Below are 226,825 nucleotides of genomic sequence, written 5' to 3' on the forward strand. Positions count from 1 at the left end.
CGCGCGCCGTCAAGATCGTCGGCGAACCGATCGTCGCCGCGCTCGAGCAGGCTGCGGAAGTCTTCAAGGTGATCATCACTGAGGGCATTCCCGGTCTGTGGCGTTTCATCAAGGAGAAAGTGGCTGATCTCAAGTCAATGGTCCTGGACGCGATCTTCGACTTCATCAAGGAGAAGGTCATCATCGCCGGAGTCACCTGGATCATTGGGCTTCTCAACCCGGCCTCTGCGTTCTTCAAGGCCTGCAAGGCGATCTATGACATCGTCATGTTCTTTATCAACCGCGGATCACAAATCTTGGCGCTTGTGAACGCGATTATTGATTCCATCGCGGCAATCGCCAAAGGTTCCATCGGCGTCGCGGCGAAGTGGGTCGAAGATGCGCTCGCGAAAGCAATCCCGGTCGCCATCGGCTTCCTCGCCAGCCTCCTGGGCCTCGGCGACATCAGCGGAACGATCAGGAAGACGATCGAAAAGGCCCAGGCGCCGGTCAACAAGGCACTCGATTGGGTGATCCACCAGGCGGTGAAGCTTGTGAAGGCGGCGGGGAAGTTCATCGGCGGGCTTTTCGGCAGCAAGAAGGGCCAGAAAGAGGAAATGCCGGAGTCCGGCGACCTGGAGAAAGATGGGAAGGTTATGAGGATTCTTGCATCTATCGACAAGGCTGAAGCGGCTCATGAGACGGAAGGGAAAATAAGCCGAGACGATGCCCTGGCAGTCGCAAAACAAGTGAAGAGTGAGCAGACTGAGGTGAAGTCGACTACAGTTGTTGACGGCGGCGCGACCTGGGACTATGACATTGTTGTTAATCCGAAATGGCGACGGAGGGGTGGCTTTAAGGGCGCAAATGCCAAAGTAAAAAAGGGCATCGCGCAGTTAAGAAAATTGCTGGCCTCTCTAGAGGAAAAAGATGTTCATCACGCGTTCTCACATGGGATTGCGGCTCAGTTGACGCGTGCTGAACAGTTGCATAACACCGGCAGGCTGATAGGAGTGGAGGTCGGGTTTGAACGCGATCGTGGAGCGATTGATCTTGAACTTGTTGACCCATTAGAAGTCGTTGAATATAAATATTGGACGCGATCTCACTACAAGTCAAAGATCAAGGGGCTAAGTAATCAGCTCCAGAAGTACGTCAGGACTGGCAAACCCGTTGTCTTAGAAATGGGTATAACAAAAACTGATCCTATAGATATCGAGTTCGTAGAAAATACTCTTCTGCACTCTCTAGAGGAAAGAAACCTGACGTATGAAGGGTTGATAAGCATATATGAATACGAAAACATGATTTCGGTAGTCATTGTAGCAAAGCCAGTGAAGTGACGATGCATCGATCGCACGGAGCAGGGTGATGTCTAAAGCTAATGACACTATCTCGAGCCCACTTGGTAGCGCGGCGTGGCCCGAAGTACTCATCCAACCCGGACGACAAAGGAGCGACACGCGCTGGTACGGTCAGCACTTCGTGTGTTGACTTTGCATTTATGCGCAGGACTGAACTGCTTATGTCTCCGGAAGACTATGAACCCTAAGGAATAAATGGGCGCAGGACAGACGGCGAGGAGAAGAGATGGGCGACAAGGAATTAAAGTTATTGATTGACACTCTGTGGAAAACTACTTTCGTCCTCGACGACGGAAGACGACTCAAGACCATCCCGATCGAATGGAACAAGCTGACTCTAAAACAACAATCGACCGCCATCTCTGAGCTTCGGCGCCTTATCATAAAAGAGCTTAAGACGCTCCCTACCGCTTCCCGACTCCATTTGGAGTTCAGTGACATTCCTCCGGAGCTTAGAGCAATACTAGTGGATATCGGAGGGGAGGCCAATCCCGATTTCACATGGGGAATCGTAGAAACTGCTAGTTAGTTCCCAGCTTCTCTAAAGCTACTTCAAATATCGGTGAGGCTTTTACACCCAATTGCAGTACTGGCATGCGCCAAAGATTCAATATGCCTCCATAAGTCGCGGCTGGATGGAGCAAGTCTATCCTCACCATCATGCTCCCGTCGGCTTTCCATCACCGGGGCCCTGGATGGCGCGACATCGACACAGGTCATGCGCCGGGACCCGCCCTCGGTGTTTCAGCGCTGCCTGCAAGTGACCGCCGCCTTCGAGTGGCATGGGTTCGGGGCCATCGCCGGTGCCTGGGATGGGGGGGTGGCTGACATGGGGGCATCATCGGCTTTACGCTCTCGAGCGGAAGCTGGGCCGCGTGGTGCTTACCGTCTGGAATCAGAATCCCGAAGTCGTCCGCCAAGCCTTCGGCAATCGAACCGATGAACTGATCGCGATGATGCAGGCCTCGCCGCGCCGACAAAAAGCCTGGGCAGCATCGATCAGCGTGCCGCCGAGCAAGTACCGGGGTGATCGAGCCGTGGCGCTCGGCCTTCATGGCCTTCGGAGAGAGCCCGGTCGTGCAGGCGATGCAGTTGCAACGGGCCGAGGAGGACTATTTTGTGCCGGCGATGAAGCTCCTGTCGCGCCTGGAACTCGAGGAAGAGCTGGGCGCCGGGCTCTGTTTTGACATTCAGGTGCAGAATGGCGGGATTAAGCCGAAGGCAGCGCAGGTCATCCGCGACTTCAGGGACGACAACCCCGACGCGGACGAACTGACGTTTCGCACCGTCATCGCGGATGCGGTGGCCGACCATTCCAATCCCAAGTTTAAGGAAGACGTCCGAGCCCGAAAACGGACGTTGGCGACGGGAGTAGGAACGGTACACGGGGGTTCCTACGTTCTGAAGCAGTGGGGAGTCGATGCGGTCCCATTGGATGACGACTAGTTGAATACTGAGGCGTATATTGATCCCCGCAGGAACGTTAACGCCTCCGACATGCGATAGCTCTACCGAGGCCGCCACAGCTAATTGCAATTGTTTGGCGATGTTCTACATTGCCAAGGCTTTCGAAAGTCACCCACTTCGCAAATAGGGCCATGTGGCACTAGATCAGTTATCTCGCGTCACGATCGTTGTGTACGTATCATGGAGGTCTGCTGTATCTAGAATGATACACGTATAGTATTTAATTAGATACAGCGTTTCTGTCCGGATAGTATTCAGGTACCCATTCGCAATCCCGATGCGGACAGTCAAATGTTGGACCTTTTGATAGTTTTGACGGTCGTAAAGAGAGCGCGCCTTCGGATTACGCACCGGCATCATGATTGCTTGCTCTTTCAGCGCGACCGCTCAAGCTATGACTGTCACGATTCCAGTCATTTTACTAGTACAGGGTCCGTTCCGGCGACCCAACGTCTTTGCTACTGGGCAGGGCTATTGTTGTACGCGGAAAAGTAAGCCGCCACCCAAATCTCCCCGTTAGTTACCCGGTAATTAGGCAACAACATTCTTCGGAATCAAACGGTCCTCCATTGTTATGGGTATGAGGTGGGACTTGTCTGGCTCATCCGTATTTCAGAGTGGCTCAGTATCACGCACACACATCCTCTGTATACGTAGCTCCTCAATCGGAAAGGCTTCCCCCGACGTCTTCGGATGCGACGCGCTTACCCCGGATGCATCAATTGACCATATCACTATGCCCGTGTCCCGTGACGTTCTCTGTAAGGGAGATCCTGATGTGGTGATGGTCTGTCACGAAGAAGATCGAAAAGCAACTCTTCGGGCGATACGCGAGGTACGGAGAATGGCGGCTCGAGTACCGATTATTTTGCTCGCCGAAGAGAGCTGCGAGGACTTTGCGATCGAATGTTTCCATTCGGGGGTGACACGGCTTTTGAAGACTCCGTGGAGTGCTGCGCAGCTCTCAGACGAGGTCACACGGGTCATTGGGCTCGAAGGATGTAAACGCAGCCCCAGGCCGGTCGACGAACATGTATCCAGTGCATGCCGTCTAATTGGCGACAGTACCGCGATGTGTGATTTGCGAGACTATATTCATCAGGTGGCTGGCTCTGACAGTAATGTGTTAATCACCGGCGAAACAGGAACGGGGAAGGAGCTTGTCGCTCAACTGATCCATGAGCACAGTGGGCGCCGACACAAGCCTTTTGTTTGCCTCAACAGCACCGCAGTTCCGGAACCGTTGGTGGAAAGCGAGCTATTTGGGTACGAGCGGGGTGCTTTTACCGGCGCGCACGCCGCGCAGGAGGGCAAACTAGCTGCGGCGAATGGCGGCACGGCCTTCTTTGATGAGATCGGAGACACGAGTCCCACAGTGCAGGCCAAACTCCTACGTGCGATTGAGAGCAGAAGGATCTATCGTCTCGGCAGTACCCGCAGTCATGACCTTGATATTCGTGTCCTTGCTGCGACGAATCAGGACTTGGGAACAGCGATGCAGGAACATCGGTTTCGCAGCGACCTCTATTATCGGCTCAACGTGATTCGCATCGAGATCCCACCGTTGCGAGATCGTATGGAAGATGTGCCGGGGCTGGTGGACCACTATATACAGCGGTTCAATCCGACGTTCCATAAACACGTCAGCGGCCTTTATCCCTATGCGATGGATCTGTTGTTGTCCTATCACTGGCCCGGGAATGTCCGTGAGCTGAGAAACGTGCTGGAAGCCCTCTTTGTCAATCTGCCTCGCGAAGCGGACGGAATGGTTGAGTTGCCCGCGCCCGTCACACGACTCTTGGGACGATGTATGCAGCCACATGCGACGGAGCGAACCATGGTGTTGCGCGCGCTTACCGCGACAAATTGGAATAAGACGGAAGCAGCAAAATCGCTCCAGTGGTCTCGCATGACCCTGTATCGGAAAATGACTCGGTATCGCATCAGCTCTCCCACGTCAGGGCTTACTCCATTCTAAGCTGAGCAACCGCTATGTCGTGATTGTTGATAGTTTCATTCTTTAGGCATAAGGAGGAGCATCATGGCAAACACTGGCGCAGACATCCTTCGCCTTGCCCGGAACCATTTGGGGGAAAAATATAAATGGGATGCCGCTCAGGATACCAAAACTAGGACCTCCTTCAGTCAAGGCCGGGTCATAATCGTGATTGATCCTCTGATAGTCAAAATATCTTCAGGGGATTGAGTCTTTACAATAGGAAACTAATGCGCCTGAAGATGGCTGCGACATGCCTCTAAATAGGAGCGTCGACATGCGTCTGGGCATACTAATCATTATTGGTATTACGTTCACCGGTTGTACGGCTAAGTCATTGCCCCGGTTGGAACAATTCCGACCGAACGAATACGAGCCGTACGGAAAACCCGGCGCCGCTATGATGCTAGGCGATGCTAGTTACGAAGCGTGGTGAGGTGAAGCGAGAAGCCGGTTTTCCGTGATCCTTGCACCGGTGACGGGCTATACGAGAAATGGTATCAGCGAGGTATTGTCAAAAATACACGCTTAGATCCACCCCGTGAACGCTCATGGGCGTATCAGGGGAAGTTATCGCCGATGGGGACAGCCGCTTCGAATTTGAACAATTCCGCCGGGAGATTACTATCTGGTCAGCAAGGTTTTGTTGGAGGACGCTCTCTCCATTGGTACAGTAGTCCTCAAGGGATGGGCGGATTAGTCCATACCAAGATAACCATGAAAGCGGATGAGCGCAAGAAGTGCCATTGACCGGGTGGCGACACGGTCACATCGCGACTTTCCGAAAGCCGTGGCCATTTTTGTCGCAGCGCTTCAATTGGGACGGTGGTAGATGGGCGTAGCGTGTAATCGCACAACATACATTATGGTTGACCACACGCGATGGACGTGGTACAGCGTTGCGCACATTTCGGACTTGAGACTAGAGGAGGAATTATGCCACCGAGAAAAGCAGCAATGGTGTCTGTATCATTAATCGCCAAATCAGTTGAGTCCGCGGTAAAGGTCGCAGCCGCACGGCATGATCTTGCGGTGGAAAAGGAAACGCTCCTTGATCGCTGGGAGATTATTGGACGCCGCCTGAGAGACGTCACGGATATGAATCTCGCTTACAAATTCGCGGAAGATGTAACTCGAGGCGTCAAAGTTCCAGGTCTCGCCGTAGACCCGGTGGCGACAAAAATTCGGGGAGACATCTTAGTCGGTTTCATTGAGAGAAACCGAGCTCCAAAACTCATCAGCCGGTAGCGCGATGTCGCCCTCGCCGAAAGACCTCCTATGTCCCAGCGCCCAACCCGATATGGAGGGAGCCCGAGTAATCGGGATGGTAAGCGGAACTCCCGAGGCACCGCAAATTGCGTATCTCGCGCCTGGGGTTGAGATTGATCCGAGTGTCACGACGCAATTGGGAAAGCTTGAGCCAACCCAGGTCTTCAGGTTCGCTGCAAAATGCGAACAGAGCCGATGCTCCCATTTCAACGGAGCGCGGTGCTCGCTTGTCAGCCGGGTTGTTGAGCAGTTGCCCGAGGTTGTCGATGTGCTGCCGGCCTGCCAAGTTAGAAATGATTGCAGGTGGTATGCCGAGGAAGGCGGAGCCGCATGCCGCCGGTGTCCACAAGTGATTACAATGATTCCTAGGCGAGAGGACGCACTTAACCGCGCCGCTATGCCTTAATCCCCGGCGAGATCGCACAAGAGGTCGTAGCGGGGGCCTTGTGGATCGTTTACTCCACCACCCAGATTGCGAAGCCTTTGGCGCGGCGGATCAGTTCTTCGCTGACGTGGCGGTGAAAGAGTTCTTGCGTCCAGGGCAGGCTGTGCCGGCCCGTGACGATCGTGCCGCAGTCCCATTTTTGAGCCGCTTCCAATACCTCACGCGCCACATCCGGTTTATGAATTGAAGAGGAGAGTTCGGTGCTGAGATTTTCCGACAGAAGTCCGTGATCGATCAGCAACACGAGCGTCGCTTCCAAAGAGGCTTGCGCCGATCTCTTGGCCTCGGCGATCCAGTCGGCTTGGGCCGTCTGTAATTCCGCGCTGAGTTGTCTTTCTTTCCTCGGATCTTCCGCGCCGCCATACTCTAACAGCTCGGGCGGAGTAGAGGGCAAAACATGGAACATCCGCACATGCAGGTCCTTGCGCCCGCCCATCATGCGGGCGACGTAGCGCACGGCCGTGAGCGAGGCGTCGGTCTCATCGACCGCGATGAGGATTTTATTGTGGCGGTCCATACGTAAGAGCCTACCTTAACGGAACTCGAAACTTTGAGCAAGTTCGACGCAGCGGCGATCTTCTCCCCGGGTTATCCAAGCAAGGACGTTCGGCCAACACGCGCTTCAGCATGGAAGTGACGCGAGACTTAGCGGTTGGATGTCCGTCTCCTGAAAGGGCCTCTCTTCGATCCCGCCGGGCCGATAGTCTCACCATACCGGGGATTGTTGATCTCAATCCACCCGGCTCGCATGCTCATCGTGTCGTAGGCAATATCCGCGCGTTTGGCGATGATGCCCTGAAAATCATAGTGGCACGCCATTCGGTGCAGCATCGTGCCGTGTTCCAGGATATGTTCGACGTATACCAGTTTTTTGGAATGTGGCGGAAGCAGCTCTTTGAGTCGTTCTTTTCGGCTCAGCAAGGGGGTCGCTCGGGTGTCTTGCCCGTTGAGCCATATCAGATCGAAGGCGTAGAAGCGGGCTTCTTCCGGTTTCTGCAACAGGCGGGAGAGGGCCGTACGCCCACTCTTGTCCGGTGCGGCGATCGTGCCGTCGAGGATGGCTTCATATGCCGACAAATGTCGTGTAATGGCCGCCGCAAGCGGCGCATAGCCGCCGAGCCACGCGCCCTGGCGCGAAAGAAACCTGGCTCGACCGTCTTGAAACACCACCAGTGCCCGAATGCCGTCGTGTTTCAGTTCAAACAACCAGTGTGGGTCATCGAACGGACGGACTTGTCGTCTCGAAGGGCCGAACGGCGAGATTTTCATACGAGGGCCATATAGCACCATACTCTCAAACTGCTCGCCACAGGGGCGCGATTATGGTAGGTATGGGCGATCCAACGGAATAATGGCATGCTTCATTACTCTATTCATCAGGAGTCGTCATGAGCGCCTTTGCGATCATCGTGCTGGCTGTTGCGACCTGTTTTGCCGCGGGAACCGCGCTATGGATAGCCTGTGCCGTTCTGCACAATCAACGCCTGGTGCAACAAAAGAAAGCGTCGGTTTTGCGGGCTCAATTGATCGCCCAGCTTCACGTCATTAAGGAAGCCATCGTTCCTAGAGGCCGGGCATTGGACCCGCTGCAGAAGGAAATCTACGAGCCGTTGCAATACCTCTGGGTGCAAGCCGACCTGCTCGAACCGGACGAACTCCAGATCATGAACCGCTGCGCGTCAGCGTTGCTGGCATTGCGCCATAGACCGTCGGTGAATCAAACGCAGGCTCGTCATGCCCACAACCTGATCGACGAGGCTTGTTCGGCACTGATTCGGTCTCAGGAGATGGTGAAGCAGCATGACACGTGGTTTTTCCTGGCCGGTTTGGCACAGAGCCTGCCCGGATTTCGATCGGCCGACATTAACAGTGCCGGCTCGGCTCGCGAGTCCGGCGTTCCAACCGAAGTCCGCCTGCTCAAGAATTAGTTCCGGATCATGATCGTGCCCCGGGTTCCTGTGCCCGGTCTCCCCGTCGTCCGCGCAGCATTTGAAACATCGAGAAGCCAAGCAACAAAGCTGCCGCCCAACGATCCGTTTTATCGACCAGTCGAGATGGACCTGAGTCCATTGTAAACGTCGCCTTCATGCGATCGGGATACGCACCGGCCGAACGAACCGGCATGCCGCCGGCCGGGGCCGCCGCTACGGTTGTGCCTTGCGACTCCTGTCGCTTGTCGTCGCCTCCCTGTGTGGACGTTCCACGGGCTTTCTTCGGGTCGGTGGCGACCGCCTGCTCGGTCGGCACGATGCGTGCGCCGCTGGTGTTGGCGTACACCTGGGTGAATTCAGCGCCGAATAACAGGATCTGTGCCGAATAATAGACCCACACCAATAGGATCACGAGGGACCCGGCTGCTCCATAGGCGGACCCGACGTCGCTTTTTCCAAGATACAAGCCGATGAGTAACTTCCCGATAGTGAAGAGCAACGCGGTAATCGCGGCGCCGACCCAGACGTCGTTCCATGCAATCCGGGCATCGGGCAACAGTTTGAACATCATCGCGAACAGCAGGGTAATGACACCGAAAGAGATGACGAAATTGAGAGCCTGCAGAACAAACTCGGGGGCGGGAAGCCAGCCGCCGAACCATTTGCCGAATGCGGACAACCCCGCGCTCAATACGAGAGAGACGAGCAATAGAAAAGCCGTGCCGAGCACTGCCATGAAAGAGAGAAAACGATCCTGAACCAGGCCCCAGATGCCGCGATCCGGCTTGGGCTCGACCCCCCAGATGCTGTTGAGCGCATCTTGCAACTGGCCGAATAAGCCGGAGGCACCGAACAGCAGCGTGCCAATGGCGACGACCGCAGCCACGATGCCGGTGGAAGGCTGGTTCGCCCGCTCTAGCATGTCCTTGAGCGCATTGGCGGCCTGCTCTCCGACCAACCCGGCAATCTGTTCGATGATATACCCCTGCGCCGCCTCCTGCCCGAAGACCAGGCCGATGATGGCGATGATGATCACCAGCAGCGGCACGATGGAAAATACGGTGTAGTAAGCCAAGGCCGCGCCGAGCCTCGGCACTTTATCGTTACTCCAATCGGTGAAGGTCTGCTTGAGCATGCTCCATAGAGCCGATGGACGGATCAGCGATGACCAACTCTTCTGTGCCATAACTTCATTCCTTCTCTTTCGTGAATCTCATGTGCGATATGCCGTCCCTGGTCGTCCGGTACCTACGCGTCGACCGGCTCATCATTGAAAATGTCGTCTCTGATGACAAGCAGCAAGACGGATGCCATTGAACCAACCGGTCAGTCGCTGGTTGCCGGTGAGCCGGCAGAGCGGCGACTTTTACTGTTGTGCCATGGCGCGAAACCGCAGGAAACTAGGGCTTGTCCCAGCTTATGGCGGCTGCGGGCTGGGATATCCTCAGCCGAGAGAGTTGCCTTCATTTATTCTAAGGAGGGTCCCAATGCCAAGCTCAGGTGTCGCGCCGGCGGTGATCGAGATGCTGAAAGAAGATCACGAAAAGGTGAAAGGCCTGTTCGAAGAATTTGAACAATCCGAAGGCCGTGAACAGGCGGAGATCGCTAAGACGGCAATGCACGAACTGGAGGTGCATGCGGAACTGGAAGAACGGCTGATCTATCCGGCGATCCGCGAGGAGATCGACGAAGATGAAAAGATGAACGAGGCGGTCGAGGAACACCACTTGGTCCATGTCCTCATCTCGGAGCTCAAGAAGATCAAGCCCAGCGATGAGCGGTTTCAGGCGAAGTTCAGCGTGCTGAGTGAATTGGTCAAACACCATATCGAAGAAGAAGAGGGAGAAATTCTGCCCAAGGCGGAAGAAAGCGACCTCGACTGGGACGAGCTGGAAAAACAAGTCATGAAGAAGAGAGAGCAGCTTCTGAAAAAAGGAACGCCACGGTCGCGTACGTCGGGTCGAAAGCGGTCGGCTCGCAAGAAAAGTCGCTGAATCACACGGCGGCGGAGAATCTCCGGTTCTCCGCCGCGTGCGCCTGCCAAGTCCAAAACTCAGCCGTCACAACTCAGAAGTCAGAACTCCATCCTTAAAGCGCCCGCAGGAAGGCCACGAGTGCGGCCTTTTCCTCCTTGTTCAATTTCAACTGACCGACCACATTGAAGAATTCCACTGTATCTTCCAACGTGGGCAGTCGTCCGTCATGAAAGTAGGGTGGGGAGTCCTTGATGCCTCGCAGCACGAACGTTTTAATGGGCCCGTCTGCCTCCGCGCCGAATCGCTCCAGTTTCAAATCGTGCATCATGTGGTCGGTATACACCGGAGGTTTGTGGCACGCGGCGCATTGGGCCTTGCCGAAGAACAAATCCTCGCCGGCAATCTCTTGCTGTGACGCCTTGGCGCGGTCGAGTCGGCCCGTCATCGGATTAAGTTTCGGCGCGGGCGGGAAATCGATCATGTTCTGGATTTGCGCCATATGCGGCACGAGCATGCGGTCGATGACATTCATGCCTTTTTTGATGGCGCGGATCGGATCGCCGTTGAAATAGGCCGTTCGCTGTTCAAATTCGGTGAAGTCCTCTACCGAACGCAAACTCCGTTTGGACCCGTGAATCTGCTGATTGAACATGCCGCGCAAACTGACGGTATCGAGGCGGAGACGATCGAGCTGCGGCCTCGTGTCGGGATTCAAATGAAACTGGCCGGTCGTGTGAAAATTCACATGGCAATCGAGGCAGGCGACACCCAGGCTGGGCTTATGAGATTTGCGGTCCGGACCCAGATTGAATTCCTCTTGTGGAAATTGCGTGACCAACATGCGCAATCCGTCGAGCTGCACCGGAGTCACGAGGCCTCGGAACAGCCGGTCGAAATTGTCGACGCTCAGCGCTTCGCCTTGCGAGACATCGCCCAATTCCGGATGAGTCGTCAAAAAAATCGGAGGAGGAAATTCCGGAAGAATGCAATCGGGGAGATCGAACTCCACGTCGAACCGTTCCAGCCTGGGGAATTCGTCAATCTGGACCTGCGGAAACACCATGCCGCCGATCTCATGTTTGACGTGAGGGAGCCGCATGAACCCGCTCGGGAACGCTTTCTTGCTCAATATCTCGTCGGCTGAAAGCTGCGAAAGCCTGTCCCACGTCATCCCGTCCTTCTATTTGACCATGGGGCCGACCGGCTGCGGCTTGCCTTTCGTCATGACGAGGCCGGATTGCGCCTTGCAATCCAATTCGTACCGATCCTTCAAGAGATTATTCTGTTTCGCCATCACCTTCGGCTTATCGGCGACGTCTTTTTCCATCACTTCGTGGCTCGCCTTGTGAGCATCCTGCGCGGGAGGCGCCATAAAGTTGTCATAATAGAAGTCCACGAGCCCGTCCACGCCCTTCTTTTTCGTATCGGCGAGCGCCGGATTGGACTTTTCCAGTTGCTGTCGCTTCGTTTCGGCCTTTTCAGCCTCGGCTTTGTCCTTCTCGATCAGTTTCTCGGAAGAGGACTGCTTTTCCGCCCGCGCGATTTGGGATTGTTGCGCGTTCGCCCAGCAGCCGACTGCAATCAGTCCGACGAGAATCACCCATCCGGCATATCGTTCCCGCTTCATACTGTCACCTCAAATGGCTAGGAAGGTTGGGTTGGGAAGTCTGAGCGGTGGGTTCCGGTGCAAGCTCCAGGCCCTTTCAGACGATCAATGATGATCCGTGGAGTTACTAGCCATGCGTCTTTAATACTTCTTGAACAAAGAGCATCTTGTCTTTATCAGGGGACAGATTGCGCGTCCCAATGTCTCTTGGATGTTCACTATTACGCCCCATCCCCGGCCTATGCCGTCCTAATTGAAAGTGCCACCGTGGTTTCTGGCGTTCGGAGGCGTGGGTTCGTTCGATTGAACGGCCTCCTGAATCGTCTAGGGGGAGACCTAGTAGCTCTTTTAACCAACGGCGAGGTACCGTGTTACTGGAACATGGCGTAGCGGTTGTTTCCGGATCATCCTTACCCGAGGAGAGAGATGCCGCTGATGATAAAGCTGTTTGGAATCGTTGTCTGGATGGTGTTGTTAACCGGAGTGGCTGGAGCCGCCGATGTGGTTCCGCCATCGGATACTCGATCCGAATCTCGGCCAGGCGAGCCGTCTCCTCCAACTACGCAGCCGGCCCCGCCTCCGAGCGCCATTGATCCTGGTATTCAAAAGCTTCCCGAGACGGTCCCGGATCCCAAGGCGGCGGTTCCTCCTCCGGTCGTCGATCCTAACATGGTGATTGATCCGGAAACGGGACGGCGCAAGTCGGAGGAAGTCCAGCCGAATGAGAAGTCAACCGTTCCACCCGGTGCGCCGCGTCGATAAGCCGCGCCTTTCCGGCTCGTACCCGAGAGTGGCCTGAGAGCTGGTGAGAGGGCTGGTCGCGCATCGAACTCCTCGTGTAAAATAATCCATGCCGCGTATTTCAACTCCCCAACCATCGGCCAGGCATCCGAAAATACAATCAGGACCGGTCTGGATCATCATCAGTCTTGCGCTCTGCCTGCTGCTCAACGGCTGCGCGGTTTCGTTCGTCTATCGCCATGCCGACTGGTTGATGTTGCACAAGCTCGATCAGTATTTTGATTTGACCGCGGACCAGCGCAAGGACATGACAGGTCGCATTCAGGCCATTCTCTTGAAGCATCGCCGCGAGGCATTGCCGCAGTACGAGTCGTTTCTCGTGCAGGTCCGCCAGCGTGTGGAACGCGGGATTACAGGCGAGGATGTCGAATGGTTCTATGCGTCGTTTGATCGGCTGCGAGATGATCTATTCGAGCGTTTTGTCGATGACGGAGGAGTGTTCCTGGCGTCGGTCGGCCCGGCTCAGAAGAATACTCTCGCGCGAGCCATGCGGAAGGATAACGAGACAGCCGCCAAATTGGCGTCCAGCTCGGTGCGGGATCGCTCAAAGAAGCAGTCGGATAATACGCTCGAAGTGGTGAAAGACTGGACCGGATTTCTCACCAAAGACCAGCGGGCCAAAATCGTCGAATGGAGCCAGAGGCTCCCGGACACTCAGCCGATGTTCTTTCAATACCGCCAGCAGCGGCAACAGGAGCTTCTGACGCTCCTCGAGCGGCCCCGCACGCCGGAAAGCGCCGCTCAAACCTTGCGTGCCGCATTGGTGCATCAAGAGCGGACCGCTCCGCCATGGTATCTCCATGCTGTGCAGGAGTGGCGCGACGGCATCAAGGATCTGGTGCCAAAGATCGACCAAACCCTGTCTCCTTCCCAACGCCGCTATGCCTTGGATAAATTGCAACGGTTGATCGTGCAGGTCCGGGATCTCCACGGCTAACATTCCGCACCCGCGTGTCCCACGTCTCTCGGGGCGTCCCGCAGAAACCGCTCCCACAGGTGCAAGATGCCGCGCCGCCGGCAGCGTGAACCGGCTTGCGATCACGAGGCCATGCACGAGAATGAGTGGTGAGAGGCGCACGCGGCGGCTTTCGACACCACCGCGACGTTGATTACCGGTTGGCGCGTGACCTGTTTGACCGGCCTCTCGATTGTCCGCCTTTGCTTCCGGCAGAGAGCAGTCCTGCTCGTGAGCCGCTGCTTTTTCCGCCTTTTGCGCTTTTGCTGGCATAGCGTCGATCGGGCTGGAGAGCTTGTCGTTCACCGGGCTTTCGCGACAACCGATGTCCCCGCCTCGTCCCGGTGGAATGAGCGGGACCATGCTCTTCTTTAGTTTGGCCCCGGGACGGAACTTTCAACTGCCGGCGGGCTTCCACATCCAACGGATGGTTACTCGTGCCGGCCTTTCGGCGTGTGACTGACTGGGACTTGGCCACGATCTATCCTCCTTTCCGTGCTGTGATTATGGTTACGAATTCCCATGTGTGGGGCTGTATCTTGATGCGTGCGCACCACTTCACCGCGCAGGAAGCTGCAAAGTGCAGGCCGCCCGGATTTTCCGGCATCTGCTTTGTCGGACAATCAGTGGAATCAAGGCATTTTGCCGAAACGTGACGGACCGAATCGGCGCAGCTTGTCTTGTCAAGACACCCTGTCCGCCAGGACCAGCCGCCGAGCGTGAACGTTGGAAGAATTGGCGCAGGCCATGGCGGCTTTCAGAGCCGTATTGCTCAAACAGAGCCTGTGGGACCGGGTCCGTGTCATGACCTATTCGGAATTCGGCCGGCGGGTCGCTGAGAACGGCAGCCATGGCACCGATCACGGCACCGCCGCCTCTCATTTCTTTCTAGGCGGGCGAGTCAAGGGCGGTCTTTATGGCGTCTATCCGTCGCTCACGGGTTTACAAGGAGGCGATCTGCGCCACACGACAGATTTTCGAAGCCTTTATAATACCGTGATCCTGAACTGGTGGCGCCTACCTGCCCGCCTGTTTCCCGAACAGGCCTATGCGCCGGTGGATTGCCTCAGATAACGTGGAAACAGGTTCTATTCGGATTTGTCGGACGGATCCGCTTCAATGGTAAGCGGGTTGCCGGGGATGCGATACCAACCCGCCGCCCATGAGCCCAAATCAATGGTCCGGCAGCGCTCGGAACAGAAGGGGCGGAAGAGATTCCCTTCCCATTTCACCGGACGGCGACAGATAGGACAATGCAGTGTTTCGGTCATAATCGTTAGGAAGAAACTCTCGTCCCAAAAGCGGCAAATAATTCACCGGTTAGATAGCGAGTTCCGTCCCCGTCGGATGACCGTTTGCGCCGCATGTAATCATTCAAAATGCGGCCATCCCCGGTCTGATGGATGTGTGGGCGGGCCAAGTTCATTCGATACCGTTCGATCGCTTCGGAGACGCGGCTGATGAAGACAATAGTTCCATCAAACTCGACACGTTCCACAATACCGACGTGCGTCAGCGGATCGTTCGCTTCTCCATCTCCATTGTAATCCCAGGTATTGTCAAAAAACACCAGATCGCCCGGATGGACCACCGGCCCTGCATGGATCCGGCCTTGGTCACGAACGTGCTCGTAGATCAACCTCACGCCGTTGACATTCCGTCCCGCATCGACGCCGTCATAGAGATCAATGCCGTGAACCAGGTAAATCGCACGGGTGACACCGGCACAATCGTATGAGATACGCCGCCCCTGACTTACTATGGTCTTGGCTCCTACCAAACCGGCCGCCGTATGGACAATCGCGCCCTGTCGCGCCGCCGGCTGGCCGGAGCGGCAGCAATCGCGCGCGGGGATGTTAATCGTCTGCGGCCGTTCCGTAGAGGTTCCGGCGCACCCGGCCGATAGGGCAATCAGGATCAAAGATACTCCGGTCAGTGTCCGCGTCACCATGTACCAAGTATACCCGACGCCAAGTACCGCAACTCCTCACCCCTTATCACGGTGTCATGGCGGTTTTGAGACCGTCGTCAGACAGCTGCCTGGAAGACCGATTGGATGATGGCTTGCGCGTCCTCCTGAATACGTCTCAGGTGGTCGCGGCCCTTAAAGCTTTCGGCGTACAATTTATAAATCTCTTCGGTTCCGCTTGGCCGGGCTGCGAACCAGCCGTTGGCTGTCACGACTTTCAGGCCTCCGATCGCCGCCTTGTTGCCCGGCGCGTCGGTCAACATGGCCGTAATCGGCTCGCCGGCCAGTTCCTTGCTCTGGATTTGTTGCGGCGATAATTTTTGGAGCAAGGCTTTTTGCGACCTGCTGGCCGGCGCATCGATTCGTTCGTAGACCGGGTCGCCGAGGCCGACGGTCAATGCATGATAGAGTTCCGACGGATCTTTACCCGTGACCGCCATGATCTCGGCGGCTAAGAGATCCATGATGATCCCGTCCTTGTCGGTGACCCAGACAGATCCATCGCGCCGGAGAAACGCCGCCCCCGCGCTCTCTTCTCCGCCGAATCCAAGTGACCCGTCGAGCAAGCCGGGCACGAACCATTTGAAGCCGACCGGTACTTCAACGACACGACGGCCGATCTTGCCGGCGACCCGATCGATGATGCTGCTGCTGACGATCGTCTTGCCGACTGCCGCATCGGCCCGCCAGTCCGGACGGTGGGTGAAGAGATAGTCGATCGCGGCTGCCAGATAGTGATTGGGATTCATCAATCCGCCGCCGCGCGTTACGATGCCGTGCCGGTCCGTATCGGTGTCATTGCCGAAGGCTAAGTCGAAGCGGTCTTTCAGCGCGATCAGCGACGCCATGGCGTAAGGTGACGAGCAATCCATGCGTATCTTTCCGTCCCAATCCAGCGTCATGAATCGAAAGGTTGAATCAACGGAGGGATTCACGATCTGAATGTCCAAACCGTATCGGTCGGCGAGTGGATGCCAATAGGCCACCGCGGAGCCTCCGAGCGGATCACAGCCTATCCGCAACTTGGCTTGCTTGATCCGCTCCAGATCCACGACATTGGCCAGGTCATTGATATAGGCTCCAATGTAATCATAGCGGCGCGTAGTCGGAGCTTTCACAGCTTGTTCATAGGTCCGGCGGGCGACGCCGGCGAGGCGGGCGGTGAGGAGTTCGTTCGCCCGTGCTTCGATCGCCTTGGTGACTTGCGTGTCGGCCGGTCCGCCATGAGGCGGGTTGTATTTGAACCCGCCGTCTTCCGGCGGATTATGGGACGGTGTGATGACGATTCCATCCGCCGATCCGGTAGCTCGGTTTCGGTTATAGCTGAGGATCGCGTGAGAAATCACCGGCGTGGGCGTGTAACCGCCGTCTCGGTCGATTCGCACCTGGACCTCATTGGCGGCTAAGACCTCGAGCGCGGAACGGAAAGCCGGTTCGGACAGGGCATGGGTGTCCTTTCCCAGATACAGCGGGCCGCTGATGCCGTTGGCGTGGCGATAGTCGCAGATAGCCTGGGTGATGGCCAGGATATGAGCTTCATTGAACGTGCCGCGCAACGCGGAGCCGCGATGGCCGCTGGTGCCGAAGCTCACGAGTTGATGGAGATCTTTGATATCGGGCGTTCGTTCGCTGTACTCGCGAAGGAGTCGAGCGACGTCGACCAATTGTTCCGGAAGTGCCGGTTGACCGGCGCGGGGATGCAAGCTCATGTGATTCTCCTCATGGGGGACCGGCGCATGGCCTTTCTGCGGTGCAATCTTGTCACGAGATTCGAGTATATCGATCGGCGATTCACTTGTCAGCGTCAATTGGAAGGCGTGCTTGCTTGCATGGTTCTTTCTCGCGATGTTAAGATTCTGAATCGCTTATCTTCTATCGGAGTTCTGTCATGCCGAACATCACGTTGCTGTATTCGCCTTCCTGCGGCGCCTGTCCATCCGCCAAGAGCCTGTGGAAGGAACTAAGGGTAAAGTATAGCTTTAGCTATCGAGAAGTGGACATTACGACCACCGACGGCCAAGACCTGGCCAATCGGCATTCCGTACGCGCCGTGCCTGCGACGATTATCGACGGCCGGCTGACATTCGTCGGCGTTCCGAGCCGGCAGAGCGCAGAAAAGGCATTACAACTCAAGATCAAACCTCAGACAACGTGAAGGACTTTATGATGGAACCCAGCGAAGAGGATATTGAGCTTCCGATTTTTCCCATGATCGACAAAGGGCCGCCTCCGGATTGCGGGATTTGCGGCGAACCGATGTCGTTTATCGATGGCGATTGGTGTTGCGTCGACTGTAACGGCGAACTCCTCGGTCCGGAAACGGGATAGTCGTGGAATGATGAATGATGAGTTATGAATGATGAATTAATGATGATAGCCCCTTCAATTCAGCATTCAGGATTCCGCATTCAGAATTCCTTCCGAGATTGATGCTTCGCATAGTCACAGGACCGTTTCATCCCCATCTTGAATCCGCCCTTGTCTCGGATCTCCGCCGCCTGAAAACTCCCGACCCTCTCGCTCCGCTGGCCATCATCGTGCCGTCAGACTCATTGCGCGATCACCTGAAACGCTTGTTGTGCCTGGGACAGGGCCTTTCCCTGATCCACGTCCATATCCTGACCTTCCATCAGCTAGCCTTGCGCCTGTTGAGTGAGCGGCAACCGTTCGACACTAACCGCCTGCAGTCTCCCATCTATTTCCATGAACTCGTGCACCATCTGCTACGGAGGCAGCCGGCGGGAAGTACCTGGCATGCGCTGGCGGAGACGCCGGGGGCTTGGAGCGCGTTGTTTGCGACCCTCAAAGATTTAAAAGATGCGGCGGTGGATCCGGATCGTGTTGCAGATGTCTGGGGTCAACGATGGCCGGGACAGTCGCCGGAACCGCAACCATTGTGGCTGCTCTATCGCCAGTTCCTTGAAATGCGGCGCCGGCTATCCGCTTGGGACGCCGATGATCTGGCATCGCTCGCGACGGCCGAGGTTCCTGGTTCCGTGTTCCTCGCCGGTGTCCGGCATGCGCTCTATTATGGGTTTTACGACCTCACGCAAGTCCAACTGGATTTTTTTCGCGCCGTGACGGCCGTTGTGTCAGCGACGGTCTATTTTCCATTGGCGGACGGCCACGCCGAGTTTACATTTGCCCAACGGTTTTTCGACGCGCATATCCGCGGGTTGGGCGTCTCCGAATTGCCGTCACGCCGCGGTGAGAAGTCGTCCGGCCGGCAGCTCGCCTTATTCGACGAAACTCTGCCGGAGCCGGCTTTTAACAACCCCGCCGATTCCCTCACGCCGGGACTGCCGATCATTCCGCGCGTCATGTGCGCGGGCAATCCGCTCGATGAAGTGACGACGGTGGCGAAAGATATTCTAAGCCTCGTCGAAGAACGCGGCTATCGGTTCGCCGATATCGGAGTTGCCGTTCGATCGCTGGCCGGCTATGACGACGTGCTCGCCCGCGTGTTCGCCGAACAGGGCGTCCCAATGGCAAAAGACTTAGGGCGGCCCCTTGGAGTGTGGCCCTGCGTCAAAGCGGTTCTTCAACTGCTTGCGGTGAGAGCATCGAACTTTCATCGCGACGATGTGCTGGAATTGCTGTCCTCGCCGTTCCTGCGATATGAGACTGTGTGTCCCCACCCGGCGGCGGCACGCCCGGATCTCTGGACTGTGGCTGTACGGCGTTTGGGAATCACCAAGGGACGAGATGAGTGGCGCCGGCTGACGCGATTTGTCGAGCAAGGCCTGCCGCTCCATGATGGAGACGAGGATGGCGCCGGTTCCACCGTGCCGGCCCAACAGGTTCGTCTGCTCTATGACATGTTCAGCAACCTTGCGGATGCCTTAGAGGCGATCCCGGACTCCGGTTCGTGGACTGAGTACGTCGATCGGCTGCAAGCATTGGGAGACCGGTTGCTTCTTGTCGATCGTTCAGGCGCCGAGGAATCAGAGGCGGATCCCATGGCCTCAACGTTTGAGGTGTTGGGTGAACTACGGCATCTCGACGACTTCTCGGATCCGGTGCCGTTGAAGGAATTCGTTCTCACGGCCCACCGAGCGGTGGAAGGCACACGGGGTCTGTCTCGCTCCGTGCAGGGCTGCGGCGTGCAGGTGTTGGACGCCATGGCGGCGCGCGGCCTCTCGTTTCGCGCGTTATACGTGCTGGGCCTCAACGAAAAATGCTTTCCTCGTTTTATCCATGAAGATGCATTTCTCCGCGATGCCGTGCGCCATATGCTCGAGCAGGACATCGGGTACAAGGTTGAAGCGAAGTTGGCGGGTTATGAGGAAGAGCGCCTGCTGTTCGCGCTCCTTCGCCGATCGGCGCGCGACTATCTGATGTTGTCGTATCAACGGGCGGACCGTGCGGGACGGCCGTTGGCGCCGTCCGGTTATGTGGACGAACTATGCCGGGAGCCGCCGGCGGCGATCCAACACATTCCGCGGCGGCCGGCGGCGCGATTTGAGACGGTTCCACAATATCGGACCGGCTCTTTGACGGAAGCGGAACTCGCGACCCGTTCCTTGCTGGAGCGCCGCATGCCCGTCCCCCTCTACAGCCGATATCCCGGAGGGCTCTTATTGGAGCGAAGCCTGCCCGTGCTTCAAGTTCATGAACGGATAGAGCGCCGCCTCGGAGCCTATGACGGCCTCATCGGCGCCGGGTCCGCCTTTTGGCAGACGGTCCTCTCTCGCGGCCTGTCGCCCACGGCGTTGCAGAGGTATGCGACCTGTCCGTTTCAATTTTTAGCCGCGTCTATCCTTCATCTTGGCCGGGAAGAGCCCGACTCGCCGGGTGATCCGATCGGGCCGCTGGAGCAGGGAACGCTGGCTCATCGGATTCTTCGCCGGTGGATGGAAGAGTTGGCGAGCGCGAGATGGTTCGGGACGGAGAAGCGGACGCCCGTCATCGATCCCTTGATCCTCCTGGACGAGTGCGCCAGCACGGTTTTTGCGGATTACGAATCGGTGCATCCGGTCGGCTACGCCCTGACATGGGAATTGCGACAGCGTGAACTCGTGGGATTTCTACGGGAAGTCGCGCGGCTGGAATTGACCGAACTGGACGGCCGATGGGAGCCCAGGCTGTTTGAACATCCGGTGAACGGGGTCCTCCCCGTAGATTTTCCGGACGAATCGATCATGGTCCCGATCAAGGGGCGATTGGATCGAGTCGACTGGTCGCCGCAACAACGCCTCTTTCGGATTGTCGACTATAAATTTAAACGCACGAGGGAGCCGAAATCGCACGAGACGAATCTCGGGCTCGCCGCGGTCCGCGGATACAATCTTCAACCTCCGCTCTATCTGTTGATGGCCGAGGCGGCCCTGGCAGCCGATCTCGGCGCGCCTCCGCCGATGTGCAACGCAGTCTGGTTTTACTATCTGGCGCCTGCTTGGAAAGAACCGCTGAAGCGAGTGCCGTTTCCGGGCGACGCCTGGCGATCTTCGATGTCCGGAGCGCTGTCTACCTCACTCACCCGAATGTTTACCGGCATCAGAGACGGCGCGTTCTTCATTGCGCCCCATGAATCCGTGTGCGGGCGGTGCGATTTCGGCGGTATGTGCAGAAGAACGCATCAGCCCAGCGCATGGCGGGCACGAGCGGACACATCGACGATTCAATCTCACCGTGATTTGCGACGGGCGCAACTTCCCGGTTCCGGCGACCAGGCGCCGTTCAGCGAATCGAAGCCGGGCAAGACTGTCGCGGATGAGGATGAAGGCTGAGATGGCATCGCTGCTCGATCGGCCGTCCCGTGAACGAGCGGCGACGGCAACAGATCGGAATATCGTCGTCACCGCCGGAGCGGGCACCGGGAAGACGACCTTGCTCGTCGACCGGCTCGTGCACCTATTGCTGTACCGGGATCCACCCTTTCCGCTGAGCGAGGTGGTGGCGCTGACCTTTACCAACAAGGCCGCCAACGAAATGAAAATGCGGCTACGCGCCAGGCTGATGGGATTGCGTGAGCATGACGCAGCGAGAATTGCCTTGGCGGAGCTCGAACAGAGCCAAATCGGTACTATCCATAGTTTTGCCGCCCATCTCCTGCGACTGTATCCGATTGAAGGAGCGGTGGATCCGTCGTTTCAGCAAGACGAAGGCGTGGAGTTTGATGAACAGTTCGAGAGGGAATGGAGACTGTGGCTCGATAGCGAACTGGGATTAGACGGGCCATGTCATGACACGTGGCGAACGATCCTGAGCGCCCTGTCGCTCGACGATCTTGAACACTTGGCGAAGTCACTTTGCGGCGAATCGGTTCCGTTGGAGGCGGTGGCCTCCATTTCCGATGCCGCATTGCCGGCTCCGATCCGATTATGGTTCACGCAGCTAGCCGATCAGGCCGACCGACTTGCGGATACTCATGATAAGCATACCCTTATCGACACACTCTTGATCCAGGCGGCGCAGCTCTGGCGTGCGGCGTCGGCGGATGGGCTGGTCGGGCCGGCGGGACCTCAGGCGTATCATGTTCTCGATCGTCCGGCGCCGGCTCAAACGAACTCGTGGACGGATGAAGAGTACCGCCGTGCGAGGCATTTGTTGCGCATCGCCCGCGGCTGCCTCAACGTGAACGAGGTTCCGCTTCACGCGGCGCTGGACCGGCTTCTGCCCTTTGCCGCGTCCTTTCGGCGGTCCTTTCTGGCGACGGGATATGTGTCGTTTGATGGCCTGCTGGCACGGTGCCGCGCCATGCTGCGTGACTGTCCGGACGTCCGGCGGCAATTGAAAGCTCGCTTCCGGTCGGTACTCGTCGATGAGTTCCAGGACACCGATCCCGTGCAATATGAACTGATTCTCTATCTGGCCGAAGCGGAAGGGCGCGAAGCGCCCGATTGGCGCAATGTCCGGTTGGAGCCGGGCAAGTTGTTCATCGTCGGCGATCCGAAGCAATCGATCTATGCGTTTCGGCGCGCCGATATCGAAGCGTATGATCGAGTCGTACAGGAGCGCGTGCTGAACCAGCAGCCTCCGGGCGAGGCGCACAAGCTGCAAACCAATTTCCGGAGTCACCGGCGGCTTCTCGACACGGTGAATACTTTTTTCAGCGGCATTTTTCCCGCCGTGGCCGAGGTGGGGTTGCAGCCTCAGCACGACCCCCTCCTTCCCTGTATCGCCGATGAGCCGATTCTCGCGGATGAGCGGGTCGAACTCCGGCTCGTCGTGGCCGCCGACGAGGGGCGCGATGCTGAGGCCACGACGAGGGCCGAAGCGGAGGCGCTGGCCCGCTGGCTCGCGGAGGACGTCATCGGGCAGCAACAGATCGTTGAGCACGGCGTGCCCGCCACGATCCAACCGGGGCATGTTGCGGTCTTGTTCCGGACCTTAGGCGCACTCCGTGACTACGTGGAGGCGTTTCGGCGGTACGGTGTTCCCTGCCAAGCCGAGGGAGAACGTCATTTTTATGAACGCCAGGAAATCCTCGATACCGTCAATATCCTGCGCGCCGCGGCCGATCCCCATGACAAGCCGGCCTTGGTCGGGGTGCTGCGTTCTCCGGTCGGAGGACTGGCTGATGCGGACATTGCCGCTCTTGCGGCAGCCGATCTACTCGATTACCGCATGGTCCATCCGGGCGCCGGCGGCAGCACTTCGACGAGCCGCGCATTTGATGCAGCTCGTCCCCTCTATGGGCTCTTATCCGGGCTGCATCGCGACCTGCCCCGTCTGCCCATTCCCGATGTCTTGCCGGCGGTCTTTGCGCGCATTCCATTAATCGAACTGGCGGCAGCTTCCTTAGACCGCGATCAAGCAGTCGGCAACCTGCTCAAGCTGCAGGATCTTGCGGCCGAATTGGTGCGCCGGCCTGCCATGACGTTCCGGCGGCTGGCGCGGGAATTCACTCGCCGAATCACGGAAGTTCCCGAAGAGGCTGAAATGTCGATGGCCGAGGATGATCAGAATGAGAGCCACGCCGGTGTCGTACGGCTTCTGAGCATGCACAAAGCCAAGGGCCTCGAATTTCCGGTGGTGATCCTGGCCGGGCTGCACCGCACGCCGAATCGCCAGAGTGACAGGGCGTTCCTCCATCATGATTGGTCCAGCGGCATCGCCGGAGTTCGGGCTGGGGCCTTCCAAACGATCGGCGGCTTGTATACGGCGGGTAAGTTGGCCGAACGGCGGTGGGCGGAGCAGAGCCGGCTGCTCTATGTGGGAATGACGAGAGCAAAAAGAAAATTGGTGTTGTCCGCGGGGCTTCCCAAGAGCGTTCAGTCGGACAGCTTTCTCGGTTGCATCGCGAACCGGCTCGACCTCGATCTGCAGGAGTTGGGATCAAGCGAGAGCGAGCAAGAGATTCCCTGCGGGGACGGGATTCATCTTTCGGTTCGCAGGGAGTCTGACGGGATCGGCTCATCACCGACCGCGGAGCCCGAGCGATGGCAGACCCTGGAGAGTCTCGACGGTGCGGTCGAAACCGGATGGATCGAGCGGCGCCGGCGTTGTGCGGAGGCCTCATCTCGCCCCATGTTTCTGAGTCCGACGATGTTACGGACAATCGACCGAAATTCGTCTTGGAAGAGCCCGCGCCAATCGCAGACCGGCCCGATCGCCTCGCTGGTATTGGGTACGGTCGCGCATCGCCTGTTAGAGCGCTGGGATTTCATGCGCTCTCCGTCGGCCTGTCACGGTTATCTGGAAGACCTGATCGACCAAGAACTAGCAGGAGTACCAGCCGAGCAAGCAGATTTCCTACGTGAAGAACTTGCGTCGCTCTTGACACGGTTCGTTTCCTTACCGCTGTATCGGGATCTTCAGCGGGCGACGATTCTGGGCCGTGAAGTGCCGATTCTTCTGCCGTGGAACGATCGGCAAGAGGTTATGTCTGGAACGGTCGACCTCCTGTACCGTCTTGATGGAAAGGTGTGGATAGCCGACTATAAGACCGATGCCATTGGGGTCGATGATGCCCGATCGAGAGCGGAAGAGTATCGAATCCAGGCCGACATCTATAAAGCCGCGGTCGTCCGGTCGATGGACATCGACTCTGTGTCGTTTCAATGTATCTTCTTACGACCGGGCCTCGTCGTCACGCTATAGGAAAGGAGCTTATCATGCGCCGTATGCTGCTTTCGTTCGTTCTGCTGGCGGGCAGCCTCTCGGCCGGTTGTGCCACCGATCGAAAGGAACCGATACAAACGCTGCGCGCTCCGGCCGGGACGGCGGCGGTGGTCAAACAGGAGATGGACCGGGGGAACGGTCTGTTCGCTTCACAAGATTGGACAGGGGCAAGGGAGGCCTATGTTGCTGTGCTGGGAATGGACCCTTCGCTGGCGGAAGCCCATTATAATTTGGCCCTGGCGCTGGATCAGATGGGCGAAAAGGCCGAGGCCCGGAAACATTACGTGACGGCGGCGAACCTGGCGCCAGGCAATAGGGTCATTTGGAACGCGCCACCTCTTCGGAAATTCGACCGGGAGCAGGAGTTAGGAAAGAAGTCATTCATGGATGCCAGTCCACGTTGACGACCGATAACCGGGTTCTTTGACTTGAACGACGAGCCCATTCTCAATGGACGACCGGAGGAGCAGTGCGGCGGCATCACCACTTATCGTAAGAAAGGCGAACTAGGGAAAAGCAGGTTGATGATTGCCGAGCGGGTCATGCGAGGAACGTATCGAGCCGGTGCTTCATAATGTGATAACACTCACAGGCGACGGCTTCGAGGGTTTTTCTCTGTTCAATGGTCAGAATGCCGCGAGACGTCGAAATCATCTCCTTGTCGCGGAGTGCTGCAAGAGTCTGTTCCGCACTCTGGCGGCGGACCCCCAACATGTCGGCCAGATGTTCCTGGGTAATCGGCACCTCATCCGCCTGGCTGCGGTCCTGCGCGGTCAGCAGCCATCGGGCACAACGTTGTTCGAGCGAGTGATGCCGGTTGCATGTGACGGACAGGATAAGCTGATCGATCAGCACCCCCAGATATCGACGGACGCAGCGATTCAGCGATCCACGACGATCCATTTCTTCATCGAATAGTTTAGCTTTCATTCTCAGGGCAGTGCCGGGCACCTGAACGGCGGTCTTCGTCATGGATTGTCCATTGCCTTGAAAGGCCAACGTCGCGGATATCCCGACGATGCCTTCGTCTCCGACTTGACCGATTTCAACCGTATCGCCTTCCTTGGTTGTCCCGACCAACGAAAAGACCGCCGACAGCGGAAAATAGACATAGTCGATCGGACGGGTGGGCCAGTAGATGACTTCGCGGGGGAGAACGAAGACCTTTTCTACATGGGTGACGAGTTCTTCACGGTCATCGGCGTTTAAATTGGCGAGGAGACGGTGTTTTAGTGTGTCTTGCGGCTCGAATTCCATAACGTTCATTCGACATGCCTCCTGATCAAGGGCGGCATTGTTACGAATTGAAATGATTGCGTCTGCCTGGTAGATGGCAAAGAGCGACGTTTTCTCAGGGATTTAGTCGGAGTCGGCAAGGGGCCTGCTGCCCCTTGGAACCGACCGGAGCCGTTCATGCGGGGAAAGAATATGAACGGAAATCGTCCCTCAAGGACTGGCGCCGGCGCGGCGTTGATAGCTCAGAAATAACATGAATAATCCAATAAAGATCATGGGGAAACTGAGCAGTTGCCCCATGGAGAACGAGCCGAAGAGGAAGCCGATCTGAGTGTCGGGTTCGCGAAAATATTCCACGACGAAGCGGCACAACCCATAACCGGCCAGAAAACTCCAGAACACCGCGCCGGGAGGGTGAGCGGTGCGGGAGATCAGCCAGAGGACGGTAAAGAGGAGGAATCCTTCCAGCGCGGCCTCGTACAATTGGGAAGGATGGCGGCAAACCGGACCGCCGGCCGGAAAGACCATGCACCAATCTACCTCCGTCGGACGGCCGAACAGCTCGCCGTTGATGAAGTTGCCGATTCGCCCCAGGCCGAGGCCCACCGGTGTCACCCCGGCCGCCAGGTCGGCAATCGTATAGACTGGAATCGATTTTCGCTTGGCGAACAGAATCAGGGCGATAATGGTGCCGATGAGCCCTCCATGAAACGACATCCCGCCTTCCCAAACGAAGAAGACCTTAAGCGGATTGCTCAGGTAATAAGACAGGTTATAGAACAAGACATAACCCAATCTGCCGCCGGCAAACACCCCGATGGCGGCATAGACAATCATGTCGTACACCTGATCGCGATCCAACCGCAGTCCCTTGGCTCTCGATCGGGCCAGGATGATGAAATAGGCCAGCGTGAGGCCGATTAGGTACATCAACCCATACCAACGGAACTGCAACGGGCCGAGGCGCAAAAACACCGGATCAATGTCCGGGTAGGGAATCGCGTGGAAAATCTGCATGGAGCCTCCCGAGGTGGGGCGATCTTAAGAGAGGAGATAGTGGGTTTGCAAGGCAAGCCCTAGAACGAACGGTCCGTGAATAGGAATGCCACACGGTTTTCCGCTACAGATGTGCAAATTCTGAAACGGTTGTCTGCCACTCTGTGCTGAAAACAGCACCGTTTATTAGAGCGTCCTAACGCTCAAGCCGCGCTGCTCAAGGATTTCCGGCGATTCGCATCATGCCATCGCTGGCATGGTTGATGCTGATGAAACCAGCATGCTCTCGCCGAGCGGACCATCACCAACCAGATTTACACCGAGGGAGGGAACATCATGTCAACGACAGCTCGTGAAGCGGCAAAGTTAGCGGCTATTATTGCTGGGGGTGCCGTGATCGGAGCGGGGCTTGGGATTCTATTTGCCCCGAAGGCCGGGACAGAAACCCGCCGTGATGTGGCCCGCTACGCGAAGAGGGCCCAAGTTCAGGCGACACGGTTCAGCCGAGCGGTGCAGTCAGGGGTTCACGACGTTGTTGAGCGGAGCAAGGCCTTTGTAAAGAAGGACGTGAAGCCGGTCCCCGAAGCGGCCTAATTAGCGCGCGTGGGAAGGCATTTTGCTCGCTTTGTAGCCCGTGGGGGACCACAACAGCCTGTCGCCTGCATGGCGCAGGCTGTTCGCGTTTTAGGCATGATTCGGGGGGTTGAGACGTTGAAGCGGCAACATTGACGGGAACCTGTTCCCGTTGGTGTTTCATGGCATGACCCGGTACCGTTGAAACAGAGTTGAAGCATGAGAGCGGCCGGCTTGAGATCGAAACCGGCGGACGGTGACTGTCGTGGTTGCCGTCTTGACCGCCTTTAGCCCCGATGTTAGCATCCGCCCCGGCCGTCGTCGTGCCGGAGTGGCGAAATTGGCATACGCAAGGGACTTAAAATCCCTCGGGCCCACAAGGCCCGTACCGGTTCGATCCCGGTCTCCGGCACCATTATCAAGGACTTGCATCAACTCAATCCCTACCTCATCCGTCATCGGTTCTCTAAATTGTGGCGGTTCTGTGGCGCTTCTCCGGTTCTGCTTTTCGCGCTCATTCAATCGAGCCAGCTTTGAAAGTCCTTCGGTCAGATCCGCTTCCGAGACGATGGCGTACCGGCGATAGACGCTCTCCGTTTTATGACCCGTTAGTTTCATTGCCACGGAGCGGGGCACACCAGCACGTTCTAAGTTACGCACGGCTGTTCGGCGGAAATCGTGCGGAATCCTTGCCACCAAGCCGGACAATCTGCAAGCCTTCCTCCAAACTTTTGTGAAGTCTCTTATTGGAACGCCCTTGCGATGAAAGACCCAGGGGATGTTCATACCCAGACGAAGCTGACACTCATTGGTATATTCCCACTGCTGGAGAAGGACCTCTACCAGTTCTGGTAATGCAGTAAAGGGAAACACTCGAGCTTCATCGTTCTTCGTTGTGCCTGGTTCGAGACGAACAATGCCGGCTGAAAAGTCCACTTGTTTCCATTGTAGCGGCAGTATCTCGCTCAATGTCCGCCAGCCCGTTAAATATGCGAAAGTGACAAAGGCCTTCACCTCCTCCGGTAAATGCATGCGCAGGCGATCAAGGTGTTCACGCTCGAAAAACCCCGCACGGGTGTTCTGAACCGCAATATGGGGAAAATGAGGACAGATACATTTTCCGGCCCGTTCGGCCAATTTGAAAGCATGTCGAAGTAAATCAATTTCCTGTTTCACCGTCGCGGGAGCAATACCCACCTGTAAGCGACTCGCCACATAACGGTTCAGGCGGTCCAGTGTGATATCGCGCGCGAATGAGGTGCCAAAGACTTGTCGTAGTGCGCGAAACTTGCTTAGCATTGTCTTAATGGATTTGCGTCGGTTCGCCAGATAATCTTGTTCGATACAGTCTGCAAGATCCTCAAATGTTGTCTTATCGATACTGGGTCCAATCAACTGACCTTTACCCATCTCAGCGAGACGGCACTTTAGTAGACGAAGCGCATCAATGCGGTTCCTCGAATTCGTGGATTCGCGGTATCGTTGCCCCCGAAAATAATATTGAATCCACCAGATAGGCCCTCTGCTGAATACGCTTCCGAATCCTCGCTTATTCATGTTCGCGAAATCCTAGGTGTGTTGTTCAAACCAACGAAGCAACGCTTGTTCGGGGAATAATAAGACTTTGCGAGATGGTTGACTATGGGGAAGTTTTTTCTTATGACGATACAACCACTTCCGTGTCACATGGAATCGCTCAGCCACTTCGTTGGCCGTCATATATTTTCCCTCCACAGATGCACTCTCGGTAGGTTTCTGCTGTGGAAAAAGAAGACGCATCATCATCTGCGCTTTGATCCGCTCCAACTCTCCTACAATAATTGGCAAATCGCGCGTTGAAATCTGGGCCAAGGACTCCTCAAATTGCACACAAATCGTCTTAGCGTTCATCTGTTTATTCTCTTACTATAATAGGGCATCGCATAGAGGTTTAATCCCACAAGGTGGCGGCCCGGTGCTTAAGAGCAGCGGGCTGGCCTTTCCGATTTCCTCGTCCCACTGCGTCAGCTGTCCCTCCAGGCCCGCCCGCTGCGAGAGCCCCGGCCCGCACCTCCTATGACGCCCCACCCTTTGTGCCGTGAAGGGTGGGGCTAAAAACATATTTTTAGGAGGGCAGACATGCCACTCGATGGTTCCAGCGACACGTTGAGTAAGTCAGGCCATTCGAACGCCAAGAATCCCTATGCGATCCCGCGCTACCGGGTCACGCTCGTGCGGGAGGGTCGGGCCCGTTCGGCTCGGGCACCGTTTCACGATTCCGTCGGTGCCTTCGCACTGCTCGGACCGCTCTTCGAAGGCCTGGACCGGGAGCACTTTGTCATTTGTGGCCTGGATGCGAAACACAGGATCATCGGCGTTAATGTCGTCTCGACCGGCTCGCTCACCCATACGATTGTGCATCCGCGGGAGATCTTCAAACCGTTGATCCTCATGAACGCCGCGGCCTGCCTCTGCGCTCATAATCATCCCTCCGGCGACACGGCGCCGAGTCGAGAAGACATCCTGCTCACCAAACGCGTGCGCGAGGCCGCGACCTTACTCGGCATTCCGCTCTTAGATCATCTCATCCTGGGCGATGAGCGCTACTATAGCTTTGCCGATCAGGGGTGGCATGACTAACGCAGGAGCCGAAGAATCCAGGCCGCCGCCGCGGCCACCAAGGCGAGCCCGATTGCCGCCGTGCCCCAGGCGACGACATCAGTGGCCAGCGCATTGCCGATCGCTTGAATCTGGGCTGCCGTCATCGCTTTGCCCCTCCAGAAGAAAAACGAGGCAGGCTGCTGTCAGCCTGCCTCGAGATGGCGTTAGCCGCTCACCAAGCCCCGCACGCGCTTAAAGGCGTAAATCGCCAACGCCACGCCAATCAAAGCTGTGGCCCACAGGAGCAGATCGCCCCGCACGGTCGCGACATCCGCCGAGACCGGAAACAACTGCGCCATCGAGATGGCCGGCATGGCCAACGCGACCATGATCGCCATAAACATGGATGCAAGGCCCATCCTCCCTCGCATACGGCACCTCCTTGTGCTCTGGTGGGTGCGTCCACCGACGCCGCCGGGTCGCTCTCCGGCGGAAGAGTCGCCTCAGTGACTCTGAGGCAGAATCAGCTTAATAATCAGTCCGACGGCAAAGCCGCCGAGCCAAAAGATGGCGGCATAAAAAGCCAACGCTTCACTCGCCGGAAGGTCCATACAGAATCCCTTCGCCAATCACCCGCATGATGCCGTCTTCGACACTTTCCGATACTGTGAGCCCATAGCGTCCGGCAATCTGGGCGGCCGTGAGCATTTCGCCGCTGTCTAAGAGGTAGCGCCAGCTGGTCGGCTTCGAGGGAAAGCCTGCGGCGCCCAGCACCCGCACCAGCCGCTTGGGCTGGTCAGGGACCGCCGCCGGCGCTGCGACGAGGCCGAAGGCGGGAACCGGGTTGCCTGAGAGAGGAGGAGCCGGCACTGTGGTCCCATTCACGGGATGCGACGCTGTCGCTTTGGTCGCCGTCAAGGAAGACCAGGGCCGCCACGTGAGCAGCGCCACCGCAAACACGCCGGCCGCCACACCGACCGCCACCCGCGCCGATTTAAAAACGGTGTGACTGCGTTTTTCTTCCCGAATCGCCGCCGCGGCATAACTGGAATAGTAGGCATACACGGAGGGCGAATAGGTCCCGACAATGGCGCGAATGGTTTCGTTGTCTTCGGGATTCCCCCGCACTTTACCCTGATAGCGATTCGACAAGCCGACAAAGGCGAGTTTGCGGAACTTCACCGTGGCTTCAATCAGCCGCGTGACCCCTTGCGACATTTGCCGGAAATCCTGGCTCATGAGCAGAATATCGACTCCATAATGCCGATGCGTTTCGAGCCAGCGGAGCAAGCCGGGTTCGACTTTTTGCATGGACCGGAACACGGTCTGCGCTTCATCGATGATGACCGCAGAACCGGGCTCGACATGCTGAAACGCGCGCAAGACTTCGGTCGAATCCTTCCAGACGGTGATTTGTGTCTCCAAGTCCTGAACGGGGATGCCGGTAAACAGCCCGAGCCGATCGAGATAGATGCCTTCGACGTAGATATAGAGCCGGCGCCCTTGGCGGACCCAGGGTAAAAACTTCTCCGCCACGGCGTGATACGACTTTCCCGATCCGGGCACGCCTTCATAGAGTTCAATCATGGGTCCGTCCTTCCGTCATGAGCCCCACCGGACGAAGGGAATGGTTTGCAGGATGAAGCGGGTCCCCATGGCGCCCGCGACAATCGCAAGCGCTTGGCTCATCCCGGTCGCGCCGAGCACCCAGGCATATTGGTCGGGGATCACCGGTATGGTCAGGCCCGCCGTGCCGAGCGTACTCAACGAGCTATCGGCTACTGATAGAAATGAATCCCAAATATCCACGGCCCAATCGGTCAGCGAGAAAAAGAATTCCTGAAGCCAACACCAAATCAAGGTGAGGATCGCCGTCATGTCCGACCTCCGACGAAGATGATGCGGTAGGCCCCCAGGGAGGCCATGGCAATGACGAGACTGCGGAGGACGACAAAGAACCAGCCCCATTGATTGAAATCGACCTGCTGACTACCGAAGAACACACTCGGGAGCGACACAACGGGCAACGTCGTGGGCCAAGTCAGCGACTTCAACAGGTTCAACGCACTCAAGAGTGGGCTACTCGCCCAGAGGGCTTGGTGGGCTTGGAGGACGCTGCCAAACGTCCGGGACTCATGCGTGCCGGCGGCGCAGGACGCCGTCGCCTGAGTCTCTTCGTGTTCCGTCGTCGAACCATCAGGATTCTGCGTCGTCGTGGTGGTCGTGATCGTCTGCTGCGTCTGCGTGCTGGTAGTCGGCGAGCCCGCTGGTGGAGACACGTTGTCCGCCACGATCGTGTCGCCGGTCGGCACCGGTTTGGGCTTCACCGTTGTGGGGAGCTCGGACGGTGAGACGGTTTGATTCTCAACCGCGTCCGCCGGACGCGGCTCCTGACCTTGGCCCACCGGCCCACTATGGGATTCAATCGACTGCGGATCGCTCGGCGGCAGGCTCTGAAGATACTGTTGAACCTGTTGGGGCGTCGCGGTCTGAGGCGTCGTGGCCAGATTGCTGCCGTTGACGACGATCATGTTCGAGCCATCGCCACAGGTTTCCCAGCCGCCGAAGGCCCAGCCGGCGGGAACGGGCCACACGGGATAGACACTGAGATCGCAGGTATTGTTGGTATGGATGCGGGCCCATTGTCCGCTACAGGCGCCCGTCGGCGAGGGACAATTTCCGCCCGCGATGACGGGAAACAAGGTATAGCCGGGAATGGAATAGGTATTGCCCGGCGCTGCCGCTTGTTTCACGCTTTGAAGCTGAGCGGCACTATAGTAGAGATCCGCAATCACCAACCCAGCCGCCACGCCGAGACTGGCCCAGCCGATGGGCCCGGCGACCAACCGGATTGCCATGGAGGCCGGCGAGGGGGCCGCAGCGGCTGCGGCCACCTTGCTCGCGAAGGACGACTTCTGTGCCGCTAGATAGGCGATACGTTCCGCTTGCGCCACCACGCGCGCATACTGGGTGGCTTCAAAGGACAAGGCCTCGACCGGTGCCAGGCAACCGGAGGCGAAGAGGAGCCAGACCAGGACGACATAACTGGTGAGACGAAGCTCGTTCATAACCGTCCGACTAACAGGCCGGTGAGGAAGGCCATCAACAGGACCGTGACCATCAAGGTTGTGGGGTCCATCGGCCTTCCTCCCGGATGCCCGTTACTTGATCAGTTCCAAGCCGGTGAGATCGAAAAAGATCCGGCCCGTCTGTTCGAACTTCCGCAATTCAATCGACGCCCGCGCCTGTTTGCCTTCCGATTGCTTACAGAGCTCGACCAACGCCAGTTGATCTTCCGGAATGCTCAGACGGAGATTGCCTGGATCTTTGCCTTTGACATAGAGATCCACCGACCGAAATATTTTGCCTTCCTTACTCTTCCGTTCCACGTAGCCCTGGACTGCGCCGTCCGCTTTGATTTGCATGGGTTAACCCTCCTCCGTGAGAAGTGATAGTTTCGGGTCAGCGACGCGCCTGACCCAGACGCCCCGGCCACTTGACCGGGCTTTCGGCACAAACTGAAATTCGGAATCACATTCCGTACAGCTCAGAAACAGCTCGCCCGCGATCCAGCGGCACCGGCAGCCATGGGCGCCACAGCCCGGACAGCCCCGGCGCCACCCGCCGTTATGAAAGCGTAAGGACATAGGGAGTGGCCACCTTTCGTTCGTTCAGCAAGGCATAATGTTTGGGTTTCCATTTCTTGGTGCCGGCGTAGATGAGATCGAAGAGGAATTGCTGACCCTTCCGGGCCACAGCCACGGCGAGCATGGGAGCAATGGACCGGCAAAGCCATTGCGCAACATCGTCCAAGCGCTGGTGGAGTTTTTCGACCACGAGGCGGCAGCGTCGAAACCCTTCGGTCAGGGCTGCCCACCAGGCCAAGAGCGGCGCCCGATATTTTTCATAGGGCGCATCTGCTCGAGTGATCTCGCGAAAATCGACGTAGGAGCGAAGGAGTCCCACAAGAAACGCCCGCCAATCATCGGAGTCCAAGGTCCTCAAGGCTTTGGCGCAGGCCTGGGCGCGATCCTGTTTGAATTCCAACTCCCACCGGACGCCATAGGTGTCGGCGTCCTCCCGGCCTTTGCTGCGGAGCTCAAGTCGTTTGTCATAGACCCGCAGCATCGTCTGGCTTTCCCGACTGCCGAAATACAGCGTCTCGCCGGTCGGCACGCCGTCTCGATGATTCGAAGCAGTCAGCACTTGAAATTTCTTCGAGCGAGACACGGCCTTGCCCGCATCGACCGCTTCCCGAATGGTTTGTACGGAGACCGTCGCGTCCCGATCGTCCAACGCTACATCGACGCGCGTGACATGGCCTTTCTGTTCCTTGATCCAGCCGAGCACCGCTTTCAGTTTGCTCTCATCCCATTGGGAGACGATGCCGGCGGACAGATCGACATGCACTTCACGTGGTTTGCGATGGGCACCCGTCCCCAATTTGCCCACGCCGTTTTTTCCATGTGTCATGAGCCGGGAGACGGGATAGCCTCGGAACCCCGTTTCACTCTCGAACCAGTCACCGCCGACCATTCTGATTGCGTCCTCCACGGCTGCATCTGGAACCGTGAAGGCCAGCCAATCGATCGTTTGAGTGAATCCGGAAACGCTCACAACAAAGACTCCTAAGACTTCCGTGCGATGGAGGCCCCCGTCTTACCGAGTCGGGGGCGTGCCTGCTGCGCGCGCCGCCGGCTCTCGCCGCCGGTCGCGCTGCGCCGTCTCGAATGGGCCTCGGCATGCCGGACATGCCGCATCCCCTTGCGCTGCATGGCAGCTTTGACCCGATCAAGATCGAACCGCACAAAGCGGCAGATTCGCTTCACCGGAATCTCCCCTTTCCAATACGCGCGCCGGATGGATTTCACACTGACCTGAAGCGCGGCTGCGAGTTCGTCAACGGTTAACAACACCTTCTTCATACCTCTCCTTTCACAAGTGTGCTGTGCAGCACGAGCGGACAGTACTCGTCTGCGCGTGGTGATGAAATATCCCTGAAGGGGACAGTAAGGGACAGGAGGGGCCAGCAGGGGACAGGTTGCGTCCAGCGTTCGTCACGAACACTGAATGCTACCGGGCACAAGAGATGGTGTCCGAGCGACACACTGTAAAGGATGCGTCTGGTGCTGAAACTCCGCTCCAGGAGCGACTATAAACGATGTTGCAAGAGACTTACCGTAGATCACAAGATGGGATCGGTAATGCGAAAGGGGAGCGTCTTCACTGTCGTCTTGAGGGTGTGAAAAGCGTGTTTTCCGAAAGAAATGGGCGGCCAGGGCCAAAATACTACAGGACTAGATACACCCGGCCCTAGAACTTCGCCGCCTCACTGCAAGGCTATCACACCGTGGAGAAATGACTAAGCAGCAGCAACCCGGTACAATCCGCTCTTCCCATGCCGACAATAGATCTTCACTTGCTGTTCTGGCAGGAGGGGAAAGCTTTGATCCGTCCATAATCCAGCCAGATGGATGATTTCTTTGAGGAAAACGGGGTATTCTTCCGGGGGTTTAAATTAATGGATATCCTCCTCACATTCACCGGATTCAACGATCCCTACTCCTTAGGTCTGGTGGGTGATGAGGAAGTTCCCGGTCCAATTCTCTCGCTCACCGAAAGCAGGCAATTCGACCGGGTTATTCTTTTTTCAACCCTAAACACGGAAAAACAGACATCGGGTACACGAGCAGCATTGGAAAAGCTGCAACCCTCGCTGGTGGTAGATATTTACGATCTGTCCTTGCCGGACCCTACTGACTACCATCGTATACTCCGGAGCTTACGGTCACACCTCAAAAAGATCGTTGAATCTGCCACGGGAACCAGGTTCTTCATCTCAGTAGCATCAGGTACCCCACAGATGCACGCCTGCTGGCTCTTACTTGCAGCCTCAGGTGAGATCCCAGCGCGGATTCTTCAAGTTCGACCACGCAAGTTCGTTACCACGACCACACCTCTAGTATCGGAGATTGATTTCACGTCCCAGGACTTTCCGGTTGTACGCGCTAAAGCGCCATTGCTTGAAAACGTGGCAGAGGGACATCCAGAGGCTTCGGTCGTGGTTCAGCAACTGGGTATAGTGGGCGACCATGACAAAACCCGAAAAGCTCTCGAGATAGCTGAGGCGTTGGCTCCGTCATCTGCGCCCGTTCTCATTCTGGGAGAAACAGGAACGGGGAAAGAACTGTTTGCCAAATTCGTGCATCTCCTCAGCGGTAGGCCCGCTGAACGATTTGTTCCGGTGAATTGCGCGGCTCTTCCGAAGGAGCTGGTGGAGAGCATCCTATTTGGACACAAGAAGGGATCCTTCACAGGAGCCGTGGCCGACCAGACTGGGAAGTTCGACCATGCGAACGGCGGAACACTTTTCCTCGATGAACTTGGAGAGTTGCCGTTACCCATACAAGCCAAGCTGCTGCGAGTCCTTCAGGACAGTCAAATTGAGCCAATCGGGGCAAAACAGCCGCACAAGGTTGATGTACGGATCATTGCAGCGACGAATGTTGATGTACACAAGACAATCAGAGAAGGTCAGTTTAGACCTGATCTGTACTATCGTTTGAATGTCGGGGAAATTCGATTGCCTCCCCTTCGAGAACGGCGAACCGACATTCCCAAAATCGCCTTACATGTACTCGATCGAATCAATGCGGGACTTAAGAAACCGAAGAGGCTTTCTCCTGAGGCACTATCGCGCCTGCAGGGTCACGCGTGGGCTGGAAATGTTCGAGACCTGGAAAATTGCCTGGAACGCTCAGCCCGACTAGCCAAGCAGGATGTCTTGCAGGCAGACGACCTTCTGATCTCTGAACCAATCGCCTACGCTGACCCGCTCGCAGGATTGCCCGAGCCTTCCGAGGGCTTCTCAATCGAGGTGTTTCTCGCCAGTGCACGAAAACAACTCATGCTGAAGGCCGTAGATATCGCTGATGGCAATCAAAGTGAGGCAGCTCGGTTACTTGGGATTTCCCCTCAGGCCGTTCACAAGTTTCTTCAGTCCGCACAAGCCAATCTTCAACCTGGTTTGAAAAGGATTTCAACTTCGGTTAAAGATAGCCGTCACACGAAAATGAAGCGAAAAACTCGCAAGTCTAAGTGAAATCAAGACTTACCATTGGTCTGACTGCTTGGCACACCGCTTGCCGTTCCACTTGGGCAAAGGATCTTCAACCACCCATGAGAAAGGAGCAAAAGCGATGGCACTTTTCACCGTTACGCAAATCATCGATGGCGATACGTTTGAGGTCAATCCTGATTGGAAATGGCAGCAGCAGACTGGAGATCGAGTGCGACCGACTGGCTACGATGCCCCAGAGATGAATACACTGGCTGGTCGGATGGCCAATGATAAGCTTGCCACGCTGATTATTGGGAAACAAGTCCAGTTGGGTCCGGCCTACAAAATCGATACAGGCCGTCTCGTGTGCGATGTGTATTTCAATGGCAAGAAGCTGGAGGAATACTTCCCCAGGTATTAGCAAGATGGATCGCCGTTGAAGGATTTCTCGAAAGAAACCGATGCTCGCATCGTCATTGATGATCTGCTGCGCCAAGCAGGGTGGGATCCGGCTGACAAGTCTATGGTCTTAACCGAAGTGACGACAGGGACATTGAGCGGGGCGGCCTTTACTACTGAAGTCAGTGGGCGCTTAGGAGCTTCAATCACGCGTGATCAGAATCTAGCTGGGCGCGCGGATTATGTGCTGTTGGGCCAGAACGGGCGTCCGCTCGCCGTCATAGAAGCCAAGCGCAGAGCTACTGAACCATACACGGCCAAGCAGCAAGTCCTCCCATACGCTAAGAGGGTGGATGCTCCGTTTATTTTTCTCACCAACGGCGAGCTGATCTACTTTTGGGACTACCGCAACGATGATGCCCGAATCGTCAACTCGTTTTATTCTCGCAGAGACCTTGAACGTTTGGTCGAGATGCGTTCGACTCGAAAGGCCCTGGCCACGATTGCGATTCCCGAATATTACCTCAGACAGGGTGAACAAAGAATAGTACGCCCATATCAGATGGAAGCGATGCAGGCCTTCGACCAGGCTGTAGAGCTGGGTAAACGGCGCTTCCTCATCGAGCTGCCGACTGGAACCGGGAAGACAGATCTCATCTTTCTCTATCTCCAGCGGTTAATCAAAGCTGGGCGCGCCGAACGAATTCTTTTTTTGGTCGACCGCGACCAACTCGCCAAACAGGCGTTGGAAGCCCTCCAAGACATCCTCAATCAACATGGGAGCTACTGGCTAAAGCCAGGTATGGAGCGGCAGGAGCAGCAAATCACAGTGTGTCTACTGCAGACCATGATCGGTCGATATGAGGACTTCACGAGCGGATACTTCGATGTCGTGGTGGCCGACGAATGCCATCGCTCGATTTACGGGGCATGGCAAACCGCGCTTACGCACTTCGACGCCTTACACATCGGGCTCACGGCCACACCGGCTTCATACATTGAACGGAACACCTTTCAGTTCTATCAGTGCAAAGACGACCAGCCGGACTTTGCTTATACCATTCAAAAGGCGTTTGAGGAGGGCTTCCTCGTTCCCTATCGGTTCGCGACAGGGATCACGGTCCTGCTCGCTGAGGGCGCAGACATCAATGATGAGCATTACGACCCAGCGGAGTTTGAACGCAAATGGACCAATGAGGATACTAATCGAAAGATGATGCAAGAGTTCGATCGGCTGGCGTGGCAAAGCTACAAAGAGCAAGCCCCCGGTCAGAGGATTGGCCCTGGCAAGGCGATTGTGTTTGCTATCACAAAACATCATGCAGCAAGGCTGGCTTACTATCTAAATGAATTACATCCGGAATGCAAGGGTCGGTATGCCGAAGTCATCACGAGCGATGTACCCAATGCTGATGATCTGATCCGCAAGTTCAAGCGCGAAGAGTACCCCCAAATTGCCGTCAGCGTCGGTATGCTGGACACAGGATTTGATTGTCGTGAGGTTCTCCACCTGGTCATGTGCCGACGGGTGCGAAGCCCGATCCTGTACCAGCAAATGCGAGGACGTGGGACACGGACTGCTCCGCATATCAACAAGATCAAGTTCGTGATCTACGACTTTTTCGGCAACCACGACTACTTCAACGATAGCGACACTGACATCTTCACCGGAACTGGTGGCGGTCATGCGCCCTCAGGCGAAAGGAAACCGCCGAAGCCATTCCGAGACCTCATCGAGTTGGGTCTGGAAGACGAATGGCTGCAAGCAGTCACCTATATAGAGGTAGGCCCGGAGGGTGAGCGAGTCGATAAACGGGAGTATGTAACGAATTGGGAAAAGACCATTCGATCTACCGTTCCAGCTAACGCGATTTTGCAGAAGATTCGAGATGGCAAGACCTTGAGCAGTGATGAGGAATCGACCCTCGAGTCAAAGCTGAACAATCCCAAGTTTTATTTTAATGAAGACAATCTGCGACGGGCGTACCGGCAGCCGGGCGGAAGCCTCATCGACTTCATAAAAGCCGCGCTGGGAAGCATAAAGATCAAGACTCGTGACGAAGAGCTAACTGAGAATTTCCATGCCTGGCTTGTCACGAAATCGCTCACCCCCCAACAAGCCCAGTATCTCTCCCTGCTCAAAAATAGAGGCATCGCGAGCGGGAAAATCGAGCTTGATGACCTGTTCCGACCGCCGCTATCAATTTTGAATGCAGCTGGCCTTGGTGTCGAACTCTTCGGCGAGCGGGGATTGAAAGACATCCTTCATGATCTCAATACATCTGTCTTTCGAAGAAAGGTCGGGTAAGCGAAAATTATGAATCAGGATCTTCGCCGAAAACTCAATCGAATCACGGACATCCTCTGGGCCGGAGGTGTGACCAATCCGGTTACCTACATCGAACAGATTTCCTATCTCATCTACCTCAAACTGTTGGACGAAGAGGAAGCTGATCGTGAATTGAGAGCAAGGCTGACAGGCGGTAAAGGAAACGGGAACGGTAAGCTGCTTTTCCCAAAGCAATCGGAGCGCTATCGCTGGTCAAAATGGCGTTTCAAGAGCGGAACCGATCTTCGCGATTTCCTTCGCGATGAGGTCTTTCCGTACATGTCTTCGCTCGTCAAGGAAGAGCCACAGATCGCCGAATACTTCCGCGACGCGGTGCTCGAAATTGTTGACCCGAACGTCCTGAAGCAAGTCATCGATGAACTCGATAGCATAGATTTCCGAAAACTCGGCACCGATGTGAAGGGCGACATTTTCGAATATCTCCTAACTCATCTCGGACAGTCTGCCCTGAACGGTCAGTTCCGAACGCCTCGCCAAATCCGAGCCATGATGACCGAGATGGTCGATCCTGATTTAGGGGATACCATTTTCGATCCGGCGTGCGGCACAGGTGGCTTTCTTATCGACGCGGTTGAATACATATTGGCCAAGTATTCAACTGAACCGCTGCAAGTGCCGATTTATGGCGAGGAGTGGCTAGAGAAAGCTACGGCCGATCAGAAGCAGTTGCCCACGCTTCAAAAATACAAGAAAGGCACAGGAGAGAAGATTCCTGATTGGCAGTTGCTCGAACAGTCCATCTATGGGCTTGATGTCAGTCGCCAGATGATGCGCATTGCCATGATGAACCTCGTCTTGCATAGTATTCGAAATGCCCACGTCAAACGCGCAAATGCCCTTTCAGAAATGGGCGGATTGACCGAGGACGATCTCCGTCGAAAATATAAGGTGATTCTCTCAAATCCTCCATTTTCCGGTGTCCTTCCACAGGAGTCTGTTCGCAAGGATCTCCCGACAAATTCAAAGAAGAGCGAACTTCTTTTTCTTGGCGTCATGATGGAAGCTCTCACCTCTGGCGGCAGATGCGCTGTGGTTGTGCCAGAAGGTCTCTTATTCGGTTCTACCGGTGCTCATGTCGAACTACGGCGGAAGCTGATTGAGGACTTCGAGGTGCTGGCAGTCGTTTCGCTACCGGCAGGCGTCTTCAAGCCCTATGCTGGCGTCAAGACGGCAGTGCTGGTCTTTCGGCGACCAACTGCGCCCAAGACCAAGAAGATAGACAATGTGTGGTTTTACGAAGTGCGCATGGATGGCTACGATCCGGACAAAATTGTTGGAGGCGGCCGGCCTGAAACCCCAGACAGAAACGACATCCCCGATTTGCTCAAGCAATGGTTAGCATATAAGAGATCCGGCTTGAAGCAGCCGCCCGGGGTCGAGGCACGTAGGCTGCTTGAACCTGGCTCGCAGGAACCCCGCTGTTGGTGGGCAACAGTTAAGATGATTGCCGAAAATGCTTACGATCTCTCAGCGGGTCGATATAAACCACAAATCGCGGAGAAACCACCTGAACAAGACCCCGCTCAACTTATCCGCGAGACTCTCGCCATCGAACGAGAGATCACTGGGGGCCTGGAGAAGCTACTCAAGGACGTGGAGATACTGGGATGAAGTGGCCAATTCATTCACTCGGTCAGGTTCTCGCACTTGAATATGGCTCAGCTCTCAAGGAAAGTGAGCGAGACCAGTCAGGCCGCATTCCAGTAGCTGGCTCAAATGGCGTGGTTGGCTACCATTCAAAGGCACTAGTCAATGGTCCAGGAGTAGTGGTGGGGCGAAAAGGCTCTGCCGGCGAGGTGACATGGTTCGAGGGAGACTTTTGGCCGATCGACACGACCTACTACGTCCGTCCGCTGATTCCCTGTCATATGCGGTGGGCGTATTACCTCCTAAAATCTCTGAGGCTTGGATCTTTCTCCATAGTGACTGGAGTCCCCGGCCTCAATAGAAACGATGCTTACCGACTTCAAGTCCCATTGCCTGCGCCTTCCGAGCAGTGCGGTATCGTGGAGATTCTTGATCAAGCCGACGCGCTGCGTCGGAAGCGCGCCGAGGCTGACAGCAAAGCCGACCGCATCCTACCCGCACTTTTCTACAAAATGTTCGGCGATCCAATTACTAATCCCCAAAGGTGGCATGAGGTACCACTGAGCAAGATGCTTCGCCAGAAGGACGGAGCTTTGCAGAGTGGTCCTTTCGGCAGTAGCCTCCATAACTCGGACTTCCTCGAGTCCGGCACCGTGCTGGCGGTGGGGATTGACAACGTACATGACACAGGATTCAGACTCGGTCGCAATCGAAGGATAACCGCAGAGAAATATGAGGAGATAAAGAAATACCGTCTTGAACCAGGCGATGTTCTTATCACCGTCATGGGAACCGTGGGTAGAACGTGCGTCTTCCCTGAGTGGGTGGGAACAGCCATCTGCACAAAACATGTCTATCGTATCCAAACGGAACCATCGGAGCTAAACCCCGACTTTCTGAGCGCGTCGTTTCGATTCTCACCAAAGATAAAAATGCAGTTGAGCTCATCCATCACGGGGCAGATAGTTGATGCTATTACCTCGAAACATCTCAGAGAACTATTGGTCCAACAACCTCCACTTCACCTTCAGGAGCGGTTCGCACAAATTAAGAAAGAACTCGATGGAGAAATGGCAAGGCGCGGGCAGGCATCGCTAAAGCAAGACCTGCTTTTTGAAGCAATTCTTCACCGTGCCTTCGCGGGCGACCTTACCGCCAAGTGGCGCGAGTCACACATGAAAGAGCTGCTAGTTGAAATGGAGGACCAGGCAAGAGCTTTAGCCGCACGATCAGTCAAGAATGATTTACCGGTAGTCAAGTCGGATCGTCATGCCGGCTATGACATGTACAACAAGGCTGCGCTTGCAGCGTACATTGTCCACAGATGTCATGATGAGAGTCAGCCCTTGGGGCGGGTCAAGCTCGCGAAGCTGTATTACCTCGCTCAGAGCATGGCCAAGATTGGGCTGACCGAAACATTTGCCAAGCGTGCCGCTGGACCTCTAGACGACGAGATTTTCAAATTTCTGAGTCTCGCACAAAAGAACCGGTGGGTAATTCTGGATGCCAAACAAGGGCAGTTGAAGCCTGTGAGACCAGGCCCTCAGGCCGGTATGACTGCGGAACAGGCTGCAAAAGTTTTGGGCGCCGCCAAGCCCTTGGTCGATGAGATGCTCGACCAAATGAAGAGTTGGAGTTATCAAACATTGGAACGATGGGCTACGGTGTTAGAGGCCGTACAATTCATAGCTAGTGCTGGCCAACCCACCAACGTAGAGGCGGTTAAAGACATGATTAGAAAACACCCCGAATGGGTTCGCAAACTGAACCGGCATGAATTCTCGGATGCGAATATCGAAGCGACCCTTCGAGGTCTGTGCAAGTTGGGTTTCGTTGCAAACCATAACTGAGGAGGTGCTGTGTGGGTAAGAAACCACCAAATCACGGCAAGCCCTGGAGCAATCAACAGATCAACCAATTGCATAAACTGGCTGACCAAAACACTCCGACAAGAGTAATCGGCCTGAAACTGGGCAGGACGGAAGATGCTGTACGATCAGTGGCGAGCCAAGAAAATATCTCCCTCAAACCGACAAACCAATCGCCCTACAATCGACGGAAGAAATAAGAAATTGAGGGTGGACATATGGAAAATATTCCCCCGCAATTCCGTGCTGAATACAGGAAAGTCTTAGAAGACTATGACCGCTGGAACAACATGTTGAAATATTCTTTAGGGATTCAGGAAGAGCTGGAGAGAGCGATGAAGCCATTGCATCAATGGTACCTCGACATCCCTCAAATGATTGATATGCCGAGAATTGCAACTATGCAACTGACAAGGGAGAGCGCAGCGAGTCAACTGTGGCAAACGATATTAGATCAGGCAATGGCTTCCCAACGCATTCTCGACGACCTGAAAGAGACACAACAACGATGGCTGAACGTATTCAAACCGACGCAAGACACCGTCAGCCACCTCGGTGCGGCAATGAAGTTGCCTTTGGGCAATGTGGCACATCAACTTATTGCGACGGAGCGGATCTTCGCAGGAATTGATTTCGATGCGTGGCGACTACGACTGGCTCTCCCGGAGCAAGTGTTCCATAGCCTTGAGCACGTTATTGAGAAGGTTGGCATCGCGTACAAGCGTCTCGCGGATTCGACTAGCTTGATCGCAAATATCTCATATCTCCCGGAACTTGCCGTAACAGCACCAACTCGCGAAATCTTCACATTTGGCCATGCTATCAATGCCATCTACTCCGCCTACGACGAAGATGGTCAGCCAGATGCTCAATTGGTCGCGGAAATTGAAGAAGAAACCTCAGATTGTGTCGTTCTCTTGCGATCACTTGATCCCGCCTTGGCTCGACCCTACATTGGAGCTCGCGAGGCGCTTCGAAGCCACAACCCCGACCGGGTAAGGCATATTCTCACGTCATTGCGAGAGCTATGGTCCCATCTCTTCCGTCGTCTAGCGCCCGATGAGTCAGTAATGGACTGGATTGGTGACGCCAAGAAAGAGCTTTTGCAGAGTGGGAGGCCGACCAGAAGAGCCAGGGTTCTCTATATCTGTCGGGATCTGAATCACAGTGCGCTCGCAGAGTTTGTGGTTGAAGACACCCGTGCCTTAGTGAAGTTGTGTGATTTTTTGAACCATGTCCATGAACTGACTCCTGAATTGACGGATGTGCAGCTCCGCGCCCTGTTCCTCAAAAGTGATTCCTGGCTTCTGTATCTTCTTCGAATTTCTGGCTGACGAGAGACATGACGACGAAGGTCTCTGCAACAGAGTTGTTACCCATGAGAGCAAGATAGCGACAATGCTGACTGGTCTTCGTATCGGAAACTTCAAAGCCTTCGCCGATACCCAGTACATTCCTATCCGTCCACTCACTCTCATCTTCGGCGCCAATAGCGCAGGAAAGTCCAGTTTCATTCACAGCCTCCTCATGGCCTGTCATGCCTCAGAGACGAGTGAACTCGATATCCACCGTACACGGGTCGGGGGTGAGTCGGTGGATCTCGGTGGATTTCGTCAATATATCCATCGCCGGGATTACGGGCGTCGGGTCGACTATTCAATTGAAATCGATGCTGCCCAGCTGAGAGGACGACTTTCCGAATTACTCGCTCCGACGAAACGGGTAATGGTTACCGTGACGATAGGCATCCAGCTCGATGACAAAGGCCTCCCGAAACCCAACGCCTTGCCTGAGATTCAAACGTATGAAATACATATTGACGGTTCCGGCCTCCTTCGGATGAGTCTCCGTCCAGACGGGACTCTTCAGCTTGATCGGTTGGAGCAGGACCATCCTGTTCTGCGCATTCTTATCAAAGCCATCCTAGAAACGACCACAACGGCCGAAAGCATTCGGCCTTCAGATCGGGAGGGCCTGAATCGAGCCATTTCTGAACTCGTTCCGCACATTCTCACGCGAGTCGAAGGGTTGCTTCCACGCGGCTTACTTCGCTTTGGAGTGCGTGAGTACGCTGGGCAGGGCAAGGTAGAGGTAAGGAGATTCCTTCAGCGCGAGTTGTTTGAGGGAATGGCCTCACCAGAATCTCCGATTGCCTCCGAGGAGCCAATGCTCTTTCCCATCAGCCAGGGACGAAGAGAGGAGGACTTAGCTAACGCCATCCGGTTTTTCTTGCCCCGTACCATTGATGAACTCATTCGAGGCTTGCGGGAAGTGATCGGGAATGAGCTGGGACGACTTCAGTACTTGGGTCCTCTTCGCTCGTACCCGCCCAGGCATATCGCGTTTGCCCAACACCATGATCAGAACTGGTTTGCTGGAGGAGGATACGCGTGGGATGTGGTTCGCAAAAATAGGCAGGTTCGGGATGCTGTGAATGCGTGGCTGAATTCTCCCGAACGCTTGCAGACCCCCTACTTGCTGGCTATTCGAGAACTTGTTGGAGCAGAGGATCTGCAGACCCCGCTGACTGACATGTTGCAGCAAGCAGCTGAGCTCGTGAATGAGGAGGGCGTTATCCCGATTTTTGACGATCCCGAATCCGCTGCTACAGCATTCGTGAGCAAAGTCAGCTCTGGAGAGATCGACAAGATTAATGAGTTGATTTTGATGGATAACCGTACAAGAACGCAGGTGAGTCATCGAGACGTTGGCATCGGAATCAGCCAGGTTCTCCCGGTGCTAGTCACGGCTTATGCATCCAGGAACAAGATCATTGCAATGGAGCAGCCAGAGATCCACCTACACCCCGCGCTCCAAGGCGAGCTTGGGGACGTTTTTATAGAAACTGCTCTTGGTGAACGAAAGAACACGATGATCCTGGAAACCCATAGTGAACATCTGATGCTGCGCATACTTCGACGTATCAGAGAGACAACCGCGAATGAGTTGCCGAACGGCTCAATTCCCGTCAAGCCGGAAGATGTGGCCGTCTTGTTTGTAGATGCGACTGCCAGCGGCTCTCGAGTAATCGAAATTCCAATCCTTCCCGATGGGGAATTTGCCAGACAGTGGCCTCAAGGCTTCTTTGATGATCGTGCAAAGGAACTGTTTTAGACCGTGATCTCAGAGTATGCAGTCGATCCAAATCTCCTTAATAACTGGAACGACTTTAGGTATTTGTCCGAGCAATTTGGTGTTGCGCGCGGCAGGCTTATCTCGCGTTATCCAAAGAGATGGGAGCGGATGGTGTATGAATCCCTAAGCTCATGCCCTCCCATAGAGAAAGCAAAGATTGTTGAAAGGCTTTCTCGCCTCAAGGATAGGATGATCACTCGGCACAGCACATGGGACCCTGAGAAAGAATGGCTTCCAAATGCAGAAGAAGAGCACAACCGCAAACCGTTCCATGCAATCTTAGCTAAAGCTAACCCCAATTCGCATCCGTTTGTGCTCGAGGGGCATCTTGTTGAAGAGAACCATCCGCTATGGAAAGTCGATGTATCTCAATGTATGGCCCGTACTCCTCAAGATGTCTGCACATGCGTCGGTCCACTTTTAAAAATCTCCAAACAGATTCTCTTTGTTGATCCCTACTTTCGCCCAAAACATTATGACTACCGTATCTTATTTGCTGCATTATTGGATCTAGCCGTCGCAGAGAGGAACTCTTGCCCACCGTTACTTGAAATTTTTGTCTCAACGAAAATTGACCTCAGTGAACAGTTCTTCTTCGACGAGTGTGCGAAATATTTACCGAATCTAATTCCAACTGGAATCAAAATTCGAATTGGATTCTGGTCGCAACGAAACGGCAGTGAGGAAATTCACAACCGCTACATCTTAACTGAACGAGGCGGCGTGAAATTTGGCAACAGCCTGCGAGAGGGTGACGCCGGAACCTCAGACGACATCAATTTGCTTAGCGAAGACCAGCACAAATTACGATTTGGTCAGTATTCTGGACCAACAGCTGCGTTTGACCTCGTGAATGCAATCATCATCGAGGGGACAAAGCGGTAGACAGTGATTTACATGAATCTATCAGCCGGCTACATCTATCTCGAGTATGTGTAGAACCTATTCCACAAGGGAGCGGAATTATGGAAATAGGTCCCTTAGTATTCATAGTTGCATTGCTAATTGGCTCAGTTCTGGGCGCGGGCATTCTATGGGCGATCCTATCGCCAAAGATACTCGTTGCGCATGAACGCGGTCGTTCAGAGGGCCAAGTTGAGCTAGCCACGATGCGAGAGCGGCTGGCCCAAAGTGATCGTGAGCTTGAAAATCTCAAAGGTCAGCTGAATAAGCTTGCGACATCGTCGGATGAATCCCGCATAGAATTAGAATCTGCCCATCAATTAGCGGCCTCGCTCACGGCAAAGGTGGAACAGATTCCCTTACTAGTGGAAGCTCTTGGTCAGAGCCGTCAAGAGCTAAAAGCCGCCGAAGGAAAGCTGGCTGCTACCCATTCAGACCTCGCATGTGTAAGGGAGAATCGAGACGGCCTATCAGCGCAGGTCGCGCATCTCAAGTCCGACGTCCTAAACCAAGAGGACACCATCTCTGCGCTCCGAGCAGAACGGGATAGCTTAGCGAAGCGCGCGACTGAGCTTGAGATAACCCTGAAAACTCAACGTGAGCAAAGTGACAAGGACCTAGCACTGCTGACGAATGCGAAAGAGGCTCTGACGCTTCAATTCCGTTCTATTGCTACAGAGATTTTGGAGCAGAACAGCACGAAGTTCACCAATACGAACAAGCAAGAATTAACGGCTATTCTTAACCCCCTCGCGGAAAAGCTTGTGGAATTCAAAAACAAGGTTGAACAGACCTACAATATTGAATCCCAACAACGCTATTCCCTGAAACAGGAAATTGAAAAATTGGCTGCTATGGCGACGCAGCTCGATACGGAAGCAAGAAATCTCACGAAGGCCCTGAAGGGTGACAGCAAAATGCGAGGAACCTGGGGTGAGGTGATCTTAGAGCGACTCCTCGAACATTCCGGTCTGACAAAGGATCGAGAATATCGAATTCAGCAGAACTTTGAGCAGGAGGACGGAACCCGTATTCAACCAGACGTCGTCCTTGATTTACCGCAGAAACGCAACATTGTAATTGATTCCAAGGTATCATTGATCGCTTATGAACGCTTTGTCTCAACTGAAGATTCGAGCCTGCGTCAATCATGTTTAAATGAACATGTTAACGCGCTACGCGGACACGTCCAGAATCTGAGCGGAAAAAACTATCACAACCTCTATCAACTCAATTCTTTGGATTTCGTACTAATGTTCGTTCCGATTGAGCCGGCATTTTATATTGCCATGCAAGAGGAGCCGGCGATCTTTACTGATGCGTTGGCCAAGAGTGTAGTTATAGTGACGCCAGCGACGCTCCTGGCTACCTTGCGGACAATCGCCTATACATGGCGGCACGAATATAGAAGCCGTAACGCCCAAGAAATCGCCAAGCAGGCAGCATCTCTCTATGACAAATTTGCAAGTTTTGCCGTGAGCCTTGAACAAGTTGGCCTACGATTAGATCAGGCCAGAGCGGCCCATGACCAAGCATTCAAACAGCTTAAGACTGGGAAGGGAAACTTGGTTCAACAGGTGGAACGCTTCCGTGAGCTTGGCGTGCATCCGTCCAAAACGCTTCCCGTGAGCCTTCTAGATTCGGCGCCGAACGAAGAAGAGAAAGTCGAGCCTCTGCGGTAACCGGAATTTCCAAAACTATAAGTGATTCCCTGCAAGAGGCTTTATTCGTGAAAACGTGAGAATCCTCCCATGGCAGATAGCTGGTCAATCACACTAAATTGATATGAATAGCCGTTCATGAATCCACTCCTTTTGTCGCAGACCTCCGAAGCCGGTATCGTACCCTCGTTTTAAGCTCCCGTCGTTTCGGCGGAGGACATCATTACCATCCTTATCCATGCGAAGGCTTTGCCACATTGAGTTTGATTCCTTCTAGCCATTACTAGGAGGCCGACTGGCTTTCACCTACGAGCCGCACTGCTCGTGCCAGCTTTGCTGTCACTCCCGCTGCTTTAACCTCTCCGTCATGCTGGTTTCGATCTCCCCACTTCGTCCCTCCTTGAAATGTGCGTTGCCTCTCCGCTTCCTGTGTGAGAGCCAACTTCATTTCCACAAAGGAGGAAACAACATGGCTATCAACAAACAATCCAAACAACCCGCGAACACGTTGCGATTTGGCAACGTCAAAGCGACGATCTGGCAGAACCAGAGTGAAAAGGGCCCGTTCTTCGCAACGACCTTCTCTCGGCCGTTCAAGGATCGGTCCGGTGCATGGCGCAACGGGACCTCATTCGGTCTAAGCGACCTCGAGGCACTGCTCACCGTTGCCCGTGAGGCCAAGGAATGGATGGCCGCTCACGCCTTGAAGCGCTGAACGTCATCCTTGGGAGGCCTCCGGGCACTCCGGGGGCTTCCCCTCAGGGTGCGTCCAGGTTCGAAGGTGTTCAAGAGGATTAGGGTATCGACTGAACCCCATTGACCCCATAGCCATAACGGACTAGCCTCTTTCAATCGATACCAGATCTTTCAGTTGAGATTCGAATACACGCTACGAATCTATGCAAAAATCAGGAATTTAGGCTCGCCAAGAGTACGCTCTTCGAGAGGCTCGGAGCCATGATGCACCCCTTCAACGCGTGCGAATCCTTCAGCATGTTCGAGGCAAGAAATGGAAGGCTCAGTGGATTGATCCGAATCCTGGACTTGTGGAGTATGTGGAATCTCAAGACCTCTTGTGCCTTTGGAAGGAGCGCAAGGCTGTTCTGTTTGATGAGCAACGTGACCGTCAGTTGCGAGACGCCAATACGCAGCACGGCTATGAGGGGAACTCACCGCTTGACAACGCTGTGACAGAAGTTTTTGAAGCGGCAAGTGAGCCAGGATTGAGCTTTTACCGGGGCGTGCTCTCCGGGCGACCTGAGGCCCTAGGCGCATTAAGCTGCGTGCCAGACTTGAGACGGTCGAGATGTCCTCAGTCGCATACGAAGACCGACATGGTACTTTTCATCTACCATTTTCCGACGTCCTAACCCTTGCGAAAGCCTTCAGCGCGGCTGAGCCCAGCACGGTTTTGGTTGGCGTCGAAGCGACAGAGCAGAAATGGAGTCACGAGGCAAGACAGCCAGGCAGTGGTTATATGGTGAGTCTGCTCAATGAGTATCGCGCGGCCTGGGCGATCATTCGGCAGTGGGCCGGCTATGATGCGGCTATTGCCCAACGAGAAGCAAGGATACAGCAATTAGAACGCCTCATCTGGGACGCAATTTATGCCCTTCAGAAAGCCGGCCTTGATCGAGAAGTTGATCGTTTACGCCGAGCGATATAGCGAGGGTAGGTCACTGATCGTAAGGCAATAGCATCGCAAGCACTATGGTAAGTTGCAGGGACACCGTTGGAGACAAGTTGCAGCAAATCCCAATCGCACTTCCCTAGATCATTTCCAAACAGTCAGTGTCCAGACGAGCTACAATATGCATTTACTATGACGTTGCCGATGCCTCAACCGAGCCAGATCTCAGTCTTGAGTAAAGAGCCTTCAGTTCAGGATAAGTTTTCGGGTCGGTCCTCTCAGCTTGGTCAGCCAACTTTTCAAAAATATCCTCATACCATCGAACGACTGCCTCGGCGAAGAAGCCCGTTAACTTTGGATCACGGAGATAGTCTTGATTGACCAGGAAGGAAAAGTATTCAAGGCGATTCAGGAAGAGTCCTCGCCAAGTTGGGAGCACAGTCTGCCCGTGGCCCGACGCAATAGCGTCATAAAGTTTCTCCTCAAGCTGGGCAAGGTTGTCGAAGACGCGATCCACAGTCGCTAGCTCCTGGGTGCGCGTGGCATGGAGGATCGCTTTGAACGTGAAGATTACTGTGACGGCAGCGGCACTGGCAGAAATCATGGCTGCCCAGGCAGAAAGGGCATTTAGGGTTGCAGACTCCACTGCCTACTTTGGGTTCGCCGTGTTTCCGCTACCTTGTGGCAGTGGAGTGTTCGGTCTACCGGGGGTGGGAGCAGGGTTTGATCCCTGCGTGAGTTGCTGCACGGCCTGAGACAATGGTGCGGGATTCAGACCTTTTTGAAGCACAGCCTCTGATAGTGGTCCAGGATTGTATCCCTGTCTGACATTTGTAAATTTTTCATCACCCATTTATCACCTCCTTGAATATACAGAACGGGACGGAAGCCTTCCGCCCCGTCCCGCCTTGGCTACACCGAGTTAGTGGCGCTACTTAGTATCGCCATAACCTGGTTTCGGCACTCGCTCGACCGTGGTTGTATTTGGTCGTTGACGTGCCTCTTTGACGGGGATGAATTGCCCGTTTTCAGAATCACGCCCTCGGAGTGTCGTCTTTGGTTCACCGCGTTTCATAACTACTCCTTGTGCTATACTGAAAGCGCGAGCCTTCCATGGCTCGGCATTTCTGTGTTGAAAAATGCAAAGTGGTTCGGTAATCTGCCTCACCGCTTTGTTGCAGGGTGCCACCTGCTATCAGTGCCGGGCTGTCGCGCCGGGTACGCCCCCGAAGGGGTCTCAACGACTTATCATTTGTGCCTCCCCTCGTTATGAAGGGCCCTGACCGCCTCTGACCAGGCGGTTTGGGCCTTTCTGCTTTCTATCCCATTGTTACGTCGCTGTGCCAAATCGCCACACATAGACTGTACAATTTTGATTATCTTTATTTTTTGAATTTGTGTCAAACGAAATCAAGTTTTCCACCAGATATGGTATTGTCGTCCTAAGAATTACAATTTTAACACCATATAGTGTATCTTGGGTTTTGTTTGTAACTGCCTAATATATAAATGAATATTGCTAGATAAGAGTGCCCCTTTTATTAGTGATGCGAATCCTGTTATATTTGAATCACTTTTTGATGCGAATCTGTTCTTGTCTGATGTGAATGCCTTCACATTCAAATCACAAAATGATGTGAACTATGTACATATGGGAACTTTCAGATTGGCCAAAGTTCAGGTGGGATGCGGAAAAACTTGCAGAACCTTTGGCTGAGGCTCATTTCAAGGAAGGTTATTTCCTCGGCAACATGCAACGTCTCGGTTTCGCCGACCGACGCAATGCTGAATTAGAGGCTCTTACCGAAGAATCTCTCAAAACCTCCGAGATTGAAGGTGAGAGCCTCGATAGAAAAAGTGTGCGTTCATCGGTGGCACGCCGGCTCGGAGTGCCTATGGCTGGTATCAGGTCGTCCGATCGTGGCGTTGAAGGCATAGTAGAAATAACACTCGACGCCACAAAAAACTTCATGGCACCCCTGACGCGGGAGCGCTTGTTCACCTGGCATTCCAGATTGTTCGAGAACCACGATTCAAAGCTGCATCAAATTGCAACCGGTGCTTGGCGCGATGACGCGGGTGGTCCTATGCAGGTTTTATCAGGTCCTTATGGAAATCAAACGGTACACTTCCAAGCTCCTCCTGCTGAAAGAATAGAGCGGGAGATGGATGCCTTTCTTAATTGGTTCAATGAACCGCTAAAGACTGATGTCATTGTTAAGGCTGCCATCGCCCATCTTTGGTTTGTAACGATCCATCCCTTCGAGGACGGCAATGGGAGAATAGCACGAGCGTTGGCTGATATGGTTCTAGCTCGATCAGACAAATCACCACAGCGCTTTTACAGCATTGCAAGTGAGATCCGTCGTGAGCGTCCCGCATACTATGCTTCTTTAGAGAGCGCTCAGGGAGGTGATTTAGACATTACTGAAAGGCTTCTCTGGTTTATTGAGATTTTTTCACGTGCTATTGAAACTGCTGAGTCTGCTTCGATGGCCGTACTACGAAAGGCAGATTTCTGGCAGCGAAGTGCTTCGATACCTCTCAACGAACGGCAGAGAAACATGCTGAACAGAGTACTTGATGGATTCAAGGGCAACCTTACGGCACGGAAGTGGGCAATGCTCACAGGATCGTCCATGCCGACAGCTCAGCGTGATATCAAAGAGCTTATTGGTCAGGGCTTGTTGGTTCGTAACCAAGGCGGCAGCAAGAACACTAGCTATAGAATTCCTGGCCTAGATCTTCCTGGCCCTACGCGGATATCTAACCAGGACAAAAACCAAACCTAAGAGGCAAAGAGTCCATGTTTCAATCGTCAGAAGTTTCCACATAACAGAATGGAACTTGTTATGCTGCAGCAACACTGCCCCTAAAAGGCAAGGCCCAACTAGTTAGGCTGCAAAAGCCATCCAATCCCGTTGGGGATTTAAACCCGTGTTACATGCGGATTCAGCAGTAAAAGGGAGTAAGTTTCGATCGTGCGAAAGCCGAAATGTCGTTACAGAAAAGTTAATCAACGGAGCTGTGGCGGTTTTGTGGCTGAACTATTGAAAGGGGAGGCGGACTATAGGCCCAATTGCCGCCTGCTTCACTTCTTAATTTATTGATTATCTTCATTTGCCCCATCATCGGTTGCAATAGTCCCGCTATCTCCTTCGGACTTAAAATCCCTCGGGCCCACAAGGCCCGTACCGGTTCGATCCCGGTCTCCGGCACCATTCTGCTTGTAACCCCGCACCAGTCCTGAACTTTCTTGATTTGGTCAGTCGTTGGTGTCGAAATCTCTACACCAAAGGACTGATCATGACTACACTTTCTTCCCGCTCCGGTCGGTACTTCTCCCGGCTCATCGTTCCCTCGGGTTCTGCCCCGATTTTACGGACACCTGACTTAAGGCCCATAATGGGCCAGGAGGGGTGTCATGGGAGCACGACGGAAGTTTTCAGCCGAGTACAAACGCGAAGCGGTGGCGATGCTCGACGCACCCGGGGTGACGGTGAGTCAAATCGCCGCCGACCTGGGCATCGGGGCCAATATGTTGGGACGCTGGCGACGCGAGTTGCGCAAGTATCCGCAGCAGGCCTTTGTAGGCAATGGGCGATCCCGGGATGAAGAGCTCAGTCAGTTGCGTCGGGAGTTGGCCCGCGTCACGAAGGAGCGGGATTTTTTGCGCGAAGCGGCGGGAGTTTCAACCGGTCAATGCAACACTCGCCTGTAGTCGCTCCGCCGGAGTCGCATATCCCAACGTCTTTCTGGGCCGCTGGTTCAACTGCTGCGCCACCTTGTTCAGCTGGGTTTGCGAATGGACGGAGAGATCCGTCCCCCGCGGAAAGTATTGCCGCAGGAGCCGATTCGTGTGTTCGTTGGTGCCGCGTTGCCAAGGGCTTCGGGGATCACAGAAATACACTCGAGTGTCCGTCGTCAGAGTGAACGTCTTGTGGTCCGCGAGTTCCATGCCTCGATCCCAGGTCAATGTTTGACGGCGTTGGTCCGGCAGCTTCCTGACCTGCGTGCTCAGAGCCCGCACCACGGTTTTGGTGTCCTTGCCAGTGACTCTTACGAGCATCGTAAACCGAGAGTGCCGCTCGACGAGCGTCGCGATATGGGTATTGCCGCGTCCGGCAATCAGGTCGCCTTCCCAATGACCAGGGACGGCGCGGTCCACCACTTCGGGGGCGCGCTGGGCAATTGGGACCCCATCGATAATTTGGCCACGCCGCAAGCCCCGGATATTGCTGTGTCGCGACTGACGGAAGACGCGCTGAGTCCGGAGGTGCTTCTGCAGCTCTTTTTTCAGCACCCCACGCGTCTGAATGAAGAGGCTGCGATAGATGGTTTCGTGAGACACGTGCAGGCTCTCCTCGTCCGGATAAGTCCGTTTGAGCCAGCCGGCGATCTGCTCCGGAGACCAATCTTGTGCAAGCTTGCTGCTCACTATATACCGGAGCTTCCGATTCAGTGCGAGACGACACAGTTTGGGACGACGCGCACGGTCCCAGGCGTGCTCATCCGCCCGGGTTGCCCGATAACTCTGCGATGTCGTGTTCCGCGAGACCTCACGGCTGATCGTCGACGGTGCACGCTGGAGGGCCCGTGCAATCTGACGGAGCGAGGCGCCGGCCGCCAGGCCCCGCGAGATCTCTTCGCGCTCGGCCAGCGTGAGCGCCCGGACTGCGCGATGACGGGCCAGTGGCGTAATCCCCCCGTGGAGCCGCAATAGCCCAAAGATCGACGCGGGGAATCGGCCAACGGCCCGGCCAATGTCGCTCAGTGATTCACCCGTTCGCCACCGACGCCATACCTCGTCTTTCTGCGCCCCGGTCATCCCCCGTCGTCCCACTCGTGCCATACCACCTCCCTCTCGAACGTGAAGTTCGCCATCTTGGACGAAACCAGGTGGTGTTGCACTGACGGGTTGAATCTGCCGCAGCGTTCTTCGCGAGAGCGTCGACGTGAAGTGTCGGATGATCCAACGATGCCGCGACGCGTTTCCCATCCGATTGATGTGCCGGTGTTTACAGGTATCGGCGAGTGGGTATGACGGCTGACGCGCCCGCCGAGTGCCCGCGCGCAGGAGAACGCCCGGCTGGTGAGGCGCATGCGGGATCTGCATACTGAGCACGATGGCGTGATCGGGAGCCCACGGATGTGGGAAGAATTCCGTTACGCCGGACAGCGATGTGGTCGCCATCGGGTCGCCCGGTTGATGCGCCGAGCGGGGTTGCAAGGCGTCCCCCAGCGGCGGCGCCGGCGCACCAAGCCCTCGGGGATGCCGCCGGCCGGTACGCCGCAACCATCTGGCGCGGGACTTCACCGCGACGGCCTGCAACACCAAATGGGTCACCGACATCACGTACATTCGCACAGCCGAACACTGGTTGTATCTCTGCATCGTGCTGGATGTGTATTCGGACGTGGTGGTGGGCTGGTCGATGAGCCCGCGGCAGGATCGCCAATTGGTCATGCAGGCGGTGTTGATGGCGGTGTGGCAGCGGCCCGGCCGCACACCGGTCATTCTGCATTCCGATCGTGGCTGTCAGTGTACCTCCGATGAGTACCAGCAATCCTTAGCGGCACACCACATCACGTGTAGCATGAGCGCGGTCGGCAGTTGTGCTGACAACGCGGCGGCCGAAAGATCCTTTGGCCTCCTGAAACGAGAGCGGGTCAATCGACGGCAGTACCAGACGAGAGCCGAGGCGCGAGCGGATGTCTTTGACTACATCGAGCGCTGGCACAATCCTCGACAGCGGCGGAGACTGGCGTTTCAGCAGCAGGCGGAGAAACTCTTAACTGATCTGTCCGTGGAACGGGGTAGAACCAATCGGGTTGTACTACTTTAACCATATAGATGAAGTGAAGCGGGGGCTGCGCCCCCTAGCCCCCAGGCCGTCCCGCCTTCGGCCCGGACGTGCTCGTTTAGCACTTTTCACGTATTACGGGGTGGGAAGGCACGTAGACATACCTGCCCCCAACTCTTAGATATTGTTAGAAGACGACATGAGGTAATTAGCGCCACGCGAAGGAATTACTTGGCGAAGGGAGGGGAGGGAGTAAGGTTTGCCGTTAGGCGAAAGCGAGGCGGCCTTTAGGCTTGGGGACCGGCCGGCCCAGCTCCTTGGCCGTGTCGATCCATTCTTGAATGACTACTTCCACATTGGCGAGAGCGTCCTTATAGGTTGGTCCGTCGGCGGCACAACCAGGCAGTTCAGGTACCTCGGCAATAAACGCCTTGTCTTCCTCGCTCCAATAAATGATCACTTCGTACTTAGGTATCATCGTTTTCTCTCGCGAGCTTGTATTTTACAATTACGTGGCGAACCTGCTTGACGTGATACGGTTTGGCTTTCCCACGTTTCGGCTGGAGATTCAAGATTTCGGCTATCGCGTCCTTGGTAAAGATGTGATGGTCGCCTCGAATCCTCTCTGCAAATCTTAATCGGGATACGAGCGCACGCAACGCATCAAAGGGGATATTGGCGTCCGACGTGCCTTGGAGAATCCGCGCGAGCAGCTTGTCATGTTGGGCCATGTTCGCGCGTCAATCATCCAAAATCTTCATAGAGATTATAGCCGCCGTCCGGGGAAGTCAATTTATGGTGGACTCCAGGTCAGGCCCTTTCCCAAGACCAATTGGAGAATCACGCCATTCAATAGGATGGCGTGGCCGGCGAGTAGGTCTTCCCATGTGACGCTCAATTCGCTGACGCAGCTGCTTGTGATGATAGGTGAGCTTATCGGCATTCCCGCCTGGTCCCGTTGAGAGTGTCACCCAGAGCACCTGAAATCGATGTGACTCCCAAAAATAAAGCAGCGAGCGCACTCGCTGATAGCCGCGCTTCTGTTTGCGCGACCACTCGCCGGCAGTAGGTTGATGCGAAGAATCATTCCATCGACCCATCTCTTGTCCCCTCCTCGTGAAAGGCGAGACGGTGACAAGAACGAGCCGAAAGGGGAGGGTAGAGAGCACGGTTTGTTTTGCCCGTGCTTTGCCCGAACTATCGAGCACGAGGGGAAAAGTGGGGCTTTTGAACACTGCAGAGCTGTTAGTAAAGAGGGTGCGAAAGGAGTATGCTGTCAACACTTTGCGAAGAGCATACCCCCTTGCTGCTCCAACATCTCGATCTGAGCTTCATCTATGGAAGCGGGACATTGGCCAATGAAAAAGGTTTCCGCGAAGAAAGGTCCTGTCGTCGCTGATCCTCTGCGACGTGTGAAGCCTCCGACTCAGGATCACCCCCGCTACAGTCGCGTCAATAACCTGATCGTGATCGGAACTTCGGCCGGGGGCCATCACGCGTTGAAAGAAGTGGTGAGGGGATTATCCGATGACATCCCGGCCGCCATCATTATCATGCAGCATATGCCGAGAACCCAGCGACAGGGTCCATTCAAACTCGGCGACTGGCTTCAGGAATCGACCCGGATGCCAATCGTCGCGGTCGAAGGAGGGGAGTCAATACGAGAGGGAACTCTATACATCTCACCGCCTGGTACGGCAGTGACGTTCGAGGCTCTCCACCTCGCGGCTTGTGAAAGTAAGCCTGGGGCGCCGACCACAATTAATGAACTCTTCCACTCGGCCGCACAACACTACGGCGATCGCGTCATCGGAGTTGTTTTGACCGGTCTTCTAAAAGATGGCACAGCAGGTCTCAAATCTATCCATGATGTGGGAGGCGTCACCATCGTACAGGACCCAGTCGAAGCAGAATATCCAGACATGCCGGCTAGTGCGATGAAAGATCTGCCTGTCACGTTTTGCCTTCGGTTACGAGAGATCGGCCCGACGCTCGACTTATTGGCACGCCGCATGACAGGTTTGGAAACCGGCTTGGCGGTCTCCGTCCGTATGCTCAAGGAGCGGGTCGGATTGCTGATGCAGCTGATCAAGCAGTCCCAAAGGAATCCGCGGACGCTCAAGTATTTGACGACTGAACTCACGGCGCTGGAACTGGACCTTCGTACCGTTCAAAACCTTGTGGATAAGGCTTTAAGGGATAGTCTTCCGATTGAGAAAAGGTCGTCCGGTGTAGAACGTACCGGTCGCGTTCTAGGTTAGGCCACCTACAATGTTACGAAACTCGTCCTCGGTAAAAGCTTTCACCGTGTGTGTTCTGAGATTGCCTTGAGAACCGAGCCACAAGATATGAGCCGCAAGGACCTCATCATTGGGCACATCAACAACAGCCAACATGTCGTACGGTCCCGTGGTCAGATAAAAGGCTTTGATTTTCCCCACCCATTTCCTTCAGCTTCTTTTTCCCAAAATCGAGACGTTTCGCTGATTCTTTCACGTTTCGGATGCCCTGATCCGTCCACTGCGATTGAATGAGATACGTGGCCATGGGTGACCTCCTTGTACGTTGGAGCGTGTAATACTAAACATCGCACCATGCGGTCGGTGCGCATTGTAATTAATCTGCCGTGCGTGGATTTCTGTCAGGCATCATGGAGTGAGATGGGTACACTATATTCAAGCACCGTTGCAAACCGGCCGTTGAGATGCTCCAGGCATCCATTAACCGTGCTGTAACTGTTCTCTGGAAGAACTGCCGAGACGGAGTGAGAGACTAGCGGTATCTAGCGGGCGAACTCAAGCGGGAAAATAGGCGATCAAGACAGCTGGGAGTCGCCTAATCTTACGGTAGTTCTCAGCAATCGTCTGGCCGGTCAACGGTGGGTTACGCCATGCGATGAGGTTCCGACAGGAGTCAGAGAGCGGCTGCGCTGCAGCACAACCGCCCCTGACTTGCCCGCAATCATGACTCTAGACTATTGCCAGCCTAGCCATGACAGCAGCTGGCTGACTGCTCCCCATGGACAGTACCCCAACGCTTCTTCGATGGGACACATGTTCATCACCTCCTCTCCTATATGAACGGCACAATACTGGGCGCGCGGAAGCCTTGTGCTCGGGAAACAGACCGGCCGTGATCGCACAAGGCCCAGCCGCTCATGAAAAATAGAGGGAAGGAGCCTACTGGAGATTATTGATTAGATCCGAAGGACGCTGGTCTTTGATAAGACATCAGGGGGGGGGACCGTTGATACGACAGTGTAGATTCCGACAATGAGGGCCAAGAAGACAATCAGGTGATTGAGTCGATTGAACTGGCGCGAGGAACTCAGCGGTCTGCAGTGCGGAGGAATGCGAAGACTCCGATATGGACTGCGGTCCTAAGGTTTTGAACGTATCGCAGAACTGGCGGATCGGCTCTTCCCCGGGCGCCGAACAGCCATTTCCCATGGAAGGCGCGGGATATACCGGGAAGAGACAGGCATAGGCATTGAAGGTGAAGTCACAGAAGAGGATCAGTACGCTGAGTGTCAGGATCCGCTTTACAATCATGGTGCTTAACGAATCAGACTCGGATGCCATGCTACTCCGCTTCAAAATCCTATGTCAATCAAAGCACCGTCGAAAGTTCCTTTACTCAGAATCTCAATATGGCCATCCTAGACATCGCAGTCTGTCTGGTATTCCGTAAATCGACAGGCGATAAACTGGTTATTCGGAGAAACTGGTATTCCTTGCGGGATGCCTTTCCGTAATTCGAAATGCCGCCGAGATAGGAGCAGTGTCTTATGCGGGGTAGAGTCTTGATGGGCAGGATGGATGGAATGAGGGATGGACGGTGTGGCGACAGTCAGCGACACAAACCTGGAATGTGATGAAGCGAATTGATCGGATGTCGCACAAACGACCGCAGACGAATGGAAAGTCGATGATATCCCGGTTTTGGTGGGTTTAGCCCTTGACAATAGAGGCAACGTGGTCCGTTCACTCCTCGATGATGATGACATTCCGTGCACATGGGGCGAGTATAGCATGCGTCCGATGCTGCGCCGTTAATGTTTTTGACCATTCTATGTCTCCAATCCGAAGAAAGTTGCAAATTTGTAAACGAGATCAGTTCAGGTGCGCCGTTGCTGATCGTATAGGGTTAAGAGTTCGGTGAAGCGTTTATATTCGCCACCCACCCAATTTGCCTTCTGCACAGAGCATCCGTGCGCCACCAAGTAATCGCGCACCGTTCTCGCGGCGGGATGAAGCGCTCGTCGGTGGACATACAGGGTGAAAGCGTATAAATGCTGCCAATGCTCAGGGCGTGGCGATCCTTCTTGGCGGCGACACACTTCGGCAAAGGTCTCAAGAAGTTTTGTGGCTTTCTCATCCATGTTTCCTCCTCGCTGGTAATCGGAGCCCAGAATGTGCGCAAGCGCCGGACCATTCTGTATTCCACGGAAGGGCTATCGATCAGAGCGGAGGAAGTACTGCATTGAAACATACTGCGGAAGGGCGATTGTTCCATCATAGAGGCTCAGATGTCCAACCTGCGGATAGAAAGCGCATTAGATGCCGGTTCTCCGGTGAACCAGCCGTGTGACGGAGCGATGCCCCGCATAGGAATCGCGAAGACGGTTGTGAGCGAGGTGATCTATAAATAACACGGCGCCCCAGGAACTGTTATCGGGAAAGACCCGAAAAATGACCGGATAACACCTTACATCGGGCAACCGATTCCTTCCTAGGTAAACGAGCCACAGTGGCAGATGCGTATGTTGCCATTTCTTGTGTCAAAAGGCGGAATACCGCGCGTACGAATCACCCTTCATCATTGGGCTCATTGACTTAAATTCATGGCGCTGGTCATATGATGAGCCACGTAGGATGAATCAACGACCTGCTATGTCGGCCGAATCGCCCTGTCCCCAATGTGGAACGCCCATGCGGCAGCGCCTGACATCGGCCCTGGAAGAATTCATATGCCCTAAATGCGGAAGCTCATTGTCCCGTAAGGTCGAGCCTCAGAAACCTCTGGCGGCGCCCAAAGAATCACCGGATCATCCCATATGTCCGCAATGCAAGGTCGCTCTGAAGCGATTACCCAGCCAAGAGGGATTTGAAGATGACAGACAGGTTTGGGAATGCGAACAATGTGGCTATCAAATCGATTTCTTTATCGAACCGTAAGGTTGATAGGGAGAACCTTAGCAGAGGAGATACAGGTCATGGTATACATGAAAATCGGTTCGTATTATGTGAAGAAGGAGTATATCCAGTATCTGAACGAAAGTGGAGATCACTATTGGGCTCACTTCGGTGAAGGCACTCATGCCCAGACCGTGACATTGACGAAGGAAGAAGGGACGGAATTACTCAGGGCGTTGAATGACCTGGCGGATCTATCTTAGCCATCGGCGAAGGAACCCGATTCGAGATCGTGGTCGTTCGTGCGGCGATGAGTGTTCGTACTGGATCTTTACGGGCGTCATAGGGCGAAGGATTGCGCGGGCTTATGGAGTATGCCTTGGATTTTGGGAAATTGATGGTAAGCCAAACGTATAAAAGAGAATTGGACATGGCCTCAAAGTTATTGCTGCTTTCGATACTGATCTTCCTGGGTTTCGGGAACGCACATGCGATCACCGGCTATGAATGGCAGAGTATGAACAGTTCATGGCGGGGTGGGTACGTAGCCGGAGTGCTCGATGCATGGGCCGAAGCTGCATCGTTCGAGCGCAAGGAAGGAAAGCCTGATACTGCGTGGATTCAAACGCTTTCCTGCATTGTGAGGAAGAAGATTTCATATCGTCAGGCGGCCGCAACCGTGGAGAAGTATATGAAGGAGCATCCGGAAGAAATGCACAAAGACGCGTCGGCACTTGTGTACTACGGCCTGATGGATGTGTGTCGGAATACACAATAACAAGGCTCAGGCGCTCGCTGCGAATTGTCACGTGATCCGGATTGTCTTTCCGAGCGTAAGAATTCTTATGCCCCGGCGCAATCTGGCCTGGACTTCCGGCGCAAGAAATGAGAATGATGCACGGTCAGGATTGAGATGCCGGAGAATCTCGGTTGGTTCATGGCGCTATGCTGAACGTTCTGATACCGATTGTTCATCGTGCTGACGGGCTGTGGCACGTCGCTCAATGCGCCGTCGAAATAGATGGACGGCAAATCGAGCTTGCGGCCGTTCCACCCGAGTCTCTTATTGAGGACATCATAGAAACGATGATGGGACGAGCGTTGTTGTGCTTGGACCAGAACGGCCGGCGCGGTACTTCCGAGCCGATCGCGTGGGGGATCACGATCGATAACGTTTTACACTGCTATCGCTGCATCGAACCGATGCGGCCGTGCACGCTGCCATCGGAGCGCCCTGCAGAAGCTGCCTCTCAGCGGTGGGAATGCAAAGGCTGCGGATATAGGTACAGCGCTCCGTTTCCTGCCTGAACATCTGACGAACCGGCTCCTCACAATGGGGTAACACAGCGCGTCCAGCGCCGGGCGCGCACATGAAAGGAGTATTCTGTGATGGCACGACGACATGCGAACAGCTGGTATGCGAAAGTCGGGACGGTAGCGGCGGTGCTTGCCATGATGGTGACTGCGGGCTGCATGCATCGTCCGGGTGGGATCGCGCCGTCGACCAAACCGCTCGCGCCCGGAGGCTATACGGTTCTCGGGAAGGTGCGCGGACAAGATTGCGTATACTATGCGCTCGGGCTTATACCGGTCACCGGCGCCAACGAAACGCGCAACGCGGTGGCCGACGCACTCGATAAAAAGAAAATCGCAGACGCGCTCGTTGACGTGACCGTGGACGGATATTTTCAGTATTTTATTCTTTTCTCTCGCGCCTGCACACAAGTGCACGGCACGGCGGTACAGACAACTGTGCAGACAAAGTAATGAGATACAAGTCCATGGCTACGTAGATGGATATTATGAGACAGTCGTGCTAGCTTTGATCGGCTGATACGAGCGAATGGAGCTTGTATCCTCCGTGAGTCCTCCGTACCAGTTGAGGGAGGGTTGTGAGCGACGACGGCAAGTGGTCGACCCACGGTCTGGCCATCATATCAACTACTTCGACGGGAACCATCATCGGCTTCAATCAGGCGGCTGAGCGTCTGTTAGGGTTCCGTGCCGAGGAGGTAATCGGTAAACGGACTCCTGCTGACTTTCATGATGCCGTGGAATTAAAGAATCGAACTCGGAGTGCTCCTTCCGAACCGTCCGTCGTGACCGATCCGTTTCGTGCCATTGTCGCAGGAATCAGGTTAGGCGACACGGCTGAAGCGGATTGGACTTACATCCATCGAAATGGTCGCCGATTGATCGTGCACCTGTCGATCACCGCCTTGCCGGATGCTTTCGGAGAGACGGCTGGATTCGTTTTCGCTTTTCGAGATAACCGAGGAACAGTAGAAGCCGAAGAGCTACTCCGGCGTCAAGCCGAACTTTTGGACTTGGCCAACGATGCGATATTCGTCCGCGATTTGGAGCGTGACACCGTTACCTACTGGAACGACGGGGCGGTGCGTCTCTACGGATGGACGAACAGGGAAGCCGACGGCGCCTATATTCACGAGTTTTTGAGGACGGTGTTTCCGAAGCCCCTGGAGGAAATCAAAAAGGAGTTTCTGGCCAAGGGACGTTGGGCCGGGGAACTGATCCATACGACTCGGAACGGCGATCGGATCACTGTTTCCAGCCGGTGGACGCTGTTGAGAGATGCGAGTGGCGTGCCGAGCGGAAGTCTTGAACTCAATACGGACATCACGGAGCAGAAGCGGGTGCAGGATGTATTGAAGGCCACGCATGAAGAATTAGAGTGCCGTGTGATGGAGCGCACGGCGGCCTTGAGTGAAGCCAATGCCCGATTGCGGGTGCTCTCCAGCAGGCTGATGGAGATCCAGGAATCGGAGCGCCGCGCCATAGCCCGAGATTTGCACGATGAAATAGGGCAAGCTCTGACCGCTATCAAGCTGAACCTTCGCGAACTGGGTGAATCGCCGAAGCTTTCCACGGACACGGCCGCCGAGAAGCATATTATCGATAGCCTTGAAATCCTGGACCAAGTGCTCCAACATATCCGCAACCTGGCGCTGGACTTAAGGCCTTCCATGTTGGATGAGCTGGGGCTCGTGCCCGCTCTGCGATGGTATGCCGGCAGGCAGGCCGAGCGTGCCGGATGGGAACTGAATTTTCAAGCCGACGGAATCCTGACGCGGCCCTCCCCCGGCGTGGAGATTTCGTGTTTTCGACTGACCCAAGAGGCGCTGACCAACGTGGCTCGCCATGCGGAGGCAAAAAAAGTCGACGTGCGCCTGGAGATGCGTGATCGAGAGCTGGATGTCGTGATCCGCGACGACGGCAAAGGTTTTGATCCGCATCGCATTCGAGAAGGAGCCCATGCGGGGAGCACCGTCGGTCTGTCGGGGATGGAAGAGCGGGTGCGTCTTCTCGGTGGTCAAATAACGGTCACATCGGCCCACGATGCGGGGACGGAGATCCACGCGATATTCCCCGTCGGCCGGAATCCGGATGAAGCAGAGTATGAACATGAATAAAGTGCGGGTGCTCCTTGCCGAGGACCACACATTGGTCAGGGCCGGCTTTAGAGCGTTGCTTGAAAAACTGGAAGGGGTCCAGGTCATCGGTGAAGTCAGCGATGGTCGAGCCGCGTTTAAAGTCTCAAAGGAACTCCAGCCGGATGTCGTGCTGATGGATATTGCCATGCCGGAGATGAACGGGCTTCAGGCGACCAACCGCATCAGGCAGGAATGCCCGAACACGAAGATATTGATGCTCTCCATGTACACAAACGAAGAGTACCTCATGGAGGCCCTGCGCGCCGGTGCGGCCGGGTATCTGCTGAAGGATGCTGATCGAACAGAACTGGAATTGGCCATTAAAACGGTGTGGCGAGGAGATACCTATCTGACACCCGCTGTAGCCAAGTTCACGGTCAACGCCTATTGCCGGAAAGACGATGCCCAGCTCGGCCCCCTCGGGAGGCTGACCGGCCGCCAACGCGAGATTCTTCAACTGATTGCCGAAGGTTGCTCGACGAAGCAAATCGCGCAACGTCTCGATCTGAGCGTCAAAACGGTGGAAACGCATCGGGCCCAGCTCATGGATCGCCTCGAAATCCACGATATCCCCGGGCTGGTCCGACTTGCGATCCGAACAGGGCTGGTCAGGCCGGAATAGGCCGCCGAGCGCCATCTTTCCTTCACGATCCTTCCCTAAGGTATGATTTCTCCCGATCTGAGGGTTTTCCCGATTCCTGCGCTTTGTACGATTATGGCACGTTGGCGCAGCCTTGAGCCGGCCTGCTCTCGAAGTAGCGTAGCGGCCCGGCTGTCATGGGCGAATCGGCAGAGCGCACCAAGCAACACATGAATCGTGTTCATTATTCCGACGGTCCTTTCAGCGAACTGGAGCGAAGAGACAGCCGGTGGAGAAAGACAGCATTTGCTTTGGCCTGTTTTTTTGTGGCGGTGCTCATCACGTTGTTCGTTGACCTGCTAAAATGATGAGCTACCGGATTCAGGCGACCAGCCCCGTTGATGCATACCTCGAATTGTCTTTTTTCGTATGAAACATCCTCCGTGGTGTAGAATCACGGGCAGTGTTTCATTGACCGAGCCGGTGACCTGCATTGCCGATTCAATTGTGGAATTCCACGACTGAAGAGGTGTGAGGCGTGGCCAACCGACCCAATAAATCTCTCCTCGTTCTTGCCTCCGCCGCCGTCCTGACACTCCTGATTATAGTGGGCCTCTCCATCGGAGAGGTGGCCATAAGGGCTGTCCATTTGATACGGGACGGCATCCCATTCTTTGAGCGGACGTCAGGCCGCGTGGGGGCTCTCAAACTTGATCCCGAATTGGGGTGGCGTGCCACTGAATATTATGAGGAAACACTTACGGCGAAAACAAAAGGCGGAAAGAGCTATCCGGTACACCGTTCCCAGCGGCAGTATGGATTTCGTCTGTTCGGCGCGCTTAATTCGACTCGGCCAAAGTTGCTTGTTATCGGTGACTCGTATACTCAAGCCACGGCCGTCTCCGATGACAAGACGTATGCCGCCCTCATAAGCGAGCTACTGGATATGGAAGTGTTCGCCTATGGAGCAGGCGGGTACGGGACGCTACAGCAGTATTTGATCCTGGACCGCTATGTCGATGAGATTAAGCCGGATCTGATCCTATGGCAATACTGCATCAACGATTTCATCAATAATGATCATGAATTGGAGCAGGCGAGTCTGTTCAACAATAACGGTCTGACCCGGCCCTATTGGATCAACGGCACCGTCACGTACCTGTCTCCCAAACCGGCATGGCAGGAACTTCGCGAATGGATCAATCAGCACAGCCGATTCTTGTACTTTATCGTCAGTCGGATAGACCGGTTGCAGGCCACGACTGCGACTACTTCGGTGGAATCGATCATTGAAGCGCAGGGCTTCAAACATCCGGGTTTTCTGCGCGCCCTACAAGTGACCGACGAACTCATGGGCCGCGTGCGCGCGCGCGTGGGTGCCACGCCTATCATGGCGTTTAGTTGCGACAACGCCTCGCCGTATAGCGAGGCATTTGCGACGATCTCAGCCCACCATGGCATTGAATATTGGAACGATATTCCCGATACGATCGACCAGGCGCTCAAACGGGGCGAAGATGTTCAGACTCCCGATGAACATTGGAATGAATCGGGTCATCGTTTAGTCGCCAGCACGGTGGTCAAGCATATCCAAGAGCGAGGAGTGACGATGGCGCGTCATCGATGAGCCGATTGCAGGCCGTGTGGTCAGCTTATGCCGGCGGTGACCATCAGTCGATTGATTGGAGCGTTTCTCCAAAGAGCTTCTCCCAAGGCCACCATATCGTTGTGAATCCCGAGAAGTTCGGTACGCGGCTGCGTATTCTGCTCACTTAGAAGAAGGCGGCCAGCCCTTTTCTTCCATGCAACGCAGAAAGGTGTCGTACGGACTGGAAAGGGATGCCTGGGAAAGCTGAATGCAAAGACTTTCATCAAAGGCCCGCCGTCTGATCTGCGGTGGTTCCGAGGTTGGAGCTGCACTTTGGGGTGCCGCCATCTTGTCTTCCGGAACAGGAGCCGGTGTACGCGGCGGGACTTCGGGGGAACGTTCCAGTGGAATGTCACGCGACACATCAGGCGGAATCTCGGGAGGAAGAACGCGTGGAACGTTGATTGATCGCGCCTCTCCTTGACTATGTTTCTCGGAAGCGCAATGAGGATACCCAAACGGGTCCACGATCAGCCGTTCTTTGGGACATGATTCGGCGTCACGAGACAATGCACTGTGAGAATCGGGGCCCGCCAACGGCTGCATCGTGATCCATTCATAACCCCGGGCATTCATGCATTCGGTGAAACTGTTTGAGCCGGTTCCCCTCGAAGGGAGATGCCTCATCCGGATCGTATCGCTTTCGGGCGTTCCATCGGCTATCGCGTTCTGTCGCATGCCTTCTCTGGCGCATTCCCGAAAATCGCGACGGTAGTCATTGTTAAACTGCGCTTGTGACAACCCCTGTTTAGTCCAATAACCCTGTTCAACTCGTTGGCAGCCGGCCAGAACAGCGATGCTCAGGACCAGTGACGCACCGTATGGGGGGAGTGTGCTGAGGTTCGGCTTGATCATTGAAGAAATATCCCGATGAAGGGTAAAGCGTTCCCATTTTGTTACCATATTACGATGGCAGCCGTCGGCATCGCTACTCTTCTCTGTGCGCATCGTGCATGAATTTTCCGTGGAGTGATAAGACACGATCATCCGAGGATGAAGCCTTGTCCCGCCTCGGACAGTCCTCTCCCTGGGCGGGAAACTCGGCCAATTCTCCATATCAGCTGTGCATAACCCGCGGGATGCTGCGGAGATTTGCCTTCATTGTTCTCGACGTAGATTAAACGAGGACAAGAAAGATCGGCGTGCTAAGCCGTCCTTATTTGTAGAAAAGCAAAATAGTCAAGCCGCAAGATATTGGGGGTGGGCCTGGCTTGAATTCAATGCACAAAGAATAGGCAATCTCCTCTCAAACGCCGTCCTGGCGGCCGGTTGGACCCGTTCTCCTATTTATCCACAAACTTATCCCCACAAATTGTGGAGGACCGCGGCAATCGTCTCGGTGCTGAAAAATTACGGCCGGTTTTAATTATCTCCTCGCCGCACGCTGCCCGTTGCTATACTCAGGACAGGATAGTTTTCGTCGCGACACCTTTGCCGTCGATTTCATCTCGCCCTCTTTCCTCTCGCTACCACTTTCCGAGCCACTGTCTGGAACCTGCATAATAAGAGAACGCCGCCAACGCCACAATCGCCAGTCCTGCCGCGATGTGTTGGATCAAGACCGTGGGTTCCACCGTGCGGATTACGAACAATACCGCGCTGGCGAACAAGGTCACCACGAAGGTAGTCCGCCGGGGACACAACTGCGCGGGGCGTCCATGGGAGGACATGGCAATCCAGACGCAGGCCCACCCGATCGTGCCGATAACCAATGCGCCGATCAAATCAGTGAGGCCGACCATCAGACTGCTGATGGCCAATTCGAGGATGGGGCGGCGGGGTAGTTCAATGCGAATTCGATAGAGTTCTCCGGTGGAGAGCGCGAGCCAAATCAGGATAACGCCGAATACGAAACTGCTTTTGAGCATTTGGCGCTTAAAAAGCGGACGCCGTGACTTAGCCTTCGCGTTCCCTCTATGAAAGGGCATGCGCTGAAAGTGTGGCGTAAAGTCGTATCCGCACTCGCACATCAACACTGTATCCGGATTGGTCAGCAGACAACGCGGGCACTCAAGCGGCATAGAAAGTCTTGTCGTCTCGCATGATGGTGAACATGGCGCGCCGGATCTGATTAGTATCGGATCGAGACGGCCTGGTGAAAACCGGAATTGTAGCCCTTCTATGTCCCGGTCTCGTCCGGGCCATGCTACAATGCGCCTCCAGCATGGCGCACCATTCCGGACGGGACAGGCCGAACGCGAACGCGATGAACAGGCGGGCAATCCTTTTCATGGTCATCGGCTCGGTCTGCGCCTTGCTTTCAGTCGCCGCCGGCGCGTTCGGCGCGCATGCACTCAAAGCGATCCTGGAACCGAGTCGCTTGGCCGTCTACGAAACGGCCGCCAAATATCAAATGTATCACGCCTTCGGCCTGATGATCGTCGCCTGGCAAATACGCGAAACATGCGACCAGCGCCTCACGCGGGCCGGGTGGCTTTTTTGCTCGGGAATTGTGTTATTCAGCGGAAGCCTGTACGTCGTGGCGACCACGGGTCTGACCTGGGTCGGAGCCGTGACCCCTTTGGGAGGCGTGGCCTTTCTCGGCGGCTGGGCCATCCTTGCATGGACCGGTTGGCGGCGCTTCAAGGAAGTGTAAGCCGGTGGCCGCGGGCGCTATTTCTTCGGACATCCGGCTGTGCGTTTTCCCGTGACCGAGCCCCATCCACCCGTATTGTTGACGAACGAGCCTTCCAGGCGCTGAGCCTCTTTCGAGAACAAGAGGCTGTCCTCTTGCACTCGTCCCCCGACTTCCCAACGGAGATAGATCAAATCCCCGACAGCCACCATTTCGGCCGGACCGCCTCCTGCCATCCTCTCACCCAATGGTGGAAATGTGACGATCAATTTCTGCTCTCCATGATTTTGATGGTTGTGAACCGTCCATTGCCATGATCCACATAAGCGCGCGAGTCCCCGGCTAAGCCGGACGGCATCCTTCCATTCATTGATGCTGAGCCAGTTTCGATAGACTCGTTGCGCCGCCCAGGTTTCCAGCCGGCTGCCCTGTTCAGCCACGCTCAGCCGGAGAAGCGGGCGCAAACGGGAAGCGGCGTATCGCTCAGCCAGACTGTGAGCCTGCTGTTCGTCAACCGGCGTCTTGTCCGGTTCGGCAGCCAGACGGTCGTGCCAGGCTTGAATGCCTCGTGTCTCAAGCAGTCCAAGCCAGGAGTCGGATGTACCGGCTATTGATGGATACCGAAGATCCAGAGACGCCGCGTAGTCGCGATAAAGTGCTTCGTCCACCGCCGTACCAGGCGTCGAGCCGTTCGATTTCAACGCCGGAATCGCTGCGACGATGGATCGTAGATTTGGGATCTCTTCAGCTTCAACGAGCCAAGCCCTCTGGTCTGAAATCTCCCTGGCGAGTTGTTCCACGGCTGTCTGATCTTGGGCATCGGCCGCCGCTTGCGCCGCTTTCGCCAGATTCCATGCCGCCAGGCTTCGGATGAGTTGCCTGGCGGTCTCGGCCAACTCGGTGGCTTTGAGTTCCGCGGCCAATGCCGCCGGAAGCTTCTTCATGGCCAAGGTTGAGGCGGCGTCCGGGAGTCCCATCTGGCGGCCCAATGGGTCGACGAAATAGATTAAGGGGTCGGTTCCGGCCTGTGGGTTCTTCATGATAGAGGCGGCGGTCGCCCGAATGGCATCCCATTGCGGCATCGTGGCGGTCAATGCGAGCGGTTCTGCTTGGGTATCAGCCTCGGTGGCGGCTGTGACAACTTGATCGCCGGTCACGAGAATGATTGCCAGAAGCGCCGCAAGGACGCTGGGCCAAGCGAAAATCAGTTGACGCCAGGGTGTGAAGCGGGATTCGGCCTGCCGGCGATGCCGATGGGGCGACATGGATAATCGTAAAGCCGGATCGATACCGGCGAGAAATCTGTTCATCATCACAATGACTCAGGTGCCTTGGAAGCATTGTTTGAGAAATGCGACGGTCGCATTCCATGCGGAATCCGCGGCGGCTTCATTAAAAAAGTCCGGCTTCATTTCGTTCATGAACGCATGTCTCGCCTCGGGATAGGTTCGGATGTCGATTCGCTTGCCGAATGAATTGGCTGCGGCTTGGAGCGTTTGAACCTCCTCGGCTCCCGCCCAGGTATCTTGACCGGCTTGATGATAGAGGACGGGACAGAAGAGGTCCTTCAGAACGTCGCGCGTCTGTCCGACTCGTCCGTAGAATGAAACGGCGGCGCGAAGGCGCTTGCGCTGGCAGGCGAAACGGAGCGCGAGCGATCCGCCCATCCCGAAACCCACCACGCCGTGGATGTTTCGCTTGATGTAATCGCGCGTGTTGAGAAATTCACAACAGGAATTGATGTCCTGCAAGAGATCCGGCTCCTTCGTTTTTGCCATCAGGGCTTCCGCGACCTCCGCGCTGGCCGTCACCATTCCCCCTAGCCGTCCATAGAGATTGGGGATGATGACGCCGTACCCTTCGCGGGCCAATCTGGCGCCCAAGTCCTTGATCTGCGCATTGAGTCCCCACCATTCATGCAGCAGTACAATGCCTGGAAAGGTCGTCTTTTCCTGCGGCCAAAACAGCAGGCACTCCACCTGTACGTGCTTGGAAATCTTCGTGCGGCTATAGGGATCGACCGCCGCATCGGTCGCAGTCGGGATGGCGGCGCCGCTGGGAAACCGGGCCGTGCCTGTACCGATCTGATGCAGGGGAAAGGGTGGCGTCTGAGTCGTCATAAGGGACACGTCCTCTCGGTAGTCTCGGCGGGCCGACATGGCCTGCTCCTCTCACACTATATGAAGGCCCGAAATCCGTTGTCAATGAACCGCACGGCTTGTTGGTAGGGATCGGTTGACCGTCTCCATCGGTCCCGGTACAGTGCCGCTCTATGACGCGATCTTTGAAGTCGGTCCCGCTGCGTCTCGGCCTGATCGGAGTCGGCCGCCACGGCAGCCGGTATATTCGCCACATCATGAATGATCTGCCGGAGGCGCAATTGGTCGCGCTGTGTCGCCGGACCGGCGCCGTGGACCAGTCTGCCGGTTCGGATGTTCCCTGCTATACCGATTATCAAGAACTCATTCAGGATCCCAACGTCGAGGCGGTGATTCTCGCCACGCCCCCTTCGGCGAATCGCGATATTTGTCTTGCGGCTGTTCAGGCGAAGAAGCCGCTCTTGATTGAAAAACCCTTGGCGACGACCGCGGCCGATGCGATCGCCATGGTGCAACGAGCCCGGAATGCGGGCGTCCCGTTGATGACGGCTCAGACCTTGCGGTTTGATCCGACGATTGTCAGCGCCAAAGCCCGTAGTCATGAAGTGGGATCGCCGCGTTATTTGAACCTGACGTTACGGATGGAACCGAATCCAGATCGGCCTCCGTCCGCCTCATTCGGCGGTCGGGGGATTTTGCTGGAGGTCGGTATCCACCTGTTGGACTTGGTGCGATTCCTCACCGGACAAGAAGTCGTGGAAGCGCGGTGTATCATGGATGAAGTCCCTCCGTCGGCCGCTGAGTCCCGCTCGTTTGCCTGGCTGCGATTGACGGACGGTTGTTGGGCCCTCCTCGATACTTCGCGCCTGTCGTCCGGCCGGATCGGCCGGGTGGAATGGGTCGGCGCATCCGGACAACTGGAAGCGGATTGGCAAACCCGCCGTCTGAGACTCGTTTCGGGGTTGGTCCCGAGCCGGGAATGGCAGGTGGATTCGACTCCGACCATTGTGGAAACGCTGCGATCATTCGTTCGAACGGTTCGCGATGGCGCCGATCCCGCCGTGTCCGGGGAGGACGGGAAACGCGCCGTGGAGATCGCCGAGGCCTGTTATGAGTCCGCTCGTCGCAATGGGGATCCTGTGGTGGTGCAGCACGGATGACACGAGACCGTCCGCATCGGCGCGACAGCGGACGGTCCGGATGTCATCAAGGTCTGTATCCTCTCCATCCGGCGGCGAGGCCCTTTCCCGCGATTGTGTGCCGGCGCCCCTCCGGGAGCGCGTGAAGAGAGTTTTGGACGGCGAGCCTAGGTTTCGGCGACGATATGGGTGTCGGTTTCCTCGACTCCGTCGATCGCATGGATTTTGGTAATCACTACGTCCGAGAGCGATCGCTCATCCGCGACATTGATGAAAACGAAGATGTCTGGTTGGCCGAAGCAAGGGTTGGCTTGCTCGACTCCCGCGATGTTCTTGAGGGACTGCAAGACCGCTTTCGTTTTTCCGGCTTTCACTTTGATCAAGATGTAGGCTTTTGTGGCCATGCAGTCCTCCTTCAGGAAGTGAAAAGCGTGTCGTGTTAGAACGCTGCGCCGGGCATGTCCCGGCGACGGGCGGCATAGACCTGATGCACATCCGCCCCCCGTGCATGCAACTGCGCTTTTGCCCGTTGAAACAAGTCGATCAGTAGATCAAAATCCTGTCTCGTCACGTTGTATTCGCGGAAGCCCTGAGCCAGGCTGCCGTCCTCCCAGGCTCGATCTTGCATTCCATAATCCGATAAGGCTTCCATGACTTCTGACGTCCAGCCGTTCTGTTGGAATCTATTCAGAATCTCTTCGGCGCCCGGGCCGAACTTCGACTGCTGTGCGGCGGCGAAAAAGTTGCGAACCGCCGCCTGCCGGCTCTTGAGAAACGCCGATTGAAATTGAATCAATGCCTTGATGATCCGGTTGGCCTGTGGCGAATTCTCGGGTGGGAGCACCTGCGCCTCCTCAAACGTCGCCAGCATGGCCATGACCGACCCGACGTGTTGTGAACTCGTTCGTTGTTTCTCGCCGGCGAACGGTGTATCTGCGACCAGTCGCAGGGCGGTGGACTGAAAACCGGCCTGTTCTCCGGGCGGCGGCTGAAAGACTTCATTAACATTGCTGAACGAGCCGCCGGGCTTGGGTCCTCCCGCCACGACGAATATTTCCCGGCCAACCACGGCGGATCCCAATCCATGCCTGCTGGTCGGCATGGGCGCCATCGTCCGCCACCGCCCGGTTTTGAGATGATAGGCCTCGTTCGCGGCAAAGGTCCCGGAGGGGCCTTCGCCGCCCAGTACATAGATCGCATCGTCCACGACCGCAGCCGTGATTCCGCTTCGTGCCGTTGGAAGGTCGGCGGTTTTCACCCATGTGTCTTTCCGAGAATCATAGACCTCGACCGTTCCGAGATTTTGGCTGTAGTCCCGATCGAGACGGCCACCGATAGCATACACCCGGCCGTTCCATGTGACGGCGGCCAGATGATCACGTGCCGTGGGAAGCGACGGAAGCGTCTGCCATGTCGCGTGAGCGGGGTCGTAGAGTTCTACCGCGTTGGTATTGGAGGAGTCGGTGTATCCGCCGACTGCGATAATCCGGCCTTCCAACTCGGCCACCGCTAATGCTCCACGGGCGGTGGGCATCGGCGGACCTTCAACCCAGGTATCACTGGCCGGATGATAAATGTAGAGAGAAGCCACCGGATGCCAGACGGACAACACGGATTGGGTGAATCCACCGACGACGTAGAGTCTCTCTCGGATGGTCACTGCTCCCGCGTGATGCAGTTTGGCCGGCATGGGCGACATGGTTCTCCACCGATCGGCCACCGGGTCATATTCTTCCACCATGTCGGTGATTGCGAGGTTCAGGACGTTGCTCAAGCTCGGCGCGCTGAAGCCGCCCAGCAGATAGAGTCGGCTGGCCACCGAGGCGGCGGTGACCTCAGTTCGTTTTGTGGGGGCCGGAGCCGCCGTTCGCCAAGACCCTGCTTCTTGAGCAGCGGCCCAGGCGAGCCCGTTTCCACGCGCTTCGCCATGCAGGGATGGCAGGCCGGTCCAATAAGAAATGAGCGGCAACAGCAACAGGGCGGCCGGCCGAAGAAATAAGACGGCAGGACGAAAGGGAATGCACCGGCGGATATGACTCCAAAGGCGCATGGGCGGCATTATACAGAAGGGCCGCGACTCGTACCACCCGCGATTCTTGGTTCTAAACGTTGTCTGTACGAGCGGGGAGCATCAGTTGAAAAGGCGGCGGGCCACTGCCTATAATTCCGCTTCTGTTCGTAGCCGGAGCCGACTGGTTCACCGTCCTTATCGAGGCCTCGTTGCTGGCGAAAGTGTTAAGCGCGGCGATCGTCGGCTTGGAGGCCCACCTCATCGACGTGGAAGTCGATATCTCGGGCGGTCTTCCTCAATTCTCCGTGGTAGGTTTGCCGGACACGACCGTTCGGGAAAGCCGCGATCGCGTGAGAGCCGCTTTGAAGAACAGTGGATTCCAATTTCCGGTGAAGAAGATCACGGTGAATTTGGCTCCAGCCGGTGTCAAGAAAGAAGGATCGGGGTTGGATCTCGCCATTGCATTGGGCATTCTTGTCGCTGAGCAGGTCCTTCCCGCGGAAGTGGTGATGGACCGTGTGCTGATCGGGGAGTTATCGCTGGACGGACGGGTCAAACCGGTCAGCGGCGCGCTGTCCATCGGGATGGCTTGCCGGCCGACGCAGAGCTTGCTGGTGCCGGTCGAGAATGCCGAAGAAGCGGCGCTGGCCGATCGCGCGCCGGTCTATCCAATTCGTAGCTTGCCCGAAGCAGTGGAATTTCTCCGCGGCGCTCAACCGGTGGAGATCGCCGTCGTGGACCGCGCGGCATATGGGATCGCCGCAAGGACCGGCGACGACGATTTCGCCGACGTCCATGGTCAAGAGCACGCGAAGCGGGCCCTCGAGGTGGCGGCCGCCGGCGGCCATAACATTCTGATGGTCGGATCGCCCGGATCCGGCAAGACCATGTTGGCGCAACGATTGCCGACCATTCTGCCTCCGCTTCAGCCCGATGAGGCCTTGGAGACGAGCCGGGTCTACAGTGTCGCCGGACAATTGGAACCGGGCCGGCCGCTGATTGCGACGCGCCCGTTTCGCGCACCCCACCATACGATTTCGGAGGCGGGACTGATCGGCGGCGGCACCATTCCCAAGCCCGGTGAAGTGTCGTTTGCGCACAATGGTGTGCTGTTTTTGGACGAAGCGGCGGAGTTCAATCGAGCGGTGCTGGATGGCCTGCGCCAGCCGTTGGAGCAGGGGACTGTGACTGTGACGAGAGTCAGCGGCTCTCTTCGCTATCCGGCGCGGTTCATGCTTGTAGCCGCAATGAATCCCTGTCCATGCGGATACTATGGTGATCGGTCGAAGGACTGTGTCTGTTCGCCGGCTCAGATTCGCCGCTATCGAGGGCGTTTATCCGGTCCGCTCATGGACCGGATGGATATCCATCTCGATGTGCCGCCCGTGCCGGCTCGTGAATTGCGGGACGACGGCCCCGCGGCCGAGCCGTCCGCGGTCATCCGGGCGCGCGTGATCGCGGCGCGAGTCCGACAAGCCGAGCGGTATAAAAAAGACGGCGTCATCTGCAATGCGCAAATCAGTCCCCGCCTGCTCAAGAAATATTGTCGTCTGGACGAGGCCGGCCGCGATCTCTTGGAACAGGCCATGACGAAACTTGGCTTGTCGGCGCGGGCGCACGGCCGCATTGCGAGAGTTGCCCGGACTATCGCCGATCTCGCGGGCTCCGAGGCGATCGGGGTCGCTCACGTGGCGGAGGCCATTCAGTACCGGAGCCTCGATCGGCGGGTGGAATACTGATCAACAGTTGGAAAACTGATCGTCGTCCGGGATTGGGTGCCGGGTCTTGGAAGACGTGCGCTTCGGCCATTGAAGAAGGAGACGAGAAGGATTCTCCGCCATGCATGCGATGAAAGTCTTTATGTGGTGGTTTTTGGTCGGCGCCACGATGGCCTTGGCCGTCATCATGCTGCAGGGCGGCATCCGCGAGGTCACGCAGGCCCAGGGCTCTGTCTGGGAACTAAAATTGGTAGAACTCATGACTACCATCCTGGGCGGCGGGTTGCTCGGCGGCTGCATTGCGCTGATTCTGGATCGGATTAAGAAGTCATAGACAATATCACGGATCGTTTGGGAGATTAACGCATGGATATTGAGATTGGTTCGAACTTGTTTCGCAACGCCGACGGCACGATCGACATCGAAGGCACGCCGCAACTACAGGTGGCGTTGCGGAAGCCGGCTGGGCCGTTACTGGTGACCTTTGCCCTGTTTGACGGGACGGGCCGGATGATGGCCAAAGTCGTAGACAGCAATCTGACGTTCAACGAGCGGCGGGCGTATGAATTATCCAAGACGGACGGAAGCGTAGCGCTGAAGCACGGCGAGACCGGCACGATCGTCTTTTCGCTCGAGCTCAAGGACGGCGGCCGCGTCGTGTTCAACCGAGGCACGTTTCACACGATCAGAGGGCATGTCCTTGAAGTCACGCCGACCGACTATCGCCTCGACAAACGCCGCATGAGCGGCGGTGACACGGACGCCAACGGCGGCGCGGTCCAGATCAACTGAGTCGCGCGGAGGGCAACCGCTTTCGTACTTGATGGTCACGTGGACACAGTCGGCACGATGATCGTCTGACCATTCTTCAGATCCACCGTCGCGGTCTCGCCGTCCCGCAGTTCGCCCTTGACGAGCTGGCGGGCGATCGGCGTTTCAATTTCCTGCTGAATCAGCCGCTTCAACGGCCGTGCGCCATAGGTCGGATCGTAGCCGCGACGGCCGAGACTGCGCAATGCGTCCGGTGTGACGGCCAGCGTGATATGCCGTTCGGCCAGCCGTTTCCGCAGACGGTCCAGCTGGATGTCGACGATCTTCGAGAGGTGGTCCTCCGCCAATGGGTGGAACACGACGATTTCGTCGATCCGATTGAGAAATTCAGGCCGGAAATGCCGGCGCAGTTCGGCCGTGACGACCGCGCGCATCTGATCATAGGACGCTCCCGACTGTTGCGACTCGAAGATCAGCTGGCTTCCGATGTTGGAGGTCATGATGAGCACGGTATTTTTAAAGTCCACGGTGCGGCCCTGAGAATCCGTGAGCCGGCCGTCATCGAGCACTTGCAAGAGCACGTTGAAGACGTCGTGGTGCGCCTTTTCGATCTCGTCGAACAGGATGACCGAGAAAGGACGGCGACGTACGGCTTCCGTCAATTGTCCGCCTTCTTCATACCCGACATAGCCCGGCGGCGCCCCAATCAATCGCGCGACGGTGTGCTTCTCCATGTATTCCGACATGTCGATGCGGATGAGGTTTTGCTCGTCATCGAACAACGTGGCGGCCAGGGCGCGCGCCAACTCCGTTTTGCCGACGCCGGTCGGTCCAAGAAAGAGAAATGAGCCGATCGGCCGATTTGGATCTTTGATGCCGGATCGGGCACGCACCACGGCGTCGGCGACGGCAGTAACCGCCTCATCCTGCCCTACGACGCGCTGGTGGAGGAGATCCTCCAGCTTCAGGAGCTTTTCCATTTCTCCTTCGACCAGCCGGCTGACCGGGATTCCGGTCCAACGGCTGACCACTGCGGCAATGTCATCCTCATCCACTTCTTCTTTCAGCAGCCGGCTTTCCCCTTGCTTTTTGCCCAAGTGCTGAACTTCCAACTCGAGTTCCCGTTCCAGTTTCGGCAACTCGCCGTAGCGTAGCTCGGCCACCTTGTTCAGATCATAGGCGCGCTCGGCCTGCTCGATCTCACGTTTGACCTCCTCAATGTGCTGCCGGGTTTTGCGCAGCTTCGCCACCGAGGTCTTCTCGGATTCCCACCGCGCTTTGAGCACTTGCAGATCGCTGTTTCGTTCGGCCAATTCCTTTTCGATGGTGGCCAAACGCGCCTTGCTGGCTTGATCGGTTTCTTTCTTCAGCGCCTCGCGCTCGATTTCCAGCTGCATGACCTTGCGTGAGACTTCGTCCAGTTCGGCCGGCAAGCTGTCGATTTCGGTCCGCAGGCGCGCCGCGGCCTCATCGACGAGATCGATGGCCTTGTCCGGCAGAAAACGATCGGTGATGTACCGGTGCGACAGTTTGGCGGCGGCGACCAGCGCCGCGTCCTTAATACGCACGCCGTGGTGCACCTCATACCGTTCCTTCAACCCCCGAAGAATGGAGATCGTATTCTCGACGCTTGGTTGGTCGACGAAGACCGTTTGAAAGCGTCGCTCCAAGGCGGCGTCTTTCTCAATATGTTTGCGATATTCGTCCAGCGTCGTGGCGCCGATGAGATGCAATTCGCCTCTGGCCAACATGGGTTTGAGGAGATTCGCTGCATCCATCGATCCTTCGGCCGCGCCGGCGCCGACGACCGTGTGCAACTCATCGATGAATAGAAGGATTTGCCCTTGCGCCGCCTGCACTTCCTTCAAGACCGCTTTCAACCGCTCTTCGAACTCACCGCGAAATTTTGCGCCCGCGACCAAGGCTCCCATATCAAGTACGATCAGCCGTTTCTGTTTCAAGCCGTCGGGTACATCCCCCTTGACGATTCGTTGGGCCAGCCCTTCGACGATCGCGGTCTTTCCCACGCCCGGCTCGCCGATCAGGACGGGATTGTTCTTGGTCCGCCGCGAAAGGATTTGAATCACGCGCCGGATTTCATCATCGCGGCCGATGACCGGGTCCAGCTTACCCTGCGAGGCGAGTTTGGTCAGATCGCGACCATACTTTTCAAGCGACTGGTAGGTGCCTTCGGGGTCCTGGCTGGTGACCCGTTGATTGCCCCGCACTTGCTGGAGCGCGGCCAACAACCGGTCTTTGGTTACGTTAAGACGGCGAAGGACTCCTTCTTCTTCCGCCATCGCGAGCAACACGTGCTCGACGCTGATATATTCATCGCGCAGTTCCTTCATGATCTCTTCGGATCGGGTGAGGATCTTTGCCAGCCGGGGAGTCAGGTGAATCTGGCCGGGGGCGGCGCCGGGTCCTTGGACCTGGGGTACTTTGGCGAGGGCCTGTTCGACCGCCTGCCGGACGGCGGAGCCGGAGACACCGGATTGGTCCACGAGCGCGGGAGCGAGTCCGCCCTCCTGTTCGAGCAGGGCCAGCAGAAGGTGTTCCGCGTCGATGCCTTGATGGCCCCGGCGCATGGCCTGAGCGGAGGCAGCCTGCAGCGCTTCCTGCAGCTTGACCGTCATCCGATTCATATCCATATCGTCGCTCTCCTTTTCGAGTAGATGCTAAGTCTGGAAATAAGCATTCCAGCCGGTTAAGTCAACGTTCAAGAACGGGAGGGTAGCCCCGGTCATCAATTCATCCCACCGACGACTGCAGAAACAGAGGCGTAGGCGTTCCGGCTCATGTCCTGGCAGGCCCGGCCTGTTGCTTGACCAGAAGGCCTGGTCCAGACTATTGTCCCGAATCACACGTGACAGTTGACGTATGCATGCCGGTTTCTCGGGGAAGCTGGTCGAGAGGCGTGATTATGGATTCCATCATCTCTTCGACATTGCAGTTGTATCGCGACGCCGGCCGAGCGACGATTCGCTCGCTGGTCCGCGGATGGATCATCATCGTGGCATTGATCGTGTTCGCGCTCGCATTCACGGTGGCCGCGTCGCTGGCCCGCCCGCTTGGGATCGCCGGGGGATTTTTATTGGGCGCGGTGAACGCGTTATTGATCGGCGCCGTTCTGAGCTTGACCGAGCAGGCCGTGATGGGGGCCAGATCCTTGGGCCTGCGGGATGTCACGGACAGTTTCGGCCATTATTTTTGGGATGTGATCAGTGTCGGCTTTATCCTGTGGATTCCGACGATGGTGTTGGATATGAGCCTCCAGTCGAATCCCGACAGCCGCATGCTGGTGGCCGCGATCCTGTTGCTGGTGTTCATCCTGTTGAATCCCGCGCCAGAAGTGATCTACCAGGTCCGCCATGATTCCCCGTTGGACGTCCTCAAGAGCAGCTACGAGTTCGTCTTGGAAAATTGGATCGAATGGTTTCTCCCGTTGGCCCTCGTTTTAATGCCGCTGGGCTTTTCTCTGTTCGTGTCTTTGTCTAATCGCCTCGGTCGCGGCGCCGGTCTGGATTTTTTTCAACTGCTGATCTTGCCGTTTACCGTATTGACCGCATGGCTGAACAGCATGGGTATGGCCGGTGAGGTGACGAGCATGGCCGCTCTTCTGCTCACGCCGCCGCTGGCTGCCGCCATGTTGCTGTTTCGCGGTCACTTGTTCGCGGCGCTGCGGGGCACATCTCGCCGGCAGCGGGCGTTTGCGTCCAAATGGAGCGGCCACGGCGGCTAGGCGCACCGGCCCTGCCCGGGGCCGTGCAGCCGCCCCCGCCCAGGTGCAGCAAAGACGGAAGTTGTTGAGCAGCCGGAGAATCTGTTGTATGGGTTTACATACACTCCATTCCGATCACGACATCGTCGATCATCCGGCTTCTCGAGGGGCCTTCCGTGCGGCTTTCGATTTTTTGGCGATTGGTCCTGACCTATTTGATCATCATTATCGTCATGGCCGGGGTCAATGTCTACGCCTTGCTTCAGATTCGCCAGCTCTCGGGCTTAAGCGCCGAAATGGCTTCGCAGCACTATCCCGAAATCGAAGCGGCTAAGCGATTGCTCGTGTCGTTTTACGATCAGGTCCAGAGCCAGAAAAAATATCTGGCGGTTCATGCCGCTACGTTTCTCGAGCACTTCGATCAGGAGACGAAAGAATTCCAGCATGCCTTGGCGCAGCAGTACGGCAAGGAATCTTCGCTGCAAGGACAGCAATTGCTCAAGGAAGCGGAGCGGTTGCAACAGCAGCAGATTGCGCTCTTCCACGCGCAGCTGTCTCCGGCGGCGACGGAATCGGAGTATGGAGCGACGTATGATGCGCGCATGGAGGCGATCGCGGATCGCATGGCGTCGACATTGCAGGGTTACATTCGCCTCCATGAAGCGAGGATCAGCCTCGGACTGGACGAAGCGCGGGCCAGCTCCATTGAGGCCGAAGCAGTGACACAACAACTCGTCCTGGTGGCATTGCTGTTTGGACTGGGTCTTGCGACGATCGCCAGTTACAATATTTTACGGCCGCTTCGGAAGCTTCAGGCCCATATCGAGCAGATCGGACAAGGTCATTTTCCCGCTTCCTTGCAAATTCGCGCGCCGAGTGAGCTGCGCGAGTTGGGCGACACCGTCAATTGGATGGGAAAACAGCTTCAGCAACTCGACGATATCAAGAGCGAGTTTCTGGCTCACGTCTCCCACGAATTGCGGACTCCGATGGCTTCGATCCAAGAAGGCACGCACCTATTATTGGATGGGATTCCGGGGCCTCTGACGCAGGATCAACGCACGACCCTGCGGATTATGGCGGACAGCAGCCGGCGTCTCATACATTTGATCTCCACCATTTTGGATTTGTCGAAAATGGAAGCGGGGATGATGGAATATCGGTTCACGCCGACCGATCTCAGGAAAATCGCCGAGGTGTCGGTCAATAAGATTCGTCTGCTGGCCGATGCCAAGCATGTGCAATTGCTCGTCGAGGCGCCGAGTGACCGTCATTGGGTGAAGGCCGATGGAGGACGGATCGAACAAGTGCTTGATAATGTGCTATCCAACGGGTTGAAGTTCAGTCCGGAAGGGGCCGTGGTGAAACTCTCCATGATCCCGAATAGTCAGGACGGGCTTCTCTATGTCTCGGTTTCGGACGCGGGGCCCGGCATTCCGGCCCAAGAACTTCCTCATATCTTTGATCGGTTCTATCAGGGCCGGACTAAAGCCAAGCGGGCCGCCATGGGCAGCGGGCTGGGATTGGCCCTGGCCAAGCGGGTGGTGGAAGCGCATGGCGGACGCATTTGGGTGGAAAGCGAGGTCGGGAAGGGAACCACGATTCGATTCTTTCTTTTGTTGACGCGGCCGGGGGGAAGATGATGCGACCTCGTCTCATCCGGGCCGGCATCTTTGCCCTCCTTTGGTTGGCGTGGCAAGGTGGGTGCGCCGCGGTTCCGACTCCGGGCAGTGGTCCCTATTTCATCTCGGATGCCGCCGACGCGAAATCCCTGCAAACTTTGGTCAAGAAGCAGGAGGCGCTGATTGCGAAGTGCGGGCCGAAGAGCACCTGCGACCACGTATTGTTTACGCGCGCATTGGCGGCGTTGTATGAAAATCAGGAATCGGCCCTACGGTATTTCGAGCGGGTGATTGCAGCAGCTCCTAAAAGCCAGCTCGCCTCTTCGAGTAAATTATGGATTCAGGTGCTCCAGAGCGGTACGATCCCTCCCGATCAATCCTGGCTCCAAGCGCTTGCCGGGGCGCCTGCCATTTCGAGGCACAGTATTCTTCTGAATCAGGCCACGGAACGGACGGTACGCGATCTTCTCGATCGCGAACTGATCATTCAGCAACTACGGTCGATTCAGGAGGCCGAATCCCAGTCGGTGGAGAGTCTGCACCGGGAACTGCAAGAACAAGAGAAGAAAGTGGAAGCGTTGAGCTCCAAGCGCGAAGCCAGCAAAGTGACGATCGAGGCCGGCACGCTCCAATCGTTGCAGCGTCAGCTGACCGATCGCGATCGAAAGATCGAAGAATTGACCGGCCAACTTGAGGCGCTGAAGCGAATCGATCAGGAAATGAGAGAAAAAATTCGGCCGATCCGTCCGCCGTCGAATACGGCACCGGCTTTGGCCCCCGAGCCCACGAGACCATAGGACCGATATGGATCAAGAACGAATTCTCGTCGTCGATGATGACGAAGGCCTGCTGCACCTGTTGAAAATGCGTCTCTCCGCGATGGGATTCATCGTGACGCCGTGCACGACGGGACAGGATGCGTTGAATGCCGCCAAACAGCAAACGTTCGACATGGCCATCACTGATCTTCGTTTACGTGGAGAGGACGGACTGGAGGTCACGGAAGAACTTTTGCGGACGCAACCGGGATTGCCGGTCATCATTTTGACGGCTCACGGCAGTATTCCCAACGCCGTCGAGGCAATGCAGCGGGGCGCCTTTGGTTATTTGACGAAACCATTTGACGATCGCGAGTTGAAGGCCGCCATTGACAAGGGGTTGGACCAGCAGCGGATGAGCCGTGAGATTCAGCGGTTGAAGTCTCTCGTGAAGGAACTCTACGGCTTGGAGAATGTGATCGCCCGCAGCCCGGCGATGCAGCGGTTGTTTCAGAAGATCGCGCAGGTCGCCGACTCCGACGCCACGATTCTGCTGACCGGTGAAACCGGCACAGGAAAAGAGGTGCTGGCCCGGGTGATCCATACCAACAGCCGCCGGGCCAAAAATTCCTTTGTGGCTTTGAATTGTGCGGCCATCCCGGATGCATTATTCGAAAGCGAATTGTTCGGACATGTGCGGGGCGCCTTCACCAGCGCAGTGTCCAGTAAACGAGGATTTTTCCAAAGCGCCAATGGCGGGACCTTATTTCTGGATGAAATCGCCGAATTGCCGCTGTCCATGCAGGTCAAGCTCCTCCGAGCGGTGCAGGAACGCGAAGTGCGTGAAGTCGGGGCCGACTATGTGACCAAGGTGGATGTGCGCATCATTGCCGCCACGAATAAGGACCTTGGCGAGGCGGTTAAAGCGGGGACGTTCCGGCATGATTTATACTATCGAATTTCCGTGGTTCCCCTGACCGTTCCGCCACTCCGTGAACGGAAAGACGACATTCCGCTGCTGGGGCAGCATTTTCTGAAGCACAGCGCGGTGCGGGCCAATAAAGATGTGCGCGGATTTACTGCGGCCGCCATGCACCGGCTGATGGTATATCCTTGGCCGGGCAACGTGCGAGAGCTCGAGAATGCCATTGAGAAAGCCGTTGTCATGACCCGGCAGGATCTGATTTCCCCGGACCTCCTTCCCACGGTCGGTGTCGCGCCCGATATAGCCATGAAGCCGTTGACCGAAGCCAAAGAGGAATTCGAGAGGACATATCTGCGGAATCTGCTTCAGATGACGGGCGGCAATATTTCTAGGGCCGCGCAATTTGCCGGGCGTTACCGGGCTGATTTCTACAAAATGTTGAAGAAGTATGGTCTGCATCCCTCGTCGTTGAGGGGGAAGGCGGAGACTGATATGGGAGAAATCACGGAAGAGGATTTAAGAGAAGTCTGAGGAGGTGTAGTACGTTGATTCTATGATTGCTGTGATGAGACGTCGGTCTACGCTAGTCACCGCTTGCTCCAATCACCACGATCGCTTCCGTCCAAGCCGCGTGTTTGCCTGCAACTCTGGATCTACCGCGAACGAAACTCTCCAGCCTCGTTTGCTCTTCAACAGACGTACGGATGAATTCCAACCCGACTCGATTACCCTCTACCCACCGTACCGCGGCCAGCGGTACATGGAGCGGAATTTGGAAGTCGGGAAGAAACAGGCGAAGCTGGACATACTCACCGGATTTCAAGGTGGCGGCGCTTTCAAGGAGGCAACCCGGCAGAGAGACATCTAAAACGTGACCTTCTCCAACACCGCCGTCTCCTGCAAAAATCACTGAGCAAGCGACCGAAATCCTCTGGCTATATCGAGTTTCCATGCCTTCCTCCATGCCCTGTCCCATAGAGAAACCTTCCATCAGATCGAGTGAGAACCGGATAATAGCCGATTCACCAACGCGCATGTAGACCCTGAAAAGGGTAACTCCAATGAGGGCACCGATCATGCCCCTTCCGCCCATGAAGCGGTCAGAAGGTTCCATGAATGGACGACAATCTTGGGAGAGGCGGGAGCCATAGCGGGGGCTATGAGCAACACATCCGCGGGGATCTCGATGTGAGCGGATCTAACCGGTACGGTGAAACGGGGCACTAAAGAATGCGATTCCGATCAAGCAGTCAGGTACCCACTTGCTTGTACATCATAGAAGTACCAGTAAAAAGTCGGGAGGTCATCGCTCGTTAAGCCGAGATCCACTGCCTTGTCTATATGGCCTCGAAGCAAGGCCCATTCCGCCGCTTTCCAGGCCAACTCATCGGCTCCCATGTGATGGCTATTGAAGAGTCCAACAGCCGGGTTTGAAAGGATTATGGTGAGAGTCTGTCTTGCCCTTGTGAGCGCACCGCGTACACTGCCGTTCCAGCAATCGGTTGGGATCGGCGGTTTGGTTGTGTTGTGCGGCGGGGACCATGGGAGAGCGGGCAGGACAACAAGGACATTTTGGAACGGTTGTACCGCGCTGTGTGGCTGGTTCCGACATAATTTTCCTTGTCATTACAGTGATGAATCTCGATCCACGGTATAGCAAGTGTAGCAAATTACGGGTCGATCGATGGCCGGACCGAACAATTGCAGGATTTCATGAAGAGAAGCGATGGGGCTTCCTCGTGGGCGCGGGCTTGACCATCACGGAATTCCTTGTTATAAAAATGATTGGTTGACGAAGGTTCGGCGGGGAGAACGGCGTCGTTCTCTTTCCGGAACCCAGCTGAGGACAACGACGTCCTTTTGGCTCATGGAGAAGCCGGAAGGGCGTTTTTTATGTTTCCAGCTGGCGACACGGGGAGGACGACATATGAATCACCGGACCATCCTGGCCATGATTTCTGGTGTGCTTTTGAGCGGATGTGCTGCCGCTCATGTGGATGATGGATTGGTAAAAGGGGCGCTGCAAGAGCGGGACGCTGCCTCTGTGCGATTGGCCAACGCCATCGCGCGGTACTGTACGGTGAACACGGATACACTCGAATCAAGGCACAACTGTATCGTGGAACAACGACTTCTAGTGGTTCAGCGCGACCAGGTCGAGCTTGCGTTGAAATCGCCGGCCCTTCGTCCCGGCGAATCGGTACCGTCCCGGGACTTTCGGCCATAGTTCATTAGCAAAGACGATCCCGATGTCCGCTCCAGGATTGCGCTATTCCCTTGTTCTCTTGGCCGCGGCTCAATTGATCACGTTGTGAGGCATCTGCCTTCTGTATTGACGAGCCAGCTCATCCGCCTGTTCGGCTTCAGACCAGTACTGTGACGCCAAGTCGCGATGGCGTTTCACCTGTTCGGCATCTTGTCCGAGTTCCCTGGACTTCGTCTCCGCCTCAATCTCGTATCGTTGGGCGAGCGCGCTGAACTCTGCGGCTTGCTGGCGGTATTGGAACTCGGTGGCTCGTAGACACTCGTAATTCGTGCCGCACGCAGTCGTGACGGGAGTGGTGGTTTGTGCCACGCATCCCGCGACCACCGCTCCGATGAGAATCACACAATTCCGCAGGAAGAAATGTGACCGCTTCATTGTCCGCTCCTTTCGATGAGGCTCATCGTTTGTGTTGAATCATTCTACTGCAGGAAATACCTTTCGAACAGCTCATCGGATACGGCCCTGAATAACTGACGGCCCCAATTGGTTGACCTAACGATTTCTGACAAGAGTGGGAGATATGTAGCCATGTACATTCACAGTCTTCGACGATGCACCTGGCTGGTGCTGATGCTGGCGGGATGCGCGTTATTTCAAAGTGAGGAGGTGACCTATCTGAAGGACGCGAAGATGCGCCATGCCACCCAAACCGAAGTCAAACAACGCTTGGGGGTTCCGAAAATGGTCGGGCCCCTCTCCACCGGCGAAACAGCGTGGCGATATCAAATCTGGACTAACACCGGCGGAGACCTCAACGGTCCGGGAAGAAGTTATTGCGATCAGTACGATCTGCGTTTTGACAGCGAGAACATCCTGCGCGATTGGACTCGCCAAGCCTGTTAAACAGGTGGGACGGAGCGGTCCCAGCGGCGCTTCATTTGCGAGCAAAGACTGCTCGGCGCGCTGGATGCCATCAGTTTTGATAACTAGAGGACCGGCGAGCGACCTAATCCGGCGCAGAATCGATGGACTCCCACGCGCTCATCGCTCAGAGGCGCGCGGAAACGCACGGGACGCACATGTTCGAGGAGAATCCCTGGTGACGACCATGAAAGGATGACTCCTCGGCAGGCTGGCGTCGTGTGTGCGCGTGGGCGGCCACCCGAAAATCCCGTACGGTGGTACATTTTAGATAATGGCGGGTGGGATGTATTCATCCGTAACCAGAACGGATCAGAGAAGAAGAAGATCAGTATGGGCGCCGTATGAAGTTCGCCGTTGTCGCGGTCGTCGCAGGATTTCTCTGTGCGAGTGCAAGTGGGGCGGCATCGCAACGAGTCAATATCAAATTGAGCGGAGAATACTGCCTGTTCTATTTAGTTGATCTCGAAAAGGCGCTGAAAAAAGTTCCCGGCGTCAAAGGATTGGATTTCGAAACAATGAAAAACCACGTCATCGTGACTATCGTGCCTGGAAAGGTGAATCCGCAATCGTTGCTGTCTGCGGTTCGTAGTATTAAAGGCACGGGATATCGCTGTAACGGTCGCTTTGATGGTGAGCCGGGTCCGGTGCAAAATTACTAAAACATCGACCGCCTTGGCGTCGCTTCGAATTTCCCTACAGGCGATCTCTCAATCGGGCTAGATTTCAGCCGGTCCTGCCGTCTCTCCAGTATCCCACATTCCTACATTAGACCCTCACAGGACATCTCGATTTACCAAGTCTCGGAGGCGTATGCTGTTTAGAGTCAATGAGCGAATCACGCCACAAGCAGAAAGAGAAATGGAGGACGTATCATGAACACAAGAGGCTTTTGGTTTGGACTCGCCGTTGGAACCCTCTCCACGTGCATACTCGGTCAGTGGGGCTTCTCCGCCGCGAGCAAGGAGACGGATCCGCCCAGGGGCATATCCCCCGAAGTTGTTGCCGATTATATACATAGCGTGGTCCAGGCTGAACGAACATTTTACACGACCGAGGTCGTGGAGCGGATGCAGACGCGAGGCATTATCTACGCCTCGGAACATTGGAGAGAGAATGGCGATCTTCCTTTACCCGCCCAATTTTTACTCGAAACAGGGCGCCTCGTGGCGGAAGAAGAACATGGGGTTCAATTCCGGCTGATCAGCAATTGGGCGATTAATAAAAAGAACAGCCCGACCACGGACTTCGAGCGGACCGCCCTTCAGAAGATTCTCGTGAATACCGATCGTCCTTATGTGGGTGTCACGACCGATGGCAAGGCCCGCGTCTTCAAAGCCCTTTATCCCGATAAGGCTCTGTCCCAGCGGTGCGCCGATTGTCACAATGTGCACCCCAGAAGTCCAAAGCGGAATTTCAAGGAGGGAGACGTGATGGGTGGGATTCTTCTCACGATTCCACTTCCGCGATAGGGAAAAATGGTTCTTCTCGACCAGTTTCGCGAGGTGGTTTGGTCATTTGATTGGTCTCATCACCGGTTTGATGACCTTCTCCATTCACGGATGTTTCAATTCATTGCGATGGCCGTGACAGGCCCGCACAGCCTCATAAAGGCTCTCGGCAACACTGGCCTTGCTCACAAAATCAATGGCCCCCGCTGCTTTCATCGCTTCGATGGTATGGGCCTCCTCATTAACTGAGAGACCAATCACTTTCACCCGGGGAAATGTCCGGGTAATCTGCCAGGTTGCCTCAATACCGTTCATGCCCGGCATGTTCATATCCATCAATACTATATCGGGCTGGGATCGTTGGCATTGGTCGAGGGCCTCTTGGCCCGAGGCAGCTTCTCCCACTACCTGAACATCCAGATATTGAGCCAGCAGACTGAGGATGCCTTGCCGGACAAGCGCGTGGTCATCGACAACGAGAATCCGAATAATCCGCTGTGGATCACTGAAATGATCGGTTGGTAAAAGTGGCGGCTTTGTAGTGCTGAGTCGGACCGGGAGGACAGGCACAGCTTTTTCCAATGGGATCTGTAAGGTTGCCCTGGTGCCTTGCCCCACAACGCTGTCAATCATCATCTCTCCTCCCAGTGCGTCGAGCCGTTGCCGCACGCTGGCGAGCCCGAATGTGCCTGAGATGAGGCGATTGGAACTTGCGACGTCAAATCCTCTTCCGTGATCTTCCACGGTAATCAAGACGATCTCCTCGGCCTTCGCGACCGAAACGACCGCGAGGTTCACACCTGCATGCTTCAGCACATTGAAGAGAAGTTCGCGCACAATCTGATGGATCAAGATGGTCTGATCCTCCGTCAGCTGTAAGGCTCGATCAGGACAGACCACCTGCACTAAGAGCCCATGTCGGTGCATTTCGGTTGCTAATTGATCGAGCACACCTGCGAAGGAAGAGTGACTCAAGGCGATAGGGTTAAGATCGGAAACCAAAGTTCTCGTGTATTTGAGGCTCCGATCCAGCAGGTTGCGAAGATCGAGTAGGGCATCGAGGGTGTCCTCACACGCTCGGCTCATGGCATGAGACACCTTGAGATGGGCCACCACGAGAAGTTGAGCGAGGCAATCGTGTAGGTCCGTCGCGAGCCGGCGTCGCTCCCGTTGCTCCGTTAGGATGAGTTGTGAGGATACGTGCTGCAACTGACGCTGATGGTGGACGAGCTCATCTTTGCGTTTGAGTAGCTCTTGTTGTGAGGCTTCCAGCGTGCGGAACGCCCGGTCGCGCTCATCGAGTACACTATGCAAATGGGCATTCAACGCTTCGAGCTCCATTGGGCTCCGCAAGGCCATGGCTTTGGGAATCAATGGGATGAGAAGCATCCCCGTCGAGAAGGATACGCTGGCGGTCACGAATTTTACCCAGCCTTCGGTCCAGTAGGCCGGGAACCAAATCGTCACCACCTCCATGACATGGGTGGTCCCACAGGCAAAGATGAACAAGCCGAACAGCACGAACATCCATTTGAATGGAATATCGGCGCGTTTATACAGGAAATAGAAGAGGCTGATGGAGATGATGTAGTAGGCGGACGCGATGAATACATCCGAACCGACATGCAGCCACAGAACCGACGACTGCCAGAGAAAACATTGCCCGTGAGGCATGAACTGATCGGCTAACCCGTTTCCCGCCATATCGGCCCTCCTCGTATATCTTGTGGACCAGCCTTGCCAGACTTCTTTACTTTTCCGAGGTTCGGACGTGGCCGATTCTACACGAGGGATAAAAAAAGAAGCATGGTGGGAAGTATTGCCTCGTTACTACGTACGTGTATGCAAGGAAAGAAGAGCGATTGGCGGTAAACCCTGCGTCCCTGGTTCCGTACCAAGCGCCCTTAATGAAAGTGGCCGTGTGCCAATCGGGAAGGAATGGGAAAAGTCAGTAATGCAGCGAACTCCGATCAGAAGCCAGTTCTGTGAGTGGCCTACCAGTCAGACTAAAAAGCTGGGGAACCGATCATCTGACCTGGGATAGGTCGATTTATAACGAGCATTTATCACGCTGAACAGCCGGCGGCCCACACGAAGTGTGGATTGTGAGAGGAAATCACTGGAGGTGTAATGGCTTGTCAAGAACTGGCCCCAGGGTTTAGGTCGTGGTTGCGAGAACAACCGGCTCGCACAGTTGGCTCAGACACGCGATCGTCGGTCGGTCCATGGTCGAGGTCGGCATGGGGCCGGGGCCGCCGTGAGGCAACCCCCGGCGAACGCGAGGCTCTCAGGGTGGGCACCTAGACTGAGAGGCTCGCTCGATAAGCGACCCGTTCCCCATTCTAGTCATTGGAGAAGTACCGGGTGACGAATTTTGATTAAGCCTGGTGTCCAGGTCACAGTAAATGCAGAATCCGGCCCGTGTAGCCTTATAGCGATGACAATACCGGCAAGACCCCCACAGGAGTAACGCCTCTCGTAGTCTTTTCAATAGAGTCATTGGTTATCCAGCTCGACGAACCAATGTGCCCTGAACTTGGCAATAAAGCCACAATTTACCAGCGCTGCCGCGCTGTACTTATGACATGCCATACAGAGCCTTGGGACGAAAGGAGGCTGCACGGATATCGAACCATTGATGATCTCCTTACGAATCGCCCATATGGAGCATGGCGTAGCACTGTCACGGTTGGGCCTGGAACAGTCCTAGACTCTAAGTAGAGACAACACTACAAGCGCAAGTCGCGCACAAGACCGTCTTCCCTCTTATCTGAAGGTACAAGACGTTAGACGCTATGACTTATGCGTACCGTACGGTCAGTTCCTTAGCCCAAGGATGCTTGGCGTTGGATAGACTCATCACGTAATACGCGATGATGTCGCACTCGTCAGGTGTAAGGTCGCTTCCAAGTGACGCCGGAGAGAGAAGGGTTTCTGTAGCCCGAATGAAGTTCTGTACTTCGGGACGGTACGGAGCAGGCTGCACGGTACACCGCCTTTCGTAAGAGTGGACGATAAGGGCGGCATCAATAGGATGAGATGAAAAGAGGCGACAGTGTATTCCCAATCCTTAGAGGTTGCAAGCGGTCTGGAAGGCCCTGTCAACCCCAAGTAGAAATGTCCTCTTCTTCCCCAAGTAGAAATGTCCGGTTTATGTTCGGGCCTCCGCCGCGTGGCGTTCTTGTTCAGGCAGAAGCCGTTTGCGCCACGGATGATCCGCTGCCGGCTTGACTGGGCGCTGAGGGCGGTGGACTGTTGGGGCATCAGCCGCACGCACCGGACGCGTGGCGATAGCCGCATGGTCGAGCCTCCGGCTCTGATGTGTGATGCAGAGCGTCCCATCCACGCGTTCTTCCACCAGCACGTGGGTCGCCCGGACATTGGTCTGAACCTGATAGAGCTGCCCGTGGTGGGCCACAGTCCAATCGCGGCGCAGGACCCGCGGGGTATTCAGACACAGTGTGAAATATCTTGTTGAGAATGGGCCCCCTGGCTAGGCTAGAGTTCAGCCATTCCGGAAAGGGGGGTACCGATGTTAACGTCACGGCCAAAAGAACTGGAGACATTGAAGATTCCGAAACAGTACGGGTTCTACCCCGTTTTCACGGACAGTTCAGTTAAGAGTTTCTTCCCCTGCTGTTGAACCGCCAGTCTCCGTCGCTGCCGCGGATTGTGCCAGCGTTCGATGTAGTCAAAGACATCGGCTCGCGCCTCGGCCATCGTCCGGTACTGCCGCCGATTCACCCGCTCGCGTTTGAGGACACCAAAGAAACTTTCCGCCGCCGCGTTGTCGGCACAGCTGCCGATGGCGCTCATGCTGCAGGTGATATGGTGCGCCGCCAAGAATTGCTGGTACTCGTCTGACGTAAATTGACAGCCACGGTCTGAATGCAAAATGACCGGTGTCCTGCCTGGCCGCTGCCACACCGCCATCAACACCGCCTGCAGCACCAAGTGGCGATCCTGCCGCGAATTCATCGACCAGCCCACGACCACGTCCGAATATAAATCCACCACGATACAGAGATACAACCAGTGTTCGGCCGTGGAAATGTAGGTGATGTCGGTGACCCACTTAGTATTGGGTGCCGTGGCCGTGAAGTCGCGTTCCACAAGATTGCGCGTGCCGGCCGGCGGTATCCCCGACGGCTTGGTGCGCCAACGTCGCCGCTGCGGCACGCCTTGCAAGCCAGCCCGACGCATCATGCGGGCCACTCGGTGCCGGCCACACCGCTCGCCCGCATAGCGCAGCTCCTCCCACATCCGCGGACTGCCGATCACACCATCATGCTCCGTATGCAAGGCGCGCATGCGCCGCAAGAGGCGGGCGTTCTCCTGAGCCCGGGCACTCGGCGGGCGCGTCGCCCAGCCGTCATACCCACTGGCTGATACCCGTAAACACCGGCACATCAATCGGATGGGAAAGGCGGCGCGGCATCGCTGGATCATCCGAAACTTCATGTCGACGCTCTCGCGAAGAACGCTGCCGCTTCGCGCAAAAAGCCGCGATTTGACTCACCGTCACCCCGGGTACGTCAAGCATCGCCACCGCTTCTCGCTTGTACTCCGATGAAAACTTCCGTCGTGCTCCCATGACACCCCTCCTGGCCCATTATGGACCTTAAGTCAGGTGTCCGTAAAATCGGGGCAGAACCCGCCCCTTCCGCCTAATCTTTCTGGACGTTACCGCCCGGCGAAAGCCGTGCATTTCTCCCGACTCTTGCACTTTTCCATCCCCGACTGATTAAGGCAAAGAAGACCAGCTGAACCCTAAAAAGTGATGGCTCCCTTTGGAGCAGGCGAAGCTGCGGATTGCCAACACCCTTCCTTTGTCTCATCCTAATCATGCCTTAAGGAAACGAAACAGCTGAGCTTGGGGTCCGGCGGGATGCCTGGGAAAGCTCTCTGGCATCAGAAGGCAGGTGCTAATGGATCCTTGCTACAGACCTCGTCACGTTCTGATCTTGCTCCTGCTGATGCAGGTGGTTGGTGCCGCCTTCTTTAGCGGCTGCGCGGGCAGCGACTTACGGAAGGCGGAACACCTGGCAGCGAGAGGAGAGTGGGATAGTGCGGTTGAGGCCTATCGACTCGCGGTCAAGCACAACCCATCTAACCGGAACCTTCAGCTCGCGCTGGAGAGGGCGAAGCAACAGGCCGCGCATGCCCACTTTCTCGAGGGACGGAAACAACTTGACCAGAAGGAACTGCCTCTTGCGTTGCAGGAGTTCAAGTTGGCAACCGGTCTGAATCCGATGCAATTGGAATATCAATCAGTGCTGGCTGACGCATTAAAGCTTAAAGAGGCCAGAGACTTGGTCCAAGTGGCAGACCAGTTGGGAAGCCTTGGTCGCTACGATGACGCGATGGAGAGTTATAAACGAGCAGTAGAGTTTGATCCGAGCTTGACTGCTGCGCTCGATGGCATCACGCAGGTGACTCGACAACAGAGAGAAGAGAAAGGGCTTGGCAGGAGTCGGACACCAGTGACCCTTCGGTTTCAAGGCACCAAGCTTAGAGAAGTCTTTGAAGTTCTGGCTCGGGCCGAAGGCGTCAATTTAATCTTCGATAAAGACGTCAAGGGGGATGATCCGATCACGATTTTCGTTAAAGAGACGCCGGTCAATGAGGCGTTGAACTTGATTATGGCCACCAATGGCCTCTCTTCGCGACGGATCGGTCCCGATACTTTGCTCGTCTTCCCGACAAACAAACAAAAGCAGGATCTTTACGAAGACCTTATGGTCCGGACCTTTTATCTGGCCAACGCCAAAGCGAAGGAGATGGTCAATGTCGTCAGGACGCTCCTTGAGGCCAAACACATTTACGTCAACGAGCAACTGAACGCGCTTGTCATTCGTGACCGCCCACAAAAGCTCCAATTGGCGGAGCGCATTATTCTTGCCAACGACAGGCGTGAACCCGAGGTCTTACTCGAACTGGAAGTATTGGAAGTGGACCACACCAAGTTTCTACAGTATGGGGTCGACTTCGCGAAAAAGGTCACGGCATCCCTGGCGCCACCAGGCGGACAAGCAGGAGCCTTCGCCTTTCAGCAGCTGACCTCGCTAGGGTCGGGCAGTTATGCTTTTACGCTTCCGGGTACGATCACGATTGATTTTCTGAAGCAGGAAGCGGATGCCAAAACGCTGGCGGCTCCCAAGCTGCGTGTCTTAAACAATCGACTCGCCAAGATTAACGTCGGAGACAAACAACCGATTCTCTTGTCCACCTCGAATGTCCTGCCCGGCCAAGCAGCGACCGGTGCGATTCCGGTGACGTCCACGGTCACCTCCATTGAGTTTAAGGATACAGGGGTTAAGCTGACCGTCGAGCCGAATATTCAACTCATGAACGAAGTGACGTTAAAGCTTCAGATCGAGGTCACCACTCTTGGTGAACAAGTAGAGCTTCAGGCAAGTCCCCCCATCAGACAGTTCAAATTCGGGACGCGGATGGCAGAGACCATTTTGAACTTGAAGGATGGCGAGACGGTCGTCCTCGGGGGACTGCTTCAGGATACGGAAAAGGCCCAGCGAAGCACGGTACCGTGGCTTGGAGATCTCCCAATTCTTCGACATCTCCTGAGCAGCGTTCAGACAAACGAAACCACGACCGAGGTTGTTCTGACCATCACTCCGCATATCGTGCGCGGCGTAACCCCACCGGCAGTGGAGACCCAGTACTTCTGGTCCGGGACTGCCACATCCTTTGCTACTGAACCGTTGTTTTCCAATACGGGACGGAATTCTTTGCGGAGGAATGCCTCTCATCCGGCTGAGAGCCTCCCATCTCCGAGTGAGCCAGACGCTAAGCCGGCGCAAGATCTGCACCCCTGACGAAACTATGGGCTACGGAAGCAAACGATGTCGGTGCAAGGATGGGACAAATGGCTAAACGGCGCGACAAGGGAAGGGACATTCATGGCAAGTAACATACAGGCGTTCTTCTTAAGGCGGCTTCAGACGCTCAGCACGCGCACAATCGTGATCATGATTCTTCTCGCTCCTGGGTGTACGGCTGATCCTAATCTGTTGGGTGAACCCTCGATCGAGCTTCTACGCCGACAAGCCGAAGCGGTGGCCAAAGAAATGAGAGCGGAGGCAGCCAGGATGAAAGCCGAGGTGGCTGCCACGCGCATTGCAGCCGCCAAACAGGAAGCCGAGCTTCAGGAATTGCGCGAACAGCTCAACAAGAGACGTGAATCACTCGAACGGGTGCAGAAGGATTTGGAGGTGTTACAGTTGGAGCGCGATCAGGCTCTGAAGACGAGCGCCGAGTTGAAAGCCCAATTGCATGAATTGCCTCACCTACGGCAGCTTGCCGACGAAGCCATAGCGGCCAGAGCTAGAGTGAGGGAAATGGGAGCAGCCTTGGCTCTACGGACCGCCGAGCTCGCGCAAGCGAAACTCGAACTGGCCCAACGGCGCGCTGGAAGGACGGACAAATTCAAAAAACCCGTCGTCATGGAGGACCAACAATCCATAACTGCGGTCTGGGCTGATCCCGTTCAGTACGTTCTGGGCGAAGGCTCGATGACGCGCGTCGAGGGAGGGCGATCGAGCTGGGTGACCGTCAAGCCAGGTGACACTCTCTGGTCCATAGCGCAGCAACACAAGATCACGGTATCGGCATTGAGGGTGGCCAATAGCCTGCAAAGGGATCTGATTGTCGCTGGACAGACTCTCCTCCTTCCCTCTGGTGTGGCCACTCGCCCTCATGATGAAATGAATAATGATGCTGACCATTGAACGACGATAAGCTCTCTCTGCAGGACGTACACGCAAAAAAGAATTGTATAACTCAAGACTTCATCTGACAGACAGCGAGTCCTCACCGGGTTTAGGCCGCTAACATTTTCTCCTTGGCCAGCGGCACACTGTCGACGAAGGTGTGCATGGGCGTCTTGCCATAGCACCAGCGGCCCTGATGAGGGCGCTGCTCGTTGTACTCCTGTATCCATGCATCCAGGTCGGCCTGGAGTTCCTCCAGCGTCTGATAGATCTTCTTCCGGAACGCTACGCGGTAGAACTCGTTCAACATCGTTTTGTGGAACCGCTCACAGATCCCGTTGGTCTGGGGATGCCGCGTCTTGGTGCGCGTGTGATCAATGTTCTCCACGGCAAGGTACAATTCGTACTCATGGCGCTCCGGCGCGCCACAGTATTCCGTGCCACGATCGGTGAGCACACGGTTCAGCGGAATGTCGTGCTGCTCGAAAAACGGCAAGACTCGGTCATTGAGCAATTCCGCGGCCGTCACCGGCGTCTTTCGGTCGTATAGCTTGGCAAAGCCGACTTTGCTGTAGGTATCGATGAAGGTCTGTTGATAGATCCGGCCCACGCCCTTCAACGTCCCGACGTAGAACGTGTCCTGCGCGCCGCAGTAGCCGGGACATGCGCTCTCGAATTCCCCGTGCGCTTCTTTATCCGCGGTGGCCTTCTCGAGCGCCACCACTTGCGCATCGGTGAGCACCAGACCTTCTTGCGCCACCTTCGCTTCCAGCGCCTTCAATCGTTTCCGCATCGTTTCGAGATCATGGCGGAGCCAGATGCATCGCACGCCCGCCGGGGAAATCGTCAGGGCCTGCTTGCGCAGTTCATTGGCCACGCGGGCCTGCCCCCAAGCCGGCTGCTCAATGGCCATCTGCACAATCACCTGCTCCACTTCAGGCGCCACCCGATTCTTGAGGAGGGGTTTCTGTCGCGAAATCTCTTGGAGGGCGGCCTCGCCGCCCCTGTCGTAGAGTTCTTTGAACCGATAGAAACTATCTCGGCTATACCCCATCAGCTGACAGGCTTTGGAGACATTACCGAGCTGCTTCGCCAGTTCCAACACGCCGACTTTGGCCTTGATGATCTTCTGCTCCGTCGTCATTGTCCTCGCTCCTTTCGAAAGAGGGAGGACTCTACCTGACTGTCAGTTTAAGTTCTAGCTTTCACAAAAGAATCCTTCCTGCTCTTGCTGAACACCTGCTCTTGTTGAACTTGTTTACCGGGTTGTGATTCGGGTATCCTCGGACACTGCATTGCTCAACCCCTTTCTCCTTATGACACTTCCTGTTCGTCTTACATGAGGAAAAAATGCCTTATGACCCGTTATGCAGCCATAACGGGGCCGGGGTCAGAATCTGCAGTTACCTTTCTGCTAACGCCAATATTCACTAAGCAAAGCGGCCAGGATTGGCCACTATGGTCTTTGAGGAAGAGGTACGCAGGCGCCTGGCCTATAACTTCGGGAAGAGGTTAAACAGATTTTGACGGCTTTGAAGATTGATTTGTCCAAATCAGCGACTGTGCGAGTGTGGATCGTGAAGGCCAAGCTTGAACTCCTAGTCAAACATGCGGGCGTGGAGTATAATGCGACCGGCTAAGCCGCTGTTGCTTTGGGACTAACGAACATCCGCAAAAAAGTCGCCGCCCTGTCCAACGCCTTCACGTTGGAGTCCCAACCGGAAAGTGGCACCCGCATATTCAGTGAGCTGCCCGTTCATCCCGATAGCGAGTCAGATGAGTATTAAGATTCTGCTGGCCGACGATCATCCTCTCGTCCGTCAGGGAGTGCGGACGATACTCCAAGCGGAAGGCGATATCTCGATTGCTGGAGAAACCGGCGATGGTTTAGAGGTGGTCCCGCTCACGGAATCGTTGCGTCCCGACATCATTCTGCTGGATCTCATGATTCCCTCTATAAGCGGGCTTGAAGTGACGCGCCAGATCACTAAACGGATTCCTCGCGTCAAGGTCATCGTCCTGTCAATGTATAGCACCGAAGCCTATGTGTTGGAAGCGCTGAGAAATGGAGCGGCGGGATATGTGCTGAAATCAGCCAGCATGGATGAACTTATCAAGGCGGTCCGCGAAGTGACGGCAGGTCGCCATTATCTGAGTCCGCCGCTGTCTGAAACCATCATTGAGGCCTATGTCAAGAAGACTGATTCTTCGGCAATCGACCCATATGAAACGCTAACTTCCCGTGAACGCGAAGTGTTGCACCTCGTTGTCTCGGGGCATAGTACCATCAATGTTGCAGCCAAGCTGTTCATTAGCCCACGAACTGTAGAGACCCACCGGTCCAATCTCATGCGGAAACTCAGTTTGAATAGCCAGACTGATCTCGTCCTCTACGCGGTTCGCCGCGGAATTGTGCCCGCCGAACGCTGACAAGCTTACTTACACCAGGCCTATTCGGACCTAATAGAGCCATTGAGGCTCAGTGTCTACCTGCACGGTCTCCGGGTTTCAACGCAGACTTTTTCCGTAGGCGAATCTAAAGAAATTACGCGCCGGTACCCTAGCACGTCCGACACGAAATCAATAGAGTGACATTGTTTTTTGAAGCTTCAGGTCGAGCAAGCGTGCCATCCCTGGCGAGCGATCATTCGACAGAGATATTGAAGATGGAGGGATACGCCATGTCTGGGAATGATGCTTATCATTCGTTATGGATCACGCGTCGGTTGAAAGATGTAGCAGGGTTCACCTTAATCGAGCTCATGATTGTGGTGGCGATCATCGGGATCTTGGCAGCCGTGGCCATTCCGAATTTTCTCCAATATCAGCTGAAGGCTAAGACGTCCGAGGCCAAGACCAACCTTGGCGGGATCAAAACGGGGATGGCCGCGCTAATGATTGAAAAAAGTTGCGGTCCAGCTATTGCGGCGAATCCGCCCGCAATCCCCCCCAGAGGTGTGCTGACGCCGTGGAACGTTGGTGGAGGGCTGGCCATCACGCCTCAGTTCTGCGCACCTCCCCCTGCGTCCGGCGCCTTTATGGGAACCTTCGAAGACGTCGGCTTCAGGCCTTCCGGCCCTGTTCGCTATCAATACGGCGTCGCGTCCTTCCTGGCGAGCGGCCAGATGCCTCAGGTTGGAGTCAATGGCTGCCTGAACCCCGCGACTGTTCCTGCAGGCGAGGCGCCGGCCGCCGAGAATGCGGGCTTTATTGGGTACGCTCTGGCAGACCTGGACGGTGATGGCAAGGCTGCAAGTTATCAAATCGGAGATGCCAGCGGAGTGGTCGAATGCAGTGGCGGTCGATTCTGAATCGGTTCCCTTCGCGCACTGAGGACCACTCGGCTCAAGCCGTGGATCTGCCCACGCGGTTTATTCCGGGGGTCATCGTCTGCCTGTTGTTCACGGGATTTGTCGAGTTTCAAACAGCGCGTGTGTCGCAAGTCCGGCAAACGGCCATGCAAATTCAAGAACTGGCGTTTCTACCGCCCGGTGAGTTTTTGAAGCCGTTTCTGCTGGGATATAACCAGGTGGCCGCAGACGTGGTTTGGCTTCGTGTTCTACAGGTCCTCGGCCAGCGTACTCTGACCCCAAATGAGTGTGAATGGTTGTATCACGCATTGGACGTGATGACCACGCTGGACCCGCAATATGCGTATGCCTATCAGGTCGGTGGCGTCGCCTTGACCGAACTCGCCCACCGCGTCGACTTGAGCAATGCGCTCCTAAAGAAAGGGCTGAAGGCCAATCCGGCTGACTGGCAGATTCCCTTCTATCTTGGATATAACAGCCTCTTCTATCTCCATGACTACGCCCGGGCCGCCGACTATATGGCCCTTGCCGCACGCCTGCCGGGGCGCCCGCCCTACCTGCCGGGTTTAGCGACTCGTCTCTATGCAGAAGTAGGGCAGGTCGAGGTTGCCCTGGATTTTGTCGTCCCGCTGTGGCGCGAGGCCCGGGATGTGCACACCAAAGAAGCGCTCGATACCCGAATTAGAGAATTGATGATCGAACGCGACATCAGGGCTCTGGAACAAGCAATGACACGGTATCGCATAGCCGAAGGGGCAGTACCACAGAACTTATCGGCCCTCGTTGAGAACGCTTTCCTACAAGCCATCCCTCAGGAGCCGTTTGGAGGAGAGTATCGCCTTGATCAGCAAACAGGAACCATCACGAGTAGCACGCACCCGCATCGGTTGGGGCTCGGACGATGGAAGCATCAACGCGAAAAGGCGGATCGAACCCAACAGTGACCATGAGTTCTGAAATTGTGTTTCGAACGGAGTCGCTGAAAAAGGTCTTCCGGACGGGCTTTTGGGGACGTCCCTTCACCGCTTTAGATGACTTAAATCTTGAAGTCCGACAGGGTGAAGCTTTCGGCTTTCTCGGACCGAACGGCGCAGGGAAATCGACGACACTGAGAATCTTAGTCGGCCTAATCCATCCGACCGCAGGCAAGGCCTGGATCTTTGGGCACGAGGCCGGAGATATCAGGATCAAGAACCTCGTAGGATTTCTCTCAGAGGCGCCGCATTTTTATCAATATCTGACGGCTGAAGAATGTCTGGCAATTTATGGGCGTTTGTTCGGTCTCAGGGGAAAGGCCTTGGCGACCCGCATTGAAGAACAGTTGGAGATGGTGGGCTTATCGGGGGCAAGCCGTCTTCAGCTTCGCAAATTCTCAAAAGGCATGCTGCAACGCTTGGGAATCGCACAGGCCCTGATCAATGATCCTCGGTTGGTGATCCTTGATGAGCCGATGTCCGGGCTCGATCCTTTGGGCAGAAAAATGGTGAGGGATCTGATCCTGCGCCTCAAGACGCATGGCAAGACTATCTTCTTCAGCTCTCACCTTGTTCATGACGTTGAATTTCTATGCGACCGAGTCGGCATCCTGGTTAAAGGACGGTTGGCGGCGCTCGGGACCGTGGAAGAACTGCTGGGACCTTCGGCGAACCAATGCATCGAAGTGGTCGTGGGAGGACTGGATGACGAAGGCGTGGACTATGCGAGAAAAATCGCCCAAACGGTGGTGACGTACGGACACCGGGCGCTTGTCGTGCTCGAAAGCCAGGAGCAGGTCAATCGCATGCTGGTTGTGATCCAATCACGCGGGGCGACGCTTCTCTCCCTGGCTCCGCACAAACGTTCATTGGAAGCCCTGTTGATGCGCGCATGAGAGTGACGCGATGGAAACTGGAGCGGTGAACAGGCTGCTGGTGATTAGCATGAATACCGTTCGAGAACACCTGCGCGAGAAGATCCTTGCCAGCCTCGTCGTGTTTGCGCTGCTGCTGATCGCCTCTTCTATGCTGCTGGTTCGCTTCAACCTCGGCGATAGCCGCCGACTGATCCTGAACCTCGGCCTTGCATCGCTCAATTTCTTTGGAACCGTCATGGCAATTTTTATCGGGATCGGTCTCGTAAGCAGGGAAATCGATAGCAAGACCATTGAGGCGGTGATCACTAAACCCATCCGGAGATGCGAGTTTCTCATGGGAAAGTACATCGGCTTGGTTCTGACGTTGCTGCTGAACATCTTTTTGATGATGGCCGGCATCCTGATGGTTCTGACGGTCATGGATATACCGATCGAGCCGGTGTTGTACAAGGCCGTGCCGTTGATCTTCCTAGAGTTGATGGTGGTAACCGCCGTCGCATTGCTGTTTTCGACCTTCACCAGCGCCACGTTGAGCGCGATTTGTACACTCGCGATCTATGCCATCGGCCATCTCCTCGAGGATTTTAAGACGCTCAGCGTGAAGTTTGATTCGGGGGCGCGGGTGCTGATCGACGTGATCTTTTACATGCTGCCGAATCTTGAACAGTTCAATATGAAAGGCCGGGTGATTCACCGCCTCGACATAAGCGCAGTGGAGATGGAACTGGCGCTCGGTTACGGCATCCTGTATACGGCGTGGTTGCTGGCGATCGCAGCCATCATCTTTCAGCGACGAGACTTTCGGTAGATATGCACGTTTCCATCGAGCATGACTATGCCAAGCCTCGAACAAAACCAAGACGGCGCAAGCGTAGCAGCTTCATGGTTAGCCATCATGCAACGAATTCGCGACATCCTTCGTGCAGTGGTCTGCAGAAACAACCGGATCAGCATGAGCAGCCTAGCTTGCCACGAGAAAGAGAGGGGGGTATGGACGCATGAAAGCAGACGATCCAGCATCGAACGGGATTCTTGTCTATTCTTTGAAAGGCCAGTTGGTCTACAGTAATCGAGCAGGAAGGGAAGTTCTTGATGCATTCCAGTCCGGCACAGACCTTTCTCCGCCCAGGAATCGGGAGAACGGTCTGGAAATCAAACGGCTGTGCACGCGTGTAAGGGAACTGATGACGGCATCGCAAAAAAGACCCGGCGTGGAACGCGCCAGTCTGTGCTGGGAGGTGCCGCTTGAAATTGGCGATCGGCTCTACCGGCTGAGAGGATTGGGGATTGAATCGTGCATGAGGGAGGAGCCGCGCATCGTAGTGCTGGTTGAGATGCAACACCGGCCCACCGGGAGTCTCGACTTGGGGGCCATTCACGAGCAGTACAAGCTGACAAACCGAGAGGGACAAATCCTCGATCTTCTGGCGAAGGGGAGAAGCTACAAGGAGATTGCGTATGAGTTGTCCATCTCCGCGAATACGGTTCGAGATCATATCAAAAACATTCGATTTAAGATTCATGCCGATAGCAAGTGCGGCATCCTGGCAAGATTGTTGGAGGCTAAGGCCGGCGTAGAAGGCAGCGCACTATCGACGGATCTGGATTCTACATCGTACAAGGATCTAAACAGGCATAGGATTAAGCAGAAAGCCAATGGATTCCATCCGGATGTAAAAGTTCCGTTCTCAACGCGCCTTGTGAAGAAAAAGTCAAATGAGAATCGCGCTGTGACAGCAGACATCAGTGTTGGCCACGATAGGATCATGACCCTTCCAAGTGGAATGGGCAAGGTCAGAAGGTTCAACGTTCCGTAGGAGTCAAGAGTTAACCTTAATTCGAAAAGGATAAAGTCGGGTTCTGCTGAATCGGATCAACAAAAACGGCCTCCTGTGTGGTAAAGAGAGCGGGCGCGCCAACGCACCACCCGCACCATTTCTGTATGAGACCACTTCATACCCTCCCAGTATGAAGGTTCACCCCGCCTGATTGTACTCCCTCCCTGCTACCGTGACGGCGTGCGCGGCATATTGGCACGCTTTCCACTGATGCCAAGGTAACATCACTGCTGACCGAAAGCCTGTGGCCTTCTGTCGGACAGCTGGGTCAAGGGAGTCTTGCGGGCTGCCTGGAACTGTCTTGAGAAGCGGTGTATTCTTATACCCCTCTAAGGCAAAGGCCATCGGAACTAAGTAAACTCTGGCCAGCGCAATGCGCCGTGCTGGTACGAATCCAGGCGCTGAAAGCGGAGCATGCGTTTTGGGGTATCGCCGGATCTGGACCCAGCTGCGCTTCGGCGAGGGACTGGCCGTCAACAGGAAGCGGATTCTGGCGACTGATGCAGGAGCATGGCTTGCTTGTGAAAGCCAATGCCCGGTTGAAGGCGCGCCGCACGCCGACGCGCAGCAAGCCGCGCCCGACGACCCCGAACCAGTGGTGGGGCATTGACATGACGAAGGTGATGGTCGAGCCCATCAGCTGGGTGTATGTCGTCATCGTGTTAGACTGGTATACGAAAAAGATTGTGGGCCACTACGCGGCCTCCAGGCGAAGACGTTGCAGTGGTTGGTCGCGTTGGACTCGGCCGTGCAGCGCCAATTCCCGCAGGGGAGCCGCGACCACGGCCTGCATCTGATGAGCGACAATGGCTGTCAGCCGACCTCGGTGGTTTCATGAAAACGTGTGCGACGCTCGGGATCACGCGGCGTTCACGAGCTACAACAACCCCAAGGGGCAGTGGCGCAGATTTAAAGCTCAAAGCGCTCCAGAAAGCGGCGGAGATTACAAAGGCAATTTAGCTGACGATGATCAGCGAAAAGATCTCACCGCCCGGTTTCAGCTCATGCCGCCGGCGGAACGACGGCGTGCGGCTGAACATCCGACCGTTCATGAGTGGTAAGGATGTCGGGCTGGGAACCGAGCAGGAAATTCTGGTAGCGCTTCGCGGCAGCTCATTAGCCGAGCGCCGCAACCTGCTGGACGCGATTCCGCAACGATTTGCTCTCGCACTGGAAGAAGCTGCCCGGCTCTTGGAACCGAAACAACGCCGATACCGAACGGCTGATGCGGACGCTCAAAGAAGAACTCCTCTGGCTCCGCGAATTGACCAGTCCGGTGGCATTGGAACAGGCGCTCGCCACTTGGGTCGAGTGGTACAACACGCGGTATTTGCATTCAGCGCTCGCGTATCGGACACCGTGCCAGGGTCGAACAACAACTCAGCCACAGCACTCAGTTCGCGCCGCTTGACAAATGGGGAGCACTACATTCTTACTCTGCAACATCGTGAGCTTCTGCTGCTTCTCCCGTCTCAGAATGACTCTGACCGTTCTCATCATAGGGTGGATGTGGTAGATGTTCTCTTCCTGGAGATGATGCCATGGAAGCATGGTTGGTACTTTTAGAACTTCCCTTCCTCCTGCTGGCCACTATCTTCAGTTTTCTGACTGCCAGACGCACCAAGAATAGTTTAGTCGGCAATGGAATGGTCTTTATCGCAACGGGTTCACTGATCATGGCGAGTGGCCATGTCATCATGATCGTTGACGGAATTCTGCAACAACATATTCTGGCCGACGTGTTTGGCAAGGCAAGTGGAGCGAGTGCCTGGCTTCTGGCTCTTTCTTCAAGTTGGCTCCTCTATGGGTTCGGCTTTTATAAAATCTATCAAGACCTGCCGGGGAAGGAACGAGCGCTGTATGAGGCCATTACGAAGCAGAGGCGGGCGGCCGAAGCACTGAGCCTTTCCGAACAGCGGTACCGGCGGCTGATCGAGACTGCACGTGATGTCATCTATACGATTTCACCCCAGGGAATCATCACGTCGCTTAATCCTGCCTTTGAAGTCTTTACAGGATGGCCATGCTCGGAATGGATTGGGAAGCCATTCGCCCCTCTGGTGTGTCCCGAGGACCTCCCGCTCGCGATGGCGATGTTCGAACGGACCATGGCCGGAGAACAACCGCCCTTATTTACGGTGAAGATATTCGACCAATGGGGCGCCTACCGAGTGGGAGAATTCTTCCAAACCGTTCAAACGGATGAGAATGGAATTGCCGTTGGCTTATTGGGAGTCGGCCGGGATGTTTCCGACCGCGTCAAGATAGAAGAAGCGCTGAAGAAAGCCCATGACGAATTGGAACGCCGGGTCTTGGAGCGAACGTTGGCGTTGTCCAAAGTGAACGATGAATTGGAGGGGCGCACCAAAGCGCTCGAAGCAAGCGAAGAACGGCTTCAGCAGAGCTTACTGACTCTGCATCACACTCTTGAAGATCTCCGCTATCAGAAGAGCCTGCTGGAGTCTCAGAGCGAGGCGGCGATCGACGGCATTCTTGTTATGTCCAGTCGCGGAGAGGTGCTGTCCTTCAACAGCCGCTTTGCGGAGATGTGGGATGTCGCCAAGAGTCTGTTCCAAAAAGGTGAGAGCGGATTCTTATTGCGGAAACTGGAAGCTCTGGTGGTCAACCCTGAGCAGCTCATGAAGGAGGTTCCGACGCTCTCTGACTCGACGCCGCAGGTACACGAGCAGCCCCAGGACATCGAGTTAAAAGATGGCCGATTGTTCGAGCAGTACAGTGCGCCAATCAAGGACGCTGGCGAGGTCGTCTACGGGCGCATCTGGTATTTTCGAGATATTACAAAACGGCGGCAGTCGGAAGAAGCATTGCGCGAGAGTGAGCAGCGGTTCCGCTCCGTCACGGAGTCGGCAACCGATGCCATCATCACGGCGGATTGGAACGGCCGGATCTTATCGTGGAATCTCGGCGCGCAAATCATCTTTGGCTATCGCGCCGCCGAAGTCATCGGGAATTCCCTCACCTGTCTCATGCCGGAACGTTTTCGCGAGTCACACACGAACGCCCTCGAACGAGTTCGCACCGCTGGTGAGAGTACGTTTGTGGGACGCACCCTGGAGATGTACGGGGTGCACAAGGACGGGACGGAATTTCCATTGGAAATCTCGCTGGCGATCTGGAGGGGCATGAAAGGAACTTTCTTTAGTGGAATCGTCCGTGATTTGACCGATCGCAAAAGAGCCGAGGCGGCCAGGGCCCGTTTGGTCGCTGTGCTCTTCGGAGAGTTCGAACGTCGCCACATCGCGCGCGAGTTGCATGATCAGATCGGTCAGGCGCTGACCGCGTTGAGAATAACCCTTGAAATGGTACAGCGGGTACCAGCCGAAAGCCCGCTCGTGAAACTGAATGAGGCTGTGGTGATGGTTGATGACCTCATTAAGAGAGTGCAGGCGCTGTCGCTCGATCTCAGACCTCCGATGCTGGACGATCTTGGCCTACTGGCCGCCTTGCTGTGGCAGGTACAGCAGTATTCTGCACGAAGCGGCATCCAGGTGGAATTTGAGCATGCGGGGTTGGAACGGCGGTTTGGCCAGGCTATTGAGACAGCCGCCTACCGGACCGTACAAGAATCGTTGACGAACGTCGCCCGTCATGCCGGAGTTCGAGAGGCCAGGGTGCGCGTCTTCGCGAACGAGCGCACGCTGAGCGTTGACGTCGAGGATCACGGCCGAGGATTCGATGCCGAGCGGGCTCACAGCATAGCAACCTTCGGCTTGACCGGCATGCGCGAGCGAGTCAGTGCTCTCGGGGGACAGCTCACCATCGAATCGGCGCCCAATCGCGGCACCCGGATCAGCATGGAAATTCCACTGGCGGAGAAGGTCCCGCCCGCGCTGGAGATTGCCGACGGGGCATGATCACGTCCAAGCCATGGGCCTCTCATCCTTCCACCTCTTGACCAGTCAGTCTCCCCGACCGGGGCTGACGGACAATCTCATGGAATCTTCGGTTCGCCCCTCTCGCCTGTTTTGAATCGGTAGAACCCCTGCGTTCGCCCGAAACGCTTTCGCTCGAACACAGCCGCTCAAACTGAGGGGACACGTTGTCGGTGTCCCATTCGCCGCCTCCACTTTGCCGATTGTCGCCGTAAAGGTACTCGCCTACAGTGCGCAATGGAACGGAAGAGGCTTCTCACTCGAGCGGCGGGGCCATCAGGAATCCGAAAGGAGGTGCAATATGTGACAGCCGAGGGCAGCACAGGCCGCACTTTTCCCACTGCAGCAAAAGGAGAATAAACCATGAAGCATCCCAATCTCAAAGGCACGCTGATTTCTGCGGCGGCACTCGCGCTGGTCGCGCTGGGCGCCGGGCCAGCTATAGCGCGAGACAATCCGGTGGCCGTCTCGGATAATACCCCGTTCTTCCTTCCAACCCAGTTGTCGATCAATGTCGGAGATACGGTCACGTGGACGAACCAATCGCCGGATTCCATGCATACGGTGACTATGGTGGCGTTGGCCGCAAGTCCGGGGGATCCGGTTCCGACACTTTCGTTCGGCGGCCTGTTCGATAAGCGGGATCTCCTGCCGGGGCAGACATTCCGGGTGAAATTTGATACACCCGGAATCTTTCCCTACACCTGCCTGATTCACCCATGGTTTGCCGGATCCATCAGCGTGAGCCTTCCTGGAGCCCCACTCGGCGCAGGCCCGTTGTTCGACATTCTGCAAGGGCCCGACACGCCGGACATGCCGACGCCGATCGCGAACGGCTTCTCGCCTGGCATCGGCGAAGTCTGCACGACGGCCACCTATGAAACGCCGCCGGGGAAGGTGCCGGGCGTGATCCATTGTGCGGACGCCAAGTCTTTTCAGGACCTCTCGTTGTCGGCATTCGATCAGAATCCAACGGCCTCGATCCGAAAAGTTTCCCTTCCCTGCGGGAATCGGATGATCGGCGGTCGGTTCGAAGGGGCCTTCACGACACACAATCTTTGGTTCGACAAAACCGGCTGTAAGATGTTCGCGACACAGTTGCACGCGGGAAAACTCATGGTCTACGACAGGAAGACGAACAACCAAAGCCCGTTCGTTATCACGACTCTGCCAGCGGGCAATAATACGCATGTCATGACAACGCCCAACGGCGTGGTCGGCATGTCCACGATGGAGGGCGGCGTCAACCCGGATGGCTCGGTGTCCGGGCATATTGCGCTGTTCGATGCACAGAACCCGGCCCCAACTGTGACTAATTACATCAATACGGGATCGGATCTGCCGCATGGGTTCTGGATCTGCGGCGACGGCAAGCATCTGGTGGCGCCGGCGCCGTTGCAGAACAAAGTGGTGTTCATGACCGTCCCGGCGACGCCGAACGGCGTCGGCACCAAGGATACAGCCACGCCGTCGGTCGGCATCTATCCGGTCGCAGTCGGCACGCTGCAGAACTGCACCAAGACCTATGTGACTAATGCCGTCGATCATACGGTCGGTGTCTACGATCCGGTGACGGGCGGGTTCCTGCACAATGTGGATCTGGGGGTCTGCACCACTTGTACGCTGATGGGCACACCAGTCCCAACGATTCACTCGCCGATCCAGGTGCCTCCAAGCCCGGACGGGAGGTATGTGGTCGCCTTGCTGTCGAAGGCGGCGCGGATCGCGGTCATCGATACGTCGTCGGATACGGTCGTGGCGACGACGGACTGCGGCAACGGCTGCCATGGTGGAACCTTTGTGCCGAAGCAAGGCGGCGGGTACTACCACGTGGCGTCGGTGGCCTATCAGGACAAGATGATGGTGCTGGACATGGATACGTTGCAGTTGGCCGGGCAGATTACCACCAACGCGCGGAGCACGGTCAAGTTGGCCGGGCTGGACTCGACGACCTGCCCGACGTGCCCGAGTGTGGCCGAAGGCGTGGGGTGGAACTCCGGGATCATCGGCTTCCCGCTGAGCCCGCCGTGGATCCAGCCGACGATGACGCAGTGATCATGGAGGGGGCTGGAATGCAAAGCGCGGTGACGCCTAGCTAATCCATGACGGAGGGAGAGGGAGACCAGTGCCTTTCCCTCTCCCCTTCACGGTTGCGACCTCCGCGAACGATCCCTCTATTCTGATGAGAGTACCTAGCGTAGGCACCGTGCGATAACCGAGGTCATTTCACTGAACAAACGGCCGTGAATCGGAGGGCCGGAAACCAAAGGGTGGTGCGGGAGTATGCGAAGACTGAGTGCAGTGCTTCTATTCGGAATACTGTCGGTTCCACCGGGACTTTCTGGCGAAGCCGCGCCCCTGTCCGGCGATGGCGAGGTCGTGGCCCGCGTCAATGGTGTCGAGATCACCAAGGGGGAAGTACGCCTCCAGACAGATCTCTATGAGCGGGCCCACCCGGGACTTTCACCGCAATGGAGAGGGCAGCGGGCAGCCAGCGCTGCGCGGACGCTGGTTGAGAATGTGCTGTTGGAGGAACTCGGGCGGCAATTGAATGTGCGTGTGTCCGAGCCAGAGGTCGAAGCCAAGTACGCGGAATTCAAAGGCGCGACTGAAGAAGGGATTTTTCAGGGGTTGCTCCGGGTGCAAGGAAGCAATCCGGCGAAGCTACGCCAGGATATCCATAAGGGTTTGCTAGATATGAAAATCAAGACCCGCCTGATGGAATCCGTCGTGGTCACAGAGAGCGATCTTCGCGCCAAGTTCCAGGAAGAGAAGGCCACATTCTATCCGGAACAGGTCAAGGCTCGCGAAATTATTGTACTGACCTATGATCTCGCGACACGGTTGTATCAGGAACTGCTACAGGGAGCCGACTTTGCATCACTCGCTCGTAGCACGTCGACGGACAAGTCGAGGAGTCATGGGGGCGAGCTGGGGTGGGTCCCCAAGGGCCAGCGGTATGCACCGTTCGACGACGTGGTCTTCAAGCTCCGGCCGGGCCAAATCGGCCGGCCCTTCCAGTCGCCGCACGGCTATCATATCGTCAAGGTAGAAGGATACCGACCTGAAGGGTGGGGATCGCTGGACGAGAAGCGACCAGTGCTTGAGACACAAATCCGAGCCTTCCGCGCCGAGCGCGACAAGGAGCGGCGGATGGAGGAAGTGAGGAAGCGCGCGACGATTTGGGTTGCTGAGCGCATCGATCTGGATGCCGCTCCGATGAACATGAATCGACCATGACTTGACTGACGGATGACTATGGGGCCCATGAATAGCGCCTTCACCTGGTTGACCGTCGCGCTTCTCGCGATCGGCCTTGCAGCAGACGCGTGCGAGCAGCGAGAGAAGTCGCGGCCGCGCAAGCTGGTGGAGGTGCTGCCGATGCACATTGCCACCGTCGATGGGACGATAATCACTCGAGATCAGGTCGAGGCGCGGCTCGAACAATTTCGGAGTATTCTGGCCCACCAACAGCATGCGGGGCCGGGGGGGAATCCCGGGGCGCAACCGACCGAGACGTCCGGGCGCGCGACCAATCCGCATGCCATGCACGAGACTACGCAGACGGCCGTTGCGCCGGTCCTCCCGACTGCAGCGGGTCCTGCCCAGTCGGTGCAGCTGCGGTCAGGCCTGCAAGACGATCGGGAATTGCTGCGGACCATTATCAACCAATTGGCACTCGAGCGACTCAAGTGGCAAGAGGCCGAGCGCCTTGGTCTGACGGTCTCCGATGCCGTGATTGAAGAGCAAGTGAAGCAAATCGAAGAGCGGTTCGGCTCGCGTGAGGCATTCGAGGAGGCCCTACGGAAGGGCCATATCACGCGGCAGCAGTGGTGGGTGGAGATGCGCCAGGCCCTGCTCTTTGACCAACTGGAAGTACGCAGGCGCCAAGCGGTCCCGGTCAGCGATGAGGAGATCCGGCGCTACTGGGAGGAAAACCGGGACGAACTCGCCCCGCTATGGAGCGTAGAGCGCCTGGATCAAGTTCGGGACCGCGTTCGCGACCTCATGCAGCAAGCCCGCTGGTCAACCGCGAAGACTGAATGGGAGCAATCGCTCGGTCGAACGGCGAAGATCTGGGTCAATCCGACGGTTCGAGAACTGCTCGTCGTGGCCAAGAACCATGCACACTAAGAACCCCATACATTCTTGGGCCGGCATCGCTCGTTCGATCATGGTCCTTGCGACGGCCTGTGTGGTGCTGATCGCCGGGACGCTGTTTTCGTACGCCGGCCCATCCGACCCCCCGGCGGTCCCGGCGCCGCTGTCCCAGGTGACGAAAGCGTCCGGCTGCGGGTATTTCGTACCACAGATCTCCGCAGACGGCCGATGGCTGCTGGCCATGACGGACTGTATGCAGCCCGGATCCAGCTATGGCCGACAGACAGTCCGGATCGATCGCGCAACGCAGCGAGTGGAAAGGCTGACGCCACCTGAAGCCAACCCTGAAGCGGCCACCATCAGCAGTGACGGCAACCGGATCGTTTTCCTCAGCGACGCGGAGCTTGTCTCGGGAGAGAATCCCGATCGGATCCAGCAGCTCTTCCTGTATGACGCAGTCGAGGGCCGCTATACCCAGCTTTCGCGACTGCGAGCGGACATGCCAGGACGGGCCCTATTGACGCCGCAGATTTCGGCGAGCGGCCAGGTGGTCGTTGTCGCTTCCGATGCCGACCTCGTCCCTGGAGAAAACACCGACGGCAACATGGAACTGTTCCTCATCGATCTTCGCGCCCACCGCGTGCTCCAGCTCACCCATACGGCCACTCCGGCGAATCATCAATGGCCGGCGATGGATCAGGACAGCCGTACCGTGGTGTTTGTGGGCGTTCATCTCATGCCGGACGGGGAAACGACTCGAAGCGATCGTGACGGGTTGTATGCCTGGGACCGGCAATCGGGCGAGGTGAGGATCCTGCTCGAGTCGCCTGTCGGCATGGCGACGGTCTTCAGCCGGCCGGTTCTGGCTGCCTACGGACAAGCGCTGGTCTTCCATTCGCAGGCCGACTTCCTCGGCGAAAATCCGGACCAAAACGACGAGCTGTTTTTGGTGGAAATGGCCACCGGTATCCTGACGCAACTGACCCACACTTCGCGTTGCATGAACGTGCTTCCCGATATCGCCGCAGATGGTACGTGGGTGACCTTTCTCTCTACTTGCCGATACCATCCCGTTCAGACGACCGTCGGAGCAAATGTCTTTCTTCTGCATGTGGGGAGCGACGATGTGCTGCCGCTCACGAGAACCGGCAGCATGACTGTGGGATTCCATCCACCGAGCATCGATGCCGCCGGAAGGACAGCAGCCTTCTCGGTGAACGCTGAATTGCCTGGAATGATCAACCCGCGGCATGATCTCCAAATCGTCACGACTACTGTGCCTGCAAGAAAGGGCGGGGGTCTCCCGCCGCCACGGCGGGTACTCCGTCCCGAGGACATTAGTGCGTGGGCGATCAGCCGGGACGATCCGAACGTGCTCTATCTTGGCACCCGCACGTCGGGCGTGTTGAGAAGCCGAGACGGCGGCCGGAGCTGGCAGTTGGCCTCCTATAGGCTCGGGGAAGAAAACATCACGGGTCTTGTTGCCGGGCGGGCGGAGCCGAATCTTCTGTATGCCAGTACCGCGCATGCGGGTGTGTACCGGTCGGTCGACGGCGGGCAGCACTGGATGGATGTCAACGATGGGCTGAAAGACCTCTGCATCACCGGCCTGGCCCTTGAGCTTCAGGATCATGAGACGCTCTATGCGCAGACCCCTTCAGGGGTGTTCCGGTCGGGCCTGCTGGTGGAACAGTGGGAACCGGTCAGCCAACTCCCCAGAGGGCTGGTGGCCGGCCAGCCCTCGGACGGCGGGGTACAGCTTGCCTACGCGATTCATGCCAGCGAAGGAAGCCAGCCCAAGATCCTGGCGCCGTCCGAGAAGGCGGTGCAGTCGGTCCTACAGAAATCTAAAGGATGCTCCACACGGACAGGAGGGGACGAATCATGATCAGCGTTCATGAGCTGACGAAACGCTACGGCCCTGTGCATGCGAACGACCGGATCACCTTCGAAGTGGAAGCCGGCGAGATCGTTGGGTTGCTGGGGCCGAACGGAGCCGGCAAGAGCACGGCGATGCGGATCCTGACCGGATGCCTGCCCGCCACTTCAGGATCGGCGTCGGTCGGAACCTACGACTTGAGCGCCCAGGCGACCGAGGCGAAACGGCAGATCGGCTACCTCCCCGAATTTGTGCCGCTGTACCCTGAGATGACGGTTCCAGAATACCTGGGGTTCTTAGGAGGGTTGCGCGGCTTGAAGCGGCGACGCCTGCGGGCGGCTGTTAACGAGGTGATCGAACGCTGCGGGCTCGCCGACATGCGACGTCGCCTGATCAAAAACCTCTCAAAAGGGTATCAACAACGCATCGGGTTGGCGCAGGCGCTGGTCCACAACCCCTCAGTGCTCGTCCTCGATGAGCCGACGGGCGGGCTTGATCCGCGCCAGGCCCATGAGATGCGCCAGATGATCCGCCGCCTCGCCGGCTCTCACACCATTCTGTTGAGTACGCATATCCTTTCAGAGGCGACCGCCCTTTGCCAGCGCGTGGTGATCCTCCATCGGGGACGCGTGGCGGCGGTCGACCGGCAAGAGCGCCTGGCGGCTCGGTTGCGACAATCTGAAAAGGTGGCCCTGCGTCTGCGGCACCCGCCGCAGGACCTCTCCGTGCAGCTCCGAAATATCCCGGGCGTAATCGGACTGTATCCGGAGTCCGTGTGGGGAAGCCAGCCCATCCAGGCGTGCAACCACCGGTGGATCGTGGAATGCGAGCTGGGCAAGGACCTGACGGAAGAGCTCGCCAGACGGTCCGTCCAGCGTGGCTGGGGTCTGGCGGAACTGACTCCGCTTTCGATGAGCTTGGAAGAAGTCTTTCTCAATCTGACCAACATGGAAGCCGAGGAGGTGGAGCGATGAGGGCCGTCTGGGTCATCGCCAAGCGAGAAGTCCGCAGTTATCTGACCTCCCCCGTGGCCTATGTCGTGTCCGGCATCTTTCTCGCCCTCATCGGGTTTCTTTTCTATGGCGTGGCGAAGAACGCCAGCGAGCGGAGCATGCAGTTGCTCCAACATCAGGGGCTGTTGCCCGCCTTCAACGTGATCCAGTTGGTGTTCCGCCCCACGCTTGAGAACATGGGATTGGTCTCGGTTTTCGTGGTTCCGTTGCTGACCATGCGGCTGCTCGCCGAAGAACGTCGCCAGCGCACGTATGATCTACTCTTTAGCGCCCCCATTCCTGTCCTCGCGATCGTCGTCGGAAAATTTTTAGGGGCGGTGGTCATCTACACGGGTCTCCTCCTGCTGACCTTGGTGCTGCCGGTGCTGTTGAATCAGTATGCGGTGTTTCCATGGACGGCGTTGGCGGCAGGGTATGTGGGACTCTGGCTGCTGGGCCTCGTCTTTATCGCGGTCGGCCTCTTCGCCTCGTCGTTGACGGAATATCAGATCGTGGCGGGCTTCACCGGGATGGGGATCCTGCTGGCGTTGTGGGCGGTCGGCCTGATTTCCCCGGATGCGGAGATGACCGCGCTGGCCGCGATTCAGCGCAAGATGGCCCTGTACCCGCATTTTGACGTATTTATGCAGGGCTTGATGAGCACCGGTTCGATGGTGTTCTTTCTAACTTTCACCATGTTCTGGCTTGCCATGGCGTATCGGGTGGTCGAGGCAAACCGATGGCGTTGAAGATTCCGAACATGCGAAAAATCAGGCTGGCGCCGGCCTCCCTGCAGGTCGTCCGGGACGCGTGGCGACGGAGGCATGGGCGGCGATGGGCTTGGCGCAGCGCGAATAGCGTGACGATCCTGGTCTTGCTCGCCGGGCTCCTCGTGGTCGTCAACGGCATCGCGGCGTATAAGGACGTGCGATTCGATCTCTCGGAGACGCGGCGCTTCACGCTGGCTCCTCGTACGCTCGATCTGCTCGACCATTTGGACCAGGAAGTGAAGATCTATGCCTTCGTCCAGAAAGGGAGCGGCGAGGAAAAGACCGCACTCGAACTGCTCGAAACCTATCGGAATCACTCCTCCAAGTTGACTGTGCACGTGCTGGATCCCGAGCAACACCCGACGCAGGCCAAGGAGTTCGACGTTAATCAATTTGGCACGATCGTCGTGATGACGGCAAGAGGGCGACAGGCGCGCGGGACGGCGGTCAGCGAAGCCGAAATTACTCGCGCGCTACTGCGGGCGGTGCGGGAGGCAGGGCAGGCTGTGTATTTTCTCGAAGGTCATGGCGAACATAGTCTGACCGAAGGGGGCAAAGACGGCTACGCGCAACTTCGTGCCATCCTCGAACACGAGGGGTATACGCCGAAGGCGTTGCTCCTTCTGGGCGGGGAATCGATTCCAGCCGATGCGCCAGCCGTGGTCATTCCGGGGCCCAAGCACGCGCTGCTCGAGACCGAGGTGGAGCAGGTGCAACGGTACGTGGAGCGAGGGGGGCGGCTTGCCGTCCTAACGGATCCTCAGGTCGAAACGGGACTGGAGCCGCTCCTGGCGCGCTGGGGTGTTACGCTCGGCGCAGGGGTGGTCGTTGATCAGGAAGGGCGCACCTTCGGTGGGTCGGCGACCCTCCCGTTAATCACCGTCTATTCGGTGCACGAGATCGTGCGCGACCTGAAGCTCCCGACGTTATTTCCGGGGGCTCGCCCGTTACTGTTGGATCTGAAGTCGGAGCGAACGGGATTGACGTATCTGGCCCAAACCAGCGGGCAGAGCTGGGCTGAACGTGACGTCGGCGTCCGCCCTGTGCAGTTCGACCCCAAGCGTGAGGACCAGGGGCCGTTCACCCTGGCCGTCGCGGCCGCGCCCCGCACCATGCCGTCCGACCCACGGGGGAGCCCTCGGATGATCATCGTGGGGGACTCCGACTACTTGACTAATACCTATCTGAATTTTTCCGGGAACCGGGATCTTTTCCTCAACATGCTCAATTGGCTGATGCAAGGATTAGATTCCTTTACGATTCGACCTCCGGACGTGAAGGTCAGTCCGATTATCCTGTCCGAACAACAGGCTCGTGTGCTGTTCGTGCTGCCGGTCGTGGCACTCCCACTGTGCATCGCAGCGGCGGGATGGACGGTTTCGCGGTATCGACGGACACGGAGCTGACCATAACAGCCATTCGCATGATCAGCCGCATGCGGCCACTCTTGGCGACCGTCAGTCTCGGGGCATTGCTGGCCGGCCTGTGGATCTATTGGCAGGATATGCTCTCTACGGATCTCCGTGAAGCTCGGCGTGCTATGAGGCAGGCGCTTGCAGAAGGTTCGCTCTCCATCGATACAAGCACGGTGAGGGTATTTCGCATCAGGCGAAACCAAGGAGCGATCATCGCGGTACGGCGCCTCTCCGAAGGTGGATGGATGTTCGAAGCCCCCTTTCATGCGCCGGCCGATAGCTACGCGGTCGATCGGGCTTTGGGCTTCTTACGCCAAGTCGCGATCACGCGCAGAATTGCCCTGGATGCCGGTGATCAGGAGGAGTTCGGCCTCCAGACGCCGTTGCTCGTGATCGAGTTGGAGTCGGATCTTGGGGTGCAACGCCTGACTATTGGAAAAGAATCCCCCGTCAGCGACGAACTCTTCGCTGAAATGACCCACCAGGATGGGATTGTGCTCCTGCCCAAGGACCTGCTGACAAGGTTGCCCCGGGATCCCAGCGACCTGTTGGACCGACATGTGGTGCCATTGGCCCGAGACCCGCTGCACACCATCGAGGTGAAGCATGGAGGGACCTCGCTGCTCTTGAAGGCAGGGGGACAAGGATGGAGTATTGACTCGCCGATTCAGGCGGTGGCGGATCGTAGGGTCATGATGGAATGGATTACCCACCTCGCCGGGCTTGAGGCGAGACGGGTATTTTGGGAAGAGAGCGGTAATCACCACCGGAGGAAGTTACAGCGTGAAGGACAACTCGTATTTGCAGCCGGCAACATGAGCCATTCCCTTGAGCTGGCAAGGTCGGGACATATGCTCGTCGCGCGGCGATCCGATAAACAGGACCTTTACTACGAAGTCGCCGAGGAAGAAGCGGCGTGGCTCTTTCCGGATCTGTTCCGACTGTATGACAAGCATCTCATCCATATGGAGACGGGCGAACTCACGAGGCTGGAAGTGCGCGACGAGAGAAGGGTGGCCCGCTTGGAACGGAATGGAACAGGGTGGACCTGGGAGGGCCGACATCTGCAAGACGCGAAGGTCGAGAATCTGGAGCGCTGGATCCAGGAACTCAACCTTACAGAAGCCACAGCATTCATGCCGGAGATTGGCAATTGCGGGACAGGGCCATCGCAGCGATGGACCGTCACGCTCAAGGCCGCAAATGGGCATCGCTTGGACCAAGTTGTCCTGAGCCGGACCCGGCGCTGCGGCGACATTGCCACCCCGGCTTCGGGCATCACAGTCAGGCTACGCGATCGCGCATTGATCGACCAACTCCAACTCATTCTACTCTTCAAACCTCCTGCCTATCGCCCCGCGGTTGGCGCGTAACCAGATAGGGCCTCGCTCAGTCGTGTACGCCCCTTTGGGTTCGATCAGTCCAGAAACGTGAGGTCTGCAACTCAGACTACTTAAAAAGGAGGGGTGCCTTTCGACCAGTTGGAGAAGAGGAATTGCGTTCGCCGGCGTTTTGGCGTTGAGTACGGCTCGAAACGGTTCTGTCGCACTGTAGGGACATGGAGTCACAAGTTCAGCAGTCAGGTCAAACGCTCCGGGAAGGTCTTATGGTGATCGGCCTGTCGATGTTCATGGGGGCCGAACCGAGTGGAGCAACGGTCTATCGCTGCACAGGGCCATCGGATTCGCTGATTTTTACCGACAGTCCCACGCAGCAGGAGCAGTGCACCCCCTTACCGAATCTATCGCCGCCCCCGACTACGTCGGGATCCGGTAGCTCAGGTAGGGGGCCCGGGGATTCCATGCCGTTCAGTGGGACTGGCGTAACAGAGGTGCCCGTTCCCGAATCGGAAAGGCCTCCGGATGCCGGAAAGATCGAGACGCAGGCCATCCCACCGCCGCAGAATACGGCTGCGCCGGAGCCTGCCGGCCAGGAATCGGGGAGCATGTTCGGCGCCAAGGGAGACGGCGATTCCCAGAAGCGTTTGCTGTACATCAATCCATTGAATCCCTTGTTGCCGGTTCCCGTTGACCCGGCTGCGCAAGGGCAACAAGGGCAATAGGGATCGTGTTGGGTCGAATCTTTCTAAGCATGTGTCGACAGGTGATCGGTGGTCACAGTCAACGGGACATGATGAACCGAGAGACGGGCATGACGCTTATCGAGATGCTGACAACGATCACGATCCTGGCGTTGCTAGCGTCCGTTGCGTTGCCGATTTCTCATGTGGCGTCGAAACGCGGCCGGGAAATGGAACTCCGCGACACACTCCGAGCACTGCGAACCGCCATTGACCTGTTCAGGCTTGAGTGGAGCCGGGATGGGGAGATTCTTTTAGGGCAGGTGTGCGTGAAAAGTAAATTGACGTGCAAAGACGTGACCGGGCGGACCGGGTATCCAAAATCGTGGGATGTGCTGCTCAAGGTCGCGCTTACCGGCAATGAAGCGGCGGTTAAGGAGAAGGCGTTCCGTCGTTACCTCAGGAAGGTACCCAAGGACCCCATCACCGGACAACCGGATTGGAGATTGCGGTGCCATTCGGATCCGCCGGACGCCGAACGTTGGTGCGGAGAGGATATCTATGACGTTTCAAGTCGAAGCGATGCGATCGCGCTGGACGGCACGAAATACAAGGACTGGTAATACCCGGCTAGGAGCCTGTCCGGCATTGACCCTTCTACTGCGGCGAACGATCTGCAGCCATCTGCGTCGTTCTCGACTCGAAAAAATACTCAATGTATTCCAGCGAATACACCTCCGGTTTTTCCTGGCCTGCGGCCTCGCATCCTGCCGCACCTCCTTCGCCTCGTCACGAACGGCAGTGCCGGACAGGCTCCTCGGTGAAAGCGGCTTCACGCTCGTCGAGCTCGCGATTATTTTGGTCATCGTCGGAATCCTTGCGACGCTCGCTGTACCGACCTATCGTCAAGCCGTCGTCAAGGCACAGGAAGCGGTCCTGAAACAGAACCTGTTCACCTTGCGCGAAATGCTGGACCAATACCGCGCAGACAAGGGCCGGTTCCCGCAGTCGCTCAGCGACCTGGTCGCGCAGGGCTATTTGCGGGCGGTCCCCCTTGACCCGCTCACGCGCTCCGCGACGACATGGCAGGAAATCATGGATGAGGTCGAAGAAGGAGTCCTCGATGTTCATTCAGCCTCCACGCTCGTTGCCACCAATGGGATTCCGTACAACGAATGGTGATTCTTTTTCAAGAAGATGCCGGAGGTTCTGATGGCGGTGTTTCTCTATAAAGCCGTGCGCGCAGACGGGACCGCGCTTGAAGGTCGGATTGAAGGGGAAACCGAGGGCATCGTCCGAAGCCAGCTTGACGGGCAAGGCTTGTGCGTGTTCCGGCTGTCGCCCGAACGCTCCGGCCTCAACCTGCCGCTCAAGCGCTTACAGCAACGCCAGAAGAATGCGCTCCGCGATTTTCTGGTCTTCAACCAGGAATTGTTGGTGTTGATCAAAGCCGGGCTTCCCATTCTGAAGATTTGGGACCTGCTGATCGAGCGTATGCCGAACCGTGCGTTTCAGGCGACTCTCCGAGCAGTCCAGTATGACATCCGAGGTGGGGCGTCCATCTCGGACGCGTTGGCGCGTCATCCGCATCATTTCCCGGAGATCTACATCGCTTCTATCCTGGCAGGTGAGCAGTCAGGGACGCTACCGGATGTGCTCAAACGCTACATCACCTATCTCAAGCTGATGATCGGATTGCGGCAGAAGATGACGAAAGCCATGGCCTATCCTGGTTTTCTGGTGATGGTCGGCATCGCGGTGCTGGCCTTTCTCTTAACATACGTGATGCCGACCTTTAAAGATGTGTATGAGGAATCAGGAGCGGAACTACCCACAGCGACCCAAGCGCTCTTAACCGGGGTCGACATCCTTGAGGAACATGCTGTGTCATTCGCCCTAGGGCTGTTTGTGCTCAGCGCGGCGGTGCGACTGTGGTTGCGAACTCCCATCGGCAGGCTTACCAGGGATCGTCTGCTCTTGAAGCTGCCGCTGATTGGAGAGATTCTGATCCGCCACTATACGGTTCAGTTCAGTCATACCTTGGCGACGGTACTGGCCAGTGGAGCGCCGCTCCTGAACGCCCTACGAATTGTGCAACAAGCGATGTCCAATCGAATCTTGGCTGCCGGCGTTGGGGCGGCGATTGATCAGGTTCAGCAAGGATCGAAGCTCGCGGCGGCCCTAACGCACGGGAAGGTGCTGCCGCGCATAGCCATTGAGATGGTCTCGGTGGGGGAAGAGACGGGCGCACTCGATGTGATGCTTCGAGAGCTGGCCGAATTTCAAGAGGATGAAATGGACCAACAATTGAACCTGCTGACGACGTGGATTGAACCGGTGCTACTGCTGGTGATGGGGGTGTTGGTGGGTGGGGTGGTGATTGTCATGTACCTGCCAATCTTTCAGATGGCGGGAAAAGTGCACTGACCGATGTGGAAGGCTCACATTGTTAGCGCCTGAGCCCGTGTCGGTTCGTCGGACCGATTACGGGCTTGCTCAATTGGTCCGGAATGCTGACAAACGGTCAGGCCCTGAGTCTGGCCCAGATAAGGGAGGAGTATGCGCAACGGGATACATAGTCACGGTTCACTGATGAACAGCCTGATCGAGCAAGGGTTAGTGTCCAGAGAGACCGTGCAGGCCGTCGCCGCGAGTCTTCAGGCCGACCAGTCGCTGCCGCAAGGTTTGGTCGGCCGGGGTGTGATCACCGAGGAGCAATGGGTGCAAATCCTGGCTGCTGAATCCAGATTGCCGTACGATCCATTGCTGGGTTATCGGATCCATACTCGCTTTTATGAGACCGTTCCCGTTGAATGGATGCACCGGCATCCGTTCGTGCCGTTGTCTGAAGAGAACGGTGTACTCACTATCGCGATTCCCGATCCTTATGATCTGATGGCCATTGACGACCTCGAGGTACTCCTGGGGCGCCCCCTTCGATTCGTGGTGAGCCCGCCGGAGGCCATTCGAAGCGCGTTGGCTCGGGGTGAAGGCACGAATCAGACTCTCAAGGAGCTGGAGGCCGAATACCGCTCGGTGCTGGTCAAAGAGAACGAACATGGGGAAGAAGTCCTGTCGCTCGAGAAGATCTCGAAGGATGAGAGCCCCGTGGTGAAACTTGTAGATACAATCTTGTTGAGCGCGATGCAGAAGCGAGCCAGTGATATCCATATCGAAGCCAGTGATCGCGCCGTGCAGGTTCGATTTCGCATCGACGGCATTCTCACACCGGCCCTTGAACCCCTGGACGTCAAGTTGCATGCGCCGCTGACCTCTAGGATTAAGGTCATGTCGGAACTGGACATCGCGGAACGGAGAGTCCCGCAAGACGGACGCTTTCGCCTTCGGATGGACCGCAAGACGGTCGATTTTCGAGTGTCCGTTCTGCCGGGCAGCTTTGGAGAGGGCGTTGTCATCCGAATCCTCGATCGCGAGTCCATCACCGCGGGGGTATCCTCTTTGCGCCTGGATCGCCTGGGCTTCAATGTGGAAGACCTGCGCCGTTTCCGACGGGCCATTATGGAACCATACGGCATGGTCCTGGTGACTGGCCCCACCGGGAGCGGGAAGACCACGAGCTTGTATGCGGCCATCACGGAGATCAACACGCAGGACCACAAAATGGTCACGATCGAGGATCCGGTCGAGTATCAGCTTCCCGGCGTGTTTCAGATTCCGGTGAACGAGAAGAAAGGCCTGACGTTTGCCAAAGGGCTCCGATCCATCCTACGACATGATCCGGACAAGATCATGGTCGGTGAAATCCGAGATGCGGAAACCGCACAGATCGCGATTCAGTCCGCCCTCACGGGGCACCTGGTGTTCACGACAGTCCATGCCAACAACGCGTTTGATGTGATCGGCCGATTTACCAGCATGGGCATTGAGCCCTACAATTTCGTCTCGTCTCTCAACTGTATTCTGGCGCAACGGCTTGTGCGAACGCTCTGCATGAAGTGCCGGGATGAAACGCGTCTGGATCCGGTCGAGGCGCGGGAATCGGGACTGGACTATGACAAGTGCAGCGAGAAGCCCGTAGCGCGCAGTCGCGGATGTGAAGAATGCCACGGACTGGGGTTCCGAGGGCGGCAATGTATTACCGAGTTTTTGGACCTGACGGATCCGATTCGAGAGATGATCCTTGATCGGCGTCCGCCATCCGAAATCCGAAAGCGTGCCGTGACGGAGGGGATGACGAGCCTTCGCCAATCCGCGCTAGAAAAGGTATGGCAAGGGATAACGACGCTCAAAGAAATCAATCGGGTGACCTTCATCGAGCAGGACTAGCAGAATTTGTCCAGAAAGGCTCGGCCGCGGTGAGGCTGAACCTCTATTCAACCTGCGTCAACTGGTGAGACGATGCTACGACTCGGACGTCCTCGCTGCAGCTTAAAACTCGGCGCCCGGCATGCCGCTTGGGGGGAGTTGTCTCGGAGCTGGTGTGGTCGCTCCTCTATGGGAACCCGCCGGATCGAGCTTCCGGCTGGACTGATCCGACCATCTCCGAGCGATTCGAACATGACCGATATTCCGGCCCTGAAGCTGGCGCTACGGCCGTTGCTTGGGGATCGGCCTCGCAGCTTCAGGGGGCGACCGGTGGTGCTGGTCCTGCCGGATCTGTGCATTCGGGTCACGCTTCTTGACATGCAGACGCTTCCCAAGGAAGCAGCCGCCCTTACTCGCCTCGTCCGCTGGCGATTGGAGAAGGAAGCGCTGTTCCCGATGGCGGGAACGAAGATCACGGTGCAAGTGGTCGGTCCGCGGACGGTCATGGTCGTCGCCATTCGAGACGCGGTGCTACAGCCTTATGAAACCCTCTGCGATGAGCTTGGATTGATCCCAGTCGAAGTGGACATCGCCAGTTTTCGTCTCTGTAATCTCTTCGCACCCTTCCTTTCCACCAAGGAGCCGGTGGTCTGGGTGAGCCTCTTAGACGGGGCGACGACGGTCATGATCTTGGAAGGAGGCCGACCGGTCTTGTGTCGGATCAAGCCGCAAGGGAATGTAGGCCAGGGCGATGTGCTTCAGGATCTCGCCCGCTCACTTGCTTATTACGCGAACGTCAAGCCGAATGCGGCTCCGCGACGGGTTGTCTGTCTTACCGAGGTGCAGGATGCCGATGTGACCGCGAAAATTGCCGAGAAGTTTGCGGTGGAGAGCATCGATCTGCGGACACAGTGCTACGCATGGCTGCCGAGGTGGGTGGAAGGTAGTGCAGCGACAGAAAGCCTGACGGCCCTAGCGGGGGTTCTGGGATGATGACCGCTAATCGTTTGTTTCGGATCAATCTCAGCACGACGGCCGGCTCCCATGTGACTCCCATGCGGGCCGGATTGATGGCCTCGGCAGTGTTGCTTCTGGGCGCCGGCACGCTGGACTACCGGCAGGTGGATTCACTTCGAGAGCAGGCCGCTGAGCTGGAGCAAGCGTTAGCGCGGGTTCGTGATATCGATCGGCGCGTGCAACTTCCGCAGCGCGCGGGAGGAACCCATGAGACCATGAAGACCAGTCCTCGGGATGTCGCGGTGATCAGCCAACTCATAGCAAGGAGCGCATTTTCTTGGACCCAATTTCTCGGCGACCTGGAAGGAGTCGTCCCCGCGGGTGTGTCGATCCAGAATCTTCGGCTCGATACGAAGAATTCCACCATCGTCATTTCGGCGACGGCGCTCAACATGAAAGAGCTTACCCACTTCATCGTCAAGTTAAGCGAGCATCAAGCATTTCAGGAGGCGGCATTGCAGCAACATCGGAGCCGTGACAATGAGGTGGAGTTTGCCATGACGGTCAAATACAACCCGGCGGAGGATTGATGAGCATATTGGGTCTCTCCGTGCGTCATCAGCGCCTCTATGCCCCTGTGCTTCTGTGGCTGGTGATCGATCTGTTGTTGGGCCTGGCCTTTGCCGGCATTCATGTCGTATGGGTCGAACCGGCCCGCGAGGAATTCGCTCGGCTGGAGGCGGACTGGGTCACGACCAGGCAACAGCGTTTTCAAGCACTGGAGGCCCAGTGGATGAAAAGGGATCTCGATCAGATTTTGACCCAATTGCCTGGGCGTCAGGATTTCCTGCAATTTCCGTTGGCTATTTCGGAAGAAGCCAAAAAACACCAAGTGAACTTGTCGAGCCTCTCTTACAGCGTCGAAAAGACAGTCCCGAGCATGGTGAGGAAAGCGATGTTAAGCGGGCCAATGACGGGTCGCTACGGCGATATTCGGCGCTTCATCGCCCATCTGGAAGCGTCCGACCAGCTTCTGTTCATTGAGGATCTGGATGTGGCTCGCTCAGCCCGCCAGCAGAAACAGGTGAACCAAGACGAGTTGGTGACGGTGAATCTCAAGTTGGCGACATATGTGAAAGAGCGGGCCTGAGGTCCGCAAGCATTCGGAGGCGCACCTCTGATGAAGGGCGTGACCAAACTCCAAATATTGCTCATGCTCACTGTGGCGTGGGTGGCGCTCATCGTTTGGGTGCTCGGTGATGCGCCTTCGGACTCCGTCCCCCTCAAGTATGTGTCTGGACAGCGCATTGGACAGACTGGAGGGAAAGGTGAACGGGCAATGAATAAGATCATGGGCATTGAGCAGTTAGAGAAGCGGAAGCGTCACGCTGAGAAGCCTGTGGTCGCGAAGAATATTTTCGCATCCGTGCGCCGTGAGACCGGAACGCTTGCGGCGCAGGCGTCAGCCTCCGGTGATCCCCCTGTCCGTACGTCGCGCCGACTGGCCGCCCGTGAGATGACTCAAGCGAAAGAGGATTCGCAACCGTCCGCTGAGGACAACGCTCGAGAGTTTGGCCGGCAAGAAATCGCCGCGTTCCGCTACGTTGGGTATCTGCACCGCGATGGAAAGGAGGAGGCCGTCCTTTCACGAGGAGCCGAACTCCATATTGTGAAACCGGGCGACATGATTGATGGAAAGGTTCGCGTCAAGGCGATCGCTCCCCTTCGTATTATTCTCATGGAGAACGCCGGTGAGGTTGAACAGGCTTTGCCGCTTGAAGGGGAAAGTTTGTGAGCTGCAATTATGGACATCGTGATCTGCTGCGTAACGATCGAGGCAGCATCTATCTTCTCATGATGATGGTCGTTGTACTGATGGGCATCAGCCTGTCGGCTGTAGCCAAGCAGTGGAAGATGGTGGTTCAGCGGGAGAAGGAGGCTGAACTCATGGCGCGCGGTATCGAAATCCAATCGGCAATTTTATCCTACTCGACCGCTATGAAAAAAGCTCGAATCACAAAGAGCCAGTATTTCCCCATGTCGCTTAAGGATCTGGTCAACCCGCCAAGCCCCTTCAAGCCGTTTCTGCGAAAGCTGTATACGGATCCCATGACTGGTGGGGAATGGGACTACTTTCGTGATTCCTATGGGCGTATTATGGGCGTGAAAAGTCGAAGTACGGCTAGACCTATTAAACTACATAACTTTCCACTTGCGATCCAGCATTTTGAAGGGCAGATTCGTTACAGCAACTGGATTTTCATGACGGTGTCCAGTGCGCCGGTCCTTTCAACGGGATCAATAGGGATTCCCCGCCTACAGCCGCCAACGCGAAGATAGTTTGCGGGTGTGCCAAGGTCCGACCGGTCCGCTGGAGTTGCCGCCGGTATGAAGCCTGTGCCGAAGCGGTCCCAGAGGCGTTCGGGCTGAGTGCCTCCATCGTCTCGTGGCGCTTCATTTCGGCCAGCGCCCAGCAGGTGAAAGCTGCGCGAGCGCCGCTTGGAGCAGGACGAGGTGGTCGTGCTCTTCCTCGATGGCAAGACCTTCGCGGAGGATCGCATGCTGCTCGCATTGGGCGTCCTGCGGACGGGCGAAAAGAAGCTGCTGGGGTTCGTCCAGACCGCCACAGAGAACGAAGCCGGTGTGCGCGGAGTTTTTCCGCATCGTTGTGCGGCGCGCGCTGCGCACGGACCAGGAGTTGCTCTGTGTCATTGATGGGGCCAAGGGGTACCGCAAGGCGATTCAGACCGTGTTGGGCCGACAGGCGGCGGTGCAACGCTGTTAGTGGCATAAACGGGAGAACGGCGTGGCCTATTTGCCGAAAGGCCAACAGGTCACCTGGCGTCAGTCACAGCGGCTGCAGCAAGCCTACGAGCGCTCGACGTATGCCGAAGCCCGGGCCGCCTTGCGGCACCAGCGCCGCGAACTGGGAACGCTCAACGCTCAATCAGTCGACCCAGCGGTGCTTCTGATCGGACGTGCGCCAGCGGCCCACCCTGTCCGTCAACTGTCGAAACTGCACATCCAGCGACTCCAAACAGTTGGTCGTCTTGAGGCTGCGCCCCAAGAGAGCGAACACCCCCAGGTGATGCAGCGTCAACGTCTCGTCCATGCCTTCGTCCAAGCTGGCCGCCGCCATTCGCCGTCGCCGTGAACGTCAGCGTGGCGTTCTGGCCTGGTGCCGTCGTCGTGATCGTCACCGGGAGGAGTTACGTGAGGACGAATACGGCGTCTGGGTCCACGTGATGTGATGACGGGTCTACCTTGGCTGAGCAGACCGGCACGCCGAGACGTTGGCGGGCAAGCTCAGAAAGTGCTCCAGCACCCATCCTTCCCTACAACCTTCCTCTGGTATGCACCCACTGTAGCTGAATCAGTCCTCCAGTTTGGAAGTTAACTCCTCCATCGCAAAGACCAAACATTCTGGTAACGTTATTTCCTTACCATAACCATAGCAGTCTTTGAAAACACGGTTGGCGAGAAGAAGACGAAAGGCTTGAGCATGTGCCTATTCGGGTGGAGTGGTGTTCTCACTCTCCTGCTTGTTCTTATGCTGACGTGGATAGGATGCTGGCTCTCGCAATCCGGAACAGAGTGATAGATAGACCCTCAACCGTGCTCGCTTCACCGTCATGTGGCAATCCTTAACGCAATCTCACCAAGGAGCACGACCCCATTAGGGGCTGTGACACGATCCGTCGTATGTTCTCAAATCTCGACACCCCAGGCACACGCCTGCGTCCCAGTCGCGTTCTTCGTGTTCTCCTTGCCACGCATCATCGATCGGTGCGGAAAGGAATACGGCGTCTCCTGGAAGACTGGCAAGATATTGAAATTGTCGGTGAAGCGAGCACTGGGATAGCCGCGGTGACGTATGCCCAAACGCTCAAACCGACCGTCATCATCATGGCCATCGACATGCCCAATATCGATGGTATTCAGGCCACTCGGCTCATTGCCCGACACCATCCGTCGGTGACTATCATCGGGCTGTCTGATGAGAAAAAGAAGAAAATCTTCCACCAGGCCTTCCTAGAGGCTGGCGCGACCGTCATTTTGAACCAGGAGACAGCTATCGATGAACTCTATTGGACGCTCATTACCGTCTGTCCCACATGGGGCCGAACCAATTTGGCGTGAACACCACCGCGGCCGTACTGACGATTGCCTCCGAGCGGGGGATGATTACACATAAGAAACGAGTTGGTGATGTGTTTGCAATTGCCCTGGGGGAGAAATCCCAGGGCCTAAGGAGATGATGTAATGGCTTGTCAAGAACTGGCCCCAGGGTTTAGGTCGTGGTTATGAGAAGAAGCGGCTTGCAGGATGTAGCTCAGGACAGGCGATCGGCGATCGGTCCATGGTCGAGGTCGGGGTGGGAACGGCGTTCGGGAAGCCTGTGAGTGACGGGAGGGGTGACGACGCAGCCGTGAACGTGGCGAGTTTCTCAGCCGGGGTGAGGCCGTTGAGGGCCATAGAGAAGCGCTCGTGGTTGTAGCGGTGTTCCCAGGTGAGTAAGGCCTCGGCCGCCGGCGCGAAGCCGGCGAACGCCGACCGACTCCAAAATTCCTCCTCATCAACACGATGGCTGCGTTCGACTTTGCCGTTCTGCTCGGGACACCGCGGCGTGATGTAACGCAGTCGCATCCCTGCCTGTTGAACCGTCAGTGCAAAGGCGAGCGGAAATTCGGTGCCGTTGTCGACCTGTAGTTTCCGGATGGAAAACGGGAGTGCGGTCTGGAGCGTGGTAAAGAACATGTGGCTAGTCTGCTGATTTTTCCGGGGATAGAGACGGAGGATCCGATAGCGGGTGCAGTCATCGATGGCGGTGTATTGGAAACTGTCAGGGGTCATCCAATAATCCCCAGGTGTGGTCATTGAATTCTCCCCACCCATCCTAACGAAGGAGGAGAGAGATGGGACTTGACGAGACGGGAGCGTCGACGATCATGCGCGTCCAGGACCAACTTGGGGAGGCGTGCATGGTGGATCAGGAGCGGTGGGCGGAGATCCGACGGTTGTTTCATGAGGAACGGGTATCCATTTCGGAGATCGGGCGGCGGTTGGACCTGGATCGCAAGACCGTGCGTCGCAGTGTCCGGCAGACGACGTGGCAGCCCTATCGCCGGGTGGCGGTCGCCGAGACACTCTTGACCGCCCATGCCGACTTTGTGCGGGCCCGCGCCCCGCAGGTCAATTACTCCGCACGGATTCTCTACCAGGAGCTGCGGGCGAGCCGGAGCTACACCGGCAGTTACGAGACGGTCAAGCGGTGTGTGGCACCACTGCGTGAGGTGCAGATGCAAGCGGAGCGGGCCCTGCTGCGCTTTGAGACGCCGCCAGGGCAGCAAAGTCAGATTGATTGGGGGCAAGCGTTGGTCCCCTTTCGCGCCGGCGCCTCGGTCGTGCACGTGTTCGTGCTCACCTTAGGCTTCAGCCGACGCGGGTTCTATTACGCCTGTGCTGACGAGCGACTCGCGCAGTTTCTCGAGGCCCACGAGCGGGCCTTTGCCCATTTCGGCGGGCATACCCGTGAGCATCTGTATGACCGGCCGCGGACAGTCTGCTATGCGGATGACACCGGACGGCGCCTCTGGAATCCGACCTTCAAAGCGTTTGCCGACTACTGGGGCTTCGAGCCGCGGGTGTGTCGGCCCTACCGCGCACAGACCAAGGGCAAAGTCGAATCGGGCGTGAAGTATGTGAAGCGGAACTTCCTGCCGGGGCGGACGTTCGTCGATGTCGTCGACTTCCAAGCCCAGCTCGACGAATGGAATGCGACGATTGCCGACCGTCGCTTGCATGGGACCACACATGAGCCGCCGATCACGCGGTTCGAGCGGGAGCGCGGGCAATTGGTGCCGTTGGCAGGGCAGCGCAGCTTCCAGCAGGAAGCGCGCGTCTCGCCATCGTGGCCGAAGACTATCTCGTCAGCCTGGACACGAACCGCTACTCCGTGCCCTTCCGGCTCATCGGCCAGCGAGTCGAGGTACAGCGACGGGGCGAGATGGTGCACATCTTCCATCGCGACCGCGAGGTCGCCAGCCATCCCGTCCTCGCTGGCACCCACCAATTCCGCATCCTGCCAGAACACGGCCCTGGGGCCATCGCGCGCATCGCACGCCAGCGCCGGTCGACACGAGGCGAGTCGGCCCCATGGGCGGCGGTCCTGCCGGAGGTCGAGATCCGGGATTTGGCCTGCTACGAGACGCTGTGCGGACGCGTGAACGCGCACGAGGTGCAGCCATGAACCCCGCCCAGCTCGAACGACTCCGCGAACAGTTGACGCGCTTGCGGCTTTTCACAAGCCGCGAACGACTCGACGCGCTCTTACAGGAGGCCGCGGCGAAGGACCTCTCGTATGCGGACTTCCTCGACCAGGTGCTCAGTGAAGAAGTCGCCGCCAAGGCCGAAAAGAACATTACCATGCGCACCAGTCTCGCGCGGTTTCCGTTTGTGAAGAGTCTGGACGCCTTCGACTTCGCGTACCAACCCTCCTTGGATAAGAAGCAGATTCAGCAGGTGGCGACCTGTCATTTCATCGAACACGGCGAGAATCTCGTGATCCTGGGACCGCCCGGCGTGGGCAAAAGCCACCTGGCCATTGGGCTAGGACTCAAAGCCATTGCGCAGGGCTACCGGGTCTTGTTCACGACGGCGGCCGCCATGATTGCCACGCTCACCCGGGCGCTCACGGAGAATCGGCTGGAGGACAAGTTGAAGCTCTACACCATCCCGCGGTTACTGATTATTGATGAAATCGGCTATCTGCCGATTGACCGCACTGGAGCCAACTTGTTTTTCCAGCTCATCTCGCGCCGCTACGAGAAAGGGCCGATGATTCTCACCAGCAATCAGAGCTTCGGCGCCTGGGGGGAGGTGTTTGGCGATCGGGTGCTGGCCACCGCCATCCTGGATCGGGTCCTGCACCACGCCATCACGATCAATATCCGCGGCCATTCCTACCGCCTGAAGGAGAAGCTCAAAGCCGGCTTGGTGCGACCCGAAGAAGCCACAACCACAACCTAACTGGGTGGGGACTTTTCGATGACCATAACTGGGGAAATTTGGGTGACCCTTGACAAAACACTTGGTGCCGGCCACTTTGACTTCTTTGACGTCCACCTGGACACAGTCTCCAGGCCGCTCGCGACTGAAGAGCGTGAGTTGCCGAGGACGCCGTGAGGGTTTGCGGCGGAGCGACGGGTAGCCGAGCCGATGGCAGATGCGGCGAATCGTCGCAGCGGCGACCCGGAGCCGATGGACGCGCTCGAGCCAAATGCGGGTGCGGACGGCCCCGTACTCGAGGTCGCGGCGGGCGTGCTCGATCAACGCCACGGTCGAATCGGCAATGCGGCGTGCCCGGATCGGGGGATAGCGCGGGACCAGGCCCGCGAGGCCGGCAGCCTGCCAGCGGCGACGCCAAGCGCGAACCGTCTTTCGATCCAAGCCAAACCGCCGAGCCGCTCCTTTGATTCCATGGTCCGTGGCATAGTGCACGATGGCGAGACGGCTCTTGACGGTGTGGTGATAGCGTTTCGCGATCTTCAGCGTCGTCAGTTCCTTGGTCGTGATCGTCGGCATGCGGTCCCTCCTTCAGATGGCCTGCGACTCTATCGCAGTGGAGGGGCCCATTCTCAACAAGATATTTCAACATTTCTATCTTGGTCAAAGCGGACATTATCATTTTGCGATTACAGCGGTCTGGAAGGCCCGCTGCTAGTCAATTTAGCGAATCATGGCAGCTTGTATCGCTCCCTGGCGGTTCACGGTATTCGGACGTGTGAGGTAGCCAAGCGATGAGCCGGGACGGCCCGCGAGGCGCACCCCGGCAAGCAGAAGGCTACAGGTAGGTCACTGGGAGAACCCTTCCCACCTGCCTGTTATTTTGAGGGCAGGCTGGAATGGACTAAGAGGGAGCACACCGAGCAACTGAAGGGTCAATAGGGACAGGACCACTAAAAAGACCATCGATAGTAGCCAAGTCCACCGCCTGAACTTTCGGTTGAGTAGGTCGGTGTTGCTGTATTCGTTCAAGAGGGGGTGGGTTAGTTCGGCATCCGGTGAGTACCTATTGCGAGATAAAGGCATGGGTCACTCTCCCATGACAAATCGTGTGAGAATTTCTAGGCCCGTAATAGATAAATGGACAGAACCATTAAAGCCAACAGAAGACTCATACGCGCCACCCATTTCACTCGCCGCTGCCTAACAGCCGCTTTATCAAATTGGTGAGTAGAGTATCGATGCATACCCATGCCCCGCATCTCTACGCCGGGCTATGCGGCAAAACGGTCGGGGCTCTCATGCATGCGTTCCAGTATACGGTTGCAATAGGAGGCGATGAGGTTGCGCTCATAACTGCTGAGAGGCGGATCGAAGAGGGGAGATGTTAAGAAGCGTTCAGAAGCGAGGATGAATGCCAGGGTTTCATCCCGAAACGTGTCCATAGTTGCTACTCCTGTGAATGGTACTCTCGGCTGAGAAGCGGCGTGGTAAGTGGCCTGCTGAGGGAAGCAGGAGGGAGGAGCGTTTCGGATGCCCGAATGAACGCCTGGATCTCAGGATACAAAAGAGCCTGCATGGTGGAGCCGCCTTCCTGGCAAAGTGGCGCGGTATCGCGGTTCTGAGGTGAGGTGCAAATGGACATGTTGGCGGAACCATACGCCTAATTACCCAGGTTATCAATCAGGGCATACCCGGTGTTCGTTGTCTGCCATGCAGATGAGCCAGATTCCTGCCATCCAAGACTAGGATTCTCAATTTCTCAACCCCTAAGGTGTGAGAAACGTGAGAATGTGAGAAACAGTATATCAATCAACCGGTTATACATTTCTCACTGATTTCTCCAATCTGACCGGTGAGAAACAGTGGCGCGGTATGGATAACTGAAAGGAGGTGAGTAGGCATATGATAGCTGGGACTTCAATAAGCCGATGTGCTGTGTGGGTTCAGTAGACGGGAGTTCGTTTGAAAAACGTGAGCTAGCTTATGGATTTTCACCAAAGGAGACCATTATTCGATGAAGCATCGCACGCCGATGAAGGCAATACGCGAGAAGTGCATTGATTGCTCAGGTGGACATTGAAGGAAGTGCGGGTGTGTCCAGTTCAACGGTGTCCCCTCTGGACATACCGGATGGGTCGGACACCGAAACAGGCCAGCGTTCAGGAGAATCAGTCATAACAATGGCCGATGAGACGCTACATCAGAGCAACCAGCCCGAGGATTCCGTACCTCGTAGGCTGGTAGGCGTGGATTATATAGCGAAGTATGTCGGTCTGTCGGTACATACGGTGTATACGATGGTGAGCCAGCGCCGAATCCCGTCCGTGAAGGTGGGAAGACTGACGAAATTTGATCTAAGAGCCGTAGATGCGTGGATCAAACGGCATACGGTCATGCCGATGCCTGAAAGGGACTGACAGAGAATGAAAGATGGAGAGGGCAGCTGAAGAGGCATCCCTCTCCATTGTTCGTCATAGGAAGCTTTTAGGGATAATGCCCATTTGCTGCAACACATACGCGGTTAATACGGCAACGGCTAGGATAGCACTGGCCAGCGCCATTTTTTTATATGGATCTCCTAATGAGTGCCCGGTTCTGTACCCGCTTGTTTTCTCCATAAAAGTGTTCTCCTGTTGAGTTGAACCGTTACGGAATACTCATAAGAAATATACCACTTGATTATGTGCTAGCTATTAAGCTAGCAAAGGCAATGCAGCTCTACACCAATTTGAGAAAATGGAGAGAGCGGCGAGGGTTAAGCCAGCGGGAATTGGCCGTGAAATCAGGCATTCACCACGTATCCATTGCCCGCATGGAACAGGGTCGGCTTGATCCTCAGCTCTCAACACTTCTCAAGCTGTGTACAGCGTTACAGATCAATCCCAATCAACTCATTGGTGTGGCGAAAGCGCCACGGAAAGGGGGGTAGGTCCTATGGGACTCACCAAACGAAAGGATAGCGACTATGTCGAGTTTCCGGTACTCGATGATGGCAAGACGTTGAGGCTTGCAACAGGAGTGGCCAGGGCTCGCCTGAAGCGATGGAAGGTCAGAAAGCCATTGATACCAAAACGAAAAAGCCACGCCAAGTGCCTATGACACCTGCTGTGAAGGCTGCGCTACAGGATCTGACTAAGGAGCGAAGCCTTGCCCATAAAAATGTTTTTGTCCGAGCAGGGCAGCCATACAACGTACGAGCCGGTAAGAACCGCGTTTAAAAAGGCGGAAAGCTGCTGGGATCGAAGATTTACGATTTCACGACTTGAGGCACTGTGCGGCTACAAACTTGCGGAGAGCCGGAATAGACACGACCCGACTCATTTTTTTCTATCTAGCACCGTAATAACACCTGCCGATTCTGGAGAGAGCGGGCAAGTCGCAAGTGCTTGATTAATGGAGCTGGCGAGAGGAATCGAACCTCCAACCGGCGGTTTACAAAACAACTCCATTTTTTCCACTACGTATAACGTGTGGAATCCCATAGAAACTATGCACATTCCATTGTAGGCTATAGAATGAACGGACGGGACACCATAACCCGAACTGGGACTTAATTCGGACCCAAACAGCGGAGGCAACGGCGGGCCTCATGAACTCGCCGGCGGCGTTTCCTGGCGCCGTGCCTCCGTCCTCTACCAGGACCGCACCAGGAGGCGGACATGGCCGATCGGTCACGAAGGCAAAAACATTTCCGGCCACCCGAGCCGCATTACTTTTTCACTTCCTTGTTTGTTCGCTTCCCGCCTGACAGGGTCACCGTTCCAACCGGACAGCCCCGAAAATTCCCTAAGCTTGACTTAGTGACAGACCTCAAGGATGGCAGCGATTTTTGGTTTGTGGAGCCAATCCTTGACGCGGAACGAAGGTATCGAGTTGAACATGACCCTCTGGCGCTGATCGAGGCGTTCGTGCACGCTGTGCGAGCCGGTGTATACCCTGACGTTAGTATCCTTCGAGAAATCGCGAATCGTTTTCGACTCTTCCTCGATGCCAAGGGAGCGAAAGATCTCGATTCGGCTTTCGGCTTGACCAATGGGCGTGGATCGTGGTCACCGTTTACGATGAAGGCTAATCAAAGCAAACAGCGTTGGCTTGCCAGGCAGATTTTTGCTCTCACAGCAGGGTTCAATTTCTCGATCGAAGAGGCGTCTGAGAGAGTAGCAGGCTTTTTGAAGAGGGATAATTCGGGTCGGAAATATACTGCTAAGAGTCTACAAGATCTCTACTCACGCCGTTGGAAAAAACAGTTCAAACTCGATGAATCGGATCCATCAAACCTCGATAACCCAAACAATACATTCGGGCCATGGACCCAGGCTTATCGCGATAGTTTCCTCCTGAGCTTCAGAAACCCCGATTTCGATGAATAAAGGTCCTGCCGTCGGTTCCTCAGTATAAAGGTCTGTAACCTTCATACATTGCGGCAAATTCGCCACCTCTGTATAGACTCCTGCGTATAACACAACGCGGGAGGTTCTACATGGACAAGACTGGAACGGCGGAGAAGTGGGATATGAAGGCTGACGAACTCGCCAGTTGCCTAAACTGCGGCAAGAGCACGGTGTACTACTTAGCTAAGAAAAACCGTATACCGTCAATTGTGATCGGCAAGCGAGGCCGCCGGTTCAACTATGGCGCAGCGGTTGAAGCGCTGAAGGCGAAATAAAAAAGGCCGCCCGGCAAGGCGGCCTCAAGCTGAAAGGAGTTTGTGGACAGTGCGAATCTTACAAAAATCCATCAAAAACCGCAAGGGCGCCGGCCATGAGTGGCGACTTTAATTGGCCGACCGCCCCGGACCCGGACCCACTCCCCCCAGGCAAGTACATCGCGGGCTATCTGCGATCGGATCTTGTCGAACGCTTCCCCGGTCGGCGCACAATCGACGTGGTCTTCAAGATCATTGAACCCTTGGACCAGGCCGGCAAGCGGGTGAAGCGATACTACTCTGTTCCCATGGATGAACCACCCGGCCTCGACTCCGATTATTACAAGGACTGGAAGCTGGCGAATGACGGTATCGCGCCGAAGCGGAATGATCGGATGAGCCCGCAGGTTTTCAAAGGGTATTGGTTTATCGAAGTGGGATTGACCAAACAGCGGGCGGTTCGCGATCGAGACAAGGGCGGGGTCCGGGCCCTTCAGGATGGCGAAGTCGGCCGACCTGTGGTGAAGAGCCTTCTGGAACGAATTGCGGGCGCCGCCGGCACTAGTAAGGGCCCGGAGGTTGCTGCCCTGACCCGAACTGACGTGAAGAATGAAAAAACAAGAACAGAAAAGAAAAGATAAGAAGAAGAGAGGTGATGCACTATCACTCTTATCAGGTAAGAGACCCATCTTCGATGCTGTGGACGTAGCGTTTCGCGTTCGGTTTGGCAAAATGTTTCGAACTTCGAGCGGACTCATTCCCCGCTCGAACGTCCGGCCACTGGTCGGGCGACTAGTCGGATAGCAGCATTCCCTGGGCCTGTGGCTTCGGCCTGGGCCTGGGGCCGACGGGGGATCTTCAACCAAGGGAGATAGACGGATGGGAAATTATCACTGCCGAAGATGCCTGCGATCGAAGGCTCGGGACTTCATGGTGCTCACGCGGTTTGGAAATCCGGACACGTTGTGCTTGGCATGTCAGGAATACGACGCCATGAAGCAAGAGGAATTTCGGAAGCAACGACAAGAAAGGAGCCAGCATGGTTGTTCGAACGAATCATGAATCCAGGCACGTGACTATCAGCGGCAGGGACGGCTCCGGCTGGTATGAAGTCACGCTGACATGGTCACAGGCCGCCAACTTGGCGAGTCTGCTGAATCAGGCATCACGAGAGATTGAGCCGGTTCTGAACTTCGGCCGCGTCTACCGGCCGGCGATCGAGCGCTAAATGATGCTCGAAGCTCGGCTTCCTGGCTATCGCCTTTGCCCTTGTGGCGGTCATGCTTTCCTTGGGGTGGCGATGAACAGGAAGCAGGGCCGCTCTCCAGCCGGGAGTAAAGGGAGATAATGAGCCCGGCTTCTGTCGGGTGGTGGGCATCCCCAAGGAGAGCGGCGGGATGAACCCCTATTGTCAGTCTAGGCCTTCTCTCAGCACTACGCCAGATCCAAGGTTGCCGGACCTAAGCAGAGTGAAAAAGAAGGAAAAAACAATGTGTTGCTTTGTGGGGCCGCGGCGATGAGTGAAGGCGTCTCCATCCGGCAAGCAGCCCGCCAGTTGAAGCGAAGCCCACACACCATCCGCCGATGGTTACGACAAGGCGCGCCGTACACCGACCGCGGAACCGGCACGAAAGGGCATGGCGCCAGAGTCGATCCTGAGGCTTTGGAGCAATGGTACGGCCGAACCCGCGGGCTGGCGGCCTGTCAGAACGGCGGATTCGACCTCGATCGGCTCGCGGCTTTCTTTCTAGAATTCCTGATCAAAGATGCCGGCCTCAGCCACCGGGCGCACGAAATGTTGGACATGGACCGAAAGCAGGCTGCTCGATATTTAATCCTGCTGTACCGATTTCTCTCGATCGAACTTTCCGGAGAAGAACCAGCTCCCGAGTTTTTTTCCGATTCAGTCAAGGCCCTGCTCACGATCGCGGACATGCGTAACCGCAATGGTAGAGTTGGCTCACGATAACTTTTTCGGGAGGATCTTCACATGATTTTGAAAAGCGTAGCGGAACGACAGGTCTCCGATCACCTCCACAAAGCGGCCACGTTGCAGGACGCCATTCTTGGCCTGAGTGACAGAGAGGTGAAGGAGTACAGTCTCTTCAGATTGATCCGGGCTATGGAATTCGGGCGGCAGAATTCTCACCATTTCGAGGAAGCCGCCTTCGAATTGGAGTGCTCGCGGGAAGTGGCAAAACGGCTCGGGCACGGCGACATCACCACGACTAGCAAATTTGTCCCGGCGGAAATCTTGAAGCGGCCGGTCGGTGCAGAAGCCGCAACCCGTGCGTTATCCACGCAGCCGGGTTCCAAGGGTGGCTACTTCGTTAACGTCGAAAATATGTCGTTCATCGATATTCTCCGGAATCGCTCTGTCGCGATGAAAATGGGCGCCACGGTGTTGTCTGAATTGGAGGGCAATGTCACTTTCCCGCGGCAGACCGGCAAGGCGTCTGTCACGTGGCAAACCGGCGATGGGACCAGCGTATCGGCCACCGATCAGGCGCTCGGCCAACTCTCCATGAGTCCCAAGACCGCAATCACGATCACGGATGTGAGCTTGCAATTGCTGAAGCAAACCTCCCGATCCGCTGAACAGTTCGTCATGGCCGACCTGGCAAAGACGATCGCCATTGATGGCGTCGATTATTGCGTGATCAACGGCACCGGAGGGGCGCAGCCATTGGGGATCAAGAACACCACGGGCGTGACCACCGGACAGGATGCGGCCTCTGCCACTTACGCGAAGATCCTGGCCTTTGTCTCTACGGCGGGCGCTCTCAATGCAGTCGGCGTCAATCCCGGCTTTGCCACAAATACGGCCGGCGCTTTGAAGCTGATGCAGGTGCAGCGGTTTACCAGCACGGATACCCCGCTCTGGACCGGCAACATGTTCGACGGGGAGCTCGTGGGCCTGCCGGCCATGTCGAGCGAGCAATTAGCGAGCGGCAATCTCATCTTCGGCTCTTGGGACGAAATCATTATTGCCGAATGGGGCGCGTTGCAACTTGACAGCGATGGCGGCGGGACTCGATTCAATTCACTCCAAGTCGGGATCCGGGCCATGTGGATGGTCGATGTATTGATTCGGCATCCGCAGTGCTTTGTCGTGAGTACGAATCTGTCATGAACTCTTGGGTTGTAACCTGGCGCCGGCCGGCTGTCACTCGGCCACCGATGCAGCAGAAGACACCGGTCAAACGTGTGGCGCTTCCCGAGTGGTTTGTGACGCGCGCAGAGCGATGGGTGACGCGATGGTAGAGGTAAACACATAAGCGGGGCGGGTTGGCCGGTCGGAGTCCGCCCCCACGTCGGCGCAAGCTGGCGTCCTTAAGCTCCGACCGGGTTCATCATGCAAATGAAACCGGCAGAATTCGCAGTTGGGGGTCGTGGGGTGAGGCGCGTAACTCGTGACATACCGACCTATCCCACGATCCGGCCGGGCGGTCTGGGGGTCGCTTCCTCCATGGGCGGCCTGCCAGACTGCGGGCTTTCCTGCTGGACAGAGGTTTGGGTCTGATGCTCGGCATCATACAGGGCAAGCAGCCTCCTAAAGTGTCGGTACTGGGCGCTGATCCAACTCGCTTTCTGCATAGAGCATCCACGCTCAATGAGATAATTCCGGATGGTTCGATGCTCCGTATTCAAACCTCTCCGGTGAAGGTACAGCGCGAGGTAATACAGCCGCTCCCAGTCGTCCTCTCCAAGGGTGGGGCGTGGGCACGTATCGGCAAACGCCGCCAACATGTCTTGTGCTGTATGGTCCATAGGGCGAACCAAATAACTGACGTGCGCAGTTTAAGCATGATATGGGGCCAATCAATCCTGGGAAAACCTCTGGTTAAACAGTACGAGACGACGCAAAAGGCTGGGGTCGGACGCGCAATGGCTCACACCAGGCGTTGGGGTCCTCCTGTGGATAAGTCGATCGAGCGGTTGGTGGGGGGCACCGTTTCGGTAGTCGATGAAGATTTTTTTAAGGTTGTCATGATCTTGTTGTTGTCGTCATGAAGCTGAATAAAAGCGAAGTCGCAAAAATCTACGGATTGACCCGTAACGCGATCAGCGACTGGACCATTGTGGGCTGTCCATACACACCGGGGCGGCCCGGACAGGAAGCACAATTCGACCTCGAGCGCGTGATTGCATGGCGGCGGGAACGACTCCGGCGGTGTTACAGCATTGACCGTGCTTTTATCTCGGAAGAGGTGCGACGGGCGCGACGGCGCGCACAGGCGATTCTGAAACGGAGGAGCAAGCGATGAGGAAGCCGGGGTTTTTGTCGGCATACGCTCGGCATGCGGGCATTAGCCCGCAGGCCATGGTGAAGCTGCTGCGCAAGGCAGGCATCGATTATTACAAGCCGTTCAAGTGGGATGAAGTCGACGAAATGTTAGACGGTGCCAGGCATCCCGGCCGCGATCATTTACGGCGCAGACGTGTCCGGTATGACCTGTAGGAGCTCCCATGGCTGAACTCGATAGGCGATTACTCCGGCGGATGAATCGGCCCGTACCATTCACCCTCATAATTCGCGATCGCACACAATTGGAATCGGCCGCTGTCAAAATCCCATGCCTTCAGAACTCCATTCTTCCATGGATCGAACACGTTCAAGACCACCGTCTTTTCATCGGACCGAAACCAATACCAGCCGACCGACGAAGACCCTAATCGGCTTCATTACCTTCGGGGCAATAGTCTAGGTTAGCCCATCCTGATCCTTGTTTCTTAACGAACCTGAACTTGACGACATGCGACTTCTGAAACACGTCAGCGTAGTGCACTTCTCCCCAGATGTACAAGCGTAATTCCTCATTCGGATCTTCAATCGCCATGTCAAACGCGGTCCGCGACCACATAGTGGTGCACCGGGTAATCAAGGGAATAACGGCACCAGGCGGAACATAAAGACTATGCGCCATTGTCGACTCGGACGGTGGTCCATATTCTTTCGGCTCACGACCGATGGTGATCTGGACATTTGTCCAGTGTGTCAATTTCATCGCCGGTGTTTGACCCACATTCCTTAATAACAAATGAATGGAGAGCCTATCGGTATCGGATTCACCACCGCGAAGTGGGTGATCATCTCCATCAACGGTGATGTAGGCCCGCAATTGCTGTTCGGCAGTGTTACGGCTAACACCAATACTATCCCTTGCTGCCTCAGCAGCGTCCTTAGCCGCATTCGCTTGAACTTCAACCGCGAGCAATGTTCGCCAAATTACATATAGGCCAACAACCGCCACAAGGACTTGTGCCCATCCTGACCAATCAATATTGCAAACCAATTTCTTTACCGTTCCGGTTTTTTCTTCTCGCGGTACTTCAAAGAAACGTAGACGGACTCAATGAAGAGGAGTCACAGAGCGTGATAGGCATTTTTTACATTGCACAGGATAGGATGCCTTTCCTTTCTCCTCTGCTTCACCTTTTTCGAACACGTCTATGTCAAACTCGAAACCACATGCAGTGCATCGAAAGTAGCGCCTAATCATTTCTGCCCCTCACTGTAGTCGTTCAATGAACATGGACCACAAATGTTCCGCTCCACCCTCTGGTGACATTTCGTGTCGATGACTACGCATAGAAGGCTCTAGAGTCATCGTATATCCGTCATTTTCGATACTTAGCATCTCATTGCAGGATGTCCCTGATTCATCGGATGAGTATGCTATACCCTGGCCGAAACTATTTCTGTCAGAGAGCCAGATTCTGCAAAAGGATTGCTTCACTCCATGCCGGTATACCGTAGCTTTGAATCGACTACCTTCTCTTTTGAAGCTTGTTTCAATCTCCGGATTTCTGGCCTTCAGCTCATTTAGTGAACCCTCAAAATAATTTGAAACGTATTCAAAGGTTTCCGACAGAAACAAATCCTTGTCACGATCTGTAAACATTCGTTTAATGCGAAGATTACTACTTCGATGAAATGGCTTTACCCCAGGGGAAACTGACTGTGGATGCTGGCCGATTGATACTGGTTCATGGCATTTATCCATATTATCAATGGCGCTGCGGAGATCATCTACAATCTCCATATAGGCGTCATCCTGATGTGCATATTTAGAAACAGGCTTACCGTCCCTAGGAGTCGCACGAAGTTTTCCAAGCTGTGAATTTTTCCAGTCGCAAGGATGGACGATAACAGGGATAACCCGAGCTTCGTTTTTATGGTGACGTTCCAAGGCCCTGGACATTTCTCGTTCAGAACAGTAGTCAGAAGCTAGGAAGTCACTGCTCACCAATAATAGAATGATCCTAGCTTTCTCGAGACGTTCGTCAATTTCATCATCAAATGTCTGACCAGCGACGATTCTACGATCATGCCATGTCGCTATTAATCCTTGCCGTTTGAGGGTCGAAAGATGTTTCTCTAACTTGTTCCTATATGCCTCATCTTCATGCGAATACGAGAAAAAGACATCCACCATTTTTCACTTCCCCTGCTTCGGTAGCAGTCCCTTCTTCTCCAGGTCCTGCAGCTTCACAGAGATCAGATCGATTACAAGTTCTTTAACAGTCTTGTGCTCGAGTGCCGCGGCCATCTTGAGCCGAAAGAACATATCTCGTGGAATGTCGCGGATATTTAATGCAGCCGGTTTGTCGGCGGAGCTCTTTGGTGCCATTGAAGCGCGATAGTAACACAAAGTTGTGACTGTAGCGATGCCTATTGACACCACTTTGCGTATATTGATACCCTTCTAGAAATGTTACATACCTACAACACGTGAGGTGCTTATGAAAATGACCCGCTTGAATATCCAATTACCCGTAAAGCTCAAGGCAAAGCTCGACGCCTTGAAGGCGCAAGGCACTACAGCGGCCGGCCTGATCCGGCATTTGCTCACTCAGCATTTCAACCAAGCCCCAACAGGGCGGAAAGGACGGTGACACCCCATGGCCAAGCAGTATGTGCGCTATGTCTTATGCGATCGGAACCATCCCGATAATGAACTTGATGATTTTGGGCCGTTGCATGCCGTTGGGATGTTGCATCGAAGCCTTGGCGCTGCCTTGCTGGCTGAGAAGGTCTATCTTGAGACCATGCCCGACTCCTTTATCGCGAAAGTCACTTATGAACGGCTCACACCCGCGAAGAAAGGACGGTGAACCCTTGATTCAGTCCATGATTCGCTATCAAGTTTGCGACGATTCTGACTTAGAGCCGGGCATGCCACCGTTCAATGTTACCGGTGACGCGACGATGTTTGACGATATCGACGAAGCTTTAATGGAATTGGATGAACTACGCTTCCGTTACCCGAACACCTATCTGGCCAAGGTTACTTATGAACGTGTGCAGACCTCGCATTAACCCAAGAAAGGCGGTGACCCATGGAGGAAGAGATCACCATCAAATGTTCAAGAAACACGATCAAAATCTGCCAAGATGAAATGAGTTACGCGCAGACGGAACTTGAGTCTGTCATCGCGCTGGCCGACACCTTAGCGGCCATGACGGCAAGACGGACCGGCCCGTTGCACGGGTTAGCGCTCCTGCTCTGTGAACATCTCGGGTATCTCAAGAACAATGCAGACTGTGCGGCTGGCCTCTTAGACAAATTCGCTACTGTGCCAACTCCCAAGCCGACCGAAACATTGCACGCGGTCTAACACGAAAAAGGACGGTGAACCGATGGCACGAAAAGGCCGAGTGGATCGGGGGCTTCGCAGTCGGACAGACGCAGCGGGAAAGGTGGTCTGGTATGTGCGCCTTTTTCATCAAGGCCGTGAACGGCTCTTCGGCTCCTTTCGCACGAAGACGGAGGCGCGGGAGTTCTACCATAAGGCGAAGGATCAACAACGGCAGGGCATTTTCTTTCCGGAGACCTACCAGCAACGGGCGGCGGAACCAGTTCAAGCGATCCTTGATGACTACATGGTGACGACGGCCGGCAAGCGCTCGGTGAAACGAGAGCGGGAATTTGCGCGATGGTGGGGCAACTGGTTCAAGGGGCAACGCACTCCAGCCTTGCAGGCGGCGACGATCGAACGGGCCCGGCTGGAACTCGCCAAGGGCCTCCGCTATGCCGACGGGAAAGAAACGATCGGCGCCCCGCGAGCAGGTGCTACGATTAACCGCTATACCGATTGGCTCAGGCATGTGTTCAACTGGGCGGTGAAACAGAAGCGGATCCGGGAGAATCCTGTCCTGGCAATCGAACGCAAGCCGGAAGATGAGGCCCCCATCTACCAATACTCCCTCGAACAGGAAGCACGGCTGATCGAACAATTGAACGAGGAAGAGGTTGACCTATTGCGATTGGCGATTCTGACCGGACTTCGACAAGGGAATCAATTCACCATGCGCAAGGACCAAGTGAACCTGGGGATGGGGGTAATTTTGATCCCGCGCACGAAAAACCGAAAGCCGCGGATCGTCCACTTGTCGGAAGAGACCAAGGAAATCCTGCGGCGGCAAATGGCTCGGCATCTCGAATCGCCGTGGGTGTTCCCCGGTACACGATGCCGACAAAGGCCCCTAGATGCCCGATGGTGGTATCGAACACAGTTCAAGCCGGCCTGCCGTCGGGCCGGCATCCCTGTTCACGATATACGCCAATTATGGCATGCAGCGAGGCATACGTTCGGCAGTCGGCTGGCGGGTCTTCAGTACAAAGAGAAGGCCATCATGGATGCCGGAGGATGGACCAGTAGCCAGGCAGCACAGCGGTACTTACACCTGCACGATTCAGCGATGAAGGAGGCGGCGGAACGGTTGTCAGCCATGAAACCAAACGGAACTGGGACAAGAACCGGACAAGAGAGTTTGGAGGTAGGGGAGAGTGGGGCGCAAGTGCTTGATTAATGGAGCTGGCGAGAGGAATCGAACCTCCAACCGGCGGTTTACAAAACCGCTGCTCTGCCGATTGAGCTACGCCAGCCCGGTCGCCGTTGCGATGAGGTAGAATCGAGCGAAACCCTATCAACTCTGCTCCAAGAGTGTCAAGCAAACCGCTCTCTTTGCAGGCCTGTCGGATCGATTCGACGATGGCCTTCCTGTGAGACGGTCCTCGGTGAGCAATTCCTCGCGTCCTCTCACTATTTGGCAACGGCCGGAGAAGGTAAGATCCGTTCATCCGGACCAGGCGAGAAAGGCCTCGAGCCAGTCATTACTTAAATACCAGGAGGCTGCCAAGAACGAGGTTTTTCTTGAATAGTCAGCGCCCTACCAAGTAAGCTTTTTTGCTGAGCATCGTTCACCCATGCCCACCAAAGGAGCTGTATGACTCAACCCCATGTCCTCGTTATCGACGATGATACGGCCGTTCGTGAACTGCTCATCGCCACGTTGCTCAACGACGGCTATCAGGCGACCGGGGTGGGGGACGGCTTGGCCGGGATCCAGACGATCCAGGAACAGCCGGTCCATATCGTCATTACCGATTTGCAGATGCCCGGCATCGACGGGCTGGAAGTCATCGATCGCATTTCCAAGCTCGATTCCAAAATCATCACGATCGTCATGACCGGGTACGGGACGATCGACTATGCAGTCCGAACGATGAAAGCCGGCGCGTTCGATTTCATCACGAAACCGTTCGGGTCGGACACCGTCTCTCTCGTCGTCAAACGGGCCATCGAGGTCCAGAAGCTCAAGCAGGAAAACCACTTATTACGAAAAGCCGTCCGCGAGCAGTATCGGTTGGAACATCTGATCGGAACCAGCATGCCGATGCGCCGGGTGCTCGACTTCGTCGAAAAGGTCGCCGACAGCGAGAGCACCGTCCTGATCCAGGGAGAGAGTGGAACCGGCAAGGAGCTGATTGCGCGCATGCTCCATTTCAACAGCATGAGGCGCGATCGCCCGCTCGTGCCGGTCAATTGCGGCGCGATTCCGGAGAATCTCCTCGAATCGGAGCTGTTCGGTCATGAAAAAGGCGCCTTCACGGGCGCCGCCCATACGCGCCTCGGTCGTTTCGAACTCGCGCACGGCGGGACGCTGTTTCTCGACGAGATCGGTGAAATGCCGCTCCCGCTTCAAGTGAAACTGCTTCGCGCCGTCCAGGAGCGCTGTTTCGAACGGGTGGGGGGGAATAAGACCATCCATGTCGATGTCCGGATCATCGCCGCCACCAACCAAAATCTGGAACAGGCGGTCGCCGAGCGCCGGTTTCGACAAGACCTGTATTACCGGCTCCATGTGATCCCGATCGAAGTGCCGGCGCTCCGGGAGCGTCGAAGCGATATTCCGCTGCTGGTGAATCATTTCATCGAACGTCTGAACGAGCAGCGCAAAACTGAGGTTGCCGGGGTCGAGAGCGAAGCCCTGACCCGGCTCACCGACTATGACTGGCCTGGCAATATTCGGGAACTGGAGAATCTGGTGGAACGCGCAGTCGTACTCAAGAAGAAGGGCTGGATCACAGTCGCCGATCTGCCGGATCGTATGGCGAAGGCCGCCTCCTCGCAGGCCGACGTTCCGGACCACTTCATCCGTTTCAGTGAGGACGGCATCAATCTCACGAAAGAGCTGGAACAGTATGAGAACCGCTTGATCGGGGAAGCGCTTCGGAAAGCCAACGGTGTGACGAGCAAGGCCGCCCAGCTCCTGCAATTGAATCGGACCACGTTAGTCGAGAAGTTGAAACGCAAAGGGTTCGATGCCAAGACCCATGGGGAGACGATTCAGAACTGAGTCGAGCCGTTCTGCTCTTTCCGTCAAATCGTTGACCTCTTTTCGCCGGCGCTGTTGGGATTCCTGACGAGCCTCCTACCTTCTGCAGCGTGACTCCGCCGCTTTGCGCAATCTTTCACGACTCAGCCTCTACAGGCAAGAGGCACAAGACTTGCTGAGGTCTTGTCTGCCGTGCAAATTTTTCCCCTGGGTCGCATAATTTTTCCGCTGCTCCTGATTCCGCTGATTGTCGGGATCGGCCTGGCTGATCAGGCCGAGGCGGCCATCACGCGTGATGCGCCGTTTAGATGGCAAACGGCTCTTCCGCCGGAGGTCCCGGAACCGGCACCCCTCATTCAGACACCTCTCCCTGACGATGGACCGCGGTTCGAACGCTCGCAAGCCGATCCTGTTATGGAAGTGTTCGAACAGGGAGTGACGGCTTATGAGCAGGGCGACATTGCGAAAGCCGCCGGGCGGTTTGAGGCGTTCCTCCGATCGCACCCGCAGCATGAGGCGGCGCCGGCCGCGCGCGCCTTCCTTGTCGAATCACTCTTGCTTGCGCCGGCCGAGCACCCGCGACGGATGGAAGTCATCGAGGCCTATCGACTCTTGAGCCGCGATTCCACCGCGCCGGACAATGTGAAGCGCGCGCTCTGGCGAATAGGAGACCTCTATCGAGAATTGGGCTGGTACCAGGAATCGGAAATCGCCTATCAACAGGCGCTCGGTCGAGCGGGAGTCGACTCCTACGACGGGAGCCGGGCATTACTCGGACTCGGGTTTACACAGTTAGGAGCGAAAAGATGGACGGATGCCCAGAAGACATTTGAGCTGGCGCGGAAACATACCACCGATCCGGATGTGCTGCTCCATGCGTCGATCGGCACAGCACATGCCCTCTACCGGCAGGGGCGGATCGCGGAAGCGGATGGTTCGTATGCGGCCTCGTATGAGCGGTGGGGCAGCGCATTTCGCCGCCAACCCTACGGCCTGATTCGCTATGCCGCCACATCGCTTCACTTGAAGCGCACACAGATTGCCCGCCGGCTGCTGATGCAGTTTTACAATCTCTATCCCTCCAGACCTGAAGCGCCCGACGCGCTCTTGCAGGTGGCGGATAGTTACCAGCATGCGGACCAAGCAGGGGAGGCTGGCCTCTTCTACGCCGCAGTCGCGGCGCGATATCCCGATACCGACGCCGGCACGATCGCGCGCATCCGTCTGATCCGGCTCTCGGCAGAGCGCGGCGATGAAGCGACCACGCACGATCTGCCCCGCACGCTTGTCCGGTCCATATTTCTGAGCCTGCCGCTCGAACAAGTGGACCCGGGCCACCCGGCGCAGGTTCTCCAGGACATTGCCGGGCGGCATGCCGAATCCGGGATCGGAAGCGAGGCCTGGTTTCGGCTCGGCGAACTGGAGGAGCAGGCAGGAAACAGCGAGGAGGCGCTGGCCCTCTATGGGCGGGTTGCCGCGCGAGCCGGCCGCTTTGGGGAAGATCCGTGGCCGGACATCGCCGGCGCTCGTCTCAAGGTCCGTCTTCAGCCTTCCCTGGAAGCGGCTGTAGAGGCCAAAGATGATCTGGCCGCCGTCATGGTGTTTCACCGGCATGGGCCGCAAGCCGATCGTCTCTATGCCGGTCATCGACTTCTTCCGTTGGTGGCCGATGCGCATGCGCGGCTTGGCTTTTCCATCGAAGCCGCTCGCCTCTATCAATCGATTATTCGGGATCCGCAATCGGAAGCGTTTCTTGAACCGGCCCTGATCGGATTGGGCATGTGCTATTTGGATCAAGAGGACCCTCAGGCCGCGCAACGAGTCTTTGAACGGTATCGGCTGCAATTTCCTGTCGGCCGGTATGCCGCCGACGCCTTTCTCCTGCTTCTAACTTCGATGTCCCGGCAAGGGGCGCAGAAGGGTGTGGTCCGAATTGGGCGGCAATGGCTGCGGACTCATGTTCGCGATGAAGCCCGCAAGCATGTGCTGGCGAAAATCGGCATGGCGTTACTGGAACTCCAGCGGCCGGATGAAGCCCGGCGCGTCTTGGAGGAAGCCCACCGGCTCGGAGGGCTCGCGACTGCCGAACTGCTCGCCACGTATGGCGACCTGCTGAGCAAGGCAAACCGTCACCAACAGGCCATCGCGCTGTACCGCCAAAGTCTGACCGCCGGGCCGCATCGTGAGCTGGCCGGATGGGAACAGGTACAAATCGGCCGGAATTTTCGAGACGCCCGGCAGATCGAGCAGGCGCGAGCGTCTCTGGAGCAACTCAGCGAGGAAGAGCATCCATTGTTGTGGCGGGTGGCGATGGCCTTGGCGGGAGATCTGCGCCGGAGCCCGAAAGTGGAAAGGAGCCGCCCATGACCTCATCGCCCGCTGGAGCCGATCCCAACAACGGCGCGCTCTTGGCCCGTGCTTTTCAAGATTTCGATCAAGCGGCTTGTGTGCTGCAGCAGTCCTACGCGGCGTTGACGACGCGCCTGCGTGAACTGGATCTCGAACTGGCACAAAGCAACGCCACGCTGCGGAAGCATTTGAAGGAAACCGAAGAAATGAGGGCACATCTCACCGCCATTCTGGAGTCGCTGGACACGGGGATCCTCGTGACCGATCGCGACGGGACGGTGACCCGGTGCAATGCCGCTGTGGAGCAAATGCTCGGCATTCCTCGGGCATCATTGGAAGGCCGAGCCGCTCATGACATTCTGCGTGAGGCCAATATGGATCGCCGCGAGTATCCGCTGGTGGTCCGAGGCGGAATCGCCGTGTCCATGGCGCAGACTCAACTGTCCGATCCGGCCGGCCATGCCATCGGCAGCCTGCATCTGTTCCACGACGTGACGAAGGTGCGCCATCTGGAGGAGCGGCTTCAACGCCGGAACCGGCTGGCGGCCATGGGAGAAATGGTCGGCTGCATCGCCCATGAGATCCGCAATCCGCTCGGCAGCGTCGAGCTCTTCGCGTCGATGTTGCGGAAGGATCTGCAGGACCAGCCCGGGCTTCGAAGGTATGCCGAGCACATTTCCGTGGCGGTGCAGGCGATGGACCGGTTGTTGTCCAATCTGCTCCTTTACATGAAACCCGATCGATCGCAGGCCGCCTGGCACGACATGGAACCGTTGGTACAAGAGGCGTTGGCATTGGCGGCTCACGCCTTATCGACCGCGTCCATCGAGGTGCGGTTCGATTCGGATCGGCTCATCTCCCGTCTCTGGTGCGATGCGGGGCAGATCAAGCAAGTGCTCTTGAACCTCGTCCTGAATGCGGCCCAAGCCATGCCCCGGGGCGGCATCCTGACGATTACCGCGCGGGCCGATCATGGGCGCCGGCAGGCGGACGCGCAGGCGATTCGCCTGACGGTGCGGGACACAGGTCCCGGTATTCCGCCGGAACACCAATCACGCATCTTTGATCCCTTCTTCACGACCAAAGATGAGGGAACGGGATTAGGACTCGCCATCGTACATGCGTTGGTAGAGGCCCATCATGGCCGGATCGACGTCGAAAGTGTCCTCGGCCAAGGGACGGCGTTCATCGTCACCTTGCCGGGCCGACCTGGCTCGGCCGGTGAACATGTCTGCCATGAGATGGAGCAGGCGCTGCCTGTCGGAGAGGAGCTACGATCATGAGTGTCCAGGCCACAGTCCATGAACCCCTTCCGGTGCAAGAAGAGACCCGTCTCATCCTCGTGGTCGACGATGAACCGTCCATGCGGACCGCGCTGTCCGAGACCGTGCGGCGGATGGGGCATCGGGTCAAGACCGCGCTCGACGGGGCTGAAGCGATTGAGCAGGTCGAACGGCTCAAACCGTGGCTGGTGATCACCGATCTCAAGATGCCCCGGCTCAGCGGCTTGGACCTCGTGAAGGAGATCAAACAGAAATCTCCCGCGACCCTTGTCGTTTTGATGACGGCCTATGGCACGGTTGAAACGGCCGTGGAGGCGATGAAATGCGGCGCGAACGATTATATTTTGAAACCGTTTTCGACGGACCTTCTGGAGCGCATCATCGGCAATCTCCTTCAGGCAGCCGGCTCCGATGATGAGGAACTGCCCGTCACGCCGGAAGCCCGGCCGATTCTGACGCAGGACCCGGGCATGATCCGGCTGTTGACGACATTGGAAGGGGTCGCCGCCAGCCAGGCCACCGTGCTGATCAGCGGTGAAAGCGGGACCGGAAAGGAATTGCTGGCGCGATTCATTCACAGCCGGAGTCCCCGCGCCCACCGGCCGTTCGTCGCGCTCAACTGCGCCGCCTTGCCGGATAGCCTGCTGGAGAGCGAGTTGTTCGGGCACGAGCGGGGCGCGTTCACCGGCGCGGTGCAAAAAAAGCTGGGAAAATTTGAAATGGCTCATACGGGGACCTTGTTCCTGGATGAAATCAGCGAGATGAATCTGGGGTTGCAAGCAAAGTTGCTGCGGGTGTTGCAGGAGCGGGAGGTGGATCGCATCGGAGGGCGGGAGCCGGTGCCGGTCAATATTCGCGTCATTGCCACCACCAACCGATCTCTCTACCACGAAGTCGCGCAGGGACGGTTTCGAGAAGACCTGTTCTACCGTCTCAATGTGTTTCCGATTACCGTCCCGCCGCTTCGCGAAAGGACCGGCGATGTCGCGTTGCTGGCGCGCCATTTCGTGAAAGCGGCTGCCCAACGAAACGGCCTGCCGGTTCCGATCCTGTCCAGTCAGGCCATTGCGGACCTGTCGGCTCGGCCGTGGAAGGGAAATGTCCGGGAACTGGAAAACGTCATCGAACGGGCGACTCTCTTGGCCAATGGGGCCGCCATTGATCTGGGCCATATGGCGGCCGAAGGTGTGCCGGTTCAGAAAGACTTGCCGCCTGATGTTCCGGCAAGCCGGTCACCGACCGGTTCTCCCTACGGGTCGCTGTGGGAAATGGAACGCGATTTGATCTTCAAGACACTCGCGCGGGCGAAAGACAATCGCACCCATGCGGCGAAAGAACTCGGCATCAGCATCCGGACGCTCCGAAACAAACTTCGCGAATATCGTGACATGGGATATCAGGTGGGAGCGGATCCGGTGTCGGATGCGCGAGATGCAGAGTAATGCGTTCCCATAGGCAACAATTACCGGGTGCGGGAATATTCTGCCCGGCCGCACATCTTCACCGGCATCCGGTACGGTGATTGCACACAGAGGCTGGTGTAGCCCGGCAAAAGAAGAGAGGGAACATGACCATCTTCGACAAGACTATGCGGCTGCTCGAGCGGACCTTGGATTTACGTAGCGCCAGACAGCGAATCATCGCCTCCAACATCGCCAATGAGGAAACGCCTCGCTACCGCGCCGCTGATCTGAATTTCACCGATGCGCTCGCCTCCGCCACGCGTGGCCGCGCGCCAGTTGCACTCGCCGCAACGCATGGAAACCATTTCGGCGTGAAAGGCGACGCGATTCAGCGAGTGGTCGGGCGGGTCGAGGAAACGCCGGCCGGCGATGTGCCGCTCGATGCGAATACCGTGAACCTCGAACTGGAAATGGCCAAGATGTCGGACAATGCCATGCACTACAACACGACGGCGACGATCATGGCGATGCGATTGCGGGGAATCCTCAACGCCATCCGAGAAGGACGATGAGCCGGATCACCAAATCACCACGTCGTACTGTGAATGATGAATAGCAAAGAACTGCAAAGCGAAAATCGATCGTGGCATAGGGAAAAAGGAGAAGCATCATGGATATGACCGACAGTATCGCCGTTTCGGTATCCGCCCTCGATGCCCAGCGGCATCGTTTAAATGTCATCGCCAGCAATCTGGCCAACGCGCAATCGACGCGCACGCCGGCCGGCGGCCCCTATCGGCGCCGAGATGTGGTTTTCCAGACGGCGCCGGCTGCCGGTCAGTTCCAACAGGCTTTGCGCCATGCGGCGAACGGGCTGCACGCACATTCCTTGGACGGCGTGAAAGTTTCGAAAGTCGTCGAGGACCATAAACCGGGGCAAGTCGTCTACAACCCCCGGCATCCCGATGCCGACCAGAAGGGGTTCGTCACGATGCCGAACGTGAACGTCATGGAAGAGATGGTCAACATGATCGGAGCGTCCCGCGCGTATGAGGCCAATGTGCAGGCCATCAACGCCACCCGCAGCATGTGGAACCGCGCGCTTGAAATCGGGAGATAACCATGGAAAAGCTCGCCTCCCTCACGTCCGGTCTCCCGCTCATTGCCGAACCTTCCTCCATCGGTTCGTCCGCATCGGGCCAGACGGCAGGCGCGGGGTTCCAAGGCGTGCTGAAGGACGCCATCGCGTCGATCAACGAGATTCAGCAAGGCGCGAGTCAAGCCGTCGACGCGCTCGCGACCGGGCAATCCCAGAACATCCACCAGGCGATGATCGCGCTCCAGCAGGCCGATATCTCGTTCCAATTGATGATGGCGATCCGCAACAAGCTGGTCTCGGCCTACGAAGAGATTCAACGCATGCAAATCTAAACGGAACCCGGATGAGGGCGCCGTAACGAATCGGATCATTCATGTTTCCCAACTTCAGTCAGTTCACCATCAGTCAACGGATGATCATTCTCGTGGCCTTGGCGGGATCAATCGCGGGGCTGGTGGCTGTCGGCCTGTGGACGCAACAACCGGACATGCAGGTGCTCTTCTCCAATCTGGCTCCGGACGACGCGGGCGCGATCGTCGATAAACTCAAGGATGCCAAGGTGCCCTACGAGACCTCAGGCGGCGGGACGACGATCCTGGTGCCGAGCGCTCAAGTGCACGACATGCGGCTCCAACTCGCGGGACAGGGGCTGCCTCATGGCGGAGGGGTCGGCTTCGAGATCTTCGACCGGTCTACGCTGGGTATGTCGGAATTTGTGCAGAAGTTGAACTACCGGCGCGCGTTACAGGGCGAATTGGCCCGCACGATCGCGCAGATGCCGGAGGTCGAGCGGGCGCGGGTGCATCTCGCGATGCCGGAACGCCGGCTGTTTGCCACCGAGCAGGACCGGGCGCGGGCGTCGGTCGTTCTCTCACTTCGCGGCAGCCAGACGCTCGGCAAGGCTCAGGTGCAGGGCATTATTCATTTGGTTTCGAGCAGCGTTGAAGGCCTCCAGGCCAGGGACGTAACCGTGGTGGATGGACACGGGCAGTTGCTGTCCAATTCCTCGACCGATGAGACCGCCGGATTGACCGGTTCTCAATTGGAATATCAGCGGACGGTCGAGAAGGACATCGAGGGACGGATTCAATCCATGCTGGAGCGAATTGTCGGCGTCAATAAAGCAGTGGTGCGCGTGTCGAGTTTGTTGGACTTCCGCAAGGTGGAGACGACCGAGGAGCGATTCGATCCGAACGGGCAAGTCGTCCGGAGCGAACAGCGCGGCCAGGAGAAGGCGAGTGGGGTGAACGGCACGTCGGGAGGCGTGCCCGGTGTGGAATCCAATGTGCCGCCCGGATCCGACGTCGAAGCCACGCAGACCAGCTCGACCAGCAATCAGACGAGGAATGAAACCGTCAACTATGAAATCAGCCGGACGGTCTCGCGCATCGTCGAACCGATCGGCACGGTGAAACAACTCTCGGTCGCGGTCTTGGTGGACGGCACCTACGAGGCCGCCAAGGCGGCGGAGGGGGAGAAGCCCGTCGCAGAAGCGCCGAAAAAGTACGTTCCCCGTACCGATGAGGAGATGAAGCGAATCGAGGAGATTGTGAAGAAAGCGATGGGGTATTCGACCGACCGGCAAGACCAGGTGGAAGTGGTCAATATTCAGTTCGGATTTGGAGCCGAAGAGCCGGCCGGCGCGGCGGCCGAAGCGACAGTCGAATCATCGCGAGCCTGGTTGCCGTATCTCCGATATGCGGTCGGTGCAGTCCTCTTCGCACTCTTATTGTTCTTTGTCGTCCGGCCCTTGATGACAATGTTGGTCACAGCCGGACCGGCCGGCTCGGCGCATGAGGCGGGTCCCGCGCTTCCTGCGTCGGTCGGCCAGGTAGAAGCGGCGCTTGCGGGGAAACAACCGGCTCAAATCGTCGATATGGCGCGAAGTAATCCAGCCGCCACGGCGGTCGTCGTGAAGCAGTGGCTGAAGAGCAACGCCTGAGATGGCCAAGCATCTGACCGGAGAACAAAAAGCCGCGATCCTCCTGCGCGCGATCGGTGAAGACGCCGCCGCCCAGGTGATGAAGGCGTTGGACCCCAAGGATATCCGCAAGCTGGGCTCCTATATGAAGGATACGGCGCACATCACCAAAGATGAGGAGTCGTCGGTGATGGAGGAATTCGAGAAGGCCAGCGCCGCCGGGGAAGTCGAATTCGAAAGCAAAGAGTACATGAAAACGATCCTGGTCAAGGCCCTGGGGTCGGACAAGGCAACACGCCTGCTTGAATCGCTCAATACCAAGACCTATCCGGGCATCGATGCGTTGAAATGGATCGACCCGAAGACCGTGGCGCAGTTGCTGCGGGTCGAGCATCCGCAGACCATCGCCGTCTGCCTGGCGCATATCGAGCCGGACCAGGCGAGCGTGGTCGTGGGGGCGCTGCCCGAGGCCTTGCGCGCGGATGTGGCGCTGCGGCTCGCGACGATGCAAGAAGTCCAGCCGGACGTGCTTCAGGAATTGAGCGACAGTTTGCAGGAGTCGTTGCAATCCACCGCCGGTGGATCGAGTATGAACGTCGGAGGCGCCGAGCTGATGGCCAACATTCTGACCAGGCTGGATAAGGCGACGGAAGGCGGCATCATGGCGAAGTTATCCGAGCGGGATCAGGCGTTAGCCGACAGCATCCGGGCCCTCATGTTCGTCTTTGACGATTTGGTCAAGCTCGACGACCGCGCCGTCCAGGAATTGATGAAAGAGATCAGCAAGGAAGATCTGCCGATCGCCTTGCGGGGCGGCAGTCCCGAAGTGAAGGAGAAATTTCTCAAGAACATGTCGAGCCGCGCGTCTCAGATGCTCAGGGATGACATGGAAGCCCGCGGCCCCGTCAAAGTCAGCGACGTCGAGAAAGCTCAGCAGAATATTCTCAAGATCTGCCGGAAGCTGGAGGAGGAAGGACGCATCGTCATTGCCGGTGCGGGAGGCGAGGAACTGTTGTGAAAACGGCAGTGCGCTCCCGCGATTCGGAGGCCGTTCGCCCCCCCGCGCAAGCTCCGGCATCGGAGTTGGAACCCAAAAACATTCTGGTCGTGGACGATGAAGAGGCCGTCCGCCGGCTCCTGGCCGAACTGCTTCGTCTCGACGGCTATCATGTGCTCCAGGCGGGGACGGCCCAAGAGGCTCTGATCTGCCTGGCCGACCATCACGTCGCCTTGGTCATCATTGATGTCCAGCTTCCGGATATGGATGGCATCGCCCTGCTACAGCGGATGTTTGAAACGGATGACGGCATGCTTGGATTGGTCATGACCGGCTACGGCAATGTCGAGATGGCGGTGCGCGCCATGAAAGCCGGCGCCAGTGATTTTCTGGGAAAGCCGGTTCAAACGGAATTGGTTCGGCACACGGTCATGCGCCTGATGGAACTCCATCGATTGCGGCATGAAAACACGGTGCTGAAGCAAGCCATTATCCGCTCGGGCAATATCCGTCTCACCCGCCTAGCTCTAACCGACTTCGGGATGGCGGAACAAGCCAAGGACGTCACGGTTCAGGCCGAGTATCAGCGAGGCCTGGCTGATGGAGAGCAGCGGGCATCCGAGCGGCTGGCGTCCGTGCGCCGGGAGGAGCAGGAATTGGTGGCCACGGTCATCAACCGATTGGAAAGCACCTGGCGCCAGTTGCACGACACGATTGAACAGGACGTGGCATCCCTGGCATTCGGCATCGCTCAGAAAGTGCTGCGCGAAGCGGTCGCCGAACGGCCCGAACTCATCGTGGCTCAAGTACAGGCGGCGTTGGGACATGTGCAAGAACGCGGCTTGGTCAAAGTTTGCGTGAACCCGCTGGACCTCCCGCGACTCGAAGCGGCGCGCCGTGCCCTTGCGGAGCGGGCCGACGGAGCGCTGAGTATTAAATTGGAGGGCGATCCGCTGATTTTGCGCGGCGGTTGCCTGGTCCAGACCTCGAGCCGGCTGGTCGATGCGACCCTCGAGACCCAATTACTCCGTATTGGTGAAGCCTTGCGCGAGCGTGAATCCGGTGAAACTCACTGAACGGCTGGAACAGATTGAATCAATCGCAATCACTGGGCGGGTCGCCCAAGCAGTCGGCATTGTCATCGAAGGCACGGGACCGTTTACGTCGGTCGGAGAGGTCTGCGAAGTGACGCGCGAGGACGGCCTCGGCACCGTTCCCGCGGAAGTGGTGGGGTTTCGCGACGATCGTGTGCTGCTCATGCCGCTCGGCGACATGCAAGGCATCGGGCCCGGCAGTCGTTTGATCATGCAAGGGCGTGCCGCTTCCGTGCCGGTAGGTCCGCAGGTGCTGGGGCGCATCCTCGATGGCCTGGGGCAGCCGCTGGACGGATTGGGTCCGCTTCAGGGGGCGTTCCGGTATCCGATCCATGCGGCGCCGCCGAATCCATTGCACCGGGCCCGGATCACGCAGCCTATGGACCTGGGGGTCCGATCCATCAATGCCTTGCTGACCTGCGGCTTGGGGCAGAAGATCGGGTTCTTTGCCGGTTCCGGGGTCGGCAAAAGCATTTTGTTGGGGATGATCAGCCGCTATACCCAGGCCGATGTCAACGTCATCGCCATGGTGGGGGAGCGGGGCCGCGAGGTGAAGGAATTTCTGGAGCGCGATCTGACGCCCGATGCGCTCAAGCGGTCGATCGTGATCGTCGCGACCTCGGACCAGCCTCCGCTCGTCCGGATCCGCGGCGCGCTGATTGCCACGGCGATCGCCGAGTATTTTCGTGATTGCGGCAAGCATGTGCTGCTCATGATGGATTCGCTGACCCGCTTTGCCTACAGCCAGCGGGAAGTAGGGTTGGCCATCGGCGAGCCGCCCACGACGAAAGGTTATACGCCCTCGGTGTTTTCGGCCCTGCCGAAGCTGCTGGAACGGGTCGGCACCTGTCAAGGACCCGGCACGATTACGGGGCTGTACACCGTGTTGGTGGACGGGGACGACTTGAATGATCCGATCGCGGATTCCGTCCGATCCATTCTCGACGGCCACATCGTATTGTCGCGTGAATTGGCGGCCCGGAACCATTTTCCCGCGATCGATATTCTTCAGAGCACGAGCCGTGTCATGCGGGACGTCGTCTCGCCCGCCCATTACACTGCGGCTCGGCTGGTGTTCGAGCGGATGGCGTTATATCGGCGTTCCGAAGATTTGATTACGTTGGGCGCGTACAAGCCCGGGACGAGCAAAGAATTGGACAAGGCCGTGGCGGCCCATGAGGATATCAGCGCCTTTTTGCGGCAAGAGATTCGGCAGCCGGTCGCCTATGCCCGCGCCGTCGACGAACTCCTGGCGCTCGGCCAGAGGATCCAATGAACTTGTCCCGATTGCTGGCGTATCGCAGCCAAATTGAAGAGGCGCTTCGCATCGAATTGGCCGCGGCGGCGCGCCGCCTCCAGGAGGCAATGGAACGATCCGCCGCCTGTGAAGCGGAAGTAGCCGACAAGCAGCGACGTTATGTTGAGGCCGGTCGGGCCGGTCTGACGGTCGACGATGCGCATCACTGGTACATGGACATTGAGAGTGCTTCGGTCAAGGCGGCCAGGGCGATCGAAGCTCGTGACCGGTTGCATCGTGAGTGGACGGGCATGCAGGCCGATCTGATTGTCGCGATGCAGGAACGAAAGAAACTCGACATTCTCATCAGACGGCGCCTGGAGCTCTCGCAGCAAGCCCAACTCCATGAGGATCAGCGGCTCATGGACGAGCAGGCGGCCCGCCGGCGCGCCGTGAACAAAAATCGCCGCAGCGCGGTTCCATCGGGATCAGACTCGTATGGCTGACAATCCGATCACCGAGGTCGAGCGATCTCTCCCGGCGCGAATCATGGAAGCGGGGTCGCGGCCTGCTCGGTTTCTGTGTGTGCTGGCGACAGTCGGCTGGTTGTGCAGTGGTCAGGGCTCTGTCGAACGAGCCTGGGCCGAGGGGACTCGTGATCTCCCGCCTCCGGCCGGCGAGACCGCTCCAAAGGGCGGGCCGTCCGGTGAAGGCGCCTCCCAACGGGCAGTCGCCCCGGAATCCGACGAAAACAATATCGGTTCACAGCGTCTGCAAGGACCGGCGCTCACTGTTCCGAGTGAAATCATCGACATGCTCAATCAACGCAAGCGGCATCTCGATCGCCGTGAAGCCTCGTTGCGGGGCGAAGAAGAACGGCTGCGTATCCTGAAGGTCGAATTGGAGCAGATGCTCGAAAAGCATGAGAAAGCGGCCGCCGCACAGAAGCAACAAGGGGAGGAAACGCAAAAGCGGGATGAAGAGCGGAAGCTCCGCCGACAAAAGGAGTCGGCTGAAGCGCGCGCGCTGCATCAGTCCCAACTGGCGAAGATCTACGAATCGATGCCTCCTGAAGAGGCGGCGGCCAGCCTCGAGCGGATGCCGGAACGGAAGGCGATCGAGGTGCTCCGTATCCTCAAAGGTAAATCCGCCGGCGCCATTCTGGCGGCCATTCGGCCGGAACGAGCCGCCCGGTTGACCGAGCACTTGCTGACCCCGCCGTGATCTCTTGATCACGATGTCACGGAAGTTTTTGCCGCCTGTCTCAGTAAACTTTTCCCCATCCCTGCCGATTGCCGGATTGCTTCACTAAAAATCGTGCGGTTAGAGCGGAATTTTGAGTTGGGGCGTCTATGGCATGGCCCTTGTAATACCACGCCTTGGAGGATTGACACTCAAAATGATGCTGCTACCGACCATATTGCCGTCGCCAGCCGACAATCCGGCGGCGTCCAGTTCATCCGCGACGGAGTTTCTCGAGGGCCATCGTCCAAGACGCGACGAGCCAGTCCAAAGACGAGACTTCTCGTCCGTTCTCAATCGTGCCATCGAGCAGCGCCCGAGCGCATCCGACCGTTCGCGATCCATTGTTTGGCGGGAACGAGGTGATGAGACGGGTCCGGCATCTTCACCGGAGCGGCCGGTGTCATCGCGATCCGCACAGCGGCCGCGCGGGGCAGAAACTCACCGTGCGTCTCAATCGTACGATGCGACACAGTCATCGGCCACGGTGGATCAATCTGCGTCCGAGATGGAACGGCCTCAGGAAAAAGAGAGGGCTCACACAGAAGAGAAATCGAAAGCCGAGAGAGACCAGGTCCCCGAGAACCAGGTCGCCGGCATGATGGTCGCGCTCACGGCCTGCCTTGTCGAGCCCGGCGCGGTACAGGACGTAACGGAACATTCTGCAGATGACGCCCAACCGCCTGCCGCGCAACTTGTCGCGCAATCCGCCCCTGCAATGCCGGCGAGCCTCGCTGGGATGACGATGCAGCAGGCGGCGCCTGAGGCGAACATGAATGGGCACCGGCCGATGGTGGAAACCGGACAGGGGAATGGCAATCAGCCCCAGTCGACCGGGGCCAAGACCGAGCCGCTGCCCTCCGGGCCGGTTCCGGCGGGGGAGCAAGCAGGCGAGACCAACAGGGCGTACGCGCAATTGGCCGCAGATGCCTCGACATTGGCCTCTCTTCCATCGAGCAGTGGCGAGACCGTCAGCCCGGATCAATCTGGTCGATCCCTGTCTCAGGTTCCTCTTCCCGGAGAGGCGCCTTCGATTCGAAACCTCAGGGCCGGGGCGGAGGACCGGCAGATGGGTGATCATTCCGTAGCGGGGCTGACAGGAGAGAATCCCGTCTCTTCGGACCTGTCGCGAGCAAGCCAGGGACAGGAGTACGCGATGGGCGAGCGCGATGACCGGGCGGCCGACGGCAAGCTAGAGCCGCGTGGAGCCGGTCAGAGCCATGGACATGGTGAATCCGGATTCGGGGAGACAGTCGCAGCGTTGGGCGGCGATAAGCCGGCGTTGAGTGAAGGCGGAGCGGGGAAAACCGGTTCCTCGCTTGCGACCGGCCGGATGGGAGCCACGTCAGAAGCCTCTCAAAGCGAGGTCCGTCCGTCCGTCATGCAGTCGGTCAGCCTGTATCTCGAACCGGCCGATCTCGGCCCCGTCAATGTGCGCATTTTCATGATGGATCGTACGGTTCATGCTCATATCCGAACCGAACATATGGACCTTGGACAGGGCATGCTCAGCCAGCAGCAGCAATTGGAGACCAAGCTGCAGAACTCCGGTCTGGAAATGGGGCAGTTCAAGGTCACGGTGGATCAGCAACAGCTGTCCCGCGGCGATTCGCACGGCTGGCTTCGCCAGGAACCGGCGTGGCATCCCGCCGGTGATGAAGCCAATATGCGCGGAACTGAGCAGGGCGGGCGGGAGCCGATCGCAATGGATCCACGGCCGAGGCTGGGGATCGTCAGTATTTTCGCATGAGGATCATGGCGCGGAGCGATTCATTTTCCAGGAGGATATGAGATGGACATCAGTCAATTGATCAACGGCTCCTCATCCACGAATTCGACGACGACTCCGGTGACGGACGGGCCGAAACCATTGGGCCAGGATGATTTTCTGAAACTGTTGGTGACGCAGTTGCAGCATCAAGATCCGATGAATCCGATCGAAAATCAGGACTTCATCGCTCAGACCGCACAATTTACGCAGTTGGAACAGTTGACGAAGCTCGTCGACCTGATGGAGCAAAGCGTGTCACTCCAGAAGGCCGCGCAAGACTCGGCACAGACGGATACCTCGCAGCAAAAGGCGCCGGAGACGAGCGCGACTGCGTAGCCATCAGGAAGAAGCCGGTACACCGAAGGAGGAGGAGACATGGGAATTCTCACAGGCATGTTTACCGCGGTCACGGGGTTGAATTCATACGGCAACGCAATGTCGGTTATCGGAAACAATATCGCAAACGTGGGAACCGTCGGATTCAAGTCCAGCCGCGCAACCTTTGCGGAACTGGTGTCCGCCAGTCTCGCCGGGGGCGCCGGCTCCGACCAGATCGGCCTGGGTGTCTTTATGAACGATGTCCAGGCCAACTTTACCCAAGGATCTCTGACGACCACCGGCAAGACGTTTGATTTGGCTATCGACGGCAATGGTTTCTATCTTCTCAGCGATAACGCCGGCGCCGGATTTTACTCGCGAGACGGGCAGTTCAAAGTGAATAATCAGGGGCAAATAGTGAATGCCGGCGGCTTCCTGCTGCAGGGCTATCAGGCGGATGCCAGCGGCAACATTACCAATACCATCGGCAATATCACGTTGACCTCCAATGCGGTCCCTCCGCAGGTCACGAGCACCGCCTCGATCCGGGCGAATCTCGATGCCAATGCCACTGCGCCGACCGGCGCCTTCAACGTGAGCGATCCCACGACCTATAATTTCTCGACGGGCTTGCCCGTCTACGATTCGCTGGGCAATGCGCAGCAGCTCCGGCTGTATTTCGTGAAGACGTCCACGGCCAATACCTGGAATCTGTACTCGCAGGTCGGGAGCGCCGCCCCTGTCGCGCAGACCAACCTGGCGTTCAACACAAGCGGCGCGCTGACCTCCGGCGGATCGCAGGCCATGTCCCTCGTCATCCCCGGAGGAGCGACCACACCGCAAACGGTGACCGTAGACTTTTCCAACGTGACGCAATTCGGTTCGCCGTCCGGTGTCATCGATCAAATCCAAAATGGGTTTGCCTCCGGAACGTTGGATCGCATCTCGGTCGACGCTCAAGGAAAGGTGGTTGCGCAGTTCACGAACCGCCAGACCAGGGCCCTGGCCCAAGTCGTCCTGAACCGGTTCGTGAATCCGGAAGGATTGGCCAAGGGGAGAGATAACCTGTTCATCGAATCGATCGAATCCGGCGCGCCGCTCTCCGGGGCGCCTACGACGAACGGTCTCGGCAAGGTGGTGTCCGGGGCGGTCGAGCAATCGAATGTGGACCTCGGCAAGGAATTCGTGGACATGATTATTACCCAGCGCGCGTTTCAGGCCAATTCCCGCGCCATCACCACCAGCGACGAGATGTTGCAGGAATTGGTCAATCTGAAGAGATAAAGTCCGAGTGAATGAGAAACGAGGAATGAGCAACCCTCATTTCTCGTTTCTTCCCATTCCATTCCTCATTCCTCATTTCCTCATTCCTCATTCCTCATTTCTTCCTAAAGGGCTCCGTCAACCGTCTGTCAGGGCAGGCGAGGGGTTTGTCACCTTACTGACGGCAGCGCGGCATTCAGCAGGCCGTTTCGCGCGTGACGCCTGAGTTTTACGTTTTTGTAGGTGGCATATGCATTGCAAACCTCTCTACCCCGGCGACACAGTCGTGAGGAGGAAGCTCTATGGCGGAAGCAGCGGCTGAAGAGAAAATGACAGTGCCGGTGGCGAGCGGCATTCCGTTGAAGGTAGTGATAATCATCGTCGCGGCGGCCATGCTCATCGGGTTGGGCGGGGCGTACGTGCTCTTTCGGATGACGGCCGGTTCAAAAGCCGTCGAAGACACCAAGGCCGAAGTCGCTGCCGATAAGTCAGCGGGGAACCAGGAAGCCGGGAAAAAGGGCGGTCATGGAGTCGAGCCGGGCGCGATCGCCGATCTGGAACCCTTCATCGTCAATCTAGCCGACACGCCCGAGATCCGTTATCTCAAATTGAACGTGAAGTTGGAGTTGGACCGCTCCGAAGCCACTGAGGAAGTCAAAGCGCGCACACCGCAAATCCGAGACAGCATCTTGGTCCTCCTGACGAGCAAGGATTCGGCGGCCATCCGGAGCCCTCAGGGAAAAGCGCAGCTTCGCGAGGAGATTACTCAGCGGATCAACGGCCTCTTGCCGAGGCCCGGCGTCCGGTCCGCGTATTTCACGGAATTCGTCATTCAGTAGTCATCGTCGGCGGCTGGATCCATGGATAAAATCCTGTCTCAGGAAGAAATCGACGCCCTGATGGGCGGCGTCGTGTCCGGCGAAGTCGATACCACGCCCAAAGAGGAGAGCCCGGGCGGTATCAAGGGATATGATCTTCTCAACCAGGAGCGGATCATTCGCGGGCGCATGCCCACGATGGAGATGATCAACGATCGGCTGTCCCGCCGCCAATCGATTGCCTGGACCAGTGTCTTGCGCGAGAAGGTCGAGTTTAGCGTCGTCGGCACCGAGATCGTGAAGTTCGGCGATTTTATCAAGCGCATACCACTGCCGTCCTCTCTGAATATCTTCGTCATGGAACCGCTCAGGGGTAACGGGCTGTTCGTCATGGATGCCTCGCTCGTGTATCTCATCGTCGATTATTTTTTCGGCGGCAAGGTTCAGACGCACGTCAAGCCGGAAGGGCGGGAGTTCACACCTATCCAACTGCGCCTCATCAAGAAATTCGTGCAACATGCGATGGCGGATCTTGAGCGGGCCTGGCAAGCTGTGTTGCCGGCCAAAATTTCCCATACCAGATCCGAGAGCAATCCTCAGTTTGCCATGGTCGTGACGATGACGGAGATTGTGGTCGTGGTGACGTTGCAGGTTCAGATTGGTGAGGCGTCGCGCGATCTCTTCATCGCGTACCCCTATGCCATGCTTGAACCGATCAAGGAGAAACTCTACTCCGGACTCTTCGCCGACCATATTGAACAGGACAGCAGCTGGGAAAGCCGGTTTCGCGAGTCGCTTCAGGATTGTGCCGTATCCGTGAAGGTCCGATTGGGAACCGCCACGGTCAACGTGCAGGACGTGCTCAACTTCTCGCCCGGCGACGTGCTCTTGCTGAACGAGCACCCGGGCGACCCTCTGTGGTGTTTTGTCGAAGATCGGCCCAAATTTCTCGGCTCCCCGGGAGTCTTTAAGGGCAATCATGCCTGCCGAATCAGTAAGGTGCTCTCATGAATGAGGGCGCCGCACGAAGGAGAATCATTCATGGCTAATACCGAGGTCAGCCAGCCGGCCGGTAATGGGGCGGCGGACAACGCGGGATCGGCCGCGCAGCCGGCTGCATTTCCTCCCGTCGAAGAGACGAGCCAGGCGGCGAGCAATAAAAATATCGACTTTCTCCTCGATATTCCGCTGCAAGTGACCGTGCACATCGGCGGCACGCGCATGTTGATCAGGGAACTGCTGCAACTGGGGCAAGGGTCCGTCATCGAATTGGACAAACTCGCGGGTGAGCCGATGGAAGTCTTGGTGAACAATAAGCTGGTCGCGCGAGGGGAAGTCGTCGTCGTCAACGAAAAATTCGGGATCCGGCTCACCGATGTCGTGAGCCCGAATCAACGTCTGCAGCAGCTCGGCTAGTCGCGGGAAGGGCGGGGTCTCGGCGAATACTTCACCAGATCACTAGCTCATCAAGTCGCCAAATGACAGGATACGATGGAATTCTGGGATAGCGCGGTTCGAATGGTAGCGTCGCTGGCTCTGGTGCTGGGGCTGATCTTGGGTCTGCTGGCATTGGCGAGGACGATCGTGGGCCGGCGGTTGCTCGGGGCGTCGGGAACGCCGTTGATCCGCGTATTGGGGAGCGGCTATGTGGGGCCTCGCAAACAGGTGCTCGTCGTCGCGGTGGCCGGCGAAGTGCTGATTCTCGGGACGACGGCGACGGACCTTGTTCACTTGGGAAGGCTCACGGATCCCGATCACATCAAATTGGCTTTGTCGCATTCCGGTACCGGCGGGATGCCGGCCGATCGCATGACGACAGCGCTCACTGGAACCATGGGTGAGCATGTTATCGGATAGGTCTTCGTCAATCGGTTCCACATCCGCAGTACCGTTGCCGCCTCTGCTATTCGGCATCACGCTGCTTGTCTTTTTCATCGTTCCTCTCGACGGGTCGCCGGTGTTGGCTCAGGGTCCCTCCGTCACCATCGACTTAGGACAGCAAGGTCCCAAGCAAACGGCCGTGGTGCTTCAGATCCTCGCGCTGCTGACCGTCCTGTCGCTCGCGCCCGCTTTGTTCATCATGGTGACGTCGTTCACGCGGATGGTGATCGTCCTCTCCTTCCTTCGTCAGGCGCTCGGTACGCAGCAGGTTCCTCCCAATCAAGTTCTGATCAGCCTCGCGTTGTTTCTCACCCTCTTTGTCATGGCGCCGGTCGGAAACGCCGTCTACCAGGATGCGGTGCAACCGCTGATCTCGGAGCGCATCGGTTATGAAGAGGCCTGGTCGCGGGGCATTCAGCCGATCCGCGCCTTCATGCTGAAACAGATGCGGGACAAGGACCTCGAACTCTTCATCGATCTGGCCCATCTCAGCAAGCCGGAAAGCGTCGATCAGGTGCCGACCCACATCGTCATTCCGGCCTTTATGCTCAGCGAACTGCGCATCGCATTCCAGATCGGGTTCCTGATTTATATTCCGTTTTTGATCGTCGACATGGTCGTGGCCAGCGTCCTGATGTCGATGGGCATGATGCTGTTGCCGCCCGTCGTCATTTCTCTGCCGTTCAAGTTGATACTCTTCGTGCTGGCCGACGGCTGGTATCTGGTGGTCGGCTCGATGGTGAAAAGCTTTGTGTAGGGGAACGGGAAAGGCGCACGTCTCGGGTGAACGATTGCAGAGCAATCGGTGGGCCGGGTGGGTGAAATAGCGCGCCGGGGTGGGCGGGTGAAAACGGGAAAGGCGCACGTCTCCGGTGAACGATTGCAGAGCAATCGGTGGGCCGGGTGGGTGAAATAGTGCGCCGGGGTGGGCGGGTGAAAACGGGAAAGGCGCACGTCTCGGGTGAACGATTGCAGAGCAATCGGTGGGCCGGGTGGGTGAAATAGTGCGCCGGGGTGGGCGGGTGAAAAATGACTCCTGAGATCGTGACAGAAATCGGGCGGCAGGCGATTGAAACGACCCTTCTGGTGTCGGCGCCCATGCTGGGATTGAGTTTAGTGGTCGGTTTGTTAGTCAGCATCTTTCAGGCGATGACCCAGATCAACGAAGCCACCCTGTCCTTCGTACCTAAAGTAATCGCGGTGTTCGGTGCGGTCCTGATGTTTCTGCCTTGGATGATGGGAGTCCTTATCGCTTTTATGACCCAATTGATTACTAACATTCCGCTCTATGTCCACTAGGGAAGGCGCGTTCTAGATGCAAGTGGGTCACACGCTTCAATGGGCACTGCCTCATTTCCAGGCCTATACGGTTCTGCTGGTACGGATCGCGGGTCTCATGAGCGTCTTCCCGATTCTAAACAGCCGGTCGATCCCGGTGACGATAAAGACTGCGCTGGTGACGGTGCTCGGTTTGGTCCTGGCGCCCGTCGTCCACTTGCCGGAATTGCCGGACAGCGCGCCGGTCGTGATGGTCGGCGTCATCGGCGAATTTCTCATCGGCTTGGTCATCGGCCTGGCGGTGCGCTTATTGTTCTCCGGGTTTGAAGTGGCGGGCGAACTGGTCGGGAGCCAGATGGGCTTCAGCGTCGTGCAGTTGCTCGATCCGTCCACGCACCAACAGGCTCCGTTGATCGGGCAGTTTCAAACACTCATCGCCTCGCTAACCTTTCTATCGCTGAACGCGCATCTCGTGATCGTGCGGACGATCGGGATGAGTTACGAACTGGTGCCGCCCTTCGGGGCATCGTTGTCCCATGAATTGGCGGCCGACGTCATTCACCTCTCGCAGAACATGCTGGTGGTGGCTCTGAAACTGTCGGCCCCGGTGTTCTGCACGATTCTCATTGTCAATGCCAGCATGGCGATGCTGGGGCGGGCCGTGTCGCAGATGAACGTCTTTGTTCTGAGCTTTCCCATTACAATCGGCGCCGGCCTGTTCGTCATGGGATTGGCCTTGCCCTATTCGTTGCACCTGTTCCAAAGCGAATTCCTCAAATTAATCGAAACCATCTTCGGCTTATTGCACAGGTTGGGGCATGGCTGAGTCGGGACAAAATCGCACGGAACGCGCGACTCCGAAACGGAAGGAGGAGGCGCGGCGCAAAGGACAAGTCGCGCTCAGCCGCGACGCGACGGCGGCCGCCGGCATCCTCGGGAGCCTCGCGCTGCTCTATTGGCTGACCATGCCCGGCATCGGATCATTGATCACGATCCTTCAGCATTGGCTGATGCTCGCGATGGATGAGACGGCCCGCCGGACGTTGACCCTGGATCACCTGCATCTATTGTTGGGTCGGATCGGAAGCGACGTGTTCATGTTGCTGGCCCCCATTATGGCCGGGATTGCGGTAGTGGGCATCGGGGCGAACCTCGCGCAGACCGGCTTTCTGTGGCGGCGTGAGGGGTTGCAGTTCGATCCGGCACGCGTGGACCCCATGAAGGGACTGAGCCGGCTCTGTTCACTGCGTTCGCTGACCGAGTCGTTCAAGGCGTTGCTGAAGATTGCCGCAATCGGGGGGACCGGGGTCCTTGCGATCCGGCAGGAAATGGTTCGATTCCCGGAACTCACTCAATACGAACTGCAGGGGCTGCTGCTTGCGGTGGGCTGGATCACGCTGAAAGCCGCGCTGCTCATGGCCTGCGCCGCCGCCGTGATCGGCCTGCTCGATTACGCCTATCAACGGTATGAATGGGAACGCAGCCTTCGGATGACGAAAGAGGAGATCAAGGAGGAGCAGCGCGAGGCCGAGGGCGATCCGATGTTGCGGGCGCGCGTCCGCACCGTGCAGAAGGAGATGGCGCGCCGGCGCATGATGGCCGCCGTCCCGACGGCGGACGTGGTGGTGACGAACCCGACCGAGCTTGCCGTCGCGCTTCAATACAAGCCTGATCGCATGGCCGCTCCCGTGGTCGTGGCGAAGGGCGCCGGTTTTGTCGCGGCACGTATCCGGGAAATCGCGCGCCAGCACGGCATCCTGATCGTGGAAAACAAGCCGGTGGCCCGGACCTTGTTCAAACTGGTCGACATCGGTCGCGAGGTGCCCGCCGACTTGTATCGTGCGGTCGCCGAAATTTTGGCGTTTGTCTATCGTGTACGCGGAAACGTGGCGCCGCGAACGGACGTATAGGGCAGTTGAATGAACGCAAGCGGCACATCGGTCCCGACCACATCGCTCGTGAAGCATCCGGATGTCCTGATGTCCGTGGGTGTCGTCGCCATCCTCATGGTAATGCTCCTGCCGCTCCCCCGCTTCGTGCTGGACCTCCTGCTGAGTTTCAACATTACGCTGTCGATCATTATTTTGCTGGTGGGCATGCAGGTTCGGAAGCCGCTGGAGTTCTCCGTGTTTCCATCGATTTTGTTGATGGTGACCCTCCTGCGGCTGTCGCTCAATGTCGCCTCCACGCGGCTCATTCTCCTGCACGGCAACGAGGGCGTCGGCGCCGCCGGAGAGGTGATCCGCGCTTTCGGCAATTTCGTGGTCGGGGGTAATTACACGGTTGGGTTGGTCGTCTTCACCATCCTCGTCATCATCAATTTCGTCGTCGTGACCAAGGGCGCCGGCCGTGTGGCGGAAGTGGCGGCGCGGTTTACGTTGGATGCGATGCCCGGGAAGCAGATGAGCATCGACGCCGATCTGAACGCCGGCCTGATCAACGATACGGAGGCGCGCCGCCGCCGGCGCGAGATCGCGGAAGAAGCGGACTTTTACGGCTCGATGGACGGCGCGAGCAAGTTCGTTCGCGGTGACGCTGTGGCCGCGGTCATCATTACGCTGGTCAACATCCTGGGCGGGCTCACGATCGGCGTGCTCCAGCAGGGGATGACGATTGCCGCCGCCGCGCAAACCTACACCTTGCTGACGGTAGGGGAAGGGCTCGTTGCTCAAGTGCCCGCGCTGATCGTCTCCACCGCGGCCGGTATTGTCGTCACGCGTGCCGCTTCGGAGGCCAACCTCGGATTTGAAATCACCAGGCAGGTGTTGATCTCACCTAAAGCGGTCGGGACGTCGGCCGGCATCCTGCTGGCTCTGGGGCTGGTCCCGGGATTGCCGCATCTGGCCTTTGTGATACTCGGCGGTACGGTGGCCTGGGTGGCCTATCAGCTTCACCTCCGCGAGGCGGATCTGGCGCAGACTCCACCGGCCCCGGCTGCAGCGCCGGCTGCCGAAGATGCCGTCACTCGTGTCGCCCCGATTGATCTGATGGAGGTGCAAGTAGGCTATGGACTGATCGGGTTGGTGGAGGGCGCGCAGGGAGGGGCGCTGTTGGACCGGGTCAAAGGGCTCAGGCGGCAGTTTGCCGAAACCATGGGCTTCGTCCTGCCGCCTATCCACATTCGAGATAATCTTCAATTGCGACCCAACGAATATGCCGTGCTCGTGAAAGGCGTGGAGATTGCGAAGTCGGACGTCATGCCCTCGCACGTGCTGGCAATCGATCCGGGCACGGCGCAGAAGAACGTCGTCCATGGCATTGCGACGAAGGAGCCCGCCTTCGGTTTGCCGGCCCTGTGGCTGACCGAACAATTGCGCGAGCAGGCTCAACTGGCCGGCTACACCGTCGTCGATCCGGTGTCGGCCATCGTGACCCATCTCTCCGAAATCGTCAAACGCCACGCGCATGAATTGCTCGGGCGCCAGGAGGTTCAGGGATTGCTCGATGAGCTGGCTCGGGCGCATCCGAAATTGGTGGAGGAACTCGTGCCGAATCTCCTCTCTTTGGGAAGTCTCGTGCGCATCCTTGCCCACCTGCTCCGGGAGGGCGTGCCGATTAGGGATCTGCGATCGATCCTGGAAGCGCTGGCAGATCATGCCGGCTCCACGAAGGATCCGGACATCCTTACGGAAGTGGCGCGCCAGGCGCTGGGCCGGACGATCACGCGACAATACATGGGATTGGACGGCACGTTGCCCGTCATCGGTCTCGATCCGCGACTCGATCGGACGTTGGCCGAGCAGGCGAACGCCGCTCCTCAAGGAAGCGGGTGGCCGATTGATCCGTTGCTCTCCCAGAAGCTGCTCACGGCGCTCAAACAGGCCGCAGAACGAATGGCGGGCCGTGGCCATCAACCGGTCATCCTCTGTTCGCCGTCCTTGCGCCGGCATCTGCGCAAGTTGACGGACCGAATCCTGCATGCGGTGCCGGTCCTTGGGTTGAACGAGATCGACAGTGTCGTGCGGCTGCAGGCGGTCGAGACAGTTCGCGTTGATATGGATGCGGCCGAAACGAGGAGCCTCGCATGAAAGTCAGGACCTTCTACGCGCAATCCATGCAGGAGGCAATCCGCGCCATCAAGCACGAATTGGGCTCCGACGCGGTGATTCTCTCGACGCGCCGTGTGCGGAAATGGGGAAACGCCTTCGGCATGCTGGGCAGTTCGGCACTTGAAGTCATGGCGGCGATCGATGAGGACGGTATCGATCGGGACGACCGTCCGATTGAACGGAACGGAGGCACTGATACAGTCCAGGACGAACGAGCATCATCCACCCCGTCGTTTGCTCACAACCTCGAAGCCGCCTTGAGTCCGCCCGCGCCGGCGCCGGCTCATTATGCCAAGTTCACCGGCACAGTCCAATCGAGGGACGCGGGCCAGGATTGTGCGGCGGGTGCTCCGGCTTCTCTGTCCAAATCGTTGCAGGGTCTCTATGAGGATCTGATTGCGCAAGGAATCAGGCAAGAGACCGCCTACGACTGCCTGCGCCAACTCCAGGACACGCTCCGCGATCCCGATCGGACGATGCCGCATTTCATGCTTCAATTGCTGCGCGGGGTACTCTCGTCGCGGCTCCAATCGGCCGGTCCGCTGCTGGCTGCGGACGAGTGTCAGAAAATCGTTGTTTTTGCCGGACCCAGCGGTGTCGGGAAAACCACGACGATCGCAAAACTGGCGGCTCACTACCGGTTGGAAGAAAAACGATCGGTGGCAATGGTGACGATCGACAATTATCGACCCGCGGCGGTCGAACAGTTGCGGCTCTATGCCAACGTGCTGGGAGTGGAATTAGCGACGGCTTCGACCGGTGACGAGGCGAGGGACTGCATCGGACGAATCGGGCAGGCGGAATTGGTCTTGGTCGATACACCAGGTTTCAACCCCCGCCATGAACAGCCTTGGCATGAATGGCAGGCGTTCACCGGTTTAGCGCACCGGTTGGAAGTGCACCTCGTTGTGCCGGCGACCACCCGTATCCAGGATATCGAGGCGGCTATCAAACGATGCGCAGGCGCTCCGTCGCTGCGTCTCCTGTTCACGAAATTGGACGAGACCGCCGGATACGGCAGCATTTTCGAGGCCGCGCACCAGTGCGGCATTCCCTTGTCCTATTGGGGGACCGGACCTCGCGTCCCTGAGGATTTGGCGCCCGCCATGCCGGATCGACTCATCGATCTGGTGCTCGGGGCGACCGTGCCGGTGCGCGGGATTCCCGAGCGGCCGCCCTCCGCCGGTGAGCTCGGCTTGAGAGCCGGCCGCTATCGCCATCCGGGCGGGCATGCCGTGAACCATTCCGTATCCGTCACTTCAGAGAGGGAGCATCAACATGAGTGAGATCACGCTGGCGGTGCAATCAAGGATGGTCCGATCGGGGATCGGTACCCGTCCTCCGCAGGTCATCACCGTCACGAGTGGAAAGGGCGGGGTCGGGAAGACCAACGTGGTCACCAATCTCGCGATCGCGCTGTCGCGGGCGGGGAAACGCGTCCTGGTTCTCGATGCCGACCTCGGGCTGGGCAACATCGACGTGTTGTTGGGATTGACGCCGAAATATACCCTCGAACATGTCCTCTCCGGAACCCGCTCGCTCTCCGAGATCATGCTGGAGGGACCGTCCGGTATCCGTATTCTTCCGGCAAGCTCCGGTCTGGCCCAGCTGACCGCGTTGACTGAAGCCCAGCATCAAATCCTGCAAGGTGAACTGGAGCAGGTATCCCACCTCATCGACATTCTTTTGATCGATACCGGGGCCGGCATTTCATCCAACGTGACGTTCTTCGCCGCCGCGGCCCAGTCCATTGTCGTGGTGATTTCGCCGGAGCCGACCTCCCTGACCGACGCCTATGCCTTGATGAAAGTTTTGCTGCGGCAATATCGGGAGCGCCGGTTTCACGTCTTGGTTAATTTGGCGAAGAGTCCGAACGAAGCGGCCCGCGTATTCGCGAAGTTGGACGTGGCGGCAAGCCGCTTCCTGCAAATTTCCATCGAGTATCTGGGGTTCGTGCCGTTGGATGACTATCTTCCTCTGGCGGTGACGCAGCAGCGTGCGGTGTTGGACCGTTATCCCCAGGCGCCTTCCAGCCGGGCGTTCCTGTCGTTGACCGAGGCGGTGGAGCGGCTGGCGGTGCCCGATCTCCCGAAGGGCACGGTCCAGTTTCTCTGGCAACAGTTGCTGCGCACCACTTGAAGAGAATGCGAAGGCCTATGAATCGAGCCGACTTGGCGCAATCGCGATCGAAGGCGGATGCCGTGCGGGGCGATCGTGAACGGATCATTCAGGAGTTCACTCACGTCATCCGTTCCATGGCGCATCGATTGGCATTCCGGCTGCCGGCCTATTTGGATGCCGAGGATCTCGTCTCGGTCGGCATCATCGGACTGATGGATGCGATGGAGAAGTATGATCCGACCCGCGAGGCAAAATTTAAGACCTATGCGGAATTTCGCATCCGCGGCGCCATGCTGGATGAAATCCGCTCCATGGATTGGATCCCGCGTTCGGTCCATGAGCGAATCACGTTGCTCCAGAGGACGTACGCCGAGTTGCTCAACCGCCACGGCCGGCCTCCGACAGATGAGGAAGTGGCCGCGGAGTTGAAAATGTCGCTCCCGGAACTGGACGAATTCCTCACGCGGGCGCGCGGCGCCATTGTCGTGAGTCTGGATGATCTTGGGGTGCAGGACCAGGACGGGCATACAATCCTGGGCATGTTGACCGATGTCAGTCAACCGGATCCGTTGGCCTCGCTCGTCAGCGGCCGGGAGCGGCAAGTCCTCTGTCAGGCGATCCAGGAACTCGCCGAGAAGGAGCGTCTGGTCCTGACGCTCTACTACTTTGAAGAATTAACCATGAAGGAGATCGGGCAGATCCTTAAGGTCACGGAATCCCGCGTGTGCCAAATCCACTCCAAGGCCATCGTGCATTTGAAGGCCAGACTCCAACCGGTGGAAGCGTAGTTGTCATCGGCGCTTCTACAGTTTTCTTCCCGGCCGACCGATATCTGATCATGAACTGGTTAATGTGGTTGGGTATTGGCGTAGTGGTGCTCTGGCTACTGGCTGTCTATGCCGCCAGAAACTTTGAGCCCGAGAGAAGTCGGCATACCTTACCCTTTTATGAGAAGGCCATGGCAAAGACTCGCTCCGACAAAGCAAGCATCGACGAGAAGTGGGATGAGAACCACGGCAATACATGGTAATGGCAGTTCCGTACGAGACTGACAGTTGACGACGGGCTACAAGAACCAAATCCCCGACAAGGCAGTTCGATCACGATGTCGCAACCAAGTTCCGACGGCGACTCCGCCGATATCCGCGTGCCCGCCGCTGCCGGTGAAGCAGACGGAGAGGATGGCAGACCGGGAGCCGCTGGAGCGTCCGGACTATGGTGGCCGGGACGAGCGATGGATCGGGTGCGTGTCTGGTGTGGAATCGACCGATACGTCATCGACGGGTCCCAAAGGTCTCCACATGTCGCGTGGGCCGTCGGAAGCGCGGGACTCCTCTCGGCCGCGCTGTTCCTTCTGATCAAGAGCGCGAAGTTGTTCGCATGGCCCAAGAGTCCTCGAACCGAATCCACTCCGCAGAACATGGCCACGTATGACTCGGTAACCGGTCTGCCGATGCAGCGCCTGTTCATGCTCTTGGCCAATCAGGCTGTCTCGCGTGCACGCAAGTCCGGCCGGCAGGTGGCTGTCTTGTTGGTGGAACTGGATCACTTCATTTTGGCGGATGAACTCCAGGGAACGCTCAATAATAACCTGGTGTACCGGGTGCAAGCGGCCCGGATCAAAAGCGCGCTCCGCACGACCGATACTGTTGCGCGGTTGGGGGAACGATCGTTTGTGGCGTTGCTCGACAATATCGATGACAGATTCGCCGTTCTCTCGGTCGCGACCAAAATTCAGGCGACGATCTCCTTGCCGTTCATTTTGGAAGGACATGAGATCTTTTTGACGAGCCGCATCGGCATCGCCTTGCTGCCGCCGGACGCGACGGACGCGAGGCCCTTGCTCGACTTGGCGGCCCAAGCGGTCGCGCAGGCCAGGACAGAAGGCTATGTCATGTTCGGGTTGCCGGGCGACTCGGCTGTCACCCTGTCGGATCGCATGACCGGCGTGCGCTCGGAATAATCCGCTTCTCTTGCCTCTCCGGTCCCCATTCGGTAGGTAAAGCATTCCATACGGGCGGCAAACTCTTCCCGGTCGATCTCCCTTTCCCTTTCTTGTTCGCGCTCGCGTGCCGGAATAATGCGGCCGGCGCGTGTAAATTCAGCCTTCCCGCCTCTTTCTCTCATTTCTGGCCTGTGCCGCATGAATCTCTCAGGCTGCGTAGATCTTCCCCGCGGTGGCATATCGATTGCTAGATGAAAGATCGCAAACTCGATTCGCCAGAAAGCTGACACTATGAATCGTGCCATCTATCCGATCCTTTCCGGAGCCATCGCTCAGGAACGTCAACTTCAGGTGTTCGCCAATAACCTGGCCAATGTCAATACGGCCGGCTTCAAACAGGACGAGCAGGCGTTTCGCACCGTGCTCGGTCAAGCCGCCCATGCGCCGGCAACTTCGCTTGCCGCGGCGGGGCTGGCTCAGACCATCATGGCCAAGCCGGGCGGAGCGGCGGAGCGAGTCTTCGTTCAGCCGCATGCGGTGGCTACCTCGTTCGAAGCAGGCCGCATCCGGATCACCGGCAATCCGCTGGATCTGGCCCTCGATGGGAACGGGTTTTTTGAGGTCAAGACCCCGCAAGGTCCGCGCTATACCAGAAGCGGCATGTTTTCGCTCGATAACAAGCGCCGGCTCGTCTCCAATCTGGGATACCCGGTCATGGGAACGAAAGGGGAAATCAAAATTCCTCCGGGCAATATTCAGATCAACAACGAAGGCGCGATCCAGGTGGACGGGAATCCGGTCGCGTCCTTGAAGGTGGTGGAGTTTGCACCGGAACAGATGCCGCAGAAACATATGGAAGGACTCTTCGCCGGCGGACGGCCGAACACGGCGGCCCATCCCCGGGTGCAGTCCGGCCATATTGAAGAATCGAACGTCAATGCGTTGGGCGAAATGGTGAAAATGATTCAAGGCATGCGGACCTACGAATCGGCGCAAAAACTGATGCAGACGCTCGATCAGATGACCGAGACGGCCATCCGCGATGTCGGTCGGGTGCAGTAGCCCGCATTATTGATGGGGGTTCATGACGGAAGCGCGGAGACGGCAAGCGAGGTCCACGCCGCGCCGAATAAAGCGCGGCACGTTTGTGGACGCCGCCGAGTCGGTGAGGCGGCAGTGTCTTGCACCTGGAGGCGCGAGATCGGGGTAAGGAGGAATCGATGATTCGAGCGATGTGGACGGCGGCGACCGGGATGACGGCGCAGCAGATCAACGTGGATACGATCGCACATAACCTGGCGAACGTGAACACGAGCGCATTCAAGCGGAGCCGCGCGGAATTTGCCGATCTCCTGTACCAGATCCAACGGCTTCCGGGAACGAATGCGTCGAATGTCGGCGTGTTTCCGGTCGGCGTGCAGATCGGCGCCGGGGTTCGCCCGACGACCGTGTCCAAGGAATGGATGCAAGGCAATATGCGGCAAACCAACAATGATTTGGATCTGGCCATCGACGGGCCGGGGCTGTTTCAAGTTGCCCGGCCGGACGGCACGATCATGTACACGAGGAACGGGTCCTTCAAGCGGGACAATGTCGGGAATCTCGTGACCGGCGACGGCGATCAGCTCACTCCTGTCATTACGATTCCGTCCGGCGCCCTCAAGATCGATATCGGACAGGACGGCACGGTATCGGTGTTGTTGCCCGGCGTCACTCAAGCTTCCCAAGTGGGGCAGATCCAACTGGTACGATTCGATAACCCCTCCGGCTTGGTCGCCATGGGCAATAACCTGTTTCTTGACAGTTTCGCGTCGGGACCGCCCTTGCAAGGTACGGGAGGGTTCTCAACCGGATTCGGAGTCATCCAACAAGGATTTCTGGAAAGTTCTAACGTCAACCTGGCCGAGGAAATGGTGAACATGATCATCGCCCAACGAAGCTATGAAATTAACTCCAAGACGATTCAGGCGTCGGACGAGATGATGTCCATCGCAAATAATATCCGCCGGTAAGGTTGCTGCTGGGAAGGATGACCGTATGACACGATTGTTCATAATGCTCGTGATCGCCGGATGGGCGGGGATCGTGGGGACGGTCTGCGAGGCCATGGGGCATCCGGCCGGACGAGAATCGGTCGAGGCGCCGGGGCAGGGGAGCGACCGCATGAAGCAGACGGTCCGTTCTCGTGGCCGCCAGGTGATCTATCCGGATGGCATTCGGAAAGCGATTCACGATCATCTGCAGCGTGAATTTTCCGGCAAGGTGCAAGAGATCCAGGTCACGCTCGGTGACCCGCAACAGCCCATCGCGGTTCCGGCCGGCGCGCTCAGCCTCACCGTCAGTTCGTCCGACGTCGAGGGGAGCGTGGGGCGTCGAGCGTTTCACGTGCACGTCGCCGTCAACGGAATCTTGCATCGAACGATTGACGCGACAACCGACGTGGCTGCCTATCTGGACATTCTAGCGCCCGTGCGGCTCATCAAAACCGACGAAGAAATCGATGGGGACGACATCGTTACCACGCGCGTCGCCCTATTTGACTTAAAGTCGCCCTATGCGACCGACCTTCGGGACGTCATCGGAAAGGCCGCTGTCAGACCGTTGGCTCCGCAAATTCCGATCAAGCTCACTTCGTTGCGGCGGCCGTTTATCGTCCGCAAGGGAGATCGCGTCATGATCGAGGCGAAGATGGGCGGGCTGTCCGTCCAAACCGCCGGCGTCACCAAAGGCAACGGTGAAATGGGGCAAACCATCACCGTGTCGAACACGGATTCCGGCAAGGATGTGCGTGCGAAGGTCATCGGACCAGGAGTGGTGCGTGTTGAGTTTTGAACGGTCCGGTACAGCAAGCGGTTGGATTATCGGCCTCGTTCTGGTCGTCGGCCTTCTCGGCGCATGCCATTCGACGCCGCCGGCGAAGGAAAAGTTGGAAGTGGCGCCGTTGCCCCCGCCGAAGACTACCGGCTCCTTGTGGCAGGAAGAGAACGGCCGCGCCTATCTGTATGAGGATCTCCGTGCAATGCGGGTCGGCGACATCATCACGATTAAGATCGCGGAAAAACATAAAGGCTCGAAGAGCGCGGATACCAGCGCGGAGCGGGATTCAACCATCTCCAACAGCCTGACCGGCGGCGCGCTGGGTTATTTAGGGATTCCGGGCATCAGGCTCGGGGCGGAGGCAACGCGCGGGCTGGGCATTGACGCGAGCGCCAAGAACAAGTTCGGCGGCAAGGGAGCGACCAATCGCGAAGACACTCTGACCGGAACCATTTCGGCCATTGTCACCCAGGTCATGCCCAATGGAGATTTGCGAGTCGAAGGTCGGCGTGAAGTGACCGTGAACTCCGAGCGGCAGATCATGGTCATCGGCGGCGTCGTGAGGCGGGTGGATGTCGATACGAAAAACACCGTGCAATCGACGGCGATTGCCGATGCCAAAATAGAATATTCGGGCCTGGGTGTCGTGGATGACGTCCAGCGACCCGGCTGGCTGGTGCGGATCTTGGATTGGATCTATCCGTTCTAGCGTGGAAGTACGATTGCGCGATTGTGTGATGTCTGAAGTAAGGCTTAACCAAATCACCAATCACTAAATCGTACTTAGAGAAAGGATGATGATGGAAACAATACAGGGGCGTAAACAGCGGCGTCAGATGGTCATGCAATCATTGCGCTTAATGATGCTAAGCGGCGTCGTGCGGCCTGCAACGGCCGATCCGCCGTATCTCGCCATTCCCGAGGCACCGCGACCGGATCCTCAAGAAGAAGCCGCTCCATCAGCTCGGCATCCTGCATTCCTGTCACGCGCGGTGGTCAGCATCCTGGCGTTTATCATCATCTCCTTGTGGATGGGCACGCCGGTCGAAGCCGTCCGTGTCAAGGACGTGGCGAGCATCGAAGGAGTACGCGAGAACCAATTGATCGGCTATGGGCTGGTGGTCGGCCTCGATCGAACGGGAGATCAGGTGATCGGCGGTCAATTTACCATCCAGGCCATGATGTCCATGTTGAACAAGATGGGCATCAATCTGGTGATCGACCCGATCCAGTTGCTGACCCGCAATATCGCCTCGGTCATGGTAACCGCGAAGCTGCCGCCGTTCATCAAGCCTGGTATGACCGTCGATGCGGTCGTCTCCTCCATGGCCAATGCGAAGAGTCTCCAAGGCGGGACCTTGCTGCTGACGCCGTTGAAGGCGCCCAACCAGCAAGTGTTCGCGGTGGCACAGGGGCCCGTATCAATCGGCGGATTTCTTGGAGGCACGGGTGGCCCCGGCGGCGCGACGGTGAGCAAGAATCATCAGGCTGCCGGCGTCGTGCCCGGCGGCGCGATCGTGGAAAAGGAGGTCGCAGTCGATCTGGAATCATGGGATTCCGTGTCGGTATTGCTGAGGCATCCGGATTTCACAACCGCCATCCGTACGGCCGAAGCGATCGAAGGGACATTCGGAAAGGGCACGGCTGTCGCCGTGAACGGCGGACTGGTGAAGGCCTCGCTGCCGGCGCCGTTTCAAGGGCGCGTCGTGGAGTACATCGCGGCCATGGAGGGATTGGATGTGGCGGTCGATGTGCCGGCGAAAGTCGTCGTCAACGAACGGACCGGAACCGTGGTCCTGGGCGAGCATGTGCGGCTCTCCACATGTGCCATTTCACACGGCAATCTCACGATATCCGTAAAGAATACCTTGAACGTTTCACAGCCGACGGCGCCGTTGATCGGATCGAGCCAGGGGCAAACCGTCGTCACGCCCGATGTACAAACCGATGTGAAGGAAGAGCAGTCCCGATTAATGGTGGTCGATCAGACCGTGACATTGGGGGACGTTGTCCGAGCACTCAATGCTGTCGGCGTCACGCCGCGTGATTTGGTGGCGATTCTCTCGGCCTTGCGGGCGGCCGGTGCACTTCAAGCGAATCTTGAGATAGTTTAGCGAAGGTAATGGCGGTATGGATATCGCTGACATCGGATCTGTACACAACTGGATGACAATCGATGCTGTTCAAGCTCGCGTTCCAGGTTCTTTGGGTGAGGCGCAGGCGGCTCTGAGCCGCAAGGCCGGCCATTCGATACACCAGGCGGCTCAGGAATTCGAGTCCTACTTTCTCTCCTATCTGCTGAAAACCATGCGGGAAACCGTCCCGACCGGCTTTCTTGATCGCAAGGGAGAACAGGTGTGGCATTCCTTCTATGACCAGGAGATCAGCCGCCTTGCGACGGAGGCGGGAGGGATTGGGTTAACGCAATTTATCGAAGGGAACATGCCGGGCAAATAATTCCCGTTCCGCTGCTCAAGTTTCCGGTCGGTTCAACCGAGAAGAGAAACGACAGGGAACAGACCGGTTTCTCTGTCGTGTCACGAGCAGAGGAGCGGGTATGGAGATAGGAAGAAACAACCGAGCGGATCTGGCCAAGCTTTTACTCGGCGTTCAGGGAGTTGACCGGAATCAGAGCAAGCACGCGTCAGTCAGCGGCGGATCGGGACAGCAAGACCGCGTTCAGATCTCGGACCATGCCAAGGAACTGCAGCGGATCAAAGCCTTGCTCGATCGTCCCGATGCGGCGCGCGAGACCCGGGTGGAACAGATTCGGCGATCGGTGGAAGCGGGCACCTATACGATGGATGGAAAGAAGGTTGCGGATTCGATGATCCGGCAGGTACTCACCGATTCCGTCCTCTGAATCATACGCCCTGAGTTCGGCCGCACTCTGTCCGCGCCATGATCCAGCCTGATATTGAGAGGCCATATGTCTGATGAATCCGCCGCTCTTCTCGAACTCGGCCGAGTCTTGGATCTCATGATCGAAAAGGTCGGCCAGTTCCATGCCCTGTTGAGCGATGAGCAAGAAGCGATTCGGACGCTCTCATTCGGACAATTCAGCGATGTGACCGCGAAAAAATCGGAACTGCTGGACTGTATTCGCGATCTCGAGCAGTCGCGTCGCTGCCTCACCGAGGGCTCGGCAGCCGGTTCGATCCGTCTCTCGAAGGAACTGGAACAACGACAACAGACTCTCATTGAGATCATCGGCGCCACGGATCGGATGAATCGGCTCAACGCCGCGCTGATCGCGCAATCACTGGCTTTTTTACAGGGCAGTCTGAGCCTCTGGCAACGATCTCCCGCTTCCGCCCCGCTCTATTCTCAGACCGGCTCGGTCGTCGGCGGCGTTTCGCACAGCGTTGGGATCAAAGGGTAGAGGATGGGACTCAACGGGCTCTTTGGAATCGGCACGTCGGCGTTGGCGACGTTTCAGCGGGCCCTGGCTGTGACCGGACAGAATATCTCCAATGTCAATACACCTGGATATTCACGGCAGCAGGCGATTCTGACCGAAACCGATCCGCAAAACGGGCAGCCGGGTCAAATCGGGACCGGCGTGCAAGCCTCGGAGATCCGCCGCACCGTCGATACGTTTCTTGAACGACAGCTGCTGTCATCGCATGAGCGGCAGGGCCAATTTCAAGCGTCTCGCGATGCGCTGCAGCGCGTGCAGCCCCTATTCGGCGATTCCAACGATCAGGGATTGGGAGCCAGTCTCAATGAGTTCTTCAACGCCTGGCAGGATGTGGCGACCAATCCCGCCGACCAGACTGCTCGCACGGTGCTGCTGTCCAAGGCCACGTCCATGGCGAATCAGTTCAACCAACATGCCGCGGACCTCTCGGCGCAGCGACAGGCGCTGGACGGGCAGATCGGCCAAGCCATCACCGATATCAATCAATTGGCGTCGCGGATTGCGGGGTTGAACAAGTCGATCAGTCAAGCCGAATTCAGCGGCCAGCAGGCCAACGACCTCCGCGACCAACGAGGTGTGTTGTTGAATCAACTTGGAGAGCTGGCCGATGTGTCGACGGTCGATGACGGCACGGGCCAGCTGAGCGTATTTGTGGCCAGGGGACAGGTGCTCGTGGAGAAAGACCGCACGTATGAGCTGCAAGGCGCCGCGAATGCCGCGAACAGCGGGCTCTTGGACGTACAGTACGACGGGGGCGGTGGGCCGGTCACGCTCAATTCCGTCATCGCAAGCGGCCGCCTCAAAGGGCTGCTGGATGTGCGGGATCAAACGCTTCCGTCCATTCAAGGCTCGTTCGACCAGCTGGCTTCCGCTTTAGTGACGCAAGTCAACAGCACCCATCAGGCCGGATACGGACTGGACGGCTCGACCGGGCAAACGTTTTTTGCGGCGGCCGGCACGACGGCCGCCACGATTCAGGTCTCGCTCACCGACATTCAAAAAGTTGCGGCATCGTCAACCGCCGCCGGCGTGCCGGGAAACAATGTGAACGCGCTGGCCGTCGGCGCTCTGCAAACGACCAGATTTGCATCGCTCGGCAATGCCACCTTGCAGGAATATTACGGCGCTGCAGCCGGGGACTTCGGCTCGGCGATGCAGGGGGCGGAGCGGGATTTGAGCGCACAGGAAATCATCCAGGAACAGTTGGAAGCACACCGAGCCGAAATCTCGGGCGTGTCGCTCGATGAAGAGCTGGTGAATCTTCTGAAATACCAGCGGTCCTTTCAGGCCGCCTCGCGGCTCATCGTCGTGGCGGACGAAATGTTTCAAACCATCCTCACCCTCAAACGGTAGCGGCGTGGTGGAAGCGGGACAAGGGAGAGGCCTATGAGAGTCGCGGATCAGCAGATGTACGGAACGCTCCTCGGAAATCTTCAGCGGTCGCGGCAGCAGCTTCTTCAAGCACAGGAACAGATTTCCTCCCAAAAGAAAGTCACGCAGCCGTCCGACGATCCGGCAGCCTTCGGCCAAATTGTGCTCGACAAATCGTCTCTGTCTCAGACCGACCAATGGACCAGAAACGTTCAATTCGGTACGGCCCGTCTCGACGCGGCCGACAGCGCCCTGGGACAGGTACAAAACGTCCTCACGCGCATCCGGGAATTGACGATCCAGGCCCGCAGCGACACCACTTCGGCCCAGGGCAGAACGACCATCGCCCAAGAAGTCCGTCAACTGCACCGCCAGTTGATTCAGTTGGGGAACACGGACGTAGGCGGACAGGCGATCTTTGCCGGCACGGAAACGAATGTGACCCCGTTTGTGATTTCATCCGGCGACTCCGTGACGTACCAAGGGAATTCGGAGAGCCAATCCATTGCCGTCGGGCGTAATCAAACGGCGCAAGTCCTGCTTCCCGGCAGCGAGGTGTTTACCGGGCCCACGACCAATGTGTTCGACAGCGTCAGTAATTTATTGAGCGCACTGGAAAGCAATAACGCGGCGGGTATCGACACGGCGATCGGCGCCCTCGATCAGGCGACCAATCAGATCAGCAATGCGCAAGGGAAGATCGGCGCCATGGCCAACCGTCTCGACGTGACCAAGGCGGCGCTGGATACGACGACGACGACGATTCGACAGGCGCTGTCCAACAACGAGGATGCAGATCTGACCGCGGCCATCACACAATTGAGCCTGCAGCAGGTGGCGGTTGAAGCCGCAAGCCAGGCCTTCAGCAGAATCTTTGATACGTCTCTCCTCAAGATGCTCCAGTAGGGATGAGTCCGGCGCCGAAATCGAGCGGGCCGGTGCCGACCTCGATGCCGTAAATAGGCTCGCACGCCAAGGAAGGCGCGTATGCTGGTCTTGACTCGTAGACGGGGTGAGGGAGTAACGATCGGTTCGAACATCCGGATCGTCGTGCTCGGCGTGAGAGGCGGCCAAGTCAAGATTGGTATCGAAGCCCCGCCCGCCGTCGAAGTGCATCGAGACGAAGTGTACGCCCGCATCCAGGAAGAGAATAGGATGGCCGCGGAGACAGGCGTCGTTCCGCTGGAAGCATTTCGCGAACTCTCGAAACGGACGGGGCGGCGGCAAGCGTGAGGGCACATCGATGAAATTTGTGTCAACCCGGTTCGGCGAGCTTGAAGTAGATGACGGATCACTCCTCACCTTTCCTTCCGGTATTCTTGGATTTCCTGATCGGACCCGCTATGTGATCCTCGATCATGACACCGACGCGCCTTTCAAATGGCTGCACTGCGTGGACCAGGCGGATCTGGCTTTTGTGATCATCGATCCAGCTTTCTTCAAGCCCGATTATCGGGTGCAACTCGCCGCGGAAGCATTGGCCGAAATCCACGCCGCCCCCGACTGTCAGGATTTGACTATTGCCGTGATTCTTACGATTCCATCGCATGATCCCAGCCGCATCACCGGGAATCTCCGGGGGCCCCTGGTCATGAACCCCCATTCCCGCCTCTGCAAACAAGTCGTGCTTGCGGACGATTGCCCGACACGGTACCCGCTCTTTGCCCAGAACTCCTCCTCGGCGCCCGTGCTCCAAACCACGGCGATGTAACATGGCTTCGCGGATGGAGCGATGTCTTCAAACTCACCCTTGATTGCTACAGTCCCGCACGACTTGGATGAAGTCAGTATGGTTGGGTTCGAGCGGGATAGCCGTGGAACGTCTGGGCGAGCGCGTCAACCTTCCCTTCGAGTACCTGGAAGAGATCCGGCGCCTTGTCCAATGTGCCGAGTCGTCCCATTGACTCGAGTTGACCCGCGATTACGATGATTTCCGCGGCGCAGAGATTGCCGGCCGTTCCCTTCATCGTGTGGGCCGCACGTTCTAATCGTGGACCGTCTTGCGTCCGCAGCGCTTCACGGATCTCACACAGCATGATCGGATACCGTTCGAGGAACATGTCGAGAAGTTGTTTGAATAGATCCGGGTCCCCCCCGATGTTGACGAGCATCCGATCGGCGTCAAACAACGTGCCGCTATTGGTAGGATGATCGTCGTTCTGTGATCCGGCCCGTGTCTCGGATGGATCAGGCGCGGTTAGCCATCGTCCCAGGACCTCTCCCAATTGACGGGTCGTGATTGGTTTCGAAAGGTAATCATCCATGCCGGCCGCTCTGCAGTGATCCCGGTCTTCCTGCATGGCGTTGGCCGTCAACGCGATGATGGGGATGTGGGTCCCTTTCTCCTGCGCGCGAATGATCCGGGTCGCTTCGTAGCCGTCCATCTCGGGCATTTGGCAATCCATGATAATGGCGGCGTAGGAGCCCATACTCATAGCCTTGAGGGCCTCACGCCCGTTGTCGACCACATCGGGTTGATATCCCAGCCGTTCCAACATTCGCGCCGTTAGCTTCTGATTCACGAGATTGTCTTCCGCCACCAGCACTCTCAGCTGTGAAGCCGGACGAGGGCCATCATGGCGCAAGGCGGCACGAGCGGCGACTAGCTGAGGCTGAAGGCGGCCGGATTGGGCCGGTCCATCTGCAAGGCCTAGCACGGTCCTGAGACAAGCCTGAAGGGGATCGTGCCGGACCGGTTTGGTCAGATAGGCGGGAAAGCCGGATCTCCGAGCCTGTTCGGCTTGCCTCGGCTCATTGAGCGAAGTCAGAATCACCACTTTGAGGGAAGATGCGGCGGCAGAAGTCCGGAGGTTCTTTGCGAGTTGCAGTCCGTTGGTTTCCGGCATCGACATGTCCAGCAGGGCGACATCAAACGGCGTGCCTTCGGCGAAGCCTTTCTCAATCACAGTGCGGGCGCTTGCCGCATCCGATGCTCCTACGGTCTTCATCCCCCAGCCCTCCGTCAACCGTTGCAGCATGGTGCGGGTGGATTCATTGTCATCGACGATTACAATGCGGCGCCCGCTCAGATCGGCTGCCGGCGCAAGGGCGAGCGGGGACTGTGGTTGTTTCCCAAACCGGATCGTGCACCAAAACGTGCTGCCTTGCCCCGGCTCGCTCCGCATGCCGACATGGCCGTCCATCAATTCGGCGAGTTGCTTGGAGATAGAGAGTCCCAACCCGGTGCCGCCGTATTTGCGCGTGGTTGAACTATCCGCCTGGGTAAAGGGTTGGAATAGGCGGGCCTGAACGTCCGGATTGATTCCGATGCCGGTGTCCGTCACTTCAAAACGAAGGTCGCTGGAGTCGGCGTGATCCTGATCGAGAAAGACCCGCAGCATCACCTCCCCTCGTTCGGTGAATTTAATGGCATTGCCGAGAAAATTGGTCAGGATCTGCCGTAACCGGCCGGGATCGCCGCGGAGAGCGATCGGGACTGAGGCCTGTATGAGACCGGCAACCTCCAGATGTTTGGATTGCGCGCGTTCCGCACATTGCATCAGGACGCCTTCCACGCTTGCGCGCAGATCAAAGTCGATGCATTCCAATTGGAATTTCCCGGCTTCAATTTTGCTGCAATCCAAGACGTCATTGATCAGCGACAACTGCGTTTCTCCGCATTGCTGGATGGTTTGGACAAACGACCGCTGTTCCTCCGTCAGTGCCGTATCGAGCATCAGGCTGGCCATCCCGATGACACCGTTCATGGGAGTCCGAAGTTCGTGGCTGACCGTCGCGAGAAAGGACGCCTTGGCCTGCGTGGCCGCCTGCGCTTGCTGGAGTGCCTGGTCCAATTGCCGGTTGGTTTCTCGAAGATGGTCCGCCGTCTGATTCAGCATCCGGTGCGTGGTGTGCACGTCCGTCATGTCGATCGCGTAGCCGCGCACGCGGCCGTGGCTTCTCACAGGGCAGAATGTCCAGGCGAAACAGGCGCCTCCGACCGCCACCTCTTGTACCGAAATGCGTGTCGCGGTCGCGAGACACCGGTCGATGAGCGAGGGAAGATCAGGGGGAAATAGATCGCACCAACCGGAGTCATTGAACCCGAATCGTGACAGCAGCGCGACCATGACCGGGTTCGCATAGAGCATCTGTGCATCGCGGTCCAATTCGACAATCGGGTAGGGGCTTTCCTCCGCAATGGCAGCCAATCGGTCCCGCTCATCTTCCAGCGCCAGCTCCCGCGTCACATCCCGAATCGTCAACATCGTGGCGACGCCGTCGAACAATTCCAACGATCCCGGCGTCGATTCGATATGAAGCGAGCGGCCGGACCGGCTCAGGAACAGGCCGTGAGTTTTCCGGCCGGTGGTAAACAGGTCCTGCCAGCACAGGCTTCCAGATTCGGAGGACGCGTCGAGTTCCCGCTCGATGAATCGATCGAGGAGGTGGCCGCGGGCCATGTCGGGATGGCAGCGCATAAGCCGACCGGCATGAAGATTCATGAACAGCACTCGGGTTTGCGCGTCCAGTAAGCACAAACCGACGGGCAGAGTCTCATAGAGTTCACGCGATACGGCTTTGGAAAGGCCGTGCGCAGGATCGTCGGGCTCGGGCATGGAAGAGTGCAAGGACAGTGGCTGCGTCACCGGGGAGTTCCCTCGCAGGCGGTGTCGAAATAATCGGACACTCGCACTCCTTCGTGCCGAGGATCCAAGGCCCGCAGAATGGTTCGCACCGGCCGGCCCGGCTCCGCAATGGCCAGGTCGACGGTGAGCGGCTCCCCATAGGGCTCGCCTTGCGGTCCCGTGACGATTTTTACCGTCGGTTTCATCCGATGCTCGGGATGAATGCCGACCACAATGGCCCTCTCGCCGGTGTTGAGCCTGATCAAGCTCCCGATCGGGTACACGCCCAGGGCCTTGATCGTGACTTCGACCAAGGCCTTGTCGAAGCGGCCTTTTTCTCCAAGCACGAACAATTGCCGGATGGCGTCGTGCGGAAGCATCGGCGCCTGTTCGGTCCGCCAGCTCACCATCCCGTCATACGTATCGACCAGGCCGACCAATTGGCTGAAGCCGAGCACGGCATCCCCGCGCAAACCCTGCGGGAAGCCGCTGCCGTCCAGCCGCTCATGATGCTCGACAATGATGCGGCGTGTCGTCTCCGAAACGGAACCGGCCATGGCCTGGGTGATCGCTGTGATGGCCAATTGAGGATGCTGTTGCATCAAACTGTTTTCATGCGTGCTGAGCTCCCGTCCCTTACGATACAGATTGCGGGGCAGGCGCAGGTATCCCACGTCATGCAGCATGGCGCCGATCCCGAGATCTTCCTGGTCCTTCGGCCCGTATTGCATCTCGTGCCCGATGATCATCGAGAGCACGCCGACATCCAAGGCGTGAGATGCCAGCGTCCGGTCGAATTCCTGCATTTTTTGGATACAGAATTGGGTCAGCATTGATTGCGGATGATCCATGATCCGCGCCAAGACCGTGGCGACGGCTTTTTTTAGGCTGGACATGGCGGCCGGATTTCCGGCTTCGAATTCATCGAGAACCCGATCGAGCGCTTTCATGGTTTCTCCGTAGGCGGCGCGAGCCGCTTTGGCCTTTTGACGGGCTCGCTCGGATTCGGAGGGAGCGGCAGCTTCCTTTTTCGGAGGCTCGGTCGGTGCGGGAACGCAAGGGAGAGTCGCGGCAGGTTCGTCCAGATCCAATCCCTTCGTCGTATCGATGAGAACCTCATGTATGCCGTGGCGACGAAGCAGAGTGATGTCATCGTCGCTGTCGACCAGCCGCTTATGGAAGAGGAAGGGGGTTTTGTACCAGGGTTGATCCATCCCCACGACGAACATGCCCGGTTTTAGAGAGCCGATGCCGATGCGTTTTGTGCCGGCCATGGAATCCTTTGAAAAGTCATGGAAAGGTCGCGGCGCACCTCATTCGGATGGTCCCTTTGCATGCGCCTCACGTCGTGTACCACAGTATCGGATCGTTGACGCGGCTTCTTAAACTCGTCCGGTGCATCGACCAGTTCCTGGATGCGGCTCAAGAATCTTCCCTGAGTGGCCGATGAAGTTCATCAGAGGCTGTTTGTGCACATTCATGCCTATCGTTAACGACTCCTATGGCTGATCAAGGACCCTCCATTCCTGTTTCGGCCTCTTTTCTATCCGTGGGGCTCCCACTCCAACTGTGCTTCGGAGACCAGCTTGGGCATCCTCAGTACGGATCTTCCTTATTGGGCTGGAAGGCGGGAGACTGGTTGATCTGCGAGTGGCCGTATCATCTCGGGCAACCGGTCGCATGCCGGATGAATGAATCCTGTCTGGTCCGATACTTGTTCGACGGGCGGTTCATCGGCTATCCGAGCGTCATCCGGGAGCAACAACTTCAGCCGTTCCCGTTTCTGTTCCTGGCCTTCCCGCAGAGTGTCGAGGAAGTGGCCCTGCGCAAGCATGCGCGGGTCTCCCTGAAGGAGCCTCTGCGGATCAACATTGAAGAGTGCCGGCCGTTCGGTTCCGCCGCGAAACCACGTGTCGTCGGCGCCATGATGCATGATCTGAGTCTGACCGGCTGTTGTGTGGAAGTCCGGAGCGGAAGGACGACATGGGCCCAGGGTGCAAGCGTGCGGCTGGAATTTGAACTCAGGGGAGTCGGCCATATCTCCAATCTGACCGGCATCGTCAAGAACGTGACCGACTTTCCCGCTCATACCGAGATCGGCATCGAATTTGTCTTCACCGGAAGCGAGTTCATCGAATATCGGGGCTGGGGAGGGACGGTGCGAAAAGCCATCGAATGCTGCGTCTTGCAGAAGTCCGCGCTGTGACGGCCTTTGGATGGGCGCGCCGCCGGCGCTGGGCGGCAAGATAGCGCCTGCGCTTGATCGAGTTGCCCAGTCACTCGGCAATTTGTTCCCCGCCGGTGAAAATGGATGGTCACAGCCGTTTGCAGGCCGCCTGAATCGCCTCAAATGTGAATGCCTGGTCCGCACAGCAATGGCGTGAGTCTTGCTAGGTTTGAACGGGCAAAAGCCGATTCGCCAACCGCGCTTCAAGGATGAATGCAGCATGCAGATGAGACGAGCGAGGCAGCACCATGTGGTTATCACCGGCGGAGCCGGTTTCATCGGCTCTCAGCTATCCGCGAAATTTCTTGCGAGCGGCGGCAAGATTACGATTCTGACACGGCATGCCGAGAGTCCGAACGTACAGCGATTGGTGCGGCAAGGCGCCAAGGTCCTGTCGTGTGATCTGTCCCGGCCGGACGGAGTTCCGGTCCCTTCGGATCTTCCTCACGGCCAACCCTTCATTCATCTGGCGGCTGATGTTTCTGTCAACGGGCCCGGACTTTGGGCTGCCAATGTGGACGGCACCAAGCGGGCGCTCGATCTGGCGCGTGCGATCGAGGCCTCCCATGTCACCGTGGCCAGCAGTATCGAAGCGCAGGGATTGGGATCCGACGAAGAAGGTCTGTTGCCGGAAGGAATGGCATGCCGGCCGGTTTCCGACTACGGACGGTCCAAAATGCAAGCGGAAGAAGCCGCTACCGAATGGGCGCGGGCAACGGGAATGTCCCCATTAGTCTTGCGCATTGGCAATATCTATGGTCCCGGAAGCGCCTGGCTGCTCGAGCCGACCTTGCTCGCCTTGCTCAATCACGAGCCTGTTCGGCAGGCCTGGGCGCAACTCCGCCGGCGCCGCCTGCAACCGCTCTATGTGACTGACCTCGTCAACGGGATGGCGCGGGCGATCGAGGAGAATCTGACGGGCCTCTACAATATGACCGGCGAAGAAACGGTCACGATTGAAGACTACGTCGGAAAAGTCGCCGGACTGCTGGATCTGACTCGCGAGTTGATCGCACTTGCTGAGCCGGCACCTGCTTCTCTGACACCGGTACCGTCCCTGCCGGCGGATTTTGCCTATGTGCTGATGGGGGATCAGCTTCATTGCCACCGTTGTTATGACAACAGCAAATTGCGCGACGCGATCGGCCCCTATGTCCGGTGGTCGCTGAGTCGTGGACTGGCTTCCACGTTGCAATGGTACTGGGGGACGCGCGGTCCGTCGGGATCGCCTGTCTCACAGGCCGCGTAGATCAGGAGACTGCCATGCACGTGACATTGATCTTTCCCGGTATCGCACTGCCCGGCTTCGACAGCTTCAGAAAGAAACCAACCGTTGAGGCGAACTTCATCGATCACGGCCTCGCCTCGATCAGCGCCGCCGCCAAGGCGCGGGGGCACCAGGTCGATCTGATCGATCTGCGGCGGCTGAAGAATTGGGACCATTTCCGTGATGAAGTGCGGGGCCGGACGTCGAAGATCTGGGGCATCACCTCCTGGAGTCTGCATTATCCGGATGCCGTGCGGGCGATCCGGATCGTGAAGGAAGAACGGGAAGACGCCATCGTCGTCTTGGGCGGCGTTCATGCGACCATTCAGACTCAACAGGTCGCGGCCAATCAGCTGATCGACCACATCATCACGCAGGAAGGCGAACTCAGTTTTCCGGTCCTGCTCGACAAGCTGGAGGCAGGACAATCGGCGGACCGGATCATCGTCGGCGAAGGACCGGTGTTGGACGACATTCCCTGGGTGGACCGCGATCTTTTTGACATGACCGGCGAGCTGGCTACGCCGATGGCGCCGGGGATGCCGATTCCGTTTGTCACGACCAATGCGGGGCGCGGCTGCCCGTTCAAATGCAATTTCTGCCAGCCTGCCGAACGGGCGGTCTTTGGGAATCGCGTCAAGATGCGAAGCCAGCAGCATGTCATCGACGAACTCCGCCTGCTCAAAGAGCGGTTTCGGTTCCGAAGTTGGATGGCCCATGACGATTTGTTTTTCATCAATCACCGGTGGACACGGGAATTCTGCCGGCAGTATCGCGCAGCCGGCTTCACCGAGCCGTATATCTGCCAGATGCGCGCCGATCTCATGTGCCGGTACCCCGATGTGGTCAAGGAGATGGCGGAGTCCGGTCTCGCCTGGGCGATGATCGGCTTTGAAAGCGGCAGCCAGCGGATCCTCGATATGTTCGAAAAGGAAACGACGGTGGAGGAGAATCTCCGCGCCGCGGAAATCTGCCGAGACTATGGCGTGAAAGTATGGGCCAATATCATGTTCGGCGCGCCGACGGAGACCAGATTGGAAGTGATGGAGACCGTCCGGATGGTCTGGAAAATCAAGCCGACCCATCTCAGCACGAGCTTCTTCACGCCGACGCCAGGCAGCAATATCGCGAAAGAAGTGGAGCGGAAGGGGCTGACCATGGTGGACCCGTACAGCGGCTCTTGCCGCACCCCCAACGAGGCCAAACTCAAAGATCTGGATTACGACTGGCTGAACAAGGCAATTCAGTTGGCTCACCAGGGCGGAACGGAATCGGCGCTGCTGGCGCTGGGTCACCTGCCGGTGAAATCCCAGGAGTCCACATGCATATCGCATTAATCAACAGCCCATCCCTCGCGACCAGGCCGGTGAGCCGTAGCATGGCCGGCGGCCTCGGGTTCGACGGAAGCGGCCAGATGCTTTTGCCCCCGTTGGACTTGGCGATCATGGCGGCCAGCCTGCGACAGGCGGATCACCATGTCGAAGTGATCGACGCGGATCCATTGGGATTGGATCAAGCGGGCGTGCTGACCAAGCTGCAAGGTGCGCAATGGGACGTGATCATCGCCTCTGTGTCGTTGCCCACGCTGGATCAGGACGCGGCATTTCTAGTGGCGCTCCGGCTCGGGTGTCCGGGCGCCAGGATTTTCGGCAAGACGCTAGTGCGGGATCATGAGGTGCTCCAGGCCTTGCTCGCCAAGAGCGGCGCCGATCTGGTCATTCATGGGGAAGCGGACCTCAGCATCGTGGACCTGGTAGCGGGACGGACCCGAAGCGGCACGGCCTGGCTGGATATGGAAGAGGGACGGCCTCGGTTTCGAAGCGATGAAGGGGAAGCGGTCCGGGATCTGAATGCGCTGCCGTTTCCGGCTCGAGACCTCTTACCCAACGATCGCTATTGTTACCCGCTCCTGGGAAGTCCGGTAGCGACGATTCAAACCAGCCGCGGCTGCCCCTATCCCTGTGGATTTTACTGTCCCTATCCGCTGGTCGAAGGAGTGAAGTGGCGCGCCATGTCGGCGGAGCGGATCGCGGCGGAATTGCGCGACATCGTCGAGCGCCATCATCTCTCGAAAATTTATTTCCGCGATGCCACGTTCACTCTGAATCAGGAGCGGATCATCGCCCTGTGCGATCTGATCATGGCCGCCGGCTGGCGACTGGAATGGGTCTGTGAGACGCGGGTTGACTGCCTCGGCGATACGGTGCTCGACAAAATGCGCGCCGCCGGCTGCGTCGGGATTCTGATCGGTGTCGAATCGGGCGATGAACAGACGATGCACCATCGGGAAGGGAAAAAGGGATTGACGATTCCCAAGCTGTCCCATCTGCGGGACAAGACCAGGCAACTGGGCATCCGGTTGCACTTCCTGCTCATTGTCGGGCTCCCGCAGGACACGAGAGAATCGGTCGTCGATACATATGAACTGATCCACCGCTATGAGCCGGACACGATCGGCGTGACGATCATTACGCCTTATCCAGGCACTCCGCTGTATGAACAAGGCGTGCGGGAAGGGTGGATCGATTCCTTTCACTGGAAAGATTACGGCGGGCACCAGGTGCCCATGCATACGCCCCATCTGTCGCGGGACGAAATGATCGCCGGCAAGCGTTTTCTCGAGGAAGGTTTTGCCATTCTCAGCAGGGCGAAACGTCCGGGCGGGTCACAGGATCACAGAACTCAACATTATGAGCGGCTGCTTCGTTGGGCCTATCGATTGGAACAGCCTATGGCACAGATGCAGGCCTTGGTGCAGCATCGCAAGGCCTTGGAGGCACGGCGACACCCCCCGGTGGAATTCGCTACGTCGTCCGATCTTTCTGCCGGAGGACCCGCGACTTGTGTCTTAAGCGTCGTGATTCCCACGTATAATCGCCGCGCGATTTTGAGAAAAACGCTCCTGGCCTTTGCATCCCAAACGCTGGCCCACGACCAATTCGAAGTCATCGTCGTGGACGACGGTTCGAGCGACGATACGGTCGATATGGTCCGTCGCTTCAAATCGTCGTTCGCATTGCGACTGGAACCCCAACCGCATCAGGGGGCCAATGCCGCCCGCAATCGTGGCATTCACGCGGCCAGGGGCGGCGTGATCATCATCTCGGGCGATGATATGGTGCCGGAGCCACGGTTTCTCGAAGCGCATTTGGCGTTTCATCGGCAGCATCCCGCCGAGACCGACGCGATGCTCGGCTTTATCGACTGGTCTCCCGAGATCTCCGTGACTCCGTTCATGCGGTACCTCGTCTCGCCCGAGGGCGGGCAGCAATTCGCCTTCCATGAGGTGAAAAACGGGAAGGCGGACTTCCGATTGTTTTACACGAGCAACGTATCGCTCAAACGCGGGCTCCTTCTCAGACAGCCGGTGCTGTTCGATACCGACTTCACTTATCCCGCGTACGACGATACCGAACTGGGATACCGGCTTGCCAAACAAGGCATGCAACTCCATTACAACGCTCTCGCCGTGACGTGCCATCACCACGAGATGACGGTGGAGGGATTTATCGAGCGCCAGCGGAAGGCGGGCCACATGGCGGTGCTGCTGGCGCGCAAACATCCCGCTCTCGATCGGCTCCTGTTGGGCATCGAGGAATTGCTGCAGTCTGGTCAACGGTGCACCGACGAGATGGTGCGATGTCTGCTGAACGGGCTGCGTGAACTAGAAAAGCCGAACCTCGAATCCCTGGCACAACTCCGGATCCACCAGACAACCTTGGACCACTGGTATACGAAATCGGTGCTCTACCCGCTGTATGGGCTCATCCTGACGAAGGCGTATCATCTGGGCGTATGGGAAGCCTCGGCGTCGAGCCGGGGCCGCCGGCCGGCACCCATGACAGCGGTCTCTCGGCCCGCCATGCGGTTCAGCGTATCCATCATCATCCCGGTCTTCAACAAGGTCGAGTTGACCATTCAATGTCTCAGTAGACTGGCGCAGGTGACGCGAGGAGTGGAGTACGAAGTTATCGTCGTGGACAACCATTCGACCGATGGAACGCCGGACTTCCTTGCCGGATTGGGCGGCGATGTTCAGGTCATCAGCAATCGGGACAATCTCGGATTTGCCAAGGCCTGCAATCAAGGGGCCCTGGCGGCCAGGGGCCAATACCTGCTTTTCCTGAACAATGACACCATCCCCTTGACCGATTGGCTGATGCCGCTCATTGAGGAAGTCGAGCAGAACAGCAGGACGGCGGTCGTCGGCAGCAAATTGCTTTATGAGGACGGCACGATTCAACATGCCGGGGTGGCGTTCTCGCGCGTCTGGTTCACACCCTATCACGTGTACAGCGGCCAGCCGGCTGATGCGCCTTGCGTGAATCGGCGGCGGGAGTTTCAGTCCATCACCGCGGCCTGCATGCTGGTGCGCCGGGAGATTTTCGAATCGGTCGGCGGGTTCGACGAGGGATATCGCAACGGGTTCGAGGATGTGGATTTGTGCTTGAAGATCCGCCAACAGGGTTGGGAAGTCATCTACCGGCCGGACAGTGTACTCTATCATCTCGAAAGCCAGACACCCGGTCGCAAGGCGCATGATAAGGACAATGCCAAGCGGCTCGTGCAGCGGTGGGCTCATCAATGGAATCTGACCGACGAAGACGCGATTTATCATGCGGATGGGTATGCGCTTCGCTACTACAACGACGACGGCGTGCTTCGAAGCCGTGTCGAGCAGTTAAGCGATCCGGCCGCGCAATCGCAATGGAACACCGTCGCCACGGTGCAGCGCGCGTCTCAACAGGATGACATGGAGACGGTTTTAGCGTGGCTCGTCCGTCCGGATCAGTGGCCGGCCGATGTCTGGGCGCTGCGTTGGGCGGCCTTTGTCTGCCGGTGCGTGGGCCGGCATGGATTGGCCGAACCGTTTTGGGAACGAGTACTCCAGATGGAGGAGGATCCGGACGCTCGCGTGGCGCTCGCGAAATCGGCACTCGAGAGGGGAGAACTCGGGACGTCCGACGAGCATCTCAAGCAGTTGTTCATGAAACATCCGGACCATGGGGAAGGTCTGCTGGTGCGAGGGATTTTGGCCATGCAACGAGAAGCCTATGCCGAAGCGGGGAATGCGTTCGGGCAGGCGTTATGCCATCACGCGGATGCACGGAAAGCGCGCTTGGGCATCGCGATGTCGGCGCTCGGTCTCAAGCAGCCGATCAGGGCATGGAGCTCACTGATCGCGGTGCTGGCGGACCATCCGGATGACGCCGAGGCGATGCACTGGTTGGTACGGGCCGGCACGTTGCTGAGCCGATGGGAGGAGCTCGGCGACCGCCTCATGACATACGTGACAAGGAATCCCGCCGACCTCGGCGCGCGGTTCGCGTTATGCGGCGTGTTGGTACGGGTGAACCGAATGGATCGTGCCCGCCAGGAATGTGATCGATTGCGGCTGCTGGATGAATCATACGACGGGCTGAAAGAACTGGAGCAACGGATCGCGGCCAAGCAGTCCGTGATCGTCTCGGACCATGCGGCCTGATCCTGCCTTGCGACGGCGCGCGCTGCTCATTCAACTGGCGCGTCTCGGGGATCTTATTCAAACCCTCCCGGTCTTGGACGCGTTGCGGGAGCGCCATCCGCACCGAGCTTTCGACTTGCTATGCGCCGCGCCGCTGGCTGATCTGGTCCGGGAAAGCTTCCCGGTGGATCGTATTCTCCCCTGGGACGGCAGCCGCTGCCGGGTGTGGGCCAATGACTGGAGCCGCGACCCGCTCGGGATGGTGCAGCTTCTTCGACAGTACATCGAGGGGCTCAGTGCCCAGCAGTACGAGGAGGCCTACAATCTCAACCAACATGAACGGGCTATTCTGGCGGCGCATCTGCTGGCCGCTCGTGTCACGGGAGCCGGAGCCACCGGTCCGCTGTCCGCCGAATTGGACTCATGGGCATCGTACCTTCGCGGCGTCGCTGGCCATCGGGGGCCCAATCGCATTCATCTTGCCGACGCGTTCTGCGGGCTCTGCGGTGTGCGGCCCCGTGGACGGGCCATGGTGCTCCGACATGGAAACGCCGCTCTTCCCGCAGATTTGGAAGAAATTGGAGCCAATGGAGATTATTGGGCTGCCGTGGTCATTGGAGCCGGCGATGCCGAACGCTGTATTCCGCCGCCGATCTGGACGGAATGGATCGACACGTTGCTTTCCGCCGACTCCCGCGCCCATGTGGTGTTGATCGGCACCGGCGGAGAACGGGAAGCGGCGCACGCCGTTCAGTCGTCGCTGCGGTCGATGCTCTTGAGCCGACTCTGGGATGCGACGGGACGAACAACGTTATCTCAACTCGTGACCATCTTATCCCGGAGCCGATGGGTCGTGGGTGCGGATACCGGTCCTCTCCATCTGGGCACCGCCGTCGGCGCTCGTGGGATCGGATTGTATTTCGCCCGTGCCCGCGTGCATGAGACGGGTCCTTACGGAGAAGGCCATTGGGTATTCCAGCACCGCGACCAAAGCAGGCCGGTCCATTGGCCGATCGGGCCCAGTGTCGAGTTGATGTGCGGTGAGCAACTCACCACAGGGGCGGAATGGGAACTCTGGAAGAGTCACGTGGACGAATGGGGCGCCTATTTCGAAGACCCCATCGGCTCGGACAGCGGCGCATCACAGCGCGAGATGGTGTGGCGCCGGCTAGCCCCCTCACTCGTTCCGGCGGAACATGATGAATATGTTTGAATCAAATCTGTCGGTGATGGCCCGCCGCCACCCGGCCCTGGCCGACGCAATCAGAGAAGCAGGGGGCGGCGCGCTGACCGTCCTGCCCGCGCGCAACGGCCTTCCCACAGCACAGCGCAACGGCCGCTGGATTCATAGCGCGTATGACCCCGTGCGGGAAGCGGAAAGTTGGGCCTCCGAACAGGCATCATCCGGCCGGGCGCAGGAAAGTCTCGTGATCCTGGGGGTGGGCCTGCTCTATCACGTTGAAGCCCTCCGTCTCCGCGCGGCGGCCGATACGAAAGTGATGGTCGTCGCGCCGGATCTTGCGGAGCTCCATGATGCCTTCGCGTCACGATCCATCGGGCATCTTCTTCAGACGATCAGTTTCGTGTCCGGGTCGCCGGATGCGGTGGCTGGTGAACTCGCCTCGGTCGGCTGTCCGCTGCGATTGGTGTCGTATGCGCCGGCCATGGCATCGCACGGGACCTATTATGCCGCGTTCGAAGAGCAGCTGCGCCGGCGGATCGCGGCGCGGGCCGGCGGACAATTGAACATCGCCGTCGTGGGACCGATCTATGGAGGCTCGTTGCCGATTGCGCGGTACGCCGTTCGGGCCCTTGAAGAACTCGGGCACCGGGTCGGATGGATCGATCATAGTGTGCATGACCGGTCCTATGAAGAACTTGCCAAACTCGACGATCTGCGTCACCGGCAGGTGATCCAAAGCCGGCTGGCCGAGGTCCTCAGTCAATTCACGCTGGCCCGGCTCGCGGAGGATCCACCGGATGTGGTGCTGGCTCTGGCGCAGGCGCCGCTGACCTCGGTTGTGTTGGAGCATCTGCGACGAAAGAAATTTGTTTGCGCCATGTGGTTTGTCGAAAACTATCGCCATCTCACGTACTGGCAACAACTCGCCGCGAGCTATGACTATTGGTTCGTCATCCAACGGGACCCCTGCCGTGACGCCCTCCGGCAGGCCGGCGCGCGCGATGTGGTGTACGTGCCGATGGCGGCCGACCCGTTGATCCACCGGCCGATCGAATTGACTGCGGATGAGCAGGAAGAGTTCGGCGCGGATCTGTCCTTCGTGGGGGCGGGCTATGCCAATCGCCGGACGTTGCTCCCGAAACTCATCGCTCCCGGCTGGACCTTCAGGCTGTGGGGCAATGAGTGGGACGGGGCGGACGCGCTAGGCAGCGTGCTCCAGCGGGGAGGGGCGCGGATCGACACGGCGACCTGCATGAAAGTGTTTAATGCCTCACGGATCAACTTGAACCTCCACTCCTGGTCCGGAACCGGTCTGGACCCGCAGGCGGACTTTGTGAATCCCCGGACATTCGAGCTGGCCTCGTGCGGCGCCTTTCAGCTGGTGGACGAGCGGGCGTTGCTGCCGGAACTGTTCAGCGGCGATGAAGTCCGCTCGTTCAAGACCTTCGATGAGCTTCCCTCGTTGATCAGACGATGGCTCGGCGACCCCGACGCGCGGGCCGCCGCCGCGCTTGGAGCGCGGCGGCGGGTCCTGGCCGAACATACGTACGTTCACCGGATGAAAGACATCCTGTCTCATATCGGCATGAGCCGGCCGGATCGGGTTGGGCCGGTCTTGAGCGGGGAACGCCGGGCCGAGGCCTTGACGGCTCGGTGCGGCGATATCCCGGTGCTGGAATCGTTGATGCGGGGATTTGCGCCGGACCGGCGGGTTGAACTGAAGGATGTGGCCGGACGGATCAGGTCCAAGGCTGCTCATACGCCGCTTGCCCGCGAGGAACTCTTGGTGCTCATGCTGGATGAATATCGATCGGAGATGCGGGACATCCTATGACGCGCCAAGTGCTCTTACTTAATATCACGCGGATGGGAGATCTCGTGCAAATGGGCGCCCTGCTGCACCGGCTTCAATATGAGTGGCCCGGCGCCGCGGTGGATCTGGTGGTGGACCGGCGGTTTGCTCCGGTGGCCGTGCTCTTGCCGCATCTCCGCCATATCCGCACCTATGACTTCCACGCGTTGGTTGATGACAGCCGTGTGAATGCGCGGGACGTGGTGACGCTCTACCGGGATCTCGCCGCTTGGGCTCAACCGATGGTGGAGACCGGCTATGATCGTGTCATCAATCTCACGTTTAACAAACGGAGCGGGTTTCTAGCCAGCTACATCGGTGCGCCGGAGATCCGGGGAGTGGCGGCGGCGCGCGACGGACGGGTCGTGATCCACAATGAGTGGATGGCGTATTTGACCGACATGCACCACCATCGGCGGTTCAATCGATTCAATCTGGTCGATATTTATGCGTGGGGAGGAAGCGGCGCCGGCACGTTTTCTCCCTTGTCGATTACGGTGCCCAAGGGCGCGTGCGAGTGGGCGTGCAATTTCCTTGGTGGGCTGTCCGCGGGAAAACGTTGGATAGCGGTGCAGGTGGGTGCGAGCGACATCATGAAAGCCTGGCGCCCCGAATCCTTCGGGCGCGCGCTGGCCCACATCAGCAAGCAGGCGGACCTCAGCATCCTCTTCATCGGGACGCGGCAAGAGCAGGAGACCGTACAGGAAGCCAAACGCGCCTACCAGGCCGCCGGCGGGACCCGGGCCGTTCTGGACGCCGTCGGCAGGACGGACCTGGTGCAGCTCACCGCATTACTCGCACGCTGCCGGCTCCTGCTGACCAATGATACGGGACCGATGCATCTTGCCGTAGCGGTCGGGACCCCGGTCGTGGATACCTCCGTGGGACATGTTGATTTTCATGAGACCGGCCCATACGGGCCGGGGCATTGGGTGGTTCAGCCGGATCTGGCCTGCGCACCCTGCGGATTCGATCAAGTCTGCATGCACCACGCGTGTAAAGATCACCTGGTTCCCGATCAGATTGCGGCCCTGTGTCTCTATGCGCTGGAAGCCGGGGAGTTTCCCGAGAACACGAGCGGTATTCGGATCTATGAGTCTGCGGTCGATGAGGATGGGTTCGCGACCTATCGGCTGCGCGCGGGCCGCGAGGACAGTCTGTCCGAGTGGTATGGAGCATTCTGGCGAAAGATCTGGTTTGAAAGTTTTACCGGTTCAACCAGCGCCTGTCCGGCTCTTTCGCATCCTCCGCCGGACGTGGACGGTGCGCTCAGGAACTTGCGGAGCTTGGTATCACTCGCAACGCGTCTGGTTTCACGGGCTCAGACTCTGGTGCATTTGGCCGGCAGACACCCGCTTCCCGTCGCGGAACTCAAGCGGGCGCAAGCGCAGGATGAACAGGATCGGGCACTGGCATTGGAGATGAGCCTTCGATCGCCCGCATCCAGTCCGGCTACGATCGCGTTACTCCGGGAGCTTCAGAGCGATGACGGGGAGACCTTGGCGGCCATGGCCCGATCGCGAACCGAGACCTACCGCCGGTGGCGCGCGCGCCTGGCGGCGGCGGAAACAAATCTCCAGATGGTCGCGGCGAATTCATTGCGGCGAACCCAACAAAGGCCGCTCACCATGTATCCAGCTCGTCAATCGGCATGATCGAATCATTGTGGGAAAGGAGGGACGGCGATGAACATCACACTCGATGAAGAACGGTGGCAGCTTCCCGATGACATTTCCTTGATGGAAGCGCTGGCCCAAGTCAGCGACAAGGCCCAAAGCAAGGGCTGCTTTGTGACGCAGCTTACCGTGGGAGGCCGGACGGTGACCGATCGCGATCTCCAGCCGTCGTTTCTGGCGCAAAAAGGCACGGACGTCGTCACGGTGGAAGCCGTGTCTCGCTCGCTCCGGACCATCATGTCGGATGCCGCTGTGACCATGTCGCGCTTTTCCGCGCAGCTCAAAAGTGACGGCGATGCGCTGGTCGGAGGATTACGGGCAGGGCGGGGAGGATTTACGGCGTTCGATACGTGGCTGGGCCGACTGGCCGATTATGCCGAAATCACCGTGGCCGGCCGTACGCAGGGATTGCCCGACACGGGCATGACGCGCGCGTTTCCCTGGATACAGGAGTTGGTCGATGCACGGGAGGCGGCCGACGCGGTTCGCCTGGCCGATATTCTTGAATATGAACTCCTGCCGGCTTTGCCGGACGGAGACCGGTGAGCTCCATTCGTTCACGATGGTGTCGATTCGTCACCAATCGCGGCATTTTGCCTGTGTCTTTCGCGGCTTAAGTCTTTCGGAGGGGAAACCGATAAGAGCCACGTGAGACAGGAACGGCACAGCGGCATGAGGCGCACATGGCCGGTGAAACCGTTCCCACATCGTCGGCACGGATGCTGATGATCGCGGTTTGGTGATCAGAACTTTCAGGAGGACGTGAGTCATGGCTTTAGTTGTCAATACCAATATGGCGTCTTTGTCGGCTCAGCGGAATTTGACGGTGAACCAGAGCATGTTGTCCCGTTCCGTCGAACGCTTGTCGTCCGGTCTCCGGATTACCCGGGCCAGCGACGATGCGGCGGGATTGGGCCTATCGGAAACGTTGCGGGCCCACATCCGCAGCATCAATCAGGCCGCGCGCAATGCCAATGACGGCATCAGCCTCACGCAAGTCGCCGACGGCGCGGCCCAGTCCATCGGAAACTTGCTGGCTCGGATGCGCGAACTGGCGACACAGTCGGGCAGTGGAACGGTCGGCACAACCGAACGGTCCTACCTGGACCAAGAGTTTGTGGTGCTGCGGTCGGAAATCGATCGGATCGCGAACGTCACGGAGTTCAACGGGAACCCGCTGTTGAGCGGGACGACCAACAGCTTCAACGTCTTTGTGGGATTCAAGAGCGGATCCAACAACGTCTTGACGCTGAATTTGAATGATCTCGATTTGAACTCGATCGGCTTGGCGAGCGTCAATATCTCCTCCGCCGCCAATGCCCAAAGCGCATTGTCCAATATCGACAGCGCCATCAGCGCGGTTGCGACGGCGCGAGCGACCTATGGCTCGGTCCAGGCGCGGTTTGACGCGGCCATCGCAAACCTGCAGGTCACGAGCGAGAACTTCTCGGCGGCCGATTCACGGATCCGTGACGCGGACATCGCCTATGAAACCTCGCAATTCACGAAGAACCAGATTCTGACGCAATCGGGTATTGCCATTCTCGCTCAAGCCAACGCGTTGCCTCAACAGGCGCTGGCGTTGTTGCGGTAGGTTCATGAACCGAGCGGCGGCCTCCGGATAGGGGCCGCCGCTCGGAATGAACAAAGGAGGAGAGCATGGTCCATAAAGTCACCAGTCGGACCGAGCTTCTGGCTACTGCAAGCGAGGCGAGTGCAAATGCTCCGCATCGAAGTCAGGGACAGGACCCAAGCGTTCAAGCCGCAAGTCCGCAACCGACTCACATAGAAGCCAATGATTTGCAGAAAGCCGTCGCTCGCGTCCGCGAGGTCTTTCAAAACGTCGAGCCACGGTTGCAGTTTGAAGTGGATCCTGATCTGCATCGGGTCATCGTCAAGGTTATGAACGGGGATTCCGGCGAAGTCATCCGCCAGATCCCGCCGCAGGAAGTCTTGGATCTCGCGAAGAATTTACAGGCCTTCAAGGGGCTGCTGCTCAAGCAACAGGCTTGAATCCGTTCCCGGATAAAAGGGACACCATGGCGACGATCAGTTTCGGCGGATTGGGCAACGGCATCGATTTCGGACAGGTCGTCACTCAACTGGTCCAAGTTCAGCAGTTACCGATCGACCGGCTGAATCAGAAAAAACAGGACACACAGACGAAACTTACTGACTACACATCGCTCGGGACGAAATTGCTGGCGCTCCAAAGCGCCGCGGACAAACTGCGGTTCAACCAAACCTTTGACCAGAACAGTTCGACGGTCAGCGATGACACCGTGCTGACGGCCACCGCTTCCTCGTCGTCCGCCGCCGGCAGCTATTCCATTCAAGTCACGCAACTCGCAAAAGCTCACCAGATTACCAATAAGGCGGCCAAAGCCGTCGGCGGTACCACCACCGACATCGTCAGCGGCGGATCGGCCGCATTTACATTTCGAGTGGGAAGCGGGGCCGACCAAACGGTGACGCTCGGCGAGGCGGGGACGTTGGAAGATTTGCGCGCGGCAATCAATGACCTGGGAGCCGGTGTGACGGCCTCGGTCATCAACACGGGGACGGAGTCCGCTCCCGCGTATCGGCTGACGCTCACGGCGACGAACAGCGGCGCCGGCAATACCATCACCGTGGTCGAGGACGGGACCGATCTTGATTTCATGAATGCGAGCGGCAGCGGCGGATTGGACACCTTGCAGGCGGCCCAGAATGCCATCCTCGTGATCGGTGATCCGGATCAGACGACCGTCAGCATCCAGAGGGAAAGCAACGTCGTGTCGGACGCGATTCCCGACGTCACATTGTCTCTGAAAGCCAAGACCGCCGCCGATGAGCCGGTGACCGTCAATGTGAGCCGGGATACCGCGGCGATCAAGTCGAATGTGAAAGAGCTGGTGACGGCCTATAACGATATCGTCAAATTCATCAATGAACGAACGACCTACGATGTCACGACCAAGACGGGTGGAGATTTCTTCAATGAAGGAAGCGCCAAGAGCGTCATCAGCCGTCTTCGCAGCGCCCTGTCGAACGAGGTCCCGGAACTCAGTACCTACACGAGCGTCGGACAAATCGGCTTTAAAACCGAGCGTAACGGGACCATCACGTTGGATGAGGCGAAACTCGATGCTGCGTTGAGCACGAACTATACGGCCGTGAAGTCCTTGTTTATCAACCAAAGCACGATCACCGGCGTGGCGCAACGAATGAATGTCGCGATCGACGCGTTGGATGATCCGGAAAATGGAAGTATTTCCATCCGGAAAAATTCACTTACCGATCAGATCGCGAAAATGTCTGATGACATCGCCAAGAAGCAAGACGCCTTATCCCGATATGAGGAAAGTCTTCGGGCTCAGTATGCGGCGTTGGATGCGTTGCTCAGCCAGCTCAGGGGACAGACCAGTTCTCTTCAATCACTTCAGACATCGGCGTAGAGGGCGTTATGGTGACAAACCCGGCTCAGCAGTATCGACAGACTCAGGTCATGACGGCGAACCATACGCAGTTGATTGTGCTGCTGTACGATTCAGCCGTGCAATCATTGGAATTGGCCCGCGAAGGCATTGTGGCGAATAACTACCGGGACAAGGCTCGTTTCCTGGATCGCGGAATGGCGATTGTCGGGGAGTTATCGAGTGTCTTGGATTTCGAGCGCGGTGGGGATATTGCCTTCTCGCTCCATCGACTCTATGACTATATGATTCAAGAATGCCTCCAAGCGAACCTGCGCCATGAAGCCGCCTGTCTCGACGGCCCCATTCGTTGTTTAATCACCCTCCGGGAAGCCTGGCGGACCGTGGCTGCACAAGGACAGACCGCCCATGCCGGACGTTGAGTCTCACGCCTCCGAGCGCGGAACAGAAATCGAGCGATTGACCCTTCAAGCGTGCCGGGCGGCCGAGCAGGGCGACTGGGATGCCGTGCTGTCCTACGTGAATCGCCGCGGCGAACTGTTGGCCGACGGACCCTTGCGGCTTGCTTCGCCCGATCGACTCAAGCAGTTGGACGGGCGAATCCATGCATTGGCTGAGACCGCGAAGACCGCGGTGGCCGCCATGCTGCTGGAAGCGGGACAGACGCGACGGAGGCTTCAGCAACTACGGGAGCAAGCGCCGGGACCGGAATCGACCGCGAGCCGGCTGATGAATGTGCGGGCGTAATCGTATCGATGTCGTTCGGGATAGGCTCTGGCGAGCTTGGTCCCGACTGTGACGGGAGCGTTTAATCCATGCCGCGCGAATCGGTCAAGCCGTCGGCCGCCACCTCGAGGCCTGAGGACCGGCGCGAGTGGTTACGCATCGACGAGCGTCTGTTTCTCGACTATCGGCTGGTCGATGAATCCGCCCACGCTCCGGCCCTCGACTTACCGCCCGTCACCAAAGACATGATCAGCGCGCTGGTCAATAAACCGACCGCTGATCTCATCGCGAGGGAAGGCGAGACGCTCGATGGATCGCCGCTGCTTCCCTGGATCAGTAAAATTGATTGGCTGCTTGAAATGATCCTGGCCTCGTTGGCCACGATCCATCCGGGCAGCGTGTCGACCCCGCGATTGACCGATGTGAATATCAGCGCCGGGGGACTGAGTTTTCTGTCCCCGCGCCCGTTCGGCATCGATGCCTTATTGGCGCTTCGCGTGATCATTCCTCCCTTCACTCCCATTCAAACACAGGCCCGTGTCATCCGTGCGGAGCCGGCGGCGCATGGCTCGGCGGGGTTCAAAATCGCCGTGGAGTTCAGCACGCTGGCGGCCGATGACCAGGAACATATTATCCGCCATATCATTCGGATGCAGGCGGAGCAATTACGTGCCAGAAAAGCCGAGACCGAGGGGTAGCCTTATACGGCGTGCGATGTGCTGTGGCTGGCGGGCACCTTCTCGAGATGATGTAGATGGTCGAGTAGGGCGTCCGCCGCATGGCGGAGGGCTGCGGATGAGGCAGCCGCCGGTTCACTTTCGACGACAGGAAGAAACGCGCGGACCGAGCGGGTCATGGCCGGATCATCCGGCACTTCGCCGAGCATGGCCAAGTCTCCTCCGACATACTCCTTGAGCAGCCGCTTCAGCTGTAAGACGTTGACCCGCGACCCGCCCGACAGACGATTGACGATCAGCAAGGGTTGAAATCCGACCAGCATCCGCGCCGCGGTCTCGGGCGCATTGGGATCCGCCGTCCTGACCTGTTCGACGACTTCCTCAATACTTCCAAAATCACGGTCGCACAGAGCGTCGCTGACCGCCCCGCGGGCCAGAAATCCCGACAAGACCCGGCGGATCGCCGCGAGCTTGATAAAGCGATAGAGATCCAAGACCGACGTGGGATCCGGTGTGGCGACGGCGAGATAGTGATCGGCCATGAGAAAGAAGTCGAGGGAATGGTAATTCGTGCCGGCCCCAATATCGACAATAATGATATCGGCGTCCAGCCGCCTGAAGTGCTTGATCAGTCGTTGTTTCTTTGCAAATGGGAGATTGGCGGTCGCAAGGGTTTCCCCGGTGCCTGGAATGATCCTGAGGCCTGGATGGGCGGCCGCCGGCTCGGCGATCGTCTCAAGATTGTCGATCCGCCGGTGGATGAAATCCGTCAAGGTCAGCCGGGGATGGAGCAATCCGAACAGGATGTGCGAATCCGCGCCGCCCACATCGAGATCCGCCAGCACGACACGTTTGCCGTGCTTCGCCAAGAGCAGCGCCAGATTCGCGGCAATGACGCTCTTTCCGACGCCGCCTTTCCCCGACCCTACGGAGATGATCGTCGCCATCGTGGCGCATTCCTCTCGGTTAGAGATCGTTGTCTCCCTTTCATCGGCTGTTCTTCTCCAAAACCTTAATGATCCCGCAGTTTCGACCAGTCCTTTGCCGATCGAACGCGGGAGGTTGCCGCCCGCCGTCCACCTGACGGGTGATTTAAGTTTGCGACACCCTGTACCGATAACGACATCCGTCATGAACGATGCAATGGCAGCAATAACCAGCATGAACCTGGACAGAAATGCACAGTCGGACAGCGAAATTTTGACCGTTCTGGAAGTCGCGCGCTTTTTGCGCGTGCCGAAATCGACGGTCTATAAGCTGGCGCGCCTGGGGCAACTGCCGGCTTCCAAAATCGGGAAGCATTGGCGGTTCCTGCGGCGCGATATCCATGACTGGGTGCATGCCCGCGGGTCGCAGAGCTGATCACGTCGCGCAGCGGACTCTGCAGAATCGAGGATCGTCATCTTTGGTGAAGATGCCTCGAGTCCGGAGCCCGTGGTTTGCGAGACCGACAAGGACGACAGGGATGAGCGATCGCAGTACAGTGAAGAAATCCGACGGGCACTCCATGGGTCTGAGCATTGATACCTTCAAGCATTTGCGGGATCTGATCTATGAACACACCGGCATTCATTTTCAGGAAAGCAAAAAGTATCTCCTGGAGAGCCGCCTTCAACCGCGCCTGCGGGCCTGCCGCTGCGAGACCTTCGATGATTACTTGACCTTCCTGCGATTCGACGCGTATCGCGATCGCGAATTCACTGAGCTCTATACGGTCATTACAACCAACGAGACCTACTTCTACCGGGACGAGGCGCAGCTCGATACCTTCATGCGCGTCATCGTGCCGGCCGTCATCAAACAGAATCAGGATACCAAGCAGCTCCGTATTTGGAGCGCCGCCTGCTCCACCGGTGACGAGCCCTATACTCTGGCGCTGCTGTTGCGGGAGCACCAGCCGTTGGCCAATTGGTCGATCGACATTCTGGCCACGGACATCAGCGAAAACGTGTTGGAGATCGGGCGCAGAGCGACGTACCGGGCGCATGCGCTGCGGAAGGTGCCGCCGGCCCTGCTGGCAAAATACTTTATGGGTGGCAAGGACGAATACCAGCTGGTGCCTCACGTGAAGAACCTCGTTCGGATGATGAACCTCAATCTGTACGACCGGCCGCGTCTCAAGCTGATTCGGGGAATCGACGTCATCTTCTGCCGCAACTGCCTCATCTATTTCGACCACAAGGCCAAAGATCAGATTGTGGCGGACATGCGCGGGGCGCTGCGTCCCGGCGGATATTTGATCATCGGGTTCTCTGAAACGTTGCATGACAAGAATGCCTTATTCCGACCGGTCCATGCCGGCCGTTCGGTGTTTTACGAGAAACTCTAAGGAGGATGTTCATGCCTGCCGATTTCAATATGAAGGTGCTGGTGGTGGATGACATGTCCACCATGCGTCGAATTGTGAAGAACATTCTCAAACAACTCGGCTTCACCAATCTGGAAGAAGCCGAAAACGGCCAGGATGCGCTCGGCAAACTGAAAAAGGAGAATTACGGGTTTGTCGTTTCGGATTGGAATATGCCAGTCATGATGGGGATCGACATGCTGCGCGCCATCCGGGCGGATGAACAGCTCAAGCATATCCCGGTCCTGATGGTGACCGCCGAGGCGCAGAAGGAAAATCTCATGGAGGCCATTCAAGCCGGCGTCAGCAATTACATCGTCAAGCCGTTTACCGCCGAGACGATGCAAGAAAAGATCAACAAAATCTTTAAATAGCACGAATTCGAGGCGCGACACGATGACACGGAGCAGCGCGGCGGCTCAGCGGAATCCCCGGGAGGGCGGCGACGGCCAAGACGGCAATGTGGAGTTGTATGAGGAATTGGGCGAATTGGCCCGCTTCATCGACACCACCATGCGGACGCTCTCACAATTCAGCGCACCCGTCAACTCGACGACGGAACAACTTCCACAAGCCTTGACGCATTTGACGGACCTCAAGCTATTGACGGAACAAGGCACCCACGAGGTCATGAAGCAGGTGGAGGCGATTCAGGACAGCCGCCGGAAGATGACGGGCACGCTTTCCGCGTTGGCGCAGACGCTGCAATCGGACTCCGCTCCGGCCGCGCGACAACTTCGCGACGTGATGGCGGCGCTCGAGGCGGATGACAAACGGTTGATCGACATCATGACGGCCTTGTCCTTTCAAGACTTGGTGGCGCAACGCGTCAATAAACTGGCGGCCATCATCGATGAAGTCGAACACAAACTGCTGCAATTGGTCGTGGTCTTCGGTCCCTATCAAAAACAGGCGACCCAGCAGGATCATGGCAAGGCCACGCAGATGCTGAAGCAACTCGAAGCGGCTAAGACCACGGCCATCGATCAGGATCTGGCCGACGAGATTCTGAAGCAATTTGGATTTAACTGAGGTGGGCCATGAGCGATGAGATGCAGGAAATACTCAACGACTTCTTGACCGAATCCGGCGAGATGATCGAAGTGTTGGACCAGCGCTTCGTCACCCTGGAATCCGATCCCACCAACAAGGATCTCTTGAACGAGATCTTCCGTGCCATGCACAGCATGAAAGGATCGGCCGGCTTCCTCGGCTTCACGCATCTCGTCGATGTGGCTCATCGGGCCGAGAACATCCTGAACAAGCTGCGGCAGGGCGAGATGGCCGTGGCCCCGGCTGTGATCACCGTCATTCTCGAAGCGGTCGATACGATCAAGCTGCTCATGGCCGTCATCCGGGAATCCGGCACGGACGGCCATGTGCCGACGGACGGCATTGCGGCCAAAATGGATCAAATCTTGGCCGGAACCTACGGTCAGCCGGCGGCTGCGCCGGCCGCCGTCGCCCCGTTGTCCGATCACAGTCGAAAACCGGCTTCATCCGGCGCCGCCCCAGCCGTTCCGGAGTCGGCCGGGAATGGTGTCAGCCAATCTTCTTCGGCCGCCCAGCCTGAGGTCTCCCGCCTGGGCGAAATCCTCGTCCATGAAGGATTGGCGTCCAAAGAACAAGTCTTCGACGCACTGAGCCAACAGCAGCATCAACCCGATCCGAAGACGCCATTGGGAGAAATCCTCCTGCAAGCGAAGGCGATCACCGAACGGGCGTTGGACCACGCGTTGCAAAAACAGGAAAAGCAGGGGAAGCCGGCCGAGGAAGATGCCACGATCCGCGTCGAAACGAAACGGCTGGACAGCGTCATGAATTTGGTCGGGGAGTTGGTGCTCGGGCGCAACCGCTTGATCAAGATCGGGACGCAGCTCGAACAGTCGCACGAAACGGACCCGCAGGTGCGCGTGCTGGGCGAGACGCTGGCGCAATTGAATCTCGTCACCACGGATCTGCAGCTCGCCGTCATGAAGACCCGCATGCTCCCCATCAAGAAAGTGTTTGCCAAGCTGCCGCGCATGGTCCGCGATCTGTCCCAGAAGCTCGGCAAGCAGGTGCGGTTGGAATTACACGGGGAAGAGACCGAGTTGGACAAGTCGGTAGCCGACGAGATCGGCGATCCGCTCGTGCATTTGGTCCGCAACGCCATTGATCACGGCATCGAGCAGCCGGCGGAACGGCAGCAAAAGGGCAAGCCGGGCGAAGGCATGTTGAGAATTCTCGCTAGTCAGGAAGGCAACAGCATTGTCATTCGGATACAGGACGACGGCCGCGGAATTCCCGTGGAAAAGGTCAAGGCGAAGGCGCTAGCCAAGGGCCTCATCAGCGAAGCGGAGCTAGCCACGATGGAATCCCGCGAGATCGTCAATCTGATCTTCCTCCCGGGCTTCAGCACGACTGAAAACGTCACCGATGTGTCGGGGCGCGGCGTCGGCATGGACGTGGTGCGCACCAATATCAGGAAGATCAACGGCAGCGTGGAGGTCGAATCGGAGACGGACAAAGGCAGCCAGATCATCATCAAGCTGCCGCTCACCATCGCCATCATTCAGGCGCTGATGGTGGAAGTCGAGCGGTCCATTTTCGCCATCCCGCTGAGTTCGGTGATTGAAGCGGTCCGCATCACCAAATCCGACATCAAGACGATCAATGGGCGAGAGGTGTTGCATCTCCGGGATCGCGTCCTGCCGCTGATCCGTTTGGCGCAGGAGTTCGACATTCCCGCCGATCCGAATCGCAGCCGATTCTATGTGGTCGTGGCCGCGCTGGGCGATCGCCGAGTCGGCGTTGTGGTGGACGAACTGCGTTCACAGGAAGAAGTCGTCATCAAGTCGATCTGGGATTATCTGGAGAATGTGAAGGGCGTATCAGGCGCCACAATTACCGGGGAAGGGAAAGTTGTGCTGATCCTGGACATCTCCGAACTCGTGCAGAACGCGAAAGCCTGGCACGGAGCGGCAATCGCAGCCGCGGCGGTAAGAGAGATCGTTCTGAGTTCCGAATTCTAAGGTCCACGAGATCTGCGATTCTTGCTTCGCGAGGAATGGGAGGCGCGTTATGTCGAATTTGATCAAGGAAATCGATGCGCGGACAAGACTCGCCGGCGCGAATCAAATGGAACTGCTGCTCTTCAAGCTCGGCACGAACGAAATCTACGGCATCAATGTCTTTAAGGTTCGAGAAGTCATGAAGCTGCCCGCCCTGACGCAGATTCCGGAAGCCGACAGCCGCATCGTCGGCATGGCCAATATCCGCGGCACCATGGTCCCGGTCGTCGGACTGCGCCAAAGCCTCGGCCTGGGTCAGGATGGCCAGACGGAAGCCCACCAGACCATGCGTGCGCAGCCGTATCTCATCATCTCCGAGTACAACTCCAGCTTGCAGGGCTTTCTTGTCTCGGGCGTTGATCGCATCATTCGGTTTTCCTGGTCGGCCATCAAGACGCCGCCCGCCATCATTCGCGAGAACAACAAGGGGGCGGTGACGGCAGTGACAATGTTGGATGACGGCCGGATGGTGCTCATTCTCGATGTCGAAAAAGTGCTCAATGACATCTGCCCGCGGCCTGACGACGAGGTCTTTGCCGGCGTCGTCAGCACGCCGGCCTTGCGGTCAAAATGCGTCTTGTTTGCCGACGATTCATCGGTCGCGCGCACGCAGATCCGCAAGGCACTGGAACGTCTGGGCATTGCGTTCATTCAAACGACGACCGGTAAGGAAGCGTGGGATCAATTGCAGGCCTTAGCCGGTCATGCGGCGGCCGAAGGCAAGTCGGCAGTCGATCAAATCCAGATCGTTCTCAGCGACATTGAAATGCCGGATATGGACGGCTTTACTCTGACCAAGAGCATTCGTTCCGATCCGCGGCTTTCGCATCTTCCCGTGATCCTGCATTCCTCCCTCACCGGCACGTGTAACATGGAAAAGGGGCGGGCCGTGGGCGCGTCGGATTACATCACCAAGTTCGATGCAAAAATATTGGGAGAGAAACTGTCCTTCCACATCGGCGCGGAGGGAGCGGCAACGCGTCAAGCCGCCTAAGATGGATGCCGGGCGGCGCTGATGCGTCGGTCATGATGCTGGTGGAGTGATGGGTTCGGCTCAAGCTTGCGAAGAGTCGGAAGAGCACGCGTATGAAGACCAATATCGGAGCAGGTTCACTGACGGAAAGGCCCGTGCGGGTGCTCATCGTCGATGATTCGGCGTTCATGCGCAAGAGACTGTCCGCTATGTTGGAATCCGACCCGCGCATTCAGGTGACGGGCGTCGCGAGGAACGGCGAAGAAGCGCTGCATCAAATGTCGGAATTGCATCCCGACGTGATTACGATGGATGTGGAGATGCCCGGGATGAACGGCATCGAGGCGCTGAGGCGCATCATGGCTGAACGGCCGACCCCGGTGATTATGGTCAGTTCGCTGACAAGCGAAGGAGCGGCGGAAACCCTCACGGCGCTGGAACTGGGCGCGGTGGACTATGTCCCCAAACAACTCGACGGCGTGGCGACAAAGATTTCAGAAATTCAGACCGATTTGATCGCGAAGGTTCTGGCGGTGAAGCAGGCGGAGCTGCGGATAAGCGGGTGGCGGGCGGGCGCTCATGCCATGGAAAACCGGTGTCGCGCGCTGAGTTCCCATTCGGTAAGCGTGACGCGAGGACAAAAGATGGTGGCGATCGGCTGTTCGACCGGCGGCCCCCAGGCCTTGATGCAGATCCTCCCGATGTTGCCGGCCGATTTTCCGGCCGGCATCGTTATTGTGCAGCATATGCCCAAATGCTTCACCAAGCCGTTCGCGGAACGCATGAATGCCCTGTGCCAATTGGACGTCCGTGAGGCGAGCGACGGTGATGAAGTGAAAGCCGGAGTCGTGCTGGTGGCGCCGGGCGGTGTGCAACTTCGGGTGAAACGCAAGACCTCGATCAGCATCGGGGTGAACCTGTGCCCGAACGAAGAACACCACATTCATGCGCCGTCCGCGGACGTCATGATGCAATCGGTGGCGGCGGTGTACGGGGAGCGAGGGATCGGCGTCATTTTAACGGGGATGGGGCATGACGGATTGGAAGGGATTAAGGCGATGAAAGCGGCGAAGGGACGGATTATCGCGCAGGATGAAGCGTCCTGCGTGGTGTATGGAATGCCCAAGGCGGTGGTCGATGCGGGGTGTGCAGACAAGGTGGTTCCGCTCTCCCATGTGGTGGGCGAAATCATGAATATGGTGTGACCATATCGTAGCGTTGAACGGTTTACTAAGGAGCAGCGAGGAGGAGGGGTTATGGGGACGATGATGAAGCATATGTCGATTGGGTCCAAATTCACCTTGACGATCTGCGCCACGGCAGTCGTGATGATGCTGATCGGCCTGCTGGTGATCTACCAGCAGGAAGAGGACAAGATGGACGTGATGCTCACGAATCGGGCGAAAGTCCTGTCGCAACAGATCCTGATCGGGCGCGCATATCTCGCTCAAAATTATGTGGGCAAGATCAAGAAGTCCAAAGCGGGAGCGGATATTCAAGTCCTGAAGGATCATACGAACACCCCGGACGCGATTCCCGTTCCGGCGACCGCCGTGCGCGAGATGGGAGAGGAAGCCAATAAAACCGGCCTCTACAATGCGCGCTTGATCAGCCAGAATCCCATCAATCCGATGAATCAACCGAAAGACACGTTCGAGAACGAGGCAATGCGGGCGATCATGAGCGGCGCCGAGAGCTATGCCCGCCGAGACGACGTAAACGGGGTGCAAACCTTCCGGCGCGCCGTCGTGGATAAGGCCGTGTCCGGCGCTTGCATCGGCTGCCACACCGGCTCTCAGGTCGGCGACGTTTTGGGCATGCTGACCGTCTCGCTGCCGATGGCGGAAGCCACCACCCTCTCGAATAAATCCATGCTGCAGAGTGGCGGACTGATGTTCGGCATCATCGCGATCATCGTGGTCGTCACCTATTTCATGCTCCGCAGCATGGTGCTCAAGCCGCTGGTGCAGATGAGCAGCATTTCCATGGACATCGCGAAGGGCGAAGGCGACTTGACGAAGCGGGTACCCGTCAGCGGAAACGATGAGATCGCGCATTTGGGCGGCTACTTCAACGAGTTCATCGAGAAGCTGCAGAAGATGATCAAGAAAGTCGCACACGTGACGGACAAAGTGGCCTCGGCATCTGTGGAGCTGTCGGCCACCGCCGAAGAGATTTCCAAGGGTACCGAGACGCTGACCTCGCGGGCGTCGCAGACCGCGGCGGCCGTGGAGGAGATGAACGCGACCGTCGGGCAGGTGGCACAGAATTCCGGCAAGGCCGCGAGCCTCGCGCAAGACACCGTGAAGACGGCGAAGGACGGGGGCGCGGTCGTATCCAACACGATCTCCGGCATGCAGCAACTCTCGGCCGCGGTGTCCAACTCGGCCACCATCATCGCGGAGCTGGGCAAGTCATCGGATCAGATCGGTGAAATCGTGCGGACCATCGAAGACATCGCGGACCAGACCAATTTGCTTGCGTTGAACGCGGCCATTGAGGCGGCGCGGGCGGGCGAGCAGGGCCGCGGCTTCGCGGTCGTCGCGGATGAAGTGCGGAAACTGGCCGAACGCACGACGAAGGCGACCAAGGAAATCGGCGATATGATTCGGCAGATCCAGCAGGATACCCGCGGCGCCGTGGACTCTATGCAGCAGGGGACGCAGAAGGTCTCGGCGGGGGTGGAACTGGTCAATAAGACCGGGGAGGCCTTGTCGCAGATCGTGCAGATGGTCTCGGAGAGCGCCGATATGATCCGGCAGATTGCGGTCGCGTCGGAAGAGCAATCGGTTGCGACTCAACAAATCGCCAGCGACATCGAAAACGTGGCCAAGGTGACGAAGGACTCGGCGTCCGGGGCGCACGAATCGGCGAAGGCCAGTCAAGACTTGAGCCAGCTCGCGGTGGAGCTCCAGAACATCGTCGGCGAGTTCAAGATCTGACGCCGCTGGATGGGAAGGTGACATGATGAGTGCAGCGACACCGCAGACCACACAGCACACGCAGCTCACGGCCGGTCCACAGATGATCGAGACGGGCGGTGGAACGTCGGCTGACGACCTCTGCCAGTTCGTCATCTGCCGGATCGGTCAGGAGGAATTTGCGGTCGATGTCCTCAGCGTTCAGGAAATCAACCGCCTGGTCGAAGTGACGAGAGTACCCAAAACGCCACGCTTCGTCGAAGGGGTCATCAACTTGCGCGGGCGCATTATCCCCGTACTGGATCTTCGCCGGCGGTTCGGGCTCACGACGAGCACGCAAACGCTGCAGAGCAGAATCGTGGTGGTATCCGTTCAAGCCAAGCTGGTGGGGTTCATCGTCGATTCGGTGGTGGAGGTCCTGCGCGTGCCGAAAAGCGCAATCGAACCGCCGCCGAACATCGGGAGCTCGGCCGGCGCTGAGTTCACGCAAGGGGTCGGCCGCATCGACGATCGGCTGTTGATCGTCCTGGATTTGAACCGGCTCTTGGTGAAAAGCGAAACGGCGTAGAACAAGCCAATGAGGCTGGAATGTTCAGGCCGGCGGGGGGGGACGCGGCGGAAGGATCGTCGGGGCGGCGCTTTTCAATGACCCGCTGCAGAAGCTGAACGGATTCATTCAACAAGTCGGTAGCGCAACTCATCGTGACCTGGAATTGCTGCATCGCTTCGGCCACGCGCCCTTCTTGCTGGAGCATCTGGAATCGACGATGCTGTTCATTGAGGATGGCTTGCTTCGCGTCGAGCATCAAGTGATCCGCAGCGCCCACGTGACACCTCCAGTCGATGAGCGCCACCGTATCAGACTCCTTCTCCGGTCCGCAAGCGCGGCGGGCCGAAAATCCATTACCACATGAGTGTTATGTCTGAAACATCGGGAGCATAAGGGGCACCGTGGATATCGCAACGATTCTCGGCGTCGTCATCGCCATCGGCTCGATCTTGGGAGGGCAGGCCTTGGAGGGCGGCCATGCCGGCTCTATTATGCAGCTCACCGCGTTCATCATTGTGATTGGCGGGACGTTCGGCGCGGTCTGTGTCCAGAATCCATTGCCGGTCGTGATCCGCGCGTTGGGCGCCGTGTCCTTGGCCCTAACGAGTCCGCGTCATGACACGAAGGCCATGATTGCGTCGATCTTGGACCTGGCCAATGTGTCTCGAAAACAGGGCTTGCTCGCGCTCGAATCGAAGTTGAAGGATATCCCCGATCCATTTTTCCGGAAGGGCATCCAGCTCATTGTGGACGGCACTGATCCTAAAGTAGTTCATGAGATATTGGAAATTGAGGTCGAACACCATGAAGAGGAGGGCGTCGTCGCGGCCAAGGTCTGGGAAGCGGCCGGAGGGTACGCGCCGACGGTTGGAATCCTCGGAGCCGTTATGGGGCTGATTCACGTGATGGAGAATCTGGCCGACCCGTCGAAGCTCGGCGGCGGAATTGCGGTCGCATTCGTAGCCACCGTGTATGGAGTGGGCGCGGCCAATCTGTTCTTTCTGCCGCTCGCCAATAAGATCAAGTTGAAATTGAAGGAAGAGGCCGGCTCGCGCAACATGCTGATCATGGGACTGGTCGGCCTGGCGCACGGTGAGAATCCACGGCTTCTTCAAGAAAAACTTGAATCATTTCTGCCGCCGAACGAACGGACGAAACCGGAGAAAAAGTAGGAGCGAAACGACGGTTTTCATTATGGCCAAGAAGAAGCACGAAGAGCATGAAAATCATGAGCGCTGGCTGGTGTCGTATGCCGATTTCATCACGCTCCTCTTTGCCTTTTTTGTCGTGATGTATTCGGTTTCCTCCGTCAACGAGGGAAAGTATCGGACGGTCAGCGAATCCATCAAAGCGGCGCTGAATCCGGTGGCCAGCTCACCGGCCAGTAAACTGCCGTTCAATGTCGGCGACGCCAAGCCGCAGGTGATCAAGCCTGATCTTTCCACGGTCAACGAACCGGCCATCCGCAAGATTCGAGAAATTCTCAAAATCATCCAGCAGAACTTCAAGATCGAGTTGCACGATGTGCGGGTCATCGATAACGGGAACGGGAGTATCACCATCTCGCTCCCGGATTGGATCCTGTTCCAGAGCGGAGCCGCGGCGATGCGGCCCGACGCCATCGCTTTTTTGAAGGCATTGGCCGATGTGCTGATCGAACTGGACCGCCATGTCCGGGTATTGGGCCATACCGACAATGTCCCGATCCGCACGGCACAGTTTCCCTCCAATTGGGAACTCTCCGCCGCCCGCGCGGTCATGGTCGTGCGAATCTTCACGGAATTGCATGGGCTGCCGGCCAAATACCTGTCCGCGACCGGGTTCGGTGATTCCCGGCCGATCTCGGAGAACCTGACGCCGGAGGGACGGGCGAAGAACCGGCGCGTGGAAATCGTCGTCCTCGAAAAACACTCGCATGAGACGGGGGACGAAGACATGCCTCCTATTCCGAACGAGACTGTCGCGGCCACTCCGTCGCCGGATGATCATCCATCGGCGGCTCCCGCACCGGGCCGATTGTGATCGCGGAGGGAATACTTCGAATCCGCTCAAGAATCGAACTGAACCAGCCGATATCAAAAGCAAGAAGCGAAAACCAGAAAGAGACGCCATGACCATTACCGAGTTGAAGATCGATCAAACCACGACGGTGCTTCGCCTGGAAGGCCAGTTTACGTATACGCAGCGTGGAGTCTTTCAAGAAGCGATTCGAAAAACCTGCCAGCAGGGGGCGCGCCAAATCGTCCTGGATCTGTCGGAGGTGCTCATTCTCGACAGCGCGGCGTTGGGTCTTCTGATGGTGACCTATCGGCTCTTGTCCAATGAGCGACGGCGGTTGGTCTTGGCCAGGCCTCGGACCAATGTCAAACAAGTCATCGAACTCGCAGGTCTGCACGAAATCATTCCACTGTCGGACGGCGGCGATCTCGGCGAGCTCAGGAAAAGCGCCTGATCGCAAGCATCACACGGAAGGGCCATAAGGAGCAGCTATGGATATCAAGACCCGCGTTCTGCCGACGGCCACGATTCTGGATTTGACCGGAGATTTGACGTACGCCAATCGCGGTGAATTTAAGGCGGCGGTGGACGGGGCGAGACTGGCGGGATGCCGGCATCTGATCCTCAATATGGAGCAGGTCCGGTTTTTGGACAGCTCGGCGTTGGGGATGCTGGCCTTGTTCTGCCAATCGTTCCGGCACAACCGATCGAAACTGAGTCTCCTTCGGCCTCAAGCTTACGTGCGGGAGATCATGAGCCTCGCCAGCATTCAAAAAATGATTCCCCTGTATGAATCGGAACAAGAGGCGGTGACGAGCCTCAATATCCCGATGGCCTGTTGATCAGATATCCGCATGCCGGCGTTTGAATGCCCCTTCGCACCAGCTGATTCGCCCGTTCTTCATCCATCGATTCTTTTGGTGGATGACGACGCCGTGACGCGCGCCCGGATGGCGGCCCGTTTGCAAAAGTTCGGTTATGCCGTCATCGAGGCCGAGAACGGGGAGGCCGGGTTGAGCGCCGCGCGCGCGCACCGGCCCAATCTGGTCATTCTGGATTGGATCATGCCGGGATTGGACGGCCCGTCGGTCTGTGAAGCAATCCGTGCCGATCCCATGCTGAAGTCCTGCCAGATCGTGTTGATGACCGCTCATGATGAGCCGGATCAAATCGCCGAAGGTCTGACGCGGGGCGCGGACGACTTTCTGAGCAAAGCCGCCAGCAGGCAGGAAATCATGGCCCGCGTTCAGGCAAACCTCCGCGCGAGCGCCTTGGTGCGGGAACTCGAACATACGCGCGACGACTTGAACCGGTCGAACCGGCAGTTGTCGGCCAAACAACAGGAACTGGAAGAGGAGTTGCTTTCGGCTGCCGCGTTCGTCTCGTCCCTGTTACCATCCCCAAAAGCGTCGTTTCCGGGCATCACTATGGCGTGGGCCTATCATCCGTCCTTGGCGCTGGGAGGCGATTTGTTTCAAGTCTCCCTGTGGGGGAAGCGGGTGCTCGGGCTGTCGATACTCGATGCCTCGGGCCATGGCGTGGCCGCCGCATTGCGGGCCGTCGGCCTGTCGAGTTTTCTGCGCGAGGACAATCTGGCGAAGTTCAGCCAATCGTTCGATCCCGGCGCGATCGTCACGCAGGCCAACCGGCAGTTCCCATTGTCAGACGACGGTGACTATTTCACTCTGTGGGTCGGCCGGTTGGACCTCGACACGTGGTCATTGTCTTTTGCGACGGCGGGACACAGCGGCGCGCTGGTGCAACGGGAAGACGGCTGCCGATGGCTGATCAACCAAAGTCTCCCGCTTGGCTTTGATTCGGACGCCCAATTTACGAGTCAGGAGATTGCTCTGCGTCCGTCCGATCGATTGGTCTTATGCAGCGACGGCATCTATGAAGCGCCGTCTCCGAATGGGGAGCTGTGGGGGCGGTCGCGATTGGAACAGCAGCTCGTCGCCAACCGACGACGGAATGTATCGGATTGTGTGAGCCGGACGATCGAGGTCGCCCGCGATTGGCACGACTCCGATCACTTTTCCGATGATGTAGCCTTTCTGGCGCTCGAAATTGAAAACGCCTCGTCATCTCGGAAGGAGACGATCATGCAGACTGATTCCGCCTTCAATCTATCCGCGGCCCTGCACCAGATCGACGGGGACCGCGAATTGTTTGCCGCGCTGGCGGGCCTGTTTATGTCCCAGGCGAAAATGGACATGGCGGGCATTCAAGAGGCGTTGGCGCAAGGAAACAGCCAAGAGCTGATGAAACGGGCGCATCGGTTGAAAGGGTCGGCCATGCAGTTTCATGCGACCGGTCTCCACGAGACGACCAAGCGGCTTGAAGAATTGGCCCGCCAGGGAGCCATGGCCGATGCGGCAAGCGCAGTCCATCTGGTGGAAGAACGGCTGGCGAGTTTGATGGAGGCGTTGGACCAGGCGCTCAAAAGAGAATGACCGTCAAACCGCCGGCAAAAACATTACTGATCGTCGATCACTGCCGTGATACGCGCGCCCTCGCGCTCGAACGGGCCAGAGAAAAAGGGCTGTCGGTCATCACGGCGCCCGACCCCGATGTGGCCAGGACCACCTTGGATCTGACCGTGCCGGATGTGGTGTTGACCGATATGTTTGCAGCGACGCAATCCGGCGTGCCGTTGATCCGCCACATCCGCTCCCGGTACCCCCTCTGTGCAATCATCCTGATGGCCGAAGAGGGAAATGACGCGGCGGTATTGGAAGCCTTGCGCGCGGGCGCGGTCGACTACCTCAACAAGCCGATGATCGGAGAGGAACTGAGCGAATCGCTGGATCGCGCCCTCATGGCGGCGGCGGGAACGGCGGAAGACATCCCCGGCATTGAGCGGCTCGAATACCGGCTGATCATCGGCACGGACCCCGCTTCGGTGGAAAAGAGCGTGTCCTGGCTGATCCAAGGGACGGCCATGATGTTGCCCGAGACCCAACGGCTCCATGTCCGGGCGACCTTGATCGAGCTGATGCTGAATGCGGTCGAGCATGGCAGCCTGGAAATTTTTTATCGCGAGAAAAAAGAAGCGTTGGCCAGGAATTATTATGAGCATCTGGTCGAGATGCGGAGAAGGGACGCGCGTTTGGCGGGGCGCAAGGTCACCGCCTGCGCCTCGTACGACAAGCGCGCGGGAGTGCTGCGCTATTCGGTGGCCGATGAAGGAAAGGGGTTTCCCTGGCGCACGTTGCTGAATCGAAGCGACGAGTCCTGCACCTCGATTGATGCCAACGGCCGGGGCCTGCTCCTCGCGCGCGCGTTCTTTCCCGATCTCGCCTACAACGACGCCGGCAACGAAGTGAGCTTTTCCGTGCCCCTGCCGTAAATTCCTCTTTTCCCGTATTTGATCCACATTTCCAATTCCTCATTCATAACCCTAAATCGAAAATATTGGGGAGAGGTCCGGCGGGACAAGCGCGATCATTGCCGAGAGGAGCGGGGTGCCCACCGAGGGTTTGTGCGGCAGGAAGGCCGGAACTGACCACGCTACTGTGGTCCACGGACCACAGGCACGGGAATTCCGGAAGGATTCCGCCGGGCAAACCCCGGAAGGGTCGCTACGGAGGCACGGAAGCGCCAGTTCCGCCGGACCAATGACTTCGGTTTAGGGTTCATTCTTATCCTTGACGATCGCGCGCCCGCCGGTTTATCTTCCTCCGAATTTCTCCTAACTTTTTATTATCGCGCCGTCATAGGAGCCACACATGATTGCATGGCGTTCGACCGCAGCAGCCATAGGAATGTTCATGCTGGCCGCGTGCAGCACCTCGGAATGGGTGCATCCGAACAAGCCGAAGGATGAATTCGCGCAGGACTACAACCGCTGTGAGGCAGAAATCCTGCGCGACCCGAAGCTCCAGCAGGGGATTAAGATTCTCACGCTCGAAGCGACCGAACGATGCGTGCAGAAAAAAGGCTGGAGGCTGATCGAAAAGGTAAAAGAGTGAATCAAGCCTCTGAGCAGGGGCGTCTATCCCACGCGTAGGCGGGTCATGAACTCGTGCGGCAACGGCCCCTTGTGCTCGACCCTCAGCGTCGAAATCGGTTCCTTCTGTCCATAGCTCCGCGAACACCAACCGGCGATCGGTTCCTCCGTTCCCTCGTGAAGCGAGCAGGTCCCGCCCTCGACCGTCAGAGACAGCGGCAGGCCGACCCCGTCCAGTTTATAACCGCCGTCAACCGGAGTCGGCCGGCATCCTAAATGCCAATTCAATTCCAGATGGTGGACGCCGGACCCCGTGAGCCAGTCCCAAATGATCCATGAACCGGGTGGTTCGTACGACACTCCGCGAAGATGCGTCACGCCGAGGCGGTCTTTGTAGCCGTAGTGTCGCGCGATGACCGTGATCTTACCCTCGGGCGTTTCATCTCTATAGACGAGATGCGTGTTGTAGGGCTGGGACCACGACAAGGGTCCTTCCTGCATGGCCTGATCCAATCCGTCGACGATGACCGTGTTATGTGCTCTCGTTCCCCGGAAATAGTTTCGCCACCGCCGGTCCCCGGTATAGGTGTAGGTGCCGGGATCGATCAGCACCTCATGCGATCCGATATGAAGCACAATCGAGAGGGCGTCGGCATGGCCATGCGCATAGTACGGCCCCATGCCCAGCGGGCCGTGATCGAAGATCGCCCGCTGAAGAGAGGCCCCCCGGATAATGGAGTAGCCGGAGAGATGAAAAGTCGTCAGGCCGTCGGGGCGTTTTTTGCCGATCCCCGGAAAACAGAGAGCGGGCGACAGGGCGACTCCATCATCTCCGTCGCCGATCCGAGGCAGCGTTCCGTCGGACATATTCTGAAACTCGCCCAAAAATGCCCGGCTTCTATTGAACGCGTGACGGATCTTTTCCGGAACCGCCTGTTGCCGGTGGTCCAGCAGGGAGACGACCAAGCCGTGGAGATCCGTGCTGAACTGCAAATACCCGAACCCCTGTTCGATACTCCCGCCGTCATGGCTGATGTGACGCGGCGTTTCTTGTTCCAGCAGATAGAGGCCGAACGCCGACCACCGTTCGGCGGAATCCATTTCGGGAAACAGGCCGCCGGCATGCACGAGCGCCGCCGCCGCCGCCAAGGTCTCATGGGGCGTCGAGCCGTGAACCGACAGGCGTTTTCTGATCAACTCCGCATGATTGAACACCAACGTCAGCACGGCGGGCCAGACCCGTTCCGGTGCCTGCATCCATGAGCGAATCAGATCCGTCGTGTAGCAGACGGCGAGCAAGCGCAGCGCGCATTCCATCAGCGAGATGTAATGGATGCCGGTCAGAAAGGGATTGGATTCGACCCAGGAACAGAGTTGCGCTTCACAGAGGGCGACCGCCCGATCACGAACCGCCGGTTCCGCTTTCTGGGCAAGCAACGCGAGCGTGACGAGATGTTGAAGCCGGGAGGGCTCCCAGGCCACGCGGATGTCGCCGTAGGCATTGCCTTCGTGGATCGGAACATGCGCGAAGAAGCTCTGCGGCCATCGCTTTCCCGTATCCGGCGCAAGATGCCAGCAGGAGCCGTCGGGTGTCCATTGCCACCGGTGTCCGAACACCGACAGGATTCCGCTCAACAGCCCGTCGATCTGCGGCTCGTCCAATTCGAACCGCCACGGCAAAAACGGCAAGGCAGGATAGGGACTGGCGCAGAATGAATAGGCGGGAATGTCGTCACTCTTGAACGATCGGGACAGAGAACCGTTTCCCAGCCGGTGTTGCACGTGCAACACCTGAAACAACACTTGTTCTCTGGTCTGCCGCCAGAGTTCGCTCGGGCCGCTGGCCGTGAGGGCCTTGAGCGGCCACACCAAATGGCGCGGCAGAAAAGCGGGATTGAATGACAGTTTGAGTTGCACCGAAACGTCCTACACGATCGAAATCAATTTCGCGGAAGAGGCCTGAGTCGCCTTGCCGTGCTGCAGGATGCTCTTGCCTATGCCGGTTGCCTGCATTGACTTGCACAGGCTCACTGTACGGCAATGCGGAAGCTTGAACAATGGCCTTTTCCACTACGGATGCCGATCGCGCAAGCCGTTGATGCACAGTACAATCCTGACGCCTGGAGGTCAATGTAGAAAATGGCGCCGCTCGATGGGAAATGTGGCACATTTGTGCCTTCCGCTTTCTCTCCTATTCTCGACTCGTGCTTGATATTCGCGCTACATGCGCGGACACGAGATTTCCTGGATGCAACTTCCTAATCGAGCTAAGGCTTATGGCAGACTAATGCAGGTTCGAACCGTATGGATGATTGATGCGGGAGAAGAGGCTCCGCGATTTATTACCGCATATCCGTTGTAAGATAGTTCACTCTCTTCCGCCGAGGCTCTTGCTTTGAACAGCGAAATGGAACGCGGACACCCTTATCCATACGTCAGGCGGTAGCGCATGTGGGACGCGATCAAAGCTATGGTATGGCCGGTAAAGTGTGTATTTACGACGTGCGCACAACGATGTATACTGCTTGTATACACAAGGAGATCCGGACTATGGCCGGTATGGAAAGAAAAGACGCGGGGCGGGGAGAGACCATCAACCTACGCGCCAGCCAAAAGCAGAAGGTGTTGATTGACCGGGCGGCAGAAGCGCTCGGGCGAAGCCGGTCGGATTTCATGCTCGATTCGGTATGCCGGGAAGCCGAAAGAGTGCTACTCGATCGGCGCTATTTTGACCTGCCGCCGGAGGCCTTCAAGCGTTTTACGGCCATGCTCGATAAGCCCCCGGCTACCAATCCTAAACTTCGGCGACTCCTGCAGACTAGGTCACCCTGGGACGAATGAGCAGGCGCCCTCATGAGATAAGCCCGCCCAAGAAGCTTTCCACGGAGCATGACCTGTCCGATTTCAATTCGGGGGAGGCGGTCTTGGATGACTGGCTCCGCCGGCGCGCTCTACAAAATGAAGCGATCGGTACGTCACGTACCTATGTCGTATGCTTCAATGAGCGGGTAGTAGGCTATTACACCCTCGCGAGCGGCGCTGTGACGCGTGCGGCAGCGCCAGGCAAGGTGAGGCGCAACATGCCCGACCCGGTGCCGGTCATGGTTCTGGGCCGGTTGGCGGTCGATAGAGAATTCCAGCGGGAAGGAATCGGAACAGGTTTGTTGCGGGATGCGATTCTGCGCACGCTGCAGGCGGCCGATATCGCCGGTATCCGAGCCATCCTCGTCCATGCGATCTCAGAAGCGGCAAGGCGCTTCTATGAGAGCCACGGGTTTATATCCTCGCCTGTTGATCCTTTGACCGTGATGATCACCCTCGCTGAAGCGAGAACAATGCTGGGCCACAAGGATGCAAAATAAGAGTCGAATTCGTAACCGCCGAAGGACGAACGGTCGCGGCGCTGATACTTAAGCCTGAAGACATCCGCACAATGGCCGACCGCGAAATTCTGCACGTCCGGGAATACTCATCTGCTGTTCAATAACTCACCCGAAGTCATTCCGGTCTAGCGCGCTTCTCGTTTTATCCGTTCACCATAAAAAACTCGAACCATAACCTGCCAATGCGGATGCCGATCGCGCAAGCCGTTGACCGCACGCAATCCTCAAGCCTGGGATCAATGTAGAAAATGGCATCGTCTAACCTAGAGGAGAAGATGTGTCAACGTGGCACATTCACTGAACTTGAATTAACAAGGTTGTGCTGGAAGAAAGGTGGGTGGGGTCGTTGAGAGAGGTTCGTCCCGTCAGTTTCTCAGCAAAACTGCGGCTTATTCGATCAGGGGATTGCGAGTTCTGAGGTTGGGAAATCGGCTAAAGTCCCGATCCGCGCTCCACAACTCGGTGACCTGATGGAGATGGCAGAGGGCCACGACGTGGGCATCATGTATTTGAGGGCCAACCACGCGACTGAGGCTGACAGTGGCACGCAATTCACTCCAGTATTGATCTGTGTGGCTTAAGAGAATGACATGTGGTGAAGCAAGCCAAGCATCAACCTGATCGAGAGCAATGGGTAATGGCGTAGACGGGGTATAGATCCTAGGATGGGTCACGATCGCGATAAATTCGTGCACGCATGGCCACGGAATGGCCCAAGTCGCCTGTCCCTCAGCTAACTCGGTGATCTTTCGGTACGCGGCTTCATGCCACTCCGAGTCTTCTCGATGGGCATAGACAAGGAGGTTCGAGTCGATGGCGATCATCCACCATGTCCTTCATAAGCAAGTTCGCGCACTCTGTCCCATCCTTGACCTGAGATATCAGGGTGTAAGCCTTGCCCTTTGAAGGTGACCTTTCGGAGCCGAAATGGCGTGTGGCGTCTGCGAACGGTCAAGACATGGCGGAGTCCTTGCTCGATCAACGCGCGCACCGTGGTGTGCTCTTTTGCCGCAAGGCGTTTGGCCTCGTTGAGCAGGGGAGTTGAAATCTCTACAGTGGTTTTCATATGGCTACCCATATCTTATGTGATGGGTGTATGTCAAGCGAAAGGTACGGTCGGGCTGTTCGGAGCCGACATTTCCACACGGACCGCCTTGTTCGTAAGGAGATATCGGCGCACATCCAGTCGAATTCATAACCGCCAAAGGACGGACAGTCGCGGTGTTGATACTAAACCGAAATTATTGGTCCGGCGGGACCCGCGCTTCCCCACCTCCGGAGCGACCCTTCCGGGGCTTGCTGGGGCGGAAGCCTTCCGGAATTCCCGTGCGTGTGGTCATGGACCACAGTGGCGTGGTCAGTTCCGGCGTTCCTGCCCCACAAACCCACGGTGGGCGCCCCGCTCCTCTCGGCAATGGTCGCGCTTGGCCCGCCGGACCTCTCCTCTCCTAATTTTTTCGATTTAAGGTTGACGCTCAAGCCCGAAGACACCCGCACAATGGCCGACCGCGAAATTCTGCACGCCCGAGCATACTCGTCGGTTCGATAACTCACCGAAAGTCATTCCCCTCCGACCGCGCTTCCCAATTTATCTCGTCACCCCAAGAACTAGAACAATAGACTCCACTGCGGACTCGGACCGCGCAAGCAGGCACTGGCCGCTGTAGCGAATTGAAACAGCCCTAAGAACGTTTCTTCAGTAGTGACGTTTGGCCCTTACGGTACCGAATCCAATTGTGTTAAAGGAATCGGCGCGGAAGCGGCTACGTACCTGCGTTCGGGGCAATGCGATCCCAGTATAGAAAAATATCAAGGGAGTGGAAACAAAGTGAAGAAAGCGCTCATCACCGGTATCAGCGGTCAGGATGGATCCTATCTCGCGGAGCTTCTGCTCGCGAAAGGGTATGAGGTTCATGGTATTGTGCGCCGCTCCAGTTCCCTGAATACCGCGCGCATCGACGGAATCTATCAAGATCCTCACGTTCCCCATGCACGGCTCAAACTCCACTATGGCGATCTGAATGACGCCAGCTCCCTGAACCGACTCCTCCGCACAATCCAACCGGATGAGATCTACAATCTTGGTGCGCAAAGCCATGTCCGAGTGAGTTTCGATATTCCCGAATATACGGCTGAAGTGACGGCGCTGGGAACGGTTCGTCTTTTGGAAGCTATTAGGGAGTCCGGCCTTACGCCGAAGTTCTATCAGGCATCATCCAGCGAGATGTTTGGAAAGGTGCAGGAGACCCCCCAGCGCGAGAGCACCCCGTTCTAT

223 protein-coding genes, 2 tRNA genes and 9 pseudogenes (2 of these 234 only partly in view) are annotated in these 226,825 nt (G+C 57.4%); 179 read left to right on the top strand and 55 right to left on the bottom strand.

Annotated features, from left to right (window positions below; genetic code table 11):
* From ACWGXE_RS08330 to ACWGXE_RS08350, 5 genes are all read left to right on the top strand, one after another.
* A protein-coding gene (locus tag ACWGXE_RS08330) for a hypothetical protein (RefSeq protein ID WP_447602833.1) crosses the window boundary here: on the top strand, positions 1-1,322 show its 3' portion. The gene continues 1,816 nt to the left of window position 1, outside the view; only the last 1,322 of its 3,138 coding nucleotides appear in the window; its start codon lies beyond the left edge, outside the window; the stop codon is at positions 1,320-1,322.
* A gap of 247 nt (positions 1,323-1,569) precedes the next feature.
* Positions 1,570-1,872: a hypothetical protein gene (locus tag ACWGXE_RS08335; protein WP_447602835.1), complete on the top strand. Its 303-nt coding sequence runs from the start codon at positions 1,570-1,572 to the stop codon at positions 1,870-1,872.
* Between the two features lie 497 nt (positions 1,873-2,369).
* The gene (locus ACWGXE_RS08340) at positions 2,370-2,789 is read left to right on the top strand and encodes a hypothetical protein (protein WP_447602837.1); all 420 of its coding nucleotides are present in this window, start codon (positions 2,370-2,372) and stop codon (positions 2,787-2,789) included.
* Between the two features lie 1,093 nt (positions 2,790-3,882).
* Positions 3,883-4,788 carry a sigma-54 interaction domain-containing protein gene (locus ACWGXE_RS08345; protein ID WP_447602838.1) on the top strand — a complete coding sequence of 302 codons (906 nt, stop codon included), beginning with the start codon at positions 3,883-3,885 and terminating at the stop codon, positions 4,786-4,788.
* A 954-nt stretch (positions 4,789-5,742) separates the two neighbouring features.
* Entirely contained in the window at positions 5,743-6,054 is a 312-nt protein-coding gene (locus ACWGXE_RS08350; RefSeq protein WP_447602840.1) for a hypothetical protein, read from the top strand.
* 476 nt (positions 6,055-6,530) lie between these two features.
* Here the strand turns inward: ACWGXE_RS08350 and ACWGXE_RS08355 are convergent, their stop codons facing one another.
* Both ACWGXE_RS08355 and ACWGXE_RS08360 read right to left on the bottom strand, forming a co-directional pair.
* Positions 6,531-7,037, bottom strand: coding sequence for a universal stress protein (locus ACWGXE_RS08355; protein WP_447602841.1), 507 nt, complete (start codon positions 7,035-7,037; stop codon positions 6,531-6,533).
* A gap of 128 nt (positions 7,038-7,165) precedes the next feature.
* Positions 7,166-7,789, bottom strand: coding sequence for an ATP-dependent DNA ligase (locus tag ACWGXE_RS08360; RefSeq protein WP_447602843.1), 624 nt, complete (start codon positions 7,787-7,789; stop codon positions 7,166-7,168).
* 119 nt (positions 7,790-7,908) lie between these two features.
* Between ACWGXE_RS08360 and ACWGXE_RS08365 the strand changes: the two genes are divergently transcribed.
* Entirely contained in the window at positions 7,909-8,448 is a 540-nt protein-coding gene (locus ACWGXE_RS08365; RefSeq protein ID WP_447602845.1) for a hypothetical protein, read from the top strand.
* 7 nt (positions 8,449-8,455) lie between these two features.
* Here ACWGXE_RS08365 and ACWGXE_RS08370 read toward each other — a convergent pair whose 3' ends face one another.
* Positions 8,456-9,637, bottom strand: coding sequence for a YihY/virulence factor BrkB family protein (locus ACWGXE_RS08370; protein WP_447602847.1), 1,182 nt, complete (start codon positions 9,635-9,637; stop codon positions 8,456-8,458).
* A gap of 301 nt (positions 9,638-9,938) precedes the next feature.
* Here ACWGXE_RS08370 and ACWGXE_RS08375 point away from each other — a divergent pair, with 301 nt between their 5' ends.
* Positions 9,939-10,445, top strand: coding sequence for a hemerythrin domain-containing protein (locus tag ACWGXE_RS08375; RefSeq protein ID WP_447602849.1), 507 nt, complete (start codon positions 9,939-9,941; stop codon positions 10,443-10,445).
* A 94-nt stretch (positions 10,446-10,539) separates the two neighbouring features.
* On the opposite strand, the gene ACWGXE_RS08380 is transcribed toward ACWGXE_RS08375, so the two are convergent.
* Together ACWGXE_RS08380 and ACWGXE_RS08385 are read right to left on the bottom strand one after the other, a co-directional pair.
* On the bottom strand, positions 10,540-11,598 hold the full coding sequence (locus ACWGXE_RS08380; protein ID WP_447602850.1) for a cytochrome B6: 1,059 nt from the start codon (positions 11,596-11,598) through the stop codon (positions 10,540-10,542).
* Positions 11,599-11,607: 9 nt separating this feature from the next.
* The gene (locus ACWGXE_RS08385) at positions 11,608-12,054 is read right to left on the bottom strand and encodes a hypothetical protein (protein ID WP_447602852.1); all 447 of its coding nucleotides are present in this window, start codon (positions 12,052-12,054) and stop codon (positions 11,608-11,610) included.
* A 405-nt stretch (positions 12,055-12,459) separates the two neighbouring features.
* Here ACWGXE_RS08385 and ACWGXE_RS08390 point away from each other — a divergent pair, with 405 nt between their 5' ends.
* The gene (locus ACWGXE_RS08390) at positions 12,460-12,795 is read left to right on the top strand and encodes a hypothetical protein (protein ID WP_447602853.1); all 336 of its coding nucleotides are present in this window, start codon (positions 12,460-12,462) and stop codon (positions 12,793-12,795) included.
* A gap of 88 nt (positions 12,796-12,883) precedes the next feature.
* A complete protein-coding gene (locus ACWGXE_RS08395; RefSeq protein WP_447602855.1) occupies positions 12,884-13,771 on the top strand; it encodes a DUF6279 family lipoprotein in 888 nt (295 codons plus the stop codon).
* Between the two features lie 172 nt (positions 13,772-13,943).
* On the opposite strand, the gene ACWGXE_RS08400 is transcribed toward ACWGXE_RS08395, so the two are convergent.
* On the bottom strand, positions 13,944-14,267 hold the full coding sequence (locus tag ACWGXE_RS08400) for a hypothetical protein (RefSeq protein WP_447602856.1): 324 nt from the start codon (positions 14,265-14,267) through the stop codon (positions 13,944-13,946).
* A gap of 269 nt (positions 14,268-14,536) precedes the next feature.
* On the opposite strand from ACWGXE_RS08400, the gene ACWGXE_RS08405 reads away from it, so the two are divergent.
* Positions 14,537-14,863, top strand: coding sequence for a DUF1501 domain-containing protein (locus ACWGXE_RS08405; RefSeq protein WP_447602858.1), 327 nt, complete (start codon positions 14,537-14,539; stop codon positions 14,861-14,863).
* Positions 14,864-14,877: 14 nt separating this feature from the next.
* Here the strand turns inward: ACWGXE_RS08405 and ACWGXE_RS08410 are convergent, their stop codons facing one another.
* From ACWGXE_RS08410 to pgm, 3 genes are all read right to left on the bottom strand, one after another.
* Positions 14,878-15,060 carry a DNA gyrase inhibitor YacG gene (locus ACWGXE_RS08410; protein ID WP_447602860.1) on the bottom strand — a complete coding sequence of 61 codons (183 nt, stop codon included), beginning with the start codon at positions 15,058-15,060 and terminating at the stop codon, positions 14,878-14,880.
* 5 nt (positions 15,061-15,065) lie between these two features.
* Positions 15,066-15,710, bottom strand: a complete 645-nt coding sequence (locus ACWGXE_RS08415; protein WP_447602862.1) for a hypothetical protein — start codon at positions 15,708-15,710, stop codon at positions 15,066-15,068.
* Positions 15,711-15,817: 107 nt separating this feature from the next.
* The gene (pgm, locus tag ACWGXE_RS08420) at positions 15,818-17,467 is read right to left on the bottom strand and encodes a phosphoglucomutase (alpha-D-glucose-1,6-bisphosphate-dependent) (protein WP_447602864.1); all 1,650 of its coding nucleotides are present in this window, start codon (positions 17,465-17,467) and stop codon (positions 15,818-15,820) included.
* 179 nt (positions 17,468-17,646) lie between these two features.
* Here pgm and ACWGXE_RS08425 point away from each other — a divergent pair, with 179 nt between their 5' ends.
* The 5 genes from ACWGXE_RS08425 to ACWGXE_RS08445 all read left to right on the top strand — a co-directional run bounded on the left by ACWGXE_RS08425 (position 17,647) and on the right by ACWGXE_RS08445 (position 25,228).
* Entirely contained in the window at positions 17,647-17,913 is a 267-nt protein-coding gene (locus ACWGXE_RS08425) for a glutaredoxin family protein (protein WP_447602865.1), read from the top strand.
* Positions 17,914-17,921: 8 nt separating this feature from the next.
* The gene (locus ACWGXE_RS08430; protein ID WP_447602867.1) at positions 17,922-18,086 is read left to right on the top strand and encodes a hypothetical protein; all 165 of its coding nucleotides are present in this window, start codon (positions 17,922-17,924) and stop codon (positions 18,084-18,086) included.
* A gap of 101 nt (positions 18,087-18,187) precedes the next feature.
* Positions 18,188-21,487, top strand: a complete 3,300-nt coding sequence (locus ACWGXE_RS08435) for a PD-(D/E)XK nuclease family protein (RefSeq protein ID WP_447602869.1) — start codon at positions 18,188-18,190, stop codon at positions 21,485-21,487.
* Positions 21,477-24,803: a UvrD-helicase domain-containing protein gene (locus ACWGXE_RS08440; protein WP_447602871.1), complete on the top strand. Its 3,327-nt coding sequence runs from the start codon at positions 21,477-21,479 to the stop codon at positions 24,801-24,803. The genes ACWGXE_RS08435 and ACWGXE_RS08440 overlap by 11 nt, the downstream gene beginning before the upstream one ends.
* A gap of 14 nt (positions 24,804-24,817) precedes the next feature.
* Positions 24,818-25,228, top strand: coding sequence for a tetratricopeptide repeat protein (locus ACWGXE_RS08445; RefSeq protein WP_447602873.1), 411 nt, complete (start codon positions 24,818-24,820; stop codon positions 25,226-25,228).
* Between the two features lie 136 nt (positions 25,229-25,364).
* Here ACWGXE_RS08445 and ACWGXE_RS08450 read toward each other — a convergent pair whose 3' ends face one another.
* Entirely contained in the window at positions 25,365-26,090 is a 726-nt protein-coding gene (locus ACWGXE_RS08450) for a Crp/Fnr family transcriptional regulator (protein WP_447602874.1), read from the bottom strand.
* A 180-nt stretch (positions 26,091-26,270) separates the two neighbouring features.
* Complete coding sequence (lgt, locus tag ACWGXE_RS08455; protein WP_447603909.1) at positions 26,271-27,059, bottom strand: prolipoprotein diacylglyceryl transferase; 789 nt, start codon at positions 27,057-27,059, stop codon at positions 26,271-26,273.
* A gap of 333 nt (positions 27,060-27,392) precedes the next feature.
* Here lgt and ACWGXE_RS08460 point away from each other — a divergent pair, with 333 nt between their 5' ends.
* Together ACWGXE_RS08460 and ACWGXE_RS08465 are read left to right on the top strand one after the other, a co-directional pair.
* Complete coding sequence (locus ACWGXE_RS08460) at positions 27,393-27,650, top strand: YtxH domain-containing protein (RefSeq protein WP_447602875.1); 258 nt, start codon at positions 27,393-27,395, stop codon at positions 27,648-27,650.
* A gap of 304 nt (positions 27,651-27,954) precedes the next feature.
* Positions 27,955-28,044: transfer RNA gene (locus tag ACWGXE_RS08465), tRNA-Leu, on the top strand.
* Between the two features lie 209 nt (positions 28,045-28,253).
* Here ACWGXE_RS08465 and ACWGXE_RS08470 read toward each other — a convergent pair.
* Positions 28,254-29,186: pseudogene (locus ACWGXE_RS08470) on the bottom strand (tyrosine-type recombinase/integrase); the annotation flags it as partial.
* A gap of 12 nt (positions 29,187-29,198) precedes the next feature.
* Complete coding sequence (locus tag ACWGXE_RS08475) at positions 29,199-29,519, bottom strand: helix-turn-helix domain-containing protein (RefSeq protein ID WP_447602877.1); 321 nt, start codon at positions 29,517-29,519, stop codon at positions 29,199-29,201.
* A 228-nt stretch (positions 29,520-29,747) separates the two neighbouring features.
* Between ACWGXE_RS08475 and ACWGXE_RS08480 the strand changes: the two genes are divergently transcribed.
* Positions 29,748-30,248: a JAB domain-containing protein gene (locus ACWGXE_RS08480; protein WP_447602879.1), complete on the top strand. Its 501-nt coding sequence runs from the start codon at positions 29,748-29,750 to the stop codon at positions 30,246-30,248.
* Here the strand turns inward: ACWGXE_RS08480 and ACWGXE_RS08485 are convergent.
* From ACWGXE_RS08485 to ACWGXE_RS08520, 8 genes are all read right to left on the bottom strand, one after another.
* Entirely contained in the window at positions 30,245-30,373 is a 129-nt protein-coding gene (locus tag ACWGXE_RS08485; protein WP_447602881.1) for a hypothetical protein, read from the bottom strand. The two genes, ACWGXE_RS08480 and ACWGXE_RS08485, sit on opposite strands and share 4 nt — an antisense overlap.
* A gap of 60 nt (positions 30,374-30,433) precedes the next feature.
* Positions 30,434-30,640 carry a hypothetical protein gene (locus ACWGXE_RS08490; RefSeq protein ID WP_447602883.1) on the bottom strand — a complete coding sequence of 69 codons (207 nt, stop codon included), beginning with the start codon at positions 30,638-30,640 and terminating at the stop codon, positions 30,434-30,436.
* A 160-nt stretch (positions 30,641-30,800) separates the two neighbouring features.
* Positions 30,801-31,796, bottom strand: coding sequence for a zonular occludens toxin domain-containing protein (locus tag ACWGXE_RS08495; RefSeq protein ID WP_447602884.1), 996 nt, complete (start codon positions 31,794-31,796; stop codon positions 30,801-30,803).
* A 15-nt stretch (positions 31,797-31,811) separates the two neighbouring features.
* Entirely contained in the window at positions 31,812-32,087 is a 276-nt protein-coding gene (locus ACWGXE_RS08500) for a hypothetical protein (protein ID WP_447602885.1), read from the bottom strand.
* Positions 32,084-33,277, bottom strand: coding sequence for a hypothetical protein (locus ACWGXE_RS08505; protein WP_447602886.1), 1,194 nt, complete (start codon positions 33,275-33,277; stop codon positions 32,084-32,086). The genes ACWGXE_RS08500 and ACWGXE_RS08505 overlap by 4 nt, the downstream gene beginning before the upstream one ends.
* 93 nt (positions 33,278-33,370) lie before the next feature.
* Complete coding sequence (locus ACWGXE_RS08510; RefSeq protein WP_447602888.1) at positions 33,371-33,634, bottom strand: hypothetical protein; 264 nt, start codon at positions 33,632-33,634, stop codon at positions 33,371-33,373.
* A gap of 202 nt (positions 33,635-33,836) precedes the next feature.
* On the bottom strand, positions 33,837-34,826 hold the full coding sequence (locus tag ACWGXE_RS08515; protein ID WP_447602890.1) for a replication initiation factor domain-containing protein: 990 nt from the start codon (positions 34,824-34,826) through the stop codon (positions 33,837-33,839).
* A gap of 11 nt (positions 34,827-34,837) precedes the next feature.
* Positions 34,838-35,134, bottom strand: a complete 297-nt coding sequence (locus ACWGXE_RS08520) for a helix-turn-helix domain-containing protein (protein ID WP_447602892.1) — start codon at positions 35,132-35,134, stop codon at positions 34,838-34,840.
* A 545-nt stretch (positions 35,135-35,679) separates the two neighbouring features.
* On the opposite strand from ACWGXE_RS08520, the gene ACWGXE_RS08525 reads away from it, so the two are divergent.
* The 8 genes and pseudogenes from ACWGXE_RS08525 to ACWGXE_RS08560 form a co-directional block, all read left to right on the top strand.
* Positions 35,680-37,311 carry an RNA repair transcriptional activator RtcR family protein gene (locus ACWGXE_RS08525; protein ID WP_447602893.1) on the top strand — a complete coding sequence of 544 codons (1,632 nt, stop codon included), beginning with the start codon at positions 35,680-35,682 and terminating at the stop codon, positions 37,309-37,311.
* 97 nt (positions 37,312-37,408) lie between these two features.
* Positions 37,409-37,690: a thermonuclease family protein gene (locus tag ACWGXE_RS08530; protein WP_447602894.1), complete on the top strand. Its 282-nt coding sequence runs from the start codon at positions 37,409-37,411 to the stop codon at positions 37,688-37,690.
* 15 nt (positions 37,691-37,705) lie between these two features.
* Complete coding sequence (locus ACWGXE_RS08535) at positions 37,706-39,976, top strand: DEAD/DEAH box helicase family protein (protein WP_447602896.1); 2,271 nt, start codon at positions 37,706-37,708, stop codon at positions 39,974-39,976.
* Positions 39,977-39,985: 9 nt separating this feature from the next.
* On the top strand, positions 39,986-41,629 hold the full coding sequence (locus tag ACWGXE_RS08540; protein WP_447602898.1) for a type I restriction-modification system subunit M: 1,644 nt from the start codon (positions 39,986-39,988) through the stop codon (positions 41,627-41,629).
* Positions 41,626-43,455, top strand: a complete 1,830-nt coding sequence (locus tag ACWGXE_RS08545) for a restriction endonuclease subunit S (protein ID WP_447602900.1) — start codon at positions 41,626-41,628, stop codon at positions 43,453-43,455. Before ACWGXE_RS08540 ends, ACWGXE_RS08545 begins: the two co-directional genes overlap by 4 nt.
* Before the next feature lie 11 nt (positions 43,456-43,466).
* Positions 43,467-43,673: a hypothetical protein gene (locus ACWGXE_RS08550; RefSeq protein ID WP_447602902.1), complete on the top strand. Its 207-nt coding sequence runs from the start codon at positions 43,467-43,469 to the stop codon at positions 43,671-43,673.
* An 18-nt stretch (positions 43,674-43,691) separates the two neighbouring features.
* Positions 43,692-44,807 carry a pPIWI-associating nuclease domain-containing protein gene (locus ACWGXE_RS08555; protein ID WP_447602903.1) on the top strand — a complete coding sequence of 372 codons (1,116 nt, stop codon included), beginning with the start codon at positions 43,692-43,694 and terminating at the stop codon, positions 44,805-44,807.
* A 64-nt stretch (positions 44,808-44,871) separates the two neighbouring features.
* Positions 44,872-44,979, top strand: a pseudogene (locus tag ACWGXE_RS08560) (hypothetical protein); the annotation flags it as partial.
* Positions 44,980-45,174: 195 nt separating this feature from the next.
* Here ACWGXE_RS08560 and ACWGXE_RS08565 read toward each other — a convergent pair.
* Positions 45,175-45,366: a hypothetical protein gene (locus ACWGXE_RS08565; RefSeq protein ID WP_447603955.1), complete on the bottom strand. Its 192-nt coding sequence runs from the start codon at positions 45,364-45,366 to the stop codon at positions 45,175-45,177.
* A 273-nt stretch (positions 45,367-45,639) separates the two neighbouring features.
* On the opposite strand from ACWGXE_RS08565, the gene ACWGXE_RS08570 reads away from it, so the two are divergent.
* The 5 genes from ACWGXE_RS08570 to ACWGXE_RS08590 all read left to right on the top strand — a co-directional run bounded on the left by ACWGXE_RS08570 (position 45,640) and on the right by ACWGXE_RS08590 (position 50,838).
* Complete coding sequence (locus tag ACWGXE_RS08570) at positions 45,640-46,587, top strand: AAA family ATPase (protein ID WP_447603911.1); 948 nt, start codon at positions 45,640-45,642, stop codon at positions 46,585-46,587.
* A 3-nt stretch (positions 46,588-46,590) separates the two neighbouring features.
* Positions 46,591-47,493 (top strand): hypothetical protein, encoded by a 903-nt coding sequence (locus ACWGXE_RS08575; protein ID WP_447602905.1) that lies wholly within the window; start codon positions 46,591-46,593, stop codon positions 47,491-47,493.
* 80 nt (positions 47,494-47,573) lie between these two features.
* Entirely contained in the window at positions 47,574-49,193 is a 1,620-nt protein-coding gene (gene rmuC / locus ACWGXE_RS08580; RefSeq protein WP_447602907.1) for a DNA recombination protein RmuC, read from the top strand.
* A gap of 448 nt (positions 49,194-49,641) precedes the next feature.
* The gene (locus ACWGXE_RS08585; RefSeq protein ID WP_447602909.1) at positions 49,642-49,887 is read left to right on the top strand and encodes a hypothetical protein; all 246 of its coding nucleotides are present in this window, start codon (positions 49,642-49,644) and stop codon (positions 49,885-49,887) included.
* A 591-nt stretch (positions 49,888-50,478) separates the two neighbouring features.
* Positions 50,479-50,838, top strand: coding sequence for a hypothetical protein (locus ACWGXE_RS08590; RefSeq protein WP_447602910.1), 360 nt, complete (start codon positions 50,479-50,481; stop codon positions 50,836-50,838).
* A 154-nt stretch (positions 50,839-50,992) separates the two neighbouring features.
* Here the strand turns inward: ACWGXE_RS08590 and ACWGXE_RS08595 are convergent, their stop codons facing one another.
* Positions 50,993-51,406: a hypothetical protein gene (locus ACWGXE_RS08595; RefSeq protein ID WP_447602911.1), complete on the bottom strand. Its 414-nt coding sequence runs from the start codon at positions 51,404-51,406 to the stop codon at positions 50,993-50,995.
* Positions 51,407-52,445: 1,039 nt separating this feature from the next.
* Here ACWGXE_RS08595 and ACWGXE_RS08600 point away from each other — a divergent pair.
* Positions 52,446-53,594 (top strand): Fic family protein, encoded by a 1,149-nt coding sequence (locus ACWGXE_RS08600; protein WP_447602912.1) that lies wholly within the window; start codon positions 52,446-52,448, stop codon positions 53,592-53,594.
* A gap of 632 nt (positions 53,595-54,226) precedes the next feature.
* On the top strand, positions 54,227-54,523 hold the full coding sequence (locus ACWGXE_RS08605) for a transposase (RefSeq protein WP_447602914.1): 297 nt from the start codon (positions 54,227-54,229) through the stop codon (positions 54,521-54,523).
* Here ACWGXE_RS08605 and ACWGXE_RS08610 read toward each other — a convergent pair.
* Positions 54,494-55,654, bottom strand: a complete 1,161-nt coding sequence (locus tag ACWGXE_RS08610) for an IS30 family transposase (protein WP_447602916.1) — start codon at positions 55,652-55,654, stop codon at positions 54,494-54,496. The two genes, ACWGXE_RS08605 and ACWGXE_RS08610, sit on opposite strands and share 30 nt — an antisense overlap.
* 82 nt (positions 55,655-55,736) lie before the next feature.
* Here ACWGXE_RS08610 and ACWGXE_RS08615 point away from each other — a divergent pair.
* Positions 55,737-56,648 (top strand): annotated as a pseudogene (locus tag ACWGXE_RS08615) (IS3 family transposase); the annotation flags it as partial.
* A 223-nt stretch (positions 56,649-56,871) separates the two neighbouring features.
* Here ACWGXE_RS08615 and ACWGXE_RS08620 read toward each other — a convergent pair.
* Together ACWGXE_RS08620 and ACWGXE_RS08625 are read right to left on the bottom strand one after the other, a co-directional pair.
* Positions 56,872-57,084 (bottom strand): type II toxin-antitoxin system HicB family antitoxin, encoded by a 213-nt coding sequence (locus ACWGXE_RS08620; protein WP_447602917.1) that lies wholly within the window; start codon positions 57,082-57,084, stop codon positions 56,872-56,874.
* Positions 57,074-57,337 carry a type II toxin-antitoxin system HicA family toxin gene (locus ACWGXE_RS08625; RefSeq protein WP_447602919.1) on the bottom strand — a complete coding sequence of 88 codons (264 nt, stop codon included), beginning with the start codon at positions 57,335-57,337 and terminating at the stop codon, positions 57,074-57,076. Before ACWGXE_RS08625 ends, ACWGXE_RS08620 begins: the two co-directional genes overlap by 11 nt.
* A gap of 627 nt (positions 57,338-57,964) precedes the next feature.
* Between ACWGXE_RS08625 and ACWGXE_RS08630 the strand changes: the two genes are divergently transcribed.
* Positions 57,965-58,867 (top strand): chemotaxis protein CheB, encoded by a 903-nt coding sequence (locus tag ACWGXE_RS08630; protein ID WP_447602921.1) that lies wholly within the window; start codon positions 57,965-57,967, stop codon positions 58,865-58,867.
* On the opposite strand, the pseudogene ACWGXE_RS08635 reads toward ACWGXE_RS08630, so the two are convergent.
* Positions 58,859-59,153: pseudogene (locus ACWGXE_RS08635) on the bottom strand (GYD domain-containing protein). The gene ACWGXE_RS08630 and the pseudogene ACWGXE_RS08635 overlap by 9 nt on opposite strands.
* Positions 59,154-60,723: 1,570 nt before the next feature.
* Positions 60,724-60,987, bottom strand: a complete 264-nt coding sequence (locus tag ACWGXE_RS08640; RefSeq protein WP_447602923.1) for a hypothetical protein — start codon at positions 60,985-60,987, stop codon at positions 60,724-60,726.
* Positions 60,988-61,821: 834 nt separating this feature from the next.
* On the opposite strand from ACWGXE_RS08640, the gene ACWGXE_RS08645 reads away from it, so the two are divergent.
* From ACWGXE_RS08645 to ACWGXE_RS08670, 6 genes are all read left to right on the top strand, one after another.
* The gene (locus tag ACWGXE_RS08645) at positions 61,822-62,004 is read left to right on the top strand and encodes a hypothetical protein (protein WP_447602925.1); all 183 of its coding nucleotides are present in this window, start codon (positions 61,822-61,824) and stop codon (positions 62,002-62,004) included.
* Positions 62,005-62,120: 116 nt separating this feature from the next.
* The gene (locus ACWGXE_RS08650; protein WP_447602927.1) at positions 62,121-62,519 is read left to right on the top strand and encodes a Rap1a/Tai family immunity protein; all 399 of its coding nucleotides are present in this window, start codon (positions 62,121-62,123) and stop codon (positions 62,517-62,519) included.
* Positions 62,520-63,130: 611 nt separating this feature from the next.
* A complete protein-coding gene (locus tag ACWGXE_RS08655; RefSeq protein WP_447602929.1) occupies positions 63,131-63,508 on the top strand; it encodes a hypothetical protein in 378 nt (125 codons plus the stop codon).
* Between the two features lie 125 nt (positions 63,509-63,633).
* Positions 63,634-65,172, top strand: coding sequence for a PAS domain-containing sensor histidine kinase (locus tag ACWGXE_RS08660; protein WP_447602931.1), 1,539 nt, complete (start codon positions 63,634-63,636; stop codon positions 65,170-65,172).
* The gene (locus tag ACWGXE_RS08665) at positions 65,165-65,815 is read left to right on the top strand and encodes a response regulator (protein WP_447603912.1); all 651 of its coding nucleotides are present in this window, start codon (positions 65,165-65,167) and stop codon (positions 65,813-65,815) included. Before ACWGXE_RS08660 ends, ACWGXE_RS08665 begins: the two co-directional genes overlap by 8 nt.
* A gap of 496 nt (positions 65,816-66,311) precedes the next feature.
* A complete protein-coding gene (locus tag ACWGXE_RS08670) occupies positions 66,312-67,400 on the top strand; it encodes an SGNH/GDSL hydrolase family protein (RefSeq protein ID WP_447602932.1) in 1,089 nt (362 codons plus the stop codon).
* 141 nt (positions 67,401-67,541) lie between these two features.
* Here ACWGXE_RS08670 and ACWGXE_RS08675 read toward each other — a convergent pair whose 3' ends face one another.
* Both ACWGXE_RS08675 and ACWGXE_RS08680 read right to left on the bottom strand, forming a co-directional pair.
* On the bottom strand, positions 67,542-68,276 hold the full coding sequence (locus tag ACWGXE_RS08675) for a hypothetical protein (protein WP_447602933.1): 735 nt from the start codon (positions 68,274-68,276) through the stop codon (positions 67,542-67,544).
* 611 nt (positions 68,277-68,887) lie between these two features.
* A complete protein-coding gene (locus tag ACWGXE_RS08680) occupies positions 68,888-69,289 on the bottom strand; it encodes a hypothetical protein (protein WP_447602935.1) in 402 nt (133 codons plus the stop codon).
* A 296-nt stretch (positions 69,290-69,585) separates the two neighbouring features.
* On the opposite strand from ACWGXE_RS08680, the gene ACWGXE_RS08685 reads away from it, so the two are divergent.
* Positions 69,586-70,017, top strand: coding sequence for a DUF423 domain-containing protein (locus tag ACWGXE_RS08685; RefSeq protein WP_447602937.1), 432 nt, complete (start codon positions 69,586-69,588; stop codon positions 70,015-70,017).
* A gap of 17 nt (positions 70,018-70,034) precedes the next feature.
* Here ACWGXE_RS08685 and ACWGXE_RS08690 read toward each other — a convergent pair whose 3' ends face one another.
* Positions 70,035-71,309 (bottom strand): hypothetical protein, encoded by a 1,275-nt coding sequence (locus ACWGXE_RS08690; RefSeq protein WP_447602939.1) that lies wholly within the window; start codon positions 71,307-71,309, stop codon positions 70,035-70,037.
* Between the two features lie 9 nt (positions 71,310-71,318).
* A complete protein-coding gene (locus ACWGXE_RS08695; RefSeq protein WP_447602941.1) occupies positions 71,319-72,155 on the bottom strand; it encodes a dienelactone hydrolase family protein in 837 nt (278 codons plus the stop codon).
* A gap of 113 nt (positions 72,156-72,268) precedes the next feature.
* Here ACWGXE_RS08695 and ACWGXE_RS08700 point away from each other — a divergent pair, with 113 nt between their 5' ends.
* The gene (locus tag ACWGXE_RS08700; RefSeq protein WP_447602943.1) at positions 72,269-73,255 is read left to right on the top strand and encodes a Gfo/Idh/MocA family protein; all 987 of its coding nucleotides are present in this window, start codon (positions 72,269-72,271) and stop codon (positions 73,253-73,255) included.
* Positions 73,256-73,401: 146 nt separating this feature from the next.
* Here ACWGXE_RS08700 and ACWGXE_RS08705 read toward each other — a convergent pair whose 3' ends face one another.
* Together ACWGXE_RS08705 and ACWGXE_RS08710 are read right to left on the bottom strand one after the other, a co-directional pair.
* Complete coding sequence (locus ACWGXE_RS08705) at positions 73,402-73,638, bottom strand: Lrp/AsnC ligand binding domain-containing protein (RefSeq protein ID WP_447602945.1); 237 nt, start codon at positions 73,636-73,638, stop codon at positions 73,402-73,404.
* Between the two features lie 35 nt (positions 73,639-73,673).
* On the bottom strand, positions 73,674-75,284 hold the full coding sequence (locus ACWGXE_RS08710; protein ID WP_447602947.1) for a Kelch repeat-containing protein: 1,611 nt from the start codon (positions 75,282-75,284) through the stop codon (positions 73,674-73,676).
* 170 nt (positions 75,285-75,454) lie between these two features.
* Between ACWGXE_RS08710 and ACWGXE_RS08715 the strand changes: the two genes are divergently transcribed.
* The 3 genes from ACWGXE_RS08715 to ACWGXE_RS08725 all read left to right on the top strand — a co-directional run bounded on the left by ACWGXE_RS08715 (position 75,455) and on the right by ACWGXE_RS08725 (position 77,755).
* Positions 75,455-76,984 (top strand): YifB family Mg chelatase-like AAA ATPase, encoded by a 1,530-nt coding sequence (locus tag ACWGXE_RS08715; RefSeq protein WP_447602948.1) that lies wholly within the window; start codon positions 75,455-75,457, stop codon positions 76,982-76,984.
* Positions 76,985-77,084: 100 nt separating this feature from the next.
* Entirely contained in the window at positions 77,085-77,297 is a 213-nt protein-coding gene (locus ACWGXE_RS08720; RefSeq protein WP_447602950.1) for a hypothetical protein, read from the top strand.
* Positions 77,298-77,329: 32 nt separating this feature from the next.
* Positions 77,330-77,755 (top strand): hypothetical protein, encoded by a 426-nt coding sequence (locus ACWGXE_RS08725; protein ID WP_447602951.1) that lies wholly within the window; start codon positions 77,330-77,332, stop codon positions 77,753-77,755.
* 35 nt (positions 77,756-77,790) lie between these two features.
* Here the strand turns inward: ACWGXE_RS08725 and clpB are convergent, their stop codons facing one another.
* Positions 77,791-80,385 carry an ATP-dependent chaperone ClpB gene (clpB, locus tag ACWGXE_RS08730; RefSeq protein WP_447602952.1) on the bottom strand — a complete coding sequence of 865 codons (2,595 nt, stop codon included), beginning with the start codon at positions 80,383-80,385 and terminating at the stop codon, positions 77,791-77,793.
* Positions 80,386-80,657: 272 nt separating this feature from the next.
* Between clpB and ACWGXE_RS08735 the strand changes: the two genes are divergently transcribed.
* The 4 genes from ACWGXE_RS08735 to ACWGXE_RS08750 all read left to right on the top strand — a co-directional run bounded on the left by ACWGXE_RS08735 (position 80,658) and on the right by ACWGXE_RS08750 (position 85,291).
* Positions 80,658-81,476: a hypothetical protein gene (locus tag ACWGXE_RS08735; protein WP_447602954.1), complete on the top strand. Its 819-nt coding sequence runs from the start codon at positions 80,658-80,660 to the stop codon at positions 81,474-81,476.
* Positions 81,477-81,631: 155 nt separating this feature from the next.
* Positions 81,632-83,098 carry a sensor histidine kinase gene (locus ACWGXE_RS08740; RefSeq protein WP_447602955.1) on the top strand — a complete coding sequence of 489 codons (1,467 nt, stop codon included), beginning with the start codon at positions 81,632-81,634 and terminating at the stop codon, positions 83,096-83,098.
* Positions 83,095-83,874, top strand: a complete 780-nt coding sequence (locus ACWGXE_RS08745; protein WP_447602956.1) for a hypothetical protein — start codon at positions 83,095-83,097, stop codon at positions 83,872-83,874. The genes ACWGXE_RS08740 and ACWGXE_RS08745 overlap by 4 nt, the downstream gene beginning before the upstream one ends.
* A 7-nt stretch (positions 83,875-83,881) precedes the next feature.
* Positions 83,882-85,291: a sigma-54-dependent transcriptional regulator gene (locus tag ACWGXE_RS08750; protein ID WP_447602957.1), complete on the top strand. Its 1,410-nt coding sequence runs from the start codon at positions 83,882-83,884 to the stop codon at positions 85,289-85,291.
* 52 nt (positions 85,292-85,343) lie between these two features.
* On the opposite strand, the gene ACWGXE_RS08755 is transcribed toward ACWGXE_RS08750, so the two are convergent.
* Complete coding sequence (locus ACWGXE_RS08755; protein ID WP_447602958.1) at positions 85,344-85,712, bottom strand: PilZ domain-containing protein; 369 nt, start codon at positions 85,710-85,712, stop codon at positions 85,344-85,346.
* A gap of 975 nt (positions 85,713-86,687) precedes the next feature.
* On the opposite strand from ACWGXE_RS08755, the gene ACWGXE_RS08760 reads away from it, so the two are divergent.
* On the top strand, positions 86,688-86,987 hold the full coding sequence (locus ACWGXE_RS08760; RefSeq protein WP_447602959.1) for a hypothetical protein: 300 nt from the start codon (positions 86,688-86,690) through the stop codon (positions 86,985-86,987).
* 69 nt (positions 86,988-87,056) lie between these two features.
* Here the strand turns inward: ACWGXE_RS08760 and ACWGXE_RS08765 are convergent, their stop codons facing one another.
* On the bottom strand, positions 87,057-87,401 hold the full coding sequence (locus ACWGXE_RS08765) for a hypothetical protein (RefSeq protein ID WP_447602960.1): 345 nt from the start codon (positions 87,399-87,401) through the stop codon (positions 87,057-87,059).
* Positions 87,402-87,554: 153 nt separating this feature from the next.
* Here ACWGXE_RS08765 and ACWGXE_RS08770 point away from each other — a divergent pair, with 153 nt between their 5' ends.
* The 3 genes from ACWGXE_RS08770 (at position 87,555) to ACWGXE_RS08780 (ending at position 89,359) form a co-directional block, all read left to right on the top strand.
* Positions 87,555-87,869 carry a hypothetical protein gene (locus ACWGXE_RS08770; protein ID WP_447602961.1) on the top strand — a complete coding sequence of 105 codons (315 nt, stop codon included), beginning with the start codon at positions 87,555-87,557 and terminating at the stop codon, positions 87,867-87,869.
* A 362-nt stretch (positions 87,870-88,231) separates the two neighbouring features.
* Positions 88,232-88,549, top strand: coding sequence for a hypothetical protein (locus ACWGXE_RS08775; RefSeq protein ID WP_447602963.1), 318 nt, complete (start codon positions 88,232-88,234; stop codon positions 88,547-88,549).
* Between the two features lie 213 nt (positions 88,550-88,762).
* Positions 88,763-89,359 carry a Tll0287-like domain-containing protein gene (locus ACWGXE_RS08780; protein WP_447602965.1) on the top strand — a complete coding sequence of 199 codons (597 nt, stop codon included), beginning with the start codon at positions 88,763-88,765 and terminating at the stop codon, positions 89,357-89,359.
* 84 nt (positions 89,360-89,443) lie between these two features.
* On the opposite strand, the gene ACWGXE_RS08785 is transcribed toward ACWGXE_RS08780, so the two are convergent.
* The 3 genes and pseudogenes from ACWGXE_RS08785 to ACWGXE_RS08795 all read right to left on the bottom strand — a co-directional run bounded on the left by ACWGXE_RS08785 (position 89,444) and on the right by ACWGXE_RS08795 (position 93,932).
* The gene (locus ACWGXE_RS08785) at positions 89,444-91,042 is read right to left on the bottom strand and encodes an ATP-binding response regulator (RefSeq protein ID WP_447602967.1); all 1,599 of its coding nucleotides are present in this window, start codon (positions 91,040-91,042) and stop codon (positions 89,444-89,446) included.
* A 1,447-nt stretch (positions 91,043-92,489) separates the two neighbouring features.
* Positions 92,490-92,756 carry a hypothetical protein gene (locus ACWGXE_RS08790; RefSeq protein ID WP_447602968.1) on the bottom strand — a complete coding sequence of 89 codons (267 nt, stop codon included), beginning with the start codon at positions 92,754-92,756 and terminating at the stop codon, positions 92,490-92,492.
* Between the two features lie 173 nt (positions 92,757-92,929).
* Positions 92,930-93,932, bottom strand: a pseudogene (locus ACWGXE_RS08795) (IS3 family transposase).
* A gap of 334 nt (positions 93,933-94,266) precedes the next feature.
* Between ACWGXE_RS08795 and ACWGXE_RS08800 the strand changes: the two are divergent.
* A complete protein-coding gene (locus tag ACWGXE_RS08800; protein WP_447602969.1) occupies positions 94,267-96,174 on the top strand; it encodes a secretin N-terminal domain-containing protein in 1,908 nt (635 codons plus the stop codon).
* Between the two features lie 84 nt (positions 96,175-96,258).
* Positions 96,259-97,086 carry a LysM peptidoglycan-binding domain-containing protein gene (locus ACWGXE_RS08805; RefSeq protein ID WP_447602970.1) on the top strand — a complete coding sequence of 276 codons (828 nt, stop codon included), beginning with the start codon at positions 96,259-96,261 and terminating at the stop codon, positions 97,084-97,086.
* 91 nt (positions 97,087-97,177) lie between these two features.
* Here ACWGXE_RS08805 and ACWGXE_RS08810 read toward each other — a convergent pair whose 3' ends face one another.
* The gene (locus ACWGXE_RS08810) at positions 97,178-98,212 is read right to left on the bottom strand and encodes an IS481 family transposase (protein WP_447602972.1); all 1,035 of its coding nucleotides are present in this window, start codon (positions 98,210-98,212) and stop codon (positions 97,178-97,180) included.
* Between the two features lie 632 nt (positions 98,213-98,844).
* Here ACWGXE_RS08810 and ACWGXE_RS08815 point away from each other — a divergent pair.
* From ACWGXE_RS08815 to ACWGXE_RS08950, 28 genes and pseudogenes are all read left to right on the top strand, one after another.
* A complete protein-coding gene (locus tag ACWGXE_RS08815; protein ID WP_447602974.1) occupies positions 98,845-99,498 on the top strand; it encodes a response regulator in 654 nt (217 codons plus the stop codon).
* A 158-nt stretch (positions 99,499-99,656) separates the two neighbouring features.
* Positions 99,657-100,379: a type IV pilin protein gene (locus tag ACWGXE_RS08820; RefSeq protein WP_447602976.1), complete on the top strand. Its 723-nt coding sequence runs from the start codon at positions 99,657-99,659 to the stop codon at positions 100,377-100,379.
* On the top strand, positions 100,358-101,323 hold the full coding sequence (locus tag ACWGXE_RS08825) for a tetratricopeptide repeat protein (protein WP_447602977.1): 966 nt from the start codon (positions 100,358-100,360) through the stop codon (positions 101,321-101,323). Before ACWGXE_RS08820 ends, ACWGXE_RS08825 begins: the two co-directional genes overlap by 22 nt.
* Before the next feature lie 2 nt (positions 101,324-101,325).
* Positions 101,326-102,249, top strand: coding sequence for an ABC transporter ATP-binding protein (locus ACWGXE_RS08830; protein WP_447602979.1), 924 nt, complete (start codon positions 101,326-101,328; stop codon positions 102,247-102,249).
* 10 nt (positions 102,250-102,259) lie between these two features.
* Positions 102,260-103,039 (top strand): ABC transporter permease, encoded by a 780-nt coding sequence (locus ACWGXE_RS08835; RefSeq protein ID WP_447602981.1) that lies wholly within the window; start codon positions 102,260-102,262, stop codon positions 103,037-103,039.
* A 190-nt stretch (positions 103,040-103,229) separates the two neighbouring features.
* On the top strand, positions 103,230-104,048 hold the full coding sequence (locus ACWGXE_RS08840) for a LuxR C-terminal-related transcriptional regulator (RefSeq protein WP_447602982.1): 819 nt from the start codon (positions 103,230-103,232) through the stop codon (positions 104,046-104,048).
* Between the two features lie 827 nt (positions 104,049-104,875).
* Positions 104,876-105,130 (top strand): hypothetical protein, encoded by a 255-nt coding sequence (locus ACWGXE_RS08845; protein ID WP_447602984.1) that lies wholly within the window; start codon positions 104,876-104,878, stop codon positions 105,128-105,130.
* Positions 105,096-105,635, top strand: coding sequence for a hypothetical protein (locus ACWGXE_RS08850; RefSeq protein WP_447602986.1), 540 nt, complete (start codon positions 105,096-105,098; stop codon positions 105,633-105,635). The genes ACWGXE_RS08845 and ACWGXE_RS08850 overlap by 35 nt, the downstream gene beginning before the upstream one ends.
* Positions 105,611-107,944, top strand: coding sequence for a PAS domain S-box protein (locus ACWGXE_RS08855; RefSeq protein ID WP_447602988.1), 2,334 nt, complete (start codon positions 105,611-105,613; stop codon positions 107,942-107,944). The genes ACWGXE_RS08850 and ACWGXE_RS08855 overlap by 25 nt, the downstream gene beginning before the upstream one ends.
* Before the next feature lie 381 nt (positions 107,945-108,325).
* Positions 108,326-110,017 carry a hypothetical protein gene (locus ACWGXE_RS08860; protein WP_447602990.1) on the top strand — a complete coding sequence of 564 codons (1,692 nt, stop codon included), beginning with the start codon at positions 108,326-108,328 and terminating at the stop codon, positions 110,015-110,017.
* A gap of 228 nt (positions 110,018-110,245) precedes the next feature.
* Positions 110,246-111,202 (top strand): peptidylprolyl isomerase, encoded by a 957-nt coding sequence (locus tag ACWGXE_RS08865; protein WP_447602991.1) that lies wholly within the window; start codon positions 110,246-110,248, stop codon positions 111,200-111,202.
* A gap of 18 nt (positions 111,203-111,220) precedes the next feature.
* Positions 111,221-112,096 (top strand): SurA N-terminal domain-containing protein, encoded by an 876-nt coding sequence (locus ACWGXE_RS08870; RefSeq protein WP_447602993.1) that lies wholly within the window; start codon positions 111,221-111,223, stop codon positions 112,094-112,096.
* A 40-nt stretch (positions 112,097-112,136) separates the two neighbouring features.
* Positions 112,137-113,951, top strand: a complete 1,815-nt coding sequence (locus tag ACWGXE_RS08875; protein WP_447602995.1) for a hypothetical protein — start codon at positions 112,137-112,139, stop codon at positions 113,949-113,951.
* Positions 113,948-114,916, top strand: a complete 969-nt coding sequence (locus ACWGXE_RS08880) for an ABC transporter ATP-binding protein (protein ID WP_447602997.1) — start codon at positions 113,948-113,950, stop codon at positions 114,914-114,916. The genes ACWGXE_RS08875 and ACWGXE_RS08880 overlap by 4 nt, the downstream gene beginning before the upstream one ends.
* Positions 114,913-115,683 carry an ABC transporter permease gene (locus tag ACWGXE_RS08885; RefSeq protein ID WP_447602999.1) on the top strand — a complete coding sequence of 257 codons (771 nt, stop codon included), beginning with the start codon at positions 114,913-114,915 and terminating at the stop codon, positions 115,681-115,683. The genes ACWGXE_RS08880 and ACWGXE_RS08885 overlap by 4 nt, the downstream gene beginning before the upstream one ends.
* A complete protein-coding gene (locus ACWGXE_RS08890; protein WP_447603001.1) occupies positions 115,674-117,110 on the top strand; it encodes a GldG family protein in 1,437 nt (478 codons plus the stop codon). Before ACWGXE_RS08885 ends, ACWGXE_RS08890 begins: the two co-directional genes overlap by 10 nt.
* Before the next feature lie 29 nt (positions 117,111-117,139).
* A complete protein-coding gene (locus ACWGXE_RS08895) occupies positions 117,140-118,492 on the top strand; it encodes a DUF4340 domain-containing protein (RefSeq protein WP_447603003.1) in 1,353 nt (450 codons plus the stop codon).
* A 185-nt stretch (positions 118,493-118,677) separates the two neighbouring features.
* Positions 118,678-119,181, top strand: coding sequence for a hypothetical protein (locus tag ACWGXE_RS08900; protein ID WP_447603005.1), 504 nt, complete (start codon positions 118,678-118,680; stop codon positions 119,179-119,181).
* 89 nt (positions 119,182-119,270) lie between these two features.
* Complete coding sequence (locus tag ACWGXE_RS08905; RefSeq protein ID WP_447603006.1) at positions 119,271-119,762, top strand: type II secretion system protein; 492 nt, start codon at positions 119,271-119,273, stop codon at positions 119,760-119,762.
* Between the two features lie 178 nt (positions 119,763-119,940).
* On the top strand, positions 119,941-120,321 hold the full coding sequence (locus ACWGXE_RS08910; protein WP_447603007.1) for a type IV pilin protein: 381 nt from the start codon (positions 119,941-119,943) through the stop codon (positions 120,319-120,321).
* Positions 120,322-120,351: 30 nt separating this feature from the next.
* Positions 120,352-121,566, top strand: a complete 1,215-nt coding sequence (locus ACWGXE_RS08915; protein ID WP_447603009.1) for a type II secretion system F family protein — start codon at positions 120,352-120,354, stop codon at positions 121,564-121,566.
* A 132-nt stretch (positions 121,567-121,698) separates the two neighbouring features.
* Entirely contained in the window at positions 121,699-123,426 is a 1,728-nt protein-coding gene (locus ACWGXE_RS08920) for a GspE/PulE family protein (protein ID WP_447603011.1), read from the top strand.
* A 231-nt stretch (positions 123,427-123,657) separates the two neighbouring features.
* Positions 123,658-124,398 (top strand): hypothetical protein, encoded by a 741-nt coding sequence (locus tag ACWGXE_RS08925; RefSeq protein WP_447603013.1) that lies wholly within the window; start codon positions 123,658-123,660, stop codon positions 124,396-124,398.
* Entirely contained in the window at positions 124,395-124,952 is a 558-nt protein-coding gene (locus ACWGXE_RS08930) for a PilN domain-containing protein (protein WP_447603014.1), read from the top strand. The genes ACWGXE_RS08925 and ACWGXE_RS08930 overlap by 4 nt, the downstream gene beginning before the upstream one ends.
* Positions 124,952-125,512 carry a type 4a pilus biogenesis protein PilO gene (gene pilO, locus ACWGXE_RS08935; protein ID WP_447603016.1) on the top strand — a complete coding sequence of 187 codons (561 nt, stop codon included), beginning with the start codon at positions 124,952-124,954 and terminating at the stop codon, positions 125,510-125,512. Before ACWGXE_RS08930 ends, pilO begins: the two co-directional genes overlap by 1 nt.
* Before the next feature lie 30 nt (positions 125,513-125,542).
* Complete coding sequence (locus ACWGXE_RS08940; protein WP_447603017.1) at positions 125,543-126,157, top strand: hypothetical protein; 615 nt, start codon at positions 125,543-125,545, stop codon at positions 126,155-126,157.
* A complete protein-coding gene (locus tag ACWGXE_RS08945) occupies positions 126,154-126,702 on the top strand; it encodes a type II secretion system protein (protein ID WP_447603018.1) in 549 nt (182 codons plus the stop codon). The genes ACWGXE_RS08940 and ACWGXE_RS08945 overlap by 4 nt, the downstream gene beginning before the upstream one ends.
* Before the next feature lie 35 nt (positions 126,703-126,737).
* Positions 126,738-127,315: pseudogene (locus ACWGXE_RS08950) on the top strand (transposase); the annotation flags it as partial.
* Here the strand turns inward: ACWGXE_RS08950 and ACWGXE_RS08955 are convergent.
* Positions 127,316-127,498: pseudogene (locus tag ACWGXE_RS08955) on the bottom strand (IS256 family transposase); the annotation flags it as partial. It abuts the pseudogene before it with no gap.
* Positions 127,499-128,064: 566 nt separating this feature from the next.
* Here ACWGXE_RS08955 and ACWGXE_RS08960 point away from each other — a divergent pair.
* Positions 128,065-128,502, top strand: coding sequence for a response regulator (locus ACWGXE_RS08960; RefSeq protein WP_447603020.1), 438 nt, complete (start codon positions 128,065-128,067; stop codon positions 128,500-128,502).
* A gap of 162 nt (positions 128,503-128,664) precedes the next feature.
* Here the strand turns inward: ACWGXE_RS08960 and ACWGXE_RS08965 are convergent, their stop codons facing one another.
* The gene (locus ACWGXE_RS08965; protein WP_447603022.1) at positions 128,665-129,240 is read right to left on the bottom strand and encodes an integrase core domain-containing protein; all 576 of its coding nucleotides are present in this window, start codon (positions 129,238-129,240) and stop codon (positions 128,665-128,667) included.
* A 104-nt stretch (positions 129,241-129,344) separates the two neighbouring features.
* On the opposite strand from ACWGXE_RS08965, the pseudogene istA reads away from it, so the two are divergent.
* From istA to istB, 3 genes and pseudogenes are all read left to right on the top strand, one after another.
* Positions 129,345-130,172, top strand: a pseudogene (gene istA, locus ACWGXE_RS08970) (IS21 family transposase); the annotation flags it as partial.
* 101 nt (positions 130,173-130,273) lie between these two features.
* Positions 130,274-130,612, top strand: a complete 339-nt coding sequence (locus ACWGXE_RS08975) for a Mu transposase domain-containing protein (protein ID WP_447603793.1) — start codon at positions 130,274-130,276, stop codon at positions 130,610-130,612.
* Entirely contained in the window at positions 130,609-131,391 is a 783-nt protein-coding gene (istB, locus tag ACWGXE_RS08980; RefSeq protein WP_447599474.1) for an IS21-like element helper ATPase IstB, read from the top strand. Before ACWGXE_RS08975 ends, istB begins: the two co-directional genes overlap by 4 nt.
* A 381-nt stretch (positions 131,392-131,772) precedes the next feature.
* Here the strand turns inward: istB and ACWGXE_RS08985 are convergent.
* Positions 131,773-131,946: pseudogene (locus ACWGXE_RS08985) on the bottom strand (helix-turn-helix domain-containing protein); the annotation flags it as partial.
* Positions 131,947-132,641: 695 nt separating this feature from the next.
* Complete coding sequence (locus ACWGXE_RS08990; RefSeq protein WP_447603024.1) at positions 132,642-132,812, bottom strand: hypothetical protein; 171 nt, start codon at positions 132,810-132,812, stop codon at positions 132,642-132,644.
* Between the two features lie 855 nt (positions 132,813-133,667).
* Between ACWGXE_RS08990 and ACWGXE_RS08995 the strand changes: the two genes are divergently transcribed.
* The 9 genes from ACWGXE_RS08995 (at position 133,668) to ACWGXE_RS09035 (ending at position 139,148) form a co-directional block, all read left to right on the top strand.
* Entirely contained in the window at positions 133,668-133,787 is a 120-nt protein-coding gene (locus tag ACWGXE_RS08995; RefSeq protein ID WP_447603914.1) for a hypothetical protein, read from the top strand.
* A 293-nt stretch (positions 133,788-134,080) separates the two neighbouring features.
* On the top strand, positions 134,081-134,299 hold the full coding sequence (locus ACWGXE_RS09000; RefSeq protein WP_447603025.1) for a helix-turn-helix domain-containing protein: 219 nt from the start codon (positions 134,081-134,083) through the stop codon (positions 134,297-134,299).
* Between the two features lie 333 nt (positions 134,300-134,632).
* The gene (locus ACWGXE_RS09005; RefSeq protein ID WP_447603915.1) at positions 134,633-134,713 is read left to right on the top strand and encodes a hypothetical protein; all 81 of its coding nucleotides are present in this window, start codon (positions 134,633-134,635) and stop codon (positions 134,711-134,713) included.
* 316 nt (positions 134,714-135,029) lie between these two features.
* Positions 135,030-135,740, top strand: a complete 711-nt coding sequence (locus tag ACWGXE_RS09010; RefSeq protein WP_447603027.1) for a hypothetical protein — start codon at positions 135,030-135,032, stop codon at positions 135,738-135,740.
* A gap of 110 nt (positions 135,741-135,850) precedes the next feature.
* Positions 135,851-136,036 (top strand): excisionase family DNA-binding protein, encoded by a 186-nt coding sequence (locus ACWGXE_RS09015; protein ID WP_447603029.1) that lies wholly within the window; start codon positions 135,851-135,853, stop codon positions 136,034-136,036.
* Between the two features lie 95 nt (positions 136,037-136,131).
* Positions 136,132-136,656, top strand: a complete 525-nt coding sequence (locus ACWGXE_RS09020) for a hypothetical protein (protein ID WP_447603031.1) — start codon at positions 136,132-136,134, stop codon at positions 136,654-136,656.
* 398 nt (positions 136,657-137,054) lie between these two features.
* Positions 137,055-137,243, top strand: a complete 189-nt coding sequence (locus ACWGXE_RS09025; RefSeq protein ID WP_447603033.1) for a hypothetical protein — start codon at positions 137,055-137,057, stop codon at positions 137,241-137,243.
* A 288-nt stretch (positions 137,244-137,531) separates the two neighbouring features.
* On the top strand, positions 137,532-137,984 hold the full coding sequence (locus ACWGXE_RS09030) for a hypothetical protein (protein ID WP_447603035.1): 453 nt from the start codon (positions 137,532-137,534) through the stop codon (positions 137,982-137,984).
* Between the two features lie 21 nt (positions 137,985-138,005).
* Positions 138,006-139,148, top strand: coding sequence for a phage major capsid protein (locus ACWGXE_RS09035; protein ID WP_447603037.1), 1,143 nt, complete (start codon positions 138,006-138,008; stop codon positions 139,146-139,148).
* Positions 139,149-139,441: 293 nt separating this feature from the next.
* Here the strand turns inward: ACWGXE_RS09035 and ACWGXE_RS09040 are convergent, their stop codons facing one another.
* Positions 139,442-139,786: a hypothetical protein gene (locus ACWGXE_RS09040; RefSeq protein ID WP_447603039.1), complete on the bottom strand. Its 345-nt coding sequence runs from the start codon at positions 139,784-139,786 to the stop codon at positions 139,442-139,444.
* Between the two features lie 239 nt (positions 139,787-140,025).
* Between ACWGXE_RS09040 and ACWGXE_RS09045 the strand changes: the two genes are divergently transcribed.
* Both ACWGXE_RS09045 and ACWGXE_RS09050 read left to right on the top strand, forming a co-directional pair.
* Entirely contained in the window at positions 140,026-140,283 is a 258-nt protein-coding gene (locus ACWGXE_RS09045; protein WP_447603041.1) for a hypothetical protein, read from the top strand.
* On the top strand, positions 140,280-140,477 hold the full coding sequence (locus ACWGXE_RS09050) for a hypothetical protein (protein ID WP_447603043.1): 198 nt from the start codon (positions 140,280-140,282) through the stop codon (positions 140,475-140,477). The genes ACWGXE_RS09045 and ACWGXE_RS09050 overlap by 4 nt, the downstream gene beginning before the upstream one ends.
* A 211-nt stretch (positions 140,478-140,688) precedes the next feature.
* Here ACWGXE_RS09050 and ACWGXE_RS09055 read toward each other — a convergent pair whose 3' ends face one another.
* From ACWGXE_RS09055 to ACWGXE_RS09065, 3 genes are all read right to left on the bottom strand, one after another.
* Positions 140,689-141,270 (bottom strand): hypothetical protein, encoded by a 582-nt coding sequence (locus tag ACWGXE_RS09055; RefSeq protein ID WP_447603044.1) that lies wholly within the window; start codon positions 141,268-141,270, stop codon positions 140,689-140,691.
* Positions 141,271-141,528: 258 nt separating this feature from the next.
* Entirely contained in the window at positions 141,529-142,455 is a 927-nt protein-coding gene (locus tag ACWGXE_RS09060) for a toll/interleukin-1 receptor domain-containing protein (protein WP_447603046.1), read from the bottom strand.
* Positions 142,456-142,458: 3 nt separating this feature from the next.
* On the bottom strand, positions 142,459-142,650 hold the full coding sequence (locus ACWGXE_RS09065) for a hypothetical protein (RefSeq protein WP_447603048.1): 192 nt from the start codon (positions 142,648-142,650) through the stop codon (positions 142,459-142,461).
* 112 nt (positions 142,651-142,762) lie between these two features.
* Between ACWGXE_RS09065 and ACWGXE_RS09070 the strand changes: the two genes are divergently transcribed.
* The 5 genes from ACWGXE_RS09070 to ACWGXE_RS09090 are packed head-to-tail and all read left to right on the top strand — an operon-like array spanning position 142,763 to position 144,833.
* The gene (locus tag ACWGXE_RS09070; RefSeq protein WP_447603050.1) at positions 142,763-142,915 is read left to right on the top strand and encodes a hypothetical protein; all 153 of its coding nucleotides are present in this window, start codon (positions 142,763-142,765) and stop codon (positions 142,913-142,915) included.
* Between the two features lie 6 nt (positions 142,916-142,921).
* Positions 142,922-143,134, top strand: a complete 213-nt coding sequence (locus tag ACWGXE_RS09075) for a hypothetical protein (RefSeq protein WP_447603051.1) — start codon at positions 142,922-142,924, stop codon at positions 143,132-143,134.
* A gap of 16 nt (positions 143,135-143,150) precedes the next feature.
* Complete coding sequence (locus ACWGXE_RS09080; protein ID WP_447603053.1) at positions 143,151-143,339, top strand: hypothetical protein; 189 nt, start codon at positions 143,151-143,153, stop codon at positions 143,337-143,339.
* Positions 143,340-143,359: 20 nt separating this feature from the next.
* Entirely contained in the window at positions 143,360-143,638 is a 279-nt protein-coding gene (locus tag ACWGXE_RS09085) for a hypothetical protein (protein ID WP_447603055.1), read from the top strand.
* A 22-nt stretch (positions 143,639-143,660) separates the two neighbouring features.
* On the top strand, positions 143,661-144,833 hold the full coding sequence (locus tag ACWGXE_RS09090; protein WP_447603056.1) for a tyrosine-type recombinase/integrase: 1,173 nt from the start codon (positions 143,661-143,663) through the stop codon (positions 144,831-144,833).
* Here ACWGXE_RS09090 and ACWGXE_RS09095 read toward each other — a convergent pair.
* Positions 144,834-144,909: transfer RNA gene (locus ACWGXE_RS09095), tRNA-Thr, on the bottom strand. It abuts the gene before it with no gap.
* A gap of 341 nt (positions 144,910-145,250) precedes the next feature.
* Between ACWGXE_RS09095 and ACWGXE_RS09100 the strand changes: the two genes are divergently transcribed.
* The 41 genes from ACWGXE_RS09100 to fliW all read left to right on the top strand — a co-directional run bounded on the left by ACWGXE_RS09100 (position 145,251) and on the right by fliW (position 184,031).
* Positions 145,251-146,663 carry a sigma-54-dependent transcriptional regulator gene (locus ACWGXE_RS09100; RefSeq protein ID WP_447603058.1) on the top strand — a complete coding sequence of 471 codons (1,413 nt, stop codon included), beginning with the start codon at positions 145,251-145,253 and terminating at the stop codon, positions 146,661-146,663.
* 171 nt (positions 146,664-146,834) lie between these two features.
* The gene (locus ACWGXE_RS09105) at positions 146,835-149,009 is read left to right on the top strand and encodes a tetratricopeptide repeat protein (RefSeq protein WP_447603060.1); all 2,175 of its coding nucleotides are present in this window, start codon (positions 146,835-146,837) and stop codon (positions 149,007-149,009) included.
* The gene (locus tag ACWGXE_RS09110) at positions 149,006-150,274 is read left to right on the top strand and encodes a two-component system sensor histidine kinase NtrB (RefSeq protein WP_447603062.1); all 1,269 of its coding nucleotides are present in this window, start codon (positions 149,006-149,008) and stop codon (positions 150,272-150,274) included. The genes ACWGXE_RS09105 and ACWGXE_RS09110 overlap by 4 nt, the downstream gene beginning before the upstream one ends.
* Positions 150,271-151,716 carry a sigma-54-dependent transcriptional regulator gene (locus ACWGXE_RS09115; protein WP_447603063.1) on the top strand — a complete coding sequence of 482 codons (1,446 nt, stop codon included), beginning with the start codon at positions 150,271-150,273 and terminating at the stop codon, positions 151,714-151,716. The genes ACWGXE_RS09110 and ACWGXE_RS09115 overlap by 4 nt, the downstream gene beginning before the upstream one ends.
* 125 nt (positions 151,717-151,841) lie before the next feature.
* Positions 151,842-152,249, top strand: a complete 408-nt coding sequence (gene flgB, locus ACWGXE_RS09120; RefSeq protein WP_447603064.1) for a flagellar basal body rod protein FlgB — start codon at positions 151,842-151,844, stop codon at positions 152,247-152,249.
* 98 nt (positions 152,250-152,347) lie between these two features.
* The gene (gene flgC, locus ACWGXE_RS09125) at positions 152,348-152,797 is read left to right on the top strand and encodes a flagellar basal body rod protein FlgC (protein ID WP_447603066.1); all 450 of its coding nucleotides are present in this window, start codon (positions 152,348-152,350) and stop codon (positions 152,795-152,797) included.
* Positions 152,798-152,799: 2 nt separating this feature from the next.
* The gene (fliE, locus tag ACWGXE_RS09130; RefSeq protein ID WP_447603067.1) at positions 152,800-153,108 is read left to right on the top strand and encodes a flagellar hook-basal body complex protein FliE; all 309 of its coding nucleotides are present in this window, start codon (positions 152,800-152,802) and stop codon (positions 153,106-153,108) included.
* 41 nt (positions 153,109-153,149) lie between these two features.
* The gene (fliF, locus tag ACWGXE_RS09135) at positions 153,150-154,718 is read left to right on the top strand and encodes a flagellar basal-body MS-ring/collar protein FliF (protein ID WP_447603069.1); all 1,569 of its coding nucleotides are present in this window, start codon (positions 153,150-153,152) and stop codon (positions 154,716-154,718) included.
* Position 154,719: 1 nt separating this feature from the next.
* Positions 154,720-155,715, top strand: coding sequence for a flagellar motor switch protein FliG (gene fliG / locus ACWGXE_RS09140; protein ID WP_447603070.1), 996 nt, complete (start codon positions 154,720-154,722; stop codon positions 155,713-155,715).
* On the top strand, positions 155,712-156,770 hold the full coding sequence (locus tag ACWGXE_RS09145; RefSeq protein ID WP_447603072.1) for a response regulator: 1,059 nt from the start codon (positions 155,712-155,714) through the stop codon (positions 156,768-156,770). Before fliG ends, ACWGXE_RS09145 begins: the two co-directional genes overlap by 4 nt.
* Entirely contained in the window at positions 156,697-158,064 is a 1,368-nt protein-coding gene (locus tag ACWGXE_RS09150; RefSeq protein WP_447603074.1) for a FliI/YscN family ATPase, read from the top strand. Before ACWGXE_RS09145 ends, ACWGXE_RS09150 begins: the two co-directional genes overlap by 74 nt.
* A complete protein-coding gene (locus ACWGXE_RS09155) occupies positions 158,061-158,531 on the top strand; it encodes a flagellar export protein FliJ (RefSeq protein ID WP_447603076.1) in 471 nt (156 codons plus the stop codon). The genes ACWGXE_RS09150 and ACWGXE_RS09155 overlap by 4 nt, the downstream gene beginning before the upstream one ends.
* Positions 158,524-159,249 carry a MotE family protein gene (locus ACWGXE_RS09160; protein ID WP_447603078.1) on the top strand — a complete coding sequence of 242 codons (726 nt, stop codon included), beginning with the start codon at positions 158,524-158,526 and terminating at the stop codon, positions 159,247-159,249. Before ACWGXE_RS09155 ends, ACWGXE_RS09160 begins: the two co-directional genes overlap by 8 nt.
* A 418-nt stretch (positions 159,250-159,667) precedes the next feature.
* Positions 159,668-161,017 carry a flagellar hook-length control protein FliK gene (locus ACWGXE_RS09165; RefSeq protein WP_447603080.1) on the top strand — a complete coding sequence of 450 codons (1,350 nt, stop codon included), beginning with the start codon at positions 159,668-159,670 and terminating at the stop codon, positions 161,015-161,017.
* Positions 161,018-161,059: 42 nt separating this feature from the next.
* A complete protein-coding gene (locus ACWGXE_RS09170; RefSeq protein ID WP_447603082.1) occupies positions 161,060-161,374 on the top strand; it encodes a flagellar hook assembly protein FlgD in 315 nt (104 codons plus the stop codon).
* 39 nt (positions 161,375-161,413) lie between these two features.
* Positions 161,414-162,640: a flagellar hook protein FlgE gene (gene flgE / locus ACWGXE_RS09175; RefSeq protein ID WP_447603084.1), complete on the top strand. Its 1,227-nt coding sequence runs from the start codon at positions 161,414-161,416 to the stop codon at positions 162,638-162,640.
* Between the two features lie 281 nt (positions 162,641-162,921).
* Positions 162,922-163,458 carry a flagellar basal body-associated FliL family protein gene (locus ACWGXE_RS09180; protein ID WP_447603086.1) on the top strand — a complete coding sequence of 179 codons (537 nt, stop codon included), beginning with the start codon at positions 162,922-162,924 and terminating at the stop codon, positions 163,456-163,458.
* 21 nt (positions 163,459-163,479) lie between these two features.
* Positions 163,480-164,448, top strand: a complete 969-nt coding sequence (gene fliM, locus ACWGXE_RS09185; RefSeq protein WP_447603087.1) for a flagellar motor switch protein FliM — start codon at positions 163,480-163,482, stop codon at positions 164,446-164,448.
* 30 nt (positions 164,449-164,478) lie between these two features.
* Positions 164,479-164,853 (top strand): flagellar motor switch protein FliN, encoded by a 375-nt coding sequence (gene fliN, locus ACWGXE_RS09190; RefSeq protein WP_447603089.1) that lies wholly within the window; start codon positions 164,479-164,481, stop codon positions 164,851-164,853.
* A 75-nt stretch (positions 164,854-164,928) separates the two neighbouring features.
* Positions 164,929-165,294, top strand: coding sequence for a flagellar biosynthetic protein FliO (locus ACWGXE_RS09195; protein WP_447603091.1), 366 nt, complete (start codon positions 164,929-164,931; stop codon positions 165,292-165,294).
* Positions 165,295-165,328: 34 nt separating this feature from the next.
* A complete protein-coding gene (fliP, locus tag ACWGXE_RS09200; RefSeq protein WP_447603093.1) occupies positions 165,329-166,075 on the top strand; it encodes a flagellar type III secretion system pore protein FliP in 747 nt (248 codons plus the stop codon).
* A gap of 272 nt (positions 166,076-166,347) precedes the next feature.
* A complete protein-coding gene (fliQ, locus tag ACWGXE_RS09205; RefSeq protein WP_447603095.1) occupies positions 166,348-166,617 on the top strand; it encodes a flagellar biosynthesis protein FliQ in 270 nt (89 codons plus the stop codon).
* A gap of 16 nt (positions 166,618-166,633) precedes the next feature.
* Positions 166,634-167,422: a flagellar biosynthetic protein FliR gene (gene fliR / locus ACWGXE_RS09210; protein WP_447603097.1), complete on the top strand. Its 789-nt coding sequence runs from the start codon at positions 166,634-166,636 to the stop codon at positions 167,420-167,422.
* Positions 167,415-168,506 (top strand): flagellar biosynthesis protein FlhB, encoded by a 1,092-nt coding sequence (flhB, locus tag ACWGXE_RS09215; protein ID WP_447603099.1) that lies wholly within the window; start codon positions 167,415-167,417, stop codon positions 168,504-168,506. The genes fliR and flhB overlap by 8 nt, the downstream gene beginning before the upstream one ends.
* 9 nt (positions 168,507-168,515) lie before the next feature.
* Positions 168,516-170,624, top strand: coding sequence for a flagellar biosynthesis protein FlhA (flhA, locus tag ACWGXE_RS09220; RefSeq protein ID WP_447603101.1), 2,109 nt, complete (start codon positions 168,516-168,518; stop codon positions 170,622-170,624).
* Positions 170,621-171,931, top strand: coding sequence for a flagellar biosynthesis protein FlhF (flhF, locus tag ACWGXE_RS09225; RefSeq protein ID WP_447603103.1), 1,311 nt, complete (start codon positions 170,621-170,623; stop codon positions 171,929-171,931). The genes flhA and flhF overlap by 4 nt, the downstream gene beginning before the upstream one ends.
* On the top strand, positions 171,924-172,784 hold the full coding sequence (locus ACWGXE_RS09230; protein ID WP_447603104.1) for a MinD/ParA family protein: 861 nt from the start codon (positions 171,924-171,926) through the stop codon (positions 172,782-172,784). The genes flhF and ACWGXE_RS09230 overlap by 8 nt, the downstream gene beginning before the upstream one ends.
* Positions 172,785-172,801: 17 nt before the next feature.
* Complete coding sequence (locus tag ACWGXE_RS09235) at positions 172,802-173,554, top strand: sigma-70 family RNA polymerase sigma factor (protein WP_447603106.1); 753 nt, start codon at positions 172,802-172,804, stop codon at positions 173,552-173,554.
* A 317-nt stretch (positions 173,555-173,871) separates the two neighbouring features.
* Positions 173,872-174,729: a diguanylate cyclase domain-containing protein gene (locus ACWGXE_RS09240; RefSeq protein ID WP_447603108.1), complete on the top strand. Its 858-nt coding sequence runs from the start codon at positions 173,872-173,874 to the stop codon at positions 174,727-174,729.
* A 273-nt stretch (positions 174,730-175,002) separates the two neighbouring features.
* Entirely contained in the window at positions 175,003-175,773 is a 771-nt protein-coding gene (gene flgF, locus ACWGXE_RS09245; RefSeq protein WP_447603110.1) for a flagellar basal-body rod protein FlgF, read from the top strand.
* A 158-nt stretch (positions 175,774-175,931) separates the two neighbouring features.
* Positions 175,932-176,723: a flagellar basal-body rod protein FlgG gene (gene flgG / locus ACWGXE_RS09250; RefSeq protein WP_447603112.1), complete on the top strand. Its 792-nt coding sequence runs from the start codon at positions 175,932-175,934 to the stop codon at positions 176,721-176,723.
* Positions 176,724-176,748: 25 nt separating this feature from the next.
* Positions 176,749-177,543 carry a flagellar basal body P-ring formation chaperone FlgA gene (gene flgA / locus ACWGXE_RS09255; RefSeq protein ID WP_447603114.1) on the top strand — a complete coding sequence of 265 codons (795 nt, stop codon included), beginning with the start codon at positions 176,749-176,751 and terminating at the stop codon, positions 177,541-177,543.
* Entirely contained in the window at positions 177,530-178,237 is a 708-nt protein-coding gene (locus tag ACWGXE_RS09260) for a flagellar basal body L-ring protein FlgH (RefSeq protein ID WP_447603115.1), read from the top strand. Before flgA ends, ACWGXE_RS09260 begins: the two co-directional genes overlap by 14 nt.
* 271 nt (positions 178,238-178,508) lie before the next feature.
* On the top strand, positions 178,509-179,642 hold the full coding sequence (locus tag ACWGXE_RS09265; RefSeq protein ID WP_447603917.1) for a flagellar basal body P-ring protein FlgI: 1,134 nt from the start codon (positions 178,509-178,511) through the stop codon (positions 179,640-179,642).
* Between the two features lie 16 nt (positions 179,643-179,658).
* Entirely contained in the window at positions 179,659-179,985 is a 327-nt protein-coding gene (locus tag ACWGXE_RS09270) for a rod-binding protein (RefSeq protein WP_447603116.1), read from the top strand.
* A gap of 100 nt (positions 179,986-180,085) precedes the next feature.
* Positions 180,086-180,391, top strand: a complete 306-nt coding sequence (gene flgM / locus ACWGXE_RS09275; RefSeq protein ID WP_447603118.1) for a flagellar biosynthesis anti-sigma factor FlgM — start codon at positions 180,086-180,088, stop codon at positions 180,389-180,391.
* 66 nt (positions 180,392-180,457) lie between these two features.
* Positions 180,458-180,910 carry a flagellar protein FlgN gene (locus ACWGXE_RS09280; RefSeq protein WP_447603119.1) on the top strand — a complete coding sequence of 151 codons (453 nt, stop codon included), beginning with the start codon at positions 180,458-180,460 and terminating at the stop codon, positions 180,908-180,910.
* A gap of 3 nt (positions 180,911-180,913) precedes the next feature.
* The gene (flgK, locus tag ACWGXE_RS09285; RefSeq protein WP_447603121.1) at positions 180,914-182,302 is read left to right on the top strand and encodes a flagellar hook-associated protein FlgK; all 1,389 of its coding nucleotides are present in this window, start codon (positions 180,914-180,916) and stop codon (positions 182,300-182,302) included.
* 33 nt (positions 182,303-182,335) lie between these two features.
* Positions 182,336-183,226 (top strand): flagellar hook-associated protein FlgL, encoded by an 891-nt coding sequence (gene flgL / locus ACWGXE_RS09290; RefSeq protein WP_447603122.1) that lies wholly within the window; start codon positions 182,336-182,338, stop codon positions 183,224-183,226.
* 81 nt (positions 183,227-183,307) lie between these two features.
* Positions 183,308-183,553 carry a carbon storage regulator CsrA gene (gene csrA, locus ACWGXE_RS09295; RefSeq protein ID WP_447603124.1) on the top strand — a complete coding sequence of 82 codons (246 nt, stop codon included), beginning with the start codon at positions 183,308-183,310 and terminating at the stop codon, positions 183,551-183,553.
* A 10-nt stretch (positions 183,554-183,563) separates the two neighbouring features.
* Entirely contained in the window at positions 183,564-184,031 is a 468-nt protein-coding gene (gene fliW, locus ACWGXE_RS09300; protein WP_447603126.1) for a flagellar assembly protein FliW, read from the top strand.
* 73 nt (positions 184,032-184,104) lie between these two features.
* Here the strand turns inward: fliW and ACWGXE_RS09305 are convergent, their stop codons facing one another.
* Together ACWGXE_RS09305 and ACWGXE_RS09310 are read right to left on the bottom strand one after the other, a co-directional pair.
* On the bottom strand, positions 184,105-186,909 hold the full coding sequence (locus tag ACWGXE_RS09305; protein ID WP_447603127.1) for a response regulator: 2,805 nt from the start codon (positions 186,907-186,909) through the stop codon (positions 184,105-184,107).
* On the bottom strand, positions 186,906-188,162 hold the full coding sequence (locus ACWGXE_RS09310; RefSeq protein WP_447603129.1) for an HD-GYP domain-containing protein: 1,257 nt from the start codon (positions 188,160-188,162) through the stop codon (positions 186,906-186,908). The genes ACWGXE_RS09305 and ACWGXE_RS09310 overlap by 4 nt, the downstream gene beginning before the upstream one ends.
* 227 nt (positions 188,163-188,389) lie before the next feature.
* Between ACWGXE_RS09310 and ACWGXE_RS09315 the strand changes: the two genes are divergently transcribed.
* The 14 genes from ACWGXE_RS09315 (at position 188,390) to ACWGXE_RS09380 (ending at position 205,397) form a co-directional block, all read left to right on the top strand.
* On the top strand, positions 188,390-189,094 hold the full coding sequence (locus ACWGXE_RS09315) for a flagellar brake domain-containing protein (protein WP_447603131.1): 705 nt from the start codon (positions 188,390-188,392) through the stop codon (positions 189,092-189,094).
* Between the two features lie 241 nt (positions 189,095-189,335).
* On the top strand, positions 189,336-190,364 hold the full coding sequence (locus tag ACWGXE_RS09320; protein WP_447603132.1) for an NAD-dependent epimerase/dehydratase family protein: 1,029 nt from the start codon (positions 189,336-189,338) through the stop codon (positions 190,362-190,364).
* 14 nt (positions 190,365-190,378) lie between these two features.
* The gene (locus ACWGXE_RS09325) at positions 190,379-191,719 is read left to right on the top strand and encodes a B12-binding domain-containing radical SAM protein (RefSeq protein ID WP_447603134.1); all 1,341 of its coding nucleotides are present in this window, start codon (positions 190,379-190,381) and stop codon (positions 191,717-191,719) included.
* On the top strand, positions 191,704-195,867 hold the full coding sequence (locus tag ACWGXE_RS09330; protein WP_447603135.1) for a glycosyltransferase: 4,164 nt from the start codon (positions 191,704-191,706) through the stop codon (positions 195,865-195,867). The genes ACWGXE_RS09325 and ACWGXE_RS09330 overlap by 16 nt, the downstream gene beginning before the upstream one ends.
* Positions 195,857-197,059 (top strand): glycosyltransferase family 9 protein, encoded by a 1,203-nt coding sequence (locus tag ACWGXE_RS09335; protein WP_447603137.1) that lies wholly within the window; start codon positions 195,857-195,859, stop codon positions 197,057-197,059. The genes ACWGXE_RS09330 and ACWGXE_RS09335 overlap by 11 nt, the downstream gene beginning before the upstream one ends.
* Complete coding sequence (locus ACWGXE_RS09340) at positions 197,043-198,863, top strand: CgeB family protein (protein WP_447603139.1); 1,821 nt, start codon at positions 197,043-197,045, stop codon at positions 198,861-198,863. Before ACWGXE_RS09335 ends, ACWGXE_RS09340 begins: the two co-directional genes overlap by 17 nt.
* Positions 198,860-200,536: a glycosyltransferase family 9 protein gene (locus tag ACWGXE_RS09345; protein WP_447603140.1), complete on the top strand. Its 1,677-nt coding sequence runs from the start codon at positions 198,860-198,862 to the stop codon at positions 200,534-200,536. The genes ACWGXE_RS09340 and ACWGXE_RS09345 overlap by 4 nt, the downstream gene beginning before the upstream one ends.
* A 30-nt stretch (positions 200,537-200,566) precedes the next feature.
* Positions 200,567-201,103, top strand: coding sequence for a hypothetical protein (locus ACWGXE_RS09350; protein WP_447603142.1), 537 nt, complete (start codon positions 200,567-200,569; stop codon positions 201,101-201,103).
* A gap of 223 nt (positions 201,104-201,326) precedes the next feature.
* Positions 201,327-202,151 carry a flagellin N-terminal helical domain-containing protein gene (locus ACWGXE_RS09355; RefSeq protein ID WP_447603144.1) on the top strand — a complete coding sequence of 275 codons (825 nt, stop codon included), beginning with the start codon at positions 201,327-201,329 and terminating at the stop codon, positions 202,149-202,151.
* A 65-nt stretch (positions 202,152-202,216) separates the two neighbouring features.
* Positions 202,217-202,570, top strand: coding sequence for a flagellar protein FlaG (locus ACWGXE_RS09360; RefSeq protein WP_447603146.1), 354 nt, complete (start codon positions 202,217-202,219; stop codon positions 202,568-202,570).
* A gap of 26 nt (positions 202,571-202,596) precedes the next feature.
* Complete coding sequence (gene fliD / locus ACWGXE_RS09365) at positions 202,597-203,994, top strand: flagellar filament capping protein FliD (protein WP_447603147.1); 1,398 nt, start codon at positions 202,597-202,599, stop codon at positions 203,992-203,994.
* Between the two features lie 8 nt (positions 203,995-204,002).
* The gene (fliS, locus tag ACWGXE_RS09370) at positions 204,003-204,395 is read left to right on the top strand and encodes a flagellar export chaperone FliS (RefSeq protein WP_447603149.1); all 393 of its coding nucleotides are present in this window, start codon (positions 204,003-204,005) and stop codon (positions 204,393-204,395) included.
* On the top strand, positions 204,382-204,720 hold the full coding sequence (locus ACWGXE_RS09375; protein ID WP_447603151.1) for a hypothetical protein: 339 nt from the start codon (positions 204,382-204,384) through the stop codon (positions 204,718-204,720). Before fliS ends, ACWGXE_RS09375 begins: the two co-directional genes overlap by 14 nt.
* 68 nt (positions 204,721-204,788) lie before the next feature.
* Entirely contained in the window at positions 204,789-205,397 is a 609-nt protein-coding gene (locus tag ACWGXE_RS09380) for a PilZ domain-containing protein (RefSeq protein ID WP_447603153.1), read from the top strand.
* Positions 205,398-205,399: 2 nt separating this feature from the next.
* On the opposite strand, the gene ACWGXE_RS09385 is transcribed toward ACWGXE_RS09380, so the two are convergent.
* The gene (locus ACWGXE_RS09385) at positions 205,400-206,323 is read right to left on the bottom strand and encodes a P-loop NTPase (protein WP_447603154.1); all 924 of its coding nucleotides are present in this window, start codon (positions 206,321-206,323) and stop codon (positions 205,400-205,402) included.
* On the opposite strand from ACWGXE_RS09385, the gene ACWGXE_RS09390 reads away from it, so the two are divergent.
* The 16 genes from ACWGXE_RS09390 (at position 206,310) to ACWGXE_RS09465 (ending at position 221,189) form a co-directional block, all read left to right on the top strand.
* Positions 206,310-206,738: a helix-turn-helix domain-containing protein gene (locus ACWGXE_RS09390; protein WP_447603156.1), complete on the top strand. Its 429-nt coding sequence runs from the start codon at positions 206,310-206,312 to the stop codon at positions 206,736-206,738. The genes ACWGXE_RS09385 and ACWGXE_RS09390 overlap by 14 nt on opposite strands.
* A gap of 103 nt (positions 206,739-206,841) precedes the next feature.
* Positions 206,842-207,705, top strand: coding sequence for a CheR family methyltransferase (locus ACWGXE_RS09395; RefSeq protein WP_447603158.1), 864 nt, complete (start codon positions 206,842-206,844; stop codon positions 207,703-207,705).
* Positions 207,706-207,710: 5 nt separating this feature from the next.
* The gene (cheY, locus tag ACWGXE_RS09400) at positions 207,711-208,097 is read left to right on the top strand and encodes a chemotaxis response regulator CheY (protein WP_447603159.1); all 387 of its coding nucleotides are present in this window, start codon (positions 207,711-207,713) and stop codon (positions 208,095-208,097) included.
* 22 nt (positions 208,098-208,119) lie between these two features.
* The gene (locus ACWGXE_RS09405) at positions 208,120-208,755 is read left to right on the top strand and encodes a protein phosphatase CheZ (RefSeq protein WP_447603161.1); all 636 of its coding nucleotides are present in this window, start codon (positions 208,120-208,122) and stop codon (positions 208,753-208,755) included.
* 8 nt (positions 208,756-208,763) lie between these two features.
* Positions 208,764-210,737, top strand: coding sequence for a chemotaxis protein CheA (locus ACWGXE_RS09410; RefSeq protein WP_447603162.1), 1,974 nt, complete (start codon positions 208,764-208,766; stop codon positions 210,735-210,737).
* Between the two features lie 49 nt (positions 210,738-210,786).
* The gene (locus tag ACWGXE_RS09415) at positions 210,787-211,770 is read left to right on the top strand and encodes a chemotaxis protein (RefSeq protein WP_447603163.1); all 984 of its coding nucleotides are present in this window, start codon (positions 210,787-210,789) and stop codon (positions 211,768-211,770) included.
* Positions 211,771-211,862: 92 nt separating this feature from the next.
* Positions 211,863-212,954: a protein-glutamate methylesterase/protein-glutamine glutaminase gene (locus ACWGXE_RS09420; RefSeq protein WP_447603165.1), complete on the top strand. Its 1,092-nt coding sequence runs from the start codon at positions 211,863-211,865 to the stop codon at positions 212,952-212,954.
* Between the two features lie 51 nt (positions 212,955-213,005).
* Complete coding sequence (locus ACWGXE_RS09425) at positions 213,006-214,691, top strand: methyl-accepting chemotaxis protein (RefSeq protein ID WP_447603167.1); 1,686 nt, start codon at positions 213,006-213,008, stop codon at positions 214,689-214,691.
* A gap of 25 nt (positions 214,692-214,716) precedes the next feature.
* A complete protein-coding gene (locus ACWGXE_RS09430; RefSeq protein WP_447603919.1) occupies positions 214,717-215,238 on the top strand; it encodes a chemotaxis protein CheW in 522 nt (173 codons plus the stop codon).
* Positions 215,239-215,621: 383 nt separating this feature from the next.
* Positions 215,622-216,392: a flagellar motor protein gene (locus ACWGXE_RS09435; RefSeq protein ID WP_447603169.1), complete on the top strand. Its 771-nt coding sequence runs from the start codon at positions 215,622-215,624 to the stop codon at positions 216,390-216,392.
* A 22-nt stretch (positions 216,393-216,414) separates the two neighbouring features.
* Positions 216,415-217,242 carry a flagellar motor protein MotB gene (locus tag ACWGXE_RS09440; RefSeq protein ID WP_447603171.1) on the top strand — a complete coding sequence of 276 codons (828 nt, stop codon included), beginning with the start codon at positions 216,415-216,417 and terminating at the stop codon, positions 217,240-217,242.
* Positions 217,243-217,330: 88 nt separating this feature from the next.
* Positions 217,331-217,672 carry an STAS domain-containing protein gene (locus tag ACWGXE_RS09445; protein WP_447603173.1) on the top strand — a complete coding sequence of 114 codons (342 nt, stop codon included), beginning with the start codon at positions 217,331-217,333 and terminating at the stop codon, positions 217,670-217,672.
* A gap of 37 nt (positions 217,673-217,709) precedes the next feature.
* Positions 217,710-218,060: an STAS domain-containing protein gene (locus ACWGXE_RS09450; protein ID WP_447603175.1), complete on the top strand. Its 351-nt coding sequence runs from the start codon at positions 217,710-217,712 to the stop codon at positions 218,058-218,060.
* A gap of 93 nt (positions 218,061-218,153) precedes the next feature.
* Positions 218,154-219,671: a SpoIIE family protein phosphatase gene (locus ACWGXE_RS09455; protein ID WP_447603177.1), complete on the top strand. Its 1,518-nt coding sequence runs from the start codon at positions 218,154-218,156 to the stop codon at positions 219,669-219,671.
* Positions 219,668-220,567, top strand: a complete 900-nt coding sequence (locus ACWGXE_RS09460) for a response regulator (protein WP_447603179.1) — start codon at positions 219,668-219,670, stop codon at positions 220,565-220,567. The genes ACWGXE_RS09455 and ACWGXE_RS09460 overlap by 4 nt, the downstream gene beginning before the upstream one ends.
* A 379-nt stretch (positions 220,568-220,946) precedes the next feature.
* Positions 220,947-221,189, top strand: a complete 243-nt coding sequence (locus ACWGXE_RS09465) for a hypothetical protein (protein WP_447603181.1) — start codon at positions 220,947-220,949, stop codon at positions 221,187-221,189.
* Positions 221,190-221,212: 23 nt separating this feature from the next.
* On the opposite strand, the gene ACWGXE_RS09470 is transcribed toward ACWGXE_RS09465, so the two are convergent.
* Positions 221,213-223,084, bottom strand: a complete 1,872-nt coding sequence (locus ACWGXE_RS09470; protein WP_447603183.1) for a heparinase II/III family protein — start codon at positions 223,082-223,084, stop codon at positions 221,213-221,215.
* 391 nt (positions 223,085-223,475) lie between these two features.
* Between ACWGXE_RS09470 and ACWGXE_RS09475 the strand changes: the two genes are divergently transcribed.
* From ACWGXE_RS09475 to ACWGXE_RS09485, 3 genes are all read left to right on the top strand, one after another.
* On the top strand, positions 223,476-223,529 hold the full coding sequence (locus ACWGXE_RS09475) for a hypothetical protein (protein WP_447603921.1): 54 nt from the start codon (positions 223,476-223,478) through the stop codon (positions 223,527-223,529).
* A gap of 188 nt (positions 223,530-223,717) precedes the next feature.
* Entirely contained in the window at positions 223,718-224,008 is a 291-nt protein-coding gene (locus ACWGXE_RS09480) for a type II toxin-antitoxin system TacA family antitoxin (RefSeq protein WP_447603184.1), read from the top strand.
* Positions 224,005-224,529, top strand: coding sequence for a GNAT family N-acetyltransferase (locus ACWGXE_RS09485; RefSeq protein WP_447603185.1), 525 nt, complete (start codon positions 224,005-224,007; stop codon positions 224,527-224,529). Before ACWGXE_RS09480 ends, ACWGXE_RS09485 begins: the two co-directional genes overlap by 4 nt.
* Before the next feature lie 410 nt (positions 224,530-224,939).
* Here ACWGXE_RS09485 and ACWGXE_RS09490 read toward each other — a convergent pair whose 3' ends face one another.
* Complete coding sequence (locus ACWGXE_RS09490) at positions 224,940-225,374, bottom strand: type II toxin-antitoxin system VapC family toxin (protein WP_447603187.1); 435 nt, start codon at positions 225,372-225,374, stop codon at positions 224,940-224,942.
* A gap of 1,004 nt (positions 225,375-226,378) precedes the next feature.
* Here ACWGXE_RS09490 and gmd point away from each other — a divergent pair.
* Positions 226,379-226,825, top strand: the beginning of a protein-coding gene (gmd, locus tag ACWGXE_RS09495) for a GDP-mannose 4,6-dehydratase (RefSeq protein ID WP_447603188.1). The gene runs 561 nt beyond the window's last position; the window shows 447 of its 1,008 coding nt (coding positions 1-447); the start codon lies at positions 226,379-226,381; its stop codon lies off the right edge, out of view.

It is taken from the genome of Nitrospira sp. Nam80 (assembly GCF_965152575.1).

Bases quoted from the DNA above. Each gene is read 5' to 3' on its own strand.
- ACWGXE_RS08335 (WP_447602835.1), top strand. From the start codon at position 1,570: ATGGGCGACAAGGAATTAAAGTTATTGATTGACACTCTGTGGAAAACT.
- ACWGXE_RS08345 (WP_447602838.1), top strand. From the start codon at position 3,883: ATGTGTGATTTGCGAGACTATATTCATCAGGTGGCTGGCTCTGACAGT.
- ACWGXE_RS08350 (WP_447602840.1), top strand. From the start codon at position 5,743: ATGCCACCGAGAAAAGCAGCAATGGTGTCTGTATCATTAATCGCCAAA.
- ACWGXE_RS08355 (WP_447602841.1), bottom strand. From the start codon at position 7,037: ATGGACCGCCACAATAAAATCCTCATCGCGGTCGATGAGACCGACGCC.
- ACWGXE_RS08360 (WP_447602843.1), bottom strand. From the start codon at position 7,789: ATGAAAATCTCGCCGTTCGGCCCTTCGAGACGACAAGTCCGTCCGTTC.
- ACWGXE_RS08365 (WP_447602845.1), top strand. From the start codon at position 7,909: ATGAGCGCCTTTGCGATCATCGTGCTGGCTGTTGCGACCTGTTTTGCC.
- ACWGXE_RS08370 (WP_447602847.1), bottom strand. From the start codon at position 9,637: ATGGCACAGAAGAGTTGGTCATCGCTGATCCGTCCATCGGCTCTATGG.
- ACWGXE_RS08375 (WP_447602849.1), top strand. From the start codon at position 9,939: ATGCCAAGCTCAGGTGTCGCGCCGGCGGTGATCGAGATGCTGAAAGAA.
- ACWGXE_RS08380 (WP_447602850.1), bottom strand. From the start codon at position 11,598: ATGACGTGGGACAGGCTTTCGCAGCTTTCAGCCGACGAGATATTGAGC.
- ACWGXE_RS08385 (WP_447602852.1), bottom strand. From the start codon at position 12,054: ATGAAGCGGGAACGATATGCCGGATGGGTGATTCTCGTCGGACTGATT.
- ACWGXE_RS08390 (WP_447602853.1), top strand. From the start codon at position 12,460: ATGCCGCTGATGATAAAGCTGTTTGGAATCGTTGTCTGGATGGTGTTG.
- ACWGXE_RS08395 (WP_447602855.1), top strand. From the start codon at position 12,884: ATGCCGCGTATTTCAACTCCCCAACCATCGGCCAGGCATCCGAAAATA.
- ACWGXE_RS08405 (WP_447602858.1), top strand. From the start codon at position 14,537: ATGGCGGCTTTCAGAGCCGTATTGCTCAAACAGAGCCTGTGGGACCGG.
- ACWGXE_RS08410 (WP_447602860.1), bottom strand. From the start codon at position 15,060: ATGACCGAAACACTGCATTGTCCTATCTGTCGCCGTCCGGTGAAATGG.
- pgm (WP_447602864.1), bottom strand. From the start codon at position 17,467: ATGAGCTTGCATCCCCGCGCCGGTCAACCGGCACTTCCGGAACAATTG.
- ACWGXE_RS08425 (WP_447602865.1), top strand. From the start codon at position 17,647: ATGCCGAACATCACGTTGCTGTATTCGCCTTCCTGCGGCGCCTGTCCA.
- ACWGXE_RS08430 (WP_447602867.1), top strand. From the start codon at position 17,922: ATGATGGAACCCAGCGAAGAGGATATTGAGCTTCCGATTTTTCCCATG.
- ACWGXE_RS08435 (WP_447602869.1), top strand. From the start codon at position 18,188: ATGCTTCGCATAGTCACAGGACCGTTTCATCCCCATCTTGAATCCGCC.
- ACWGXE_RS08440 (WP_447602871.1), top strand. From the start codon at position 21,477: ATGAAGGCTGAGATGGCATCGCTGCTCGATCGGCCGTCCCGTGAACGA.
- ACWGXE_RS08445 (WP_447602873.1), top strand. From the start codon at position 24,818: ATGCGCCGTATGCTGCTTTCGTTCGTTCTGCTGGCGGGCAGCCTCTCG.
- ACWGXE_RS08450 (WP_447602874.1), bottom strand. From the start codon at position 26,090: ATGAACGTTATGGAATTCGAGCCGCAAGACACACTAAAACACCGTCTC.
- ACWGXE_RS08460 (WP_447602875.1), top strand. From the start codon at position 27,393: ATGTCAACGACAGCTCGTGAAGCGGCAAAGTTAGCGGCTATTATTGCT.
- ACWGXE_RS08475 (WP_447602877.1), bottom strand. From the start codon at position 29,519: ATGAACGCTAAGACGATTTGTGTGCAATTTGAGGAGTCCTTGGCCCAG.
- ACWGXE_RS08480 (WP_447602879.1), top strand. From the start codon at position 29,748: ATGCCACTCGATGGTTCCAGCGACACGTTGAGTAAGTCAGGCCATTCG.
- ACWGXE_RS08485 (WP_447602881.1), bottom strand. From the start codon at position 30,373: ATGACGGCAGCCCAGATTCAAGCGATCGGCAATGCGCTGGCCACTGAT.
- ACWGXE_RS08490 (WP_447602883.1), bottom strand. From the start codon at position 30,640: ATGCGAGGGAGGATGGGCCTTGCATCCATGTTTATGGCGATCATGGTC.
- ACWGXE_RS08495 (WP_447602884.1), bottom strand. From the start codon at position 31,796: ATGATTGAACTCTATGAAGGCGTGCCCGGATCGGGAAAGTCGTATCAC.
- ACWGXE_RS08500 (WP_447602885.1), bottom strand. From the start codon at position 32,087: ATGACGGCGATCCTCACCTTGATTTGGTGTTGGCTTCAGGAATTCTTT.
- ACWGXE_RS08505 (WP_447602886.1), bottom strand. From the start codon at position 33,277: ATGAACGAGCTTCGTCTCACCAGTTATGTCGTCCTGGTCTGGCTCCTC.
- ACWGXE_RS08510 (WP_447602888.1), bottom strand. From the start codon at position 33,634: ATGCAAATCAAAGCGGACGGCGCAGTCCAGGGCTACGTGGAACGGAAG.
- ACWGXE_RS08520 (WP_447602892.1), bottom strand. From the start codon at position 35,134: ATGAAGAAGGTGTTGTTAACCGTTGACGAACTCGCAGCCGCGCTTCAG.
- ACWGXE_RS08525 (WP_447602893.1), top strand. From the start codon at position 35,680: ATGGATGATTTCTTTGAGGAAAACGGGGTATTCTTCCGGGGGTTTAAA.
- ACWGXE_RS08530 (WP_447602894.1), top strand. From the start codon at position 37,409: ATGGCACTTTTCACCGTTACGCAAATCATCGATGGCGATACGTTTGAG.
- ACWGXE_RS08540 (WP_447602898.1), top strand. From the start codon at position 39,986: ATGAATCAGGATCTTCGCCGAAAACTCAATCGAATCACGGACATCCTC.
- ACWGXE_RS08545 (WP_447602900.1), top strand. From the start codon at position 41,626: ATGAAGTGGCCAATTCATTCACTCGGTCAGGTTCTCGCACTTGAATAT.
- ACWGXE_RS08555 (WP_447602903.1), top strand. From the start codon at position 43,692: ATGGAAAATATTCCCCCGCAATTCCGTGCTGAATACAGGAAAGTCTTA.
- ACWGXE_RS08565 (WP_447603955.1), bottom strand. From the start codon at position 45,366: ATGGTCCTGCTCCAACCGATCAAGCTGAAGAGTCCCGTCTGGACGGAG.
- ACWGXE_RS08570 (WP_447603911.1), top strand. From the start codon at position 45,640: ATGCTCTTTCCCATCAGCCAGGGACGAAGAGAGGAGGACTTAGCTAAC.
- rmuC (WP_447602907.1), top strand. From the start codon at position 47,574: ATGGAAATAGGTCCCTTAGTATTCATAGTTGCATTGCTAATTGGCTCA.
- ACWGXE_RS08585 (WP_447602909.1), top strand. From the start codon at position 49,642: ATGGCTATCAACAAACAATCCAAACAACCCGCGAACACGTTGCGATTT.
- ACWGXE_RS08590 (WP_447602910.1), top strand. From the start codon at position 50,479: ATGTCCTCAGTCGCATACGAAGACCGACATGGTACTTTTCATCTACCA.
- ACWGXE_RS08595 (WP_447602911.1), bottom strand. From the start codon at position 51,406: ATGATTTCTGCCAGTGCCGCTGCCGTCACAGTAATCTTCACGTTCAAA.
- ACWGXE_RS08600 (WP_447602912.1), top strand. From the start codon at position 52,446: ATGTACATATGGGAACTTTCAGATTGGCCAAAGTTCAGGTGGGATGCG.
- ACWGXE_RS08605 (WP_447602914.1), top strand. From the start codon at position 54,227: ATGGGAGCACGACGGAAGTTTTCAGCCGAGTACAAACGCGAAGCGGTG.
- ACWGXE_RS08610 (WP_447602916.1), bottom strand. From the start codon at position 55,654: ATGGCACGAGTGGGACGACGGGGGATGACCGGGGCGCAGAAAGACGAG.
- ACWGXE_RS08620 (WP_447602917.1), bottom strand. From the start codon at position 57,084: ATGATACCTAAGTACGAAGTGATCATTTATTGGAGCGAGGAAGACAAG.
- ACWGXE_RS08625 (WP_447602919.1), bottom strand. From the start codon at position 57,337: ATGGCCCAACATGACAAGCTGCTCGCGCGGATTCTCCAAGGCACGTCG.
- ACWGXE_RS08630 (WP_447602921.1), top strand. From the start codon at position 57,965: ATGAAAAAGGTTTCCGCGAAGAAAGGTCCTGTCGTCGCTGATCCTCTG.
- ACWGXE_RS08640 (WP_447602923.1), bottom strand. From the start codon at position 60,987: ATGGATGAGAAAGCCACAAAACTTCTTGAGACCTTTGCCGAAGTGTGT.
- ACWGXE_RS08645 (WP_447602925.1), top strand. From the start codon at position 61,822: ATGGTATACATGAAAATCGGTTCGTATTATGTGAAGAAGGAGTATATC.
- ACWGXE_RS08655 (WP_447602929.1), top strand. From the start codon at position 63,131: ATGGCACGACGACATGCGAACAGCTGGTATGCGAAAGTCGGGACGGTA.
- ACWGXE_RS08665 (WP_447603912.1), top strand. From the start codon at position 65,165: ATGAATAAAGTGCGGGTGCTCCTTGCCGAGGACCACACATTGGTCAGG.
- ACWGXE_RS08675 (WP_447602933.1), bottom strand. From the start codon at position 68,276: ATGATCAAGCCGAACCTCAGCACACTCCCCCCATACGGTGCGTCACTG.
- ACWGXE_RS08680 (WP_447602935.1), bottom strand. From the start codon at position 69,289: ATGCTCAAAAGCAGTTTCGTATTCGGCGTTATCCTGATTTGGCTCGCG.
- ACWGXE_RS08685 (WP_447602937.1), top strand. From the start codon at position 69,586: ATGGCGCACCATTCCGGACGGGACAGGCCGAACGCGAACGCGATGAAC.
- ACWGXE_RS08690 (WP_447602939.1), bottom strand. From the start codon at position 71,309: ATGATGAACAGATTTCTCGCCGGTATCGATCCGGCTTTACGATTATCC.
- ACWGXE_RS08695 (WP_447602941.1), bottom strand. From the start codon at position 72,155: ATGTCGGCCCGCCGAGACTACCGAGAGGACGTGTCCCTTATGACGACT.
- ACWGXE_RS08700 (WP_447602943.1), top strand. From the start codon at position 72,269: ATGACGCGATCTTTGAAGTCGGTCCCGCTGCGTCTCGGCCTGATCGGA.
- ACWGXE_RS08705 (WP_447602945.1), bottom strand. From the start codon at position 73,638: ATGGCCACAAAAGCCTACATCTTGATCAAAGTGAAAGCCGGAAAAACG.
- ACWGXE_RS08710 (WP_447602947.1), bottom strand. From the start codon at position 75,284: ATGCGCCTTTGGAGTCATATCCGCCGGTGCATTCCCTTTCGTCCTGCC.
- ACWGXE_RS08720 (WP_447602950.1), top strand. From the start codon at position 77,085: ATGCATGCGATGAAAGTCTTTATGTGGTGGTTTTTGGTCGGCGCCACG.
- ACWGXE_RS08725 (WP_447602951.1), top strand. From the start codon at position 77,330: ATGGATATTGAGATTGGTTCGAACTTGTTTCGCAACGCCGACGGCACG.
- clpB (WP_447602952.1), bottom strand. From the start codon at position 80,385: ATGGATATGAATCGGATGACGGTCAAGCTGCAGGAAGCGCTGCAGGCT.
- ACWGXE_RS08735 (WP_447602954.1), top strand. From the start codon at position 80,658: ATGGATTCCATCATCTCTTCGACATTGCAGTTGTATCGCGACGCCGGC.
- ACWGXE_RS08745 (WP_447602956.1), top strand. From the start codon at position 83,095: ATGATGCGACCTCGTCTCATCCGGGCCGGCATCTTTGCCCTCCTTTGG.
- ACWGXE_RS08750 (WP_447602957.1), top strand. From the start codon at position 83,882: ATGGATCAAGAACGAATTCTCGTCGTCGATGATGACGAAGGCCTGCTG.
- ACWGXE_RS08755 (WP_447602958.1), bottom strand. From the start codon at position 85,712: ATGGAAACTCGATATAGCCAGAGGATTTCGGTCGCTTGCTCAGTGATT.
- ACWGXE_RS08760 (WP_447602959.1), top strand. From the start codon at position 86,688: ATGAATCACCGGACCATCCTGGCCATGATTTCTGGTGTGCTTTTGAGC.
- ACWGXE_RS08765 (WP_447602960.1), bottom strand. From the start codon at position 87,401: ATGAAGCGGTCACATTTCTTCCTGCGGAATTGTGTGATTCTCATCGGA.
- ACWGXE_RS08770 (WP_447602961.1), top strand. From the start codon at position 87,555: ATGTACATTCACAGTCTTCGACGATGCACCTGGCTGGTGCTGATGCTG.
- ACWGXE_RS08775 (WP_447602963.1), top strand. From the start codon at position 88,232: ATGAAGTTCGCCGTTGTCGCGGTCGTCGCAGGATTTCTCTGTGCGAGT.
- ACWGXE_RS08780 (WP_447602965.1), top strand. From the start codon at position 88,763: ATGAACACAAGAGGCTTTTGGTTTGGACTCGCCGTTGGAACCCTCTCC.
- ACWGXE_RS08785 (WP_447602967.1), bottom strand. From the start codon at position 91,042: ATGGCGGGAAACGGGTTAGCCGATCAGTTCATGCCTCACGGGCAATGT.
- ACWGXE_RS08800 (WP_447602969.1), top strand. From the start codon at position 94,267: ATGGATCCTTGCTACAGACCTCGTCACGTTCTGATCTTGCTCCTGCTG.
- ACWGXE_RS08805 (WP_447602970.1), top strand. From the start codon at position 96,259: ATGGCAAGTAACATACAGGCGTTCTTCTTAAGGCGGCTTCAGACGCTC.
- ACWGXE_RS08810 (WP_447602972.1), bottom strand. From the start codon at position 98,212: ATGACGACGGAGCAGAAGATCATCAAGGCCAAAGTCGGCGTGTTGGAA.
- ACWGXE_RS08815 (WP_447602974.1), top strand. From the start codon at position 98,845: ATGAGTATTAAGATTCTGCTGGCCGACGATCATCCTCTCGTCCGTCAG.
- ACWGXE_RS08825 (WP_447602977.1), top strand. From the start codon at position 100,358: ATGCAGTGGCGGTCGATTCTGAATCGGTTCCCTTCGCGCACTGAGGAC.
- ACWGXE_RS08830 (WP_447602979.1), top strand. From the start codon at position 101,326: ATGAGTTCTGAAATTGTGTTTCGAACGGAGTCGCTGAAAAAGGTCTTC.
- ACWGXE_RS08835 (WP_447602981.1), top strand. From the start codon at position 102,260: ATGGAAACTGGAGCGGTGAACAGGCTGCTGGTGATTAGCATGAATACC.
- ACWGXE_RS08840 (WP_447602982.1), top strand. From the start codon at position 103,230: ATGAAAGCAGACGATCCAGCATCGAACGGGATTCTTGTCTATTCTTTG.
- ACWGXE_RS08845 (WP_447602984.1), top strand. From the start codon at position 104,876: ATGGCTGTCAGCCGACCTCGGTGGTTTCATGAAAACGTGTGCGACGCT.
- ACWGXE_RS08855 (WP_447602988.1), top strand. From the start codon at position 105,611: ATGGAAGCATGGTTGGTACTTTTAGAACTTCCCTTCCTCCTGCTGGCC.
- ACWGXE_RS08860 (WP_447602990.1), top strand. From the start codon at position 108,326: ATGAAGCATCCCAATCTCAAAGGCACGCTGATTTCTGCGGCGGCACTC.
- ACWGXE_RS08865 (WP_447602991.1), top strand. From the start codon at position 110,246: ATGCGAAGACTGAGTGCAGTGCTTCTATTCGGAATACTGTCGGTTCCA.
- ACWGXE_RS08870 (WP_447602993.1), top strand. From the start codon at position 111,221: ATGGGGCCCATGAATAGCGCCTTCACCTGGTTGACCGTCGCGCTTCTC.
- ACWGXE_RS08875 (WP_447602995.1), top strand. From the start codon at position 112,137: ATGGTCCTTGCGACGGCCTGTGTGGTGCTGATCGCCGGGACGCTGTTT.
- ACWGXE_RS08880 (WP_447602997.1), top strand. From the start codon at position 113,948: ATGATCAGCGTTCATGAGCTGACGAAACGCTACGGCCCTGTGCATGCG.
- ACWGXE_RS08885 (WP_447602999.1), top strand. From the start codon at position 114,913: ATGAGGGCCGTCTGGGTCATCGCCAAGCGAGAAGTCCGCAGTTATCTG.
- ACWGXE_RS08890 (WP_447603001.1), top strand. From the start codon at position 115,674: ATGGCGTTGAAGATTCCGAACATGCGAAAAATCAGGCTGGCGCCGGCC.
- ACWGXE_RS08895 (WP_447603003.1), top strand. From the start codon at position 117,140: ATGCGGCCACTCTTGGCGACCGTCAGTCTCGGGGCATTGCTGGCCGGC.
- ACWGXE_RS08900 (WP_447603005.1), top strand. From the start codon at position 118,678: ATGGAGTCACAAGTTCAGCAGTCAGGTCAAACGCTCCGGGAAGGTCTT.
- ACWGXE_RS08905 (WP_447603006.1), top strand. From the start codon at position 119,271: ATGACGCTTATCGAGATGCTGACAACGATCACGATCCTGGCGTTGCTA.
- ACWGXE_RS08915 (WP_447603009.1), top strand. From the start codon at position 120,352: ATGGCGGTGTTTCTCTATAAAGCCGTGCGCGCAGACGGGACCGCGCTT.
- ACWGXE_RS08920 (WP_447603011.1), top strand. From the start codon at position 121,699: ATGCGCAACGGGATACATAGTCACGGTTCACTGATGAACAGCCTGATC.
- ACWGXE_RS08925 (WP_447603013.1), top strand. From the start codon at position 123,658: ATGACCGATATTCCGGCCCTGAAGCTGGCGCTACGGCCGTTGCTTGGG.
- ACWGXE_RS08930 (WP_447603014.1), top strand. From the start codon at position 124,395: ATGATGACCGCTAATCGTTTGTTTCGGATCAATCTCAGCACGACGGCC.
- pilO (WP_447603016.1), top strand. From the start codon at position 124,952: ATGAGCATATTGGGTCTCTCCGTGCGTCATCAGCGCCTCTATGCCCCT.
- ACWGXE_RS08940 (WP_447603017.1), top strand. From the start codon at position 125,543: ATGAAGGGCGTGACCAAACTCCAAATATTGCTCATGCTCACTGTGGCG.
- ACWGXE_RS08960 (WP_447603020.1), top strand. From the start codon at position 128,065: ATGTTCTCAAATCTCGACACCCCAGGCACACGCCTGCGTCCCAGTCGC.
- ACWGXE_RS08965 (WP_447603022.1), bottom strand. From the start codon at position 129,240: ATGACCACACCTGGGGATTATTGGATGACCCCTGACAGTTTCCAATAC.
- istB (WP_447599474.1), top strand. From the start codon at position 130,609: ATGAACCCCGCCCAGCTCGAACGACTCCGCGAACAGTTGACGCGCTTG.
- ACWGXE_RS08990 (WP_447603024.1), bottom strand. From the start codon at position 132,812: ATGGACACGTTTCGGGATGAAACCCTGGCATTCATCCTCGCTTCTGAA.
- ACWGXE_RS08995 (WP_447603914.1), top strand. From the start codon at position 133,668: ATGGTGAGCCAGCGCCGAATCCCGTCCGTGAAGGTGGGAAGACTGACG.
- ACWGXE_RS09000 (WP_447603025.1), top strand. From the start codon at position 134,081: ATGCAGCTCTACACCAATTTGAGAAAATGGAGAGAGCGGCGAGGGTTA.
- ACWGXE_RS09010 (WP_447603027.1), top strand. From the start codon at position 135,030: ATGGCCGATCGGTCACGAAGGCAAAAACATTTCCGGCCACCCGAGCCG.
- ACWGXE_RS09015 (WP_447603029.1), top strand. From the start codon at position 135,851: ATGGACAAGACTGGAACGGCGGAGAAGTGGGATATGAAGGCTGACGAA.
- ACWGXE_RS09020 (WP_447603031.1), top strand. From the start codon at position 136,132: ATGAGTGGCGACTTTAATTGGCCGACCGCCCCGGACCCGGACCCACTC.
- ACWGXE_RS09025 (WP_447603033.1), top strand. From the start codon at position 137,055: ATGGTTGTTCGAACGAATCATGAATCCAGGCACGTGACTATCAGCGGC.
- ACWGXE_RS09030 (WP_447603035.1), top strand. From the start codon at position 137,532: ATGAGTGAAGGCGTCTCCATCCGGCAAGCAGCCCGCCAGTTGAAGCGA.
- ACWGXE_RS09035 (WP_447603037.1), top strand. From the start codon at position 138,006: ATGATTTTGAAAAGCGTAGCGGAACGACAGGTCTCCGATCACCTCCAC.
- ACWGXE_RS09040 (WP_447603039.1), bottom strand. From the start codon at position 139,786: ATGGACCATACAGCACAAGACATGTTGGCGGCGTTTGCCGATACGTGC.
- ACWGXE_RS09045 (WP_447603041.1), top strand. From the start codon at position 140,026: ATGAAGCTGAATAAAAGCGAAGTCGCAAAAATCTACGGATTGACCCGT.
- ACWGXE_RS09050 (WP_447603043.1), top strand. From the start codon at position 140,280: ATGAGGAAGCCGGGGTTTTTGTCGGCATACGCTCGGCATGCGGGCATT.
- ACWGXE_RS09060 (WP_447603046.1), bottom strand. From the start codon at position 142,455: ATGGTGGATGTCTTTTTCTCGTATTCGCATGAAGATGAGGCATATAGG.
- ACWGXE_RS09065 (WP_447603048.1), bottom strand. From the start codon at position 142,650: ATGGCACCAAAGAGCTCCGCCGACAAACCGGCTGCATTAAATATCCGC.
- ACWGXE_RS09070 (WP_447603050.1), top strand. From the start codon at position 142,763: ATGAAAATGACCCGCTTGAATATCCAATTACCCGTAAAGCTCAAGGCA.
- ACWGXE_RS09075 (WP_447603051.1), top strand. From the start codon at position 142,922: ATGGCCAAGCAGTATGTGCGCTATGTCTTATGCGATCGGAACCATCCC.
- ACWGXE_RS09080 (WP_447603053.1), top strand. From the start codon at position 143,151: ATGATTCGCTATCAAGTTTGCGACGATTCTGACTTAGAGCCGGGCATG.
- ACWGXE_RS09085 (WP_447603055.1), top strand. From the start codon at position 143,360: ATGGAGGAAGAGATCACCATCAAATGTTCAAGAAACACGATCAAAATC.
- ACWGXE_RS09090 (WP_447603056.1), top strand. From the start codon at position 143,661: ATGGCACGAAAAGGCCGAGTGGATCGGGGGCTTCGCAGTCGGACAGAC.
- ACWGXE_RS09100 (WP_447603058.1), top strand. From the start codon at position 145,251: ATGACTCAACCCCATGTCCTCGTTATCGACGATGATACGGCCGTTCGT.
- ACWGXE_RS09110 (WP_447603062.1), top strand. From the start codon at position 149,006: ATGACCTCATCGCCCGCTGGAGCCGATCCCAACAACGGCGCGCTCTTG.
- ACWGXE_RS09115 (WP_447603063.1), top strand. From the start codon at position 150,271: ATGAGTGTCCAGGCCACAGTCCATGAACCCCTTCCGGTGCAAGAAGAG.
- flgB (WP_447603064.1), top strand. From the start codon at position 151,842: ATGACCATCTTCGACAAGACTATGCGGCTGCTCGAGCGGACCTTGGAT.
- flgC (WP_447603066.1), top strand. From the start codon at position 152,348: ATGGATATGACCGACAGTATCGCCGTTTCGGTATCCGCCCTCGATGCC.
- fliE (WP_447603067.1), top strand. From the start codon at position 152,800: ATGGAAAAGCTCGCCTCCCTCACGTCCGGTCTCCCGCTCATTGCCGAA.
- fliF (WP_447603069.1), top strand. From the start codon at position 153,150: ATGTTTCCCAACTTCAGTCAGTTCACCATCAGTCAACGGATGATCATT.
- fliG (WP_447603070.1), top strand. From the start codon at position 154,720: ATGGCCAAGCATCTGACCGGAGAACAAAAAGCCGCGATCCTCCTGCGC.
- ACWGXE_RS09150 (WP_447603074.1), top strand. From the start codon at position 156,697: ATGCGACCCTCGAGACCCAATTACTCCGTATTGGTGAAGCCTTGCGCG.
- ACWGXE_RS09155 (WP_447603076.1), top strand. From the start codon at position 158,061: ATGAACTTGTCCCGATTGCTGGCGTATCGCAGCCAAATTGAAGAGGCG.
- ACWGXE_RS09160 (WP_447603078.1), top strand. From the start codon at position 158,524: ATGGCTGACAATCCGATCACCGAGGTCGAGCGATCTCTCCCGGCGCGA.
- ACWGXE_RS09170 (WP_447603082.1), top strand. From the start codon at position 161,060: ATGGACATCAGTCAATTGATCAACGGCTCCTCATCCACGAATTCGACG.
- flgE (WP_447603084.1), top strand. From the start codon at position 161,414: ATGGGAATTCTCACAGGCATGTTTACCGCGGTCACGGGGTTGAATTCA.
- ACWGXE_RS09180 (WP_447603086.1), top strand. From the start codon at position 162,922: ATGGCGGAAGCAGCGGCTGAAGAGAAAATGACAGTGCCGGTGGCGAGC.
- fliM (WP_447603087.1), top strand. From the start codon at position 163,480: ATGGATAAAATCCTGTCTCAGGAAGAAATCGACGCCCTGATGGGCGGC.
- fliN (WP_447603089.1), top strand. From the start codon at position 164,479: ATGGCTAATACCGAGGTCAGCCAGCCGGCCGGTAATGGGGCGGCGGAC.
- ACWGXE_RS09195 (WP_447603091.1), top strand. From the start codon at position 164,929: ATGGAATTCTGGGATAGCGCGGTTCGAATGGTAGCGTCGCTGGCTCTG.
- fliQ (WP_447603095.1), top strand. From the start codon at position 166,348: ATGACTCCTGAGATCGTGACAGAAATCGGGCGGCAGGCGATTGAAACG.
- fliR (WP_447603097.1), top strand. From the start codon at position 166,634: ATGCAAGTGGGTCACACGCTTCAATGGGCACTGCCTCATTTCCAGGCC.
- flhB (WP_447603099.1), top strand. From the start codon at position 167,415: ATGGCTGAGTCGGGACAAAATCGCACGGAACGCGCGACTCCGAAACGG.
- flhA (WP_447603101.1), top strand. From the start codon at position 168,516: ATGAACGCAAGCGGCACATCGGTCCCGACCACATCGCTCGTGAAGCAT.
- flhF (WP_447603103.1), top strand. From the start codon at position 170,621: ATGAAAGTCAGGACCTTCTACGCGCAATCCATGCAGGAGGCAATCCGC.
- ACWGXE_RS09230 (WP_447603104.1), top strand. From the start codon at position 171,924: ATGAGTGAGATCACGCTGGCGGTGCAATCAAGGATGGTCCGATCGGGG.
- ACWGXE_RS09235 (WP_447603106.1), top strand. From the start codon at position 172,802: ATGAATCGAGCCGACTTGGCGCAATCGCGATCGAAGGCGGATGCCGTG.
- ACWGXE_RS09240 (WP_447603108.1), top strand. From the start codon at position 173,872: ATGTCGCAACCAAGTTCCGACGGCGACTCCGCCGATATCCGCGTGCCC.
- flgF (WP_447603110.1), top strand. From the start codon at position 175,003: ATGAATCGTGCCATCTATCCGATCCTTTCCGGAGCCATCGCTCAGGAA.
- flgG (WP_447603112.1), top strand. From the start codon at position 175,932: ATGATTCGAGCGATGTGGACGGCGGCGACCGGGATGACGGCGCAGCAG.
- flgA (WP_447603114.1), top strand. From the start codon at position 176,749: ATGACACGATTGTTCATAATGCTCGTGATCGCCGGATGGGCGGGGATC.
- ACWGXE_RS09270 (WP_447603116.1), top strand. From the start codon at position 179,659: ATGGATATCGCTGACATCGGATCTGTACACAACTGGATGACAATCGAT.
- flgM (WP_447603118.1), top strand. From the start codon at position 180,086: ATGGAGATAGGAAGAAACAACCGAGCGGATCTGGCCAAGCTTTTACTC.
- ACWGXE_RS09280 (WP_447603119.1), top strand. From the start codon at position 180,458: ATGTCTGATGAATCCGCCGCTCTTCTCGAACTCGGCCGAGTCTTGGAT.
- flgK (WP_447603121.1), top strand. From the start codon at position 180,914: ATGGGACTCAACGGGCTCTTTGGAATCGGCACGTCGGCGTTGGCGACG.
- flgL (WP_447603122.1), top strand. From the start codon at position 182,336: ATGAGAGTCGCGGATCAGCAGATGTACGGAACGCTCCTCGGAAATCTT.
- csrA (WP_447603124.1), top strand. From the start codon at position 183,308: ATGCTGGTCTTGACTCGTAGACGGGGTGAGGGAGTAACGATCGGTTCG.
- fliW (WP_447603126.1), top strand. From the start codon at position 183,564: ATGAAATTTGTGTCAACCCGGTTCGGCGAGCTTGAAGTAGATGACGGA.
- ACWGXE_RS09310 (WP_447603129.1), bottom strand. From the start codon at position 188,162: ATGGCCGGCACAAAACGCATCGGCATCGGCTCTCTAAAACCGGGCATG.
- ACWGXE_RS09315 (WP_447603131.1), top strand. From the start codon at position 188,390: ATGGCTGATCAAGGACCCTCCATTCCTGTTTCGGCCTCTTTTCTATCC.
- ACWGXE_RS09320 (WP_447603132.1), top strand. From the start codon at position 189,336: ATGCAGATGAGACGAGCGAGGCAGCACCATGTGGTTATCACCGGCGGA.
- ACWGXE_RS09325 (WP_447603134.1), top strand. From the start codon at position 190,379: ATGCACGTGACATTGATCTTTCCCGGTATCGCACTGCCCGGCTTCGAC.
- ACWGXE_RS09330 (WP_447603135.1), top strand. From the start codon at position 191,704: ATGCATATCGCATTAATCAACAGCCCATCCCTCGCGACCAGGCCGGTG.
- ACWGXE_RS09335 (WP_447603137.1), top strand. From the start codon at position 195,857: ATGCGGCCTGATCCTGCCTTGCGACGGCGCGCGCTGCTCATTCAACTG.
- ACWGXE_RS09340 (WP_447603139.1), top strand. From the start codon at position 197,043: ATGATGAATATGTTTGAATCAAATCTGTCGGTGATGGCCCGCCGCCAC.
- ACWGXE_RS09345 (WP_447603140.1), top strand. From the start codon at position 198,860: ATGACGCGCCAAGTGCTCTTACTTAATATCACGCGGATGGGAGATCTC.
- ACWGXE_RS09350 (WP_447603142.1), top strand. From the start codon at position 200,567: ATGAACATCACACTCGATGAAGAACGGTGGCAGCTTCCCGATGACATT.
- ACWGXE_RS09355 (WP_447603144.1), top strand. From the start codon at position 201,327: ATGGCTTTAGTTGTCAATACCAATATGGCGTCTTTGTCGGCTCAGCGG.
- ACWGXE_RS09360 (WP_447603146.1), top strand. From the start codon at position 202,217: ATGGTCCATAAAGTCACCAGTCGGACCGAGCTTCTGGCTACTGCAAGC.
- fliD (WP_447603147.1), top strand. From the start codon at position 202,597: ATGGCGACGATCAGTTTCGGCGGATTGGGCAACGGCATCGATTTCGGA.
- fliS (WP_447603149.1), top strand. From the start codon at position 204,003: ATGGTGACAAACCCGGCTCAGCAGTATCGACAGACTCAGGTCATGACG.
- ACWGXE_RS09375 (WP_447603151.1), top strand. From the start codon at position 204,382: ATGCCGGACGTTGAGTCTCACGCCTCCGAGCGCGGAACAGAAATCGAG.
- ACWGXE_RS09380 (WP_447603153.1), top strand. From the start codon at position 204,789: ATGCCGCGCGAATCGGTCAAGCCGTCGGCCGCCACCTCGAGGCCTGAG.
- ACWGXE_RS09390 (WP_447603156.1), top strand. From the start codon at position 206,310: ATGATCGTCGCCATCGTGGCGCATTCCTCTCGGTTAGAGATCGTTGTC.
- ACWGXE_RS09385 (WP_447603154.1), bottom strand. From the start codon at position 206,323: ATGGCGACGATCATCTCCGTAGGGTCGGGGAAAGGCGGCGTCGGAAAG.
- ACWGXE_RS09395 (WP_447603158.1), top strand. From the start codon at position 206,842: ATGAGCGATCGCAGTACAGTGAAGAAATCCGACGGGCACTCCATGGGT.
- cheY (WP_447603159.1), top strand. From the start codon at position 207,711: ATGTTCATGCCTGCCGATTTCAATATGAAGGTGCTGGTGGTGGATGAC.
- ACWGXE_RS09405 (WP_447603161.1), top strand. From the start codon at position 208,120: ATGACACGGAGCAGCGCGGCGGCTCAGCGGAATCCCCGGGAGGGCGGC.
- ACWGXE_RS09410 (WP_447603162.1), top strand. From the start codon at position 208,764: ATGAGCGATGAGATGCAGGAAATACTCAACGACTTCTTGACCGAATCC.
- ACWGXE_RS09415 (WP_447603163.1), top strand. From the start codon at position 210,787: ATGTCGAATTTGATCAAGGAAATCGATGCGCGGACAAGACTCGCCGGC.
- ACWGXE_RS09420 (WP_447603165.1), top strand. From the start codon at position 211,863: ATGAAGACCAATATCGGAGCAGGTTCACTGACGGAAAGGCCCGTGCGG.
- ACWGXE_RS09425 (WP_447603167.1), top strand. From the start codon at position 213,006: ATGGGGACGATGATGAAGCATATGTCGATTGGGTCCAAATTCACCTTG.
- ACWGXE_RS09430 (WP_447603919.1), top strand. From the start codon at position 214,717: ATGAGTGCAGCGACACCGCAGACCACACAGCACACGCAGCTCACGGCC.
- ACWGXE_RS09440 (WP_447603171.1), top strand. From the start codon at position 216,415: ATGGCCAAGAAGAAGCACGAAGAGCATGAAAATCATGAGCGCTGGCTG.
- ACWGXE_RS09445 (WP_447603173.1), top strand. From the start codon at position 217,331: ATGACCATTACCGAGTTGAAGATCGATCAAACCACGACGGTGCTTCGC.
- ACWGXE_RS09450 (WP_447603175.1), top strand. From the start codon at position 217,710: ATGGATATCAAGACCCGCGTTCTGCCGACGGCCACGATTCTGGATTTG.
- ACWGXE_RS09460 (WP_447603179.1), top strand. From the start codon at position 219,668: ATGACCGTCAAACCGCCGGCAAAAACATTACTGATCGTCGATCACTGC.
- ACWGXE_RS09465 (WP_447603181.1), top strand. From the start codon at position 220,947: ATGATTGCATGGCGTTCGACCGCAGCAGCCATAGGAATGTTCATGCTG.
- ACWGXE_RS09480 (WP_447603184.1), top strand. From the start codon at position 223,718: ATGGCCGGTATGGAAAGAAAAGACGCGGGGCGGGGAGAGACCATCAAC.
- ACWGXE_RS09485 (WP_447603185.1), top strand. From the start codon at position 224,005: ATGAGCAGGCGCCCTCATGAGATAAGCCCGCCCAAGAAGCTTTCCACG.
- ACWGXE_RS09490 (WP_447603187.1), bottom strand. From the start codon at position 225,374: ATGATCGCCATCGACTCGAACCTCCTTGTCTATGCCCATCGAGAAGAC.